The sequence below is a fragment of the Sphingomonas sp. MMS24-J13 genome, from assembly GCF_044905095.1.
Classification (GTDB): Bacteria; Pseudomonadota; Alphaproteobacteria; order Sphingomonadales; family Sphingomonadaceae; genus Sphingomonas_I.
On record NZ_CP173258.1, the window covers coordinates 343,563 to 569,929 of the forward strand.

Below are 226,367 nucleotides of genomic sequence, written 5' to 3' on the forward strand. Positions count from 1 at the left end.
TGCCTCCATTTCATGGGCGGTGTCTTCCGCGGCAAGGCCGGGCTGACCCGGCTCTATTGCGATCGGCTGCGGACCAGTTTCACCGACGGCAATAACGGCCCGATCTACGGCATGCTCGCCGAGCATATGCAGTTGCAGGACATCGTCGACATCGCGCCCGATCGCCAGACCGCCAAGGGCCGCTTCCGCGCGCTGATGCAGGCGGGCAGCCATGTCACCAAGGAAAAGATCAGCACCTACCTGCCGCTGCAATGGTGGGAGGCCGGCGTCTACGAGAATGACTATGTGAAGGAGGACGGGGTCTGGAAGATCCAGACGCTCGATTATCACATGTTCTGGCAGGCCGATTTCGAGAAGGGCTGGGCGCACGCCAAACCCTATGAAGGCCATTTCTTCGAAAAGACCTATCCCGAGGATCCGGCGGGGCCGGACGAATTGTCCGATCGCGTGCCGACCTTCTGGCCCGAGACGCCGCTGGTGCCGTTCCATTACCCTCATCCGGTGACGGGCGAGCCGCATACCATCCGGCTGACCGACGGGCTCAAGCCGCAGCGCTGACGAACGATTTTCAGGGGGTATAATGGCGCGCGACTTCAAGGGTACGACCGGGGAACGGGGCTGGTTCCTGGCGGTGATGCTGGCGGTGAACCTGTTCGCCTACGCCGATCGCATGGTGGTCGGCGCGGTGGCGCAGGCGATGAAGGTCGATCTCGGGCTGAGCGACAAGCAGATCGCCTTGCTCAACGGCTTCGCCTTCGCACTCTTCTATTCGATGCTCGGCCTGCCGATCGCGCGCGCGGCCGAACGGGCGAGCCGCACGCGGATCATCGCGGTCGCGGTCTTCGTATGGTCGATCTTCGCGACGCTTTCGGGCCTGGCCGGCAGCTTCGTCCAGCTCCTGCTGTTCCGGGTCGGCGTGGGCGTCGGCGAGGCGGGGTTCAATCCGCCGGTGGCAAGCCTCGTCTCGGATCTCTATCGCGCCGGCCAGCGCGCCCGCGCGATTGCGATCATCGGGCTCGGCGGCGCGATCGGGCCGGCGATGGGCGCGATCGGCGGCGGCTATATCGCGCAGAACGGCAGCTGGCGCGAGGCGTTCATCGTCATCGGGCTGCCCGGCCTGCTGCTCGCGCCGATCGTGTGGTTCACCCTGCGTGAGCCGCCGCGCGGCTGGGCCGACAATGCCGCGCACGACGCGACCGCACATCCCGGTATCCTGGAGACCTTCGGCACGCTGCTGCGCAAGCCGGCCTTCATCGCGATCATGATCGCCGGTGCGGTCGGATCGTTCGCCACCAATGTCGTCCAGCAATTCACCTCGCCCTTTCTGGTGCGGACCTTCGGGCTCGGCCTGGGGCATGCGGGACTGCTGCTCGGCGGGATCAGCGCGGGCGCGGTGACGATCGGGTTGCTGGGCGGTGGCGCGATCGCCGATGCGCGTGCGAAAAAGGACCGGCGCTGGCTGATGTGGGTGCCGGCGATCGGGGTCGGGCTGAGCGGACCACTCTATCTGGCGGCGCTTTCGGCCGGAGAACTCGAGTTCGCGGTCGCCGGCCTCTTCCTGGCCGCGGTCGGCGCCTTCACCTATTATGGCACCACGATCGCCGCGGTGCAGGACATGGCACCGCCGCGCATGCGCGCGTCGGCCTCCTTCCTGTTCGGCTTCGCGATGATCCTGCTCGGTTCCGGGCTCGGGCCGGTCGTCACCGGCGCGCTCAGCGACCATTTTGCCGACGTGGCCTTCGGCGGCGATTTCGGTGCGACCTGTCCCGGCGGCAAGGCGATTGCCGGATCCACCGCCGCGATCGCCGCGGCGTGCCGCTCGGCCTCGGCGATCGGGCTCACCCGCGCTTTGATGTGGTCGCAGCTGGCGATACCCGTCGGCGTGATCGCCTATCTGATCGCCGCACGAACCTTCCGCCAGGATAGTTATGCGCCCACGGAGATCACAGCATGAGTCGTGAAGTCGTATTGGTCACCGGCGCCGGCCGGGGCTTCGGTGAGGCTATCGCGCGGCGTTTCGCCAGCGAGGGCGCGGCGGTGGCGGTGTTGTCGCGCAACCGCGCGCAGCTCGATCGGGTCGTCGCCGCGATCGAGGCCGATGGCGGCTACGGCTTCGCGGTCACCGCCGACGTCACCTCGCCCGCCGATGTCGATCGCGCGGTGAGCGAGGTCGAGGCGGCGCTCGGGCCGATCACGACCTTCATCAACAATGCCGGCGTGCCCGGCCCGTTCGGGCCGCTGTGGGAGGTCGACGTCGAGGCGTGGTGGCAGTCGCAGCAGGTGCATATCCGCGCGCCGATGCTGTTCCTCCACCGCATCCTGCCCGGCATGATCGCGCGCAATCATGGCCGCGCGATCATCGTCTCGGCGATCGCGAGCCGGATGGTGGCGCCCTATCTCAACGCTTACTGCACCGGCAAGATCGCGCAGAACCGCATCGTCGCCGAGGCGGCGGCCGAGCTCAAGGATACGGCGGTCAAGGTGTTCGCGATCGATCCGGGCTTCGTCTTCACCGCGCTCGCCAACGAGACGATGACCTCGCCCGACGCACGGAAATGGCTGCCCGGCATGGTCGGGCGGCTCGAACAGGCATCGGGCAAGGGCGACGACGGCGATCTCGCGCGCTGCGCGCAGCGCTGCATCGATCTCGCGAGCGGGCGCTACGATGCGCTGTCGGGCAGCTATACCGAATTGCCCGACGATCTCGACGCGATGGTGCGCGAGAAGGAGGCCGCCGCGTGAACGCCGAGGATCGCATCGCGGCACTCGAGGCGCAGGTGGCCAGCCTCGCCCACGGGCTGGCGATCCAGGAGGATGTGCAGGCGATCCGCACGCTCCAGTTCGCCTACGGTTACTTCATGGACAAATGCATGTTCGCGGAGATCGTCGATCTCTTCGCCGAGGATGCCGAACTCCACTTCATGGGCGGGGTGTTCAAGGGCAAGGCGGGCGCGCGCCGGCTTTATGGCGGGTCCAGCGGGATGAACGGCCCCGAACATGGCATGCTGTTCGAACATATCATCGCGCAGGACATCGTCCACGTCGCACCCGATCGCACGACGGCGGAAGGACGGTTTCGCACCTTCATGCAGGGTGGCGTGCATCGTTCGAAGGAGGGCGCGCCGCCCGCGATACCGCCGCAATTCCTCGAGGCCGGGATCTACGAGAACCGCTACGTCCGCGAAGGCGGCGTGTGGAAGTTCCAGCTGTTCAACTACAAGGTCGTCTACCAGTGCGATTTTTCGGTGGGCTGGGCGAATGCGCCCGAGGCACCGTTGATGGTGAGCGAGCATCGCAAGACGTTCCCGGAAAGCGCCTCAGGGCCCGACGCGCTGGAGGCGCGGCCCGATCGCTGGCCCAAGGCGGTGGTGATGCCGTTCCACTACCGGCATCCGGTGACGGGTGAACCGATCAGGACGCCGGTGCCGAAGTAAGAATAGCCGTTCGCCTCTTCCACTCGTCACCCTGAACTTGTTTCAGGGTCCACCGTGAGTGCCGCACTGTCTGCGCAAGTTGGCTGGTGGATGCTGAAACAAGTTCAGCATGACGACGAAAATTACGCCGCCAGATCGTAGAGTTCTATCTCGCCCGACAGATACAGGTTGCGCGCCTTCGAACGGCTCAGCTTGCCCGAACTCGTGCGCGGCAAGGTGCGCGGCGGCACCAGTTCCACCACGCAATTCATGCCGGTGATCGCGCGAACCCGCTCGCGGATTTCGTCGCGCAGGCGCGAACGCTCGCGCGGGTCGGAGGTGCGGCATTGCACCAGCACGGCGGGCGTTTCCTCGCCGCCGGGGGTGGTGATCGCGAAGGCGGCGATGTCGCCCGCCTTGAAGCCCGGCAATTGCTCGACCGCCCACTCGATATCCTGTGGCCAGTGGTTCTTGCCGTTGATGATGATCATGTCCTTGGCGCGGCCGACGATGTAGAGATAGCCGCCGGACAGATAGCCCATGTCGCCGGTGTCGAGCCAGCCGTCGACCAGGCAGGCCTCGGTCGATTCGGTGTCGCGGAAATAGCCGGTCATCACCGACGGCCCGCTGCACCACACCTTGCCGATCGCGCGCTCGGGCAGGGCATTGCCGTCCTCGTCGCGGATCGCGAGTTCCATATCCTTCGCGGCGCGGCCGCAATTGACCACGGCACGATAGCGCTGCGGCCGCCCGACCGCGCCGCGCGTGCCGCCCGAAAGCTCGGTCTCCTCGACCAGTTCGACGACGATGCCCTCGCCCGGCGGCATGATCGTCACCGCCAGCGTCGCTTCGGCGAGGCCGTAGGAGGGCAGGAAGGCGCTCGCCTTGAAGCCCGCCTCGGCGAACGCATCGACGAACGACTGCATCACGTCGGGGCGGATCATGTCGGCGCCATTGCCGGCGACCCGCCAGCGCGAGAGATCGAACCGGTCGGACGCCTTGGTCTGGCTCGACATGCGGCGCGCGCAGATGTCGTAGCCGAAGGTCGGCGAATAAGAGAGCGTCGTCCCGGGATTGCGGCTGATCAGGTCGAGCCAGGCGAGCGGGCGCCGCGCGAAATCCTCGGTCTTCAGATAATCGGTCGAAAGCTGGTTGGCGACCATCGACAGCAGGCAGCCGACCAGGCCCATGTCGTGATACATGGGCAGCCACGATATGCCGCGATCGCCGTCCTGCATGTGCATGCCGATCGCGTGCGCGGCGAGGTTGGACAGCAAAGCCTTGTGCGTGATGACCACGCCGTGGGGAAAGCGCGTCGATCCGCTCGAATATTGCAGATAGGCGATGTCGTCGGGCGCAGCGGCCGGCAGCGTGGCGACGGGCGCGGGCGCTTGCGCGAACGCTTCATAGGAGATCGCCGGAACGACGCGGGCCTCGGCCGCGGCCTGCGCCATCGCGCTGAGCTCCTCCGGATAGAGCAGCAGGCTCGGGTCCGAGCTTCCGATCTGGACCATCAGCTGATCGATATAGGCTTCCTTGCCGCCGAACGAGGTCGGCAGGGGCAACGGCACCGGCCAGGCGCCGGCATAGACCGTGCCGAAGAAGGCGGCGGCGAAATCGGCGCTCGTCTCCGCCAGCAGCGCGATGCGATCGCCGGGACGCACGCCGCGCGCGATCAGCCGGTAGGCCACCGCCAGCGCATCCTTGCGCAGTTCGGAGAAAGGATAGGCCCGGACGAGCGTGCCGCGCGGATCGTGGAAGTTGAGACCGCGCACGCCCCGGGCCGCATAATCGAGCGCATCGCCCAGCGTCGGAAAATCCGCGAACCGGCGGGGAAGCGCATCGTCGGTCGGCGTGGGCGCCAGCTTGCTTTCCGCACCGCCAGTTTGCACTCTCCAGGAACTCCTTTTTCAGTCTCAAAAACGCGCAGGAAGCGCATCGAACGACCTAGCCGTATCGACGCGTTCAAAATTCGGCCCCACTGTGGCACAAACATGGCGCATGTCACGCCGCTTTTCCTCTGAAGGCCGTCGCGCGCCCGCGCCGATCGATGCCGCAAAGCTCGAAGCGCTCGCTCTGGCCTATGTCGGCCGCTATGCGACGACGCGCGCAAAGCTCGGCCAATATCTCGATCGCAAGCTCGCGCAGCGCGGCTGGGATGGCGAGGCCGCTGCCGATGTGGCGTCGATCGTCGATCGCTGCGCCAGGCTCGGTTATGTCGACGATGTCGCTTTTGCCGCCGCGCGCGGTGCGTCGCTCGCGCGGCGCGGCTATGGCGCACGCCGAGTCGCGCAGGCATTGCGCGCGGCCGGGATCGATGCCGACGATGCCGCGCCGGTGGAACGGGCAGCGCGCGACGATGCGCTTCGGGCTGCGATCGCTTATGCGAAACGCCGCCGCATCGGGCCTTTCTCGAACAATTCGAATGACGATGCCAGGACTCGGCAGCGCGGCTTTGCAGCTTTGTTACGGGCAGGTCACGATCCAGAAATAGCGCGACATGTCGCCTATGCCAGTGAAGTGGACATTCTTGAGGCGGAGTGAACGGCCTCGTTTTTTTCCTTTATGTTCCCGACGAAGATGGTAATTCGTCAACTAAGTGATGGGAGTGTGACGTGAGGGTGGGAAGTCCTGAGCCGGCGATGTTCGCCGCGACGGATATTTTCGACGCGGCCGGCGATGTGTCTGGTGGCGCCGGCGATGCCGCGTCCGTCATCGTCGCGCATGGCACCGTCAAATGGTTCGACGCGACGCGTGGCTTCGGCTTCGTGATCGCCGACGGCGATGTCGGCGACATATTGGTGCATTTCTCGGTGCTGCGCGAACATGGCCGCCGCACGCTGCCGGAAGGTGCGCGCGTCGTCTGCGAAGCGGTACGGCGCGAGCGCGGGCTGCAGGCGCGCAGCGTGCTCCAGATCGATCTCACCACCGCCACCGGCCCAGATGCCGATCTGATCGCCAAGCGTGCCGCCGATCGCGTGGATCCGCTGCAACTCTCGGAAAATGCCGGCGAGTTCGAGCCGGTTCGCGTCAAATGGTTCAACCAGCTCAAGGGGTATGGCTTCGTCGTCCGCCCCGATGGCGTGGGTGGCGACATCTTCATCCATATGGAAACGGTGCGTCGCGCCGGTTTGACCGGGCTCGATCCCGATCAGCCGTTGCAGGCGCGCATCGCCGATGGGCGCAAGGGGCCGCTCGCGGTCTTGATCGAACCGAACGCGTGATCCGTTCGATCCGGGCGGCGCTGCTTGCGCTCGCCCTCGTCACCGGGACGGTTGTTGCGCCCGTCGCTGCCCGGGCCGGCGAGCCCACCGCTGCACAGCATCTGAAGGCGATCCCGCTCACCATCCACACTGCGCATGGTGCGCAGAAATATATGGTCGAGGTGGCCACCACGCCGAGCCAGCAGGAAATCGGGCTGATGTTCCGCCATTCGATGCCGGCGAAGCATGGCATGATCTTCCCGATGGATCCGCCGCGCATGGCGACCTTCTGGATGAAGAACACCTTCATCTCGCTCGATCTGTTGTTCCTCCGTCCCGACGGCACGATCTCGTCGATCGCCGCGCGCGTGCCGCCGCGCTCGCTCGATATCGTCCCTTCGACCGAGCCGGTCGGCGCGGTGCTGGAACTCAACGCCGGCACCGCCGCGCGCGACGGGCTGAAGCCCGGCGACAAAGTAAGCTGGTAGTTTGGCGCATGTGAGGTTGCGCGTGGCCGAGATAAACGGCTAAGCGCGTCGCATGGGCACGCTGAAAAACATCTTCACGTGGTGGGAAGGCGCGACGTTCGGCACGTGGCTCTTCAGCCGCCGGAATGGCAGCAAGGTCGGCACCGACGCCGCCGGCAACACCTACTTCGAATCCAAGAAGCCGATCGACGGGCGCGTGCATCGCTGGGTCATGTACAATGGCTCGAACGATGCGAGCCGGATCGAGCCGGAATGGCATGGCTGGCTGCACAACACGACCGACATCGTACCGGCCGATCTGCCGCCGGCGCGGCCGTGGCAGAAGGAGCCGTTGCCCAATCTCACCGGCACGCCCGCAGCCTTTCGTCCCGCCGGCGCGTTGGAGCGCGGCGGCAACCGTGCCGCGGCGACCGGCGACTATGAGGCGTGGAGTCCGAACTAGGTGATCAAGGGTCTCTTTCGCGAAAATATCGGCGAGGCGCTGGTCGGCCTCCTCGTGGTCCTGCTGGCGGTGTGGTTCGTCATGTTCGCCTGGGATCGCACCGGCGGTGGCACCAAAGCGGGCGCGACCCGCGTCACCGCGATTTTCCCCAGCGCCAGCGGCGTCAGCCCCGGCACCGATGTCCGCGTCTCGGGGCTCAAGGTCGGCAGCGTCAAGGGCCTCAGCCTCGATCCGCAAAGCTATCAGGTGAAGGTCGACATCGCGCTCGATCCGAGCGTGAAGCTCCCGTCCGACTCGAGTGCGCAGGTCACGTCCGAGGGCCTGCTCGGCTCGACCTTCGTCGCCTTCACCCCCGGCGGTTCGCCGACGCCGCTCAAGACCGGCGACACGATCACCGATACCCAGGGTTCGATGGACCTGATGGCGCTGATCGGCCAGTTCATCAACAAGCCGTCAACCCAGGCGCCCGCCGGCGGCAGCACGACGCCCGCGCCCGCCAAGCCATGAGCCCGCGCCGCGCGGCCGGCGTCGGCCTCGCGCTTGCCGGCTTCGCCGCGATCGCCTGGACGGCCGGATCGGCGATCCAGGAGGCGACGCCTGACCCGAGCGCCGCGTTGTCGCCCGATCCTGCGCAGGAAAACGGCACGTCGACCGTCCCCGAGCCCAAGGCGAGCGCGAAGGCGCCGCCCCCGCCGCCCCTGGTGACGGCCGAGACGCCGATGGCCGAACGCGTTGCGGTGCTGGGCGTGCTCAACAAGCGCAACGGCATCGCGCGCGACGTCAGCCTGCATCCGGGCGAGTCGGTCCGCGTCGGCGATCTGATCGTGCGCCTGCGCGCCTGCGACAGCACGGCCGATTGGGAGGCCGAGCAGCTTACCGGCGCGTTCGTCCAGGCCGACAAGCGCGGCACCGATGGCGGCTGGAAGCGGATCTTCTCGGGCTGGCTCTACAAGGAGACGCCGTCTCTGAACGTCGTCGAGGATCCGCTCTACGACGTCTGGCCCAAGAGCTGCACGATGCGCCATCCCGATATCGGGCCCGATACGGTGCAGGCCGGGTCCGCGCCCAAGCGATCGATCGCGAAGAAATCGGCCGACACGCCGATCCCCGCCACCGGGCCCGAACCGAGCCCGAGTGCCGCGTCCAACAGTACCACATAGGCGTCGCGCGCAACCTCGATCGTGCCCAGCGAGGCAAGGTGATCGGTCAGGAACTGGCAATCGAGCAACTGGAAGCCGCCGACCTTCAGGCGCGCGACCAGATGCGCCAGCGCCACCTTCGATGCGTCGGTGGCGCGGCTGAACATGCTCTCGCCGAAGAAGGCCGCGCCCAGCCGCACGCCATAAAGCCCGCCGACGAGCTTGCCATCCAGCCAGCTTTCGACCGAATGGGCGTAACCCCGCCGGTGCAGCTCGGCATAGGCCGCCTCGATATCGGGGTTGATCCAGGTATCCGGGCGCAGCGCGGTCGGCTCCGCGCAGAGCGAAACGACCTGCGCGAACGCCGTGTCGACAGTAACGGTGAAGCGATCGCTGCGGATCGTCTTGGCGAGCGAGCGCGAGAGGTGGAAGCGATCGAGCGGTAGCACGCCGCGTTTCTTGGGCTCGACCCAGAAGACGTCCGCGGCGTCGCGCGTGCTCGCCATCGGGAAAACGCCGACCGAGTAAGCGCGCAGCAGGAGATCGGGGTCGAGTGCGGACACGGTGGCGAAGGGTATACGCGACGAAGCGGGAAGGGAACCTCCCCGTGCCACCCCGTCATGCTGAACTTGTTTCAGCATCCACCGGCCCGCACGCGCCGCCCAACGGGACGAACCCAACGGGCTAACGGGCTGGCTAGCGCCGGGGGCGCCGCTCTCTCCTCATGGACACGGTTTGCCGTCCGGTGGATGCTGAAACGAGTTCAGCATGACAAAGAAGGAGAAGAAGGAACGGCTCCTGCCCTTAATCGACCATCACTTCCAGCAGCCGCGGCCCCTTTGCCGCGAACAGCGCCTCCAGCGCTGAATCCAGCGCCCCGGTCGTCTCGACCCGCTCGCCCGGCATCCCCAGGCTTTGCGCCACCCCCACGAAATCGATGTCGGGCAGCTTCGTCCCCACCGTCTCCTGCAGGCCGAACGAGCGGCCGAAGTTGATCAGCGCCTCGTAGCGCGAATTGTTGACGATGATGACCGCGAGGTCGACATCGAGCTGGGCAGCCGACCACAAGGCCTGGATCGCATACATCGCCGATCCGTCGCCGATCAGCGCGATCGTCTTCACCCCCGGCGTACCGAGCGCGACCCCGACCGAGGCGGGAAGGCCGTGGCCGAGGCCGCCGCTGGCGCAGGTGTAGAATTCGTCAGGGCGGGTGGTCGGCAGATATTTCTGCATCGGCCCGCGCGAAGAGGGCGCTTCCTCGACCAGCTTGCTGTCGGCCGGGCGCAGCGCGGCGATGCGCTGCATCAGATAGCCATCGGTCAGCGGGCCATCGGCCGGCAACGGCTCGGCGCGGGGCAGGGGAGCGAGCACGGCGCGGGGGCGCGGGCTCGGGCCGGCGAGGAGATGCTCGATCGAGGCCTTGAGCGTACCGACGATCGCGGTGCCGGTCGGCGCCCAAGCGGCCTGATCGGGATCGTCGACGATCTGCCACGCCTTCGCCCCCTCGGGCAGATGCGGGCCGAAGCCCTCGGCATGGTAGGTGAAGAGTGGCGCGCCGAGCAGAAGGATCAGATCGTGCCCGCCGAGCATCTTGACGATCGGCTCGCGGAAGGCGGGCAGGTGACCGGCGAAGAGGCGGTGATCCTCGGGAAAGCTGTTGCGCGGGGAATGCGGCGAGACGAATACGCGCGCCTCGTGGCGTTCGGCCAGCGCGATCACCGCATCCCAGCCCTGATCGAGCGCCACGCCGGCACCCACCACGAAGGCCGGTCTGTCGGCCTGCGCCAGCGCCAAAGCCGCTTCGTCGAGCAGGGCCGGATCGCCCGGCCGGGCATGGCCGAGCCGGCGGATCTCGACCGGATCGCACAGCCGATCCCAGTCATCGACCGGGATCGAGACGAAGGTCGGCCCGCACGGCGGCTGCAGCGCGATATGGATCGCGCGCGCGATCGCGGCCGGCACGTCCTCGGCGCGCGCGGGCTCGATCGCCCATTTGACGTAGGGCTTGGGGAACAGCGTCGCGTCCTGCGCGAACAGGAAAGGGTCGTAGGGCAGGATCGACCGCGCCTGCTGCCCCGCCGTCACCACCAAAGGCGTGCGATTCTTCCACGCGGTGAAGATGTTGCCGAGCGCATGACCGACGCCTGCCGCCGAGTGGAGATTGACGAGGGTCGGCTTGCGCGTCGCCTGCGCGAAGCCATCGGCCATGCCGATCACGACGCATTCCTGCAGACCCAATATGTAACGGAAATCGGACGGAAAATCGCGGAACATCGGCAATTCGGTCGAGCCCGGATTCCCGAAAACCGTGGTCATGCCATGCGCACGCAGCAATTCCAGCGTCGCATCGCGGACCGTCATGCGTCCGTCACTTGCCATCCGTCATTCTCCTGGTTGCGGCGCGATTACACAGGCGCAAATGCTTCGTCATCCGGCTTTCGCGCCCACAGCACCCTTGCCGCTCCTTCTATACTTATCTTGATAAGTAAATGGGTTTGAAGCTTCTGCGGCAGGCGTCATCCCCGCGGAGGCGGGGATCCATAAACTCGGAACCCTTGAGAATATGGATCCCCGCCTTCGCGGGGATGACGGGGTGCTCGACCCGAAGTCACATCGCGAGAGTGTGCAGCGAACGTCCCCGCGTCATTGCTTCGTTTACCTGCCCATGCCACTTGTCGCCCTATGGCAGATACGATGCGATTGATCGAAACTACGGAGGCCGACGAAGAGGTCGATATCGGCGCGATCAACGATCTGGTCGGCTTCCACATCCGGCTCGCCTACGGTGTGGTCTACCGCCACTTCATGGAGACGTTCGCGCATCTCGATCTGACGCAGAAGCAGGTTTCGGTGATGTGGCTGGTGTCGGATCATCCGGGCATCGGCCAGAGCGATCTCGCGCGGCGGCTGCAGATGGATCGCGCGACCGTCATGGCGATCGTCAACCGGCTGCAGGCGCGCGACTATCTCGCGCGCAGCGCGCATGGCGGGGATGCCCGCCGCCGTGCCTTGATGCTCACCCCCACGGGCGCGGTTGCGCTCGAGGAAGCCCGCGCCGCCGTGCTCGATCACGAACGCTGGCTCACCTCGCGCTTTTCGCAGCGCGAGGTGAAGCAACTGATCGGCTTGCTAGCCCGCATTCACGGGTGAGGTTTCCGTCTGGACGCGCGGCAGCGTCCACAGCATCACTGCGGCCGACAGGGTGCCGAGCGCCATGATCGCCGCGACCGTGCTCGGCACCAGGCCGGCCTGGAGCAAGGCACCGCCGAGGATCGGCCCGAGCACGCCGCCGCCACGGCCGAAGCCGATGGCGAAGCCCGTGCCGGTTGCGCGCAAGGTCGCCGGATAGGCCATCGCCATCACCGCATAGAGGCCGACAATGCCGGCATTGATGAAGAAATCGGCGAAGAAGCCCGCCATCTTCATCGTCATCAGATCATGCGGTGCGAAGCCGAACCACACCATCGCGACCGCGCCGGCCACCATGACGAACAGGAGCAGCGGCTTCACGCCGGTGCGCGCGCTGACCAACCCGAAGATCGCGCCGCCGATCGCGCCGCCGAGATTGGCCCAGACCGAAGCCGAGCTGCCGTCGGACGGCGAGAAGCCCGCATCCTTGATGAGCGCGGGGATCCAGCCGATCAGGTAGTAGAAGGTCGTGACGTGCAGGAAATAGCTCGCAGCGATCGTCAGCGTCCGACGGCGGACATTGGGGGCGAACAAGGCGGCCGTCGGCACACCCGGCGATTTTTCGCGCGGCGGCAGCAACGTGCTTTCGGGATGCCCCATGCGGCGCAGGATCGCATTGATGCGGGGGAGGACGTCGCCCTTGCCGCGCATCGTCAGGAAGTCGATCAATTCGGGCACGAACAGCAATACCGGGATGATCATCACCGCGGTGACGATCGCGCCGAACACGAACACCGATGGCCAGGTATGCGTCTTGAGCAGCATCGCCGCGACCGATCCGCCGACCACGCCGCCGATCGGATAGCCGATCGCCATCACCGAAACCGCGAAGGTGCGGCGGCGATCGTTGGCGTATTCGGCTGCGATCGCGTTGATCGCGGCAAGCAGCACGCCGATGCCGAGCCCGGTGATGAAGCGCCACAGGCACAGGATCAGGACGTCGCCCGCCGTCGCCGACAAGGCCATCGCGACCGCCATGACGACCAGGCTGGCGAGCGTCGAAAGACGCCGGCCGACGATATCGGCCAGCGGCGCCAGCACGAGCGAACCGACCGCCATGCCGGCCAGCCCGGTCGAGATGACCACACCCAAAGCCGCTTTCTGCACGCCCCATTGCGCGGCGATGCCGGGCGAGGCGAAGGTGATCGCCAGCACGTCGAAGCCATCGAGCGCGTTCAGCAGCACGCAGATGAAGACCGCCGTCCATTGCAGCGGGGTCATGCGACCTTCGCCGATAATCCGTCTCGGATCCATTAAACTCCCTCCCGGTGCGCCCTGCTCGGGCCGCCAAAGCGTTTGCCCAGCGCTTGAAGCGCGCCGTTAGAGCGGAACAGATGGGTTTCGACAAGCATGTGCGAGAGGAAAGGGCTGTTCAGGCGGTGGCGGATTGCGCGATCCCCTTGCCGCACACACCCGTCACCCTGAACTCGTTTCAGGGTCCACCGCGAGTGCCGCACCGTCCGTGCGGATGCCTGGTGGATGCTGAAACGAGTTCAGCATGACGAAAAAGTGCAGCCTAGGGCAGATCCATATACTCGGCGGCGTCGCCGATCGGCATGCCGGGCGGCACTTTCAGCTTCGTCTTCGGCGCGTCGATCAAGGCATCGATCGCGCTCTTGTCCTTGAGCGTCCGCGCCAGGCTGCGTGCCCATTGCCCGTCAGGCCGTTTGTTCGCCGCCAGCGACGCCGCAAGTGCCTGCAGATGCTCGTCCAGCGCGGCCTGGACTGCGGGCATCCCCGCCGCATCGCGCCGCGCGCGCGCCATCGTCAGCGCGGTGCGCCATGCGATGCGCTGGCCGACCGGCCCCTGCGCGTCGGCGATCGTTGCGCGCTCCAGCCGTCCCAGCATCGTGTCGAGGCTCATCGCCCCATCGCGATGCTGCTCCGCCACCCGCGCGAGCCGCGCCGGGGCAAGCAGGGCATCGAGCGTGATCGAGGCGGAAACATCCGCCGCGACCAGCGGATCGAACAGGGGGCCGCCGCTCGTGGCGAACACCTCATTGGCATATTGCCGGTCGTAACTGCCCTGCTGACCGGCGGAAAGCAGCGGCACCAACGCCGCCGACACCGTCAGCACTTTCGCATCGAGCGTTGCCAGCAACGCATCGAGCGCGGCGCTCTGGGCATCGGCCGGCACCGGCGGCGACGCCTCATGGCCGTCGCCCAGCACCGAATAATGATAGTCGACCCCGCCGACCAGTTTGGCCGCCGCCTCGACCTGATAGCGCTGCATCAGCCAGATCGGCACGAGCTTGCGCCTGAGGTTTGCGATCGGCTCGCCCGGCGTCAGCACATTGGTGCCGAAATGGGCGAGCGCGGCGGCGCGCACGCTCATCAACCGGTTGAGCTCCGCCACCGGATCGGCGCCATCGTCCCACAGGCTGCCCCACGGCTGCCCGACATCGAGCCCGCGCGAATCCTCGTCGCTGACGAAGCGCATGCCCGACGCCACCATCGCGTCGGCCTTCGCCTTGGCGGCTGCGTCCGAATCGCCACCATAAAGCCAGTCGACCACGAACCGGTCCCACGCCCCGCCGCCGACCGCATAAGCGTCCGACAGATCGGGCGTGCCGTCCTTCAGCCCGATCCGCGGTGGCGGATAATCCATCACCGTGTCGCGCCCCTGCGTCGAGCCCGCGAAATTATGGACGAAGCCGAGCGCATGGCCCACCTCGTGCGCGCCCAGCTGGCGGATGCGCGCGAGCGCCACGCGGACCGGATCGTTGGGGCCGCCGCTGTTGAGCTGGCTCGTGCCGACCAGCCCCTCGTAGATGATGATATCCTGCCGCACGCGCAGCGCGCCGAGCAGGACCGATCCCTTGACGATCTCGCCGGTGCGCGGATCGGCGATCACCTGTCCGAACGACCAGCCGCGCGTCGCGCGATCGACCCAGTTCACGACATTGTAGCGCACGTCCATCGGATCGACGCCGGGCGGCAGCATCTTGACCTGAAAGGCATCGATCAGCCCCGCCGCCTCGAATGACTGCTTCCACCACGATACGCCTTCGAACAAAGCTTGGCGGATCGGCTCCGGCGCTGCGGTATCGATATAGAAGGTGATCGGCTTCTTGACGGTCGACCGCGCGGCGGCGGGATCGGTCTTCTCCAGCCGGAAGCGATTGGCGAGATCGTAGACCAGATCGCCGCCGAGCGGCACCGCGAAGTCCACCGCCTGCGAGGCGAAGCCGCCCGCGCGCGGATCGAACCGGCGCGGCTTGTAGCCGGCGTCGGGCAGGCGGACGAGGCTGTGATGGACGGTAAAGCTCACGGCCCGCGCGTCGGGCGCGACATTCTCCATATCCTGGCCGGGCGTGTCGGAGGCGTAGGTCTGGAGCGCCTCCAGCTCGATATTGTCCGGGAATATCTTCGTCGCGGCCGGATCGGCGACGCTCATCGCCTCGACCAGATGATAGCCCTTGGCGCCCGCCTGCTGAAGGCCGGCGGCGATCCCCATCGTGTCGCGGGCGAGGAAAGGCGCGATGTCGATCACCAGCCGGCCGTCAGGCAGGGTCGCGGCGATCGATCCCATCCAGGCGGTGGTGACGATGAAGCTGTCGCGGGCCGCCGCCTGCTCGGGCGCGCTGGCGCCGGTCGCGCGGAAGCGGGGATTTTCATATTGGATTGCGATCCTGCCGCCGATCTGGCGGAAGGCGAGCAAACGCGTCTCGCCATTCTGCGCCTTGTCGAAACCGAGCTCGGCCGATCCGACGCCGGTGCGCAACGTCGTCGCATAGAGGAAGCGCCCCGCTACGCCGTCGGCGCCGGGGGCGGGCAGGGTGATCAGGATGCGCCCGCCCGCCTTGTCGATGTGGACCGGCAGCAGCCCGTCGCTCGCGACCGTACCGGCAAAGGGATCGGCAGGTGCCGCCGCCTGAAGGGGTGCGGCCAGTGCCAAAGCGGCCACGCAGGCAAGCAAACTCATCCGACGCGTCATGCAAATCCCCAAATCTCTTCCTGGCCTGCTTGTCGTAACGCTGGGCGCAATGCGCGCAACCCTCGCTCGCGCCGGCATGAACAGCCTGCTATCGGCGCCTGCAAATTCACGGTTGGAGGCGAAGCGCATGAAGGCGATCAAGGTCGGCGGCGGACTGGACAAGCTCGAACTGGTGGACATCGCCGATCCCGGCCAGCCGGGGCCCGGCGAGATCAGGGTGAAGCTCCAGGCCAGCTCGCTCAACTACCATGATTATGGCGTCGTTTCGCGCGGGATGGACGCGCATATGGGGCGTGTGCCCATGTCCGACGGCGCGGGCGTGGTCGAGGCGGTCGGCGCGGGGGTGACCGAGTTCGAGGTCGGCGACCATGTCGTCTCGACCTTCTTCCCCAACTGGATCGACGGGCGCGCCTGGGCGGGCGATTTCTCGACCACCCCGGGTGACGGCATCGACGGTTTTGCCTGCGAATATGCGGTCCGTTCGGCCAACGCCTTCACGCTCGCCCCGGCGGGCTGGAGCCATGCCGAGGCGGCGACCCTCACCACGGCCGGCCTGACCGCATGGCGCGCGCTGGTGGTCGATGCGAAGATCAAGGCGGGCGACAGCGTGCTCGTGCTCGGCACCGGCGGGGTCTCGATCTTCGCGTTGCTGCTCGCCAAGGCGATGGGCGCGACCGTGATCGCGACCTCCTCGTCCGACGAGAAGCTGGCGAAGCTCGAAGAGCTCGGCGCCGACGAAACGCTCAACTACAAGACCACGCCCGAATGGGGTGTGCCGGTGCGCAAGCTGACCGGCGGGCGCGGCGCCGACATCATCGTCGAGGTCGGCGGCGCCGGCACCGTGCCGCAATCGATCATGGCCGTCGCGCAGGGCGGGCATATCGCGCTGATCGGCGTGCTGACCGGCCCCGCCGGCCCGGTCCCGACCGCCTTCCTGATGGCGCGCCAGGCGACGCTCAAGGGGCTGATCGTCGGCAGCCGCGTGATGCAGCAGGAGATGGTGCGCGCGCTGGAAGCAACCGGGGTCCGCCCGGTGATCGACAAGAGCTTCCCGCTCGAGCAGATCGCCGACGCCTTCCGCCACGAGGAGTCGGGCGCGCATTTCGGGAAGATCGTGCTGGAGTGGTGAGACCGCGTGTCACCCTGCTGCTCGCCCGCGCCGACAACAATGTGATCGGCAACGGTGGCGAGATCCCCTGGCACATTCCGGGCGAGCAGAAGCATTTCAAGGAACTCACCATGGGCAAGCCGATGGTGATGGGCCGGCGGACCTTCGATAGCCTGCCGGGGCTGCTGCCCGGGCGGCGCCATATCGTGCTGACGCGCGATGCGGCGTGGCAGGCCGAGGGCGCCGAGGTGGCCGGGAGCGTCGAGGCGGCGATCGCGCTGGCGGGGGATGCCGAAGAGCTGGCGGTGATCGGCGGCGCGGAGATCTATGCCCTGTTCCTGCCGGTGGCCGATCGGATCGAGCTGACCGAGGTCCATCTGGCGCCCGAGGGCGACACGATCGTGCCGGATTTCGGGGCGGACTGGCGCGAGGTGGCCCGCGAGGATCGCGGCACGCATAGCTACGTGACGCTGGAGCGCGCCTAAAATCCTCCCGGAACGGGGAGGGACCATCGCGCAGCGATGGTGGAGGGGCCCCACCTCGCGTCCAGCGCTGGTTTCGAGGTGGGGCCCCTCCACCACGCCGCTTCGCGTCGCGGTCCCTCTCCCCGTGCCGGGGAGGATTTGCAACACCTCACTCTCCCCCTATAGCCGCCCCGCCATGACGCTTCTCACAAGCGACGCACCCTTTCCCGCGCATCTGCGCGGCGGGGTGATCGCGCTGGGCAATTTCGACGGCTTCCATCGCGGCCACCAGGCGGTGGTGGCGCGCGCGGTCGCGCGGGCCCGCGCCGAGGGCCGTCCGGCGATCGTCGCGACCTTCGATCCGCACCCGGCGGCCTATTTCAAACCCGATTCCGCGCCCTTTCGCCTGACCACGATCCAACAGCGCGCGCGCTTGTTCGCGGAGGCCGGTGCGGATGCGACGCTCGTCCTGCGCTTCGACGCGCGCATGGCCGCGCTTTCGCCCGAGGCGTTCGTGGTCGACGAACTGGCGAGACTCTACGGCGCCGCCGGCGTCGTGACCGGCGAGGACTTCACCTTCGGCCGCGCCCGCGCCGGCACGCCCTCGACCCTCGCGCAACTCGGTCAGGCGCACGGCATCGGCATCGAGACGGTCGCGCCGGTGACGGACGCGGCCGGCCCGATCTCGTCGAGCCGCATCCGCGAGGCGCTGATCGCGGGTGATTGCGACACCGCCACGCGCCTGCTCACCCGTCCGTTCGCGATCGCCGGCACGGTGATCCACGGCGACAAGCTCGGCCGCACGATCGGCTACCCGACCGCTAATATCGATCTCGGCGATTATCTGCGTCCGCGCTACGGCATCTATGCGGTGCGCGGGCTCCTCGACGACGGGCGCGTCGTGGACGGTGCCGCCAATCTCGGCATCCGCCCAAGCTTCGATCCGCCCAAGGAACTGCTCGAGCCCTATTTCTTCGATTTTGCGGGCGATCTGTATGGCCGCACGATCGAGGTGGCGCTGATCGCCTTCCTGCGCCCCGAGGCGAAATTCGACAGCCTCGACGCGCTCACCGCGCAGATGGAGCGCGATTGCGCAAACGCGCAGGACATCCTCTCCCCGTCATCCTGAACTTGTTTCAGGATCCACCGGGCGGCCCGCTCTGTCCAACGGGGGAAATCCGAACGTAACAACCGCCAGATCGAGCCAGCCGGGATTATCCTGCTCGATCAGATTGAGCTTCCATTCGCGCCTCCACCCTTTCAGCTGTTTCTCACGCGCGATTGCCGAGGCCATATCCTCAAAGATCTCGAATTGAACGAGCTTCCTCACGCCATATTGACTGGTGAAGCCCTTGATCTCACCTGAGCGATGCTGGTGCATCCGGGCGACGAGGTTCGAGCTCACGCCGATATAGAGTGTGCCGTTGCGGTCGCTCGCCAGGATGTAGACGCAGGGTTGGCGCTCTTGCATCGCAGACAGGGTCTGCCGCCCGGTGGATCCTGAAACAAGTTCAGGATGACGGGTGGGGATGCGTGGCGGCGCGAAATCCTCAACCCCATTTGGTCTCCACGAAAACCTCCGCTAAAGGCCGCGCCGACTATGGCCGATACTCCCGACACCCCGCCGCGCGACTGGCGCGATACCGTCTTCCTGCCGAAGACCGACTTTCCGATGAAGGCCGGCCTTGCCGCCAAGGAGCCGGCGATCCTCGCCAAGTGGCAGGCCGACGATCTGTATGGTCGCCTGCGCGCCACCCGCGCGGGCCGCAAGCGCTTCATCCTCCATGATGGCCCGCCCTACGCCAATGGCGATATCCATATGGGCCATGCGATGAACAAGGTGCTCAAGGACATCGTCGTCCGCACCCAGTCGCTGCTCGGCAAGGACGCGCCCTACGTCCCCGGCTGGGACTGCCACGGCCTGCCGATCGAGTGGAAGGTCGAGGAGGCCTATCGCGCCAAGAAGCAGAACAAGGATGAGGTCCCGGTCGCGCAGTTCCGCGCCGAATGCCGGGCTTATGCTGCCAAGTGGGTGGGCGTGCAGCGCGGGCAGTTCGAGCGGCTGGGCGTGATGGGCGAGTGGGACAATCCCTATCTCACCATGAACTACGCGTCCGAGGCGGTGATCGCGGGCGAATTGCTCAAGTTCGCCGAGACCGGCCAGCTCTATCGCGGCGCCAAGCCGGTGATGTGGTCCCCGGTCGAGAAGACCGCCTTGGCCGAGGCCGAGGTGGAATATGAGGACATCACCTCGACCCAGATCGATGTCGCGTTCGAGATCGTCGAGAGCGCGGTGCCCGAACTGGTCGGCGCCTATGCGGTGATCTGGACGACCACGCCGTGGACGATCCCGGTCAATCAGGCTTTGGCTTATGGGCCGGAGGTTGAGTATGAGTTGGTTGAATTTTGGGCATCTCATCACGCCTCGGCGAAGCCCGAATTTATCGACGATCCCGAATTCTCGTTTCTGGGCAATGCGACTGGACGAAAGAAATTTCTGATTGCGTCCGCACTTAAGCGTCAAGCTTCAGAGCGGATCACAAAGCGGCTCGAACTCAAATATCCTGGTGCGGGTATTTCAGTTCAAGCTCAAGCCGCGACGTTTGGCCCCTACGAAGGCATAGGCTCCGATCTCGCCGGCACGATCTGCCGCCACCCGATGCACGAACTCGGCGGTTTCTTCGCGCGGCCGCGGCCGATGCTGCCCGGCGATTTCGTCACCACCGACGCGGGTACTGGCCTTGTCCATATGGCGCCAGATCACGGCGAGGACGATTTCCTGCTGTGCAAGGCGCACGGCATCGATCCGGTGTTCGCGGTCGAGGGCGACGGCAAATATCGCGCCGACTGGGCGTGGCTGGGCGGGCAGGGGAGCGTCATCAACCCCAAGTTCAACGCGCCCGACGGCCCGATCTGCACCGATCTGCGCGACAAGGGTGCTCTGCTCGCGGCGAGCGCGGACTTCCAGCACTCCTATCCGCATAGCTGGCGCTCGAAGGCCAAGGTGATCTTCCGTGCGACCCCGCAATGGTTCATCGCCATGGACAAGCCGCTCGCGGCCGAGATCGACGCCGCCGAACCGCCGGTCTTCACCGACGCCGACGCCGTTACGCTCGGCCACGGCCAGGGCAATGGTGCGACCTTGCGCGAGCTCGCGCTCGACGCGATTGCGCGCACGCGCTTCGTGCCCGAGAAGGGCCGCAACCGCATCGGCGCGATGGTCGAGGGACGCCCGGATTGGGTGATCTCGCGCCAGCGCGCCTGGGGCGTGCCGATCGCGGTCTATGTCGACAAGGTCACCGGCGATTATCTGCGCGATCCGGCGGTGAACGCCCGCATCGTCGCTGCGTTCGAGCAGGGCGGGGCGGACGCGTGGTTCGGCGCCGATCATCAGGCCTTGCTCGGCGACGCCTACCACGCCGACGACTATGAGCCGCAGAAGGACATTCTCGACGTCTGGTTCGATTCGGGCTCGACCCACGCCTTCACGATCGAGGCGCGCTATGGCGAGGGCGTTCGCGCCGATCTCTATCTCGAAGGGTCGGACCAGCATCGCGGCTGGTTCCAGTCCTCCTTGCTCGAAAGCTGCGGTACGCGCGGCCGGGCGCCCTATGACGCCGTCCTGACCCACGGCTTCGCGCTCGATGGGCAGGGGCGCAAGATGTCGAAGAGCGTCGGCAATGTTGTCGATCCGCTCAAGATCATCGGCGAGAGCGGGGCGGACATCCTACGCCTGTGGGTCGCCTCGACCGACTATTTCGAGGATGTCCGCATCGGCAAGGAGATCCTCGCCGGCACGTCCGACGCCTATCGCAAGCTGCGCAACAGCTTCCGTTACCTGCTCGGCGCGCTCGATGGATTCGATGAGAGCGAGCGGGTCGCGGTGGCGGACATGCCCGATCTGGAGCGCTACATCCTCCATCTCCTCACCGGGCTGGATGCGGAATTGAAGGCGGCGCTCGAGGCGTTCGAATTCAACCGCTATGCGCGCGCGCTCACCGATTTCTGCAACAACGAGCTGTCGGCCTTCTTCTTCGATATCCGCAAGGACAGCCTCTATTGCGATGCGCCCGGCGATACGAAGCGCCGCGCCTATCGCACCACGCTCGACATCCTGTTCCACGCGCTGGTGCGCTGGGCCGCGCCGATCCTGTGCTTCACCGCCGAGGAGGTCTGGGGCACGCGCTATCCGGAGGCCGGTTCGGTCCACCTGCTCGAATGGCCCGAGGTCGACGCCGCCTGGGCCGATCCGGCGCTGGCCGAGCAATGGACCAAGCTGCGCACCTTGCGCCTGATCGTCAGCGGCGAGATCGAGCCCAAGCGCCGCGCGAAGGAGATCGGATCGAGCCTCGAGGCCAAGGTCGCGATCGGCCTGCCCGATCTGAACGACCGCCCCAACGTGACCGCGGCCGAACTGGCCGAACTGCTGATCGTGTCGGAGGCCGCGTTCGACCATGTCGCGCACGGCCCGGTCGCGGTGGTTCATCGGACCGACTATCTCAAATGCGGCCGCTGCTGGCGCCATCTGCCCGAGGTGGAGAGCGACGGCGATCTGTGCGCGCGGTGCGAGGATGTGGTGGGTGAATAGCCTTCCCGTCGCCCCTGCGCAGGCAGGGGCCCATGTCTCTCGCGTCTTGGCGCATCTCTCGTCGGCAGAGAGATGGGCCCCTGCCTGCGCAGGGGCGGCGAGGCCATGAAGCCCCGCGCCCTCGGCTACACGATCGCTGTGATCGTGCTCCTGCTCGACCAGGTGAGCAAATATTGGGCGGTGCACAGCCTTGCGCTGCCGTTCAATGACGGGGTCGAGATTTTGCCGATCTTCCGCCTGATCTGGGTCGAGAATCGCGGCGTCTCGATGGGCTTCCTCACCTCCTACACCGATATGGGTCGCTGGCTGCTGACGCTCGCCACCGGCGCCATTGCGGTCGGCGTCGCGATCTGGCTGTGGCGCGAGAAGAAGGCGCCCGACGCGATCGCGCTCGGGCTCGTCATGGGTGGTGCTGTCGGAAATATCGTCGATCGGGTGCGGCTCGGCTATGTGCAGGACTTCCTGAACCTTCACTTCGGCGCATGGTCGCCCTTTTATGTCTTCAATATCGCCGACGCAGGGATTAGCATCGGCGTAGCCCTGCTCGTTCTGCGCGCGCTGGTGATGCGTGACGCCACCCCTTCGGAGAGTAACAATGATCAAGCGTAATCTGGCTGCGGGGTTGCCGCTGGCGATGCTCGCGCTCGCTGGCTGCAACGGCACGCCCAAGGGGGTGTTCGCCGCGGGCAAGAGCGCGCCCAACGAATTCGCGGTCGGCCGCGCCGCGCCGCTGGTGGTGCCGCCCGATTTCGCGCTGGTGCCGCCGCGTCCGGGCCAGCCGCGCCCGCAGGAGGCCGATAGCTCGACCCAGGCGCTGAGCGCTCTGTTCGGCGGGCCGCGTCCGGCGAGCTCGGGCGAGACGGCACTCGTCGCGCAGGCGGGCAATCCGGCGACCCCGGGCGTGCGCTCCGAGGCGGGCGATCCGGGCACGACCGTGGTCAACAAGGGCCAGGCGACGCGCGATATCGTCAATGCGCCGGTCAAGGCCGATCCGCAGGCGAACGCAACCACGCCGGGCGCGACGCCTGCGACAACGACGACCCCACCGCAATAAGGCTGCGAGGAAGTCTAAACGGACCCGTTCGTCCCGAGCGAAGTCGAGGGACGTGCGCGCTAACGTGTCTCGACTTCGCTCGACACGATCGGAGTAGGGTTTAGGTTCAAAACTCTAGGAGGAGAGGGCGCCATGGCGGTTCGCGACGCAGGGATCGATCCGGTCGAACTCGTGATCCTGCCGCCTTCGCGCGATCTGGGCGACGGCTTCACCGTCCGGCGCGCGCTGCCGCAGCCGCAGCGGCGCATCGTCGGCCCGTTCGTCTTCTTCGATCAGTTCGGGCCGCTCGTCTTCCAGGGCGAGCAGGCGCTCGACGTGCGCCCGCACCCGCATATCGGGCTGGCGACGATCTCCTATCTGTTCGAGGGCGAGATCCTGCACCGCGACAGCCTCGGTTCGGTCGAGGCGATCCGGCCGGGCGAGGTCAACTGGATGACCGCCGGGCGTGGCATCGTCCATTCCGAACGCTCGCCCGAAACGGCACGCCACGGCGGCGCGGCGCTGTCGGGGCTGCAATTGTGGGTGGCGCTGCCCGCCGCGCACGAGGAAACCGCGCCGACATTCGTGCATCATGGCGCCGACGCGTTGCCCTCGGCCGAGGCGGAGGGCGTCACCGTCCGCGTGATGGTCGGCGCAATGGAGGGGATGGAGTCCCCGGTCGCGACGCTGTCGCCGATGATCTATGCCGAGATCGTGTTGGCGGCCGGCGCGCGCTATCGCCTGCCGGCCGAGCAGATCGAGCGCGCTTTCTACCTGATCGATGGTGCGGTGACGGTGGACGGTGCGTCGTTCGGCCCATCCGAACTGGTGATCCTGAAGCCCCATGCCGAGATCGTATTGGTGGCGGATGCCCCGACCCGGCTGGTGATGGTCGGCGGCGAACCCTTTCCCGAACCGCGCATGATCTACTGGAACTTCGTGTCGAGCCGGGAGGAGCGGATCGAGCAGGCGAAGGCGGACTGGAAAGAGGGCCGGTTCGATGCCGTGCCCGACGAGCATGAGTTCATCCCGCTGCCCCCGGATCCGGCGCCGCCGGTGCGGTATCCCTGATCATTGCCGTCATCCCCGCGAAGGCGGGGATCCATATCCTCTGAAGTGCGGAGTTTATGGATTCCCGCCTTCGCGGGAATGACGGGATAAAGCAGCCCTTAAGCCCGGCCCGTCGATCGTCCCATCCGCCAGCTTTGCCAGCAGCAGAGCCGACAATTGCGCCCGCTGGCCGAAGCTCTCCGGCCAGGCGAATTCGCGCTCCGAATGGATATCGCCCCCGCGCACGCCGAGCGTATCCACCCCCGGCAGCCCCGCCGCGAACAGGTTGTTCCCCTCGCACACCCCACCCGACGGCCCCCAGCCGATCGTCTGGCCGAGCAACGCGCCGGCCGCGCGGACATGCTCGAACAAGGCCTGTTGCGCGGGCACGAACGGCTTGGGCTTGCGGGTGATGCCGCCATGGAGTTCGGCAGCGATGCCGTCGTCGATGCCTTCGTGCATCGCCTCGTCGATCCCGGCCATCAGCCAGGCTTCGTCCTCGATCCGCGGCAGGCGGGCGTTGAAGCGCAGCACGGCGATGTCGGGCACCATGTTGAGCGGCGCCCCGCCGTCGATCCGCGCGACATTGACGGTCAGCCCGTCGCGTTGGCCGTTGAGCGCGCCGAGCGCCTGCGCGATCCGCGCGGCGGCGAGGATCGCGTTGCGCCCGCTCGCGAAATCGCGCCCGGCATGCGCCGCGCGGCCGGTGATGCGGATATGGAAATTGCCCGATCCCTTGCGCCCCGATGCGAGCGTGCCGTCGGCAAGCGCGGGCTCGTAGGTCATGCCGATATGCGCCAACGCGCCGAGCTCGGCGAGCAAGGGCGCCGAGGCGAGCGATCCGGTTTCCTCGTCGGGCGAGAGCAGGACGGTGTAGCCTAGGTTCGCGGCGGCCGGATGGCGTTCGAACGCGGCCAGCGCCGCGAGCATCACGCTGATCCCGCCCTTCATGTCGGCGATGCCGGGGCCGTGGAGCGCGCCGTCGGCGCGGGTGACGACGGTGCGGAACCGCGTCTCGGCCGGGTAGACCGTGTCGTAATGGCCGGTCAGTGCGATCCGGACCGGCGCGTCGGGACGGACGCGCAGGCGCAGCGCCGGGGCGTTGGCGACGGTGCGGATCGTGCCGTCGGTGGCGACTTCGGTGGTGTCGGGCAGGGGGATTCGTTCGACCGCGCCGGGCAGGTCGCCGAGTGCGGCTTCGATCGGCGCGGCCATCTCCTCGAGCCCGGCGAGGTTTCGGCTGCCGCTGTTGATCGCACACCAATCGATCGCGCGGGCGATCATCGCGTGGCCGTCGAGCGCTTCGATGATGACGCGGTCGGCGTCGCGGAGGATCATGACCTTGTCTCTCCGTTCGTCCCGAGCGAAGTCGAGGGACGTTCCGCTCTCACGTGTCTCGACTTCGCTCGACACGAACGGCTGGCTGCGCCCTATTGCAGCGTCGCGCCATCATCGTCGCTGCGGCTGAAGAAGCGCATGAACTGGATCAGCAGATCCGCCCGATCGGGCACGTCGGGCGCCTCCAGCAAAGCCTGTTTGGCGGCGATATCGAACGGCGCGATCTGGGCGATGCCGTTGACCAACGCCTCGTCGTCGAGCCGCTCGACGCCGTCCCAATCGACGACATAGCCATGCGCATCGGCGAAGGCGCGCGCCTCGCGCTCCAGTTCGGCGCGCAGGATGCTCGGCAGCACCGGCTGGTCCTCCTCATCGCCATCGGCGAAATCGTCGAAGCCCGCCTCGATCTGGCGGAACGGCGTGGTCGCGTCGAGCTCGCGCAGCAGGCGGAAGCGCGACAGCCCTTCGAGCACGAGGTTGAAGCACCCGTCCTCCAGCGCCTCGACATGCGCGATCCGGCCGACGCAGCCGATGTCGAACAGTTCGGGATTCTTCTCGCTTTGCCCGGGCCGGGGCTGGATCATCGCGATGCGCCGATCGCGCGCGAGCGAATCGCGCACCAGAGCGCGATAACGCGGCTCGAAGATGTGGAGCGGCAGCGTGCCGCGCGGGAACAGCAGGGCGCCGCCCAGCGGGAAGATCGACAGCCGGGCGCCGGTCTTCAGGATCATCCGAACAGCACCGCCGACAGCCGCCGCCGCTGCGCCGCCACCCACGGATCCTCGAGCCCGGTCGCCTCGAACAGGGTCAGCAGCCGCTTGCGCGCGGCATTCTCGTTCCAGTCGCGATCGCGCGCGATCGAATCGAGCAGCACATCCGCCGCGCCGTCGCGATCGCCGGTGGCCATCAGGCCACCTGCCAGCTCGTAACGGGCTTCCTGATCGTCGGGATCGGCCGCGACGTTCGCCCTGAGCCCGGCGAGATCGTCGACCGGCGCCGATTCGGCCGCCAGCGCCAGCGCCGCTCTGGCGCGTGCGATCGCGGGATCCTTGGCCTTGTCCGCCGGCACCGCATCGAGCGCGGCCTGCGCCTCGTCGGTGCGCCCGGCGAGGATCAAGGCACGCGCCAGCCCTGCGATCACCGCCGGATCCTCGGGCGCCATCTCGGCGATCTGCGAGAAGATCGAGATGGCGCGCTCGGCATCGCCTTCGTCCAATATCTCTTCGCCCATCGCGATCAGCGGCGCGATGTCCGGCGCCTGCGCGGCATCGTCGGCCTCGATCGGCAGCTGGCGCAGGATCTGGTCGATCATCTGGGTCAGCTGGCTTTCGGTGCGCGCCTGCGTCAGATCGGCGACGAGCTGCCCCTGGAAGACGGCGTAGACGGTCGGGATCGATCGCACGCGGAATTGCGCCGCGACGAGCTTGTTCTCGTCGACATTGACCTTGGCGAGCAGCACGCCCTTGCCGGCATAGGCCGCCGCGACCTTCTCCAGCACGGGCGAGAGCTGCTTGCACGGCCCGCACCATTCCGCCCAGAAATCGAGGATCACGAGCGACGTCATCGACGGATCGATGACGTCGCGCTTGAAGGCCTCGATCGCCTCGCGTTCCGCGGCACTCATCCCCAACGTCGCCAAGTTCGTCTCCTGAAACTGTCCTGCGCGCCTATGTGGTCCGTTTCGTGCGCGGAGCAAGCCCTTTGGCAGAAACATGGAAATGGGGGGTTGCCGGGTCCGGAAACCGGCGCTATTGGCGCCCCTCACCTCCGGGGGCCAGTCTCCCGAACACGCCGAGCGGGCGTAGCTCAGGGGTAGAGCACGACCTTGCCAAGGTCGGGGTCGAGGGTTCGAATCCCTTCGCCCGCTCCAGCGTTTCAGCAGATTTCTGCCGCCCGTCGCCAATGAAGCACGGCGGTAAGTCATGAGACAATCAGATTCGCTGAACGTTTTACGGCGGCGGAGAAATTGTTTCAGATCGGCGCTGGATGCTGTTCTTTCCCAGCTGTCCGAGCGCTATGGTATGAGCTGGCGGCTGGCCGTGTCAGAACGCGCTTGTGTTGGCTACTCGGTGGTGAGCGATCCACTCTCAAGATCCTGAATGCGGTAGCGAACTACGCGGGTGGATAGCTTGGCAAACATTGGACCGTCGCCATGGAGCTTCAGCTTTTAGAGCGTGCTCTTCGGCAATTCGACATATGCGGCGGCATCCCTAGTGTTCAAGGCTGAAGGTGCAAACCCAGTCAGTTGCGTCTGGCGGCTGTAAGTTCCGCGCAGTTTCATGAACACCTCCATTCTACCGTCTCGGCGACATGGGAGCGTATAGCCGATCGTCCTATCGGTGACGCTATCCACCTACCGCTCGCACCAGTCACACCCAATACAATCCCGGATCTATTATGATATCGCCTTTAATACTAACATATGCAGAGGTCAAATAGGAAACCGATCGGGCGCGATGGATGATATTAATCGGGAATTATTGTAGTTGCAGATCTTGAATTATGGATTCGGTCGAACGATTATAGCGATCCGACGTAGGTCCTTGGCATAGAACATTATGGGATCGCGTGTCTGTTCCGTAGATCACGGCGTTGGGCCTGACACACCCTAATATCTGTAATAGCCAAAAAGAGGCGGGGATAGATGAACCAAGTCTCGTCAAACGCTGAGGAGATATCCAGCGAGATCAATCGACCGCTTATGTCCGAGACCTAAACATAATAGCCGTTCGAGGATTTGGGTCATCTCAATGCCCGCCGCATTTTAGCCGCGCTGACTATGACTGAGATGGGCCGCCAAGGCCATGGGGCATGCGATGGGCGGGCTGATTTGAACCTTGCGGCGCGCGGCGCCGGCGGAGCCCGTCCAGGCCGTAAGCCTTGGCCAAGTTCGGCCCGCCATGTTAGGCCGTCGCAACGGCGCCAGTAAGCATCTCGAAGGGAGGAGATTGCATGAAGCTGAGACAACTCATCCGCTGCTTATTTGGCCATCACGAGCGTTCGCGGGGGCTCGCCAAGGTACGGGGCGGCAAGGCCCGGTCCGTTTGCCGAGGTTGCGGCAAGCCAATGATACGAGACGGGCGGCGACGGTGGCGGCTGGCGACGAGGGACGAGTTGGCCGGGCAACAAGCAAATCCAAATCAAGCCTGACCCACGCCACGAGCGATCCACGAGCGATGCTTGGGCCTGCGGGCATCGATACGACGAGGCCGGACATCTGGGAACAACTTGGGAACGAGGAAGTTGATGGGCTAAGGATTAAATTATTATGCCCGATATAGCATTGGCAAGCAGTCTTCCCGATCGACGTGTTCCGCCAGGCACGGGGTTCCTTTTGGCGGCAATGGCAGGCGCCTTATGGATAATGGCGGTGCTCTGGCTTCTCTAGGCGGTCGCGGTGCGAATATGGCGCGATTGCGCGGATCGCCATCGTTGGTTGTGCACCGCAATAAAGCTGCCATTAATGGATTGTAGATAGCACTGCCTCGGGTTGCCCCCCCAGTCATCCGCGGTCGTCGAGGATACGGCGGCTTTCCGCCGGTCAGGCCGGCGGCGTTGATTGATGCTGGGATGGGCATTTATGGGTGGGCATTTATGGGTCTCTATCAGTACGTTCGCTGTCTGTTCGGCCATCATGTCCGCTCGCGAGGGCAGGCGAGAAATCGGGATGATGGCAAGACTCGTTCGGTTTGCCGCGGGTGTGGCAGACCGATGATACGGGACAGGCAAGGCTCGTGGCGCGTTGCTACGAAGGAAGAGGTCGCCGGCTTGCCCGACCGAGATTGAGAACGGTCGATGGCGTCGATTCGCCTGAAAAACCGGGCGACACCGAGCGAACTCGCTGGCGGCCCGCGTTCCCGCCAAGCCCCCTGTATTTAGCGGCGAGCCTCACGGCCGGCCTCGTGGGGGCGGCGGTGTCGGCGGCAGGCGCTTGCCCAGGCGGAAGTTCTGCCCGCCATCGATGATCGGGGGACGGGGGACGGTCTTCCCAGGCAACTCTGCGCAGATCGCCTTTCATCAGACAGGAGCCGAAGCATCCTTGCGGTTCCGACGGGCCGGCCGGATCGGGCTGGCCGGCTTTGTTCAAGACACCGTCGACCATCAACGGCATCCAGTGGGACGCCAACAATTACGCCACCAGGGCCGACGTCACCGGCACGACCTTCGGCAGCGAGCATCGCCGCGAGCTGAACAAGAACCGGTTCAATCAGATCGCCGATTATGGCGCCGACGGCCGCTCGGTCTCGTTCCAATATCCGAATTCGGATCTGACCAACCCGAACAATTGCACGATGGACGATTTCCACTATCGCGCCTTCAACAACCAATCGGAGCGGCGCGAAGGCGTCCTCGACCCGGCTATGTCGTTCGCCGTGCTCGAAGGCTGCTGGCAAATCGGGCGAGCTGCTTGGGTGCATATGCGCTGAACAATGCAAGTACGACGATCGCGGTGATCATCCCCTTGAGCAACACTGCGATGGGTAGACTCATCGCCTGCCAGCCAGGCCACAGCGCAATCAGGGCCAACACGCAGACCGCGCATACGACCATGGCGATCTCGCCGAAATAGGATTGGCGCGACAGGCGATAGGCGGCGATATGGCCGCCGGCCGATACGACGACATAGGCGCCGAGCATCGCCAGCGCGCCGCCCATGAGGTCATAATGGGGAATCAGGAGCAGGCCGAGGACGACCGATGTCGCTGCGCCCAGCACCGACATTGTTGCCTGGATGCGCGGACGTTTGAAATATTCCAATGTGGTGTTCGATACGAGGTTCAGCGAATAGATGAAGCTCGCAATCAGCAGCACGAGCAGCACCGGGAAGCCCGTGAGATAGGCCTTTGGGGCGACCGCGCGCAGGATCTCGTGAGCGAACATCACTGCGAACGAGGCCGCGCCGAAGATCAGGAGAATGAACAGCTTGCTGGACCGGCGCAGGACATGCTGTGCTTCGTCGGGTGCAGCGCCGAACACCGCGGGCTGCATGGCCTTGCCGAATGATTGCGAGACGATCGAAATCATGATCGCGAGTTGCTGGGCGAGGCCGAAGATCGCGACCTTGTCGAGTCCGACTTGGTGCTGCAGGTTGAGCACCGCGAAACGATTCAGCAGGAAATAAGCGATGTAGCTGATCGCATAAGGCATCCCATAGTGTAGCGAAGGCAGGATCTCGTCGCGGTGAATGACCGGCCTCAGACGGTCGCCAATATTATAGGCCAGGAAGGCCGCGGCTGGCAGATAGCCGATCACGAGAACGACGAGCAGCCCCGGCAGCCCCAGCTTGAAGATCACGAGGGCCAGATACGCCGCGATGGTCAGCAAGACTGCCGAAAAGATCTGAATCGACACGAAAGCATTGACGCGATGTTCCAGGCGCAGCCACAACGAGCCTAGCTGGGCAAGGAATGTCGTAGCCGCCAAGATGAGTGCATACCAGAGATAGGGCTGCGACGGCGTGGTCGGCGACATCAATTGCCAGAGGGCGTCTCCAACGAACAAGAACAATATCGCCGCGACCACGACTGCGGCGATGAAGAACATCACTACCGAATTGAGATAGCTACGACGCGCAACGCCCTTGGGATAGTCGAAATAGAGCCGGCCAACGGCCGACAGGAGGCCGAAATAAAGCAAATAGCCTAGAATCTCGGTATTCGCCCGTATGCTTACATAAGCACCGAAGTCGGTTTGGCTGAGTGTGCGTGTATAAAGGGGAAGTAGCAGGAAGCCGCTGATGCCGAGAAGAAGCATGTCGGCTATGCCGTATAGGCCGCTGGCGGTCAGCAGTTGACGAATCTTCATGCGTGTATCGCTCGCTGGAACTGCATATTAACGGCGCTAAAAGACCATCGTGTGACGGTCAACGCGCTTGATTTTTACACACCCCGTCCAAGTTTCGCGTGCATGGACGATCTGGCTCGGCTATCGCGGCTGCGGTACGGCTCAGATGTGCCTTTGCGGACGGGGGCGACTGTGAAGTTCTTGAAGCGCCTTGCCGGTCACGTCTGGCTGGTTTCAAGGGAGTTTGTTTACGGCGTCGTCAAGCTGCGGCAGCCGGTTGGTGAAGCGGCACGGTTCGGAGCGATGCGTCTGCTGACCCCATTTGGGCTGTTCCGCGGCTGGGACGTGAGGCGCAACTCGGCCGGATGTCCGGAGCTTGCAGCGTTGAGCGAGCGAGGCTTCGTCGAGCTTCCGCCGCTGCCGCTCGAGCGTGTGGCGGCGCTGGCGGCGTATTTCTGTCGCCATGCCGACGCTGGCAAGGGCCGGACCTTTGCCGACATCGGTGGCTATTTCGATCATTATCGGACCGAGCGTATCCAGCGTCCGGCGGGGCTGATCGCCACCGGCCGGGCCGATTGCCCGCTTACCCAAGTGGCGCTGAGTGACCATTTCGTCGATCTCGCCGCAGAATTTCTGGGGCTCGACAAGCGACATATGGTTGCCAGCGCGTCGATCGACGCGCTGATCCGGCTCGATCAACCGCGGATCGTCGATCGCGGCTATGACGATGCTCTCGAATTCCATCGTGACGTCGACAATTTCCGTTTCGTGAAAATGTTCGTGTTCCTCACCGATGTCGGTCGCGACGGCGGACATCACGAGGTCTATTTCCATTCGCAGGGCCGCACGCCGATGTCGCTCGGTCCGATCGCTCGCTATACCAATGAAGAGATCAGCCGAGCGATCGGTGATGCGCAGCTGCATTATGTTGAGGGGCCGGCCGGCTATGCCTTCGCGGAAAATACGTTCGCGTTTCATCGCGGTACCAAGCCGGTCAAGGGCGACCGTTTGATCCTCAACCTCCGCTATATGCAGGACGGATTTCGCGCACGTTATCCGGAGGCGTTCGGCGTTATCCGCGGGAATAGCTTGCTCGAAGCGGCCTGAAGTCGGATTCGGGGGAGAGATGTCGAGCATCGCAGCGCAGGGCGGCCGAGGCTAGCCATGTTGTTCAATTCCTACGAATTCGTTTTCCTGTTCCTGCCCGCGGCATTTGCGGGCTTTTTCTTGATCGCACGCTTCCACCATCGGCTGGCGGCAACATGGCTCGCTGTGGCCTCGCTGATCTTCTATGGTTGGTGGGATCCGCGCTACCTCGTTCTGCTGCTTGGTTCGATCACATTCAACTATCTGATGGGCCTGGCGATCGGCTTTGCGCGGCATGACGGCCAGACGACCGCAAGGGCCGGGATCCTGACCACTATCGCTGTTGTCGCCGATCTCGCAATCCTTGGATATTACAAATATACCGACTTCTTCATCCGCACGGTCGATGCGGTGACCGGATTGGATTGGGCGATGTGGCACGTTGTGCTGCCGCTGGGCATTTCGTTCTTTACCTTTACACAGATCGCATTTTTAATTGATGTCTATCGTGGCATCGCCCGCGAATATAATGCCGTTCATTATTTTCTGTTCGCGAGTTATTTTCCGCATTTGATTGCCGGGCCGGTGCTGCACCACAAGCAGATGATGCCGCAGTTCGATCGCGCCGCCACCTATCGTCCGCAAGCGGCCAACCTCAGTGACGGCATGACGCTGTTCACGATCGGGCTATTCAAGAAGGTGCTGATCGCCGACCAGTTCGCGCTTTATGCGAACCCCGTGTTCAACGCGGTGGAAGCAGGCGGGCATCCGATGTTGACAGAGGCCTGGGTGGGCGCGCTCGCTTATACATTCCAGCTCTATTTCGATTTTTCCGCTTATTCGGACATGGCGATCGGCCTGTCGAAATTGTTCAACGTCGATCTACCGATCAATTTCAATTCGCCGTACAAGGCGCGTGATATCATCGATTTCTGGCGGCGATGGCACATGACGTTGTCGGCTTTCCTGCGCGACTATCTGTATATCCCGCTGGGCGGCAACCGGCGGGGGCCGGCGCGTCGCTACGTCAACCTGATGGCGACGATGATATTGGGCGGGCTATGGCACGGTGCCAATTGGACATTCGCATTATGGGGCACGCTCCACGGCCTGTATCTCGTCATCAATCATGGTTGGAAGGTGGCGCGCGATCGGCTCGGCTTGCCGAGCACGCCGGGCGGCGCATGGCTGGCGGGCTGCCTGACCTTCGTCGCGGTGGTCGTCGCCTGGGTGTTCTTTCGGGCGACCAGCATCGATGCGGCGTTGCGCCTGCTTGGCGGCGCGGTCGGCGGCAACGGGCTTGGATCCTATCATGCGCTGGCGCCCCATGTCCCGGCGTCGCCGGCTGCGGTGCTGGCGTGGCTCGCCGCCGGCTTTCTGATCGTGAAACTGGCACCGAACAGCATGGAAATCGTCGGCATGCTCAAGGCATGGCCGCATCGCGGCGCGGTTCTCGGCTATGCCGTGGGCGCCGCTTTCGTGTTCGTCCTGCTCAATTTCAACCGGGTTTCCACTTTCATCTATTTTAACTTCTGAGCCATGATCGAAAGGCGCTTCCTGACCGGTTTTGCCGCAGCCTTGATTTCGCTGGGGTTGGTGCTCTGCGGGCTACAGTGGCTGTTCACGCGTGCGGGCGAGCTCAATCTGTCGCATGTGGTCGCCCGGCAACTGGCGGCACCAAACGGCACCATCCTCTTCCTGAGCGGCGTCAATCAGAACGCGTATCGTTATAAGGAACTGATGTTCGACCGGCAGCAGCCCGAGGGTATCGCCATCGGTTCGAGCCGCGCGATGGAGGTGCGCTCCGATTTCTTCACGCTGCCATTCCTGTCGCTTGGCGGATCGGTCAACAATCTCGATAATCTCGAAACGATGGCGGCCCATGTCGCGGCGGGGCGGCGGCTCAAGCTGGCGCTGATCTATGTCGACCCTTGGCTGTTCAATGCGCGTTATACCGACAATCAGGCACCTGTGCCCGATTATCCACGTTGGATCTCGGCGGACACGCTATCGGCGGGGGCGAGGGCGATGGTGCACGGCAATTGGGTGCTGCGCGTTTTTCGCTCTCCCAATCTTGGCCTGCATGGACTGGTCAACGATGAAGGCTATGCACGCGACGGCAGCGTCTATTACAATTTGACCGGTTCGCAGCCCGCCGACAGGGGGTTCGCGACCACCTTCGATCGCATCAATGGCGATAAGCAAAACTTCCAGCGCAATAGCCGTGCCGATCCCGTGCTGGTGAGTCGCATTTGCTCGGCGATCGCGAAGGTGCGGGGCGCAGCCGATCATGTCGTGGTGGTCGCGCCGCCGTTCGCCTCCCCGATATGGCGCCGTCTCGCCCGTCCCGACTATGATTATATCCGTGATGGCTATCGGCGGCTCTCGGCTTGCGCAGGTGCCCCCTTGTTCGACTTCACCGATCCGGCGGCGATTGAAGGCTCGAACGATTGCGAATTCATCGATGGATTGCACGGCGGCGACGTAACCTACGCACGGCTGCTGCGCCAAGTGGGCGAACGGGATCCCAAGGTACGACGCTGGCTGCGCGCGGGCTCCATCGAGCGTTTCGTCGGTCGATACGGTGGTCGCGCCGGTGGCAGCCGCTTGCAGCGGGACCCGGGCTTGCGCGAGGCCGACTTTCTCAAGCTCGGTTGCGTCAAATAACGGTCACGCTGGCGCGCCAAGCGGTGTGATATGATGGATCTTGCTTCCGAGCGCTTGTGAGGAACAGATATGCGGCGGCGATTATTATGTCTTTCCATAGCGACGGCACTGACCGGGTGCGGTTCTGGCGAGCAGACGGCTGCGCCGATGGGCAAAGCGGCTGTCGATGCCCAGCCGATGGTGATGGCAACCGCCGGCAAGCCCCTTGTCGACACGTCGATATTGGGTGAGGCCCGCTTATTCCGCGGAGGGGCGCCGGTAGTCCTGCTGTATCCGCCGGAACGGGTGAAAGCGGTCTATAGCTTCGATGACCGGGGTCGGAAGCTCTTCTATCGGGAGGGGCGCGACTGGCAACGGACACGCTTTGGCCTTGCCAGAACGACAGGCTCGCGGATCCCCGACTTCGGGACCTATCGCTATTCGACGGCCAAGGGTTGCCAAGCGGGTTGGTTCACGCGGAACTGCGTGGTTTTCCTCGCGACATGCGCAATGGGGAAGTCCTCGTGCAAGGCCGGAAACGCAGATGGAAGTTTCGAATTTCGGGATCGGCCCCGCAATCCGCCGCTGATGCTCGGCTATAATGTTTACATTGATTATGATGCCAAGCTGGCTGATTTCACGATTCGATCGCTTTCGGCCGATCTGGCGTTGGCGCGCAACGTTGCATGTGTCGGCGATAGTATTGCGTCTGGGGCGCATACAGTAGATTCTCTATACTTTAATAATGATAGGCAAAGTTGGTGCGGACTGCTGCGAAAATATTTCAACGGAACAAAGAAGTTTAAGAATTTTGCAGTTCCGGGAAGTGATATCCGTGGTTTCGATGTTGCCAAACTGCTTGCCGCTGACCGGCCCGACGCAGTGGTGTTGGCGTTTGGAATGAATGATCACGCCGTCTATCCTAATGCTGATCGCTTCCGAGAGCAGCTCCGTCGTGCGATCCGGCAACTCAAAGCGAATCACGTTCGCGTGCTGACGGTTGGGTTCTTCCAACAGAATAAATTATGGAAGGATGAGAGTGTCGCTCGGACCAAACTTTTTAATACGATCATTGCTGATGTGTCGCGCGAGCAGGCAGTTCCTTTTGTCGATATTTTGACGAAATTTGGCAAGTTTCAAAAGAGGGTTGCCGATCCGGTCTATCTGGTCGCGGACTTCATGCATCACCCGAATCTTTATGGACAGCGGATCTATTTCTCTGCGATACTGCCGTATTTTCTGGAAAGAGATTTGCGGGCGACTGCCGTACCTGATTATGTGATCGGGACGGAGTGAGGCGCTGCAGCCTCCGAATGGCAAGGAGGGCGGATATGAAGCTCAGGCGCTCCATATTATCGTGGCTTCGCCATCTCGGAGGTGCGCGCGACTTGCTCTTTTTCAAGCGCGGCATCACGTTGTGCTTCCCGCTTGGCAGCGAGCGAGAAGCCCTTGCGGAGCTTCAATGTCGGCTTCTCAACAAGGTGCCACGATAGCATCGCCAAAGCGCAGATCGGCCCGATCGCCGTGACGAAGACCAGCAATGGATTTCGAACGCCTAGCGAAACAACAACTTGTTGTATCGGGAAGCCGTATAAGTATATGCCATAGCTATAATCGCCCCGGCGGAAGAAGGGTAATGGAGGTACCCGTGTTGCGCCAAGGAAAACGGTGGTATAGCCGTAAATCGGCATTGCCAGCACGGATGCCAGCGGCATTACCGAAAAAGCCGTCCTCGGCAATAAGAATCCGGACAGAAGGATCAACGCGACACACAAACTAAATAAAACGGGGGAATAGGGAATGAGGTTTCGACGGAGATAGAGCACCGATCCCAACAAGAAGCCCGGAACCAGCAAGGCGCCCGGATGGAGTGCGCCCACTTTGATGACGCGTGGCATAATGTTCGGGGCAAATGTCGCGGCGACGATCGCGGCGACGGCTACTAGGCCAACGGCCAGCGTCTTTCTCCAGTCACGTACCCAGCCAAGAAAAATCAGGCCGCTTATGCCAACATAACAGCCGAGCTCGGGAGGGATTGTCCATAATGCGCCATTCACGACGCCCCTTATCGGGTTCGACTCGAACATGCCGGGTAGGTAGTAATGGATCTCACCTACGATGTTTAACAAATAGGCATGCGTTTGGCTGGACAGAAAATATTCGCCCAGCGTGCGGTGCGTAAATATCGGCCCAATTAACAAGATGGTGACCATCGTGTCTACCATCAACGCAGGTACGATGCGTAACAGGCGGCTGGCAACAAATTTACCCAACGTCAGGCGCAGCGCGCTGCCTGTAACCAAAAAGCCAGACAGGATGAAGAAGATAGGGACTATCGCCGTGGAGGCGGGCCAGAGAAATCCCGCATTTTCCGTGCCGCTATTGCCATAGCTAAGCGGGAAGCAATGCCGTAACACGACCGATAGTGCCAGGAGCACGCGAAGCGCGTTCGAATCCCGGGCCGACGCCCCGGTTCTCATCCAAAATATTCCCGATCGTGCGCATCGGTGAAGCTCTCCCCGCTCAACGAAGCTCCCCGCTCAACGGCGCCCGATAGATCATCGGGCCGGGAATTGAAACGATTCGATCGCGTTGCTCCGTGCGCTCCGTGCGCGCCCGAAATCGCCGGGTTGCTGCGAACTTATGGATCGAGTACCGGTACCGGCGACCGAAGTCGATATCGCCGTCGAAACACCGGGAGAGTCACGTGACGGCACAGCGGCGTTCAGCCCTCTTGATCCGAGACGGCAGGGTGGAGCAGAGACTGCGCCGCGCGACCTTGTTCATCGGCATTCTGATGAGCGGCGGTATCCTGTTGCTGCCGCGCCTGCCCCTGCTGGCGGCGCTTACGGTGCTTTTCGTGATCGTGCGCGGGCCGGCGGTGCTTTTGCGACGTGAAGTCGCCGGGATCTGGGTCTTGATGCTTGCCGTGTTGGCCGTTGCGCTGATCGGTGGCGACGCGATCAATCTTGTCCCAACCGCGACACGTTATGCGAACTTCGTGGGCGGCCTTATGCTGCTTGGCCTCTATCTGGAAAAGCCGATCAGTGTATTTGAGCGCGATCTTGGCTGGATGCTGCGTCTATTTTCGATCCAGGCACTGATTACTGTAGTCCTGGCAACATTCGTCAGCGGGTTATTTCGTTCCTATCAATTCGATCTAGCTACCTACAAATCGATCTTTTTGATATTCACCTACCATGTAACGCTCGACGAGCCATCGGTCATTCAAAGGCCGGACGGTTTTTTCTACGAGCCAGGCGTTCTACAATTTTATCTGAATATTTTTCTCTACCTTTCATTGTTTCGCACAAAAAACTATCGCGATGCCGCATTGGCGGGGGCGGCGGTCCTTTCGACGCAGTCGACGACGGGCGTTGCGATCATGATCATGCTGTTGGGAGTCGCCGTTCTGCGGGGCTTGCGTAGGGCGGGCACCACCGAAAAATTGCTTGTTTTGATTTTTGCTCCGTTGTTGCTGGTTCCGATGTTAGTAATTGGCTACTCGAACTACGTAGAAAAAACAGAGGGTAGCCTGCGAGGCTCGTCCTGGGCTAGGGAGTACGACCTCTATACGGGGTTTCGGATTGTAAGCTCTCATCCCCTTGCTGGTATTGGTTTTGATCCAAATCACTACCTTGAGGTCGCGCAAGAATATGGTTATCTTGAGAGTCAGCTCGATATGAAAAACCTTTCTGAGCGCGGTAACACAAATGGATTGGTCGTTCTTGCTTATTCGGTAGGGATACCGTTGTTCCTGATCTTCATGATCGGGCTATTCCGTCAGGGCTTGTTTGCGGATACGTTGATCGGCGTAGCGATATTCATCATATCACAAGCTACCGAATCGTTGACGCTAACACCGTTCTTTTTGATGATAATGTTCAGTGGCTTGCTAATGCGGCCACTTCCGCGTCGAGTGGCTTCGACGCGACCGGCCTTTGGCCAGAAATGACGGCGCAGCGGTCGGCAATGTCGGTAGCATCGAGAGTTTGTGGGGCGCCGGATTATGATGCTATATCTCAAGCTCGTCTACGGCATTCGCGCCGTGATTTTTCGTTTTCTGTTCGCATGGCGGTTTGGCAGTTGGGGTAAGCGTAGCCTCATCATCGCGCCGGTGATCATCCAGAGGCCGCGGAACATACATCTGGGCGACGACGTCTACGTCGGTGCATTGAGTTGTTTGGCGGCGACGCCGCATACAGGTGCGCGGGACTGCTGTCTGAAGATTGGCGACGGTTCCAAGCTGGGGCGGTTCAATCACATCTATGCTACGCGCCGTGTCGAGATCGGCCGCAAGGTGTTGACAGCCAACGGGGTGTACATTTCCGATAATCTCCATGGCTATCAGGACGTCGACCGGCCGATCATCGATCAGCCGCTCGTGCAGTTGGCCGATACCGTGATCGGCGACGGCACGTGGATCGGGCACAACGTCAGCATTTTCGGCGTGGTCATCGGCCGGAATTGCGTGGTCGGCGCGAACGCGGTGGTGACACGCGATTTGCCGGACTATTCGGTGGCGGTCGGAATTCCGGCGCGGATCATTCGGCGCTATGATGTCGAGACGGCTTGCTGGCGAGAAACGCATCCGGATGGCCGGTTCCGCGATAACGAAGCTTCGGCCGCGGCTGATGGCTGACCTCACCATCCCGCAGCGCCTGCGGCTTCGAGTGAGCAGGTTCGTCCACTGGTCGCGCTATCTCAGCTATCGCGCCCAAGGCTATGATATTCACCGGAGGTGCAAACTGGAACGCGGCCTCAATCTCGACCGCTATTTCAAGCAGGGTATCCATATCGGCGCGCATACGATCGTGACGTCGCGGGTCACGATACTCAGTCATAAGCTGATTCCGCGCAAGTCGCTGGGTCGCTATGATGGCGAGAAAGTGCACACCCATATCGGCGAATGGTGCGTCATTGGCATTGGCGCCACCATCATGGGCGGCGTGCGTATCGGTGACGAAGTGGTGGTCGGAGCCGGCGCGATCGTAACCCGCGATGTGCCGTCGAACTGCATCGTCGCGGGAAATCCGGCGAAAGTCGTCAGAGAAGGTACGACGATGGAAGGGCTTGTCCTCTGATGACCATCCAGCGCATCTTGATCGTGGCTCTTCCCTATCACAATTATACGTCCAGCATCGCCGCCGAACTCCGTCGCGCCGGCCATGTGGTTTCGCTGTATGAGATTCAGCCGCGGGATCGCGTAACCAAAGCGTTGCGCCGGATTTCGCACTATGCCTGGCAGCGACGCCTGACTTGGCACCATAAGCATATCCTCGAGGCGGAACGCGGCAATCGATATGATCTGGTGCTGTTCATACAGGCTCATCAGATGGAGCTGTCGATGCTCGCGCGCTTTCGCGAAGCTTTCGCCGGCGCGCGATTCGCGCTTTACAATTGGGATGCCCTCAAGAGCCTCGATTATCAGGCCCATATTGAGCACTTCGACCAGGTGCAGACCTTCGATCCCGACGATGCGCGGGCGATGGGGCTCGGCTATCTTCCGCTATTCTGTCTGCGCGACTTTCAAGGCCTGCCTCGTCGCGAGCAAGGCCGCGGTCAGGTCTATTTCGTCGGTAATCTCGCTAAGCTCCCGCGATATAACGCCTTTCACGCATTCAAACGTTACTGCGACGAACGGAGCGTGCCGGTGCGATCGCATTTGGCCGTGACACCGCCGATATTCCTGCAACTGCTGCGTCGTGGAGAGATTCCACGCGACGTCGCGTTCGGCCCGATCGCTCATCGCGATTTCATCGATATGATCGAAACCTCGGTGGCGACCTTTGATTTCGCCAATCACGCCCAGGCCGGCTACACCATGCGCCTGATTGAGAATTTGTGCGCGGGCAAAAAGATCATCACCAGCAATCCGCGGGTCCGCAAAGAACGCTTTTACTCACCCGATCGCTTCCATGTGTTCGACGGGCTGGATTTCACCGGCATAGATGCGTTTCTGCAAGTTCCGCTGGCCGAGCCGGAAGCCGACTTTCCCGAATATCATATCCAGACCTTCGTTCGGCATATTGTCGACGGTACCTCGCATCCGCTGCCGCCAGCCGGCGTATGAGCGGCGCGTCACGATCCTGTCTGCTCGTTCTACCCAAGAGCTTCTATTCGTTCACGCGGGTTTTTTCGGACGCACTGGCCGAATGCGGTTATGCGGTGACGCTCGCCAATGACGAATATCCGGAAAATCCGTTCGGCAAGGTGCTCGCCAAGCTTGATCTGCCGATGGCGCGCTGGTGGACCCGCCGCACCATAAGCCGTCGTTTCCTGGCCGGCAGGCGCTGGGATCTGGTCATGATCATCAAAGGACGGGGGATCACGCCGCGCCTGGTCGCCGAGATGAAGCATCATGCTGGGCGTGTGGTGGGCTATCAGTTCGATTCGCTCGATTATGATCGCGCCCTGAGGCGCTGGACCGGTGCGGTGGATCGCATGACCACCTTCGATTATCGTGATGCCGCAGCGGAAGGCTGGCCGGTGGCGGAACTATTCTCGACTCAGCCTTCGCCCGAGGCGCCGGTGCTCCAGCGGCATCGTGTGTCGGCGATACTTCGCAATCATTCGCGGCGGCTCGCTTATGTCGATGCCGTGTTGCGCGCGATCGGCGAGGAGGGGAGCTTCGTCTACATTTACGAGAAGAGCCGATTGAGCTTTGTGCTCAACGCCTTGCGGACACCTGGGCTCTATTGGCGACGGCGCAATTGGATCCACTTTCGGCCATTGCCCTACGATCGCTACATCGCCGCGCTGGCCGGTTCGGACTTCACCATCGATTATGCCCATCCCAAACAAAGCGGGGCGACGATGCGCGCCTTCGAGGCGCTGGCGATGGGCGTCAAGCTGATCAGCAACAACGGCGACATGCGCTGCAGCCGTTTCTTCGGTTCGGAAAACTGCGTCATCCAGCCTGAGGAGGGTGATGCTGGAGTGCTGCGGGCCGAGGTGATGGCGCTGGCCGGCGCACGGCCGCTGATGCACCGCCGTAGTCCTGTCGACCTGGTGCTGGAAATCGTCGGAGAGGGGGCTGCGACGGGGCAAGGCGGTTGATTTTACCGCGTCGGGCGGATAGGGGATGGGTATTGCCGCAGTTGGTTCCGGGTCATTTTTAATCCCCCCTAACCCCAAGGGAAACATGAGCCAAAACCCGCTTAAAATCGGCATAATCGGTGCTGGCCGCATGGGCGTGACCCATCATTGCATCATCAATTCGCGGCCGGACGTCGACGTTGTCGCGATCGCTGATCCGTCGATAATGATGAATATGTTGCTGGGTAAATATGCCGGGGTCAAAACCCACAAGGATTACAAAGGCCTGCTCGACGGCGAGCAGGTCGATGCGGTGCTGGTCTGCACTCCGCCCAAGGCGAATTACGAGATTCTCCAGGCGGTGCGCGCGCGCAACGTCCACACCTTCGTCGAAAAACCCTTCACGCTTTCGGCGACGCAAGGCGCGGATCTCGCGCAGCAGTTCGAGGATGCCGGGCTCGTCAACCAGGTCGGTTACGTCAATCGCTTCAACGACGTATTCGTCAAGGTGCGCGAGATGGTGGCCGACGGGGTGGTCGGCAGGCTGCTGCGCTTCCGTTCGGAGATGTACAGTTCCACCATCATTCGCGAGCAGGGCGACGAGGGATGGCGTTCGACGCACGAGAATGGCGGAGGTGCGATCTACGAGATGGCGAGCCATGCCGTGGATCTCATCAATTTCCTGTTCGGCAAGCCCGATCTGGTCACCGGCACGAGCCTGACCAGCGTCTTCTCGAAGGCGGTCGAGGATATCGTCTCTTCCAGCTTCCTTTACCGGAACGGCGTAAGCGGTTCGCTCTACGTCAATTGGAGCGATGCCAGCTATCGCAAACCGACAAACAAGCTCGAGCTGTTCGGTGATGCCGGCAAAATCCAGGCCGATCAGCATGGCATGAAGGTGTTCTTGAGCAGCCCGAACGCTAAATATGGCCTCCAGGCCGGTTGGAACCAACTCTATATAACGGACCTCTTTTCGAACGTGCCGTTCTACCTGCGCGGGATAGAGTTCACGGCGCAGCTCTACGACTTCGTCGATTGCATCCAGGCCGGCGGGCGCCGGGCACGCTGCACATTTCAGGATGCCACCGATACGCTGTCGATCATCGATGCGATGTTCGCCGACTGGCAGCGCACCCAAAGCGAGCTCCAGGCATGACTCCGATCGATCGCATCGTCTTCGGCGACAATCAGTTCTTCGGTATCAATCACATGTCGCAGGACAAGGCGCAGGCACAGGCTGAACGCTTTGCTGATCTCGACAATATCTTTGCAGTCTACCAGAACGCCTTCGATGCCGGTATCCGCGCCGTGATGCTGAATTCGAATCAGCGCGCGGTGGAAATCTGTGATCGCTTCCGGGCCCGAAAATCGGATTATCCGAACATCGCCTGGTATCCATCGATTCCCTATCCGCACAAATATGCCAACCTGGTGGCTGAGAAGGGGATGGTCGGCGCGCTTCAGTCGCTGCTGTTCTCCGGCGGCGCGAAGTCGGCTCTCGGCAAGCTGGCGCAAGGCGCCATGGCGACCGTATCGCTCGACGCGGTGCGGATGATGAAAATGCTGGTCGATCAGGAGATGTCGATCTTCGAAGGACTCGATGTGCGCGTGGTGTTCCTGCAGAACATCGTCGTAGATCTCGTGTTGGGCTTCGATATTGCCGAGCCGTTCGTCGAATATTGCAAGCAGATCCGCAAGAAATATGGCGCGACGCCGGGCTTCATCACTCAGAATTTGCCGTTCCTACGGACCAAGCTGATCGAGTGGGGGATCGACGATGTTGTGATCTGCGCTTCGATCAACAAGATCGGTTATCTAATGTCGCCCGGGCGCGAAGAATATGAGCGCGTGCTCGCCGTGAACGATCCGGCGCGCTATCAAGTGATGGCGATGTCGACGCTCGCTTCCGGTGCCGTTCCGGCGCCCGAAGCCTATGATTATATCAATGGGCTCAACATACAATCGGTGGTGTTCGGTGCCTCGTCGCGTGGCAATATCGAGCAGACCGTCAAGCTGATCCGGCAATAGGGAATCCCATGAGGAACATCCTGATCACCGGCGGTGCCGGCTTCATCGGTTCGCGCCTTGCCCTCAAACTCGTCGATCGTGGCTATGACGTGACCGTGCTCGACACACTCTCGCCCCAGATTCATGGGCCCGATCCGGAGGCTTCGCCGCTGTTTCGCGCCTTGTCGGACAAGGTGCGATTCGTGAAAGGCTCCGTTACCGATCGCGCGGCGATGGAGGATGTGCTGTCCGGTCAGGAGGCGGTCGTCCATCTCGCCGCCGAGACGGGCACCGGCCAGTCCATGTATCAGATCGAGCATTATACCCAGGTCAACGTTGGCGGCACCGCATTGATGCTCGACATTCTTGCCAATCGGACGCGGACCGTGAAGCGGATCGTCGTCGCCTCCTCCCGTTCGATCTACGGCGAAGGCCGTTATTACTCGGCGGAACTCGGTTACGTCTATCCCGGCGGCCGCACGGTCGATGACATGGCGGCAGGTGATTTCGACGTGAAATATCCCGGTGCCACGACGCCGCTCGAACTTGTGGGCACCGACGAGGAATCGCGGATTCAGCCATCGTCCGTCTATGGCATCAGCAAGCAGGTTCAGGAGCAGTTGGTGATGACGGTGTGCCCTTCGATCGGGATCGAAGGGGTCGCTTTCCGTTATCAAAATGTATTTGGGCCCGGCCAGTCGCTCAGCAACCCTTATACCGGCATCCTGTCGATCTTCTCGAACCTGATGATGCAGGGCAAGCCGATCAACGTGTTCGAGGACGGCGAGGAGAGTCGCGATTTCGTCTTCGTTGATGACGTAGTCGACGCTACGGTGCTCGGCGTCGAGCATCCGGCGGCGGCCGATCAGATATTCAATGTGGGGACGGGGGTGCCGGTGAGCGTGATGACGGTGGCCGAGACGTTGAAACGATTGCTCGGGGCGGACGTGCCGATCGCCGTCTCCGGCAATTTCCGGGCCGGTGATATTCGTCATAATTTCGCGTCTATGGAAAAGATCGAACGACTTCTGGGTTTTACGCCAAATTACGACTTCGAACGGGGTATTGCCTTGTTTGCGGAATGGGCTCGTGTCACGGGTGCCAAGCCCAGTCGGTACGAGGAGTCGCTCGACGAAATGCGATCGAAAGGCCTATTTAAGTAGTGTCATGAGGGATCTCGCCCCCTCCTTGTCCAAACATATAGCGGGACTTCGGACCAGCTACGCGTTCTGGACATTGGTGCTGCTGATCGTGGCGACCACCTTGCTGGGGGGCAGTTCACGGATCGACGCCGCGAGCCTAGTGGTTCTTCGCCCCTTCTCGATCGTGTGCCTGGGGATCGCCCTGTTCGGGGTGAACGCAGGCGACCTTCGCGCATATCGCGGACTGGTGGTTGGCGCGGGAGCGCTTGTCGCGCTTTTCTCGCTTCATCTGGTTCCGTTGCCGCCAGCGATGTGGATGGCTTTGCCCGGTCGTGATTTGGCCGTGTCGGCGGTTCGTCTGGCGGGCTCGGCGGATGCCTGGCAGCCGCTGACGCTCGTACCCTGGCGTGCGTGGAACGCACTCTTTGCGCTTGCGGCACCCGTTGCCGCTTTGTTGTTGGCGATCCGTTGCACGGATGAGCAGCGCCAGCTGCTGTTGAACCTGTTCGTCGGCCTGGCGATTCTCGATCTGCTATTGGGCGTTTTGCAGGTCTCGAGCGGATATTCTGCCTCGCTCTATTTTTATGACAAGGACAGTCCGGAAGTCGCCACCGGCTTCTTTGCCAATCGCAACCATTTTGCGGTGGACTTAGCGTGCATCCTGCCGATGTTGACCGTGTTTCCAGGGATGACAGCCGCGTTGCGAGCATGGCTTGCGGCGGCCCTGGGCGCCGTCATCTTGGTGATGATCGTGCTCAGCGGTTCGCGGGCTGGTGTCGTCATCGCGACGCTCGCCTTGGCGCTGTCGGTAATCCTGGCCGTTCGGAAGCGTCCAACGGATGGGGAAGCCGATCCACGTCGTCGATATTTTCTCGCCTTTGCGATGCTGCTGGCAAGTGCGCTTCTGATCATGATCGCGATATATCTTGCGCGCGCGAGCGCGGTTGACCGGATCATCGCGATGCGCAGCGATGACGAAATGCGCCTGAGGTTCTGGCCGCCGATCGTCAAGATGATTTGGCAGTACTTCCCGGAGGGGTCGGGAATTGCGTCGTTCGTCGAGGTCTTCCAGATTGCAGAGCCGCGTCCTCTGCTGAGCTTCAGTTATCTGAATCACGCCCACAACGATTGGCTCGAATTCGGGCTCGAGATGGGGCTGCCCGGTATGATCCTGGCGTTTGTCGGCGTGATCGGTTGGGGACGGGCAATCGTCTCCCTGGCGCGCGCGCGGAGACGTGATCATACTGTCCGCCTCGGGCGGATCGGGGGTGCCGTTATCTTGCTGCTTGGCCTCGCAAGTCTTGTGGACTATCCTTTGCGTACGCCGTCGGTCGCGTGCATGGCTGCGGTTGCGATCGTGTGGATGGCGGCAGGCGCCAGAAGGGCGAGAGCGAACGGGGATGGATGATGAATAAGGAGATCGATCCCTCTTGTAGCCGAAATAGGCCCATCGGTCGATTGCCTGTTCGGGGAAGGTGGATGAAGTCTGAAGCGATTGCTTTCTGTGCTTTGACCTCGGTCTTGCTCTCTTCCTGCGCTGGCCATACCGCTCTCGGGGGCGCGCCGGATGTCCAGGTCGTGTCGGCGACGGCGTTGCCCGCACCGTCCGGCAACGATACGACCCACGTTCCCGCATATCTCGTCGGACCCTATGACAAGCTGCGGATCGACGTTTACGGTATCGAGGAACTCCAGCAGCGCATCGTCCAGGTCGATGCTTCTGGGCGACTGTCATTCCCGTTGGCAGGGACGATCGAGGTCGCCGGCAAAACACCGAACCAGGTGGCCGGCCTGATCGCGGGGCGGTTGGCGGGAGAATATGTCCGTGACCCGCAAGTCACCGTCAACCTCGAACAGACAGTGAGCCAGGTCGTTGCCGTGGACGGCCAGGTCAAGGAGCCCGGCCTCTATCCAGTCGTCGGACGAATGACGCTCATGCGGATCGTCGCCACCGCCAAGGGATTGACCGAACTCGCCAATCAGACCGACGTGGTGGTCTTCCGGACTGTCAACGGGCAGAAGCTGGCGGCGTTATATAATCTTCGCGCAATCCGTCGCGGCGCCTATTCGGACCCCGATATCTATGCCGACGATGTCGTCGTGGTCGGAGATTCGAAAGCACGTCAGATATTCAAGGACCTAATCTCCAGCGCCACTCTACTTAGTACGCCCCTTATAATAGCGTTTCGGTGACGGCCTCTCAAGGTAGAATGTCGCAATGAATTTCCCAGCTTCAACAAGTTCGAGAAACGACTTCACAGTAACGGCCGACGAGCCGTTGCTCGGGCCAGCCGAGGGGCCCTCGGCACTGCCGATCCTGCTCGAATATTGGCGGATCGTCACTCGCTGGCGCTGGGTAATCTCGGGCATCGTTGCCTTGTGCGTCGTGGTCGGTGTCATCGTCACCTTGCTGACGACACCGCAATATACTGCGGTCACCCGTCTCGAGATCGGCCGCGAGCAAAAGCGCGTCACCAACGTCGAAGGCGTGGACGCTACGGATGCCCGTAACGATCAGGAATTCTATCAGACGCAATATACGCTCATGACCGCCCGTTCGGTGGCGGAGCGTGTCGTGCGCATGCTCCGCTTGGGTGAAAGTCCCGATTTCTTTGCTGCGCATGGTGCCAAGCTGAAGCCGAACGCGCTGACAGACCGGCTGGCCTTGGGGACGGCCAGGCAGCGTGACGAAAAACTCCAGTTGGCGACCATATTGTTGCTGCATAACGTCAAGGTTGTGCCGATCCCCCGCTCCTCACTGGTGGACATTCGTTATACGAGTGCTTCCCCCGATCTGTCGGCGAGGATTGCCAATACCTGGGCGGATCAATTCATTGCGGACAGTATCGATCGCCGGTTTTCCTCCACGGCCGACGCGCGCTCCTTCCTGGAACGCAAGCTCGACGACCTGCGTTCCAAGCTGCGGAATTCGGAGGCTGAGCTGGTCAATTATGCCAATCAGCATGGCATTGTCGCGCTCGCGAAAAGCGAGAATGACGGTAAGACCCAGATACAGCAGACGCTGATCGCGCAGGATCTGCAGTCGTTCGGCCTGGCGTTGACGCAAGCGACTGCCGATCGGGTTGCCGCTGAGGCGCGGGCGCAGAACAGTATCGGATCCGACAATCAGGTGGCGAATGGCGCAGTGGTTGCGCTGCGCGAGCGCCGTGCCGAAGCGGCTGCGGAATATGCCAAGCTCATGGTGCAGTTCGAGCCGGGCTATCCGGCTGCCAAGGCGATGGCGCAGCAGATCGCCGCGCTCGATACTGCGATTGCGCGCGAGGAAGCGCATCTGCGTACCGTTGCTAATGCCGATTATCGTAGTGCGCTCGCTCGTGAGCGAGAACTGCGCAACCTGGTCCAGTCGCATACTGGCGCGTTCAGCAATCAGCAGGAAGCAAGTATCCAGTATAACATCTATCAGCGCGAGGTGGATACCAATCGCGAATTGTATAACGGCCTGCTGCAGCGCTACAAGGAAATCGGCGTTGCCGGTGTCGCTGCCAACAATATTGCGATCGTCGATACCGCCCGCGCCCCGGCGCATCCATCATCGCCCAAGTTGTCACTCAATATCGCAGTATCGATCCTCGTTGGTCTGGTTCTGGCAGGCATTGCGGTGTTTTCGCTCGAGCATATCGACGAAGGCCTGCGCGTACCCGCTGACGTTCTCAAACTCGGGATTCCGCTGCTCGGTACGGTTCCGAACCTCGGCGACGGCAATATCGACGCGATCTTTGATCCCAAATCGGTCGCGTCCGAGGCCTATCTCACGATCTGCTCGAATCTCGCTTTTTCGACGGATCATGGTGTCCCGCGTTCGTTCATCATTACCTCCACGCAACCTCGAGAAGGCAAGACCACGACCAGCTACGCTCTGGCTACCGTTCTTGCCCGCACCGGTAGGAATGTGGTGCTGGTTGATGCCGACATGCGGTCGCCATCGATTCACGAATTCTTGGGCTTCTCCAACGAATTCGGGCTCAGCAATTATCTGGCGGGAGATCAGAACTGGCAGGATCTGATCCGTCCGGCGCAATTCAACGGTCTGTCGGTGATGACATCGGGACCGACCCCTCCGAGTGCGGGCGAACTGCTGAGCAGCGACCGCATTCAGCAATTGATCGACAGCCTGTGCCAGGCGTTCGATCACGTGCTGATCGATGCGCCGCCGATTCTCGGCCTGGCCGATTCCCCGCTGCTCGCGCGATCGGCGGAAGGCGTGGTCTACGTCATCGAGGCCGTGGGGCCGCCGGCGCGTGCGGTGTCGGCTTCGCTCGATCGATTGCGCACCACCCATGCCCATGTCTTCGGCGGCGTGCTGACCAAGATGAAGCACGAGGACAGCGGCTATGGCTACGGCTACGGCTATGGTTACGGCTATGGCTACGGCTATGGTTACGGTCGCGAGACTGAGCCCGGTCAACTCTGATGACGGTGCAACCATTGACCGGTCGGGCGATGGTCAAGGCGGCAATCCTGAGCCTGGGAACGGTTTGGGTCGCGTATCTCGCATTCGTTTCCGCAGTGGTGAACGTCACCCATATCGAAAACCCGAGCCTTGCCTTGCAATTCGCGCCGCATGATCCTGCGGCGCTCGATGTCCAAGCCGGTTTGATGCTTGTCAAGAACGGCGGAGATTTAGTCGGTAGTGACGAGACTGCGGCGATGGCGCGTGACAGCTTACGTCATCAGGTGCTTAATCCCGTGGCGTTACGCCTGCTCGGCTTGAGTACGCGCCGCGCCTCGAGTTTTGCTACCGGCCGCGCCGTAATGGCGCTTGCCGAGCGGATGACACGCCGCGACCTGATCACCGAACTTTGGCTGATCCAGGAGGCCGTGCTACGTGGGGACGTGCAGAGCGCGCTGTCGCATTATGATTATGCGTTGCGCACTTGGGAGGCGAGCCAGGATCTGTTGCTGCCGATCCTGGTGACGGCTCTGAAGGACGAGCCGGTTCGCGTCGCCTTGATCCCCTATGTGCGCGAGCCCGCGCCCTGGCTGCTCGACTTCACGCGCGCGGCGGTCGGCAGTTCGAAGCAGCCGTCGTGGGTGGCGGACACATATTTGCGCGCCGGGGGTATGCCCGCCGATCCCATCTATGACACCATGCGCAGCGGTTTGCTCGGTAAGTTGGCCGAGGCGCGCGAGTTCGCTTGGATGATTCGTTATTATGAGAGTTTGCCGGAGGCCGATTCGAAGGTGTTGCGGACAGTGGCCATGACACCTGCTTCTACCGACACACGCTTTCCTCCCGCGACATGGGGTTTTTATAGTGTTCCCGGTGGTGATAGCTCGTTCGTGAGATCCTCGCAGGGCAATTCTATCGAACTTCATACTGCGTTGGAACCTTCGGTGATCAGCCCGGTCGCATTTAAGGCGATGCTGACACCGCCCGGGCTGTACCGCTTTCGCGCCGATCAGCAAATCGTCGCTCCGTCCGAAGGCGCGACAGGTAATTGGGAGGTGCGTTGTGCCAACCTTTCAGGCCGTGTTCTGTGGAGCGGTAGCGCCCCCCTTGGCGTGCAACGGCGGCGGATCGAAGGTACTTTCGCCGTTCCCGACGATTGTCAGATGGTGATGTTACGCGCCATCGTCGCTTCCGGAGATGCCCGCGATGGTGTCGAGGCCATTCTATCCAATGCGTCGATGACCCCGTCCCCTTAGAGCTGGACGCGTTAAATCTGATGCACTGACCTCCGTTCGTGTCGAGCGTAGTCGAGACCGGTTAGAGCGGTTTCCGATCAGCCTGCATCATATCCAGCGTTGGTGAAGTAGTTGGCGCATTCCCATGGCAGGTAGAGGTCGAGGATGCGGCTGGGCGATCCAGAGATGCGGCAGATCGCCGACAAGCTTGGCCAACATCGAATCCAGCCTGTGCTCCGTCACGGACACCGGCTCGCCTTCCGCCGTCATTTCCCCAATTTCGCCAGCGCCTCCGCCACGAGCGGGGTCGCCCCCGCTTCGGATAGATGATCGTCGTCATAATAATAGAGAATGCCATCGGCCTGCGCGACGCAGCGTCCGGACAAGCGCCTGCCACACATCAGTGCTTCAGGCCTGACCCGGACGAGGTTAGGCGCTGCAACGGCATCGAGCACGGAGATGGCAGCTTTGTTACGCTGCTCGTAACGTGCTTGCGACGTGCTGATCGTCCGCGGCGGTGTACCACCGCGCGCGATAGCGATCATGTTCAGCCGGGCCGGCAGCCAGCCTACTTCCGGCACCGGATAGATCAGTGCGACCTTCCGGCCCGCCGCGAGACGAAGGAGATAGTCGCGGACCGCGGCGGCCTTGGAAGGGGCGGCATCGCTCTCACGCCCTCTGGTGTCCAACGTCAGGTTCCGGCGAAATGGCGCATCGCCCTCGACACCGCCTTCGCCATTGTCGAACCCCGATTGGATCTCCGTACGATCGATTGGGAAAAGGCGCATGGTCCAACGAACCGCGACTAATACCGCCTCGATTCCGGGGGCCGTTACCCGCGCCTCCATGGCGCGATTCGCGGCAGCACAGCTTGCCCGATACGCCGCGGTGAGGGGTTCACGGCTGTCGAATATGCCCGGAATTGGATGACAGGCCGTGTGGACGAGGATGCCTGCCAAGCCACGCGCCTTGAGTTGGGCGTCAAGTGAGGAAGCGATCGCATAGCTGTGCGAATCGCCGACCAGCGCAATTGTCGGCCGAACGCCCGAGACGCCGATCGCGCATTCATAGACGCCCATGCCGACCGCCGGACAATCCTCGACCAGATTGTTCGGCGGCGCCACCAACGAGCGGAACGGCGCCGCGATCCGTCGCGGCGCACCATGAGCGAGCGAGAGAGCCAGCCCCACGGCGATGAACAGCAGCGAGCCAAACCCCGCCGCGGCAAAAATTCGTCCGCGGGTATAGTTGCGCCGGTCACGGAAAGGGCGCTCGATGAACCGCCATGAAATCCACGCCAGAAACAGGCCGGCGACGACCAGAGCCAGCCTGACGCCAACCGATAATTCGTTCGGTGACATCAAACGGGCGAAGGCGAGCAAAGGCTGATGCCAGAGATAAGCACTATAAGAAATCAGGCCGACCGCAACGACCGGCTTTTTGGAGAGTATCCGGCCTGCCATCGTCCGGCGATCGGCAAAGGCGAGGATCAGCACCGTTCCAAGGACGGGGGGAGTGCGGTCAACCCGGGAAATGGCGTTCGATCAGAATAGACGAAAATGGGCACCAGGATCAGCGCAATTCCCGCCAGGCCAAACGCCTCATGCCTCGGCCCGGCGATGGACGATGACGTTCCCGGCATGGACATCAAGGCGAGCAGCGATCCTGCAAACAACTCCCATGCGCGCGGCGGCAGCAGGAAGAAATTGGCCATCGGTTGCCGGGTCGTAAGATAGACACTGAGCGAGAAAGAAAGAATGGCCAGGATGGCGATGACCATCATCAGCCGCTTCAGCCCGAAGGGCAGAAGGAAGGCGACGAGCAGCGGGAAAAAGAGATAATATTGCTCCTCGATGCCCAAGCTCCAAGTATGAAGGAGTGGCTTGAGCTCGGGAGTGCCGCCGAAATAGCCGCTGGTGCGCCAGAACAGGACATTGGACGCGAACAACGACACGGAGACCAGGCTCCGACCGAAATCGCCCAGCTCGCCCGGCAACATCCACCACCAGGCCAAGGGCAAACAGAGCGCCATGACCACGAACAGCGCCGGGAGGATACGCCTCGCGCGACGTTCATAGAAACCAGCGAGCGTGAACTTGCCGGCCAGCCGTTCCTCGACGATGATCGAAGTGATCAGATAGCCGCTGATGACGTAGAAGATATCCACGCCGATATAACCGCCGGTGAATCCGGATACACCGGCATGGAACAGAATCACCGGCAAAACCGCCAAGGCTCGCAACCCATCGACCTCGGGCCGATAGCCACGTCCACCGGGATGGTGCGGCAACGGCTTGTCGCCGCGGATTGCCGTGCCGATGTCGCTCACTTCCGGCCGGCCGGGCAACGGTTCGAAACCGTTATTTTCACTATCGGGCGCTTCATCAGGCGCCTCCCGCCGCATCGGCCGCCCGCGCGCGATGATTGAGTACGGCGACGGGAATGCCGCTGATCATCGCGTCGAGCGCGCGAACCGTCGTCGCCTCGTCATACCAATGCCGCAGCGGCCGCAGGCTCCATGTCTTGAAGGCCTCCGGATTGCAGGTCGAACGCACCCAATTGCAGATCTGCGCGGTATAATAACAGAGCAACGCCTTTTCGCGCATCGCCTCACTAACCTCGAGCCGCCCCTCGACCGCATCGGTTAGATATTGGTGATATTGGACGAGCGTACTTGCCTGCCAGACGAAGCCAAGCCCGGCATAATAGCTGCGCGACGCGGTAATGACCGGTCGCCCCATCGCCGCCGCCTCGCTGCCGATCGTCGAGGAATGCACTATGACGGCGGCCACCTGCTTCATCAGCGCATAGCTGTTGACCGGGTCGGCCGCCGCGATGAATCGCAGCCGCGGGTGTGAGCCGAAATGCTCGGCCAAGAGAGCGCCGTAATCGTCGGTCGTCTTGGCAAAATCGAACCGCTCGGCTGGGTGCTGGCGAACGATCACCGGCGCTTCGGTGGTGTCGAGCAGATGGCGGACCGTCTCGACGATCCACTGCTGGTTGCTGTGGAACAGCTCATGGATGCCAAGCGCTGCCGCATCCCAGGAGGAGTTCAGCGCGAGCATCATTGCTCCCGCCGCCCCTCGCTCGTCTCCCGATGCAGCTGCGACCTGATATTTCACCGTGTCGGTGCTCTTCTGGCGTTTCGCCACTTCGCCGCGCGCAACCGTCAGCGCCTGCTCACGCCCGGCGTGATCAAGCTCGTCTTCGAAAATGCGGACGGCACGCGGAACGTCGTCGAGATGACAAGCCAGCCCGTCAACGGCAATCATCCAGGTGCCGAAGCCGCTATTGTCGAAGCTGATGATCCGCAGGCCCCGCGCCCGCGCGCGATCGACCCAGATGCCCGAATTGCCGTAGATCCCGCCCGCCGTGAAGAGTGCGTCGAATTCGTAAGATGCCAGTATGCGCGCGATGCGGCCGTAGGCGGCGTCGAGCGCCCGGCGGTTGCGCGCCTCCACCTCGGCGCGACCCGCCATCGCCCGCTCGCCACGCAATTCCCAGACCGCGTTGAGCTTGCTCAGACGGTCGATCGTCGCCGGGGCTTCGCTGCCCTCGAGCGGCTCGATCTGGGAAAGATGCAAGACTTCGAAGCGTCGCGCGACGTCGCGCATAACCGCGCGGATCGCACGCAACACGGTCCCATAGATCATCGGCCGTGGACCGAATGGCACGTCATCGACGATGAAAGTCACCCGCGCCCCGCGCGCCCCGAGCATCAGCCCGATCGCGATCGTGAGCCACGGCACACCGGTCTTGTCCCACGGGGTGACCACCGCCAATATGCGCTGGCCGGTGGGATTGGCGGGAAGATCGCCCTCGAACTCTCGGAAACGCCGGCGCATCCGCCGGGCATAACCGGCCCACGCGACGGGATTGACCCCCAAGAGCCGTCGCAACGTCCGTTCGGCAAAGTTCATTGTGATCACCCGCGAAAGAAGGTTCGCCCGCTCAGCCGCCGTTAGCGGGTCAGAAAATGTTCGATGATCCGCAACCCGACCATCCCGCTCTTCTCGGGATGGCACTGGAATGCGACGATATTATCCTTCTCGACTGCCGCACAGACGGCGAAGCCCTCATAATCCGCGTCAGCGAGCCGGCAGGCTGGATCGGCTGGCGTGCAATTGAACGAATGGACGAAGTAGGCGGAATCGATCCCCGGCCGCGCGTCCTTCAACACGCTCCCTTCCCAATCGTCGCGGGTCGAGGGGAGCGACAATGGCGTCCAGCCGATATGTGGCACCTTACGGACGCCGGCAGCGTCGCGGGGCGGAATGGGCGCAACGTGTCCCGAGATCAGGCCCAGGCCCTGATGCCGTCCAAATTCGAGGCTATGGTCGAATAGCAGCTGCATGCCGACGCAAATCCCCAAAAACGGCCGGCCAGTGGCCGCGAAGGCGAGAATCGGTTCGAACAGCCCGCGCTCCCGCAGGCCGTTTGCACAGGAGGCAAAGGCCCCGACCCCGGGAAGCAGCAACCGTTCAGCGCTCATGATCTCGGCGGGATCACGGGCAAGCCGTGCCTCGCCGCCTACCTTGGCGACCGCCTGGGCAACGCTGTACAGGTTGCCGGCGCCATAATCCACGATGTTGACGAGGCGACTCATGCAGCAGCCGGCAGGCCGCGCACGCTACGGCCGGCCGCGATCGCGGCCTGCCGGATGGCGGCCAAGGAAATCCGATTGTAATGAAGGATGTCGGCCATCGCCGCAGCATCGGCGCCACGCTCGAAGGCAGCTATCATGTGCGAAGCCGCCCCCATGCCACCGGAAGCGATCAGCGGCACTGGCCCGATCGCCGCCGATACCGCAGCGATCAACTCGAGGTCATAGCCCTCGCGCGTGCCCTCACGATCGACCGACGTGACCAGGACTTCACCGGCCCCCATTTCAACCCCACGCGCCGCCCATTCGACCACGTCGACGCCGCTCGATTCGCGACCATTGTCAGTATAGGCTTCCCATTTGCCCTCGCCAACTTGTTTCGCTTCGATCGAAAGCACCATGCACTGAGCGCCGAAGGCCTGCGACACCTCGCGAATGAGTTCAGGACGCTTGATTGCCGCAGTGTTGATACCGACCTTATCGGCACCGGCCCGTAACACGCTCCTCACATCGTCGACCGAGCGCAAGCCGCCGACGACGGTCAGCGGTATGAAGATATCGTTTGCGGTACGGCGAATGATATCGTGCAGACTGTTGCGGCCATAGAGGCTGGCGACCACATCGACGTAAATCAACTCGTCCGCGCCGGCCGCATAATAAGCACGCGCAAATTCCTGCGGATCGCCGAGCACGCGTAATCCCTCAAGGTGAACCCCTTTGATGAGATTGGCCCCCTTGATATCCAGGCGGGGAATAAGGCGAACTCTCGGCATACTTAGCTTTGCACGCCGGTCTCGTGCCATACCGCGTGTTTTAACTCCCAACCATTATCCGTCTTGCGCCATAGATGATCTGAACGCCAGCTATCGACCACCTCATGAAAAAACTCATCGGTTGTCCCGCAATATTCGAGGAATTCCCGATAATGTTTCTGCGGGAATTCGCCGTCGTAGCGACGCACCAGCGCCACTCCTTCCTCACGGGTGATCTTTCCATCCCGGATTTCGTGCGCGGAATCGGAAGTCGCTCGACCGATACCGAACTTGATGAAACCGAGATAATAATGATAGCCATCTATCGCATCATCGAGGCTGGCGTATTTCGAATAGGTCCCCTCCGATCGATCGGGATTCGTGACGAATCCTGTGTTTTCTTGGCAATAATAAAAATTTTCCTGCGGATCCCAGAATTTGTAATATCCGAAAAAATGGATTTCCGTTTTATTTTTGGTTATTTCCTCATAACGCGGCGCCATAAACGGCTTGAGATCGGCCATCGATACGCCGTGCCCGGCCCAGAACTCCGGCGGAAGACCTGAAAAGTAGTGATCGTCATGGTCTACGACATCGCGGTTCGGCCGGAAGGCGTTCTTCATATCACCGCCATATTCGACTTCGCCGTTTTCACCGTACATGATCAGGGGGACTTTGTATTTTACCGCCACATGTAGAGGAAAATTGGTCTGACCATAAATGAACGGCTGGAACGGATCGCCGAGGTATTGCAACGCCAGCCGCGTCAGGCGGCGGGTGGTGATGCCGTTGGGCGTCCCAAGCAAGTGATCGAAGCCAGCACGGATAAACGCGTCGAGGTTGCGTCGGCCGATCTCGGTCGCCTTTAGAGGCGCCCAAGTCACGGCCAACGGGTTCATGCCGTATTTATACTTAAGCTGATGAGCAACGAAACTTCCATCTTTACCGCCGCTGCATGGGACGATCACGTCATATTCGCCATTCGATTTGCGATGGCGATTGCACAATTCAAGCAATTCCTGCTCGCGCGCCGCCCAATCGAAACCACGCTTGGCCTCGGCAAAGCGGCAGGCCGAGCATATGCCTTCGTCGTCGAATCTGATTCGCGGGCGCTGGTTGGAAATCGTACAGTTACGGCAGAAGCGCACCTCCACCGGTAGACCATATTGAGCAATTATATCATGCTTTTCCATACAAAGCTCCAGCTCGAGTGGTCAGGCGTGCTCGCTGCGCGCCTGTTCCAGGTCCGCGGGACGTCCAACATCCAGCCAGGGCTCATGCATGGGATAGACGATCGTGCGTTCGGCACCGGCCTTGAGGCGCTCGAACAATGTCGGCATGTCGCAGTGCGCATGCGGCTCGAGCACGCCTAGCGCGCGTGGCTCGAGCACATAGATACCAGCATTGACATGCGTTCGGTGGACCGGCTTCTCGTCGAAGCCGACGATGTCCATGCCCTGCGTTCGAACAACGCCGAACGGATGCTGCCACTCGTGCGCGCGCACCGCCATGGTCGCGGCCGAGGCATGACGCTCATGGAAATCCAGGATCTCCGCATAGCGCACGTCTGTCAGCACATCGCCGTTGGTCACGAGGAACGGCACTTCGGGGCGCGGTGACAGCAGGCTCAGCGCCCCACCGGTACCGAGCGGCTCCCGCTCGCGCAGATAGTCAATGCGAACGTTCCAATTTGCGCCATTGCCGAAATATTCCTCGATCATGTGACCCAGGTAGTGGAGCGCGACCACGAAATGATTGAACCCCTCTCCGCACGCGCGCTCGATGATATGTTCCAGCATCGGCTTGCCGCCGACCGGCAGCATCGGTTTGGGGCAATTTTCGGTGTGCGGGCGCAGCCGCGTTCCCTGGCCTCCTGCCATGATGACCATCGGGTTGGGGCGAGCCGCCGTTGTTCGAAGATCGGTCCAGACGTGCAGCCCGACAACATGGCGCTGGTCGTCGACGATGGGTAGCTGGTGGATCTTGTTCGCCTGCATCAGTTGCAGGACCAATTCCGCGCCGAGCGCCGGCGGCACGACCAGCGGATCGCGATGCAGGATCGTCTCGATCGGGCTGGCGAGCGTCAGGCCGCGGAGCAGTCCACGGCGAATGTCGCCATCAGTGATGGTGCCCGCCAGCAAATCGCCGTTCTGCACCGCGATCACGATCTGCAGACCCGAATTGTCAAGCGATTGGATGGCGTCCTGCACGCTCGTCCCGAGCGGCAGCAGGCACATGCGCCACTGCTCCTTCATCATGCTACTTTCCGCCCCCCGGCGTCACGCGAATCGCGTGTTTTGCCGACGTCCATGTCGTGGAATGTCTTCTTGAGCAAGCCGTTCAAGGGATGTCTGCGCAGTTCCGCGACTATCGCGGCGCTCGCCCCGCCATTGCCATAAGGATTGTCGACGGCAGCCAGCCGTCCCTGGAACTCTGCCGAGAACAGACGGGCCAGCGCCGACTCGATCGCGTCGCGCCGCGGCGGGCAATCGATCACGCTCGCCGCCCGCAGGCGTCCGCGCTGGCGGTCGCCGATGTCGATCGTGCCGATTCCGAAGCTCGGCGCCTCAATAATGCCGCTCGATGAATTGCCGACCACGCCGTCCATGTAGCGCATGCACGAGAAATAACGGAGTTGGCCTAGCGACGTATAAGCACGCGCGTTCGCGTGGCTGGCCACGAATTCCTCGATCATGGCCTTCAGTTCCCGGCCTCCCGAATTGGCGTTGGGCATGGTGAATATCAGGTGCGTATCGGACCCGAGCGCGTCGAGCGCATCGAGGAGGGCCTGCATCTGCCCGCCCGCTTCGCCGGGCTCGAGCGTAGGAGGATGAAAGGTGACGAGCAGGTTGCGCGCACCCAGCTGGAAGTCGATCGCCTCCTCCAGGGCGGTGCGGCCGAGCAGAGACGTGCGACGGATTGCATCGATCCCCAGCCCCCCTACCAGAAATACGTGCGCGGGATTCTCGCCGAGCTGAATCACGCGATCACGATACGGCGTCGCAGCGACGAAATGGAGGTGCGACATCTTCGTCACCGCGTGACGTATCGATTCGTCGAACGCACCTTCGGTCGTCTCTCCGCCATGGATATGGGCGATAGGAATGCCCGCGATCAGCGCTGCGGCTGCCGCGGCGAGAATCTCGAAGCGGTCGCCAAGCACGACGATCACATCAGGTTCGAGGCGGGAGAAAGCCTCGGCGAAACCGATCATTCCGAGCCCCATCGCCTTGCTGACGCCAACGGCGGTGTCCGAGCTCAAGAGGATTTCGACGCGCTCGTTGATCGTGAATCCGTCTGCCTCGATCTCTCGATAGGTCAGACCGAATTCCGGTGAGAGATGCGCTGCGGTCACAACGATCTGCAGCAGGCAATCGTCGGCGTCGCGGATGCCTGCGATCACATTGCGCAATAGACCATATTCGGCACGAGTCCCGGTTACGATGCAGATGCGGCGAGTCACAGCTCGATCAAATCGTCGGGCGCGAAGGCGCGCCGGGCGCTGCGCCCGACGACCTCATCCCACCGCATCGGTGAGATACCGGTGCCGGGACGCCTGGCGGCGAGGTTGGCGTCACTGAACGTCTCGCCGGCGGCGATCGCGCGCGCGGCGACGATTGATCTGCGCGCGATAGGCCTGTTGCGGGCCTCGCTTGGGCTCGGTCGCTTGATCCCGTCTCCCGCCATGGCTTGCTCGATGTTGCGGATCGCTGCCACCATGGCGACGAGTTCGTCCGGTTCCAGGCTCGCCATATGATCGGGGCCAGGAAGCGTGCGATCGAGCGTGAAATGCTTTTCTATCAGCGTTGCCCCAAGCGCCACCGCTGCGATCGGGATCTCGATCCCCATCGTATGGTCCGAATAGCCGACCGCGACGCCGAACGCCTCGCCGACCCGGGTCATCGCACGCAGGTTCACGTCCCGCATCGGCGTCGGATATTCCGTGTTGCAGTGGAGCACGCTGATTTCCGCGCGTGCAATCCCTCCAGCTTCGAGCTCGGAAATAGCATCCTCGATTTCACCCATCGTCGCCATGCCAGTGGAGAGGATGACCGGGAGCCGTTTGCTCGCAATGTGACGTAGCAACGGCAGATTCGTGAGTTCGCCCGAAGGCACCTTGATGCGATCGATGCCAAGCTCGACCAGCATATCGAGGCTATGCCCGTCGAAGGCGGTCGAGAAGAAAGCGATGCCTGCTCGCCGGCACTCCTCGATTAGCACTATATGATCGACATGCGACAACTCGAGCCGAGCAATCATATCCCGCTGGCTCTCCGAAGTATCGGTAGTAGCTTTTTGATAATCGGCTTTAGGCGCGTGGGCTGTGGCGAGTTCACTTGCCACGAAGGTTTGGAACTTGACCATGTCGGCGCCCGCGCGCGCGGCGACGCGAACAAGCTCCCGAGCCTTCTCAAGATCGCCGTTATGATTGACACCGGCCTCAGCAATGATGAGGGTCTTCATCTGATTTTCCTAGCGGGCACGCCGACATAAACCGATCCGGCGTCACAATCCACGGTTACGACGGCGCCGGATCCGATCACTGCCCAAGCGCCGATCGCGAGCTTACGTCCATCGCTACCCTGATTGACCGCCGCCCCGACGCCGATCCAGGCTCCCTCGCCGATTCGGACGTTGCCCGCGATGTTCGCACCTGGAGAGACATTCGCAAAGTCGCCAAGTTCGACGTCATGCGACATCGTCGCATTGACGTTTATCGTGACGAAATCGCCGATTGAGACGTTATTGGTCAGCCGCGCTCCGGCGAAGATCATGGCTCCCACCGCGGAGTTCGCCATGGCGCGCGATCCGCGGCCCAGGCTGGCATCCGGATGGATCAGACTGGGAAAATGCAGCGAGCCACGCAACCGCTTCGCCACTGCGGCACGGACATGATTATCGCCGATCCCCAACGCGAAGGCTTCGGTGGCCGACCGCACCGCGACATCCTCGAGCACGATTTCCTCGGGTCGATTCCAGAGTTCGATAGTCGCAGGATCGCGTGTGACGAATATTGGCCGGAATCCGGTTACATCCGCGATATCAGCGATGTCTCGGGCTTGGCCGCCCGTGCCCAGGATAAACAGCGGCGACATCAATTCCGGTCCCGGAGCAGCATCTCGGCGATCCGCCAGTCGAGCGGGCCATCGATGTCGACAGACCGATCCGCAGGCATGGGATAGCCGAGCGTCTCCGGGCCCAAAATCCACGGTGCGCACGCAGCCAATCGGTCTGAGCAAAATACATCGCGCCATTGAGCGAATAAACCGGAGGCAAGTCTTGTCGTCGCGTGACGTCAGACGCGGGGAACAACGGTTTGAGCTGCCCTGCGCCGTTCAGATGATACATCCAGTCGGGATGATCTTCCGGTTCGCAAACCGAAACCACCGCAGGTGCGCCGCGCATTTCAGCAAGTGCGAGCAGCCCTTCGATGTCGGCGGTAGTGCGAAGCGGCGAAGTCGCCTGAAGCAGAAGAACCGCATCATATTGCGGCAGCATCTCGAGGGCGTGCAACACAGGATCAATCCCCGGCGTCTCGTCGGCGGCGAGCGCGGCAGGACGGAGGAACGGGACTTCCGCGCCGGCCGCGCTCGATACCGCTGCGATCTCCTCGTCCTCGGTGCTCACCACCACCGCGTCGATGCCGCCGCAGGCACGTGCCGCATCGATCGTCCAGGCGATCAACGGCTTACCCGCCATTTCACGAATATTCTTGCGAGGTATACCTTTCGAGCCACCGCGGGCCGGAATCAACGCGAGAATGGACACGGGATCAATCCGCCAGCGCCGGGCTGCTTGGCAGGTTTATGACAGCTCGCGAAAGCTGCTCGGCACTTCCGAGATCGGCTCGGGGACAATCGGCGTACATCGGCAGCTTGTGCATCAGGGTCCACACGGGGCGGGACATATAATTGGCATCGTTCAGTGCCTTGAGTACCATTTCAAGCGCATCGGCGTAGCCGGGGTCGAGTACAATGGTGTTGAGCCAGTAATTGCTCCTACTTCCCTCAGGTTCGCGCAGGAAGCGAACACCGGGAGTGTCGATGAAAGCGCTGGCGTAGCGGCTAGCGAGTTCGCGCTTGCGTGCGATCATGCCGGGAACGCGCTCGAGTTGCGCGCAGCCCAGCGCCGCGTTGAGATTCGGCAATCGATAATTGTAACCGATCTCGTCGTGGACAAAGTTCCACCGATGCGGCACGCGCGCTGTAGTGGTCAAATGCTTGGCTCGACGGCCTAGCTCCGGGTCGTTGGTCAAAATTGCGCCACCCCCGCCGGTGGTCATCACCTTATTGCCGTTGAAACTGAGCGCAGCGACCCGGCCGACGTTACCGGTATGCCTGCCCTGGTAATAAGAGCCGAGCGATTCCGCTGCATCCTCGATCAACACCAGATGCCAACGCTCGCAAACTGCGGCGAGAGCGTCGAGGTCGGCAGGATGTCCAAAGGCATGCATCACCACCAAAGCGCGGATCGTCCGCCCAGTAGCATGGTTGATGCAGCGGCCATCGACGACTTCCGCAACCTCGGCCAGCCGCGCTTCCAGCTTCCCCGCGTCAATACCTAAGGTTTCGCTTTCGGAATCCACGAAGTGGGGGATCGCGCCGCAGTAAGATACTGCGTTGGCAGTCGCAATGAAAGTGAGCGCTGGGACCAATACCTCCTCGCCCTGCTGGACACCCGCCAGTAGCATGCAGACGTGAAGCGCTGCGGTGCCGTTGGCTGTGGCAATTGCGCATTGGGCACCTGTGAAAGCCGCCAGATCGCGTTCGAACCGGTCGACATACGACCCCACCGACGAAACCCAACCGGTGTCGATGCACTCTTTGACATATTCCCATTCGCGACCGGCAAACTCCGGCTCATGAAGAGGAATCATGGTCCCGGAAGTACCGAGTACCGCCCGTACTGCGCGTAACACCTCTTCAGCGATGGTTGGATGGCTGTGAAGTTCGCTCATGGTAGCCATCACGCCCCTCAAATATTGTATATGCCAATCTTGTAGCGAGCGAGGTTCGTTGAATCGAGGAACCAGGCGATAGTCTCATCCAATCCTTTGGCAAAGCCATCGCGGCCTGCGTAATCCGGCATCCAACCAGCGATGTCCCGCGCCTTAACGTTATCGGCCCAGAGCCGTTCAACCTCGCTCAGCGCAGGACGCATACGCTGATCTTCGCTTCTTATCTCCACCTCACGCCCCATCCGTTCGGCGATCAGGGCCGCGGTCTCCCCAATGGATATCTCGTAATTGCTTCCGACGTTGACGACCTCGCCGATTGCCGCGTCGGACTCGGCGATCGCGACGAAGCCACGCACAGTATCGCTCACATAGTTGAAATCGCGCGTCGGGTGAGTCGCACCCAGACGGATTTCACTCGCGCCAGCGGCGATCTGTGAAATGATCGTCGGAATGACCGCCCTTGCCGATTGGCGAGGGCCATAGGTGTTGAACGGACGGATCGTCGCGACCGGCGTGCCGAATGAAAGGTAGAAGCTCTGTGCGATCTGGTCGGCGCCTATTTTGCTGGCCGAGTAAGGTGATTGACCCTGGAGAGGATGCTGCTCCGTGATCGGAACGAACCGCGCTGTACCATAGACCTCGCTGGTCGAGGTATGCACAACCCGCTGAACACCAAGATCGCGCGCCGCCTGCACAACATTAAGCGTACCTTTGACGTTGGTATCCACATAAGTCTCAGGCGAATGATAAGAATAGGGTATCGCAATTAGGGCCGCAAGATGCATCACCACATCGCAGCCTTTCATTGCCTCACGAACTCCGTGAGAATCGCGAATATCTCCGGCAAATATGTCGATCGATTCACGCACATCTTCGGCAGAGGAGTCGAGCCACCCCCAACTATTGAAGCTGTTATAATAGACAAACGCACGCACATCGACCCCAGCGCGCACGAGGTGCTCGACGAGATGAGAGCCAATAAAACCGTCCGCGCCGGTAACTAGGACGCGCTTGCCGCTCAGCTTCACATCTCACCTCGTTTAAATTAGGGCCGCCGGGGATTGTCATAATTTGCAGGGGTTACCGAGGCGCCCACGGCTATTTCGAACCAAATCCGGACACCATGATTGGTATCGTGCGCAAAGCCACCAGCACGTCTATCCACGCAGAGTAGTTTTTTATGTAATAAAAATCATAGTTCAATTTTTCGTAGACGTCCTCGACGCTCGTCACATGCCCTTGATTCACTTGTGCCCAACCCGTCAGGCCGGGGCGAACAATATGCCGGTAGGAATAAAACGGTATTTCCGCAGCATACCATGTCGACAAAGGGACCGCTTCCGGGCGTGGCCCGATCCAGCTCATCTGGCCGAGAAGAATATTGAAGATCTGCGGCAACTCGTCGAGCCGGCATGGACGCAGAAGCTTTCCGATCCGGGTAACGCGCGCATCTGCCGCCTGGGTCATCGCATTAGTCCGCGCACTGGCTTCGTCGTCCTCGATGGTTCGGACATGCATCGTCCGAAATTTAATCATCGTGAACGGATGTCCTCTGAAACCCATTCTCTGTTGCCGAAAAAAAACCGGACCGGGCGAGTCGAACTTTATCGCCGCTGCAATAACCAACATCGGCGCGACAAGGACCGGCAACAGCAGGATTGAGCCTAGGATGTCCACCAGGCGCTTTGCCTTGTGGTACGCAAGGTTCGGCAGCAGAGAACCAAAACTGTTCTCGGACAAATGCTGAATGGAGACTTTCCCGGTGAGAGACTCCAGCAATTGCTTGGTATGATATACGACGTGGCCGTGCAGCACCGCTGCCGCCATCATTCGCGCCCACTCCGGTTTATGATCGTAGCGAAAATCCGCGATTATCATAGCCGACCTATCGGTCGGCAGGGTTGGCTCGCGCAGCAAAATCCATTCGACGCCTGCCGGTTTCGAGCCATGCATGAATGCAATGTCGCCGAACGGCACTACGTAGAAGCGGAGTATGCGCTTGCGCTCAATCCAATAGCTCACCAGAAATGCGACCAACAACACCGTCACGAAGCTGATGACAAGATAGACACTGGAATAAGGCAGACGCAGCGCCAATAAAACGGCAGCCACCAAACCATAGGTCGAAGCAAAAGACGGAATGATCATTCCAAACACGCCCGTTCCGGCGTAGGCGGTTACACGGCGCAGGAAAGCGAGGCCGACCAGAACCGCAAGGCCTGCGCCAATCATGCTGTTCCAAATGAATGGAATTTCAATCTGATGAAACGGCCAGGAGCGCGGATATCGCTCCCAGGAAGGAACTATCACCCCTAGGAAGATAATTAACGACGATTGGATTCGAAACGCCTCAAGTATAGACGCTCGCGGCGGCTTCATGCTGACGGCAGGCACCATCAACACAGGAAATTCCCTGCAACGGTCATAGGGCCTCCCTCCATCGGATGCTCTGCACCCGACGCGGTGGAATTTAACCCAATCCCAGACTGGCAATCGGACTCAAGCGCCATCTGAGGGTGGTGTCGAAGGCTTTACCGCAACGCAAAATCAACGAGTGAGAGCTCAGGACAAGCCAACATAGCTTGGCGCCCGCGGGCAATGTCATGATCTCAAATACGAAGTGTTCCGGACCGAGTTGTTGTTCAAATCAACAACCTATCCAAAGCCATCATACGGGTTCCTGTTCGCGAACCCAAGGCGTCGGCAGAAAGCCGCCAAACCGTGGCGGCTTTTCTCGAGTAACCAGATATTATTGGCTGACAGGCTTTTTCGAATCGAACGCGCCGGCGGCAGCGGCGATTCCCAGCCCCCCAATGGTTATGCCGAGCAAAACCGGGAGCAAGGGGACCGGGCCGACACCGTTGCGCTTACCGCCATGACTGGAGGCGCGAACCTCGCCAGCAGAGGGCAATGCGAGCGCGGCCGCCGGATTGTACTGCGACACCGAAGCGGCAGCCAGAATAGGTGTAGTGGCCATCGAGGCCACGGCGATCGCACCAAGCAACTTGTACGCAAACATGGCAAAATCCCCTAGACTTCTGCGAGGTGCCTATTGCACAGCGTGTGCGATAAGGCAAGTCTCGCGATGATGGCCGAACAACGCCCCTCCCAACTATCCGGTTTCCGTTACCATTTTCGGACGCTTGCCGTGCGCTATTGCCGGTCATCGATCCGAATCGCGGCGGCGGCGGTGCTTATCGCAGCGGCGCCGTTGGTTTACGGCAAGTCGATCGACGACGATGGGAGCAAGCTGTTTCACGCCATCATCGCGACTGATCTTCGCTTGGAATCAGTTGGTTACCGCTTGACGACGGCCAATGTCGCGCTCTGCCGAAACCGCATGCCCGGGACTGGCCTGCGCTTGCAGAGCGTAGCCGACTACGCCGCAAACCTCCGCCCCATGGCCCACCAGATGTTCGGATTCGACGGCGATTCGGGCATCGAGGCGATCGTCCCGTCGAGCCCGGCCGAGGCTTCCGGAATCCGTGCCGGCGACGGATTGGTCGGAATTGGATCTTTCTCCGTGCCGGCCGTATCCGGATCGCCGGACGGTAAAGCGAGATTGGAGCCGTTGACCGCGCTTTATGAGGCGCTGTTCGCGCTGCCGCCCGATCAGCCGTTTCCGATCGTGCTGCGCCGCGGCGATGAGGAAGTGCGGGTCGTGATCCAGCCCCGCCCCGCTTGCCGCGCGCGGTTCGAGGTGCTGCTCGGCAGGGGGTATATCGCCGATGCCAATGGCGAGACGATCCGCGTCGGTGCCGGCATCATGGCGCGTCTGTCGGATGGCAAGCTCGCGGCAATCGTCGCCCATGAGATCGCGCACAATATCCTCGGCCATGCGCGGTTGAGCGAGGAGCAGCATGTCCGCGGCGGCTTGGCGGGCATTTTCGGGCGATCGGCACGGCTGACGAGGGCGATGGAGGACGCCGCCGACCGGCTCAGTCTTAGGCTGCTCGCCAACGCCGGTTACGATCCCCACGATGCCGTCGCCCTGTGGCAGGAGGACGGCGGGGCGCTGACCGGATGGATGCCGATCAACACCAGCTACCGCAACTGGCGCTCCCGTGCGAATTTGCTAGAGGCGGAACTCGCTGCCATGCGGGCTGGATCGAAGCGATAGCGCTGGGGTATCGACCCTCCCCACGCCGCCAAGAGTGAAATCGAAGGATAGAATGGTCTCGTTGCTCACCCGTTTGTTCGGCCGGCAGCAACCCACTGCGCCGATTGCTGCCATTCCCCCGGGCTGTCGAGTTTATGCCATCGGCGACGTGCACGGTCGGCTCGATCTGCTCGATGATCTGCTCGATCGCATCGCCGTCGACGACCGCGATCGGCCGCCGGCCGACACCCAGATCATCTTCCTCGGCGACCTGATCGATCGCGGCCCCGAATCGCGCGGCGTCGTCGATCGGGCGATGGCAATGGCCGTCGGCGGGATTAACGTCCGCTTCCTGATGGGCAATCATGAGGAAGTGCTGCTCGCCGCGCTCAAAGGCCGGCAAGGCGCAATGCGGCAGTTCATCCGAATCGGCGGCGGCCAGACGCTACACAGCTACGGTATCACCGGCAGCGAATATCGCGATGCCGATTTCGACGAGCTGGTCGAACTCGCCCGTGCGCGCATTCCGGCCGAGCATGTCGAGTTCCTGGCCGGTTTCGAGGATCGGATCGGGATCGGCGACTATCTGTTCGTTCATGCCGGCATTCGCCCCGGCATCCCGCTCGACAAGCAGCGCCCGAGCGACCTGCGCTGGATCCGCGAGGAATTCGTCGGCCATGCAGGCAATCATGGCCGGATCATCGTCCATGGCCATACCGTGACCGATCATGTCGAGGAGCGCCCCAACCGCATCGGCATCGATACCGGCGCCTTCGCCAGCGGCCGATTGACCGCGCTCGCCCTCGAAGGATCCGAGCGCTGGTATTTGACGGGCGCGCTGCCGGTCTGACAGCGGCCATGTTCACCGCGAGCAGGAGGCAAGATGAGCAAACACCGCGCCGGACAAAAGACCATTCGGAAGCAGATTTCCGCCGTTTCAACCTACCCGAGGTCCGCAGACTTTTAGAGTGTGATCAGCAGGAAAGTGCATGGGGCTGCAACCGCCCACAACGGATCGAGGATTCGAAGCCCTTCGCCCGCTCCAGCGATCCACCGGATCCAGAATCGATAGATCGCCCGGCGCCGTCACGGCGTGGTGTCAGGCGTCGATCTCCCGCCCGGCGGTCTCCCGCGTCGCGAACGCCCATAAGAGCGCCGTCACGACCGCCGACGTGCCGAAGATCAGGAAGACCGGCACCACCGATCCGGTCAGCGCCAGCATCCCGCCCACCACCAAAGGCGTCAGCATCGATGCCCCGCGCGCCAGGCTGCTCGCTGCGCCAAGGGCGACCGCGCGGATGGGGGTGGGATAGCTTTCGGCGGTGTAGGGCCACAACACCATCGATCCGATCGAGACGCCGATCTGGCCGATGATGGTGAAGGCGACGAGCCAAGCCTCGCCCCACCTGCTCACGAGGATCAGCGTGAGGAGGGCCAGGCCGCCCAGCCCGGTGCCGATCAGCGGCGGCAGGCGACGGCCGGTGCGGTCGATCGTGACGCGCAGCAACAAGGGCAGCACGAACACGAACAGGGATGCGATCGCATTATAGCGGAGCGCGCGGGCGATCGGCATGCCGAACACGCTCACGTAGAGCGACGGCACCCAGCTCACGAGCCCGAACGAGACGAGCGAGGTGAGGAACCACATCGATCCGGCGACCAGGGTCAATCCGCGAAGCTCGCGCGAGAACAGGGCGGCGAGGGCAGGGCGTTCGGACGGTGGAAAGCCGGCCGGAGCGGTCGCGGGCGGGTTGCCGCCGAGCCGGGCAAGCGCGGCGATCGCCTCCCGGGACCGCCCGCGCATCGCCAGCCAGCGCGGGGATTCGGGGACGGCGAACAGGAAGGGTGCCAGTCCCAACGGCGCCGTCCCCAAAGCGAATACCGCGCGCCAGCCGAAGGCCGGGACGATGAACGCGCTCAGCAGCGAGGCAAGGCCGAAGCCGCTCAGCATCAGGAACTGGAAGGTGCCGAAGAAGCGCCCGCGTGTCGCCGCCGGGGCGACCTCGTTGATGTAGGAGATCGCCACCGGCGTCGCTCCGCCGATCGCGAGGCCCTGCACCAGCCGGATCGCGATCAGGGCGTGGACATCGGGCGCAGCGGCGCAGGCGATCGCGAGCAGGCACATCAGGATCACCACCGCCCGCAGCACCGGCAGCCGGCCGTGGCGCTCCGCCAGCCAGCCGCAAACGATCGCGCCGAGGAATTGCCCGCCATAGCCGGCCGAGACCAGCCAGCCGCTCTGCAGCGGCCCGAGCCCCCATTGCTGCGCGATCGAGGGCAGGATGAACGCGATCGACACGCTGTCCCACGAATTGAACAGCATGATCAGCCCGAACAGCCAGGGGATGCGCGCCCGCAGCCGCCAGTCGCCGGCGCCGTCGAGCGTCGCGCTCAGCCAATTGGGGGCAGCGACCGTCATGGCGGATCAGACCGGCTCGGTTGCGCGCGCCACCGTCTGATCTGGCCAGAAGACCGGGGTCGGCAGCCCCTCCATCCGCGCCTTGATCTGGAGCGCGAGGTGAAGCGAGTGGAAGCGCGACTGCATCAGATTGCCGCCCTGGAACCACAGGTTGGGCTGGCGGGTCGGCTTCCACATGTTGCGCAACTCGCCTTCCCACGGGCCGGGATCCCCGGGCGTGCCCGAGCCGAGCCCCCAGCAGGGGCCGACCTTCGCTTGCACCTCGGGCGAGATGAGCCGGCCGACGAAGTCCGCCATTGGGTGGTAGCCGGTCGCATAGACGATCAGGTCGGCGGGCAGCAGGTTGCCGCTGGCCATCCTCACGCCGTCGGCCTCGATCGCCGCGATCTCGCCCTGCGCCAGCCTGATCTCGCCGCTCGCGATCAGATCGGAGGCGCCGACATCGATATAATAGCCCGCCGCGCGTCGCCAGTAGGCGAGGAAGAAGCCCGATCCGTCATAGCCGTCGGACAGTTGGAAGCCGCTCGCCGCCAGCCGCTCGTAGAAATCCCGGTCGAGATCGCGCAGATACGCCGTATTGCCGATCTCCTGCGCGGTGCGGACGCGGAAGGAGAGGGTGGCGCCCATCAGGTCGACGAATTCGGTCGGGATCGCCGGATCGGCATAAGGAATGCCGGCGGTGAGCGTCTGCATCGTCGAGGCGCGCACGACCACGGTGGGCGAGCGCTGGACCATCGTCACCGACGCTGCGTCATTCTCCCACAGGTCGACGCAGATATCGTGCGCCGAATTGTTCGAGCCGACGACGACGATGTTTTTGCCCGCCACATCTTCGCTGCCCTGATGATCGGCCGAATGGTAACTGGCGCCCGCGAAACGCTCCGCACCCGCTATTGCGGGGACATATTTGCTGCCCGAAAGCCCGGTCGCGAGCACGAGTTGCTTCGGCCGCAGCGTAAGCGTTTCGCCCGTACGCTCGACCGTCACCGTCCATTCGCCGGCCGCTTCGTCGAAGCTGGCGCGGGTGCAGCGGCTCGATCCCCAGAAATCCACCTCCATCACCTTGGCGTAGATTTCGAGCCAATCGCCCATCTTGTCCTTGGACGTGTAGAGCGGCCAGTGATCGGGGAAGGGCAGATAGGGGAAGTGATCGAGGAAGATCGGATCGTGGAGATAGAGGCTGCGATAGCGCTTGCGCCACGCATCGCCCGGCTTCCCGTGCGCGTCGATCACGAGCGTCGGCACGTCCAGCCGCTTGAGCCGTGCCGCAAGCGCGAGCCCGTTCTGCCCGCCGCCGACGATCAGGCAATAAGGCTGCTCGTCATAGCCCAGGCTCTTCTCCTGCGCTTTGCGCTCGTCGAGCCAGGTCCGGCGGCCTTTCTGCGCACGATGCTCGATCCCCTGGATACGGCGCGGGCCGGCCGGCTCCTCGAAGCCCCTGAGCGCGGTCGCGGCGGTCATCACGATCGCGGCGCGGCCGCCCTCCAGTTTCACATAGCCCTTGCACCGGGCGGTCGCGGTTTCGAAGTCGAACCAGGCTTCGTCGCCGTCCGACAGCGCCGGATCGATCGTGAAGGCGGATGCGGCGATCGCGCTGGCCTGCTGGCGCGCCATCGCGGCGATCGCGCCGGCGCCGTCCAGCGTGACGATCGACCAGGTGAAGGCGATCAGATCGCGCCAGTAGCCGTCGTCGGTAAAGAGGCTCGGCCAGTCCGCCGCGTCCGGATTGTCCAGAGCATGTTCGAACCGTCTCAGCCAATCGGCCGCAACACTCCCCCGCGCGATCGCGTCCATCCTCTCCCCGCTTTTTCAGTCTTAGGGTGCCAGTTGTGTACCGGCCGGGCGCAGGGGCGTCCACGCTCCAAGACCATGGTTCCGGCTGTCGATATTGCCTGGAACGGCACGAAATGGGATCAGACAGCGATAAAAAGAGAGGATGCGATGAGCCGGATTCCCTATCCAGACCCCGCCACTTTGTCCGAAGCCAAGCGCGCCGCACTCAATCCGCCCGGCGGTCGGGTGCTCAACGTCGTGCGCATGGCGATGCACACACCCGATGGGCTCTGGCAGCCGCAGCGCGACGTCTCGATCGCCACCGTGTTCGGCACGACGATCGATCCGCGCTTGCGCGAAGTGCTGGTCCTGCGAGTTGGCGCGCTGTCGAACAGCGAGTATGAACTCCACCATCACCGCTCGATCGCGCGCCGGCTCGGCATGTCGGATGCCGAGATCCGTGCGATCGAGGCGGGGGATTATTCCGATCTGGATGACGAAACGCGCGTCGTAGCCCAGTTCACCACCGAACTTGTGGTGGATGTCAGCCCGAGCGACGCGACCCTGGCGGCGGCGCGCGCGCTGTTCAGCGACGCTCTGGTCTTCGAGATGGTCGCGCTCGTCGGCGTCTACATGATGACCGCACGCGTGATCGGGGTCGGCGGCTGCGAGCTGGACGAGGTGGCGGTGTCGTCCTGGGACACCGAGACGCTCGACGGGTGATAGGCGATCCCGGCCTAACCGCCTCATATATCGGGTTATTCACGTACACACTTGTTAACCAATTTGCAGCGATTTGAGCGCACGAGCCATTGTGGGGAGTGGCGGTGCCGGTGCGGCGTTGGATATTTGGCCTTTTGATATTCGCATCGCTGCACGTCTGGCCGCAGGCGGCGCAGGCGCAGACGATCGAGCTCCGATCGTCGCTCTGCGCCGCAAGCGCACCGGCCGGTCCGCCGGCTTCGGACAGCACGCTCGCGCATCTACGTTTCGTCTGCGGAACTGCCGTCACCGGCCCGGATTATCATGACCGCTGGGTGTGGCTACGGCTCGACCGGCCCTCGGCACTGCGGGACTTACCCACCCGCTGGCAGCTTCGCATCGATCAGGCGCGGTTCGATCGGATCGCGATCGTCGCGGTGGCGCGCGACGGGCGGTCGCAACGGATCGTGCGCGGACCGGGCGATCTGGCCGGCCATTGGTCGCCCGGCGGCTTGCTGCGCTTTGCGATCGATCGTCCTGGGGCCGATCTGGCGCAGCTTTATATCGGTTTCGACCGGCTCGACGATCTCGGCCTGATGCGAAAGGTCACCGCCGCCGCACCCGCTCAGGCGGTGCGGATCGATGCCGGATGGCTGCTGCTGATCGGGCTGTTCGCAGGCGCGATCTTGTCCGCCGCCACCTACAATCTGCTGATCTATACCGGGCAGCGTTATGCGTTTCAGCGCTGGTATCTGATCTGGGCCGGGGTGACGCTGGCTTACGGCCTGACCTGGACCAATGCTGCCGCCTTCTTCCTGCCCGGCTTCGTCGGGCCCTGGGCGGTGCGGGCCGATTTCGTGCTGGTCGGCGCGATGATCTTCACCGGCAACAACTTTCTGCTCGCCGTGCTGGAAGATGGCATGGTTCCCCCCTGGCTGCAAAGGGTGGTCAGAACGATTGCCGTGATTGGTCTGCTGTGCGGCATCGTCGCTTCGGCGGACTATCTGTTGCCCGCCGCGATGACAGATCACTGGATGAATTACGCGATCTTCGCGAGCGCGATATCGGCCGTGGCGAGCGTTACCTTCGCGATCCGGCGTGGCAGCCGCACGGTGTATTTCTATCTCGGCGGCTGGCTGCCGCCGAGCTCGGTGTTCCTGTTACGGCTGGCGCGCAATCTCGGCCTGCTCGGGCAGAACGACATCGTCGACATGGCGACCTTCGCGAGCATCGCTTTCGAATCGGTGGTGCTGTCGCTTGCGATCGCCGATCGCTTCCGCCTGCTTCGCCGCGAGCGCGACCTGGCCGAACAGGCGCACAACGCCATCGCGATCGAGACCGAGACGCTGCGCCGCGCCGCGCACACCGATTTCCTCACCGGATTGCAGAATCGCGCCGCCTTCCAGATCGCGCTGCAGGCGCTGATCGAGCGCGAGGATGCGCAGGACTTCACCCTGTTCCTGGTCGATGTGGATCACCTCAAGGCGGTGAACGACCGGCTCGGCCATGACGGCGGGGACGCCCTGTTGGCGCATGTCGCGCGGCGGCTGGTCGCCGCGGTCGGCCCCGCGGCGCATGTCGCGCGGATCGGCGGCGACGAATTCTCGATCCTGCTGCCGGCGGACAAAGCCGATGCGGACATCGCCGCCGCCGCGCTCGACGCGCTGCAGGACGAGCAGACCAGCCACGCCGGGCGGGGCTGGCCGATCTCGCTCAGCATCGGATCGGCGCAGTTCCGCAAGGACGCGACCGACACCGCGACGCTCTACAAGAATGCCGATCTCGCTTTGTATCGCGCCAAACGGCTCGGGCGTCGACGACGGCAGGCTTACGACCCGAGCCTGCGCGCGCAGATCGACCGCAAGGCGGCGTTCGTGCGCGACGCTTATGTCGGGCTCGAGCGCGGCGAATTCGCGATCCATTTCCAGCCGATCGTCGATCTGGCCGACGGCCGCGCGATCGGCCACGAAGCCCTGCTGCGCTGGCACCACCCCGATCTCGGCCTGCTTACGCCGGCCATCTTCGGCGATATCCTGACCGACGGGCGGATCGGCCTGCTGGTGCAGGAACGCGTGCTGGCGCTCGCGCTCGCCGAATTGCGCGGGCAGGCGAACGGCGCCGGTTCGCTCTCGGTCAACTTCACCGGCGCACAATTGCGCGGCACGCGGGCGGCGCAACGCCTGCTCGATCGGATCGCCGCCGCGGGTATACGCCCGGCCGACCTGTGCATCGAACTGACCGAGGGCATCGTGCTGGAGCGTGCGGGCGACGATATCCTGTCGGCGCTGCACATGCTGCACTGCGCCGGGGTGCGCATCGCGCTCGACGATTTCGGGACGGGCTATGCCTCGTTGATCCACCTCAAGCAGATGCCGGTCGACACGCTGAAGATCGACCGCTCGTTCGTGCTCGGCCTGCTCGAGGATGGCGGGCAGAGCGAGGAGATCGTCCGCGCCATCATCGGGCTCGGCCATGGCCTGCGCAAGACGGTGGTGGCGGAGGGTATCGAGACGCCGGCGCAGCGGCAGCGGCTGCGCGAGCTGGGTTGCCATTTCGGGCAGGGCTACCTGTTCGCGCGGCCCGGGCCGGTGCGCATGGACACGGGGCCGGCGGAGCCGCTGGAAGCGGAGCGACGGACGGCTTGAAAGGCCGTCATCCCCGCGAAGGCGGGGATCCATAACCTCCGAACCTTTGAGAATATGGATCCCCGCCTTCGCGAGGATGACGATTCTCGCTGGCCTGTTCGCGTATGGCGTCGATCAGCGCCGTGACGCGCGATTGCGGCAACCCCTCGCCCGCCAACGCCGCAAATCCGGTCACCTGCGCGACCGCGAAGCTGATGCCGTACAAATTGCGCCGGTGCGGCACGCCGGGGATCGCGCGCGGATAGCCTGACGCCCGCAGGATCGGGCGTTCGGGCGTGCCCGCCAGACCAAAACGCGCGCGGGGACACTCCCAATCGAGTTCCACCGGAAGGACGCCGTCGGTGATGCCGGGGTAGCAGGGCACGCCGTCGGCCTCGCGCGCGGCGACGATGAGGGTGCCGGCGTCGCTCGCTTCCTCAACCAGTCGCGCGAACAGATCGGCATGGGCGGGGTTGGTCGAGCCGAGGCTGAGGTTGATCAGATCGACCTGCTGCGCGATCGACCAGCGGATCGCGGCGGCCAGCACGCGGCTGTTGGTGCGCAGCGCGCGTTCGAACACGCGCACGGGAATGCAGACGGCTTCGGGCGCTTTCTCCTGGATCGCCGCGGTGACCGCGGTGCCGTGGCCAAGATAGTCGCGCGCGACGTCGACGCCTTCCTCGATGCCGCCGTCGGCACCGATCGCCGTGCCGGGCGCGATCCTGTCCGCATCGATATGATCGTGTCCCGGATGGACGCCGCTGTCGATCACTGCGATCCGGATTCCGGCGCCGGTGCGGCCCGGGAAGAGCGGCGGCAGCGGGCGATCGGGATCGGCGGGGTCAGGCGAGGGCGACATCGGCGATCGGTTGGATAGTGACCCGGCCATCGTCGAGCGTGACGACCATGTCCGCCATCTGCGCCAGCGCGGGCTTGTGGGTGATGACGACGATCGTCGCGTCGGGCAGCGCCAGGCGGAGGCCCTGCGCGATCAGTTTCTCGGTTTCCTCGTCGAGCGCAGCGCTCGGCTCGTCGAGGATCAGGACGCTCGGGCGGCGCAGCAAGGCGCGGGCGAGCGCGATCCGCTGGCGCTCGCCGACCGACAAAGCGAGCCCGCGTTCGCCGGCGCGCGTCTCGAGGCCATCGGGCAGCTTCGCGATCAGCGCGTCGAGCCCGGCGTGGCGCGCCGCGAGCGCGATATCGGCCGGGGTGGCGCCGGGCAGCGCGAAGGCGATGTTGGCGCCGATCGTATCGTTGAACAGATGCGGCGATTGGTCGACGAGGATGATCTCACGGCGCAGATCGTCGATGCGGAAATCGCGCAGGTCGCGGTCGCCGATCAGCACGCGGCCGCCATCGGGGTCGAGATAACGCGCCATCAGATCCGCCATCGTCGATTTGCCGACCCCGGAAGGCCCGAGGATGGCGCAGAAGGCGCCCGCCGGGATCGCGAAGCCGACATCGGTCAGCACGGGCCGCCCGCCCTGCGCCATCGAGACATGCTCGAAGCGGATCGCCTCGCTTACCGCCGGCAGCGCCACCGGATCGGCCCGCTCGACCACGTCGATGCGCGCGTCGAGCAGCACGAACAGCCGCGCGAGCGACACGCGCGCTGAGCTCAATCCCGACATCAGCCCCATCAGCGCCTGCACCGGGCCGAACAGTCGCGACTGATAGGCCATGAACGCCACCAGCGTGCCGATCGTCATCTTGCCCGCGATGATCTGCATGCCGCCATAGAGGACGGCGCCGGCGCTCGTCATGGTCAGCAAGGTGCCGGGCACCGCGCCCGCCATGAACGAGGTGACCTGCAGGCGCAGCATCGTGCCGACGAACGCCTGGTTGCGATCGCCGAAGCGGCCGACCTCATGCTCGCCCGCGCGCAGGGCGGTGACGACGCGCATCCCCATGATCGTATCGACCAGCAGGCTGCCGAGATCGGCGCCGCGCTCGCGCGTCTCGGCGGTCAGGCGGGTCAGCCGTTTCTGGTAGTGGAGCAATGCCAGCACGCAGAACGGCACGAGGATCACCCCGATCACGAACAGCCGCCAGTCGAGCCACAGCATCGCGGCGATGCAGCCGCCCAGCATCAGCACGTTGCTCAGGATCGAGAGCAGCCCGTCGGCGGTGACCCGCTGGATCTCGCTGACGTCGCCATTCAATCGCGAGAGCAGGTCGCCCAGCCGGAAACTGCCGTAGAAGCGCGGCGAGAGACGCTGCAGGTGGCGCAATATCGCCACGCGGATATCGAACAGCATCGCGGCCGAAGCCGAAATGTAGCGGTAGCTGGCGAGGATGTTGAGCGCATAGCCGGCGATCGTGACGATCACCATCGCGGCGGCGATCGTGAGCAGGGCGCGCATGTCGGCGCGGAGCAGGGCGCGGTCGATCATCAGCTTCGACAAATAGGGCTGCGCGAGCGACAGCGCGGTCGAGAACAGGCTGATGACGATCACCACCGCCAGCCGCCCGAGATAGGGGCGCAGGAACGGCGCGAGGCGGGTGTAGGTGCGCCAGGTCGCCACCGATTGCGTGTCGGGAGTCATGCGGTGACGCCGCGTTCGACGAGGCGGAAGCCATGCAGTTCGTAGGCGGGCTCGGGATAGGTGGCCAGCCGCGCGGTGCACCGGTCGAAGCCTTCGCGCAGTGCTTCGAACTGACCGCGCCACCACGGGCTCTGCCCGCCGGTCGCGTAAAAGTCCCCACAGAGACGCAAATGACGTCGCATCGCCGCCAATAGCATCGCCTGATAATGCGCCAGAAGCGGCGGCGCGTCATGCCCCTCGGCGATGCCGGTGACGACCGCGACCGCGAGGATCGCCTCGCGCACCGCCTGCGCGCTGCCGTCGCCGCAGATCGGATCGAACGCGATCGCACCGGGGCCGCAGGCGAGCCAGTCGCTGCCGGTGAGGGATTCGATCAGGCGCGGGGCGGTTTCGAACGCGCCGCTGGCGGGGCCGGTCGGTTCGATGCGAGGGGCGATGTGACGGGACTGATCGAGCGCGCTTTCGCCGACGCACAGCAGCCAGCCTTTGTCTTCACCTGAGGGCAAGAGGAAGAGCCAGCCTTGGTCGACCGCTTCGATCCAGCAGGCTTCGCGGTCTTCGGGGCGGCGCAGACGGACGGGGAGGGCGCGCGCCGGGCGTTGGCCGAAGCTTTGCGCGGCGGGATTGGGGAAGGGTGGGTCGATGTGGAGGGTGAACCCACTTCCAACCCTTCCGTCACCCCAGCGAAGGCTGGGGTCTCGTGCGAGTTGAGCGCGCTCTTCTCCTCCTGAGATCCCAGCCTTCGCTGGGATGACGTCGGGTGAGGAGAGCGCCGTCTCCAACGCGCCGGCCGTCAACACGATCGCATCATGATCGACCGACACCGGATCCTTGCCGCCCCACGCGACGATCCGCCGCCGCACGCGCGGATGATCCGCCAGCAGTTGTGGACGCCCCAGACAATCGCGCACCAGTGCCAAAGCGGGCTCGCTCATCAGCAAGGCGGGCCGCGCCGGCCGCGCCACCGCCTCCTGCCGTGCCGGAATCCCCGCGTCGCCAAGCAACTTGAGGCAGCAATGCGCGGCAAGGCCCGTACCCCGGACCAGGACTGAAGACAGGCGCTGGTCCGGCGTCGAAATCGAAAACACTCCCGGCGAGCGGCCTATTTGATCGTGAGCAGGCCCGCCATCGTGATGTCGTTGCGCAGCTCCCAATCGGTCTTGTACTTCAATGTCTTGGCATCATAGACCGCGACATCGAAGCCTGCACCGTAAATGTAGAGATCCTTCCCGTCGGCCGACATGCTGAAATAGAAGCGGCGGCGGCATGGGAATTCGGCCGAGCCGACCGCGGCGTTGGTCGTCAGGTTGAAGTGCCAGAATTCACAGCGCTGGCTGCCGAGCTTGCCATTGACCGCGACGGTGTAGCCATCCTTGCCGTCGGGCGAGACTTCGAGCCCGCCCATCGAATCCGGCGCCGGGCCGATCGGCTTGTAGCTGAACTTGCGCGCGGTGAGATCGAAGCGCGCGATGCCGAACACCTTGTTGTGGATGTACGGATCCTCGGCGTTGAAGACCGAGATATATTGGTTCGGATCGCGCAGCGTCTCCAGGTTGCCGCCCATGCTGACATCCTGCATACCGGGCGAATCCGGCTTGGCGAGATCGATCCGGTCGACGACCTTCAGATCGGTCGTGTCGATGATCAGCACCTGCTTGAAGAACGCGAACAGGGTCTTGCCGTCGGGCGACATGGCGAGCGCGGCGCGATATTCGGGCTCGTCGTCGGGATCGAGATCGAAGGTGTGGACGACCTTCTGCTGCTGCATGTCGACCACCATGATCTGCAGCTTACCGACGCGGTAGAGATCGACGCCCTTATCGATGCGCTTGCCGATCAGGTAGAAGAGCTTGCCCGAAGGATCGGGCACGCCGCCGCTGAAGCGATAGCGCGCCACCGGCGTATCGAGGCTGAACTTGCTGAGAACCTTGCGCGTCTTCGCGTCGATCACCTCGATGCCCGAGGTGCTGAGCGTGCGGACATAGATTTTCGAGCCATCCGCCGAGAGCTGGATATTCTCGGGCAGGCCGGTCGCCAGCGTAACTTTCTCGGTGACCTTGCCGCTCTTGTCGTCGACGAACTGGATCTGGTCGGGATAGCCGCCGAGCACGACCGTCGCCGCACCGATCGGGGCTGCCGCTGCGCCCAGCGTCAGCAGGCTTGCCAGCCCGAGTTGGAACCTCTTCATAAGCCGGAACCCCCGCCCAAATATTGACCAACGCCGCCCAAGGCGCGCGTCACGGATAGACGATGTCGAGATTGCGCCAGTCCTTGGCCGCCGATCCGCAATTCTTGGCCCAATCGGGCGAATAATTGAGGTGATCGGCCACCTGCACCGGCCAGAAGCAGGTGACGTAGCAATCGTAGATGTCGCGCTCGACCGGCTGGCACAGGCCTGCCGTGCCGCCGCCCGCATCGACTTCCCAGCCCGGCGAGAAAGAGAGGGTGCAGCCCATCGGCACGTGCGGACGCGCCGCCGGCTTCTGCTGGAGGGCGACGATATCGTCCTCGGTCACCGCCTCGGCCTGCACGACGGCATCGTCGATCCGCCGCGCTTTCTGATTGATCGCTTTCAAATGCTTCATGCCAGGGCCTTCCGAGCAGCGAATTGATCGAGGAAATCGGGGTTCTTGGCGCTTACCGTGCCGTAGATTCGCAGGCAGGTGTCGGTCCACTGCCGGATCCAGTCGCAATAATGCAGATTGGCATGGCCGGTGTCGCCGTAGCGGACGAACGCCTCGTGATGGCAGCCGCCGGCGCAGAGCGGGCGTGCCCAGCAGCTCTGGCACTCATATTTCGCCTCGACATGCCCGCGCGTGAGGAAATCCTCGCGCTTCGCATCGTCTATCCCGGTCGAGATATGGCCGAGCGTGTGCGTGTCCGCATCGGTGAAGCGGTGGCAGGGCGACAGATCGCCCGACGGGCTGACGCCGAGCAGGCCGAGACCCGCGCCGCACGGGTGCGACTTGTTCACGCCCTGGATCAACTCGCCGATCGTCTCGCTGACGTTGGAGAAGCCGTGCATCTTCCCCGCGAGCGCGAATTCCAGCCACTCTTCGGCGAGCAGGTGAAAGCCGTCGAGCACCTCGCCCATCGAATTGTCGTTGATCGCATAATCGCGGTCGCCCGAATTGGTGACCGGCGCGAAGCCGACCTCGTGGAAGCCGAGATCGTCCTTCAGGTGACGATAGATGCGCATCACGTCGGTGACGCCGTTGGTGAGCGTCACGCGCGCGGCGATGGCCCGCGTGCGATGCCGCGCGATCAGCTTGCGCAGGCGCGGCTCGATCACCGCATAGGAGCCCTTGCCGTTCTTGTAGACGCGGCGTGCGTCCTGCATTTCGGGCGGGCCGTCCATGCTGACGGTGACGCCGATGCCGTGATCGGACAGGAAATCGATGATCTCGTCGGTCAGCAGGGTGGCGTTGGTGGTCAGGCTGAAGCCGATGCCGCGCTCCTGCGCCGCGGCCTGCTCTTCGGCATAGAGCACGACTTCGCGCAGCAGCTTGAAGTTCATCAAGGTTTCGCCGCCGAAGAAGGTGATGTTCACCGCGCGCCGGCCGGGCGACTTCTTCATCAGGAAGTCGACCGACTCCTTGGCGGTCTCGATCGACATATATTTGGGCTTGCCCGCCGGCGTCGCGATCTTGTCGGCGCCGAACTCGTAGCAATAGGTGCAGGCAAGATTGCACTGGTTGGTGACGTTGAGCACCAGAGCCTGGAGCGGGAAGTCCTTGGGCGGGTTGACCGGCCCGGGTGCCCGCACCGGGGTGATGCCCTCGGACGTGATCGCCTGCGCATAGAGCAGTTCGCGGATCAGCTCTTCGGCATCCTCGCGGCTATAGCCATGCGCCTGCAACTCGCCGACCAGCGCGCCATGCAGCATCGGCGCCTCGGCGAGCTTGGCGACGACCGATCGCGCGCCTTCGTCCAAAGCGAAGATCGCGCCTGCGGTGACGAGATAGACGAAGGTCTGCTCGGCCGCCTGGAAGGAATGAAGCTCGCCGATACTGTATGCGCGGGCGTCGATATTGGTCATCACATTCATTTCGACACCTCCGGCTGATCCCACATCTTATAGAGCGGCACTGTGGTGACCAGATAGGCGCGGCCCGAAAGCGGCTTGCCTTCCCGGTCCATCAGCGTCTTGCTGGTCGCGGTGACCCACACCTCGCCATAATTGTTGCGCATGAAGCGGCGCGCGGGATCGGGCCCCTCGACATTGGGGCTGAAGAGGCCGTTGCTATCGATCTTGCCGACGAACTTGGTGTCGTCGTCGTAGGTGGTGGTCGGGAATTCGATCATCGCGAAGTTTGCGTCGACCGGGCCGATCGCGAAATCGTCGGCGGTATTGGGCTTGCCGTCGGCGCCGGCCGAATAGCCGATCGCCTCGAACTGGATATAGCCCTTGGGATATTTCAGGCCGCCGAGATGCGCGAGCGCGGTTTCGGGGGTGACCTTGATATAATCGACCTTGGCATAGACCGGCAGCGCCTTTTCGAGCGGGACGCCGCGCAGCGCCAGGTCATGCTGGCCGCCGACCGCATCGGGCGCGACGTTGACCGTGATCACCGCTTCGCTGGGGGTGATCGAGTCGACCGCCGCCACGGTGACGCCCGCGCCGAAGCTCAAGTCCTGCGGCTTGAGATCGGCCGGGATGCCGGCACCGTAGACATGCACCTTGGCGCCCTGCGTGCCGGTCTTGATCGCGCCCGGCGTGACTGCGGCGAGCTTGGGAATGCCGGTCTCGCGGACCATCGTCACGTCGAGCCCGAATTCCTGATAGGCGCCCCAATAGATACGGCCGACGGCGTTGCCGCGATCGGGCGCGAACCACAATGTCTCGCGCATCGTCTCTTCGCCGCCACCGGGGGCCGCGCCATGCGAGGTGCCGCGCCACGAATAGCCGCCATAGACCAGGCCGGTACCGGTGCGGGTGACGCTCTTGCCGGTCTCGAGCGAGCGCAAGGTGGTCGTCGTGACGAATTCGGTCGGCGCGCCCGGCTTGGGCGCGACCTTCATCTCGCCGACGAATTGGCCGTGGCCGGGCATCGCGCCGCTGATCAGCCACTGGCCGGCCAGGGTCGGCGCCTGGATGCGGGGGCGCCAGGCCTCCCATTCGGTGGTGTGGAGGGTGGCGTTCTTCGACAGCCATTCCAGCGCGACCTCGGCCACCATCGGCGGCTTGGTGCCGGGGGCGGCGGGGGCCGGGTTGTCGGTCGGCGAAAGCGGGCCGGTCGCGGGCCGGTTATACTGGCGCTCGGCCTGCGGGTAGAGCGCCATGTGCATCTGCTGGAGCAGGCCCCATTCGCGATGGCTGCGGCGCGACGACATCGGCTGCGCGAAGGCGTGGCAGCTAGCACAGGCGCCGCGTACCGCCTCGTTCGGAATGATCGTCTCGTCCTGGACGCGATGCTCGGCGAAATACATGACCGGCTTGGCTTCCTCGGGCGCGAGGCCGTGGAAAGTGCCGAGATACTGGACGATGCTGCGCGCCTCTTCGGGGCTGACCACCGCGCCGTTCAATTTGACCATGCGCTTGATCGTCTGCGACCAGCCCTCGGGCGTGGCGCGCACCCACGAGATGCGCGAGAGATTGCCCTTGGCATCGGGGGTATGGCAGCCGCCGCATTTGGCGGTCGTCAGCGGATCGGTGACGGGAATGCCGGCTTCGGTCTCTTTCCAGTCGGCCGGCACCTTGCCGGCATCGCCCTTCTCGGACTCGGCGATGACGGCCGTGGTGCCGAGCAGCCCCGCGACGCACAAGGCGATCAGCCCCACACGACGGGGCACACCGACAATCTTTCCGGAATCGCTATTCATGGTGTCCCTTCCGGGCACAGAAGTCGCGGCGCTTCTGGATCATAAGCGGTGCCCCCCTTGGCGCTGGAATCAGCTATCGGGTGGAAAACTGGACATACGTCAAAGAAAGGTCAAGCACTAATTGGTGCAGTGCGGCGTTAGTTTTTGCGGGCAGGTCACTGATGCGCGAACTCCGCATCGATCACCAGGGCGATCGGCGCGGCGAACATCGCCGGCAGCCCGAAATCGGCCGGGTTGATATCCGCGGCCGCTGCGATGCCCAGCCGTGGCTTTCCCATGAAACCCTTGCCCGCGCCCATCAGCTCGACGTTGAAGGTGAGCGGCCTGGTCTTGCCCATCAGCGTGAACTGGCCGTCGACCTTGCCGTGGGTCGCATCGATCTTGTGGAAGGCGGTCGAGACGAACGTGGCGGTCGGGTAGGCCTGCGTGTTGAGGAAGCCCTTGCCGCCCAGCTCGGCGGCGAAGCCCGGAACAGGGGTAGAGATCGATGCGGTCGCGACCTCGACCGAGAGCGCCGAAGCCTCGGGCCTGGCCGGATCCCAGGTCAGCGTTCCGCTAACCTTGTCGAAGCGGAAGACGCTGAGGCTGTAGCCGATATGCGAGACCTTCGCGATCACGGCAGTATGGCCGGCGTCGAGATCGTAGGTGCCGGCGGTCGCCGCGGCATAGCTCTTCTCGCCGGCGAACACCCCCGGCGGCAATTGCGCCGGCGCGGCCTGCGCCAGCATCATGCCGGTGGCGGCCGCCGCGATCCAGATCGACTTCATTTCTCTCTCCCTTCGGTTTGGCGGCAGGATGGTCCAGGCCGGTGACCGGATCAAGCGCCGGCAGGCGGCGGATCGTTTCGTCTCCATAAGGAATGCTTGTGTGGACCATTAGCGGGCCCCGGTTAGTCTCCCATTCAAGCGCCGGGCTTCCAGGCGCGGGGTGGGGGGAGCGCGGAAAGCATCAGCGAAGGGGCTCCTATGGCGACGCGGCGTGGATCGTTCGGGTTGGGCTTGCAAAGCGGGGCCGCGCTGGCCGCGCTGGCGATGACGATCCCCATGGCGGCATCGGTCGCGCAGACCGCCGCTCCGCCCCCGGCGGCCGATCCGATGGGCGATATCGTCGTCACCGCGCAGCGGCGCGAGCAGCGGCTGCAGGATGTCGGCATCGCCGTCACGGCGCTGTCGAACAAGACGCTGACCGATCTCAATATCAACGACGCCACCGATCTGACGCGTGCGGTGCCGACCTTGAAGATGAACGCTTATTCCTCGGCGCAGGTGGTGTTCAACATCCGCGGCGTCTCGCAGAACGATTATGGCGATCAACAGGAGCCGCCGGTCGCGGTCTATCAGGACGACGCCTATTCGAGCTCGATCAACACCGCGAGCTTCCCGACCTTCGATCTCGCCCGGGTCGAGGTGTTACGCGGGCCGCAGGGCACATTGTTCGGCCGCAACGCGACGGGTGGCGCGGTCCAGTTCGTCTCGAACCAGCCGACCAAGGATTTCGGCGGCTATCTGAGCGTCACGACCGGAAGCTACGGCCAGCTTCTGACCGAAGGCGCGATCTCGGGGCCGATCACCGACACGCTCCAGTTCCGCCTCGCCGGCATCCGCGATCGCGACAAGGGCTACATCGTCAACATCAATCCCGGCCTGCCCGCGCGCGGCGCCAACAATCACTGGGCGCTGCGCGGCATCCTTGCCTGGCAGCCGACCAGCAGTATCCAGACCAAATTGACCGTCCGCTACCTGCGCGCGCCGAAGGAGCGGCAGGCGGGCCTCTATTCGCTGGTCGCGAGTTGCCCCAACGCGCAATTCCAGGGCGAGGTGCTCGCCCCCAACGACAGCTGCGCTTACTGGGGATCGGGCCCGGGCGAGACCGGGGCGGGCTATCGCAACGACGCGATCAACCCCGCCCGCGGCGGCGATCCGTACAAGACCGCCGCGACCGATCCGAGCTATGTCGATCGCAAATTGTTCGGCGCGACCTTCCGCGTCGATGCCGATCTCGGCGGCCCGCTCAGCCTGACCTCGATCACCGATTACCAGCACGGCACCAAATTCTACACCGAGGACGGCAATTCCTCGCCCGCCTCCGGCGTCTATTTCTACCAGGGATCGAAGCTCGATCAGGTTTCGGAAGAATTGCGGCTGCAGGGCGATTTCGGCGCCAATCACCTGACGATCGGCGCTTACGGCATGCACATCAGCGGGCATTATACCGGCAAATATGCCGATCTGTTCTACGGCTACGATCCGACCGTCGCCTTCTCGCAGCGCACCTCGTCATTCGCCTTCTTCGCGCAGGACGAATGGAAGCTGACCGACCAGATCAAGCTGATCGGCGGCCTGCGTTACTGGCACGACAAGAAGAAGGGCAGTTATTTCGGCTCGGAGACCAGTTACTCCGACATCACCATCACCTACAATTCGCACAACGTGTCCTACACCGAGAACGGCGTGACCAATCCGATGGGCGGCATCACCGCCACGCCGTCGGATGCGGCGCCGAGCTTCTCGGGCGTCACCGCGCGGGCGGAACTGGATTACAAACCGGTCGATAGCGTGCTGCTCTATGCGAGCTACAATCGCGGATCGAAGAGCGGTGGCTTCACCTTTTCGACCGGCACGCCCTTTCCCGGCGCCGAGGTCGCGACCCTCAACGGCATCGCCTACAAGCCCGAGACGCTGGATGCCTACGAGATCGGCAGCAAGCTGACCCTGGCGCCGGGCACGACGCTCAACCTCGCTGCTTTCTATTATAATTATCACGATTATCAGGCCTTCGCCCAATATGGCGCGGTGCAGACGGTGGTGAATCTGCCGGCGCGCTCGAAGGGCATCGAAGCCGATTTCGCGACCCGCCCGGTGCGCGGGCTGACGCTCCAGCTCAGCGGCTCGCTGCTCGATACGCAAGTCAAGCATGTCGAGCTGCCCGATCTCGCGACGATCGTGAACCACCGCCTGCCGCAGACCCCCAAATTCTCCGGCAGCGCGGTGGCGCGCTACGAATTCGCGATTGCGGGCGGGATGGCGTCGATCCAGGGCGACGTGCAGCATTCGGGCAGCTTCTGCTTCACCGTGCTGTGCGCGCCGGTCGAGCGCGAGGGCGCCTACAACGTCGCCAATGCGCGCATCGGCTTCGGGCCGCAGAGCGGCGCGTGGGAGATTGCGGCGTTCGTGAACAATCTCTTCAAGGAGCAATACCGGGTCTACGGCTACGACAACACCTTGTTCGATGGCACGGTTGCGGGCGTCTACGCCAAGCCGCGCACCTGGGGGGTGAGCGGGACGGTACATTTCGGGGCGGGGACGCGATAGGCCGGGTCATCGCTCCATTCGGCTGTCCGCAGCAGTCGGGAACTGCTAGCATCGCGCCTTGTTTGGGTAGCGCGCATCGCACCTGATCGCGGTTGCGCCGCAGGGAGAGAGATATGGCGAGGCGAGCGGGCACCGGCCCTGTTCCGGGACCATGGCACCCCTTCTTCGTCGGGCTCGGCGGCGCGCTGCTGATGGCGGCGCTGGCCACCGACGCGATGTATTCCAGCAATGCGCTGATGCAGTGGGCCAATTTCTCCGCCTGGCTGATCACGGGCGGGCTCGTGCTCGCGCTGATCGCCGCGATCGTCCTGCTGATCGAGCTCGCGCTCGGCCGGACCGGGCCAATTCGCTGGCTCGATTTCGGCCTGCTCGCGGGCGCTGCGATCCTCTCGCTGGTCAACGTCTTCGTGCATACGCGCGACGCATGGACCTCGGTCGTGCCGACCGGCATCACCCTGTCGATCATCGTCACGCTGCTGCTGCTGGTCGCCGGCCTGCGCGGCTGGCGCGTCACCGCGATCGGCCGCGCTGGCCGGGGAGACATGGCATGACCCTCCGTTCGGTTCGCGCGATCCCGGCCCTCACGCTCCTCGCCGTGCTGGCCGCCTGCAGCGGCAAGGGCGGCGATCCGGCGAAACAATATGGGCCCGATCCCGTCCTGCCCGAGCCGCACCAATATCTCGTCCCGCCGATGCACGTGCCGCAGGTGGTCGGCTGGAAGAAGGGCGAGACCCCGACCGTGCCCGCCGGTCTGCATATCCAGGCGATCGCGACCGGACTGATGCATCCGCGCATCGTCTACCCGCTGCCCAACGGCGATATCCTGGTCGTCGAAAGCAACGGACCCGGCAGCAAGCCGTTCCGGCCGAAGGATTATATCCAGGGCAAGGTCAAGGCGCGCGCCGGTGCCGCGGCCAAGGGCGGCAACCGCATCACCCTGCTGCGCGACGCCAATGGCGACGGCATTCCCGAGCTCAAGACCGTGCTCGTCGACAAATTGCACTCGCCTTATGGCGTCGCGTGGGTGGCGGGGACGTTGTACGTCGCCAATACCGACGCGATCATCGCATTCCCGTTCACGCCCGGGCAGACGAAGATCACCGCGCCCGGCGTCAAGCTCACCGATCTGCCGGCGGGCCCGATCGACCACCATTGGACCAAGTCGATGGTGGCGAACCCCGACGGATCGAAGCTCTATGTCGGCGTCGGATCGAACAGCAACATCACCGAAAACGGGATGGACGTCGAGGAAGGGCGGGCGGCGATCTATGAGGTCGATCGGCTGACCGGCGCCAAGCGCATCTATGCGACCGGCACGCGCAACCCGACCAATCTCGCCATCCAGCCCGGCACCGGGCAGCTGTTCGCGGTCGTCAACGAACGCGACGAAATCGGGCCCGATCTCGTCCCCGATTATCTGACGTCGATCAGGGAAGGGGGCTTCTACGGTTGGCCTTATTCGTACTGGGGACAACATGTCGACGTCCGCGTCCATCCGCAAAATCCGGCGATGGTGGCGAAGGCGATCAAGCCCGATTATGGCCTGAGCTCGCATGTCGCGGCGCTGGGCGTCACCTTCAGCCAGAACGAGACCCTGTCGCCGCAATTCGCCGACGGCGCGTTCGTCGGCGAACATGGCAGCTGGGACCGCGATCCGCTCAACGGCTATCAGGTGATCTTCGTGCCGTTCGTCAACGGGCGGCCGAACGGAGCGCCGGTCCCGGTCGTGACCGATTTCCTTGCGCCTGACAAAAAGACCGTGCGCGGGCGGCCGGTCGGCGTGGCGCTCGATCGCACCGGCGCGCTGCTGGTGGCGGACGACGTGGGCAACGTGGTGTGGCGCGTCAGCGGAACGGGCGGGCGGTAGCGCGTCGCCCGTTTCAGCCGGCAAATTTTCGTGGGAGGGTGGAGGTAATTATCCGTTTCTCCAGGATACCGAACCCCAGCCCACCCTCCCTTATTCTACAGCTCGAAACGCACTGATGGTGAAAGCTGCCGTCAAGACCTGATGAACGAGAGCAGGTCCGGGTTGAGGACGTCCGCATGTGTGGTCAGCATGCCGTGGGGATAGCCGGGATACGTCTTCAGCGACCCCTTCTCGAGCAGGTCGACCGCCCGCGGAACCGAACTTGCAAACGGGACGACTTGATCGGCCTCACCGTGCATCACCAGCACCGGTACGGTGATCCTTTTGAGGTCATCGGTATAATCTTCGAGCCAAGAGTCGACAGTCGCGTGGTGAGCGAGCGCGCCCCCGGCCATGCCCTGGCGCCACCAGTTCGCGATCACTGGCTCCGAGGGCTTGGCCCCGTCGAGATTGTAGCCGTAAAAGGGATTCTCGGGCACGAAACGGAAGAACTCCGACCGGTTGCCCAGCACGCCTGCCCGGATCGCTTCGAACCACTCGGGCGGTTGACCGGACGGGTTGTCCTCGCTCCGATACATATTCGGCGTCAGTGAAGCGACCAGCACCGCCTTCGCGACGCGCTCCTGATGGCGCGCGACATAGCGAGCCACCTCGCCGCCGCCCGTCGAATGCCCGATGTGGACTGCGTCGCGCAGGTCGAGGTATTCGGTCAGGGCCGCGAGGTCGGCAACCCAGTGCTCCATGTCGTTGCCCGTGCCGGGCTGGTCGGAGCGGCCGTGCCCGCGTCTGTCGTGGGCGATCACCCGGAAGCCGTGACCGAGGAAGAAGGTCATCTGGGCGTCCCAGTCGTCCGCCGACAGCGGCCAGCCGTGGCTGAACACGATCGGCTGACCCGATCCCCAATCCCTGTAGTAGATGTTCACGCCGTCCTTGGTGGTAATGGTAGGCATTGTCTGGTCCTTCGCCGTGCCGCTGATGATCGAGGACGCAATGGTAAAATCAGCTTCTAAACCCGACAAAGACTTTGTACGTCCAAGCTATACCTGGAAGGTATAGGACGATCGCGATGGAACTTCGTCATTTGCGTTACTTCGTAGCGGTCGCGGAAGAGGGCAGCTTGCTCCATGCCGCCAGGAAGCGACTGAACACATCCCAGCCGTCCTTGAGCAGGCAGATCCGCGATCTCGAAGCCGAGATCGGCGTGGAGCTGCTGGAACGGCAGGCGCGCGGTATTGCGGTCACACCGGCAGGTCGTGTTTTCCTGGATCACGCCAGGCTGGCACTCCTGCAGGTGGAGGCAGCCATAGATGGGGCGCAGCGGGCGGCGCAGCCAAAAAGACCCGTGCTTTCGATCGGGTTCCTGGTCGGGCTGGAGGTGACCTGGCTACCTCACCTGCTGCGCATAATTCGCGAAGAGGCACCACAGACCGAAGTCACGCTCTGTAGTCTGTCTTCGCCGGAGCTCGCGCTCACGTTGATGCGCGGGAAGTTGGATATGGCCTTCCTGCGCCCCGAGAAGCAGAGCGTGGGCATTTCATTTAAACTGCTCGCAAAGGAACCCTTGGTCGCCGTGCTGCCGGTAGGTCACCACCTGGCGTCCCGCAAAAGGATCGCGCCGCAAGATCTCGCCCGCGAGACGTACGTCAGTTCAGCGAGAACCTCGCCCGTATTGCAATCCGTCATCGACGACTACGCATTACGGGCCGGGATCACTCTCAAGCCGATGTATGAGGGCGAGAACATATCGTCGGCAATGTCGTTGGTCGCATCCAGCGGCGGAATAACCCTCGTTCCTCTCTACGCCCAAAACATGCTGACGCCGAACGTTGTTGCCAGAGCGCTCGAGGGCGACACCCCGACAGTTGATCTTACTCTTGGATACTCCGAAGCAAATACATCGCCTTTGTTACAACGACTATTGTGCCGCGTCGATGAACTGATCGCCAGCGTCCAAGATCAGAGCATCATCCGATATGTTGAGGCTCCCTCATTACCAACGACCGCATAACCGCTGAAATTGGTAGCCACTACCGACACCGAGCTTGCCTGGCCGGGGATGTCGCATGTCACCTTTACGTCCTCATGCCGGCCGGCCGGCAATCGGGCCTAGCGATAGTAGACCATGCCGAGGATGACCGCAGCAAGACGATCGAAAGGCGGCGAATGCACCACGATCTTGTGAAGCACGCCCTCGATGACGATCCAGCCGGCGCCGAATAGCGAATAGCCGCTGATCCGCCCCCTGCCGCGCCATTCGTGGATCAGGATGGCCGCCGCCATCGACCATAACGTTGCGTACAGCGGCACCACAGGAATCGGTTCCAGGCCAAACGCGTGGGACCAGAACCGGTTCACCCCCGGCGGCAGCACCGGGAGCATGGCGAACAGCATCATGCGCCGGTGCACGTCGGGCCGGTGGGTGTTGCGGATCGCCAGGGCGAACATCGTCGAGAAGCCGACGAAAGCGCACAACCCCAAATAGAGGCCGTCGGTCCCCGCGGCGAAACCCTTGTCCATGGCCCGCCGGGTCGCGATCAGCTGCAGCATGAGGCCGATCACGATGATCGCGGTGCCGTGGGCGATGCCCCAGGTGCCGAAGCTGCGGTGCAGTCTGACCTTTCCGGCACCGACCAGCGCCGATTGCGTGATCAGCAGCAGCATCCAGGAGAAGAAGATCAATCCGTGCAGGTGCACGATCGGCGGCGCCGGCGGGAACGCGCCCCGGCTCATCGGCACGATGTAGCTCATGCCAAATCCGCCGAAGACGAAGAACGCCATCGCCAGCGTCATCCAGAGGTAGAATGACGGCCTGAACCGACGCGCAGCCTTGGGCGCGGTCGCGTTGGCCGGTGCATTCATGGCGATCCTCCCCAGGCGATCTTTGGGCTGATGATGACGCCGCTGCCTATCGAGCACAAGCGGCCGCATCGCATGCTGTACAGCCTACTCGATGACCGCCATCGACGCAGTCTCGGCCGTTCCCGAGCGCGTCGGCCGGACCACAGATGCCGCCGTTCGATTGGGATGAACAGATGTCCGCATTTGGGAAGCGCCCTTCGCTAGCCGGATGGCTGGGTATGGGTTCCTGCGGCCGCGAAGCTGCCGGTCGGCTACTGCCTTCGCAGCGCAACGAAAGAGAGGCCGATAACGCCCCAGTTCCGGCCATTCTGCCGCTGACGGCGCTTGCCCAAAACCCGCCGTTAGCGCAGCGTTGTGGCATGGACCGGGATACGTCACCGTCGTTGAGAAGCATGACGTGGTCGCACATTGTCGAGCGCTATCGCTTCCGAAAGGGTGACCGTTCGGCCGATATGTTTTCGTCAGCGCTCGATGGTATTGAGCAGTTGGCGGTCACTGTCGCCGACGGCCCGCTGTCATCAAAGCTTTTTGGATGGGTCTCAATGTTTGACCTTTGCATTCAGCAGACCGACGCCATTCCCTATTCCGGCCCCTATCTCCGGGTATCTCCCTTGGCTTCCGGCGCGGTCGAGTTTCGATACTTCGATACGGCAATACCCGCGAGGCAGTGGCATCGCGAGGTGCCGCCCGAAGCGACGGTTCCTCGATTTGAAGCTTTCGTCGATCAACTGCATTGGATCGGCTCGTGAAGGGGCTTTACCACGCCTTGATCCAGCGCTCTGGTCCGGATGACGTTCACGACCGGGCGTCAGTGGAAGCCGAGAGCCTTCTCGACGCCAAGCGCCTCCTTGAAGAGAGATACGGCGAAGGCAAAGTGATAAGCATCACGGGCGAACGAGAGAGCAAGCGGATACGTTAGCGTCCGCTTTCCGCAGCGCGGCTCCGAAACCTGCCGGAGCATTATCCACCATGCTGAGCCATTCGGGAGTCTATCCAAGTCGCCGAAAACGGCCGTAGGTCTACATGAACAAACGGCGGGACCCGGGAAGGCAAGCGCGTGTCGCGAATGTCTGGTTGTGCGTCATCGCACATCGACGACACGATCGATCATGGGAGCACACTGGCGCAAATTAAAAGCGCATGACACACGTTGAGATCGTGGGAAGATCTGCGTTCCTGATTGCTGCCTGCGGGCTTGTGGGTTGCCACCGGGTAGCGCCCGTCGCGATTCCGCAGACCGGGGAGCAGCGAATAACTGCATGGTATCAAGCCTGGGCAGCGCAACAACCCCGGCCAAGCCGCGAAATCGTGGATCGTGTGGAGCGACTTATTGCTGGCCAGCCTTGTATTGGCCGCCTGGGTCAATGGTCGCGATCCTATGCCTTTCACCTCCTTCCGAATAGGACGGCTTACACACAAATTATAGACTTTCATTTTGAGGAAGCCGGCACGCCGGAAGTCCAAGTCGGGCGGCAAGTTACCGCGCCGGCTGCTTGGGTAAACCTCGATGATCGGCCCATTAGGATGGCGTCGGGCGATTATGATCTAAGGGATAACCGGATCCGCGTCGAGTTCTGTGGGGCCAACGCCGGCGAGCGCCGCAAGGATGACATCAATAACATACGCACATACTTCGATGAACTGGAACTGCGGCGCTCTCCGCGCTGACTCCACCCGGCTGCTCCCGCAAGGGCGTCAAGCAAGATACAGGCGCCTGCTTCCGGGAAGCTCAATAGCACCTTTGATGGCCGAAAATGGGCCCGTCCGTACTTATCAGCGGATAACCGAAGCGTGGCTTCCGAAACTCGGCCGGGCAATTGCCGCTTCCGATCATAACTGGAGGTTATCGGAGACGAAACGCAAATCCGATTGATTCCTTGCGTTTGCTCAATGACATTGCGCTGCCGGGTCGCCGACCTCGACCGAGAGCAATAAACAATCAGGGGGCAAATCATGGCGTTTCATTCGTCTTCCCATGTCGCGCGCGTTCGATCCGCCTGTCTTGCCGGTTGCGCGGCCATTCTGCTGGCGCCGTCGCCCGCTTTCGCCGACGACGGCCAGAACGGCGCCTCGCCCGCGCAGGAAGCCTCTCCCGGCACCCAGGCGACGGACGCCGCGCCGTCGCAGGATATCGTGGTCACCGGCTCGCTGGTGCGGAATACCGGCTTCAAGACGCCGACGCCGGTCACCGTGCTCGATTCCGGCACGCTGGCCCGGGTTTCCGCACCCAATATCGCCGACGCGATCAACCAGATGCCGGCACTGCGTCCCTCGCTCACACCCACCAGCGCGGTGAACGCCGGCGGCGGGACCCAGGTCGGCGGCAACTATCTCGATCTGCGCGGCCTCGGTTATGCGCGCACCTTGGTGCTGCTCGACGGGCGCCGCTACGTGCCCTCCAACGCGACCGGCGCGATCAACCTCAATAATATTCCCCAGGCGCTGATCGATCGGGTCGACATCGTGACCGGCGGCGCCTCCGCCGCCTATGGTGCCGATGCCGTCGCCGGTGTCGTCAATCTTCAGACCAAGGCGAACCTGGAGGGCATCAAGGCGACGATCCAGGGCGGCGAGGCCGGGGCGGGCGATTATCGCAACGTGCTGGTGTCGGTGGCGGGCGGCGTGAAGCTGAACGACCACCTGCACCTCGTGCTCGCCGGCGAATATTCGGACAATACCGGAATTTCCCGCCTGTACGCCCGCCGCTGGGCCGCTGCCGGCGCCGGCCTGCTCGCCAATCCCAATGCCGGCAATGGCGGCCTGGGCACGCCGGACCAGCCGCGCCAGATCCTGGTCACCAGCGGCTTGCGCAACAGCAATTCGACGGCAAACGGCGTGATCACCGGCGTCGTCTTCAAGCCCGGCTTCGGCTCGTCGATCAACACCATCACCGGCCTTCCGTCCTACCTGAAAGGCATCCAGTTCAACGATGCCGGCAAGGCGGTGCCCTATGCGCTCGGCACGATGGTGACGTCGGGCACGATGCTGGGCGGGGACGGGGTCAACGGCGTCGCCGAGCAGGTGGGGGCCACCCCGATCACCCGCTACACCGCTTATGGCAAGCTGAGCGGGGATCTCGCGCCCGGCTGGACGGCCTTCGTCGAGGCGTCCTACAGTCATTTCCATACGCTGCAGGACGGTATTCCTTCGACCTACAGCTACACGATTGCGGCGAACAATTTCTACCTGCCGAGCGACCTCGCCGCGACGCTGGCGGCCAACAACGTCTCATCGATTACCGTCAACAAGCTCGCCAACCAGAATGCGCGGACGCTCACCAGCTACAATACCGATGTCTATCAGGTCACGATGGGCGTCCATGGCGAGCTCGGCAAAAGCTGGGCGTTCGACGGCTATTACGGCCATGGCCGCAACTACAACGACAATATCAGCCAGAACAACCGCATCCTCGCCAGATACGCGCTGGCGATCGATGCGGTGGCCGATCCGGCGCATCCCGGCTCGGCCATCTGCCGTTCGACGCTGACCAACCCGGGCAACGGCTGCGTCCCGCTGAACATCATGGGCACGGTCGATCCCAGCAACCCGGCGCTGAAATATGTCAACGGCACCGCCGAGACGATCAACGATATCCAACAGGACGAGCTTTCGCTGACCCTGCGCGGCGAACCCTTCTCCACCTGGGCGGGGCCGGTATCGGTCGCGCTGGGCGGAGAATATCGCCACCAGTCGCTGGACGTGAATTTCGATACCGCCTCGCAGGCCGGCGCTTATAGCGCACCCTCGATCCCCTATTCCGGTAAAGTCGGCGTGAAAGAGGCCTTCGGGGAACTGCTCGTCCCGCTGCTTGCCGATTCCCCCTATGGCAAAAGGCTGAGCATCGACGTCGCCGGGCGCGTCACCGACTATAGTACGTCGGGAACGGTCGAGACCTGGAAAGCCGGCGTCGACTATGCGATCAACAATTCGATCCGGCTGCGCGCGACCGAATCCCGCGACATCCGCGCGCCCAACCTGATGGAATTGAACCAGAAGAGCGGCAGTTCCAATCTTACGGTCACCGATCTCGATCCCCGCTATCTGGGCCAAAGCTATCTGGTCACGTCGCTGACCGCCGGCAATCCCAACCTGAAGCCCGAGGCCGCCAGGACGTTTACCGGCGGCGTGGTGCTGACGCCCACTTTCATTCCTCGCCTGAGCATTTCGGTCGATTATTATAATATCAACATCAAAAAAGCGATCGTCCAGTTGACGCCTGCCACGATCGTGCAGCAATGCTTCACGAGTAATACGTCGGCATGCCAATACATCACGCGTGACGGCAATGGAATGATTTCGACCGTGTTCAGCGGGCCCACCAACCTCGCTTACGCGATGACGCGCGGTATCGATTTCGAGTTGGGCTATACCATTCCGCGTGGGCGAGATTACATCACCTTCCAGGGCCTGGTAAACTATCTGATCAAGACCGAAACCTACGATGGTACCAACCGGGTCCGGCTGGACGACAGCGTGGTCCAGCCGACCGTTGCCGGCCTGGGTGGCAATCCGCGGTGGAAGGCGAATGCCAACGTCAACTACATCGCGCCCGGCTGGCGCCTCAGCGCCACCGCGCGCTATGTCGGCGGCGGCTATATCGATCGCACGCTGACCGCCAGCAGCCTCAACCAGCTGACCGTCAACGGGCGGGTCTATTTCGACCTTTCGGGCGAGGTGACGATCTTCCGCCCGCACGGCGACGGCAGCAAGATCGCCTTGTTCGCCGCGGTCGCGAACCTGCTCGACAACGATCCACCGATCACCGGCGCGGGCGGATACGGCACGACCCGCGCGCTGTATGATACGATCGGCCGCCAGTTCATGGGTGGGGTCCGCGTAAAATATTGATGCCTTTCTCCGGGAAGGCGGGAGTCTTCCTTCCCGGCCACGGCCCACTGGGAGAAGTCGCATGAACTGGATTGGATCCTTGCCGCTGCTGGCCCTCGTCGCGGCTTCGCTTCCGGCGTCTTCGGCCACGGCCCAGTCACCGGCGCCGGACAAGGTGGCCGCGGTGAAGGCCGCGCTGGGCGTTCCCGCCGGGGCGCTTGCGCCGGGTTGCGCGCTCGGCCTGTTCCGTGGCGGCAAAACCGAATTGCTGCTGAACGACGGCTATGCCGACGTTGCGAGCGCGCGGCGGATCAATTCGGACACGCAATTCTACGCCGCTTCGGTATCCAAGCAGTTCACCGCCGCCGCGCTCATGCAATTGGTGGTGGCGGGCAAGGTGCGGCTGGATGATGACGTCCACCGCTATTTGCCGGACTTGCCCGCTTATCCCGATCCGCTGACGATCCGGAACCTGCTCAACATGACGGGTGGCGTCCGCGACTCGCTGGTGCTGCTGCAGCTCGACGGGATCGAGCCGGTGTCCAGCGCGACCCGGGCCCAGGCGCTGGCCGAGATCTTCCAGCAGCGCGATACCAAGTTCACGCCCGGCAGCGCCTACGATTACACGAACGGCGGTTACCTGATGCTTTCCGAAGTCGTGGAGAAGGTTTCAGGCGAAAAATTCGAGTCTTACGTCAACAGTCATGTGCTCAAGCCGCTGGGCATGACCCGCAGCTTCGTCATGCTGGGCAATCGTACCACCGACGCCAATTTCGCGCGGGGGTATGTCATGCAGGACGGCAAGGTGACGCTGACCGACGATTATCCGCTGTTCGGCGGGAGCGGCGGGTTGATCACCACCGTCAACGATCTCGCCAAATGGTATGACGATATCGATAGCGGGCATAAGGTGTGGACCGCCGAGATTACTCGGCTGCTGACCACCCCCGGCCGGTTCACCGACGGCAGCCCGGTGCGGGACCACGGGCAAGGGCCGATCTACGCCAGCGCTCTGCTGATCGGTCCGCACTGGTTCCATCACACGGGGGCCGCCGGCGGGTTCAAGACGTTGTTCGGCTATGACCGCGAGCAGAGGTTCGGTGTGGCAATGCTCTGCAACAATGGCGCCTATAATCCGGACAAGGTTGCCGACGGCGTGCTCGCCGCGCTCGACGAAGGCGTGCCGGCCGTGAGCGAGGGCGCGCCGCCTTCGTCGATGGACGGGCGCTACGGCAATCCCAACCTGAAGGCGATCTATAGTCTCGCGCTGACGGAACAGGGCGGCACCGTTACGATCACGGATCGCGACGGCAAGCCGGGCGTGCCGCAACCGCTGGTGCGTACGGGTTCGGGCCAATATACGGGCCGCGGCTATACCCTGGCCTTCGATGACAATGCCAAGGGCTTCATCCTGGCGATGCCGCGCGTAACGCTGCATTTCGCGAGGCTGCCCTGATCCCGTAGCAGTGTCCGGGGCTGGCCACGTCCTCGCCCGCCTCAAATCGGATCGTAGCTGAAGGTCCACATCGCCGAAGACTGCTGCCCCTTGTCGCCGCGTTTCTGCAGCCGGCCGACCACGGTGTAGCGGCTGGCCTGTTGCCGTTTCTGCTGCGGAGCGCCACGCCTGCATCGATCTCCTCGCGTCGGATAACCGACCGGCAGTCAACGCGGCTCATGGTACGCGGTAGCAACGGCATCATGGGCGGCGCGTTCCCCGTAGTCGGTCCGCGCAGGCGCGGATCGCCCTCGCGGGCGAAATGGGCCCGTCCGTCCGGGGCAAGTCCAGATATCCCTGGCGTCGGTAGAAGTGCAAAAGAGGTACGCCTGATGGATATGGATGGATACTCTTCGTCTATCCGCTGGTGACCATCGCTCCACCCCATGTCAGCGCCATAGCGCGGGCAATATATTCAAAATGAATAGTATCGAAGATTCGGGCTCGACTTTTCGCCTCTGAAACGCCAGCCTCTTGCCGAGTTTTCGATCTCGTGGCGATCAGACACGATCGCGCGCGTTCGAGATTCGACGATTGGGGGGCCAATGATAAACTGCGCGCTTAACCCTTGGAGAAGGGTGACCTGCATCGCCTTGTCCACCGTGATGCTTTCGGGCTGTACGACGATTGGGGGGTATCAACGCCGGCCGGAGACGTCCGCGCAACGGGAGGACACGCGAACCAAATATTATGGAGCCGAGACCGAGAGCGCATATGACGGTTTGACCGATCCCGCTCAACGGCAAATGGCCCGCAACAATATCATCAACGGAAGGATGGAAGTCATCGAGGATGACTTCGACACCCTCGAACGCGCCCTGAACGCGTCCAGCAATTCCTTGTCGATCGGCAGCGATCTGGCTGTCCTGGCCCTCAATGGCCTGGCCGCCACGACCGGCGGTTCGGCCACGAAGGCGGCCTTGGCCGCGGCGTCGGGTGGCATCGTCGGGGCGCAGGGCGCCGTCAACAAGGACCTCTATTTCAAGAGCACGCTGCCGGCGCTGCTTGCCCGGATGGAGGCCAATCGCGCGACCGTGAAAGCGAGGATCGCCAAGGGCATGACGTTGCCCGACGCCCAATATCCGTTGAAAGTCGCCAATGGCGATCTGAAGGAACTCGTCAGGGCGGGCAGCATCGCATCGAGCGTCAACAAGATTTCCCAGGAGGCCACCACCAGCAAGCAGGCCTCGGACGATCTCATCGCCGCAACGCGCAGCCTCGCGTTCACGACCAGCGATTCCGCCGTCAGGCTGCGCGCCTGGCTGAGCCCCAACGGTCAGGTGGATCCGACCCATTATGCGGCCCTGCAAGCCTGGCTGGACAAGCAGCCAGAGCCATTCCTCAACGGTCAGGGCTATCCGCCCGCCATGCTGGTGTCCGGCGATACGGCCAACGGCAACACGCTGGAGCCCATTCGGCTACGGGCGCTTCAAGACCCTACCCTCAAGATCGGCAATTAGGAGAGGCATGATGGCTTGCGGAACCTACACCGTCGCGAAAGTACCGCCGGGCGAGGTCGCCAATGTCACGGCGCTGTTCAAGGCCAACGTCCCGCCGCCCAATAGCGTCACCAGCGCACCGGACGGGACCGGCACCTACACTGTGACAGCGGTGTTCCCGCCCTGTCCCGCGAACACGACTCATAGCGCGACGTGACGGGGAGGGGCGGGTTGGCCTTCATGCTCGGGTGTTACCAGCCGTTGTGGCGCAGCCAGCGGATCTGGCGGCTGATCTGGTCGAGCCGGTCCTGGACACGGGCGCGCTGATCGGGGGTGAGGCGGCCTGCATCCTCCCAGTGCATCCGGCGGATCCACTGGCGCACGCCGTTGAGCTCGCGGTTCACCCGCATCGCTTCGCGGCGGTTGAGGCTGCCGTCGGCAAGGCCGCGATTCACCCGGTCCTGCAGGAACTGGATGCGCTCGCGCGGGCTGTCCGGGGCGCCGCGCCAGAAGGCGCCGGCATCCCACGGGGCACGCGGCGGATAGGGCTGCGCGACGGCGGCACCCGCCACTAGCAGGCCGGCGGTCATCGCCAGAATCGTGCGTTTCATACTGTCCTTTCCTCTCATCTGGGGGGTGTTACAGCCACCGGCCGTCAATAGGGCGCTGACCACCAGCAACGCTGGTGCGGGTAGCCCCACCAGTCATAGCGCACGCTGCACACGCGGTGCGGCCGGGGCGGCGCGTAATAGACGACCGGCGGCGGCGGCGCGTAATAAGCGGGCGGCGGTGGCGGCGGGGGCGGGGCATATTCCGCATAGTGCGGGTGATCGGAGGCGATCGCGGCACCGATGCCGAGGCCGAGCAGCCCCGCACCGATCGCGACGCCGGGCCCATGCGCCTCGGCCGGCGCCACCGCACCGATCGCCCCGACGGTCAACAAAGCGGCGGCCGTTGCCACCTTCACTCCCTTCATCATGTCGACTCTCCATCAACATCAACGCTCCCTGGCGCCGATGCGGGTAAATGAGTCGCTCTGAACGGACCGAGAATGGCGGCTGCAGCTTTTATTCAGCCATCCGCGGCGAAGCGTTTACCAGCCGCTGCGATCGTCGAGATCGCCATCGTCGTCGAAGCCGCCATCGCCGTAGAAGTTGTTGACGATCACCTCCTCGGGCGCGCCGCCGCCGCCCAGGAAGCCGCTGCGCTGGTGGCTGCCGAACAGATCGGACAGGCCCGCAAACAGCATCTCGCCCCCGGCGACGCCGGCCGCGGTGGTGCCGGCATTGCGCAGGAAGCTGCCGAGCCCGCTATTGCCCGAGAAGAAGCCCGGGCGCTGCGGCGGCGGGGCCGGCTCGTAATCCTGCGGCATCGGATTGTAGGGCGGGTAGTAAGGCTGGCGCGGCGCCTGCCCCCAGGGTCCGCCCGCCGGCGGCAGGAAGCTGGTCGACTGGGGCTGGGGCGCGGCATTGCGCAGCTGTGCCTCCAGATCGGCAATGCGCGCCTGGGCGGCGTGCAGCGACTGATCGGCAACGATGGCGTGCTGGACCAGCACGTAGGCTGCGTCGGGGTTGGCGGCGAGCGCCTGGCGGATCATCCCGTCCGCCTCGGCATCCTTCGCCACCCCGCGCGTCGCCGCGAGATCGTCGAGAAAACGGGTCAGCAGATTACGCTCTTCGGGTGTCATGATACTCCTCCGGGCCTGCAATATCGGAAGCGCCCTGGCGGGCCGCAAGCCGGGGGCTGCGCCGTAAGTTCGATGTAAGCTGAGCGGTTCATAGCCCGCTTACGAAGCCGGCTCGCCCCACCCCCGGAGCGGCGGGCTTCGATTGCGGTTCACTCTTCGGCCGCGAGGTGGCCCGCCGGTAACGCCCCGGCGGGCCATTTTCGCGTGCCCGCCATGCGCGCCTGAGGCGCAAAGGCCGATCCGAGCGTTCAGGTCGGCTTAAGGCCGATGATCGCCCGATAGGCGGCCCCCATCCGGCCGCCTCGGAGTGTGTCATGAGCCCCCACAATCGCCTGATCGTCGCGGTCGCAACCTGCCTCGCGCCCGTGTGGACGGCGCCGCTGGCGGCGGCCGCTCCGCCCAACGGCGGCACCATCGCGGTCGCGTTCAACACGCCCGCCGACGCCACCGGCGCCGCGACCACCTCGTTCCGGGAGGCCGCGGACGATGCGCTCGCGACCAAGGGCTTCACCATCCTCGACGATCCGGGCCACGCCGCCTACGTCGCCGAGCTGACCCTGACCCGCGTCGAGGTCGGCACGCAATCGGCCAAGGTGCCGCGCGGGAAAGCCTCGGCCAACATGGGTGGCAGCGCGGTCGGCGGCGGCGTCACCCTGCCGCTGTCGCACGGCGAGACCATGCTCGTCCCGCTCCAGCGGATCCGGCTCGACATGCGCATCAGCAAGCGCGGCGAGGACGGCGTCCTGTGGACCGGCGCGGCGGTGACCGTCCGCGCGGCGGGGACGAAGAAGGGCGCGGACACGGTCGTCGCGGCCGATCTCAGCCGCGCGCTGCTCAACAGCTATCCGGTCACGTTCGGCGACGTCGTCACGGTGCCCTGAGCGCACCGCAGCGGGCTAGTCTTCGTCGTCATCCTCGTCGACCGACGCCGCGAAATCGCGCGCCGCGGCACGATCGCCCGCGGACTCGAACGCCTCGTCCGGATCGGGCGCGGCACCGAGCATGTAGAGCAGGCACCAGATCGACAGGCGATCGCCGGCGTCGGCCTCCACCTCGAGCTGGTCGCGCAGGGCCTCGACCCCGGCGAGGATCTGGTCCTGCGACAGGGTGGCCAGATCGGTCGTGCCGAGGAAGCGGATGAGGAGCTGATCGAAATCCATGCGATCTTCTAGACCATCAAGCGCGAAATGCGACCCGTTCGTCCCGAGCGAAGTCGAGGGACGCTGCGCACCAAAGCGAACGGCGCGTAACGCGTCTCGACTTCGCTCGACACGAACGGACTTCGTGGCACCCGGTCAGGCGATCGACGCTTTCCCACGCTCTTGCCACCGAAGCGACGCCGTGCACGTTAAGCACCTATGACCGAGACGATCGAAACCTTGCGCGAGAAGATGGAGGCCGCGGCGCGCGCGCTGGATTTCGAGGAGGCCCGGCGCCTGCGCGACCGGATCAACCTGATGCGCGGCGGCGCCACCCCGGAGGAGGCCGCCGAGGCCGATCCGGCCGGGCTGGTCCGTCAGCAGCCCGGCGCGATGGGGCTCGGCACCAGCCAGCAGCGCATGACCCCGCCGCCGGGCTGGCAGCCGCCCCCCAAGCCCGATCCGATGACCGCGGGGCGAAACCGGCGCGGGGCACGCCGCTCCTGACGGCGCCTCGTCAGCCCGGCTGGAACGACAGGGGTACGCGGGCGGCATCCGCGTCGTCGCAATCCTCGCGTGTCCACACGGCATCGATCGAGCGGTAGCGGATATGGTTGCCGCGGGTGAAGCCGGCGCCATCCCAGACGACCACCTGCAGCTCGACATCCGCACTGCCGTTCGCATGGATCCAATTGAAGCTCTGCGGCTCGTCGTTGCGCAGCCGCGTCGAGGTGGCGGTGCCCGCCTGGATGACGAGCGCGTCGCCGGCCTTTTCGACCATCTTGCGCGCTTCCTCCGCATAGGTGCGGTGGAAATGCCCCGCGAGCGCGATATGGATGCCCGCCGCGCAGGCCGCCTCGACCGCATCGTCATGGTGGCCGACCGCCTCGCTCAATTCGCCGCCCTTGCCGATCGGCATGGCGAAGAGCGGGTGGTGGGTGACGAGGATACGCATCTTGTCCGGCGACACCCGGCTGAACCGATCGCGCATCAGGGCGATCTGTTCGTGGTTGATGCGACCATCCTTGATCGTGAGCGAGCGCGCGGTGTTCAGCCCGAGCACCGCGACCTCGTCATTCTCGAACCACGGGCACAGCGTGTCCGATATGTGGCGTTCGTAGCGATCGAGCGGCGCCAGGAAACGCGCCGCGACATCGTAGAGCGGGATATCGTGATTGCCGGGGACGAGCAGCAGCCTGTGCCCCGCGCGCCGCAGCCGATCGAGATAGGCCGATGCGGCGCGAAACTCCCCGATCCGCGCGCGCTGGGTGAAATCGCCGCTGATGATGACGAGATCGGGCCGGTTGGCATCCAGCCAGGCCTCGGTGGCGCGCACGATGCGATCGTCGTGCGCGCCGAAGTGGATATCGGAGAGGTGAGCGATACGGGCCATCGCCGCTCAACGGCTTGCGGCCGTGGTGGTTCACACCATCGCTTCGGTCGATCATCCGCGTGACGAAACAATGCGGAGCCACCATCGTTACGCAGCCATGACGAACCCCCCGCTCCCCGTGCTGGTCAATCGCGAAGGCGGGGCGGCGGCGAAGGCCGGCGAGGGGTTGCGCGACACGATCGACGCGGCGTTCGCGGCTGCAGGCACCCAGGCCGAGATCCGCCTGCTCGCCGCGGACGAGATCGCGGATGCGGTGAAACATGCGGCCGGGCAGTCGCCCCGGATCGCGGTCGCCGGCGGCGACGGGACGATGGCCTGCGCGGCGCAGGCGCTGCGCGGCGCGGAGTGCGAAATGGCGCTGCTGCCGCTCGGCACGCTCAACCATCTCGCCCGCGACCTGAAGGTTCCGGCCGCGATCGGCGCGGCGGCGCAGCTCGCGGTGCAGGGCAGGGCGATCGCGATCGACGTCGGCACCGTCAACGGCCAAAGGTTCGTCAACAATGCCTCGGTCGGCATCTATTCCGAAATGGTGCGCGAGCGCGATGCGGTGCGCGAACGCCGCCACTGGCCCAAATGGCTGGCGACCGTGCCGGCGGCATGGGCGACGCTCGAGCGGCTCGCGCCCCATCGGCTGCGCATCGATCTTGGGCACGGCGGCAAGTCCGTGCGGACCCCTTTGCTGTTCATCGGCAACGGCGTCTATTCGCTCGACCGGGGCGAGGTCGGGTGCCGCAGCACGCTCCAGGACGGGCGGCTCGGCGTCTATGCGGTGGCGCATCGCAGCCGCACCTCCCTGCTGTGGTTCGCGGCGCGCGCGATCGTCGGCCGCGCCGATCCGCAGGCCGATTTCGAGCTGATGGGCGAGACCGAACGCCTCCAGGTCGCCGCGCATGGCAGGCATATCGAGATCGCGATGGATGGCGAGGTTCGTCGCATGGCCACGCCATTGAAATTCGCCGTCGAGCGCGGGGCGTTGCGGGTCGTGGCCGGGGAAGCCTGAGCAGGCGATTCGTCGTCTTCGGCCGGCCCATGATCGATGCGATGGTGTGCGAAGCGACGCTGAACCGGCTGGCGGTTTCGGCAGAATTCGGCCCGTCCAAGAGCGCGATTCCCCATTAACCACCAATTTCCGCGCCTTAACCACCATTTATTTCGCGTTCGATGGAACAAAAGGATAAGTGGTCTCCCGTAACGAGTTGTTAAGGGAATTGTTGCGGTGAAGGTATTGATTTCGGCGGCTTTCGCGATCGCACTCGGCGCCGCGGCTCCGTCTTCGGCCGCAACCCTGATCTTCGACCTGAAGATCGACGGCTCGTCTTCGGGGCTGGGCGGCACCAATTTCGGCACCGTTTCGGTTACCGAGAATGCCGGATCGCTCGTCATCACCGAACAGCTCAAGTCGGGCTACGCGATCCACAAGACGACCGCGTCGAACCACCAGGCCCTCGTGTTCAGCCTGGTCAACGATCCCGCGATCTCGATCAAGAACATCTCGACCGCATCGATCGTGCGGGCGGCGACGGTCGATAACCGCAATCGCCCGATTACGTACACAGCCCCCGGAATCTCGGGCAGCTTCGATTACGGCCTGTCGTGCACGGGCTGCGGCAACGGTGTGAACAGCACGCTCACCCAATATTCGTTCACCGTCTCGTCGAGCAGCGGCGCGCTGACGCTCAATTCGCTCGCCTACAACGTCTTCAACGGATCGAAGGTCTATTTCGCCAGCGATCTGATCAACAAGAGCAGCGGCGTGACGGGCAATGTCGGCGCCGTGCTGCGTTCGAACGTCGGTTCGGTGCCCGAGCCCGCCTCCTGGGCGATGATGATCGCCGGCTTCGGCGCGGTGGGTACCGTCCTGCGCCGCCAGCGGAAGATGGAACTCACCTTCGGCTGAAATTGCGGGGCGGAGGGTTCGCTCTCCAGCCGCCTGCGCCCGCCCGCGCCGCCCACGTCATGCTGCCCGGAGTTTACGCTCCTGGACCGATGCCTTGAGCCAACGGCTGTTCACGATGAGCCACGCGATCAGAACAGCGACGAACAGCCGGTTGGTGATGCCATAGGGTGCGCCCTTGTGCAGGGTCAGATATTGAGCAACGAAGGCGACAACCAGAAGCGCGGTTAATACGAACGCCGCGGCGCGGTGCGCGCGCCAACTCGGCTCCGCGGCATAGCTCGACGCCAGGCAAATCGTCGAAAGCAGGATGCTGACGATATTCACGAGGAAGCTGATCGCGTGAATGTCGCCCGTGCGCGTCGATGGCGCGGTTTCGAGGTCGGTTGGAAACAGCGCGGTCACGATAAGGCCCACAAACGCCACGACCAACAAAGCGGCCCCGATCCGGCCCAGCCACGATGCCGGCCCATCGCGGAACAGCCCGACCGCGAGCGTCAGGCAGCCCAGCGCCAGCGAGACGAACGCCGTCGTCATGATCCAGCCGGATGACCCGACCGCATAATCGCTGATCATATGATCGACGATCGTATAGTCCGGGCGGATGAGATGCATCAGCACGAGAGTGGCGGCGAAGTAGAGGAAGAACCCTGTCGCGCCGCCGGCAGGATTGTCGATCGATCGCGCTGCGGATCATGGTTCGACGCCACCACTTGCCCCTCCCGTTCGATTGCCGTCGCCAGGTCAACCCATAAGCGGACGTCTGCAAACGGGATCAGGCGAGCCGCAGCGCATGACGAGGCGACAGAGACTCTTGCAAGCTGTCCGTTTCCGACATGGTCAGCAGCCGCGCGCCGCTGGTTTTCCATGCTTGTTCCAAACGGCCGCCTCATGCGGAGGCCATCAACTGATCAGTCATCCCGGCCTTGATCTGGGATCCCGCTATCCTCAGGCAAAGGATAAGGTCATGTTTGTGCTGGCAACATGCGAGGCTTCGATCTTGTGATCTGGGAAGGGCTCTTTGGCGGCATCGCTGAATTCGTCTGGGATATGATAACCGAACTGATCTTTCGCGTTTTCGGCTGGATCGGGTGCCTCGTTGTTTTCGTCGTTTCGATCAGCCTCATCGGCCTGATGATTTTTCTCCTCTTGCGATCGTAAGCTGCAGCCTTTTCCCAGCAGGAAGGCGAGTTTCTAAAGGTCTCACCGCGATCGTGCGAGCGCAGCATAGTCGCCCGCGACCGGCTTCCTAGTCACCTGGAATCGAAGTTCGTTCCAAAATTTGTTCGTCATCCCTGCGAAGGCAGGGATCCATGTCTCTCATAAATTTCAATAACATCTGTCATCGCGAGAGACATGGGCCCCTGCCTTCGCAGGGGCGACCCGCGTCTTGGCTGTGGGCCCGTTCGGGACGGCAAACGATCAATTTGTATAGTGTCCCCGGAATTACCGCTCAGGTCCTTTTCGACGGGAGTACTATAAGCGGTTCGCCGAAGGTCTCGCAAGGGAACTCAGCGCTCGGTGGGGTGCGCGCGGCGGGGGAGGTTGGAGGATTGGCACCCAGACCGATCCCGTTCAGTACCTCGCTGGCAAATTCTTAAGGCGGGAAAACCAGGATTTAGGTATAGTTCTCCGGAATTTCGTATCCCCATATCTCACGGCTCTACGACGCACGCGCCGCGTTTGCCCGTAGCAGCTACAAGCGAGTGCGCCGGATCCGCCGGCGGAATCGCCAGATCGAGATCGATTGTCGATCGCAGGAAGGTGCGCGATCGGCGGCGGATCGGATCGTTGAGGATGCGGGCAAATAAGCGGCGATCAGCGGGGCAAGCTGGACCGGGCGGGCTCCGCTCTGCGCCGCCGTTGCGATTGTGGCGAACTGCTGATCGTCGCAGTCGGCGGTGGCGGGGCGGGCGCGGTCAGATATAGCGCCGGCGGTCACCCTTGGTTAAAAGATGCTTAAGTCGCTGGATTCGAGATCGGAGGGGTATAATGAAAATCTTTGAATTCATCCGCAACCGGCTTGTTGATGAGGAAGGTCGCTATACCAACGACGCCTCGTCGACTATTGTAGGTACTGCTCTCTCTCGCATCATCATGCACGAAGCACTTTTGGAGGATCGGCGCCAACGGAACGGTCAACCTCCTAGGTCTGATCAGGATTTGATGATAGCAGCCCTTGTTTATCTTGACCAACACTGGTCAGAGGAGATGTCCAAGGCGCAAGAACTGGTTGAAGCTCGCTCGATAAGCCTTTTGGAAGACCGCTTAAAGAAAGCGCTTGAGTTCGCGCACGAGGAATCTGAGCGCCAAAAGCATCCTGTATGGTTCGCCGTCTGGACCGGAGTTTTGGCTAACACAGCATGGTTAATAATGGGTGCAACAATTCTCGCCCTCGCCATACTTTGGACTGGGCACAGCTTGGAAGATACAGTAAAGAAGATGTTAATGTGATTCGAGAGGGTTGCCATGCCGTTTTATAATGAGAAGTGGCACTATTCACACCAAGATATTGATATCGGTGACCTTTTAGGCGTGTCTCGTAATTATCGGCGGCTGCAACTCCGTAGGCGGAAGCAGGTGGTTGACCGAGAAACGAAGGTGCTTTGGCGGCGGGCTAGCTTCACGTCGACGGAACTCAAGGATCGTTTCGGCGATTCGTTCCAGTTTAAGATCGAGCGTAATCCTGTCGCTGGACTATACTACAAGGATTTAACAGGATACGTTTTGGAGCGGACTTGGTACCGGATGGAGCGAACGCCTACGGGTGGCCTTCATCCTCGCAGGGACCCCGATAAGGAGCTTGTTGCAGTCGTTCTTGGAAGTAAACCGGTTTATCGTTTGGACGATAGAAGCCCTACTCTTACTGATGGTATGCGCAGGGAATTTAGAGACGCTTTTGATCAAGAAATAGTTGATCTTAACGATCTAATTGATCTATAAAATTGACGAAATCGCGTTAAAAAATTGGAATAAATTTTTTGATATGCTTATGTCGCCAAATTGGAATTGGCTGAAACTTGATATAGCTATTGTTAATCAATCAATCGGTAATTCGTAGATCCTCTCACATCGCGGATCGCATTTCTCGATTGGTTTTCTTTCGCGCCGATGGGGTGTCGTTCGTCTCGACGATCCGGTGGATCGGCTTCCCGGACCCGAGCCGGGGCGACAAGCTCGCATCAATAAGTCCGGAAACACTACACCTAACTACATCCTGCGGCGGGGAACCGGTTTCCGGAAAGCGCTATGCCGGTCCCGGCACATTCCCTTCTGGCGGGGGAGGAACGTCGAAGAGTGATCCGCTGCCCCAGGTAGGCGGAAGATCAAGATCGGCCTGATCGCACCAGGTAAGCCGCCCAGCCTTATAGGCGTCACTCTCGACAAGATCAGTGTGAACAGTCCGCATGGCCAGCAGGAGCGCTTGAACGCCGTCCAGTCCGCACGCGTAACGCCGGACTTCCCGCTCGGGCCACCCTATTGCGTATCGGCACTGAAACTCTCCGCCGGGAGCCTTGACAGGCGTGTAGAAGCGAACCGCCAATCCGCTGCCATCCAGCTCAAACTCGCGCTCCAAAAAAACCGCTTCGTCCATCAGCCCCTCTCCGTCGAGCGGTCTGACACGCCGTGTCCTACGCAACAACCTTTATGGGTTCACGACCTGGCGACCATCGATTCTCGTAGATCGAGCGCGATGCAAGCGAGCCGTTCGGCGGCCTCCAGTACCCGCGGCCCCTTGCCGCCCGCACCGCTACACGCCCATGATCGCCCCATGCTGATCACCGCCCTTGCCCTCGCCGCTGCCTCCCCCATCTCCGCCGACCGCATCAAGGCGGACGTGAAGACGCTCTCCTCCGACGCCTTCCAGGGCCGTGGCCCGGGCGAGCCGGGCGAGGACAAGGCAATCGCCTATATCGCCCGGCAATTCGCCGCCGCCGGCCTCAAGCCCGGCGGCGATCATGGCGGCTGGTATCAGGACGTCCCGCTGGTGCGGCTCGATCGCGCGCCGGGCGCCACCATGGGACTTGCGCTCGGCGGCTGGCATCGGCCGTTGGTGCCGGGGCGGGACGCGACGCTCGCGCTGCGCAACCCGGGGCGCACCGCGCTCGCCGATGCGCCTCTGGTCTTTGCCGGCTTCGGCATCGTCGATGCGGGGCTCGGCTGGAACGCCTATGATGGCGTCGACATGAAGGGCAAGATCGCCGTCGTGCTCGCCAACGATCCCGATTTCGAGGCGGGCCACGATCTGGGGTTCGAGGGGCGGCGGATGGCCTATGCGGGCCGGGTCGGGGTCAAGTTCGCGGCCGCCGAAAAAGCGGGCGCGGCAGGCGTGCTCGTGATCCACGAGGATGCGGCGGCGAGCTATCCGTTCCTGCAGGTTGCGAGCGGCGATGCGCTGCCGGCGATGGTGATCGCGCCGCTGGTGCCGTCGCCGACCTTCATGGCGAGCGGCTGGCTGCGGCGCGATATCGCGATCGACCTGCTGAAGCGCGCCGGGCTCGATCTGGCGGCGCTCAAGGCGCGGGCGCGCGATCCGCACTTCCGGGCCTTCGCGCTGCAGGGGGCGACGCTCAGCCTCGGGGGCGATCTGAGCGCCAGGCCGATCGTCAGCCACAATGTGATCGGGATCCTGCCCGGCGCCTCGCGGCCGGACGAGCATGTCGTCTATGGCGCGCATTGGGATGCGAACGGGCTGAACGGCCCGGTCGCCGGCGACGGCATCCGCAACGGCGCGATCGACAATGCCACCGGCACCGCCGAGCTGATCGAGGTGGCGCGCGCCTTCGCCCATGGCAAGCGCCCGGCGCGCAGCATCGTCTTCGCCGCCTGGACGGCCGAGGAGAAGGGGCTGCTCGGATCGGATCATTATGCGGCGCACCCGCTGTATCCGCTGGCGACGACCGCGGCGATGATCAACCTCGATCCGCATGTTGCCTTGCCCGCCGCGAAGGATCTGGAGCTGATCGGCGGCGGGCGCGTCAGCCTTGAGGGCGATCTGCGCACGGCGGCGGCGGCGCGCGGGCTGGTGGTGGTCGACGAGCCCGCGATCGAGGCCGGCTGGTATTTCCGATCGGATCAATTCTCGTTCGCGCGGCGCGGCGTGCCGGCGCTGACTTTTCGCGGCGGGCGCGATCTGGTCGAGGGCGGAACGGCGAAGGGCGCGGCGATCGTCGCGGACTATAACGCGAAGCGCTACCACCAGCCGAGCGACGAATTCGACCCGCGCTGGACCTTTGCCGGGACCGCGCAGGAGGCGAGCGTGGCCTACGATGTCGGGTTGCGGGTGGCGAACGGCAGCGGCTGGCCGGGGTGGAATGCGGGGGTGGAGTATGGCGCTGTGCGCGTGAAGACGGATGGCGAGCGGAAATAGGGCCAACGGTGCCCGCGTGAATCGTCACCCCGGCCTCTGAGCCGGGGTCCCGCTGATCCGGGCGGACGGGACGAAGCGGGACCCCGGGTCAAGCCCGGGGTGACGGTGGGGGGAGGGGTGCTACCTGCGGCAGGTCTCAACGGCTGGCCGAGGTGCTATGATGGCCGCGCGTATCAGGACACATGATTGAAAAGCCGGGCGTCGCTCAACGAGGGCGCCCGGCTCAGACACTGCCTTGCCAATCTATGCCCCACCGGGCGTGCCGCACCGTCCGCGCAAGTGGCATGGTGGATGCTGAAACAAGTTCAGCATGACGGGTTATCTTCCCTGATAGACCGCTCTGACGTCCTGATACGCTGACTTTTCGGCCTGTTCCGCGGATTTGATTCCCTGTTCCGAAAGCACGGGAAGGATGCAGGAATATGCTTTGGATCCCGATGGTTGGCGCGCGAAAGCAGGGTTGGGGCGCGCCCGAAAAGTTCGAATTTTCCCTGTTATTCGCCAATAACAGGGAAAACGCCGTCCGCTGTCATGCAATTGCATGACAATGCCCTGGCTGGCCAAACCGCCCGCATCCTGCTAAAATCGGCGCGTTGGACACACTGACAGGGAGGGCGAAGATGAAACAGTCTGCACATTGCGCTCCCCGATCGGGCGGAGCGCGCCAGGGCTGAGGCCCGGCTTTTCCTTTCCGCCTTTTCTTGTAGTCAGTTTCAAAGGGGAGCACGCTTCGGCGTGCCGCGTGTGTCCATGGCCCAGTCTTCTTCGCGCAGCGGTGCGCAGGTGATCCGGATCGTTCTTGCCTTCACCTTCCGCCATTGGGCGCGGCAGGGGCGGCTGGCGGCGGGCATCACCCTCGCCATGTCGCTCGCCACGATCACAGAGGTGTTCGCGCCGCTCTATGCCGGGCGGCTGGTCGATGCGCTCGGGCGCGGCGTCGCCGGGCACCACGACGCGCTGGCGGCATTCGCGGCCATGGCCGGGCTCGGCGTGGTGTTCATCACTTTGCGCTTCCTCGCTTTCTGGGGGATCGTGCCGTTCACGCTCGCGATCATGCGCGATCTGGCGGGCGAGGCGTTCCACCGCGTCCAGCGCTTCTCGACCGACTGGCATGCCAACAGCTTCGCCGGATCGGTCGTGCGCAAGATCTCGCGCGGCATGTGGGCGATGGACATGCTCGACGACGTGCTGCTGCTGATGCTGCTGCCGTCGCTGGTCGTGCTGCTCGGCACGGTCGCGATGCTGAGCTGGCATTGGCCGCTGATGGGCGCGATCATGGGGGTGGGCGCCACCCTCTATATCGGCTTCACCGTCGTCACCGCGACGCAGTGGATCGCGCCCGCCTCGCGCCTGTCCAACCAGTGGGACACGAAGATCGGCGGCGTGCTGGCCGATGCGATCGGCACCAACGCCGTGGTCAAGGCCTTCGGCGCCGAGCCGCGCGAGGACGATCGGCTGATGCAGGTCGTCGGCAAGTGGCGGCGGCGCACGCGGCGGACGTGGATGCGCTACACCTGGGCGGGGACGGGCCAGCTCGCTCTGCTGTGGCTGGTCCGCACCGGACTGACCGGCGGTGCGCTGTATCTGTGGTGGCAGGGGCAAGCGAGCGCGGGCGACATCGCCTATGTGCTCACCACCTATCTGGTCGTGCACGGTTACCTGCGCGATGTCGGTCAGCATGTGCACCATCTCCAGCGTTCGGTGAACGAGATGGAGGAGCTGGTGCGGATCCACGAGGAGCCGCTCGGCATCGCCGATCGGGCGGACGCGCGGCCGATCCGGATCGAGGCGGGTGAAATCCGCTTCGAGCATGTCACCTTCCGCTATGGCGGGCATGCGACGCCGCTCTACGAGGCGCTCGACGTGACGATCCCGGCGGGGCAGCGGATCGGGCTGGTCGGGCGCTCGGGCTCGGGCAAGACGACCTTCGTCAAGCTCATCCAGCGGCTGTACGACGTGACCGAGGGGCGGGTGACGATCGACGGGCAGGATGTGGCGCATGCCACCCAGGCGTCGCTGCGCCCGCAGATCGCGATCGTGCCGCAGGAGCCGGTGCTGTTCCACCGCACGCTCGCGGAGAACATCGCTTATGCCCGGCCGGACGCGACGCAGGAGGAGATCGAGCAGGCGGCGCGGCTCGCCAATGCGCACGATTTCATCGTGGCGTTGCCGCGCGGCTATCGCACATTGGTGGGCGAGCGCGGGGTCAAGCTTTCGGGTGGCGAGCGGCAGCGTGTGGCGCTGGCCCGCGCGTTCCTGGCCGATGCGCCGATCCTGATCCTCGACGAGGCGACCTCCAGCCTCGATTCCGAGTCCGAGGCGGCGATCCAGCAGGCGATGGGCCGGCTGATGGCCGGGCGCACCGCGATCGTGATCGCGCACCGCCTGTCGACGGTGCGGGCGCTCGATCGGATCCTGGTGTTCGATGGCGGACGGATCGTCGAGGATGGCGATCATGCGAGCCTGCTGGCGAATGCGGACGGGCGCTATCGGGCTTTGTTCGATCGGCAGAGCGGGGGGATTGGTGAACCGGTGGAGATGATCGGGTGACTCCCGCCACGTCATCCCAGCGCAGGCTGGGATCTCGGGAGGATATGAGCGCCCGCTACTCTCCTGAGACCCCAGCCTGCGGGCACCCGGCAAAGTACTACTTTGCCGGGACCCGCGGTGGGGTGACGGCAAGGCGGGTTAGCCCGCGCTTGAGCACACACGCCGATGCCGTCATGGATCATCCCATGCCGAACCGCCGCGCCTTCCTGCTCTCCGCCTCGCTCGCCGCGCTCATGCCAGAGGTTTCGCTCGCCGCCGCCCCGGCGTTGCGGCTGGGCAAGCCGAAGCCCTTCTCGTTCGATGCGCTGGTGGGGGAGGCGCAGGCGGCGGCCGGCCGGCCCTACACCCCGCCCGCGCCGCTGCCCGACGCGATCCTCGACGCGATCGATTACGAGGCGCTCGGTTTCGTCCGCTACGACACCGATTTCGCGCCGTTCCGCGACGGGCCGGGGCCGTTCCCGGTCACCTTCTTCATGCTCGGCAAATATTCGCGCACCCCGGTGCACATGTTCGCGCTGGAGGGCGGCACCGCGCGCGAGATCCTCTACGATCCGTCCTACTTCCACATGCCTGCCGACAGCCCGGCGCGGCGCCTGCCGCCGGGCGCGGGCTTTGCCGGCTTCCGCTTTCAGGAGAGCCGGCTGGGCGACCAGCGCAAGCTCGACTGGAAGAGCAACGATTGGGTCGCCTTCCTCGGCGCCTCCTACTTCCGCGCGATCGGCGAGCTCTACCAATACGGCCTGTCGGCGCGCGGGGTCGCGATCGATGTGGTGGCACCGGGCAAGCCGGAGGAATTCCCCGCCTTCACCCATGTCTACCTGACGCCGGCGGCGGATGGCGGCGACACGGTGATGGTTCACGCCCTGCTCGACGGGCCGAGCATCACCGGCGCGTTCCGCTTCCATTTGAAGCGCGACAAGGCGGTGGTGATGGAGGTGGAGGCCGAATTGTTCCTGCGGCGCGATGTCGCGCGGCTCGGGCTGGCGCCGCTCACCTCGATGTACTGGTTCTCCGAGACCGCCAAGCCGACGATGGTCGACTGGCGGCCCGAGGCGCATGATTCCGACGGGCTGGCGATGTGGACCGGCGGCGGCGAGCGCATCTGGCGGCCGCTCAACGATCCGCCCGCGGTGTCGGTCTCGGCCTTCGCCGACAAGACACCGCGCGGCTTCGGGCTGATGCAGCGCGACCGCGCGTTCGACCATTATCTCGACGGCGTCCATTACGAGCGCCGCCCGAGCCTGTGGGTCGAGCCGCTCGACGATTGGGGCGAGGGTTCTATCCAGCTGATCGAGCTGCCGACCGACGACGAGATCAGCGACAATATCGTGCTGTGCTGGGTGCCCAAGGCGCCCGCGACGGCGGGGAGCCGTTACAAGCTCCACTACCGGCTCCACTGGGTGGCGGACGAGCCCCATCCGCCCGCGGTCGCCACCTGCGTCGCCACGCGGATCGGGCGCGGCGGCCAGCCGGGCAAGCCGCGCCCCAGGGGGGTGACCAAGTTCATGGTCGAATTCCTCGGCGGGCCGCTGGTCGATCTGGCGTTCGGCGAACTGCCCGAAGCGGTGCTGACCGCCTCGCGCGGGAGCTTCTCCTACGTGTTCACCGAGGCGGTGCCCGACGGGGTGGCAGGCCATTGGCGCGCGCAGTTCGATCTCACCGCGACGGGCACGGATCCGATCGAGTTGCGGCTGTATCTGCGGGCGAAGGGCAAGACGCTGAGCGAGACCTGGCTGTATCAGTTCCATCCGGCGGGGTGACGCAATGGGCGGAGCGTACCTACCGCGCCACCGCCATATGCCGCGTGATCTCCTCGGCCGCCTCGGTCACGTTGGCGATCTGCTCGGCGGTGGGCCGGCGGCCGAGGAACTGGATCGAGTTGACCAGCCCGAGCGTGCCGATCAGCCTGTGGCTCTTGTCGAAGATCGGCGCCGAGAGCGCGTTGACGCCGATCACGAACTCCTCGGGCGCATTGGCCCAGCCCTGCTGGCGCACGCGCTCGATCTCGGCGCGCAGCATCCCGCGCTCGGTGATGGTATGCTCGGTATAGGCCTCCAAGGTCAGCCGGTCGATTTCGGCGCTCACCTCGGGCGCGCCGAAGGCGAGCACCAGCTTGCCGCCGGCATTGGCGTGGAGCGGCAGATCGAGCCCGACCCGCACGCCGATGTTGATCAGGCCGTTGCCCTGCAGCGCGTCGACCATGTTGGCGACGCTGCCGGTGACCTTGGCGAGCGTGATCGTATGGCCCATCGCCTCGCGCAGCCGCTGCATGATCGGCCGCGCGACCTTGACGAGGACGTTTTCGGACATCCGCATCTCGGCCAGCACGGTCAGGCGTGGGCCGGCGCGGTAGCGATCGCCCACCGCCTCCTGCACCGCATAGCCGGTATCGACCAGGGTGCGCAGGTGGCGGTGAACGCGCGCCTTGGTCGATCCCAGCGCCCGGGCGATCTCGGTGACGCCGGCGGATTCCTGCTTGGCGAGATGCTCGATGATCTCGAGGACGAGCAACACCGCCTGCACGCCGGGCCGCACGTCCGGGCCGTGGGGGCTTCTACGGGGCAATCCATCCTCCTCGCCATGGGCCGGCGGCGATCGCCCCTGCAGGCGTTCGCATCCGACCTCTGTCAGGTCCGGCGCGATGATGGGGCCGCGGGCGCCGTCTCGCTACACGAAACGGGCACTCACTCTTGTCGGGAGGCGCTACAGGCCCTCGCCGCCGACCCAGTGCGCGTTGGCGAGCTTGCGCGCGACCGACCAGGTCTGGCGGCGGATATCGGGCACGGCGACGATCTCCCAGAAGGTGCCGCGCGTCATCGGCCCGAGCGCGAGAAGGCGATCCTGGACGTTGCCCCGGGCGTCGATCACCTCCGATTGGGTGGTCACGTCGATGCCGATGCGGAGCGGATCGGGCCGGATCATGCCACGCGCGAGCAGGCGCTGGATCAAGGGCTGTTCGGAGCGTTCGACATTGCCCTGCGGCCCGGTCGCGTTGACGATGCGGCGGACGTCGATCGTCGCGGTCTCGATCGTCCCACGGGGCCGGTAGCGAACGCGGGTGCCATCGCCGTGCGCTTCGGCGGCCTCGAGCTTGCCGGCGACGATGTCCAGCCGGCCCTCCTTGCGCAGCGCTTCGATCCGCGTCGCCACCTGCGGCGCAATGCGATGGCGGTGGACGTCCCACCAGGCGCGCAGATGGCGCAGGAAGCGTTCGCGCTCGGGCAGGCTCGCCGCCTGCCACAGGCTCTCGGTGTAAGGGCGCAACTCGTCCACGGCGCTGCGCCAGCCGACCTCGCGCGATCGATCGCGGACATGGCGGAGCAACGCCACCGCATGCGGCGGCGGACGGACATCGAGGCTCGACGGGATCGCCGCATCGGCGTGCGCGCGCGGAGCGAGACCGCGCCGCGACAGCGCGACCATCCGCCCGCGAAATCCGCGCGCGTCGAGCAGCAGCGCGATATCGACCATGGTCAGCCCGCTGCCGACGATCAGTACGGTATCGTCGGGGCCCAGGCCATCGGCGACATCGGCGCTCCATGGCTCGGCCGCGAAGCTGCCGGCGGGCAGCGCGGCGGGATCGAGCGGGCGGGGGATATGCGGCGGCAGATTGCCGGGCGCGAGGATCACCAGGTCGGCCGACAGGCGTTTGCCACTGGCAAGGCTGATGACGGCGCCGTCACTGGACAGCGCCACGTCATCGGCTTCGTCGTGGACGATCGCGAGCCGGTCGGGCGCGGCGGCGCACGCTTCGGCCAGCAGTTCGGCGAGATAGTCGCCATAGACCAATCGCGGCACGAAGCCCGAAAGGTCGGGGCGCCGCCTGGCCAGCCAGCGGATGAAATGCTCGGGATCCTGCGGCAGCGCGCTCATATTGCCGGCGCGGACGTTGAGCAGGTGATCGGGATGCGCGGTCGAATAAGCGACGCCACGCCCGGGCACCGCCTGCCGCTCGATCAGGGTCGCGCGCGGGCCGTCATGGCGGAGCAGGTTGATCGCCTGCAATGTGCCCGAAAAGCCGCCGCCGATGATGGCGACATGGTCGATCGTCACGTGGTTGGTGCCCCCCGAATAATCCCTATCGATCTGGTAGACATTTATCGGGCCGTCGTCCACCGGCTTCAGCGCAGCCGCTCGCAGGCGAAGAGGTCGCGGATGCGTTCGTTGAAGAAGCTGCCCTTGGAGGGTGCCCCGCGTAGGCCCTCGACCACGGTGGGCGGGACATCGCGATAGGCATAGCGGCGGCCCGTAACGAAGGTCACGGTGAGGCGATGGGCTGCGGAATCGTAGTCGAACGAACGGATGACCGAGGAGGGCATCGGGCGGGAACGAATGGCCGCGCTTTCTTGATCCTCAGGCGAGGGACCTCACCGCATCTTCACATACCGCCCGGGCGCGTCCTCGATCGCCTTGAGCTTGCCCTTGCCGGGGATGCGCGCTTTCTTGGCCGGCACCTCACCGCCCGATCGTTCCGAAATCCACGCCAGCCAATCCGGCCACCAGCTCCCTCGATGCTCGGTCGCCCCGGCCACGAACTCGGCGAGCGTCTCCGCCCCCGTGTCGTTCGTCCAATATTGATATTTGTTCGCCGCCGGCGGATTGACCACGCCGGCGATATGCCCCGATCCCGCCAGCACGAATCTGAGCGGTCCGGTGAAATAATGCGTGAGCTTCCACACGCTTTCGGGCGGCGCGATATGATCTTCGCGCCCGGCCTGGATGTAGGATGGCGTCGACACCTTCGTCAGATCGATCGGCACGTCGCCCACCGTCAGCGCGCCGGGCTTCACCAGCAGATTGTCGCGATAGAAATCCGCCAGATAGCGGCGGTGCCATTCGGCCGGCAGGTTGGTGACGTCGCCATTCCAGTGGAGCAGATCGAACGGCGCATAATCCTGCGCCATCAGGTAATTGCTGACGACGTAATTCCAGATCAGATCGCGCCCGCGCAGCAGATTGAAGGTCGCCGCCATATAGCGCCCGTCGAGATAGCCGTCGGTCGCCAGTTGCTCGATCATCGAGAGCTGCGCGTCGTCGACGAACAGGGTCAGGTCGCCGGCCTCCGCGAAATCGACCTGCGCGGTGAAGAAGGTCGCGCTTGCGACCTTGTCGGCCTCGCCCTGCGCCGCCAGCCAGGCGAGCAGCATCGCCAGCGCGGTGCCGGCCACGCAATAGCCTATCACATGTACGCTCGGCACACCGAGCAGATCGCGCACCGTATCGATCGCGTCACGCTGCCCCTGCAGGACATAATCGCCCATCGTCGTGCCGGCGAGGCTGGCATCGGCCGATTTCCACGAGACGATGAACACCGATAGTCCCTGATCGACCGCCCAGCGCACGAAGCTCTTCTGCGGGGTCAGGTCGAGAATGTAGAAGCGGTTGATCCATGGCGGGAAGACGATCAGCGGGGTCGCCTGCACATTGGGCGTCGTCGGCGCATAATGGATCAATTGGTAGAGCGGCGTCTCCTTGATCACCTTCCCCGGGGTCACCGCCAGATTGCGCCCGACCTCGAACGCATCGTCGCCGACGTGGCGGATCTGGCCGCGGCCGAGATCCTCGAGCATCCGCTCGAGCCCGGTGACGAGATTGACCCCGCGCGTCTCGAAGATGCGCTCGAGCACCGCCGGGTTGGTCAGCGCGAAATTGGCGGGGCTCATCGCCTCGACGAAGCTCTGCGTCGCGAAACGCATCTGATCCTTCATCTTGGGGTCGACGCCTTCGATCGCCTCGACCCCCTGGAGCAATTGGCCCGCGATCGCGGCGTAGCTCTGGCGGATCATGTCGAACAAGGGCTCCTGCCAGCGCGCGTCGGCGAAGCGTCGGTCCTTGGCCAGCGCGGCTGCACCGTCGGATGCCGTCGGGATGACCGACTGCCACGTCGACAGCGCCTCTTTCCACCATGCCGAATGCGCCGCCATCAGATCGGCGGGCTCCATCGTCGGCACCTTCGCGGCAGCCTCGGCCGCGTCGTCGGCCATCTTGAGCGCGACGCTGGCGCCGTGCTCCATCAGCAATTGCTGCATCTGCCCGATGATTCCCGTCCAATGCGCGATCTCGTCGAGCATGGCGGAAGTGTTTGGCGGGGTTCCCGAATCCTCGGCCATGCGGCTTCTCGCTTTAACGCCGTCAAGCGGCTGCCATTCCTGATCATTAGCGGCTATAGCGGCGCCGCTCCGGCGACAAGGGTGATCCTTGCCCCTTCGCCTCGCGGGCAACCTTCCATCCGAGGGAATGATGACCGAGGACTTTTACCGCATCCGCAGACTGCCCCCCTACGTGTTCGCCGAAGTGAACGCGATGAAGGCGGCGGCGCGAGCGGCGGGTGAGGACATCATTGATCTCGGCATGGGCAACCCCGATGGCGCGCCCGCCCAGCACGTCATCGACAAATTGTGCGAGGTCGCGCGCGATCCCAACGCCCATGGCTATTCCGCGTCGTCGGGCATCAAGGGCCTCAAGAAGGCGCAGGCGGGCTATTATGAGCGCCGCTTCGGGGTCGAACTCGATCCCGAAAAGGAGGTGGTGGTCACCCTGGGCTCGAAGGAGGGCCTCGCCAACCTTGCCCAGGCGATCACCGCTCCGGGCGACGTCGTGCTCGCGCCCAATCCCAGCTATCCGATCCACACGTTCGGCTTCATCATCGCGGGCGCCGCGATCCGATCGATCCCGGCCGCACCGGGCCCCGATTTCTTCGATCGGCTGGAGCATGCGATCCGCTATACCGTGCCCAAGCCTTCGGTGCTGGTCATCGGTTATCCGTCGAACCCCACCGCTTATGTGGCCGATCTCAAATTCTACGAGCAGGTCGTCGCCTTCGCCAAGGAGCACAAGCTCTGGGTGCTGAGCGATCTCGCTTATGCCGAGATCTATTTCGGGGACACGCCGACGCCCTCGATCCTGCAGGTGCCGGGCGCCAAGGATGTCGCGATCGAATTCACGTCGATGTCGAAGACCTATTCGATGGCGGGCTGGCGGATCGGCTTCGCGGTCGGCAACCGCCAGCTCATCTCGGCGCTGACGCGGGTGAAATCCTACCTGGATTATGGCGCCTTCACCCCGATCCAGGCGGCGGCGGTAGCGGCGATCAACGGCCCGCAGGACATCATCGAGTCGAACCGCAAGCTCTACAAGGGGCGACGCGACGTGCTGGTCGAGAGCTTCGGCCGATCGGGCTGGGATATCCCTTCGCCCGAGGCGTCGATGTTCGCCTGGGCGCCGATCCCGCCTGCCTTGAAGCATCTCGGCGCTCTCGAATTCTCGAAGCAATTGCTCACCCATGCGCAGGTCGCGGTCGCGCCCGGCGTCGGCTTCGGCGAGGAGGGCGAGGGCTATGTCCGCATCGCCCTCGTCGAGAACGAGCATCGCATCCGCCAGGCGGCGCGTAACGTGAAGCGCTATCTGGCGAGCATGGGGGTCAATGCGGCGCGCACCACGCAGGCGGGCTGATGGGCGATCTGCTGGGGCTGAGCGACGCGCTGCACGTATCGAGCCTTCCCGGGCTCGCCCGCGTGATCCAGCTCGCGCTTGCCCCGGTCTTCCTGCTCACGGGGATCGGCTCGATCCTCAACATGCTGACCGGGCGGTTGACGCGCATCGTCGATCATGCCCGGCGGATCGAGGACGACTTCACGCCGAAGGATCATCCTAACCATACCCGGCAGGTCGACGAGCTGCGCCTGCTCGATCGGCGGATGCGGATCGTCAATAACGCCATCTTCCTCGCGACCGCGAGCGCGGTGGCGTTGTGCACCGTGGTGGCGGCGATGTTCCTGGCGGAACTGGCGGGGTTCGGCTTTGCCCGGACGCTCGCGGTGGTGTTCGCGACGTCGCTGCTGCTGTTGATCGCGAGCCTGGTGATGTTCCTGTTCGAGGTGCGACTCGCGGTCGGAGCGATCTTCGTCCGGGATGAGCTGCTGGAGCGCCAATAAAGATCCTCCCGGAACGGGGAGGATCCTCCCACAAAGAAAGAAGGGCCGCCGGGTTGCCCCAGCGGCCCTTCCAACATGGGTCAGCGGCCGGATTGACGGCCCGGGAGACCCCCGGCGCTGATATTACCAGCGCGTCTCCCGAACGGACAGAACCGACCCCCAAGCTGAACCATGAGACATCGGATCACCTCCTTTCGCTAAGTTGATAAGCAACGTGAATGTGAGTCATCTCGCGGCTGCAAACAAGCCTTGATTTCAAATATTTTTTCGTCAGGATGCCGGCCTTCGCGGCGGCTCGCGGTGGAAGGCTTTGCGCAGTTCGGTCTTGGCGCGCTCGAGCTTTTTCCGGCGCGCCGCGCTCAGTCCCTTGCCCGCGCGATTGATGTAAAAGGTTAGCATCGACATCGCCGACTGGAAGGGGGATCCCTTGCGGCGTTTGCTATGTTCGGCCGATCGCTTGAGCGAGGCGGCGACCGCCTTGGGATCGTCGTGCTTGAACACCGATCCTTCCAGATCGAGCGCATCCGAATGCTCGGTCACCTCCTGCGACCATTTCTTGCGCGTCGCCATCGTTCAATGCCGCTTGAAATATTGGACTTCGCGTTCATGCTTCTCGGCCGCCTCGCGTGACGAGAAGGTGCCGAGATTCCGGCGTTTGCCGTCATCGCCCTTCTTGCGCGAATAGAGCCTGTATTCGCCGGATTTAAGCTTGCGGATCATCGCCGCCTCCTTGGCTAACTCCTGCTATTAAAACGGAAAAGTCAGCCGCCGGTTCCTGGGCTCACTTGGCTGGGGCGGCATCCGGCGTACGGCTCAGGAAGATCGCCTGCACCTTGATCTTGCCGTCCCTGACCAGGAATTCCTCGGTCGCGCTCATCGGCCCGGCCGTCCAGGTCATCAGCCCGACATCGCCTTCCTGCCAGACCTTGGTGACCTTCATGCCTCCGGCCGGACGCGCGGCGGGTGGCGCGCCCGGTGACGGCGCAGGGGCCGCGGGGCGGCCGGCGAACATCTTCTCGAACAGTGGCCGGATCTCGGCCTTGCCTTGATAGGCCTTGCCGGCCTGCAGCACGATCGCATCGTCGGCATAATCCGCCATGATCGCATCGATATTGCCGCCCGACGAGGTATGGCGGTTGACGATGTCGGTCGGCGAAAGCGCGGCCTGTGCGGTGCCCGTGACGACAATGGCGGCGAGCGCGCCGGCGACGAACCTGATCATGCGATCCTCCACGGATAACTCTTGCCGTCTTCTACGCCTATCCGCGCTTCGGCAGCGCCTAGCGTACTGCATTGCATCTGGTTTCGCAGCGCCAAAAACGTGCGACGCTCTACCCCCGGCAATCCTCGATCACCCGCGCCGGCTCGGCCCAGGCTGGGAGGACGAGCCTGGTGGTGCCGGGACTCTCGACGGTGAAGCGGCCGCGGGTGAAGGCGATCTTGTCGAGGAAGGGATCGGTCGCGACCAGGCTCACCGGCAGCGACGCCCACGTCGTCGGCGAATAGGATGTGGTGAGCGTGACTGCGCCGGTCGTGCCGGGGCGGCTCAAGGTCACGGTGCGCTGGGGCAGGTTGCAGTGGAGGATGAAGTCGGCGGACCCGCCGGTTTCGGTGAACACTGCGGCGGTGCCCGAAGCGTCGCGCGAATAGGTCCAGCGTCCCGGCGTCTGCGGGATATCGCGCCAGTCGATCGCCGATGTCGGTGCGGGAACAACCGGTTTGGGAGCAGGTGGCGGCGTGACTGCCGGCCTCGGCGGCGGGGCAGGCGGGGTCGAGCAGGCTGCCAGCAGCAGCACGAGTGCGATCGGTACAGCGCGTGTCGCGATCCTCATACCGCCACCGGCGCCGCAATGTGTGCCTGTGGGGCGTAATCGGTCACCGCGATATCATCGATTCCGTAGTCGAAGATCGTCGCCGGGCGGCGGAGGAGGCTGAGCTTGGGCGCACCCTCGGGCGTGCGGGCCAGTTGCTCCTCCACCAGATGCGCGTGGTTCATGTAGACGTGAACGTCGCCCCCGCTCCAGATGAGCTCGCCCGGCTCCAGATCGCATTGCTGCGCCAGCATCGCGATCAGCAGCGACGCGGAAAAGACGTTGAAGGCGAAGCCGAGGCCGAGATCGCACGAACGCTGCCAGAGCATGCCCGAAAGCTTCCCCTCGGAAACATGGAACTGGTAGGTCATATGGCAGGGCGGCAATGCCATGCGGTCGAGCTCGTCGACATTCCAGCCGGTGAAGATGTGGCGGCGCGAGGCGGGATTCGTGCGCAGGCTATCGACCAGAGCCGCAATCTGGTTGTGCCCGGTACCGCGCCGGTAGAGACCAGGCACATCGGCGGCCTCGTAACGCGGCCAATCGACCCATTGCTTGCCGTAGACCGGGCCGAGATCGCCCCATTCTTCGGCAAAGGCGTCGTCGGTCAGGATGCGCGCCTCGAACGTGTCGCGATCGATTTCCTCGCCGGTCGCGCGCCGATAGCGATCGAGCGGCCAGTCGGTCCAGATATGGACCTTGTCGGCCACCAGGGGGCGAATGTTGGTCGATCCGGTCAGGAACCACAGCATCTCGCGCGCCGCGGTCTTCCACGCGATTCGCTTGGTGGTGAGCAAGGGCACGGCATTGTCGGCGAGGCTGAAGCGCATCGTCGCGCCGAACAGAGAACGCGTGCCGACCCCGGTGCGGTCATGGCGTTCGTTGCCCGTCTCCCACACCCGCCGCAGCAGATCGAGATAGGGCTGCTCATAATGGGCAGGGCTGAACATACGCGGCCTCCTGCTTTGCTATTCGACGGTTTCGCGGACGCGCTCGTGGTGGCGGATCACCTCGTCGATCACGAAGCGCAGGAATTTTTCCGAAAAATCGGGATCGAGTCGCGCGGTCTGGGCGAGCGCGCGCAACCGGGCGATCTGGGCGCCCTCGCGGCCCGGATCGGCCGGCGGCAAACCGGCCTTCGCCTTGTATCGCCCCACCGCCTGCGTCACCTTGAATCGCTCGGCGAGCAGGAAAATCAGTGCCGCGTCGATATTGTCGATGCTCTGGCGATATTCGTCGAGCTGCGCGTCGGCCACCCGGTCCTCCGTCCTCATGTCGCCGCCTTTTGTGGGCTCGGGGCCGCAAGTGCAAGCCGCCAAGCTTGCCTTTGGCCGGCGGGCGCGCCATCTGCGCGGCCATGGCTACGGTAACGCCCATCCGCCGCACAAAGGCGCCCTCGCTCGATCCGATGATGAACCTGGTCGCGGCCGACATGAACCAGGTCAACCAGGTGATCCTGGCCCGCATGCAATCGGATGTGCCGCTCATTCCCGAGCTGGCCGGTCATTTGATCGCCGGCGGCGGCAAGCGGATGCGCCCGATGCTTACCTTGGCCTGCGCGCGGCTGCTCGATTATCAGGGTACGCGCCATCACAAGCTCGCCGCGTCGGTCGAGTTCATCCACACCGCGACCCTGCTCCACGACGATGTCGTCGACGGCTCGGGCCTGCGCCGCGGGCGCCGCACCGCCAATATCATCTGGGGCAATCCGGCGAGCGTGCTGGTCGGCGATTTCCTGTTCAGTCGCTCGTTCGAACTGATGGTGGAGGATGGCAGCCTCCGCGTGCTGCGCATCCTCAGCAATGCCAGCGCGGTGATTGCGGAGGGCGAGGTCAACCAGCTCACCGCCCAGCGCCGGATCGAAACGAGCGAGGCGCGTTACCTCGACATCATCGGCGCCAAGACCGCGGCCCTGTTTGCGGCCGCCTGTCGGATCGCCGCCGTCGTCGCGGAGCGCGATGCGGCGGTGGAGGAGGCGCTCGATGCTTATGGCCGCAACCTCGGCATCGCCTTCCAGCTGGTCGACGATGCGATCGACTATTCGTCCGATGGCGCCACCATGGGCAAGGATGCGGGCGACGATTTCCGCGACGGCAAGGTCACGCTCCCGGTAATTCTCGCCAATGCGCGCGGCAGCGAGAGCGAGCGCCGCTTCTGGCGCGACGCGATCGAGGGCCGCCGCGTCAGCGACGAGGATCTGGCCGAGGCGAACCGGCTGCTCCATGCGCACGGCGCGATCGAGGACACGCTGGCGCGCGCGCGGCATTACGGCCAGCGCGCGATCGATGCGTTGGGTCCAATGGCGGGCGGGACGGCGAAAGCGGCTTTGGTAGAGGCGGTCGAGTTCGCGGTGGCCAGAGCCTATTAGTCTCCTCCCCGTTCCGGGAGGATCTTTAAGCCCCCGCGATGTGGCGATCGATCACCGTCTCCAGCAACGTCAGCGGCACATTGCCCGTCAGCACCACCGCGTCGTCGTAGCGCCGCAAATCGAACCGATCGCCCAGCGCCGCCTTGGCCTTGTCGCGCAGGCGATTGATCTCGTTATGCCCCATCTTGTAGCCGCAGGCCTGCCCCGGCCATGAGCAATAGCGGTTGAGCTCGCCGCGCAATTGCTCGCGCGGCTGGCCGGTGCCGGTCGAGAAAATGTCGAGCGCGTGATCGAAGCTCCAGCGTTTGGCGTGGATTCCGGTATCGACCACCAGCCGCATCGCGCGGAAGCTGATCGACTGGAGATAGCCGATCTTGCCGAGCGGATCGTCGGCATAGGCGCCGAGCTCGTCGCCGAGCTGCTCGGAATAGAGCGCCCAGCCTTCCGAATATGCGTTGAAGGCCAGCATTGATCGGATCAGCGGCAATCTGTAGCTATATTCGCCCTGCCAGACATGGCCGGGAATGCCCTCGTGGTAGCAGAGCGTCGGCAGCGTGAAGCGCGGCCAGTTCGCGGTGTCCTTGAGGTTGATATAATAGGTTCCAGGCTGTGAGCCGTCGATCGAACCCGGCCCGGCATAGCCGTCGGGCATGCCGTCCTGGATGGCCGGCGGCACGCGCTTGATCACCAGATTGCCTTTGACCAACGTCGCGAATGCGCGCGGCAGCCGCGTGCGGATGTCGGCGATGCGGCCATTGAGGTAGGCGAGTAGCCGGGTACGGCCCTCGTCGTCGTTCGAGAAGAGCAGATCCGGCCGCTTCGCCAGCGCGGTCAGCCGCTCGCCGACCGTGCCGCGGGTCATCCCCTGCTGCCTGAGCAATGTGTCGATCTGCGCGTTGAGCCGGGCATTCTGATCGAGCCCAAGCTTGTGCAGTTCGTCGGGCGAATAGGTCGTGGTCGTCCCGGCCTTCACCAGCCAGGTATAATAGTCTTCGCCGCCGGGTCGCTGCCAGATGCCGGGCACGTCGCTGGCCTGGGCGCGGACCGATCTGAAGGCCTCGATCTGGCGCGCCAGCGCAGGCGCGACGCGCTCGGCATAGAGCATCGTCGCATGGCTTTGGTAGCTGCCGGGGATGCGGAGCTTGGCGCATTTCTGCGCGAAGGTCTGGAGGATCGGCTGACGGTCGGCAGGTGTATCGTGGATGCCGGTGAGCTGCTTGACCGCGATATCGTTGAGAAAGCCGGGCAGGATCGCACCCTTGGCCTGATCGGCGAGAAGACGCCCGGTCTCGCCATCGAGCGCCGCAGCATAGGCTTCGATCCGGCCGACATAAGCGTCGGCATCGGCGCGATCATGGATCTCGTGATGGTTCGTCAGATTTTCCGGCAGCTCGAGATAGGCGCCGCTATTCTGCGACAGCACATAGGGCGTGCTGCGATAGCTGACGTCGTTGTTGAAGGTGGCGACGTCGCCGACCGGCATGACCCGCCACCCCTCGACGGCGATCTCGTGCGCGGCGGTCGTGACGTCGACGTCGAGCGCGACTTGCGGCGACAGCCCGCCGCGATCGATCGCCTTGAGCTTCGTCAGCCGCTCCGACGCGCGCTTGCCGCGCGCCGCATAGGCCGCCGCACTTCGATCGCCGAAGCGCGCATGCAGCGCCGCACGCGGCCCCTTGTCGATTCCGAGCGACAGCGCATTTTCGGGATAATCGGCAAGCAATTCCTCGACGATCTCCTGCAGATATGCCTCGGCCTGCCCGTCGCCCGCGCCGATGGCCGCGATCGCGGGCGTAGCGGCGGCGATGCCGAGCGCGCTTGCGCCGAGCAGCATTTCGCGGCGAGTGGTGAGCATGCGGCGGATCCCTTCGTTCATTCTCTCACCCAGCCTATGCGCCGTGCCCGAAATCGGGAAGCTCGCGTAGAGCGGCCATGAAATGGCGTCGGCACATCGCGATATAGCGATCGTTGCCGCCGATCTCGGTCTGCGCGCCTTCGTGTGCCGCGCGGCCGGCGGCATCGACCCGCAAGTTCATCGTCGCCTTGCGCCCGCAGCCGCACACCGCCTTGATCTCGCTGAGCGTGTCGGCCAGCGCCAGCAGCCACTTGCTGCCTTCGAACAGATTGGCCTGGAAATCGGTGCGCAGGCCGTAGGCGAGCACGGGAATATTGAGTTCGTCGCACACGCTCGCCAGCCCGAACACCTGGCCGCGGCTGAGGAACTGCGCTTCGTCGACCAGCACGCAGCTCAACGGCGCGTCGGCGTGCTCGGCCTCGATCGCGGCGCGCAGATCGGTATCGGCATCGAAGGCGTTGGCGGCAATCTCGAGTCCGATGCGCGAGGTGATCGTACCCGCCCGATAACGGTCGTCGATCGCGGCGGTCCACAGCATCGTGCGCATGCCCCGCTCGCGATAATTGAAGTCCGCCTGCAGCAGCACGGTCGATTTGCCGGCGTTCATCGAGGCATAATAGAAATAAAGCTTCGCCATGGGGTTGGCTTCTTAGGCAAGCTCATACGCCTCGTCATCCCCGCGAAGGCGGGGATCCATAACCTCCCAACCATTCGACTCTTGCGCTTCAGAGAATATGGATTCCCGCCTTCGCGGGAATGACGGCATTGGTCGGACGGGTTACAGGGCGACGGGTGAGCGAGCTTCCGATCCACACCGTATTACCCGACCTTCTCGCCGCGCTCGACGCCGGCCCGAACGCCGTCCTCGTTGCACCGCCCGGCGCCGGCAAGACCACCGCTGTGGCGCCGGCTTTGCTGGAGCAAAGCTGGTGCACCGGTCGCGTCCTGCTCCTGTCCCCCGCCGGATCGCCGCGCGCGCCGCCGCCGAGCGGATCGCCGAGCTGGCGGGCGAGAGCGTCGGCGGGCGGATCGGCTATGCCACCCGCCTCGACAGCCGCCAGTCCGCCGCCACGCGGCTGCTGGTCGTGACGCAGGGCATCTTCGTCAACATGGTGCAGGCCGATCCCGAGCTGGCCGGCATCTCCGCCGTCCTGTTCGACGAAGTGCACGAGCGCAGCCTCGATGGCGATTTCGGGTTGGCGCTGGCACTCGACGTGCAGGGCGCGCTACGGCCCGACCTGCGGCTGGTGGCGATGTCGGCGACTCTCGAGGGGCCGCGCTTCTCGGCGTTGCTCGATGGTGCGCCGGTGATCGAAAGCCAGGGGCGCAGCTACCCGATCGACTATATCCATCTCGGCCGATCGGCCGGCCGGATCGAGGATGACATGGCCGCCGCAATCCGCCGCGCTCTCGGGGAGACGACCGGCGGTGTGCTCGCCTTCCTGCCCGGTGTGGCCGAGATCGAGCGTACCGCCGAACGGCTGGAGGGGCTGCCGGGCGATGTCGTCCTCCACCGGTTGCACGGTACGCTCGATCCGGGTGCGCAGCGTGCCGCGATCCGGGGCGAGGCGGCGGGCAGGCGCAAGGTCGTCCTGGCCACCGCGATCGCCGAAACCAGCCTGACGATCGACGGCGTCACCACGGTGGTCGATTCGGGACTAGCGCGCCGTCCGCGCTACGATCGCGCCGCCGGGATCACCCGGCTTTCGACCGAACGCGTCAGCCAGGCCGCCGCCACCCAGCGCGCCGGCCGCGCCGGCCGGCAGGCGCCGGGCACGGCCTATCGGCTGTGGGAGGCTGCGGCGACCGCCGGGCTCGCGCCCTATGATCCGCCCGAAATCGCCGAGGCCGATCTGTCGGCGCTGGTGCTGGCCTGCGCGATCTGGGGTGTGGCTGATCCGGGCCAGCTGCGATGGATCGATCCGCCCGGCGTGGCGGCGGTAAGCGAGGCGAAGCGGCGCCTCTTGAGCTTCGGTCTGATCGATGGCGAAGGTCGCCCGACCGTGCATGGCCGGCAGGTTGCGGCTTTGCCGGTTGCGCCAAGGCTCGGGCACATGCTGGTCGAGGGCGCGGCACGCGGCTGGGGACGGACCGCGGCCGAGGTCGCAGTCCTGCTGTCGGAGCAGGGGCTAGGCGGCAGCGAGCCTGATCTGGAGGCTCGCCTGCGGCGCTGGCGGACCGAGCGAGGCAAGCGTGCCGAGGGCGCCCGCAAGCTGGCGGAGCGCTGGGAGCGGATGGCGGGAGTCAGGAGCGCTTCCACGGGGTCGCTGGACGAGATCGGTGCCTGCGTCGCGTTGGCCTTCCCCGATCGCGTGGCGAAGAAGCGTGGCGGCGATGGCGCGGACTGGATTTCTGCCGGTGGCCGCGGCTTCCGGCTCGATCCGACCTCGCCGCTGGCCCGCGCCGAATGGCTCGCGGTGGCGGAGACGCAGGGATCCGCCGCCGGTGCGCGCATCCTGTCTGCCGCCGTCATCGATCCGGCGGAGATCGAGACGTTGTTTGCCGATCGGATCGAGACCAAGCATCTCGTCGCGTTCGATCCCGCCACGCGCGCGGTGAGCGCCACGCGCGAGCGACGGCTGGGGTCGATCCGGATATCGCGCGGCCCCGATGCCCAGGCGGATCCACTCGCCATCGCCGATGCGCTGGTCGAAGGCGTGCGCACTTATGGGCTGGATATGCTGCGGTGGAGTGAGGGCGCCGCGGCGCTTCGCAAACGGGCGGGTTACGTGGGCGCCGGCGTGGCCGATCTGTCCGACGAAGCCTTGCTGGCGCGACTCGACGAATGGCTGCCGCCTCTGGTCGAGGGGCGGCGGAAGCTTGTCGACATTCCGGGCGGGGCGCTGACGCAGGCGCTCGAAAATCTGCTCGGCTGGGCGGGCAAAAGCCAACTCGATGCACAGGCGCCGCCCCATTTCACCTCGCCGCTCGGCACCACCCATCCGATCGACTATGCAGCCGAAGGGGGCCCTGCCGTCGAGTTGCGCGTCCAGGCCCTGTTCGGTCTGGCCGATCATCCGATGATCGGTACGACGCCGTTGGTCCTGCGGCTGACCTCGCCCGCCGGGCGTCCGATCCAGACGACGCGCGATCTGCCCGGCTTCTGGCGCGGAAGCTGGGCGGCGGTCGCCAAGGAGATGCGGGGCCGCTATCCGCGTCACCCCTGGCCCGACGATCCTGCCGCCGCTGCGCCGACCTTGCGCACGAAACGCGCGTCGGGCTCTTAACCCGTCTCGCATCTGCGATATGCGCTGGCGTCCATGACCGAAGCCCGCATCCGCCAGCGCATGAAGAGCGCCATGCAATCCGGCCGCTACAAGGAGTCCGCCTGGCTGCTCGAATATGAGCCGGCCGAGGCCAAGAAGCCCGATCCGCTGACGGGCTGGGCCGGATCGGGCGACGTGCGCGAGCAGGTGCGGCTCGGCTTCCCGACGCTGGAGGCAGCCAAGGCTTATGCCGAGCGCCATGGCCTGGCCTATCATGTGACGCCGGGGACCGCGGCGCGCAGCCTGAAGCTGCAGGCCTATGCGGACAATTTCAAAGGGCCCGAGATTTAAGGGCCCTTCCTGCCCTCCAGAGCGAGGGCTCTAAGCCAGCAATTCCATAAACCGCGCCGCTGCGATGAAATCCTTCCGCCGCAATTCGCGCGCTTGCGTTGCGAGATAATCCTCACCCCACCGCTCGGCCTGCCACAATTCATCGACATGCGTCACGGCAAACGCTTCCTCCGCGCCGATCGCGCCCTCGGCCAGAGCCAGCGCGGCCACGAGTGAACCGCCGATCGTTACCAGCGGTGACATCGGCGCGAGCGCGAAGGCATCGCGCGCGGCCAGCGCCTCAGACAGCCGTTCCACCGTCGCCATGGGCTGGGCGACATGGACGATCCCCGCCGTCACGGCGAAATGGACATCGTAGCGGGCCCGCGCCCAATCCAGCAGCGGATCCCACGCCTCGGCCTGCGCCGCGACGAGATCCGCAGGCGCGTCGGCACGATAGCAAAGCAGATCGGTCTCCGCATATGTCGCCAGCGGCGCCGCGAAGGCCGCCGGATCGGGCGCAACCCGATCGATCGCCGCATTGGCAAGGCCGGTCATCGCCATCGATCGGGGATCGATCTCCTCGCGTTGCGCGCGCCATTCCTGCGCCACCGCTTCGGCCAGCGCGGGCGAGGGAAGGGTGAGCTTGGCGCGTGCGGGCGTACGCACCGGACGGCCGTCCAGCAGGATCGCACCATCGGCGATCGTCACATCCTTGTAGAAACGCTTCATGCCAGCGCCTCGAGCATATCCACCAGCTGCGAGGCATGGGTCGCGACGCGGTCCGCGCCGGCGGTCCAGAGCTCGGCTTCGTTGTGATAGCCCCAGCTCACGCCGATCGCCCATGCGCCGGCCGCCTTGGCCATCGCCATGTCGTAGCTCGTATCGCCGATCATCATCGTGGTTTCGGGCGCGGCGCCGGCATCGGCGATCGCCTGCTGGAGCATTGCGGGATGCGGTTTGGATGGGTGGCGGTCGGCGGTCTGCAGCGTGACGAAGCGCGGATGGAGGCCGTGATGCTCGAGGATATGCTTGAGCCCGCGATCCGATTTGCCGGTCGCCACGCCGAGCAGCCAGCCGCGCGCGTCGAGATCGGCGATCGCCTGGGCGATGCCCTCGTAGAGCGGCTCGCTGGCAAGGCCGGCGGCGCGCATCTCGAAGAAAGCCGATTTGTAGGCGGTGGCGAGCGTGTCGTGATCGTCTGCCGAGCCGGCGGGATGGAGGACGCGCATCGCCTCGACCAGCGAAAGGCCGATGATGCTGCGCGAGGCGTCGGGCGTGGGGGGCGCGATATCGCATGCGGCGAAGCCCCGCTCGATCGCGCCGCAGATGGTGGCCTGCGAATCGACGAGCGTCCCGTCGCAATCGAATACCGCGAGGCGGTTCATGCGCCCACTCATGTGCGTTCCATCATATCGGCGATGCGATCGTTGCCGAGCGCGCGAAATGCCGCGACCGCACCCGCAATCTCCTCAGGCTTCTTGTTCTGTCCAAGCTTGGCGATCCCGCGCAGCACCGGCACATCGATCGAAAAGCCGACGATCGCTGTCAGAAACGCCGCCATCCTTTGCCGATCGAGCTTGGCGCTGGTCCACGGCACCTTGGGCGCGAGCCGGGCTTCCTGGGCCGCGCTCAGCGTATCGAGCTGTTCGATCAGCCCGGCCTCGTCGAGCCGGCGCACGCGGCCATGCACCTCGACCAGCCGGTAATTCCAGGTCGGTACCTGATGCTCGCTGCCATACCAGTCCGGGCTGACATAGGCGTGGTCGCCCAGCACCGCGGCGATCACTGTCGCCCCGTCGAGATAAGGCACCATCGCGTTGCCGCGCGCGAGATGAAACCGGATCGATCCGTCGGCATGCACCGCCAACGGCGCCTGCGCGGTCAGCGGCGCGCCCTCCACGCTCGTGCAAATCTGCGCGAAGGCGTGTTCTTCGACGAACTTGCGCAATGCCGCCTCGTCATCCCAGGCAAATGCCCGATTGGGATGCATCAGTCGCGCGCTCCGCGCGACCGCCGTTCGCCCTTGCGCTCCTTGCGGCGCGCCTTGGCGGCCTGGGTGACCGCCTTGCGCTTGCCCTCGGCGGTCTCGCTGAACTTCGGCTCGTCGAATGGCAGTGCATCGCCCAGCGCCCGATCGAAGCCGAGCATCGCCATGCTCTCGACGAAGTGGCGCGGCGGCTCGGCGCTGACATCGAGCTTGCTGCCGTCGGGATGATCGATCCGCAGCCGCCGCGCATGGAGGTGCAGCTTGCGGCTGATCCCGCCGGTGAGAAACGCATCCTGCCCGCCATATTTGCCGTCGCCCACGATCGGGTGGCCGATCGCCGCCATATGGACGCGCAGCTGGTGGGTGCGGCCGGTGTAAGGCTGGAGCTCGACCCAGGCGGCGGCATTGCCGGCCCGTTCGATTACGCGATAGCGGGTGCGTGCCGGCGAGCCCTCCTTCTCGTCGACATGCATCTTCTCGCCGCCGGTGCCGGGCTGCTTGGCGATCGGCAGCTCGATCATGCCGTCGTCGATCGAGGGCACGCCGGTGACCAAAGCCCAATAGAGCTTGCGCGCGGTCCGGCTGGAGAAGGCCTTGGCGAAATGCGCCGCTGCACCCGACGAGCGCGCGAGCAGGATCACGCCCGACGTATCCTTGTCGAGCCGATGGACCAGCTTGGGCCGCCCCTCCGCCTCGAACCGCACGCCATCGAGCAGGCCGTCGAGATGGCGTTCGGTCTTGGTGCCGCCCTGCGTGGCGAGGCCGGGTGGCTTGTCGATCACGATCGCGGCGCGATCCTTGTGGATGACGAGGCTCTGGACGAATTCCTCGTCCTCGGCGCTGAGCGGCGGGCGCTCCGGCTTGGCGCGCGCCTTGGCGGCAGCGGGGGCGGGGGCTTCGAGCGGCGGGACGCGGATCGTCTGGCCGGCCTCGATATGGTCGCCCGGCGCCACGCGCTTGCCGTCGACGCGGAGCTGCCCGGTGCGCGCCCAGCGCGAGACGATGTTGAAGCTCGCTTCGGGCAGATGGCGGCGGAACCAGCGATCGAGGCGGATGCCATGATCGTCGTCGGCGACGATGAAGGTGCGGGCGTCGGTGATAGGCTCGCTCATGTGAAGGCCCTGACGATGAAAAGGCCGATGAACAAGGCCAACACGGAGCCCGCGACCGAGGACACGCCGTAGGCGGCGGCCATCACCGGCTGGTTGCGGAGCAGCATGTTGGCCGTCTCCAGGCTGAAGGATGAGAAGGTCGTGAAGCCGCCGAGCACCCCGACGCCGAGGAACAGGCGCAGCGGCTCGCCCTGGGTCGTCGTGAACATCCGCGCGAGGCAGCCGGCGAGGATGCCCATCAGCAGACCGCCGAGCAGGTTGATGATCCACGTGCCCCAGGGAAAAGCGGGGCCGAGATTACGCAGCGCGATCGCGCCGATATGATAGCGGAAACCGGCGCCGATCGCGCCGCCGATCATGACGAGAATGAGGGGAGGCATAAGCGGCGCTGTAGCCGCCAGCGGCTTTTCCCGCCAGTGGCGCGTCCTAGCCCAGCAAAAGGCTCGCGATGACCAGGAGGAGGCCTGCGGCGGAGACCAGCCAGACGAGCGTGCGCACGATAGGAATGCCCGCGGCATAAAGCGGCACGTACGCCACCCGGGCCCAGAAATAGAGCTGCGCCCCGATCGCGCTTTTGCCGTCGAAATGACCGGCGGCGGCACAGCCGAGCACCGCGCCGATGAAGAGCGGCAGGGTCTCGAACAGATTGGCCTGCGCGCGTACGAGCCGCCCGGCGAGCGGATTGAGCGGCGGCATCGTTTCGTCGCGCGCGCCGGTATTCCACTTGGTGCCATATTGCTTCGTGCGGAAATGACCGGCGAGCCCGATCTGCACCACCGCGAGCACCAGGCTCGCGCCGAGCATGGTCAGTTCGATCCGCATCAATCGCTGCCGTGCATGGTGATCGTGCCGCGGCTGCCCGCGCCGTCGGGCGCCACCGACATGGCGAATTGCTTCTGTCCCTTGGTCGCGGAGACCCCGCTCGCGGTGGCGGCGATGTTCGAATAGCCAGCGCCGGCCGCGGCCTGCTTGTAATAGTCGATCAGCGAAGCCGGCGTGCCCTTGCTGGTGAATTCCATATGGACGCGGCCCTCGTCCTTCGCGCCCTTGTCGTCGCCCGTCACATCGACCGTCTTCACGTCGGTATCGGGGGCGAGCTTGATGCCGTCCATATCCATGTGCGAGCCCAGGTTCATATCGGGCAGGCTCACCTTGGCCGAAAGGCCGGGCACTTCGAGCGAGACCTGGTTCCTGTCCTTGCCGTCGCCCATCGCGAGGTGGACATTGTCGCCCCGCTCCTTGGCGTCGTCGCCGATATTGACGCTGGCATGGCAGGCCGGGAGCATGAGCAAGGCGGCGGAAGCGAACAAGGCTGGGCGCATCGGGCAATCCTTTCCTTGACTGCGGTCCTAGCGCGAACTGTATTGTTCATGCAATACGCTTGTGCTTTACGGTATAGGTGACTCTCGAGGATCGACGATGCTGAACCTGCTTTCCTTCCTGATCGGGCTGGCGGCGATCGTGCCGATCTTCTTCGCGCTGATGCCCTTCCTCGGCTGGGCGAACTGGTTCGTGCTGCCGCTGCCGATCTTCGGCCTGATCATCGGGTCGCTGTCGCGCGGCAATGCCGGGCGCAACCTTAACCTGATCCTGTTGTTGATCGCGATCGTTCGGCTGTGGCTGGGACATGGAATATTCTGATGCTGATGATGGGACTCGCGCTGGCGGCGGCAGATCCGGTTCCGCCGACCCCGCCGGCGGAAGCTTCGGTGCAGGCGGCGGTGCGGGTCGTGCAGCATTATTATGCGGCGCTCGGCCGGCATGATTATCGCACGGCGCACGCCTTGTGGCCGCGTGGGCCGGGTATCGACGAACTCAGGCGCGGCTATGCCCATACGGCGTGGACGCGGGTGACGCCGCTGCCGCCGTTCACCAGCGAAGGCGGCGCGGGATCGGTCTATGCCCAGATCAAGGTGAAGGTCGATTCCGCGCAGACCGATGGAACGCGGCAGCATTTCACCGGCAGCTATACGCTGCGGCGGGTCAACGACGTGGAGGGATCGACGGCCGCGCAACGGCGGTGGCACATCGAGAGCGGCAAGTTGGTGCGGCGCTAGTTGGGTTTCATAGGTCACCCCGGCGCAAAGGCCGGGGTGACGATCGGAAACAACCAGCGGGCAAAGTCAGGCGTCGGCCCACACTTCGCGGGCGACGTCCATCACCAGCCGCATCTTGGCCGCCTGCTGCTCGACGGCGATATCGTTGCCATGGACGGTCGAGGAGAAGCCGCATTGCGGGCTCAGCGCCATCTGGTCGACCGGCATGTACTTCGCCGCTTCATCGATCCGGCGCAGGATGTCGTCGCGTGACTCGAGTTCGCCGAGCTTGGTCGTGACGAGACCCAGCACCACCGTCTTGCCCTTGGGCACGAAGCGCAGCGGCGCGAAATCGCCCGAGCGCGGATCGTCATATTCGAGGAAGAAGGCGTCGATGTTCAGTTCGTTGAACATCACCTCTGCGACCGGCTCGTAACCCCCCTCGGCCGCCCAGCTCGAGCGGAAATTGCCGCGGCACAGGTGGATGCCCGTGACGAGCGAATCAGGCGCCTCGCTGATCGCGTCGTTGATCAGCTTGGCGTAAAGGCGCGGTGCCTCGTTCGGATCCATGCCGCGCTTGCGCGCATTCTCACGCTGCTTCTCGTCGCAGAGATAAGCGAGGTTGGTGTCGTCGAGCTGGAGGAAGGTCAGCCCGGCCTGCGTCAGCTGCGCGATCTCCTCGCGATAGGCGGCGCCGACATCGGCGAAGAATTCCGCCATGTCGGGATAGACCGCCTCGCTGATCCCTTCACGCCCGGCGCGGAAGTGGAGCATCGTCGGCGAGGGGATGGTGATCTTCGGCGTCTCGCGCACGACCGACTTGAGGAATTCATAGTCGGCAAGCTGGATCGGCTTGGCATGGCGCACCTTGCCGGTGACGACCATCTTCGGCGGGGCGAAGTTCACGTCCTTGCCGGCGGCGTGCTTGAAGGCGACTTCCATGCCACCCTGTTCTTCGATCCCGTCGAGCTGAAGCAGGAAATCGGTGTGGAAGAATTTGCGGCGGAATTCGCCGTCGGTGATCGCCTTGAAGCCCAGATCCTCCTGGAACTTGACGATATCGGCGATCGCCGTGTCCTCGGCCGTGCGGAGCGCGGCCGCATCGATCTCACCGCGATGGAAGCTGTCGCGCGCTTCCAGCACGGCGCGGGGGCGCAGGAAGCTGCCGACATGGTCGGCGCGGAACGGCGGCACAGTGCGGCTCGGCGTCGGGCGGGCGGCGGTGGCCATGGGCTTACTCCTCGGTCGTTTAGTGGGCAATGTCTTAATTCTGCCCACTGATAAGGTGGATCACGCCCGGTATCAACCCTGAAACGCGTGATCGGTTGCGTTTGGAGTGGGCAGTCCCACAAGCGGAGGTGATGGACGCCCGCTCCTCGGCAAGGCATGAGATCGAAAACAGGAAGGCAAAGGGGAGCGCGATGCAGGGTGAGCAAGCGATGATGTCCGCGCTCAACATCGCCGATCTGCGTACCATGGCGCGCCGCCGCCTGCCGCGCGGAATCTACGATTATCTCGAGCGCGGGGTGGAGGACGAACTCTCGCTCGACGGCAATCGCGAAGCCTTCCGCCGCATCAAGCTGCTGCCCCGGGTGCTGCGCGGCGTCGCCGAGATCGACACGAGCCATCGCGTGCTGGGCGAATCGATCCCCTGGCCTTTCGTTGTGGCGCCGACCGGAGGCGCTTCGCTCTTCTCGTACCATGGCGATGTCGCGGCGGCGCGGGCGGCGGCGGCGCGCAATATCCCGTTCGTCATCTCCACCGCCAGCACGATGGATGTCGAGCAGATCGCCACCGCCGGCGGCAAACTCTGGTTCCAGCTCTATCTGTGGGAAAATCGGGACTTGTCCCACGCGGCGATGGAACGCGCCAAGGCGGTCGGCTGCCCGATCTGCTTCCTGACGGTCGATCTGCCGGTCAATCCCAACCGCGAATATAATCAGCGCAACGGCTTCGGTACGCCGTTTAGGCTCGGGCGCCGCAACACGATCGATATCCTGACCCATCCGCGCTGGTTTGCGGGCGTGCTCGGCCGCTACATGCTCAACGGCGGGATCCCGCAGCAGGCCAATCTGCCAGCGCATCTACGCGCGAACGTCACAAGAAGCGCGCCGGTCGGTTCGGCGTTCAGGAACGACAATCTCGATTGGGACGAGATGGCCAGGCTGCGCGATCGCTGGGGCGGCAAGTTCGTGGTCAAGGGCATCATGCGTCCCGACGACGCCGAACGCGCGCTGGCCCTGGGCGTCGACGGCGTCGTCGTTTCCAACCATGGCGGCCGCGCGCTCGATTGTGCCCCCGCCACGATCGAGGCGCTGCCGGGCGTCGTTGCCGCCGTCGGCGGCAAGATGGCGGTGTTCGTCGATGGTGGCGTCCTGCGCGGCAGCGACATCGTCAAGGCGATCGCTCTGGGGGCCGATGCCGTGCTGACCGGGCGAGCGATCTGTTATGGTCTAGCCGCCGGAGGAGAGGCCGGTGCGGGCAGGGCGCTCGATCTGCTGACGAGCGAGGTCAGGCGCACGATGGGGCTGACGGGGTGTCGGAGTGTCAGCGAGATCAGGCGGGATCTGATTGCCTGACTACATTATTGGTGTCCCGTTCGTGCTGAGCGAAGTCGCACTTCACGCGCCCGTCCTTCGCCTTCGCTCAGGACGAGCGGAGCCAGTATTTGCGCGGCACCCATGCCACGCTCGCGCGTCAACAGGCAGCTTTGCGATTATGAAGCCCTTCGCGCTTGCCATTGCCGCCCCCCGCCCTCCATCTAGGGATTGTGCTGCGCCAATATGAGTTGATCGACCGGGTCCTGAGTTACGATCCCGATGCCGACGAGGCCCTGCTCAACCGCGCCTACGTCTTTTCGCTGGCCGCGCACGGCAGCCAGAAGCGCGCATCGGGCGATCCTTATTTCAGCCATCCGATCGAGGTGGCGGGTATCCTGACCGATCTGCATCTCGATGACGAGACCATCGCCACCGCGATCCTGCACGACACGGTCGAGGATACGGTCGCCACGCAGGAGCAGATTGAGAAGACCTTCGGGCCCAGCGTCGCGCGGCTCGTCGACGGCGTCACCAAGCTCTCCAAGATCGAGGCGCAGAGCGACAATGAGCGCGCCGCCGAGAATCTGCGCAAGTTCCTGCTGGCGATGTCCGACGATATCCGCGTGCTGCTGGTCAAGCTGGCCGATCGGCTGCACAACATGCGCACGCTCCATCACATCGCCAAGCCGGAGAAGCGCCGCCGGATCGCGCGCGAGACGATGGATATCTACGCGCCGCTCGCCGAGCGGATCGGCATGTACGAGTTCATGAAGGAGATGCAGACCATCGCCTTCAAGGAGCTCGAACCCGAAGCCTATGATTCGATCAACAAGCGGCTCGAGCAGATGCGCAAGGGCGGCGGCGATCAGGTCGCGCGCATCGCTTCGGGCCTCCGCCTGTTGCTCGGCCAGAAGGGGATCAAGGCCGAGGTCGAGGGACGCGAGAAGCATCCTTATTCGATCTGGCGCAAGATGACCGAGCGCCACATCAGCTTCGAGCAGCTTTCCGACGTGATGGCGTTCCGTGTCATCGTCGACGATGTCGAGCAATGCTATCGCGCGCTCGGGCTGCTCCACCAGCGCTGGCCGATGGTGCCGGGCCGGTTCAAGGACTATATCTCGACGCCCAAGCGCAACGGTTACCGCTCGCTTCACACCGCGGTGATCCACACCGAGCGGGTCCGCATCGAAATCCAGATCCGCGACAGGAAGATGCATGCCGAGGCCGAGTTCGGCGTGGCCGCCCACTGGTCCTACAAGGCCGGCGGAACGATCCAGCCCGACGTCAATGCACGCTGGATCCAGGATCTCGTCGAGATCCTCGATCATGCGGCGAGCCCGGAGGAACTGCTCGAACATACCCGCATGGCGATGTACCAGGATCGCATCTTCGCCTTCACCCCGCAGGGCGAGCTGATCCAGCTCCCCAAAGGCGCGACCCCGATCGATTTCGCTTATGCCGTCCACACCGATCTCGGCGACCAGACGGTGGGTGCCAAGATCAACGGACGGGTGGTGCCGCTGCGCACCCCGATCCAGAATGGCGATCAGGTGCAGATCCTGCGTTCCAAGGCGCAGGAGCCGCAGCCGTCGTGGATGAATTTCGCCGCGACCGGCAAGGCGCGCGCCAAGATCCGCCGCTACGTCCGCAACAAGGAGCAGGCCGAAATGGTCGCGCTCGGCCGCCGCTTCTATGATGCGGTGGTGGCGCGGCTGCCGGCGCAACTCGCCCCCGATGCGCTCGATCAGGCGGTCAAGCGGCTCAAGCTGCCCGATTCGGACCGGCTGATGGAGGAGATCGCCCGCGGGAATTTGACCGATCAGCAGGTGATGGAGGCGCTGATGCCAGGATCGGCGGGCGAACTCGCGATGCGCCCGCGTCTGCCGGATCCGCGCGCCATCTCGATGAAGGGGTTGACCCCGGGCGTCGCCTTCACGCTTGCGCCCTGCTGTACGCCGGTGCCGGGCGACCGCATCGTCGGCGTGCGCCATCCCGATGCGCCGGTGGTGGTGCATGTGATCGAATGCCCGGTGCTGCAGGCAGCGCCCGAAGAGGATTGGGTCGATCTGGCCTGGGGCGACGGCAGCGAGGGTGGCGTCGCCCGGCTGCAGGTGATCGTGCGCAACCAGCCGGGCGCATTGGGCGTGATGGCGGGCATTCTGGGCACCCAGCACGCCAACATCGTCAACCTCACCCTGTCGCAACGCGACGAGAGCTTTCACACCTTCGACGTGCTGATCGAAGTGCAGGATGTGGGTCATCTGATGCGCATCCTGGCGGCCCTGCGCGCGGCGGAAGCGGTGGCGAGCGCCGAACGGACCGAGCCCAAGGCACCCTTGGTGGCGTGATTTGGCATTTGGCGCGCTATAACTGGCGCGAACAGTCCGTTCGTGTCGAGCGAAGTCGAGACACGTTGGCTCTTGCAACGTCCCTCGACTTCGCTGGGGACGAGCGGTCGTTTTTAGGAGCGCACGTCCTTCGAGACCGCGTCGAGCAGGCCGTTCACGAATCCCGTCTCGCGCTTGTCGTAGAAGGCATCGGCCACATCGACATACTCGCTGATGATGCTGCGCGTCGGCACGTCGGCGCGGGCAACCAGCTCATAGGTTGCGGCGCGCAATATCTGCCGCATCGGGCGATCGAGCCGTTCGAGCGTCCAGCCCTGGCCCAGCCGACGCACGATCAACGCATCCACCTCGGCGCGACGCGCGTCGACGCCCTTCACGACGTCGTCGAAGAAGGCGACCTCGGCGTCGGCATATTCGACATCCTCGATCGTGGCCCCCAATCGATGCTGGTGAAATTCATCGAGCAGACGGGCGAGCGGGGTTCCCTCCATCTCCTGCTGATAGAGCGCCTGGACGGCGGCGAGACGCGCGGCCGATCGGGCCTGCGGACGATATCTGGTTTTCGGCACCGGCGGCCCTTAGCGGCGATAGGAGCGAAGCGCAAAGTTCACGTGAGCCGCACCGCGACCGAGGCAGCGTGCGCGGGCAGCCCTTCGGCATGCGCCAGCGCGACCGCGGCCGGCCCGATGCGCGCCAGACTGGCGGCATCGCAGGCGATGAAGCTGGTGCGCTTCATGAAATCGAGCACCGACAGACCCGAGGCGAAACGCGCGCGGCGGCCGGTGGGCAGCACGTGGTTGGGACCCGCGACATAATCGCCGACCGCCTCGGGCGTGTAGCGGCCGAGGAAGACCGATCCGGCATGGCGCACGGCGGCGAACAACGGCTCGGGATCGGCGACCGCCAGTTCGAGATGCTCGGGCGCGAGTCGATCGACCAGCGGCATCGCCCCATCGAGGCTCGGCACGACGATGATCGCGCCATTGGCTTCCCACGCCGTGGCCGCGGTGTTGCCGGTCGCAAGCGTGGTGAGCTGGCGAGCGACCGCCTGTGCCACCGCATCGGCAAACGCCGCATCGTCGGTGAACAGGATCGATTGGCTGGTCGGATCATGCTCGGCCTGGCTGAGCAGATCGGCCGCGATCCATTCCGGATCGTTGGCGGCATCGGCGACGACGACGATCTCGGACGGGCCCGCGACCATGTCGATGCCGACCACGCCGTAAAGCTGGCGCTTGGCCTCGGCGACCCACGCATTGCCGGGGCCGACGACGACATCGACCGCTCCGATGCGTCTCGTGCCATAAGCGAGAGCCGCGATCGCCTGCGCGCCGCCGATGCGCCAGACCTCGTCGACCCCGGCAATCTCGGCAGCGGCGAGGACGAGCGGGTTGGCTTCGCCGCCGGGTGTCGGCACGGTCATCGCCAGCCGCCCGACACCGGCCACGCGCGCGGGAATGGCGTTCATCAGCACGGTCGAGGGATAGGCCGCGCGGCCGCCCGGCACGTACAGACCGGCGGCATCGACCGCGGTCCAGCGTGCGCCGATACGGACGCCGGCGCTGTCGATGCCGTCGCGATCGGTCGGCTTCTGCGCGTCGTGATAGACCGCGATCCGATCGGCCGCGAGATCGAGCGCGGCGCGCAGGTCCTTGTCGAGGCCTTCGAGCGCGGCGCGGCGGGCGGCGCGGGGAATCTCCCAGCCGACCGTATCGAGATCGAGCCGGTCGAAGCGGCTGGTATAGCCGGCAAGCGCCTCATCGCCGCGCGCGCGGACGTCGGCGATGATCGCCGCGACATCGCGCGAGACATCGGCATCCGCTTCGCGGCGGGCGTTGACGAGCGCGGTGAAAGCGAGGGCGAAGTTCGCGGCGGTCGAATTGAGGCGGATCATGATATTGCCTCCTCACGCCGCACGGGCGCCTCCAGCTGCCTCGCGGAACGCCTCGACCAGCGGGCCGACCTCCTTCGCGCGCGTCTTGAATGCGGCACGGTTGACGATCAGCCGCGCCGAGACCTCGGCGATCACCTCGACCTCGACCAGCCCGTTTTCCTTGAGCGTGCGCCCGCTGGACACCAGATCCACGATCCGGCTCGACAGGCCCAGCACGGGGGCGATCTCCATCGCGCCGTTGAGCTTGACGCATTCGGCCTGGACGCCCCGCGCCTCGAAATGGCGCCGCGTGATGTTGGGATATTTGGTCGCAACGCGGACATGGCTCCAGCCGCGCGGATCGTCGCTCGCCGCCAGGTCCTTCGGCTCGGCGATCGAAATGCGGCAATGGCCGATGCCGAGATCGACCGGCGCATAAAGCTCCGAATAATCGAACTCCATCAGCACGTCCGATCCGACGATGCCCAGTTGCGCCGCGCCATGCGCGACGAAGGTAGCCACGTCGAAGGCGCGCACGCGGATCAGCCCGATATCGGGCCGGTTGGTGTCGAAGCGCAGCGCCCGGCTGTCCTCGTCCGCGAAAGCGGGCTCGGGAACGATGCCGGCGGCCGCGAACAGCGGCATCACTTCGGTGAGGATGCGCCCCTTGGGGACGGCGATGATGATCGGTTCGGCCATGGAAGCGCGGCCTTTACTGGCGCGCCTTGCCGGGAGCAATGGCGGCATCGCTCCCGGACTTTTCAGGCCACGATCAGCGGCAGCGGGCGTTGCCTCGATCGATCGAACGCCCCAGCAGGGCACCGCCGCCGGCACCGAGCAACGTGCCGAGCGTGCTTGAACGGCCACCGTCCAGCGCATTGCCGAGCAAACCGCCTGCGAGCGCACCGACGATCAGGCCGGTCGTGCCGTCGCTGCGGCGGCAATAATAGCGCCCGTCGCCGCCGCGATAGATGCGGTCGTTACGGCCGAGCCGGCGCTCAGGATAATTGCCCGGGCGATAGTAACGCGAGGCATCGTAGCCGCCGTAGCTGGGATCGGGGCGGTTCCAGTCGTAATTGCGGCCATCGCGATGACCATTGTCGTGGCGATCGTCACCCCGGCGGCCGTTGTCGTCATGCTTGCGGCCGTGCGACCATGGCGGCGGGTCGGCCAGCGCGGGGGTGACGGCGGGCAGGGCAAGCGCGGCCAGTGCAACGCCGAGGATAAGTTTGCGCATCGAAATCTCGTTTCAGGTTGTTAACGACCTCTCGTGAACGTGGCACGGCGGCGGTGGTTGCAACCTTGATCCAATATAGCTGCATTTGCATTCGCCGTCGGTGCCGGGAATAATATTGTGATGGGAGGAGGGCGGTCATGGCGACGGATCCGCGCGTAGACACCTATCTGGCGGGCCTGCCCGCTTTTGCCGTGCCGATCCTGACGCATCTGCGCGCGCTCGTGCATCAGGTGGTACCCAGCGTGGACGAGACGATGAAATGGGGGCGTCCCTTCTTCACGCTCGACGGACGGATGCTGGCGATGATGTCGGCCTTCAAGGCGCATTGTATCTTCGGCTTCTGGCGCAGCGAGGCGGGCGGGCCCGATCGCGGCGAAAGTGCCGGTGGCGATTATGGGCGGATCACCAGTCTGGCCGATCTGCCGGCGGACGAGGTGATCATCGGGCAGATCCGCACGGCGGTGGCACAGCTTGATATGCCGCCGGCCAAGCGGGTGCGGGCCGCACCGAAGCCGGCTCTGGAAACGCCGGCGGATCTGGCCGCAGCGCTGGCGGCCGAGCCGGAGGCGCAGGCCACGTTCGACGCCTTTTCGCCGAGTTGCCGGCGTGAATATGTGGAGTGGGTCGTCGAAGCGAAGCGGCCGGAGACGCGTGCTAACCGGATTGCGAAGGCGGTTGGACAGATGCGCGAGGGAAAGAAGTTAAACTATAGATATCAGTAGTTTGTCCCCGTCACCCCCGCCTGCGCGGGAATGACGGTGTCTCTTTACAAATCCACCCCGGCCGCAATCGCCTCCAGCTTGCGTACCCGCTCGCGCAGATCCGCCAACTCGATGCGCGCCGCCGAACTCGGCACGCCGCTGGTCGTCTCCGGCGCCGGGCCGCGACCCTCGAGGCTCAGCCGCTGCAGGCCGATCCAGTCGCGCCAGCCCTTGAGTGCTGCCACCGTTATCACCACCAGGCCGGCCAGGCTTGCGGCCGTCATCAAGCTCCACACGATAGGATCGGTCATCACCGTACCTCCTTGTCATGGCGCAGCGCTTCGATCTCGCGCTCCAGCGAGAGGCTGCGGTTGCGATCGCCGTCGGTCACGATGCGCTCCAGCACCGCGATCCGTTCCTTGAGGTCGCGGACTTCGCCGCGCAGTCGCTCGGCTTCGCCATTGTCGCGGGCCGGGCCGACATAGACCTCTTCCTTGCCGCGGCCTGTCCGGACGATGCCGTAACGGGCGCGGATGATGCTGGTGACCGATACGATCAGGACGATGCCGATCACCATTTCGAATGGGTTCATATCGAAGCTCCTTGAGCCTGATTATCGTTCGTGATTCAGTTGACCGGCTTGTCGCGCAGCCGCTCGATCTCGTCGCCCAGCAGGGTCGATCGATCGGTGATGATCCGTTCCAGCACCGCAACACGCTGCTCGAGTCGCTCGGTCTTGGCGGCATATTGGGCGGCGCGCTCGGCGGTCTGGTCGCTGAGGGCCAGCCGCATCTTCTCCTTATGGTCGAGCCAGCGCTTGAACATGCTGCTGCCGATCCCGAGGATCACCGGCAGGCCCACCACGATCATGAAGAAAGCCAGGAAGGTGAAGGTACTCATCGTCTCGGTCCTTAGTTGATCGGCTTGTCGCGCAGCCGTTCGATCTCGTCGCCCAACTGGGTCGATCGATCGGTCAGGATGCGTTCCAGCACCGCGACCCGTTGTTTCAGGCGTTCGGTCTCGGCGGCGGATTGCGCGCTCTGATCGGCGACCCGGAAGCTCATCCGCTCCAGTTCCAGCTCCTTGAGCCTGAACCAGCGCCTGACGGTGCCGGCGAAGATCGCGGCGAGCGGGATCAGAACCCAGACCCAGGATGCGGCATTGTGCATCGTCTCGTTCCCTCTAGTTGGCCGGACCGCGCAGCTGCTCGATCTCGTGGGTGAGACGGAAGCTGCTGTCGGTGACGATCCGCTCGACCGTGGCAAGGCGATCCTTGACCGATCCGAGCTCGGCGCGGAGCTGGGCGTTTTCGGCGGTGATGAGCTTCAGCCGCTCCATCGCCTCGTCGCTGCTCCGGGGGTAGACCGCCTGGCCCCAACCACCTTCGAGCGGGTAGCCGTTCTTGACGCGCAGCCAGGTGGTGAAGACCCAGCCGGCGATGCCGAGAACACCCAAGGTCGCGGCAAGCGGGATGAGATCCCGGAAGATCAGAAACTTTTCCATCTCAATTCCCCTTGAACGCGGCGCTCAGCGCAGCGCGTCGATCTCGTCGGCCAGCCGGCGGTTCTGACTGGTGACGTGGAGTTCGACGTCGGCGAGGCGGCGATCGATATCGCGGAATTTGGAGCGCACGTCGCGGACCGAGGCACCGGGACGGGCCCGCACCTTCTGCCAGAATTTGCGATCCTCGCGATCCTCGTAATCGAACGCGCGTGGCTTGGTGTCGGCCAGCCAGGCGACCAGGAAATAGGCCAGGAAGCCGATGCCGCCGGTGGCGAAGATCGCGAGCAGGGCGAAGGCGACGCGGACGAACAGAACGTCGATGCCGGTATAATCCGAGATCCCGGCACAGACGCCCAGAAACTTGGCATTGGTCTTGTCGAGATAGAAGCGGGTGCGACGCGGTGGCATTGTATGGTCCTCCCTGTTCTGTGGGGACTTAGCGGCGGCGCTCACGCGGGCGCTGGCGCTCGGATATGTGATCGAAGACATGATCGTCGTCGCGCTCGTCGCGCAGGCGCTCGGTCTCCGGGCGGCGGAATGTGGGATCGTCGGCGGCGACGATGCGCTCGATCGTGGCCATCCGGTCGTCGAGCCGGCGGGCGAGATCGTGCAGCTCGTCGAGCAAATTCTCGTCCTCGATCGTCAGCGAGCCGTTCTTCTTCCACTGGGTGATGTAGTGGAAGACCACCCACGGCAACCCGATGAACAGGAAGCCGCAAATCATGATCGGGACCAAGACGTCCTCCATGGTCTCAGGCCTCGCCGGCGGCCGGGCCGTGCAGGCGCGCCTTCAGCGCGGCCAGCTCGGCATCGACCTTGTCGGATTGGCGCAGTTCGGCGATTTCTTCTTCCAGGCTCTTCTGGACGCCCAAGCCCGCGGCATCCGCACGGCCCTCGGCCATGTCGACGCGGCGTTCGAGCACTTCGAAGCGCGAGAAAGCGTCCTCCACCTTCTGCCCGGCATACATTTCGCGCATGCGGGTGCGGTTGTGCGCGCTTTCGAGTCGGGTCGTGATCGAATTCTGGCGGGCACGCGCCTCGCGCAGCTTGCTCTGCAGCTTGGCGATATCGACCTCGCACGCTGAAAGCGCCTCGTCGATCGACTGGATCTCGTCCTGCAATTGCTCGGCGAGATCGCCCGACTTCTGCTTTTCGACCAGAGCGGCCTTGGCCAGATCCTCGCGGCCCTTCGACAAGGCCAGTTCGGCCTTCTCGATCCAGCCGGCCTGAACCTGATCGAGCTTGGCGATCTGGCGGCGCATCTCCTTCTGATCGGCGATATGGCGGGCGGCGGACGCGCGGACCTCGACCAGGGTTTCCTCCATCTCGAGGATGATCATGCGGATCATCTTCGCCGGATCCTCAGCCCGATCGAGCAGATCGGTCATGTTGGCGGCGATGATGTCACGAGTGCGGGAGAAAATTCCCATCTTGTTGCTCCTGTCTAACGCGTTCCGGCCGAACTCTGGCCTGGTTGTAAGCCGGGGCGGGTCAAGGGGGTAGTCCCGCCCCGGCACCCACTGCTCCGCTCGGGCAGTGGGGATCATGATCCTAACGGGCAAGTTGCTTGCCATCGGCACCGCCAGTGTTGGTCGACCAGGCGAACTGTACCGGATCGTGACGGATGGCCTCGGCCACTTCGGCCGAGTCGTTGCCGAAATACAGGCGCATCGTCACCGTCGTCGGCTGGCCGCGATAGGCGGCCGGCAGTGCCGGATAATGGATGCGGCGCACGATCTGCCTGGCCTGGAAATCGAGGACCTTGATCCCGCTCGACTGGGCCACCCGCGATCCGGCAAAGCGGCCGTCGGCGGTGAACTCTGCCGCCAGCGTCACCTTCTGGACGCCGCTCGCGCCATCAAGGGCGGCGAGATCGTCGCCCGGGGCGCTGATCTTGCTTTCGACCTGCTTCTGCCATTCGGCAGCGGTGATCGGGGTTCCGGCCTTGGCCGGACCGACCGCGCCGAACAGGCAGGCCGCCGAAACGGCGAGCGCGCCGACCGAAGAAACCGCGAAACGCTGGAAATCGCTCTTGTCGAAGCTGAACATGGAAGTCTCCTGAACCTTGGCTGTTGATCTGTTCCACCGGTTTGGCCCGGTGTTGCTCAATGTATTGCAGGGAGCGTGCCAACTTCGGAAAATGGCCGAAATCCGCCAGTTTCGCGTTGTGATCAGCGGAATCGGCTAATTATCTCCTTGCCAATATGTGGGAAAATCCGCCAACTTCATGGCATGCAGCGCGAAGCTCAGTTCATCGGCCAATCTGGTCCGTTTCTCGATGCTGTCGAGCGCGCCAGCCGTGCCGCCGCATTGAACCGCCCGGTGCTCGTGATCGGCGAGCGCGGCACCGGCAAGGAACTGATCGCCGAGCGGCTCCATAGGCTTTCGCCGCGTTGGGCCGGGCCGCTGGTGACGATGAATTGCGCCGCCTTGCCCGAGACGCTGATCGAGGCGGAATTGTTCGGGCATGAGGCTGGTGCCTTCACGGGTGCCACCAAGGCGCGGATCGGTCGCTTCGAGGAGGCGGACGGCGGCACGTTGTTCCTTGACGAATTGGCGACCTTGTCGTCCGGCGCGCAGGAGCGGCTGCTGCGTGCGACCGAATATGGCGAGGTGACGCGCATCGGTTCGTCCAAGCCTGTCCGGGTCGATGTGCGTATCGTCGCTGCCACCAACGAGCATCTGCCGGAGTTGGTCGATAAAGGTCGTTTCCGCGCCGATCTGCTCGATCGTCTGTCGTTCGAGGTGATCACCCTCCCGCCGCTGCGGGCCCGCGAGGGGGATATCGCCGTGCTGGCCGATCATTTCGGGCGGCGGATGGCGGCCGAGGTCGGCTACCCGCGTTGGCCTGGCTTCTCGAAGCAGGCGGCGCAACTGCTCGAAAGCTACACCTGGCCCGGCAATGTCCGCGAACTGCGCAATGTCGTCGAACGCGCGGTCTATCGTTGGGATGATCAGGAGAAGCCGATCGATGCGATCCAGTTCGATCCGTTCGCCTCGCCCTGGTTGATGCCGTCGGCCAAGTCCGCCGTTGCGGCGCCGCCGGCTGTGTCGGCCGAACCGGCGCCCGTGCAGCCCTCGTCCGAGTGCAGCGATCTGCGCGCCGCCTGCCATGCCTATGAGCGCCAGTTGCTGGAGGCGGCGCTTGCCCGCTGCCGCTTCAACCAGCGTGCCACCGCCGCAGCGCTCGCATTGACTTACGACCAGCTTCGCCATGCGCTCCGGCGCCACGACATGCTGGAGAAGGCGGCGGGGTAGGGCGGAGGCGGGCGCCGCAGCCCCGTTGCTCCGGGCCGCCGCATCCTGTATCGGCCGCGCCCTATGCTTACCTTTCTTCTTATCGTCTATTCGATCATCGTCCTCGCGCTGGTCACCGTGATCCTGCTGCAGCGTTCGGAAGGCGGTGGACTCGCGTCCAGCGGCAATCCGGCTGGGCTGATGAGCGCGCGCGGCGCGGCGGACTTTCTCACCCGCACCACGGCGGTGCTCGGCACGATCTTCGTGGTGTTCAGCATCGCGCTGGCCGCCATCGCCAGCATGTCGAACCGCAGCCAGACGATCGATACTTCGCTCGCCAAGCGCGCGGCGCAGAGCGCACCCGCGCCGACGCCTGCTCCGCTGACGCCACCGGCCGACAATAGCGGCGTGCCGCTGCAGCATTAATTGGTCGTCACCCCGGGCTTGACCCGGGGTCCCGCTACCATTCGGTGGAACATAAGAAGCTGGACCCCGGGTCAAGCCCCGGGGTGACGGTTCAGGCGAATGACGATGTGTGCCGTTCGCCCCCTCAAACCATTTCATCCACAATCTTTTTGAGGTCGCCCTTGCCCTTTTCGGATTCGGGCCGCTAAGCCTCTCCTCCCATGGCGCGGTTCATATTCATAACCGGCGGCGTGGTCTCCTCGCTTGGCAAGGGTCTCATGGCGGCGTCGCTCGCGGCGTTGCTTCAGGCTCGTGGCTACAGGGTCCGCATCCGCAAGTTCGATCCCTATCTCAACGTGGATCCGGGGACGATGAGTCCCTATCAGCACGGCGAGGTGTACGTCACCGACGACGGTGCCGAGACCGATCTCGATCTCGGCCACTATGAGCGGTTCACCGGCGTGCCCTCACGCCAGAGTGATAACGTCACCTCCGGGCGGATCTATCAGCAGATCATCGCCAAGGAGCGTCGCGGCGACTATCTCGGCGCGACCGTGCAGGTGATCCCGCACGTGACCGACGCGATCAAGGAATTCGCGCGCGCCGAAACCGACGACCTCGATTTCGTCCTGTGCGAGATCGGGGGCACGGTCGGCGATATCGAGAGCCTGCCGTTCATGGAGGCGATCCGCCAGCTGCGGAACGATCTCGGCCGCGCCAACACCTGCTTCATCCACGTGACCCTGGTGCCGTACATCGCGGCGGCGGGCGAGCTGAAGACCAAGCCGACCCAGCATTCGGTGCGCGATCTCACCAGCCTCGGCATCCAGCCCGACGTCTTGGTGTGCCGCTGCGACCGGCCTTTGCCCGATGGCGAGCGCGCCAAGATCGCGCTCTTCTGCAACGTGCCGACCAGCGCGGTGATCGAGGCGCTCGATGCCAAGAGCATCTACGCCGTGCCGCTCCAGTATAATGCGGCCGGGCTCGACGAGGCGGTGCTGCGTTCGTTCGCGATCGAGCCTGGCGCGATGCCCGATCTGTCGCGCTGGAGCCGGATCGTCGAGCGGCTCGACAATCCCGAGGGTGAGGTCACGGTCGGCGTCGTCGGCAAATATGTCGGGCTGGCCGACGCGTACAAATCGCTCAACGAAGCCCTTGTCCATGGCGGCATCGCCAACCGGGTGAAGGTCAATATCCGCTGGCTCGATGCCGAATTGTTCGAGCAGACCGGCACCGATATCGCGGCCGAGCTCGAGCCGCTCCACGCGATCCTCGTCCCCGGCGGGTTCGGCGAACGCGGCAGCGAGGGCAAGATCAAGAGTGTCACCTTCGCGCGCGAGCGCAACGTGCCCTATTTCGGCATCTGCCTCGGCATGCAGATGGCTTGTATCGAGGGCGCTCGGAACACGGCCGGGATCGCCGGTGCCTCCACCACCGAATTCGGCCCGACCGAGGAACCGGTGGTCGGCCTGATCACCGAATGGATGACCGAAGAAGGCTTGCAGAAGCGTGAGGAGGGCGGCGATCTCGGCGGGACGATGCGGCTCGGCGCGTACAATGCCTCGCTCGCGGGCAACAGCCATGTCTCGACCATCTATGGCAGCACCGAAATCTGGGAGCGTCACCGCCACCGTTACGAGGTCAACGTCCACTATCGCGAAGCGTTGGAAAAAGGCGGCATGGTCTTTTCGGGCATGTCGCCCGATGGCGAGCTGCCAGAGATCGTCGAGCGGCCCGACCATCCGTGGTTCATCGGCGTCCAGTTCCACCCGGAGCTGAAGAGCAAGCCGTTCGATCCGCACCCCTTGTTCGCGAGCTTCATCGGGGCGGCGGTGCGGCAGAGCCGGCTGGTTTAGGGCTTAGTCGTCCTCGGCCAGCGCGGCGCCGACCTTGGCGGCATCATTATCCGCGCTATTGGCGGCGTTGACGGTCAGCTTGCTGGCGTCGCCGCCGGCAAAGCTGACTGCCGTCCAGCAAATGCCGATCGCCCAGATCAGAGCGGCCCAGCGACTGCGGAAAATATAGCGAAGCGGGATCACGCGCACACACTAGGTTGCGGCGGTTCACAAAAGGTGAAGTCTCCCCGAGACGAGCTCGGGGAAGAGGTCTTAGACGGGATCGGTCGGCTCGGGCGGGATTGGATCGACCGGAGTCGGCACCGGATCGTCCACCGGCACGTCGAGGGGGATTTCGGGAATGGGGGGCTGGCTCGCCATGAGGATCTCCTTCCCGGCATCAACGCACCAGCTCCGGCGACGTGCCGCCGAAAAGCAAACGCCCGGGCTGTTTTCACAGCCCGGGCGCCTGCGTGACGATCGCTCGTCAGCCCCCTTATTCTGCGGCCTGGCGCTCACGCTCCAGCCCGTTGGCACGGACTGTGCGGGGCCTCGACCCTCCCCGAACCATGGCCTTGACGGCTCTGTTCGTCGATGAAGGGTTAAGCGAATAAACGATTGTTTGTCATGGGTCTTATAGCCCGGCCGATTCGAAACATTTCACCCTGTGCCCGATTCGCAACATATTGCTGCCCTGGCGGCATCAGAGCGCAACAAGTCGGTCTTCGCCGAGCGATGCGAGGATCACCGTCATGCCGCCGGTAGCAATGCGTGGATCGATCCGATCGGCGGCAAGACCGGCCAGAGCGAGCCCGCTCTGGCAGGCCATGATCGACACGCCGAGCGTGAAAGCGGTCTCGATCAGTTCGCCAAGCGTGGGCAGCCCTACGGCGCGATGGTCATCGTCGCGCGGATTTGCGAGCGGCGGTGTCAGCAACCGCACGGCTGCACCGTCGAAAAACAGTCGCGCGGCCCCGCCAAGCGCTGCCTGAGTCGCTGCCATGCCGAGCGCGCTGCGCAGCCGGTCGGTATCGGCGCTGGCGAGCACGATCGTCAGCCCGCGCACCGGCATCCCGGGTCCTTGGGCAGGCGCAACGTGCGGAAGCGGAAGTCGAGCGCGTCGATCATCAGCAAATTGCCGGCAGGGTCGGCCCCGAACGGCACGATCGCGCGGATCGCCTCGATCGCGGCCAAGCTGCCGAGCGTGCCGGTGAGCGCGCCGAGCACGCCCTGATCGGCGCAGGAGATATCGGGCCGATCGGGATCGTTGCCGACCAGGCAGCGATAGCAGGGCTTGTCCGGCTCCCAGCCGCGAAAGATTGCAAGCTGCCCGTCGAACTGACCGACTGCTGCCGAGACGAGGGGGATCCGCCGCTCCAGCGCGGCGTCGGCGACCGCCAGCCGCGTGGCGAAATTGTCCGATCCGTCGATCACGACATCGGCCCCGAACAGCAAGCCGGCGGCATTGTCCATCGCAATTCGCGTCGCTTGTCGGCTGACGCGGACGTCCGGGTTCAGCCGCGCGACTGCCTGCATAGCGGCATCGACCTTGGGGGTGCCGACGTCATCGGTGCCATAAAGCACCTGCCGCTGGAGATTGGAGAGCGCAACATCGTCATCGTCGATGATCGTGAGATGCCCGACACCGGCCGCGGCAAGATACTGGATCGCCGGCGCGCCGATCCCGCCTGCCCCGATCAACGCGACATGGGCTTCGAGCAGGCGTTTCTGCCCCCCGCCGCCAATCTCCTTGAGGATGATGTGGCGTGCATAGCGATCGAGCTGGGTGTCGCTGAGGTCGGTCACCGTCCGGTCGAGCCGAAGCCCCCTGCGCCGCGCACGGTCTCGTCGAGCGAGTCGACGTCTTCGAAGCTGGCGCGCTGGACGATCGCGGGGACGAGCTGGGCGATGCGCTCGCCGCGCACGATCTCGAACGGTTCGGTGCCCAGATTGGCGAGGATGATCTTCACCTCGCCGCGATAATCGGCGTCGATCGTGCCGGGTGAATTAAGGCAGGTGATACCGTGCTTGAGCGCAAGGCCGGAACGCGGACGCACCTGCACCTCATAGCCTTGCGGGATGGCGATGGCGAAGCCGGTGGCGACCGCATGGCGCGCTCCTGGCGCGAGGGTAAGCGCTTCGGCGGCCACTACGTCCATGCCGGCGGCATGCGCAGTGGCGTAAGCGGGGAGGGGAAGATCCTGCCCGTGGGGCAGGCGCTTCAGGCGGATCGGGATCTCGGCCGGCATAGGAACCGCATAGCGAATGCAGTTGCGGTGTCGAGGGTCCGGAGCGAGCAAAGAAAATCCTCCCCAGCTTTCAATGGGGAGGATTTTGCATGTCGCTTATTTGGTTGCGACCATCGTGATGTAGGTGGCGATCGCGGCGATTTCCTGATCGGTCATCTGGCCGCCGAAGGCGGGCATCGGGCCCTGGCCGTTGGTGACGCGATCGATCACGAACGCCTTGGTGAGATTGGCGTCACCGTCGAACGAGGGGCCGACATGGCCGGTCGCATCGGCGTCCGCCAGCGAGTGGCAGCTCGCGCAGCCCCAGGTCGCGAACAGTTCGCGACCCTTTTCCTTGACCGCGGCCGGATCGGCCATCCCGGCCGGCGGCGCGGCGGGCGCCTTCTGGCCGCCACCGGGCGTCGCCTGGGTGAAGGCCGCGGAGGCGAGGGTGAGGCCGACGGCGGCCGTGAATCCCAGACGGGCGATAATCGACACGCTATTCAACGGCACCGGGGCCTCCTCGCTCAAATCTCGATGATGTGGCCATGGTGCGGCCTCCTTGTACGTAAGCTTAAGCGCCGCCGGGGTGTCAACTATCGCCGGACATCGACATCGACCTAAGTATCGTTGCGCGCCGCCCGGCAATGACCGCGGCGAGACCGGCGGGGCCCCGCATATGCTCTTGAAAGTCACTTTTTTTGCGGCGAACGCGGTGACCAAGTCAGAACGGTTGCTCATTGCCCGCCATGTCGGCTAGGTGACCGTTGCCGACGGACAGAATCAACGAGCGGCCGATTTAAAGGGAAGCGGGGGGACCGGGAGTGCATACTCTACCGCGTACGAATTCAAAGGGGCGGCGCCGCTCCGTACGGCATGGCGCGATCGGGATAGGGCTTGGCCTTGCGCTCGCGGCGTGGGGCAATGCGCCCGCATCGGCCAAGAGCTTCGACTATGTCGGTTGGGATTCCTATCTCGGCGGGGCCGAATCGGCGCAATATTCGTCGCTCGATCAGGTCAACAAATCGAACGTCACCCAGTTGCAGGTCGCGTGGACCTATCAGGTGCCGGGGCGCCAGCCGCCGCGCTTCAACCCGCTCGTGGTCGGCGATACGATGTATATCATCGGGCCTGACGGCGCGCTGGTCGCGCTCGACGCTGCCACCGGGACCGAGAAATGGCGCCACGTCTATCCGGGCCGCATCGGCGCGCGTGGCATGAATTACTGGCAGAGCGCCGACGGCAAGGATCGCCGCCTGCTGTTCGTCAACAACGGCGCGCTGCGCGCAGTCTCCGCCGACACGGGCGAGCCGATCACGTCGTTCGGCACCAACGGCGGGGTCGATCTGCGCGTCGGCTTCGAAGGCGACATCACCAAGATTCCGGTGCTCAACACCGACAATCCGGGCCGTATCTACAAGAACCTCATCATCATGTCGCTCCCGGCGGGTGCCTATGATTACAAGTCTTCACCGGCCGATATCCACGCTTACGATATCCGCACCGGCAAGATCGCCTGGGTCTTTCATGTCGTCCCGCGCAAGGGCGAGTTCGGATCGGATACCTGGCCCGACGGCAATCGCGAATTGCTCGGCGGCATCCACAACTGGTCCGAATCGACGATCGACGATCAGGCCGGGGTGATGTTCATTCCTACCGGCACCGCGCGCTACGATTTCTATGGCGGCAACCGGCCGGGCAACAATCTGTTCGCCAACTCGATCCTCGCGCTCGACGCGAAGACCGGCAAGCGGCTGTGGCATTTCCAGACGGTGCATCACGATCTGTGGGATTACGATATCCCGCAGGCACCCAAGCTGCTGACGATCAAGCATGACGGTAAGAACGTGCCGGTGCTGGTGCAGGCCACCAAGCAGGGCTTCGTATTCGTGCTCGATCGCCGCACCGGCAAGCCGATCTGGCCGGTCGAGGAACGGCCGGTACCCAAATCGGACACACCGGGCGAGAAGACTTCGCCGACCCAGCCCTTCCCGACCTGGCCCAAGCCGTTCGCGCGCCAGTCGTTCACCGAAGCGGACATCAATCCCTACATCCCGCAGGCCGATCAGGACAAGTTGCACGAGTTGTTCAAGACCGCGCGCAACGAGGGCCTGTTCACTCCGCCGAGCCTGCAGGGCACGATCTCGATGCCCGGGCATAATGGCGGCGCCAACTGGGGTACGTCGGCGGTCGATCCGGTGCACGGACGCTTCTTCGTGATGGCGAAGCAGTTGCCGACCTTCGACAAACTGATCCTCGACAAGCGTCCGGTGGCACTCGAGCAGATGCCGAATGGTGGCGGCGACGTGCAGCCCTACAAGTCGGCGGTCAATTTCATGCTCCAGAGCAACAGCCTGCCGGCGATCAGCCCACCCTGGTCGACGATCACGGCCTATGACATGAATACCGGCAACATCATCTGGCAGGTGCCCGATGGCGAGGTCCCGGCGGTTGCACAGCAGGGCGTCAAGGATACCGGCAGCCAGGCGCCGCGTGGTTCACCGGTCGTAACCGGCGGCGGTTTGCTCTTCATCGGCACCTCGTCCGATCGTAAGTTCCGTGCGCGCGATCAGGATACGGGCAAGGTGTTGTGGGAATATGATCTGCCGGCGGCGTCGGAAGGCGTTCCCGCAGTCTATCAGCTGGGCGGCCGCGAATATATCGTCGTGCCGGTCGGTGGGGACGGCCTGTTCTCGGCGGTCCAGCCCAACATGCCCAAGCCCGGTCCGAGCCAGTATATTGCCTTTGCGTTGCCGGCGGCGAAAAAATGATGACAAACAACCTTGCTGCGCGCGTGGCGCGCGGCCGTTCAGGAGAAAGGCCAATGCGGTCACCCCGTTCTACCCTTCGCATCGCGGTTTCGGCCGTGTTGCTCGCTGCGACGTCGCTGAGCGGGATCGGCCCGGCCTTGGCGCAGGACACTGAAAAGTCCTCGACCGGTCTCGATCTGTATCATCTCCCTCCGATTCCGAAGTTCACGCCGGAACGCACGTCGTGGGGCGATCCCGATCTGCGCGGCATCTGGCCGATCGACAGCCTGGGCGGTCTCCCGCTCCAGCGCACGGTGGAGCAGGGCAACCGCGTCTTCCTGAACGACGAGGAATTCGCCAAGCGCGAAGCCGCGATGGAGAAATCGCGCACCGCCGCGGAGCGGGAGACCAAGGCCAACAAGCTCGGCATGGGCAATTGGGTCGAGATGACCGGCGCCGGCCGCCGCACCTCGCTCCTGATCGATCCGCCGAACGGCCGCCTTCCCGAGCTCACCGAATATGGCAAGAAGGCCAATGCGGTCGGCCGCTCGAGCTGGGTGCGTGGACAGACCTATGATTGGGTGACCGATTTCGACAGCTGGGATCGCTGCATCAGCCGCGGTTTCCCCGCCTCGATGCTGCCGTTCCGCTACAATAACGGCATCCAGATCTTCCAGGCGCCGGGCTACGTCGTGATCAACCTCGAGATGATCCACGATTCGCGCATCATCCCGATCGGCAAGCCGGGCCATTGGCCGGCTGCCGTGACGAGCTGGATGGGCGACAGCCGCGGCCATTGGGAAGGCAACACCCTCGTAATCGAAACAACAAACATCAAGCAGGGCGCCTCGCCGCTGAACATGGCGACGATCGGCGCACCGCCGAACAATACCATTCCGATGGGCGCCGACGCCAAGGTCGTCGAGCGGCTGACGATGGCGAACCCCAATACCCTCGTCTACGAGATGACCTTCTCGGACCCGACGGTGTGGACCAAGCCCTATACGGTTCGCCTCGATTGGCAGCGCAACCAGGCCTACGGCATGTTCGAATATGCCTGCCACGAAGGCGACGTGCAGGTCCGCAACTACATCAACGCCTCGCGCGCCGATCGCGCGAAGGTGCTTGCGGCCGCCGATCAGAAGAAGGCCGACGACGCCGCGGCCCAGCAGGCTGCGGCGGCTCCGGCCGAGCCGGCGAAGAAAAAGAAGAAGTAAGCATATGAGCGGGCCTGCGGGCACGCTCGGTATCTCAGCCCCTCCCTTCGGTGGGAGGGGCTTTTATCGATGGGCTGGGCGCGAGTTGCGTGCGAGCGCGGCCCTCAACAAGGATAAACCCGTCATCCCCGCGCAGGCGGGGATCCATAACCTCCGAACCTCTGAGAATATGGATCCCCGCCTGCGCGGGGATGACGGGGTGATTTGCTGCGATTATCGCGAAATCCGCGAATTCAGTTTCTCCCGTACGGCAACATTAGAACCGGCTTTTTCGACCCGGAGGCCGACGACAATAATCGAGTCCGCGAATATGCTTGGCCGCAAGACGGCAGCCAGGCGCGCGGGACCATTTCCTTCCCGCAGGATCGGCTGGCCGCTGCTGAGGAGGGGAATGTAATGACGCTCAAGCTGAACGCCTTCATGCTTGCGACGGTGGCTTGGTTCGCGGCACCGATGGCGCCCGCGCAGAAGCCGGGAACCGATCTGAGCGCGATCCCGCCGATCCCGACGGCCTACCACCCGGCCAGAACCGCGTGGGGCGATCCCGATCTGCGCGGCGGCTGGCCGATCGATTTCCTCAACGGTACGCCGATGCAGCGCGATCCCAAACAGGGAACGCACATGTTCCTGAGCGATGCGGAGTTCGCCGAGCGCAGCCAGAAGGTCAATGCGGCCGCGGCGCGCTACAATAAGGAGGAATTGGGCGACAAGCTCGGCCAGGGCCATTGGGTCGAGATGGGAGAGCCCAGCCGTCGCACATCCCTGCTCATCGCCCCCGCCGACGGCCGGCTGCCGGCGATGACCGATGAGGGGCTGCGGCGAAAGGCGCTGATGCGGTCAAGCTGGCGCAAGGGCCAGAGCTATGACTGGGTCGACGATTTCGACAGCTGGGATCGCTGCATCACGCGCGGCATGCCGGCATCGATGCTGCCGATGCAGTACAATAACGGCATCCGCATCTTTCAGGCTCCGGGCCTGGTCGCGCTCCAGCTCGAGATGATCCACGAGGTGCGGATCATCCCGGTCGACGGCAAGGCGGGCCTGCCCAATCAGATCCGGAATTGGATGGGCGAGAGCCGCGGCCATTGGGAAAATGGCAATACATTGGTGGTCGAGACCACCAACCTGAAGGCCGGCCCCTCGGCGACCAACATCGTCACCACGGGCTCGCCGCCCGAAAATGACACGCCGATCAGCGATCGCGCGCACATCCTCGAACGCTTCACCATGATCGGCCCGAATTCGATCGTCTACGAGATGACCTACACCGATCCGATCGTCTTCACCGCGCCCTGGACGGTGCGGCTCGATTGGCGGCGCAACGATGGATACGGCATCTTCGAATATGCCTGCCATGAAGGTGACGTCCAGATCCGCAATTATATCAGTGCTTCACGCGCCCAGCGCGCGAAAGAGGGAGAGAAACACCCATGACGATCCGAACCGTGACACGACGCCTCACCTTGATCTCAGCCTTGTTGGCCGGGGCATCGGTCGCGCATGCGGACATCAAGGGGCCGGTCAGGACGACCGACGGACTCATCTCGGGCACGCCGGGTAAGGATGTCGGAGTAACGGCCTTCAAAGGCATTCCGTTTGCAGCGCCGCCGGTCGGCAACCTGCGCTGGAAGGCGCCGCAGCCGGCCGCGAAGTGGAGCGGTGTCCGCGACGGCAGTAAATATGGCAAGGTCTGCATGCAGCAGCCCGGCAAGGGCCGCGTCAACCCGGCCACCGACATGCCCGATTCGCCCGGAATGTCGGAGGATTGCCTTTATCTGAACCTGTGGACCGCGGCCAAAGGCGCCGGCGAGAAGCGCCCGGTGATGGTCTGGCTCTATGGTGGCGCCTACACCGAGGGAGGCGGCTCCTCGCCGTTCAGCGAAGGCGACAAGCTCGCTAGGAAGGGCGTCGTCCTCGTCACGATCAACTATCGCAACGGCGCCTTCGGCTTTCTCTCGCACCCCGAACTGACCGCGGAATCGCCGCATCATGCGTCGGGCAATTATGCGCTGATGGATTCGATCGCGGCGCTGCAATGGGTCAAGGCGAATATCGCCAAATTCGGTGGCGATCCCAACAATGTGACGGTGTTCGGCGAGTCCGCTGGCGCCTGCATGTCTGCCGCGCTGGCGGGCTCGCCCGAGGCCAAGGGACTGATCCGTCGTGCCATCTCGGAAAGCGGCGCTTGGATGGGGCTCGGCATCACGAAGATGATGCCGCTCGCCGCGGCTGAGGCTGCAACGGTCAAGACCGCGGCCGCGGCCGGGGCCCATTCGCTCGCGGAAATGCGCGCCATGTCGGCCGAGGATGTTCTCAACAAGCTCAAGAGCCAGGGCATGATGATCGACGGCTGGGTCATCCCGGAGGACCTTTCGAAAACGTTCGCCGAAGGCCGCCAGAACAAGGTCGACGTGCTCGTCGGATCGAACGGTGAGGAAGGCTCGTTCGCCGCAGCCTTCGGCCCGCCGATGACCGCCGCATCGTGGAAGGAAAGTGCCGCCAAGCGCTGGGGCACGCTCGCCGATGCGGGCCTCGCCGCTTACCCGGCCGCGACCGACGCGGAGGCCAAGGCGGTCGCGAGCATGCCGTTCGCCGATGCGATGGCATGGCATATGCGGCTTTATGCCGAGGATCAGGCGAAGATCGGCGCGCAGGCCTGGCTCTACCATTTCACGCACCGTCCGCCTTACGATCCGGGCAAGCCCGATCTCGGCGCGGCGCACACCGCCGAAATCCCTTATGTGTTCGACAATCTGGCGGCGCCGCGCACCTTCCCGGGGCAAAGCTCGGTAGCGCTCATGGCCGGCAACCCAACCGAAGAGGGGTTCGCCGACCAGGTCTCGTCCTACTGGGTCAATTTCGCGCGCACCGGCAATCCGAACGGCGCGGGCCTGCCCGCATGGCCCGCGGTCAACAAGCTCGGTCCGACCGAGGCGATGGTGCTCGACGCGGGCAAGTCGGGCCGCGGCCCCTGGCTGACCAAGGCGCAGATCGCTTTCTACGATCAGATGTATGCGCGCGATGTCGGGAAGCGGTGAGTTAACAGGCTGCGGAAAAACGCGCGTAACCGGCCGTTTTGTCCATTGGATTGAGGGCTTGGACGGGCCTCGGCGCGGGGTTACGGGCGTCCATTTTGGCCATTTTGCTCGGACTGCGCCGATTTGAGGCGGAGTCCGAGCATGGTCAGGCAGCCGCGATCAGCTTGGGTATCCGGATGAGGTTGTAGGCGGCGGTGGTCAAGATGAAGGCCCATCCGACGCGATCGGTGCCCCTGTGGCGGGTCTTGCGCAGTCCGCCGGTGGTCTTGGTCCAGCCGAACACCTCTTCGATGCGCTTTCGGACGCGCAGGCTGATGGCATAGCCGGGATGGCGGGTTGTGCGGCCGTCGATGGCGCTCCTGCGCCGTCGGTCGCCGGCGGGCGTGATCTGCTCGTTGCGGGCGATGTGCGGTGAGACTTTGCGGGCGCGCAGTTCGCGAACGAACTCGCGCGCATCATAGGCCTTGTCGGCGCCCAAGGTTATACGGCCGCTGGCTCCCAGCGCATCGACCAGCGCCAGCGCGGCCTCGCGTTCCGCGGTGCCCGTCGCCTGCGTGAGGGTGGCGCCGACTACCAGGCCATTGCGGTTCTCCATCAACACATGCCCCATGAACGCCATGCGTGACGACTGGCCGTTGGCCTTGCGGTAGAGCTTCGCCTCGGGATCGGTGGTCGAGGTATGGGTCTGGTTCGATCGCTTCTCGCCGCGAAAGTCGCGCTCGGCATTGCGTCCCGGCCCCGGCGGTCCATCGCCATCATCCTTGCGACGGAAGCTCTTCATCGACGCCCAGGCGTCGATCAGCGTGCCATCCACCGAGAAGTGATCATCCGAAAGCAAGTCGCGGCTTCGGGCCTGCGCCACCACCGCAGCCAGGAACCGGGTCGCGACATCGCCTTCCAGGAGCCGGTCGCGGTTCTTGGTGAACACCGTGGCGTCCCAGACTGTCGCATCCATCGACAGGCCGACGAACCAGCGGAACAGCAGGTTGTAGTCCAACTGCTCCATCAGCTGACGCTCGGAACGGATCGAATAAAAGACCTGCAGTAGAAGCGCGCGAAGCAGCTTCTCGGGCGCGATCGAGGGGCGACCCGTCTTCGCGTACATCCCCTCGAAATCGCCCGACAGAACCTCAAGCACTTCGTCGACCATAGCGCGGATCGGACGAAGCGGATGACCCAGGGGAACCCGCGCCTCGCAACTCACATAGGAAAACAGGCTATCCGTCCGAACGTCCTCGCCGCGCATGCCGCACCCCAAAACTCACCGCGACACTTGAATCACGACCGACGCATCCCGGAAAGAGTTTTTCCGCAGCCTGTTAAAGCCCCCGTCGCCCCTGCGCAGGCAGGGGCCCATGTCTCTCGCGGCTTGGGACGGCTTTCGTCGATAGAGAGATAGGCCCCTGCCTGCGCAGGGGCGACGGATAGAAAAAGGCGCCCCCACCTGAGTGGGAGCGCCTTTTTTCATTGGCCCGGAGCGGTCCGGCTCAGCCGTAGATGCCGAGGGTGAAGCCGATGGCGCGGCCGAAGAAGACGACGAGCACCCAGAAGAAGAGGGAGAGGCTGGCGGCGATCTTGCCGCCGAGCGGGATCGCGCAATCGCTGTCCCACTGGGTGACGGTCTTCCAGGTCGAGCTGTGGAAGATCGCCATGTTGATGCCTGCGAACGCCATGCAGATCATCTTGGCGATGAAATAGGGGTTGTGCGCGTAGCTGGTCGCCTTGCTGACGAACAGGAGCGATCCGGTGATCGCCGCCAGCACGAACGCACCCCAGGTGAAGGGCAAGGTATCGCGCGACATCAACGTCACCGCCGTGTCGCGCGAGGCAGCACCGAGCAGGCGAAGGTCCATGACCGCGATCGTGCCGATCACGGTGACGAGCGCGATCACGTGGATCGACTCGATCGTCGGGAAGGCCCAGCTCAATTCGGCAATGTAGACGCCGACCGACGACGCCTCGAGCGACTGCCACAAACTCTGAAGGATCATCGTAAACCCCTAAACCGGCGCGTAGGCGATCCAGCGCCCGCAGAAAATGATGGCGAACCACAGCAGGATGACGAGCACCGCGCCGACCCGCACGGCGACGCGCCCGTCATGCGACATCTCCCAGCGCGCCATGTTGCGACGGACGCTGGAGTGGAAACCCGCGCTGACGAGAATGGCGAGGATCACCAGCCCCATCTTGATCCAGAAGATCGGATTGACCAGCTCGCGCACCGGCTCGCCGACGATCATCCCGATCCCCGAGACGATCAGCAGCAGCAGGCACCACCAGATCCACGGCATGTAGCGCCGGATCGTCTGGCTCATCGTGCGGCCCTTGCCCGTGAAACCCAGGATCCGCATGTCGATCATCAGCACCGATCCGAACGCCCCCGCGATCGACAGGATGTGGATGTTCTGCATGACCGGGATCGCCCAGAAATGCGACCCGATCCACAGGCTGGCCTTCGTTTCCGAAATCCAGAGCGAAAGATTGACGATCGGCGTCGTGCGCAGCCACTCGGTGAATGCGAACAACAGATCACTGATAGACATCAGACTGCGTCCCTATGCTTCGTGCCAGGCCGATACGGCGATTGCCGCCGGCCCGGGAATTCCGGTCACACGAAAAGAAAGCGGCGCCGGTGGTGCCCGAAAGCCACACCGGAGCGCATCGCGACCGGCGCCGAGCGCCGCTGTGATTCGGTCCGAACGCTCAGGGCGTGCGAACGTCGCGTTTCGCCATCTCAAACTCGTGTTCATTTGGCATTCCCCCGCCGCGGCGGTTAGCGTAGGCGGCTCATCGTTGTCAAAACCACAAACACATTGCTTCCGGACATTGTCAACGAGAACAAGCCTGTCTAGGAGAGATCGAAAGGCCGTGGTGCGACGGACAAAAGTTGCGTGCCCGGGTCGGAGGGATGGGGAGGCAGAGTTTCATGCGAATTGCCGGTAGCCTTGGACTGACAGCCATCGTTGCGCTCTGCGTGGGCGCATCCGGGGCGTTCAGCGCCATCCCCGATGGCGACTGGCGCACGATCAATCGCGACCTCGCCTCGACCCGCTATTCGCCTCTCAAGGACATCGATCGGACCAACGTTGCGAAGCTCGGGCTCGCCTGGAGCTATCCGATGAAGGCCTATAATACGGTCGTGCCGCTGGTGATCGACGGCACCATGTATTTCACCGCCGGAAATCGCATCGTTTCGGTCGATGCCGCCACCGGCAAGGAACTCTGGTCGTTCACCGTCGAGCGCGATCCCAAGGCTGGGCCGGGCGGCGGTGGCGTTTCTACGCGTGGGGTCGGCTACTGGGCAGGTGACGCGAAGACGCCTGCGCATATCCTGGTGATGCTCGGCAATCGCATGCTCGCGCTCGGCGCGGCGGACGGCAAGCCGGTCGCCGACTTCGGCAATGGCGGTTTCCAGGATGTCGGCGTCGGCTATGGCGGTACCCCCACCGTCGCGGGCGACGTCGCGATCATCGGCGCGGCGACGACGGAGAATCCGGTCGGCGTGTCGGGCAACGAGCGCGCCTTCGATGCGCGCACCGGCAAGAAATTGTGGGAATTCCAGACGGTGCCGCTGCCCGGGCAGAAGGGGCATGAAACCTGGGGCGGCGACGGTTGGAAAGGGCGTTCGGGCACCAATCAATGGGGCTTCTCGGCGCCGGTCGATGAGGCACGCGGTGTGGTCTACGTCCCGCTCGGCTCGCCTTCGCCCAATTACTGGGGCGGCAGCCGGCCCGGCAACAATCTGTACGGCAACTCGGTCGTCGCGCTCGACGTGAAGACCGGCAAATATCTGTGGCATTACCAGACGGTCCATCACGATCTCTGGGATTCGGACATGCCGACGGTCGGCCCGATCATCGATCTGAAGATCGGCGGCAAGACGCGGCCGAGCATCGTCGAGGTCGGCAAGACCAGCTATTTCTACGAATTCGATCGCGTCACCGGCAAGCCGCTCTTGCCGGTGGTCGAGCGCAAGGTGCCCAAGGGCGACGTGCCGGGCGAATATTACAGCCCGACCCAGCCGATCCCGGTCAAGACGCCGCCGTTGAGCCGCGTCGCGATGACCAAGGCGGACATGGTCACCGCCGCGGATACGACGCCCGAACATGCGGCGGCATGCCAGGCGATGTGGGACAAGGCCGGCGGCTATTACAATGTCGGGACGTTCACGCCCTTCCTCTACCATGCCGAAGGCGCCCCCCCGAAATCCACGATCCAGTTCCCCGGCGGCATCGGCGGCGTGAACTGGGGCGGGCCGGCGGCCGATCCGACGACCGGCTGGGTCTATGTCAACGCGCACGACACGTCGCTGGTCGGCTGGGTCGAGAAGAAGGACCCGAACGTCGAATATAGCTTCGACGCGCCGCACAGCGACCAGCCTTATGATCGCGCCAGCGTCGAGGGTAAGGGGCCGTTCTTCGCATTCCAGGCGCCGATCGGCGGCAAGTATGACGAGAAGCATCGCCCGGTCGGTCCGTCGGCACCCTGCTACAAGGGGCCGTGGGCGCGGCTCACCGCGATCGACGCCAATACCGGCGAGATCAAATTCGCGGTACCGCTCGGCCTGGTCGAGGGGCTGCCCGAGGGCAAGCAATTGATGGGCGATACCGGCAGCGCCGGCCCGACGGTGACCGCAGGCGGGCTGGTGTTCGTCGGCGCAACCAATGACAAGCGTTTCCGTGCTTTCGATTCGACCACAGGCCAGCAATTGTGGGAGGCGAAGCTCGGTAATAATGCCAACGCCAATCCGATCAGCTATCGGGGGCGTGACGGAAAGCAGTATGTGGCGATCAATGCAGGCGGCACTCTCGTCGCCTATTCGCTGCAATGATTATCGACCTTGAAAGGGGAGGAATAGCCGGATGAAAAGATCATTTAAGTTTACGGCAGCGGCGGCGGCGATCCTTCTGGCCGGCACTGCGATGGCAGCGGCGCCGAAGGCCAAACCGCATGCCAGCAGCGCGGCAACGACGGCCACCCTCGGCGGCCATCCGAACCTGAACGGTATCTGGCAGGTGATGAGCGGCGCCAACTTCAATCTGGAGCCGCATTCGGCTTCGGATTCGCCGGTCGCCACGCGTCAGCTCGGCGCGATCGCGGCGACGCCCGGCGGGCTCGGCGTCGTCGAAGGCGACGTGATCCCATACAAGCCGGAAGCGCTCGCCAAGCGTGATGCACAGCGCGCCGCGGCGCCGCATGCCGATCCGGAAGCCGCCTGCTATCTGCCGGGCATTCCGCGCGCGACCTACATGCCGCACCCGTTCCAGATCGTGCAGGGCGAGAAGGGCGACATGCTCTTCGTCTACGAATATGCCTCGGCCAACCGCGTCGTGCATATGCAGAAGGTCGAGGTTCCGCCGATCGATACCTGGATGGGCACGTCCTATGGCCAGTGGGAAGGCGATACGCTCAAGGTGACGACGCTCGCCGAAAATCCCGGCGACGTGAAGCTGCCCGGTGGCGCGCTCGAGCCCGGCGTGACCTGGCTCGATCGTTCGGGCAACTACCTGACCGGCACCGCGACGATCACCGAGAAGTTCAAGCCGATCGACAAGGACCACATCGCGTATGAGGTCACGATCGACGATCCGACGATCTACACCCGCCCGTGGAAGATGACGATGGTGATCTACCGGAACATCGATCCCAATGCACAGCTGATGGACTTCCGCTGCGTGCCGTTCTCGGAGACGTTCCTGTACGGCGATCTGCTGGCGGACAAGGACAAGTATCCGAAGAAATAGGACGGGATGGCCCGGAAAAGGGTTTCGACAGACAAAGGAGTGATGACATCGTGCGTATGAAGAAATGGCAGATCGGCGCTATCGGCGCCGCTTTGATGACGAGCATTGCGGGCACGGCCTACGCCCACCATTCGTTCGCCGCCGAATTCGACACCAACCAGCCGATCAAGCTGACCGGCACTGTGGTGAAGTTCGAGTGGGTCAATCCGCACAGCTGGATCCACATCATGGCGCCGGATCCCAAGACCGGTAAGACGGCGGAGTGGCGGGTCGAGGGCGGCGCGCCGAGCGCGCTGCTGCGTCGTGGCTGGAACCGGAACTCGCTGCCGGAAGGCACGAAGATCATCGTGCAGGCATTCCGCTCGCGCGACGGCGACACCCGCGCAAGTGCTGCGGAGATCAGCTTCCCCGACGGCCGCGAGCTTTCGCTCGGCAACCCGACGACGGAAGCGGCGATCGCCGCTGCGAAGCGCGCAGGCGCCAACTAAGATCTACCTTCCCCGGTTTCGGCCGGTGGATATGGACGCCGGGGCCGCGATCGTTTTCGATCGCGGCCTTGTTGCGTCTTGTCATGAGTGCCCGCCCTCTCCACGCTCGCCGGTCCCGAGCGCAGTCGAGGGATAGCGAGCATCGAGCTCTCGACCGCCGCAAGGCAGGCGTTCAGGACAAACCTCATGCCTTCGGCATGCAGTCGAGATGCGATGGCTTGAACCTACCGCTCGAACAAGACGCGCCTCGACTTCGCTCGGCGCTGCGGGTCCCTCGACTACGCTCGGGACGAGCGGATTGGGTGGAGTTGCTTACCGCGCTGGGTAGCGCAGCCGCCCCAGGAACCGCGCCACGTTGAAATGCTGGTCGGGATCGGGCTTCAGCTGCGCCTTCAATTTCTCGAACCGCATCACGTTCTCGATCCGGCGATTGAGGAACGCGCGCGTGTCGCTCGAACCCTCGCTCTCGTCGTCGAGGAAGATCAGCAGGGTCGAACCGTAAACGCCTGCCAAGGTCAGGCGCTTGCTGTAATGCGCGAAGCCGGTCGCCTCGTCACCCGCCAGCCGCCACATCGTGTCGGCCGCGCGCCAGGCGAGCTTCGCGCCGGTCGTCGCGTTCCCCGGCCGTGCCAATATGGCGAGGGCGCGCCGTAGCGCCTCCTTGTAGGGCGCCGCCGCTTCGATCCGCGCCCATACCAGGCTGGCGATCCGCTCGCGGATTCGCATCGCCTTCAGCCGTTCGGGCGGGAGGGCCGTCGCCATCGCCCGATCGATCGACGCAAACCACGCATCGATCATCTGCGTCGCGCCTTCGGGGAAAGCCAGCCGCGCGCGATCGGCCGGCACGCCCAAGGTCCGCGCGGCGGCGGCCAAAGCGGTCTCGCTCCAGCCATCGAATACGGCCTCGGCGGCGAGCGGTTTAGCGAGCGCATCGCGCAACTCATCAAGCGTCATGTCGAGCGGGGGAATCATGCCGCGGAGCTTAGGCCGTTCCGCTCTTCCGGCAAAGGCCGCCGTGCGTCGCGCACCAGCAGCACCGCCAGCCCGATCGCGACGCCGCCGATCAGATCGAAAACCGTCAGCCGTTCACCATAAACGATCCAGCCGATCGCCGAGCCGACGATCGGCTGGGTCAGCAGCATCAGCCCGACGACGATCGGTGGCACCCGGTTGACCGCGAACAGGATCATGCCCTGGCCGATGATCTGGCTGCCGAACGTGAGCAGCACGAGTGGGGTCCAGTCGTCGGGCCAGACATGTTCGCCGAGGCCGAGCGATGCCAGCAGCAGGAACGGTGCGCCGGCCGCGGCCGACAGGATCATGATCGTGATTGGCCCGATCCGGCTGCGGACCCGATCGATCGCGATCAGATAGCCGGTGTAGAGCAAGCCGGCGAGGATGCAGAGCAGGTCCCCGACGATATTGCGCGTCGAGAGTTCGTAGGATCGCCCGAGCAACAGGATCGCGCCGAGAGACGCAAGTGCGATAGCCAGCGCCTGCCGCCGGCTCGGCCAATGCCGCGCGACGAGGAAGCCGTAGATCGGAAACAGGATCGCTGTGACGTTGCCGAACAAGGTGGCGTTGGCGAGCCGCGTATGGAGGATGCCGACGTGCCATGCGCCAAGATCGGCCGCGAAGAACAGGCCCGATGCCATGGCGATCAGGAATGGTCCGAGCCAGGCGGCCGGGCGGGATTCGCCCGCGCGTGCGCCGATCAACAGCAGGATCGGCAACGCCAGCGTCACCCGCCAGAAGGCGGCCGCGACCGGCCCGATATGCGACGCGCTCTGTGCCAGCCTGACCAGCCAAGGCCCGCATGCCAGCGCGACGTTGCCGCCTAGCAACGCGGGTACGGCAAGACGAGTCAGCAGCCCTTCGTCAGAGCGGATGCGGGCGAAGGGCCGGGACATAGTCCGCCTGTACCGCAATGCGTCCGTCAAACCACCCTCCGCCGCAACGCAAAAAAAGGGCCGATCTGACGACCGGCCCATGAAAGTTTTAGGAGAGGATGCCTGAAAGGCCCGTTCCTTATGTCGCTGGCGAACATGACAATCAAGTGACTTTGTTGCAGTGCAAGATGCAATAAATGCAATCAAGAGCGCTTCAGGTTGATCTGCGCTCATGCTGCGTTGCAGCATCAAAGGTGCCAAGCCCTTGATCGGTCGCGCATATCCTATCCCAGATCCGGAAATAGAGACCGTAATTGCAGCGATAGTCGCGATGGTGGCGCTGATGGTGACTCGCGGTGATCAACCAGCGCCCTGCGGGGCCGTATACGAGCCCGCGCGGGAAGGCTTCCCACCCCATATGGTTGGTCACCCCCATCACGGTCATGATCGTCAGTACCGTTCCCAGCATGGCGACATGAATCGGAATCACGAACACCAAAGCGGGGATCACGATCGCGCCGGTCAGCGCTTCCAGCGGATGGAAACTCATCGCCGCCCAGGCGGTCGGCGGGCGGCTGGCATGGTGGACGGCATGCATCACGCGGAACAGGCGCGGGGCGTGCATCGCCCGATGCGTCCAGTAGAACCATGTGTCGTGCGCAAACAGGTAGGCGAGCAGCGACAGCGGCATCCACCACAAGGGGTATGCCTGTGGGTCCGTATAAATGCGCGTCCAGCCATGCGCGCGCCAGCCCCAGGCGACGATGCCAGCGGGCACGCCGTAGATGGCAGCCGAGGCCAGACTCCAGCCGATCTCGCGCACGATCTGGCGGCGCTGGCCGGCATAGAGGCCGGGGCGCTTCAGGCGCGTGGCAAAGGCAAAGCCGCCGCTTGCCGCCAGATAGCGCAGGCCGACGATCAGGCTCATCACCACGGCGGCGAACAGGATCGAGGGGAGGGCGGCCATAAGCCCGCTATAGTGCGGATGCGTCCGGACGGGTAGGGAGACGCGATGGACGTACCGACCCGCACCGACCTGCTGATCGTTGGCGGAGGGCTTGCCGGCGGACTCATCGCGCTGGCGCTCCACCAGCAACGGCCCGATCTGGCGGTGACGATCCTGGAGCGCGATGCGACGCTCGGCGGTAACCATATCTGGTCGTTCTTCGATGGCGATATCGCGCCGGCGCATCGGGCATTGGTCGATCCGCTGATCTGCCACCGCTGGCAGGGCAATGACGTCGCCTTCCCCCGATATCGCCGCACCTTGAAGGGGGGCTACAATTCGATCGAATCGGAGCGGTTCGATGCGGTCGTGCGTGCCACACTGCCGCCGGGGGCGATCGTCGCCGGACGCAGCGTGGTCGAAATCGGCCCGACGGGCGCGCTGCTCGCCGACGGGCAGCGGATCGAAGCCCAAGGTGTGATCGATGCGCGCGGTTTCGCCGATCGTTCGACGCTCGATCTGGGCTGGCAGAAGTTCGTCGGGCGGCTGCTGCGGCTGTCACAACCGCATGGCCTCGAACGTCCGGTGATCATGGATGCGACGGTCGATCAGACGCTCGGCTATCGCTTCGTCTACCTGCTGCCGTTCGATACGCACCGCCTGTTCGTCGAGGACACTTATTATAACGAGATGCCCGATGTGGACGCGGCGCGGATCGGCGACCGGATCCTCGATTATGTCTTCGCGCGCGGCTGGAGCGTGGCCGAAATCGAGCGCGAGGAGGTGGCGGCGCTGCCGATCGCCTGTGGCGGCGATTTCGATCGTCTGTGGCCCGCCGATGCTGGCGTCGCGCGGGTCGGCATGGCGGCGGGGCTGTTTCAGCCGATGACGGGCTATTCGCTGCCCGATGCGGTTCGCACCGCAGATCTGGTGGCGGGTGCGCGCGATCTTTCGTCGACCGCGCTGGTAACTCTGCTGCGCCAGCACGCCCGTGACGCGTGGGAAAAGCGCGGCTTTTACCGGCTGCTGGCGCGGATGCTGTTCCGGGCGGCCGATCCGGCCGAGCGCTATCGCCTGCTCGAACGCTTCTACCGTCTCGACGAAAGCCTGATCGCGCGCTTCTACGCCGGCCGATCCACCTGGGCGGACAAGGCGCGCATCCTGATCGGCAAACCGCCGGTGCCCTTGCGCCGTGCCCTCGCCGTGCTCAGAGAGAGATGATGGCAATCGCAAACAGGACGGCAGCGGTAATTGGCGCCGGTTTCGGCGGGCTCGCGCTCGCGATCCGGCTGCAATCGGCGGGCATCGCCACCACCGTGATCGAGGCGCGCGACAAGCCGGGTGGTCGCGCTTACGTCTGGGAGCGCGACGGTTTCACCTTCGATGCCGGGCCCACGGTGATCACCGATCCGGCCTGCCTCGAGGAATTGTGGGGCCTGAGCGGGCAGAGGCTGGCGGACGATGTCACGCTCATGCCGGTCAGCCCCTTCTACCGGCTTAATTGGCCCGACGGCACGATGTTCGATTATTCGAACGACGAACCGGCCTTGCGCGCGGCGATCGCCGGTCTCAACCCGGACGACGTCGCGGGCTATGCGAAGTTTCTCGATTATGCCGCGGGCGTCTATCGCGAAGGCTATGTGAAGCTCGGCCATGTCGCCTTCCTCGATTTTGCGTCGATGATCCGCGCCGCCCCCAGCCTTGCGCGCTATCAGGCGTGGCGTTCGGTCTATTCGGTCGTGTCCTCGTTCGTGAAGGACGAGCGGCTTAGGCAGGCGTTGAGCTTCCATACGCTCCTGGTCGGCGGCAATCCGATGACGACCAGTTCGATCTACGCCCTGATCCACAAGCTGGAGAAGGCCGGCGGCGTGTGGTTCGCCAAGGGCGGCACCAATGCGTTGGTGCGCGGGATGGTGGCCTTGTTCGAACGGCTCGGCGGCACGGTGCGGCTGGGCGATCCGGTCGCCGAGATCGAAACGCGCGGCGATCGCGCTACGGCCGTGCGCACGCAGGGCGGCTGGCGGCAGGAGTTCGACGCGGTCGCCTCCAATGCCGATGTCATGCATTCCTATCGCGATCTGCTCGGCGGCAGCGCGCGCGGGCGCAAGGTGGCGGGCAAGCTGGCGGGCAAGCGCTTCTCGCCCTCGCTCTTCCTGGTCCACTTCGGGGTGCGCGGATCGTGGCCAGGCATCCCGCACCACATGATCCTGTTCGGGCCGCGCTACGAAGGCCTGCTGTCCGACATCTACAAGAATGGCGTCGTGCCGGCCGATTTCTCGCTCTACCTCCACCACCCGACAGTGACCGATCCGAGCCTCGCGCCCGAAGGCCATTCGAGCTTCTATGCGCTGGCGCCCGTGCCGCACCTCGGCAAGCTGCCGCTCGATTGGGAAAGCTTCCAGGAAAGCTATGCCGATCGCATCATCGCGGAGATCGAGCGCCGGCTGATGCCGGGGCTGCGCGAGCGGATCGTCACGCGCTTCCACTATACGCCGGTCGATTTTGCGCGCGATCTGAACGCGCATCTCGGCTCGGCCTTCAGCCTCGAGCCGATCCTCACCCAATCGGCCTGGTTCCGCACTCATAATCGCGACGACGTCATCCCGAACCTTTACTTTGTCGGTGCGGGCACTCATCCGGGCGCCGGAATCCCCGGCGTGGTCGGCTCGGCCAAGGCGACTGCGGCATTGATGCTGGAGGATATGAAGTGAAGCGGCTCGCGGTGTATTGCGGATCGGCCACGCCCGCCGATCCGGTCTATATCGAAACGACCCGCATGGTCGGCAGGGCGCTCGCCGCGCGCGGGATCGGAGTGGTCTATGGCGGCGGCAAGCTCGGGCTGATGGGGGCGATCGCCGACTCGACCTTGGCCGCGGGCGGCGAGGTGATCGGCGTGATCCCCGATGCGCTGGTCAATATGGAGGTGGCGCATAAGGGGCTGACCGAACTCCATATCGTGCGCACGATGCACGAACGCAAGCAGGCTTTCACCGATCTGGCGGATGGATTCCTGACGCTGCCCGGCGGCACCGGCACGATGGACGAATTGTGGGAAGCGTTGAGCTGGGCGCAGCTGGGCTATCATGCCAAGCCGGTGGGGCTGCTCAATGTCGCCGGCTTCTACGATGGCCTGCTGACCTTCGCCGCGCGGATGGGGGAGGTCGGCTTCATCCGCCCGCAGCATCAGAAGCTGCTCATCGCCAGCGACGATCTGGATGATCTGCTGGCGAAGATGGCGGCGCACGTGCCGAGCCGACCGATCGTCAGCATGAAAGCCGAGGACCTTTGACGTTCGACCGCACGGCACTGGTCGCGCACGCGCGCGACAGTATCGCGCGGGGCTCCAAATCCTTCGGCGCCGCTTCGAAGCTGTTCGATCCTGCCATCCGCGAACGCGCGTGGTTGCTCTACGCCTGGTGCCGCGCGTGCGACGATCTCGCCGACGGGCAGGAGATGGGCCATGGCATGACGGCGGTGGCCGATCCGGCTGAACGCCTTGCCACGATTCGCGCGCGCACCGCCGCGGCCCTGGCGGGCGAACCGAGCGGCGATCCGGCGTTCGACGGTTTCGGGATCGTCGCGCGCGAATGCGCGATCCCGCCGGTCTTCGCCGATGCGCTGATCGAGGGTTTCGCGCTCGATACCGCTGCGTGGCGGCCGCGTACCGAGGCCGATCTCTACCAATATTGCTATCATGTCGCGGGCGCGGTCGGGCTGATGATGGCATTGGTGATGGGCGTTTCGCCCGATGACGATGCGACGCTCGATCGCGCCTGCGATCTCGGCCTCGCCTTCCAGCTCGCCAACATCGCGCGCGACATCGTCGAGGATGCGGGAGTCGGCCGTTTCTATGTGCCGTCGGCATGGCTGGACGAGCAGGGCATTCCCATCGATCGCATCGCCGATCCGGCCTTCCGGGACCGCCTGGCAATCCTCGCGCGCCGCCTCGCCGATCGCGCCGCCGCCTATGAAAGCAGCGCGCGTGCCGGAACCCCGGCTTTATCGTGGCGATCGGCCTGGGCGGTGCTGGCGGCGGCGGGCATCTATGGCGATATCGGCCGCGAGGTCGCCCGGCGGGGCGCGCGGGCGTGGGACGAGCGGGTCGGGACGTCGAAAGCGGCCAAGCTCGGCTGGGTTGCGCGAGCGGGTTTTCAGGCGATCGGGCGTGGGCGTTTCGAAGCGAAGCGGTCGGCGAGCCTCTGGACGCGCCCTAAAGCCTAAGGCCGCGCCGGTCGCACGCCTTCGCGCCCGCGCCGCTTGAGTTCGGCCTTCAACGCCTCGGGCGGCGGCGCCCACAGAAAGCCGAAGCTCACCGTACCATGCTTGGTCTCGACCGCATGATGCAGTCGATGCGCCTGGACGATCCGCTTCATATACCTCGATCGTGGCACGAAGCGGCCGGGCAGCCGCTGGTGGACGATCCAGTCGTGAAAGCCGAAATAGATCGCCCCATAAGCGGCAATTCCCGCGCCGATCCAGGTGCAGCCCGGCCACCACCCCAATTGCGCACCGCCGAGGATTAGCACGAACGACGGCACCGCGAAGATCGCGGCATAGAAGTCGTTGAGCTCCCAATTGCCGGTGCGTGGCCGGTGATGGCTCGCATGCAGGAACCAGCCCGGTCCATGCATCACCCAACGATGCGCGACGTAGGCGAAACCCTCCATCGCGACGACGGTGATAAGGAAAAGCAGGAGACCAGCTGGCATCGGCATATTTGCCATACATAGCGTGATGCGCGGCATTCAGCTATTCGTCATCCACCCGGGAGCAGGGCGGCCGGATGTTCCGCGCCATTCTCAAACCCGCTGCCATCCTCTTGCCCCTCGCCTTGCTCGCGGGCTGTGCCGCCAGCCCCGAGCAGCGCGTCCGCGCGGCGTTGATCGATGCCGGGGTCCAGGATGATGTTGCGCATTGCATGGCGCGGCGCATGGTCGAAAAATTGTCGACCGAGCAGCTCCTGGAGCTGAAGCGCCTCGCCTCGCTTGCGAAGCAGGAGGATCCCGACGGGAAGATGACGCCGCGCCGGCTCCTGCGGAAGGTCGAGGCGCTGGGCGACCCGGAGGTCATCGGCGTGACCAGCCGGGCGGCGCTTCGCTGCTATATCATGGGGTGAGGGCTTTGCCTTGCGGCGCAGCATGTGCTTAAGGCGCCCTCATCTCCCGATCCCGATGAGGGCGCGATTCCATGAATATCCACGAATACCAGGCCAAAGAACTGCTCGCCAAGTTCGGCGTCGCCATCCCCGCCGGCCACGCCGCGCTGACCGTCGACGAGGCGGTCGAGGCCGCCAAGCAGCTCCCCGGACCGCTTTACGTCGTCAAGGCACAGATCCATGCCGGCGGCCGCGGCAAGGGCAAGTTCAAGGAATTGGGTCCCGACGCGAAGGGCGGTGTCCGCCTGACCAAGTCGTTTGACGAAGTCCGCGCCGCGGCGGCCGACATGCTCGGCAACACGCTCGTCACGATCCAGACCGGCGAGCATGGCAAGCAGGTCAACCGCCTCTACGTCACCGACGGCGCCGACATCGAGAAGGAATATTACCTCTCGATGCTGGTCGATCGCGCCACCGGCCGCGTCGCCATGGTCGTCTCGACCGAGGGCGGCATGGACATCGAGACGGTCGCTCACGACACGCCCGAGAAGATCCGCACGCTCACCATCGATCCGGCCGAGGGCTTCCAGCCGCATCATGGCCGCGCGGTCGCTTTCGCGCTCAAGCTGACCGGCGATCTCAACAAGCAGGCGGCCAAAGTCGCCGAGCAACTCTACAACGCCTTCATCGCCACCGACATGTCGATGCTGGAAATCAATCCGCTCGTCGAAACCAAGGACGGCAAGATCCTCGTGCTCGACGCCAAGGTGAGCTTCGACTCCAACGCGCTCTACCGCCACAACGACATCCTCGCGCTGCGCGACGAGACCGAGGAGGATCCGGCCGAGGTCGAGGCGTCGAAGTATGACCTCGCCTACATCAAGCTCGACGGCAACATCGGCTGCATGGTCAACGGCGCCGGCCTCGCCATGGCGACGATGGACATCATCAAGCTCAACGGCGCCTTCCCGGCCAACTTCCTCGATGTCGGCGGCGGTGCCAACAAGGAGAAGGTGACCGCGGCGTTCAAGCTGATCCTGAGCGATCCGGCGGTCGAGGGCATCTTGGTGAACATCTTCGGTGGCATCATGCGCTGCGACATCATCGCGGAAGGCATCATCGCTGCGGCGAAGGAAGTGAACCTGCAGGTTCCGCTCGTCGTCCGCCTCGAAGGCACCAATGTCGAGCAGGGCAAGCAGATCCTGGCGGGCTCGGGCCTGCCGATCGTCGCCGCCGACGATCTGGGCGACGCCGCCCGCAAGATCGTCGCGCAGGTCAAGAAGGCAGCATAAGCAAGACTTTTGTCACCCCCGCCCGTGCGGGGGTCCATAAGCTCTCGATCGAAGAGACTGGGGTTCCCGCTGCTGCGGGAACGGCGCGGAGGAGACAGACAGATGAAGATCCTCGTCCCCGTGAAGCGGGTGATCGACTATAATGTTAAGCCGCGCGTCAAGATGGACGGCACCGGCGTCGATCTGACCAACGTCAAGATGAGCATGAACCCGTTCGACGAGATCGCGGTCGAAGAGGCGATCCGGCTCAAGGAGAAGGGCGTCGCAACCGAGGTCGTGGCCGTCTCGATCGGGGTGCAGAAGGCACAGGATACGCTCCGCACCGCGCTCGCCATGGGCGCCGATCGCGCGATCCTGATCATGACCGACCAGGAGGTCGAGCCGCTCGCCGTCGCAAAGCTCTTGAAGGCGGTGATGGACGAGGAAGCGCCCGGTCTGGTCATCCTCGGCAAGCAGGCGATCGACGACGACAGCAACCAGACCGGCCAGATGCTGGCGGCGCTCTCGGGCCGGCCGCAGGGCACGTTCGCGAGCAAGATCGAGGTATCGGGCGATCGCGTCTCCGTGACCCGCGAAGTCGATGGCGGGCTGGAGACGGTGAGCCTGGCGTTGCCGGCGATCGTCACCACCGATCTGCGGCTGAACGAGCCGCGTTATGCCTCGCTGCCCAACATCATGAAGGCGAAGAGCAAGCCGTTGGCGCAGAAGACGCCCGGCGATTACGGCGTGGACATCGCGCCGCGTCTGACCACGCTCAAGGTGGTCGAGCCCGCCAAGCGCCAGGCGGGCATCAAGGTCGGTTCGGTCGACGAACTGGTGGCGAAGCTGAAGGAAATGGGAGTCGCGGCATGAGCGTGCTGGTTCTGGTTGAGCACGGCGAAGGCGCGATCAAGGACGCGACGCTGTCGACGGTCACGGCCGCTACACAGCTTGGCGAGGTCCACGCTCTCGTCTGCGGCTCCGGCGACGAGGCGAAGGCCGCCGCCGACGCGGCCGCCAAGATCGCCGGCGTCGTCAAGGTGCTCCTGGCGGACGATCCGGCCTATGCCGATATGCTGGCCGAGAATGTGGCGCCTTTGGTCGTATCGTTGATGGGCGGCTATGACGCGTTGCTGTGCAACTCCACCTCGATCGGCAAGAATGTCGCGCCACGTGTCGCGGCCTTGCTGGATGTGATGCAGGTTTCGGACATCCTCTCGATCGAAGGTGCCGATACCTTCACCCGCCCGATCTATGCGGGCAACGCGATCGCCACGGTCAAATCGGCGGACGCGAAGAAGGTGCTGACGGTGCGCGGTACCGCATTCGCCAAGGCGGAGGCCGAGGGTGGCAGCGCGAGCGTCGAGGCCGTTTCCGGCAGCGGCGACGCGGGCCTGTCGAGCTTCGTCGGTGCCGAGACTTCCAAATCGGAACGCCCCGAACTCACCTCGGCGAAGATCGTTGTCTCGGGGGGCGTGCGCTGGGATCGTCAGACGATTTCCACAAATATATCGATCCGCTCGCCGACAAGCTCCATGCCGCGGTGGGTGCATCGCGCGCTGCGGTCGATGCGGGCTACGCCCCTAATGATTATCAGGTCGGCCAGACCGGCAAGATCGTGGCGCCCGAAGTCTACGTCGCGATCGGCATTTCGGGTGCGATCCAGCATCTGGCGGGCATGAAGGATTCGAAGACGATCGTCGCCATCAACAAGGATGAGGACGCTCCGATCTTTCAGGTCGCCGATATCGGCCTGGTCGGCGATCTGTTCCAGCTTGTCCCGGAGCTGACGGAAAAATTGTGATCCGGATCGGGGTCTTAGACCTCGATTAACGAATAGGGCGCATAAGCTGTCCGGCACTCTGCTGGAGAGCCTGTGTCGTACCGCCCGCCAGAACCGACCTTAACCTCACGCTATTTCATTCGCATGGTCACGGCGATGGCGCAGCTGTCGAAGCCGCGCGCGTGGATATTTTCAATTATGGGCCTCGCCGGAACGGTTTTGCTCGATCATGCCACCGGCGCGATCCTCAGCCTCAGTTTCCTGTATATTTTTGCCGCTGCGGTGGCGGTTTGGTGCCTTGGCGAACGTTTGGGCCTGATTCTGTCGATCATCGCGATCCTCGTCAGTTCGGTCCTCAAGCATTTCGATTTCGTCGCGATGGCGCATGACGGGCATAGGATCGGTCTGGGCGCTGAGGCGTGGAACACCTTCGCCCGCATTCTCTCGATCGTGCTGGTGGGAATCGTGGTGGACGGCCTGCGAATCGCGCTTGCGCTGGAGCGCTGGCGCGCATCGCATGACGGGCTGACCGGTGCGCTCAACAAGGCGGCTTTTCAGGAGCGGGCCGGCGTGATGGTTCGGCAGGCGCGCGAACAGGGCCGTGCGCTGGTACTCGCTTACATGGATCTGGACGGCTTCAAGGGCGTCAATGATCGCCATGGCCATTCCGCTGGAGATCGCGTGTTGCGTACCTTTGCCGGCGAGGCGGCCAGGCAAATTCGCGGTGCCGATCTTTTCGCACGCGTCGGCGGCGACGAATTCGTAGCCTTGATGGCTGTGCGGTCGTGCGAGGAGGGCGATCAGGTTGCCGAGATGCTCCATGGCAGGCTGACAAACATCCTGCGCGAGACCGGGTTCGCGGTCACCTGCAGCATGGGTGCGTTGGTCTCTTCCAGCGAGATGGTCCATCTCGACGATGGCGGGCTCGAGCTGGCCGATACGTTGATGTACGAGGTCAAGCGGTCGGGCAAGAACGCGCTCCGCATTGCGCGGGGCGGCAGCCTCGAGGCGCGGCTGCATGTTGCCTATCCGCCGATCGTCGACGATGACATGGCCGATATCCTCGCCAGGATCGATCCCCCCAAGGAGGAGGATCCTGTCGAACGGCCGGCACTGCCTAAGCAGAGTTTTTTCTCCCCGGCCCCGCGTCCGATCGACGAGGAAAAGCGGCAGAGCGCGGTCGATGCATCGGGTATCCTGCACGCGTCTCAGGATCCGGAATTGCAGGATATCGTCGCTGCCGGCGCGCGATTGTTCAAGGCGCCGATCGCGGCATTGTCGATCGTCGATCACGATCGGCAGTGGTTTGCCGCCCGCGTGGGACTCGACGCACAGGAAACCTCGCGCGCCGTCTCGTTCTGCGCGCATGCCATCCTGTCGCCTAGCGAATTGCTGGTCGTCCCGGATGCGATGCAGGACGTCCGTTTCTCCGGAAATCCGTTGGTCCAATCCGATCCCAGCATCCGCTTTTACGCGGGGGTGCCGATCATCGGATCGAATGGCCAGCCGCTCGGCGCCTTGTGCGTGATCGATCGCAAGCCGCGCATGGAGGAATTGCCGTTGCAGGAGCTTTCCGCCCTGGCCAATCGTGCCGCAACCAAGATCGCGGCGATTCAGGCCAAGGCGGGCGGGACGGATCTGGCGCTCGCGAGTTGAGCAGGACTGGTCTTCCGAGCCGCATCTGACTATATCACGCGCCATGCAGGCCGTTCTCGCCACGACGAGCACTACCACCACCACCCCGGACCTCCGGGGCGGCTCCGGCCTGCGCGTCACTCGCTGACGTCAAACGCCGGAGGCACCGCCCGGAGACGGGTGAGGCCGGCGTCCGCTCTCCCGTCTTCGGCTTTTCTTCGGGCGCTTGCGCAGGCATAGGCGCGCTTCAACAGGAAAGACGCATGAACCAGATGCTTTCGATCACGCTGCCCGATGGCTCCAACCGCGCGGTTCCGCTCGGCACCACGCCGGCCGATATCGCGGCGGCGATCGGCCCGGGGCTTGCCAAGGCGGCGCTGGCCGCGCGCGTCGACGGCGAGCTGCGCGATCTCAACCGTCCGCTCGAGCAAGACGCCCAATTGGCGCTCGTCACCGCGAAGGACGAGAAGGACGCGCTCGAGCTCGCCCGCCACGATTATGCGCACGTGCTGGCCGAAGCCGTGCAGCATCTTTTCCCCGGCACGCAGATCACCTTCGGTCCCTCGACCGACGACGGTTTCTATTACGATTTCGCCCCCAAGGAGCGCGCCTTCACCGAGGAGGATCTCCCGGCGATCGAGGCGGAGATGCGCCGCATCATCGCGCGCGACGAGAAGCTCGTCCGCGAAGTGTGGGATCGCGACAAGCTGATCGCGCTCTGGAAGGAGCAAGGCGAGACGTTCAAGGCCGAATGGGCCGCCGAGCTGCCGCAGGGCGAGGAACTGACGGTCTATCGCGCCGGCAGCTTTCTCGACATGTGCCGCGGCCCGCATCTGCCCTCGACCGGCAAGCTCGATCCGCAGGCGTTCAAGCTGACGCGCGTGTCGGGCGCCTATTGGCGCGGCGACCAGAAGAACGCGATGCTCAGCCGCGTCTACGGCACCGGCTGGCTCAACAAGAAGCAGCTCGACGCGCACCTGACCCGGCTGGAGGAAGCCGCCAAGCGCGATCATCGCAAGATCGGGCAGGAGATGGACCTGTTCCACCTCCAGTCCGAGGCGCATGGCTCGGTCTTCTGGCACCCGAATGGCTATCTGATCTGGCGCCAGCTGGAGGCCTATATGCGCCGCCGGCTCGACACGGCCGGCTATAGCGAGGTCAAGACGCCGCAGCTGATGGATGCGCGCCAGTGGGAGCAATCGGGCCACTGGGGCAAATATCGCGAAAATATGTTCGTCGTGCCGGACGAGGTGCCGAGCGCGGAGGACGAAGGCCCGATCGTCTCGTCCGACGCCGATCTGATGGCGCTGAAGCCGATGAACTGCCCGGCGCACGTTTTGATCTTCCGCCAGGGCATCAAGTCGTATCGCGATCTGCCGATCCGCATGGCCGAGTTCGGCTGCTGCCACCGCAACGAGGCGCATGGCGCGCTCCACGGCATCATGCGCGTTCGCCAGTTCACGCAGGACGATGCCCACATCTTCGTGCGTGCCGACCAACTCGTGGAAGAGGTGCGGCAGTTCTGCGATCTGCTCGACCTGATCTACAAGGATCTTGGTTTCGACAGCTATGCGATCAAGCTCGCCTTGCGCCCCGAAAAGCGCTTCGGATCGGACGAGATGTGGGACTGGGCCGAGCAATCGCTGCGCGACGCCGTCGCCGCAACCGGCCGCGCGACCGAAGAGTTCGGCTGGGAGGAATTGCCGGGCGAGGGGGCTTTCTATGCGCCCAAGCTCGAATTCCACCTGACCGACGCGATCGGGCGGACGTGGCAGTGCGGGACGCTCCAGACCGATACGGTGCTGCCCGAGCGGCTCGACGCGAGCTATATCGGCGAGGATGGCCAGCGCCATCGCCCGATCATGCTCCATCGCGCCATCCTGGGCACGTTCGAGCGCTTCCTCGGCATATTGATCGAGCATCATGCGGGCCGCTTCCCGCTCTGGCTCGCGCCGGTGCAGGCGGTCGTGCCGACGATCGTCTCGGATGCAGACGATTATGCCGAAGAGGTGGTGTCCAAGCTCCGGAAGGCCGGCATCCGCGCCGAGACCGATACGCGCAACGAGAAAATCAACTACAAGGTACGCGAGCACAGTCTTGCGCGCGTCCCGGCCCTGCTGGTGGTCGGCAAGCGCGAGGCGGAGGAGGGCAAGGTCGCCATTCGCCGGCTCGGGCAGGAGGGGCAGCAGGTGCTGCCGCTCGACGAGGCGATCGCGGCCTTGGTGGCGGAGGCCACTCCGCCCGATCTGCGGGTATGATGCGACGGATTCTCGGGCTGGTGGCGGGTCTCGCACTCGCCACCACGGCACAGGCGGGGACGATGTACGGACTGATCGGTCAGATGAAGGCGCAGCCGGGCAAGCGCTCCGAACTCGCGGCGATCTTGCTGGAGGGAACCGGCGCGATGCCGGGCTGCCTGAGCTACATCGTCGCCGAGGATTTGGAGGACGCCGATACGCTCTGGATCAGCGAAGTGTGGGACAACAAGGCGAGCCATGATGCCTCGCTCAAGCTGCCCGCGGTGCAGGCCGCCATCGCCAAGGGACGCCCGCTGATCGCGGGCTTCGGCAGTCAGACCGAAACCGTCCCGCTGGGCGGATTCGGGCTGGCCGGGCGCTGACGCCGGTGGAGCGGGTAGGGCCGGCCGCGATCGGCGATTTCCTCGCCGCGATCGCCTCGACCGGCCCCGCACCCGGCGCCGGATCGACCGCGGCGGTCAGCCTTGCGCTGGGCATCGCCTGTGCGCGCAAGGCGATGGCGATCACCCTGCAGCACCACCCGGACACGCCCCGCCTGGGCGAGATCGAGGCGCATTTCGGCGGGCTGGGCGAGACGGCGCTGGCCGGGGCCGACGCCGACATGAAGTGCTTCACCGCCTATATCGACGCCTGCCGGCTGTCGCATGACGACCCCGACCGCCCCGCAGCCGAACGCGCGGCGCTGGAGGATCTGGTGGCGGTGGGGCAGAATGTGATCGCCCAGGGCGACGAAGCCAGCCGGATGATCGACGAGATCCGCGCGAGCATCATTCCGATGATGGCGAACGATATTGCCGCGGCGCTGTCGCTGATCGCGGCGGCGCGGACGATTCATGTGTCTTGCACGAATGAGAGCAGACGGGCGTTGGACGCGCTCCCGCAATAAACCGTCATTCCAGCGAAGGCGGGAATCCATATCCTCTGAAGTTCGGAGTTTACGGATTCCCGCCTGCGCGGGAATAACGAAATGGGCTGCTCAATCCCTGAACGGATCGCGCACCAGGATCGTATCCTCGCGTTCGGGGCTGGTCGAAACCAGCGCGACCGGGCACTGGATCAGTTCTTCGATCCGCCGGATATATTTGATCGCCTGTGCCGGCAGTTCGGCCCAGCTGCGCGCGCCCGCGGTCGATTCGCTCCAGCCTTCGATCGTCTCGTAGATCGGCACCGCGGCCTCCTGGTCGCGCGGATGCGGGGGCAGATGGCCATAGCGCTTGCCGTTCAGATCGTAGCCCACGCAGATCTTGAGCTCGTCGAACCCGTCGAGGACGTCCAGCTTGGTGAGCGCGATCCCGGTCACGCCCGACACCGCCACCGCCTGGCGTACCAGCACCGAATCGAACCAGCCGCAGCGGCGCTTGCGCCCGGTAACCGTGCCGAATTCATGCCCGCGCGTGCCGAGCCGCTCGCCGATCTCGTCGGCCAGTTCGGTCGGGAAGGGGCCCGCGCCGACCCTGGTCGTGTACGCCTTGACGATACCGAGAACGAAGCCCGCGCCGTCCGGCCCCAGCCCCGATCCGCTCGCGGCGGTGCCGGCGACGGTGTTGGACGAGGTCACGAACGGATAGGTGCCGTGATCGACGTCGAGCAACGTGCCCTGCGCGCCCTCGAACAGGATGCGGTCGCCCTTCTCCTTGGCTTCGTTGAGCGTCACCCACACCGGCTTGGCGTAGGGCAGCACGAAGTCGGCAATCTCGCGTAACTGTGCCATCAGCGCCTCGCGGTCGATCGGCTCGATGCCGAAGCCGGTGCGCAGCGCATTATGGTGTGCGCACAGCCGGTCGAGCTGCGGGCCGAGATCGTCGAGATGGGCGAGATCGCACACGCGGATCGCGCGACGGCCGACCTTGTCCTCATAGGCCGGGCCGATGCCACGCCGGGTGGTGCCGATCTTGAACTCGCTCGCATCCTCGCGCAGCCCGTCGAGATCGCGGTGGAAGGGCAGGATCAGCGGGCAGGTCTCGGCCAGCAGCAGATTGTCGGGCGTGATCTTGACGCCTTGCGCCTCGAGCTTCGCCACCTCGTCACGGAAATGCCAGGGGTCGAGCACCACGCCGTTGCCGATCACCGACAGGGTGCCGCGCACGACGCCGGAGGGGAGCAACGAAAGCTTGTAGACCTGATTGCCGACGACGAGCGTGTGGCCGGCATTGTGCCCGCCCTGGAAGCGCACGACGACATCGGCCCGGCTCGCGAGCCAGTCGACGATCTTTCCCTTGCCCTCATCGCCCCACTGGGCGCCGATGACGGTGACGTTGGCCATTCACTTGCTTCCTGTTTCAACCGCCCGACTGGAGCGGATCTTTGTGTCAGAGCGGTCTCGGCTGCCCTTCGGTGAGAATGTGCGTGCAGCGATCAGCTTCGTCGTTTTCGGACAGCGCTGCAATCGTCGTCCAGCCCTCACCGCGCAGCGCCGCTGCCGTTGCCGCATCATGGCCGAGTGGCAGGAAAACCCGTCGCGCCGGCTCGACGCCGAGGCCGATATCGACCAGCGGATCGAGATAGAGCGAGAAGCCGACCGCAGCCTCCTCGTGCCCGTCCGGATGGACGATCGTGTAGCTCCCGCCGCGGCCGATCTCGCCTGACAGCAATTCGCCTCTGGGGCCGCGCCCGAACAAAGAGAAGCCGATCCAGGTTTGATATTCGAAGCCGTGTCGCTCGGTCGGATCCAGGGTGAGCGCGATATCGTCTTCGATCGTCGCGGCGATCGCCTCGACCGCGGTCAGCCGGCTGTCGAGCGCCAGCGTTTCGTCGAGTGCACGCAGCCGCTCGAGCGCGCCGTCGATCGGGCCGGCGGCGGTGAGGAAGGGCAGATATTCGGTCGCCCTGGCGGTAACGAGCCCGCCCGCATCCTTGGCATCGAGCAAGGCGCGCACCTCGGCGACGCGATCGGGCGCGATCGGCAGCGGGCCCTTGGCCAAAGTCTCGACCAGATCGGGTAGGGTCAGATCGACGCTGATATCCTTCACCCCGGCGGCCCTGAGCGCGTCGAGGGCGACGCGGAGTATTTCGCTCACCGCCGCGACGCTCTCGCTGCCGATCAGCTCGGCGCCAACCTGGGCCAGTTCGCGTTCGGGGCGGAGCTGGGTCGCGCGCAACTTGATCACCTGCCCGCCATAAGCGAGCCGCAGGGGGCGAGGGCTATGCCCCATGCGGGTCACCGCGATCCGGCCGACCTGCGCCGTCATGTCCGGGCGGAGTGCCAGCATGCGCTGAGAGGCGGGATCGACGATCCGCAGCAGATCTTGCGCGCGGCTCGATTTGAGCCGGCCGACCAGGCTCTCTTCGAACTCGGCGAGCGGGGGCATGACGCGTTCGTAACCGTGTCGCCCGATCGCCACGATCACGCGGTGCATCAGGCGCGACGCGGCTTCGGCCTGCGGCGGCAGGCGGTCACGCAATCCTTCGGGGAGGAGGCCGGGGGCGATGGTCATGTCGGGGCGGGCTTTAGCGGCTTCGCTGCGATGGTCCAGTCATCGCGTCGCCGTGGCGGCCATCACCCGCGCGCGTTTGCGGAAGGGCACGTCGAGCGACAGCTTGGTCGCGACGCGCCAGATCCATTCGAGCGGGCCATAGGCAAAATAGCGGAACCAGATCGTCGCGAAGGCAAGCTGCACGATAAAGGCAAAGACCCCTAGTGCCAGCGATTCTTCCTGCGTGATCCGATCCCATAGATGGAGGCCGAAGCCGTAGAAGATCGGCACGAACACCAGGCTCTGCCCGACATAGAGGGTGAGCGTCATCCGCCCGACGGGCACGAACCGATCGAGGATCCGCCCCGATCCCCACAGCCAAAGCTGGACGAAGCTGAAGAAACAGATCGCGGTACCGGCCAGATCGATCCAGCCGGACACGATCACGTTGGTGAAAAAGACCGGCCCGATGCGATGGCAGCATGTGTGGTCGCGCCAATAGATCAGCGGGTAGAGCGAGAGCAGGGCGATGGCCAGACTGGCCCAGCGCAGCTTCGCGAAACGCGCGGGGTTGAGGAAAAAGCCGCTGCGGCCGGCCGCCAGCCCCATCAGGAACAGGCCGAAAACTTGGAAGATGCGCCCGGTCTCGATGAAATAGGACCATTTGCTGACCTTGCCGGCGACGATATTGGCCTGCACGACCTGCCCGAAGCTGCCCCACAAGGATGGGCGCATCGCGCCGCCGTCGCGATAGAAAAGCGGCTCGGCCCACGCCCAATGCGCATGCTCGTAACCGGCGATGATGCGGACGACGACGAATGGTTGGAGCAGCAGGAAGATCGCGATCCCGGCGAGGACCCTCGACGATTTGATATAATCGAACGGGATCAGGAACAGCCCGGTCACCGCCAGCACGACGATGATCTCGCCGCGATAGACCAGCGCGTGCAGCCAGCCGATCACGCCCAGCACCACCAGCCGCCAGGCGAAACGCAACGCGAAGCTCTCGCCCCGCTGCCGCGCGCTATCCATCATGATGAAGAAGCTGAAGCCGAAGCAGAGCGCCATCAGGCTGAACGATTTGCCCTGGAACAGGAAACGGGTCGTCTCCTGCACCCAGCTCGGATCGGGCCGTGCATTATAGAGTTCGAAATAACCGGTCATGTGGACCAGGAAGAGGCCCATCAGCGCATAGCCGCGGAGAGCGTCCACCATGATCAGGCGCGATGAGGGGGCCTGCATGGTTGCTACGGTCACGGTTACTCCTTGAGAGGGGGACGGCCGCTCCGGATCAGGCCCGGGGCGGCCGAAGTCAAATATTATGCGAAATCGAGCGCCCGGACGGTCTTGACGCCCGGAAGGCTCTTGATCTTCGGAAGCGCCGCATCGACCGGCTGATCGACCGAAAGCAGCAGCACCGCTTCGCCGCCGGCATCGCGCCGGCCGAGATGGAAGGTGCCGATATTGATGCCCGCTTCGCCCAGCGTGGTGCCGAGCCGGCCGATGAAGCCCGGTGCATCCTCGTTGACGATATAGAGCATGCGGCCGGCGAGATCGGCTTCGACCTTGATCCCGAAAATCTCGACCAAGCGCGGCGACGAGTTCGAGAAGAGCGTGCCGGCAACCGAACGCTCGCCCTGGCTGGTCTGGACCGAGACGCGGATCAGGGTGTGATAATCGCCCTCGCGATCATGTCGGACTTCGCGCACGTCGAGCCCGCGCTCCTTCGCCAGGAAGGGTGCGTTGACCATGTTCACCGTGTCCGAATAGACCCGCATCAGGCCCGCCAGCACCGCGCCGGTGATCGGCTTGATGTTGAGATCCGCCGCGGCACCCTCGACCTCGATCGCGATTTTGGTGAGATTGTCGTGGGCGAGCTGGCCGACCAGGCTGCCGAGACGTTCGGCCAGCGCCATGTACGGCTTGATCTTCGGCGCTTCCTCGGCCGAGAGCGACGGCATGTTGAGCGCGTTGGTGACGCCGCCGGTCATCAGGAAATCGGCCATCTGTTCGGCCACCTGGATCGCGACATTGACCTGTGCCTCGGTCGTCGACGCGCCAAGGTGAGGTGTCGAGATGAAGTTGGGCGTACCGAACAAGGGCGATGCCTCGGCTGGCTCCTTGACGAACACGTCGAGCGCGGCACCGGCGATATGCTTGCTGTCGAGGCCGGCCTTGAGCGCCTCCTCGTCGATCAGCCCGCCGCGCGCGCAATTGACGATGCGCACGCCCTTCTTGGTCTTGGCGAGATTCTCGGCGGACAGGATGTTGCGCGTGCTGTCGGTGAGCGGGGTATGGAGCGTGATGAAGTCGGCCCGCGCCAGCAGGTCGTCGAGGCTGACCTTCTCGACGCCGAGCTCGATTGCACGCTCGGGCGTCAGGAAGGGATCGTAGGCGACGACCTTCATGCGCAGTCCGATCGCGCGATCGGCGACGATCGAGCCGATATTGCCGGCGCCGATCAGGCCGAGCACCTTGTTCGTGAGCTCGACCCCCATGAAGCGGTTCTTTTCCCACTTTCCGGCCTGGGTCGAGGCGTCGGCCTCAGGCAACTGGCGGGCAAGCGCGAACATCAGCGCGATCGCATGTTCGGCGGTGGTGATCGAATTGCCGAACGGCGTGTTCATCACGACGATGCCGGCAGCCGATGCGGCCGGGATATCGACATTGTCGACGCCGATTCCGGCACGGCCGATCACTTTCAAATTCTTGGCGGCGGCGATGACATCCTTGGTCACCTTGGTGGCCGAGCGGATGGCGAGCCCGTCATAATCACCGATGATGGCGATCAGTTCTTCCTTGGTCTTGCCGGTGATCTCGTCGACCTCGACGCCGCGCTCGCGGAAGATCTGTGCTGCGCGGGGGTCCATTTTGTCGCTGATAAGTACTTTAGGCATTTCATATTCCTCTGCCGTCGCCCCTGCTCGGGAACCCACAAAAGTACTCCTTTTGTGGGAGCCCGGAGGCAGAGGTCCATGTCTGGAGCGGCTGATGCTGAGAGAGATGGGCCCCTGCCTTCGCAGGGGCGACGATCTCAAAAGCGTGGGCTTACGCCCGGGCGGTGTGGAACGCCCAGTCGAGCCAGGGGCCGAGCGCCTCGACGTCGGCGGTGTCGACGGTCGCACCGCACCAGATGCGCAGGCCCGGAGGGGCATCGCGATAGCCGGCGACGTCGTAAGCCGCATCTTCCGCTTCCAGCAGCGAAGCCATCTTCTTGACGAGCGCGAGCTGTGCCGTCTCGTCGAGGCCTTCCACCGCATGCGCCGCGAACTTGAGGCACACGCTGGTGTTCGAGCGCGAAGCCGGATCGACCGCGAGATGCTCGATCCAGTCGGTCGCCTGAACCCACGCATCGAGCGCTGCCGCATTGGCGTCGGCCCGTGCGATCAGCCCATTGAGGCCGCCGACGCCGAGCGCCCATTCCAGGCTCCAGATCGCGTCTTCGACCGCGAGCATCGAGGGCGTGTTGATCGTGTCGCCCTTGAAGATGCTCTCGTTGAACTTGCCGCCTTTCGTCATGCGGAAGATCTTCGGCAACGGCCATGCGGGCGCATAGCTTTCGAGCCGCTCGATCGCGCGGGGGCCGAGGATCAGCACGCCATGCGCGCCTTCGCCGCCCAGCACCTTCTGCCACGAGAAGGTGCAGACATCGATCTTGTCCCACGGCAGGTCCGCCGCGAACACGCCCGAAGTCGCGTCGCAGATCGAAAGGCCCTGGCGATCGTCGGCGATCCAGTCGCCGTTCGGCACGCGCACGCCCGAAGTCGTGCCGTTCCAGGTGAAGACGACATCGGTCGACCAATCGACCGCGCTCAGGTCGGGAAGCTCGCCATAGGGCGCCTTGACGGCCTTGGCGTCGATCTTGAGCTGCTTGACGACATCGGTGACCCAACCGTCACCGAAGCTCTCCCAAGCCAGCATCGTCGCGGGGCGCGCGCCCAGCATCGACCACAGGCACATCTCGACCGCGCCGGTATCGGACGCGGGAACGATGCCGATGCGATGCGTATCGGGCAGGCGCAGGATATGGCGGGTGACGTCCATCGCATGGACGATGCGGCTCTTGCCGAGCTTGGAGCGGTGCGAACGGCCGAGCGAGGCGGTCGCGAGGCCATCGGCGTGCCAGCCCGGGGGCTTGGCGCACGGGCCGGAAGAAAAGAAGGGGCGCGCGGGCTTGGTGGCGGGTTTCGCCGGTGCCTCACGGGTCGCGGCAGCCAACGTGGCGGCCGCGGTAGCGGTATCAGTCATGTAGACTCTCCTCACAGAGAGCACGCGCCGCGTTGGGGCGGCGTGGCCCGCCGGCGGCCCTAGGGACGTGCGTGGGGGCGGTCAACTGCGGATTGGGCGGCTCATCGCATTGCCGGCTCGACATATCCTTCCCCGTCATGCTGAACTCGTTTCAGCATCCACCGTGCGTGCCGCAGTGTCGGTGGGGAGGCTTGGTGGATGCTGAAACAAGTTCAGCATGACGAGAGGGGTTGGGGAGTGCGTCGTGTAAAATCAATTTTTCTCAGTAGCTTCCTGCTTCTTTCCAGTTGCATCCCCAGCGCGCATCAACCGACGCGCGCACCCCAACCCAACCAGGACGATCCCCGCTTCGTCCGCCAGTGCACTGCCGACATGACCGCGCTCGGCGCGAAATTCGATGTGTTGCCCGATCGGACCTTCCCGAACGGCTGTTCGGCGACGTCGTCGCTCAAACTGGTCGCGATCGGCATTCCGGTGACGAATCTGGGCGCGGTCAAATGCGCGGTCGCGCGGCCCTTCACCATGTGGGTTCAGCAGGTGGTCCAGCAGGCCGCGCAGGCGCGGTTCGGCACCTATGTCACCAAAATCGAGAGCTTCGGCAGCTTCGCTTGCCGCCCGGTCAACAATGTCGCGGGCAACGGGATGTCCGAGCATGGTCGCGCCGACGCGATCGATATCGCCGCCTTCAACCTTGCCAATGGCCGTCGAATCACCGTCAAGACCGATTGGAATGGTCCCGACGTCAAAGCCCGCGCGTTCCTGCGCGATCTCCACGTTGCTGCCTGCCGCCGGTTCAATATCGTGCTGGGGCCGGATGCAAATTCCTACCACCAGGATCACCTGCACTTTGACATGGGCAATGGCCCATATTGCCGGTAACGACGCCCGCTTTCGATTCGCGGACGGGCGCGCAAGCATAGGTTTTTGTAGTTATGGTCGATCAGAAGATTCCGAAGCGCATCTTTCCCGAGGCGAAGGACGATGCCGCCGCCGCCAAGGCCGCGACCCCGTTGCCGCAGACCGCCGATCCGGCCTATCGCCTGGCCTACGCTGATCCCGATTTCCTGTTGCGTGACGATCTGCGCCCAGTCCGCTTCCAGCTCGAGTTGCTGAAACCCGAATTGCTGCTGGAGGAAGCCGGGATCGGATCGACGTTCGTCATGTACGGCTCGGCACGCATTCCCCAGCCCGAACAGGCCGACGCGCTGGTCGCTGCGGCGAAGACCGAGACCCAGTTGCGGATCGCCGAGCGGCTGAAGGCGAAATCGCATTATTGCGAAGTCGCACGCGAGTTGGCGCGGCTGTGCAGCCAGACGCCGAAGTCACCCGACGGCAAACGCCAGTTCGTGGTCTGCTCGGGCGGTGGTCCGGCCATCATGGAGGCCGCCAATCGCGGTGCGGCGGATGTCGGGCAGGAATCGATCGGCCTCAACATCGTCCTGCCGTTCGAACAGGCGCCCAACCCCTATGTGACGCCGCACCTTTCGTTCAACTTCCATTATTTCGCGCTGCGCAAGATGCACTTCCTGCTGCGCGCACGCGCCGTGGCGGTGTTCCCGGGCGGCTTCGGCACGTTCGACGAATTCTTCGAACTGCTGACCCTCGTCCAGACCGGCAAGACGGCAGTGCTGCCGATCCTGCTCTACGGCAAGGAATTCTGGAACCGCGTCATCGATTTTGATGCGTTGGTGGAGGAAGGGGTCGTGGCTCCCCAGGACCTCGACCTGTTCCACTTCTGCGAGACGGCGGAAGAGGGTTGGGCCCACGTTCAGGATTATTACGTCAAGAACAGCGAGCGCCGCTTCCGCAAAGGACGCGGTGAGCATTGAGTTAAATCCTCCCCGGCACGGGGAGGATTCACGTTACAGTGCGGCTTTCAGATCTTCGGCGAGATCGGTGCGTTCCCACGGGAAGTAATCGCCCTCGGCGGTGCGGCCGAAGTGCCCGTAGGCGGCGGTCTTCTGGTAGATCGGCTTGTTGAGGCCGAGATGGGTGCGAATGCTGCGCGGGGTAAGCCCACCCAATTTCTCGATCTTCATGATCGCCGTTTCGATCGCATCGTCGCCGACCGTGCCGGTGCCGTGCGTGTCGACATAGAGCGACAGCGGCTTGGACACGCCGATCGCATAAGCCAGCTGGATCGTGCAGCGCTTGGCGAGGCCGGCCGCGACAATGTTCTTGGCGAGGTAGCGGGCAATGTAAGCCGCCGAGCGATCGACCTTGGTCGGATCCTTCCCCGAGAAAGCGCCGCCGCCATGCGGAGCGGCACCGCCATAGGTATCGACGATGATCTTGCGGCCGGTGAGGCCGGCGTCGCCGTCGGGACCGCCGATCTCGAAGCTACCGGTCGGGTTGATGTGATATTCGGTCGCGTCGCTGAGCAGTTCGGCGGGGAGGATGTCGGCGACGACCTGCTTCACATAAGCGTGAAGCTCGGCTTCCTTCTCGCCCTCGTCATAGCCCTTGCCATGCTGGGTCGAGACCACGATCGCGGTCGCCGCGACCGGCTTGCCGTTGTGGAAGCGCAAGGTCACCTGGCTCTTGGCGTCGGGCTCGAGGAACGGGGCGGCGCCCGAATGGCGATCGTCGGCCATGCGCTCGAGGATCTTGTGGCTGTAATAGAGCGTCGCCGGCATCAGGCCCGGCGTCTCGTCGCAGGCGAAGCCGAACATGATGCCCTGGTCGCCGGCGCCTTCGTCCTTGTTGCCGCTGGCATCGACGCCCTGCGCGATATGCGCCGACTGGGCATGGAGGTTGTTCTCGAAGCGGAAGCTCTCCCAGTGGAAGCCTTCCTGCTCGTAGCCGATGCGCTTGACCGTTGCGCGCACCGCCGCCTCGATCTCGTCCTGGGCGCCGGCTGCCCAGGCGCCGTCCTCATACACGCCCTTGCAGCGGATCTCGCCGGCCAGAACGACCAGTTGCGTGGTCGTCAGCGTCTCGCATGCGATCCGCGCCTCGGGATCCTTGCCCAGGAACAGATCCACCACCGCATCCGAAATCTGGTCCGCGACCTTGTCGGGATGGCCTTCGGACACGGATTCAGACGTGAAAAGATAGTCAGATCGCATGGGTCGTGATGTCCCTGAGAAGAAGAGTGGGACGAGCGCTTAGCCTGCCCACCGGCGGCTTGCCAATCCCGCAATGAGCAGGAAAAGTGCGAAAGAGAGCGGCAGGATATTACCCCATATGGCGAAAAGCGTGGGCTCGCCCACCGGGGGAAGCGGCATTTCGATCGCACCGGGCTGGCGCCATGGGACCGTTGCAAGCAGGCGACCGTCGCGATCGATCACGGCGGAGATGCCGGTTGGCGTCGACCGCACGACCGGGATGCCCTCCTCGATCGCGCGCAATCGCGCCTGGGCCAGATGCTGTGGTGGCCCCCAGCGCCCGAACCACGCATCGTTCGAAGGGTTGACCAGTACGATCGGGCGATGCGCGCGATCGACGACATTGCCCGAGAAGATGATCTCGTAACAGATCTGCACCCCGACCGGGCCGATGCCTGGCAGGGTCAGGTCGCGCGGGCCGGGCCCGACGCTGAAATCCATGTCGCCCGGCACCAGCCGCGATACGCCGATCTGCGACAGGAACGATCGCATCGGCAGATATTCGCCGAACGGCACGAGATGCGCCTTGTCGTAGCGGCCGAGCAGATGTCCGCCTGCATCCATTGCCAGCACTGCGTTGGTGGCCGAGACCATCGCACCATCGGGGCCGCGCTGGACCGAATCCGCGCCGGTAAGGATGATGTCGTGTGGCCCGAGCAATTGGGTAATCGCGGTGCGTGCGGGCGGGTCCTCCTCAAGCAGGAAGGGCACCGCCGCCTCGGGCCAGATCAGCAGGCGCGGACGCGGGCCGGGCTTGCCGCTCAATTGGGAAAGCCTGGCGAAGTTGGCGGCCACATGGCCCGCATCCCACTTCACATCCTGTCCGATATTGGGCTGGACCACGCGGAGCAGGGGCGCGCCGGGCGCCGGCGGCCGGCGATAGAAGCGATCGAACACGATGCCGGGCGCGAGCGCGATCATCACCGCGGCGGGGATGGCAACGAGCAGCACGAGCTTGCCCCTATTGCCGTCGTCGAGTGCCCGGCGGCCCGTAAGGACGGCCATCGCCAGCCCGCCGCTCACCAGCATCGCCAACCCCGACAGGCCATATGTGCCGATCGATCGCGCGGCCCGGGCGAGGGGCGTGAGCGTCACCCACGCCACGCCGAGCGGATTCCACGCAAAGCCGGTCAGTAGGGTCGCGCGCAGCCATTCGGTGAGGATCCAAGTGCCTGCGAAGATCAGCACGAGCGCAAAGTCCCGTCGCCGCGCAAGCCGCCACGCCGCGCCGCTCGCCAGCGCGGGGTAGAGCGCGAAGAAGAGCGACACCAGCAGCACCGCGATCCAGCCCAGCCACGCCGGCATCGCAGCCTGGAAGGTAAAGGCTGTCGCGATCCAGTTCAGCCCGATCGCGAAATGGCCGAACCCAAACCACCAGCCGATCGCTGCGGCGTTCCGTGTGGAATGTGCCTGCCGAACGAGCAGGACCAGCCCGGCCAAGCACAGGAAGGTCAGCGGCCACAGATCGAGCGGCGCGAACCCGCAGGCGGCGATGGCACCGAGGAGGAAAGCCAGCGGGAAGGCGCGAAGGGCGGGGAGAGGCATTGGGTGCCTCTTAGAGGGGTTCGGTGAATGGTGCGAGACGTCCCTTTGCCCGGATGACGGCTGGGCGATCGCACGCTACACCGCAGGAATGCCCACGCAGCCGTTCCATCTCGCCTTTCCGGTTCACGATCTCGCCGCCGCGCGCGCTTTCTATCGCGACACGCTCGGGTGCGGGGAGGGACGCAGTTCCGATGCGTGGATCGACTTCGATCTCTATGGCCATCAGATCGTCGCACATCTCGCTGCGGACGCGCGGCCGGCGGGGATCACCAACCCGGTCGACGGGCATGACGTGCCGGTGCCGCATTTCGGGGTCGTCCTCGATTGGGACGATTGGCACAAGCTCGCCACGCGACTGGAGGCGGCGGGTACCGCGTTCGGCATCGCGCCGCACATCCGTTTCAAGGGGCAGGTCGGCGAGCAGGCCACGATGTTCTTCCGCGATCCGAGTGGCAATGCGCTGGAGTTCAAGGCGTTCAGGGACATCGGGCAGCTGTTCGCGACCGAATAGCCGGTCAGCCGCTCTTATCCTCCAGCATCCGCGTGCCACTTTCGCGCACCGCCGATCCGATCATGCCCGAGAACAGCCCGAGCATCGGCGGCAGGATCAGGTGGACCCGCACGAGCGCCTCATGCACCTCCAGGCGTGCCGAGATCGTCTGGCCCATCGCGCCGATCTCCAGCGCCATCTCGTCCTCGCTCGTCCAGGACGAGCGGACGTCCGCCATGCCGCCGGGTATGTGACTCGCCAATTCGCCCGCGCGGGTGCGCAGCCGTTCGCGCGCGCCGGCTTTGCCCAGCTTGTGCGGCACATCGATCGTCAGCGGCGCGTTCACTTGGCCGAGACCCGCCAGACCGCGCCGCCGACATCGTCGGCCACCAGCAGCGCCCCGGTCTTGTCGATGATGACCCCGACCGGCCGGCCATGCGCGTGCCCGTTGGCGTCAAGGAAGCCCGTCAGGACATCGGCGGGCAGGCCGGTCGGGCGCCCCTTGCTGAAACGGACGAACACCACCTTGTAGCCCGATAGCGGGCTGCGATTCCATGAGCCGTGCTGGCCGATGAAGGCGCCGTCGGCATATTGCGCGCCGAGCTTGGCGCCATCGGCAAAGGACAGACCGAGCGAGGCGGTATGAGCGCCCAGCGCATAATCGGGCTTCACTACATATTGCTGGAGTTCGTCCGTGTCCGGGTCCTTGGGCCGGCTGTCGGGCACGCCACCCCAATAATACCAGGGCCAGCCATAGAAGCCGCCGAATTGAACGACGGTCAGGTAATCGGGGACGATATCCGATCCCAGTTCGTCGCGCTCGTTGCCGACAGTCCAAAGCTGCTTGCTCGACGGTTCCCACGCCAGGCCGTTGGGGTTGCGCAATCCGTAAGCGTAGATGCGGTGCTCGCCGGTCTTTGCATCGACCTCCCACACCGCGGCGCGTTCCTTCTCGACCGCCATGCCGCGTTCGCCGACATTCGAGTTGGAACCCACGGTTACATAAAGCTTGGTGCCATCGGGCGAGGCGATGACGTTCTTAGTCCAATGATGGTTGATCGGCCCACCCGGCAGATCGGTGACCTTGACCGGCTTGGCGTCGATCTTCGTCTGGCTGGGCGTGAAAGGCACCTTCACGAGCGCATCGGTATCGGCAATGTAGAGATCGCTTCCGACCAAAGCCATGCCGAAGGGCGAATTGAGCCTGCCGATCAGGACGGTCTTCATATCCGCGATGCCGTCACCGTTGGTGTCGCGCAAGAGGGTGATGCGGTTCGCGCTAGGGCTGCCCGCACCGGCCTGCGCCTGGACCTTCTTCTCGATCCATGCCCTGAAGCCCTTATCGTCCTGGGGCTTGGGCGGCGCGTTGGTTTCGGCCACCAGGACGTCGCCATTGGGCAACGCCAGCAGCCAGCGCGGATGATTGAGCCCGGTAGCGAAGGGCTGGACTTTCAGGCCAGCCGCGGGCGTCGGCATCTCGCCAGCCTGCCAGCCGATCGGCTTGGCGATATTGACGAGCGGGACCAGTCCGGTGTGAGGCTCGCCGATCGTCGGCTTCAGGCCCTGGCTTGCGGTGATGTCGAGCCGCGCGCGCTGCTGGTGGACCTGCACGTAGACGAAGATGCCCGCCGCCACGACGAGCACCAGGACGACGATCAGGATGCGCTTCCACATGGCCCTCGAAACCCTTCAGATGCGGGAAAGTGCCGTCATTCCTCGACCGGATCGGCAATCGGCGGATGCAGCCGCAGCCTGGCGACGCGGCGCGTATCGGCGTCGGTGATCTCCAGCCGCCAGCCGCTCGGATGGAGGATCGTCTCGCCGATCTGGGGGACATGGCCGGACAGCACCGATGCAAGCCCGCCCAACGTGTCGACATCCTCCTCGACTTCGGCGAGACGGGGGTCGATCACCTCGGCCACTTCCTCCAGTTCGGTCCGCGCATCGGCGTCCCAGATGCCATCGTCGAGCGGGATGAGCAGAGCAGTCGGCGCGTCGTCATGTTCGTCTTCGATCTCGCCGACGATTTCCTCGACGATATCCTCTATCGTGACGAGGCCCTCGGTGCCGGAATATTCGTCGAGTACGATCGCAAGGTGGATGCGGTGCGTCCGCATCTCGGCGAGAAGATCGATAATTCCCATCGATTCAGGCACGTAGCGCGGCTGGCGGATGAGAGGTTCGAGCGTGTCCGGCGGAGTCTGCCCGAGCGCGAGGATCGCGAACACGTCCTTGATATGGATCATGCCGATCACCTCGTCGAGGCTGTCGCGATAGACCGGCAGGCGGCTATGCCCGGCTTCGGCGAAGGCGGTCACCAGATCGGCGAAGGCCATCGTCTCGGGCACGGCGATGATCTCGCCGCGCGGCACGCCGATATCGCCCGCGGTGCGCTCGCCGAAATCCAGCAAGTTACGCAGCATCTGGCGTTCGGGACCCGAAAGGTCGCCCTTGGCCGGTGCCTCATCCTCATGCTCGACGATCGCTTCCTCGATCTGGTCGCGAAGGGTGGGTTCGGATTCAGTCCCGAACAGGCCGCGCAGGCCCGCCCATAATCGGCCGCGCCCCGAATCCCGGTCATTGTCAGCCATGGCTTCGATCAGGCCTCACGCACCGCATAAGGGTCGGATATGCCGAGCGAGGCGAGCGCAACGCGCTCGCTCTCTTCCATCGCTTCGGCTTCCGCGTCCCCCAGTTCATGATCGAGCCCTAGCAAATGCAGGGTGCCATGGACAATGAGATGGGTGGCGTGTTCCTCCAGCGTTACGCCTTTCTCCTCGGCCTCACGCATCGTGACGCCGTGCGCCAGGACGATATCGCCAAGCAGCACTTCGCCATCGTCCGAATTGTCGAGTGCGTCGAGCAGATCGGGCTGGACCATCGGGAAGGAGAGCACGTTGGTCGGCTTGTCCTTCTGCCGATATTCGCGGTTGAGGGTCTGCACCTCGTCATCCGAGGTCAGGCGCACCGATATCTCGGTCGCGTAGGAACCCTGGGCGATGTCGCCATGCGAGCTTGCGCCGATTGCGGCCAATACGGCACGCGTGGCCAAAGCTTCCCAATCGCCCTCGGGCCAGGGTTCGTCGACGCTTGTTTCAGTGTGGATCATGCCATGTCCGTTTGGGCGAAATCATCGCCGTTGTAGAGCGGTTTCGAATCCATTCGCGATAGTATCAGCGAACGTCCTCGATATCTTCTTCGCCGCTCAGCCAATCGAAGAATGCTTTGTCGGCGTTCGGCCCGGCAGGCCGTGGCAGGGGGATTCGCCGCCCGCAACGGACCACTCGTTCGACCAGGCTGATGGCCCGTTGCGGTAGATTGGTATCGCCGGCGGGATGTTGGTACTCAGCCATGACGATGCCTCGATGGACGTGAGAAGCGCTTACTTCAAGCGTCCGGCCCCTCATACGCCTCGACGATCCGCCCGACGATCGGATGCCGCACGACATCGGCGGCATTGAACCGGATCGTCGCGATGCCATCGATTCCCTCAAGCCGGCCGACCGCATCCGCCAAACCCGATTTGCCGATATCGGGCAGATCGATCTGGCGAGGATCGCCGCACACGACCATGCGGCTGTTGGTGCCGAAGCGGGTGAGGAACATCTTCATCTGCGCAGGCGTCGTATTCTGCGCCTCGTCGAGGATAATGAAGGCGTCGGCCAAGGTACGGCCGCGCATGAAAGCGATCGGCGCGATCTCGATCTCGCCGCTGGCGATGCGACGCTCGACCTGCTCGGCCGGCAACATGTCGTAGAGTGCGTCGTAGAGCGGGCGAAGATAGGGATCGACCTTCTCCTTCATGTCGCCGGGCAGGAAGCCCAGCCGCTCGCCCGCTTCGACCGCCGGGCGCGACAGGATCAGGCGGGTGACCTGGCCCTGGATCAGCATCTGCACCGCCTGCGCGACCGCAACATAGGTCTTGCCGGTGCCCGCCGGCCCGAGCGCGAAGATCACGTCGGCCGATGCGAGCGCCGCCATGTAGCGAGTCTGGGTAGCCGATCGGGGGACGATCGTTTTCTTGCGCGTGCGGATCATGATCGCCGGTGGTTCGGAGACGTCGTGGCGAATGATGCCTTCGAGCACCGGTTCGGCCGACATCGATATGACCGCCTCGACCATGCCCGAATCGATATCCTCGCCCTTGACGATGCGGTTGTAGAGGCCGGTCAGCACCTCGCGGGCCCGCGCCGCAGCAGCGGCTTCGCCCTCGATCTGCACCTTGTTGCCGCGGGCCGCGATATAGACGCCCAGGCGATTTTCGATCGCGACGAGGTTCTGATCATATTCGCCGAACAGCCGGCCCAGCAATTGCTGGCGATCGAAGAGGATTTCGAGGCGGGCACGTTCGCCCACCTGGGCGGGGACTGGCTTGCGGCTCATTCGGTCCTTTCACGCGGAGGCGAATCCTGCGGCGCAGATTGGGCCGGGCCGGCACGGAAAGCCAGCCCCGATTGCACCGCGTCGACTTTTCAAATCGTTAGAAGGCCAGTCGGACCCCGACGGGAAATCCTGGCCGACCACGTCGTAGAACGGGGAATGGAGGGATCCAGGCGGCGCCTGTCGATCGAGAAGGTTGCTGACGTTGAAATGGAGATCGATTGAACCTCAGGCCTCCAACCGATCCGCGATGAATGGTGAGATACAGAATAGGTGCGAGCGCGGATGTATTTATTGCTGATATCGAGTTTTCGAAATGTAATTGCCCGGCGGGATGTGGCGGGCGCAGTTCGCGTCCCGAGGCGCCTTTACGCAAAGTTGCGGAATTTCTCAACGCTTTACAATATCAAGACTTATTCGATCCGGATGCGCGCCCATACCGGCAGATGGTCCGAGGCGATGCTCGCAAGCGGCGAGCGATGGACGCCGCATTCCTCGACGATGATGCCGTTGCTCACGAACATCCGGTCTAGCCTGCCGATCGGCCGGCGGGCGTGAAAGCTCGGCCCGAGCGCGAGCGGCCGATGGTGCAATCCGAAATCGCGCAGGCAGCCGCCGCGGCTCCATTCGTTGAGGTCGCCCGCCAGCAGGGTCGGCAGCCAGTAAGGCTGGGCCTGGAGATCGTCGAGGATCGAGCGCGCCTGCCGCCGACGCCACAAGCCGGACAAATCCAGATGCATGCCGACGACGCGCAATCGTCCGCCCGGGACGACCAGATCGGCCAGCACGGCGCCGCGCGGTTCGAGTGTGGGAAGGTGCAACGGCTGCTGGCGTTCGATCGCCACATGCGGTCCAATCAGCACGGCGTTGCCGTGCCAGCCGATGCTGCCATGCCGCATTTCATAGGGAACGGCCTGATAACCATGCTCGGCCAGGAGGTGCGCGGGCAGCGCGCTATGGCGTTCGCCGAAGCGTCGGTCCGCCTCTTGCAATATGACGACATCTGCGCCGATTTCGCCGAGCACCTCCATGATTCGCTCAGGGCGGCGCCGCCGATCGGCTGCGATCGCCTTGCGGATATTGTAGCTTGCTATCAGCACCATGGCGCCAACCCGATCTCCGCCATCGCGTTCCCTTTCGTTATTGCCCTGGCATGGCGCGAGTGCGGCAATGCTGCAACAGCGATCGGCTTTTTGTTGCGTGGCGGCGCGAATGTTGCGGTGCGAAAGAGCGTGTGTAATGTGACAGTTAGACGGGCTGTGGGGACGCGCCCGGAACGATCACTGAACTGTCACACTGGTCTGCCAACGCGCCGGCAATCAGGAACAAGGGGACACCAATGAAGAAATTTCTCGCCGGCTGCGCATTCGCTGCGCTTGCCACCAGTGCTGTCCATGCGCAGGAAACCACTTCGACGATCGTGGGCAGCGTCACCTCCGCCAACGGCCCGATCGCGGGCGCCGCAGTGAAGATTACCCACGTGCCATCGGGCACAGTCTCGGCCACGGTCACCAAGTCGGACGGCAGCTTCACCGTTCCAGGCCTGCGCGTCGGCGGCCCCTTCACGGTCGCGGTCAACGCCAATGGTTTCGCACAATATCAGGTCACCGACCTCAATACGGTCGTCGGCCAGCCGCTCTCGGTGCCGGTCGTGCTCGATCAGGCGGCGCAGGAGATCGTCGTTACCGCCACGCGCCTGAAGGGCGTTCACACCATCGCCGGCGGCCCTGCCAACGTTCTCACCGCAGCGCAGATCAGCAAGGTCGCCTCGGTCAACCGCGACATCCGCGATCTGATGCAGCGCGATCCGTTCGCCAACCTCGACACCAGCCAGTCGACCGGCCGCCAGGTCAGCTTCGTCGGCACCAATCCGCGCTTCAACCGCTTCACCATCGATGGCGTGCCGATCACCGACAGCTTCGGTCTCAACCCTGACGCACTGCCGTCGCGGCGCGGCCCGGTGCCGCTCGACTCGATCGGCCAGTTCGAAACCAAGGTCGCGCCGTTCGATATCCGCGAAGGCTTCTTCGAAGGCGGTGTGGTCAACGCGATCCTGAAGTCGGGTACCAACCAGTTCCACGGCACCGGTTTCTACAGCTACACCAGCGACAAGTTTAACGGCGATCAGACCAAGGGCTTCATCTCGGCCAACGGCGGCACGATCGATACCGCCGGCCATGTGAACGTCCCGTCGTTCAAGAGCCGCGATTACGGCGCCACGATTTCGGGCCCGATCATCCCCGATCGCCTGTTCTTCATGGTCTCGGCCGAGCGCGTCCGCGCCAGCCTGCCGCTCGCTTATGCCGGCGGGGCCACCACCAGCGGCGGTAGCCCGCTCTCCAACCTGAGCGATGCGACAATCCAGCAGATCACCGGCATCGCGAACACCGTTTATGGCGTCAATGCTGGCGGCATCGCGACCAACAATGGCGACAAGGACGACCGCATCGTCGGCAAGATCGACGCCAACATCTCCAGCACGCAGCGGCTGGCGATCACCGGCATCTACACCAAGGATTCGATCATCACGCTCGGCAGCACCTCTGCCAACGTCCTGCCGACCGAATTGGATGATTACATCAAGCCGAACCGTGTGATCGCTGGTGTCGTTCAGCTCAACTCGGACTGGTCGCCCACCTTCTCGACCGAGACCCGTCTGCGCTACAAGGATTACAAGAGCGGCCAGACCCCGATCCTCGGCAACACCGCTCTGGCTACGATCTGCGCCGATGCTGTCAGCACCGGTTCGGCAACGAGCTGTTCGTCGGGCGTCGCTTCGGTGCTGGTCGGTCCGCAGACCTCGGCCCAGGCCAATGCGCTCCGCGTCAAGACGTTCGGTGCCTCGGAAGTGGCGCGCGTCAGCTTCGGTGATCACACCGTCCGTGCGCTGGTCGAATATGAGAACAGCGACAATTACGATCTGTTCGTGAACGGCGCCAGGGGCAGCTATTATTTCGACTCGGTCGCAGCGTTCAATGCACGTACGGCGTCGACCTTCAGCTATACGAACGCCACGACGCTGAACCCGAACGACGCCTCGGCGATCTTCAAATACCAGACCTACACGTTCGGTGCCCAGGACGATTGGCGCGTGAACAGCCAGCTCCACCTTTCGGCAGGTCTGCGCTTCGACATGTATGGTAGCGGGGATGCCCCGCCGATCAACACCAACTATTTCAAGCGTGAAGGCATCACCAACCAGGCCTTCATCAGCGGCAAGAGCCTGCTGCAGCCGCGTATCGGCTTCGATTTCACCCCGACTCCGCGCTGGTCGTTCCATGGCGGCGGCGGCATTTTCGGCGGCGGCACGCCGGACGTGTATATCGGCAATGCCTTCTCGGCTTCCGGCGCGCAGCCGGTGTCGCTCACCCAATCGTCGAACGCTGCTTGCGGCACGGCCGCTCTCAACAATGTCAGCCTGACCACGATCCCGGCCGCCTGTAACGCTGCAATCCAGAGTGGCGCCGCGACCCAGAACGGCAACACCTCTGCGATCGACCCGAACTTCAAGATCCCGTCGCAGTGGCGCGCTACCTTGTCGGCAAGCCACGACACCAACCTCGGGCCGCTCGGTGATCACTGGAACTTCGCGGTCGACGGCCTCTACTCGAAGGTGCGTAACGCCCTGCTCGTGCAGGATTATCGCAACCGGCCGATCACCGGCGCCAGCGCGCTGACCCCCGACGGCCGCCAGCGTTATTGGGACGTCGTTGCCGCGATCCCCGGTGCGGCCGGCAATTGTCTTGTCAACTCGACGCTCGGGTCCGACGGTAAGGGTTGCAACGACTCCCAAGGCGATTATGTCCTGACCAACACCAAGAAGGGTCAAACCTTCGTCGGCGTCGTTCGCTTCGACAAGCGTTGGGACTTCGGCCTCTCGCTGGCTGGCAGCTTCACCTATCAGAATGCCAAGGACCAGCAGGCGGCAACCTCGTCGGTCGCATCGTCGAACTATAATAACGGTGCCTATTTCGACCCGAACGGCGGTGCCTATGGCCACTCGAACGATGAAATCAAATATTCGTTCAAGTATAACGTCTCGTTCGAGCATGCCTTCTATCAGGACTACAAGACCAGGATCGACCTGTTCGGCACGACCCGTATCGGTTCGCCGTACAGCTACACGTTCCAGGATCTCAGCAGCAGCGGCTCGTCGCGTAGCCAGGTCTTCGGCACGGTGGGCAGCAACACGCACTACCTGTTCTACGTGCCGACCGGTATCAACGATCCGAAGGCGGTCTATGCCGACGCGGCGACCCAGGCGGCCATCGAGAATCTGATCAACTCGACCGATCTGAAGAAGTATCGTGGCAAGGTCGCGCCGCGTAACGCCTTCAACTCGCCGTGGTTCACGCGTCTCGATCTCCACCTCGAGCAGGAAATCCCGACCTTTGTCGGCCATTCGCGCATCTCGCTGTTCGCGGACATCGAGAATTTCACCAACCTGCTCAACAAGAATTGGGGCCAGCAGCTTCGCGCCAGCTTCCCTTATTACAAGACCGTGACCCAGGTTTCGTGCGTCGCTGCGGGCGCGAACAGCTGCGATCACTATCTGTACACGAGCTTCAACCCGCAGAACTCGGTGCAGGATCAGTTGATCAACCTGCCGTCGCTCTACTCGATCCGTATCGGCGCGCGCGTCAGCTTCTGATAAGCGCCTGATCGAAAGAGGCCCGTCGCTCCCAGTGGGGGCGGCGGGCTTTTTATTGGGAGTCCTCAATCTGAAATTCGGCGCCACCGCCTCGTTACCCCGGCGAAGGCTGGGGTCTCATGCGAGTAGAGCGCGCCCTTATCCTCCTGAGACCCCAGCCTTCGCTGGGGTGACGGTCAGAATAGTCTGACTTGGGCAGCTACCGAAGCTGTTCGCCCGGGTCCGTGCCCCAAAGTCCGCTCTGCGGAATATAGCCGGTGCGCGCGCCGATCGCGATCCGGCACCATTGGCCATCGCATTGCGAAATGCGGCCGACCACGCCCGGTGCGGCCTGCCATAACAGGCGGCTGCCATCGTCGCGCGCCTCGCGGATCGGGCGATACGTGCCGGTCACCACCGCCGCGCGCTTGGCCGACAACAGGCTGGCCAGCATCCAGCCGCTGGTGCCGTCCTGTTCCTGCACGCGCCGCCATGCACCTTCGATCTGGAGCACGCGCAGCGGCAGATCGCGGCGCTTGTAGACCCAGATCGCGGGATAGCTGCGATCGGGGCCGGTGCGCATCATCGCTTCGGCCGCGGCGATCGAGGCCCAATAAGGAACGGTGCGGACCTGCGCGCTCGCCGGCGCGGCCGTCAGCATCGCGAGCAGGATCGTGATCCGCTTCATCAACCCTCCATCATCCCCGCGCATGAGCAACGCAGGCTCGGCAAAACCTGCGCCATATTCCCTTCACCATATGCACACCACATGGTTAGGAAAATATGGATCTCTGCATGCGCGGGGACGATTTCGGGAATCGGCGGGTATCCTCCGGGGGTGGGGTTACCGCGCCGTCCAACGGCCCGGCTTCGGGAGCGAAGCCGGAATCTCTAACTATGCGCCCAGCTAAAAGGCCTCAGCGCGGATGGGCGTCCAGCCAGGCAAGCACCTTTTCGGGCGCGCTCTCGCCGTAAGGATCATCGTCGACACCGTCATCGTTGATGCCAGGCTCTTCGAACCAGGCGGTAACCACGCCGTCGTCGACCACCATCGCATAGCGCCACGACCGGTCGCCGAAGCCGAGATGGTCCTTGTTGATCAGCATGCCCATGCGGCGCGTGAAATCGCCCGATCCATCGGGCAGCAGCTTCACATTCTTGATGCCGAGATGGCGGCCCCACTGGTACATCACGAACGCATCGTTGACCGAGATGCAATAGACCTCGTTAACGCCCTTCGCCCTGAACTCTTCGTAAGTGCGCTCGTAAGCCGGGCATTGCTCGGTCGAGCAGGTCGGCGTGAAGGCGCCCGGTAGCGAGAAGACGACGTTACGGCCGTGCGAAAACAGATCCCGCGTATGCACGTCCTGCCAGCGGAACGGATTGGGGCCTTCGATGCTCTCGTCCCGGACCCGGGTCTTCAGCGTGACGTTGGGAACTTCGCGTCCGATCATGATATGCGTCTTTCCATTGCCGTGGTGAAGTGTGGCTACCGGAAGCGCCCAATCGAAACCAACGATCGATTTCGCTATCAGTGATCGAATAACCTATTGGATCGGGCCTTCCGCGCGACCCTGAACGAATTGATCCACGTAAGGGTTGCCGCTGTCGTACAGCCGGTCGCGCGGGCCCTTCCACACGATCTTGCCCTGGTAGAGCATCGCCACGCGGTGCGCGATCTTGCGTGCGGACGCCATGTCGTGGGTGATGGTGAGCGCGGTCACGCCCAGATCCTCCACCAGGCTGACGATCAGGTCGTTGATCACGTCCGCGCGGATAGGATCGAGGCCGGTGGTGGGCTCGTCGAAGAAGATGATCTCGGGACGCGGCGCGATCGCGCGCGCGAGTGCCACGCGCTTTTGCATGCCGCCCGAAAGCTCGCTCGGCCGCAAATTAAGGATGCGCTTGTCGAGCCCGACCCGCTCCAGATTCTCCTCGGCGATGGCCCGCAGGCGGTTCCCGCCGATCTGGCGGCCCTGGGTCAGGCCGAAGGTCACGTTGCGCCAAACGGGAAGCGAATCGAACAGGGCCGATCCCTGGAACAGCATGCCGAACTTGGCACGCATCCTGTCGAGCGACTTGCCGCGCAACCCCACGATCTCGGCACCGTCGACCTTGATCGATCCGCGATCGGGTTCGAGCAGGCCGAGAATGCATTTCAGCGTGACCGATTTGCCGCTGCCCGACTGGCCGATGATCGCGACGCTTTCGCCCGGCTCGATCGTGAGATTGACACCGTCGAGCACCTGCATGGTGCCGAACGCCTTGGCGACGCCTTCCATCGCGATCTTGGGCTCGCCCATCAGCCGAACACCGTCGCGGTGATCAGGAAGTTGGACCCCAGGATCAGCATGAAGGTCGAGACCACCGCATTGCGCGTCGCATTGCCGACCCCGGCCGCGCCGCCACTGGTGTGGTAGCCGTGGTAGCAGCCCATCAGCGCGATGAAGAAACCGAACACGCCGGCCTTCACGATCGCCATCCGGAAATCGTCGGAACTCAGGAAATGACGCGTGACCGAAAGATAATTGGCCGAATTGAAATGCAGCTTCTGCACCGCCAGCAACCAGCCGCCGAAGATACCGATCGCATTGGCCACGAGCACCATCAGCGGCAGCGCGATCAGCGCCGCGAACATGCGGGGCGCGATCAGATAGCGGTAAATGTCGGTGCGCAAGGTGGTGAGCGCATCGAGTTGCTCGGTCACGCGCATCGTGCCGATCTCGGCTGCCATCGCCGATGAAACGCGACCCGCCACCATCAGGCCGACCAGCACGGGCCCGAGCTCACGCACCATGCCGATGACGACCACCGCCGGAACGGTCGATTGCGCCGAAAAGCGCGATCCCGCCGTGTAGATCTGCTGTGCCAGCGCCGCGCCGGTGAAGATCGCGGTCAGCCCAACAACCGGCAGGGAGAACCAGCCGATGTGCGCGAGCTGCTCGAAGAATCGAGCCGGATAATATGGCGGAGTAAGGCCGCGGACGATGATCCGCAGCCCGAACAGCACCACACGCCCGATCGCGGCGAACAGCCCGATCACCGCGCGGCCGACAGCGACGAACGGTGCGAGAATGGAGGTTACGAGGGGAGATGACGCCATGGGTGCTGACGCTCTAGCGGTCGGCATGGGCGAGGGGCAACCCTTTGATGCGACGGGGCGCACAAAGCCGGTCCCGCAGGATCGCGTTCACCGCCATATCCGGTCGAACCTCCGCCCGAGGCCGGTGAGCAGTTCATATTGGGTCAGACCGCTGCGCGCCGCCAACTTCGGCAGATCGTAATCGAGTTCGACCCAGTCGCCTTCCGCGACGTCGGCGGATCCGGCATCGACGGTGATCATGTCCATCGAGATCCGGCCTGCCAGCGAGCGCCGTTCGCCGCCGACGACCGCCTCCAGGCAAGGCCCCAACTGCCGCAGCATCCCGTCGGCATAGCCGATGTTGAGGACGGCGATGCGCGCATCGGCTTGCGCGGTCCATTTGGCGCCGTAGCCGACGCCCTCGCCAGCAGGCACATGGCGCAGCTGAATGACTTGCGCTTCCATCTTCACGGTGAGCCGCAGCGCGGTGCTGGCGGCGTCATCGGGTGTCGGGACGCCGCCATAGAGTGCGATGCCGGGGCGCAGCAGATCGAAGCCGTAATCCCGACCCAGCAGGATCCCGGCTGAATTGGCGAGGCTATAGCGTCGCGCCGGAACCGCATCCCGGATCGTGCGAAAGGCGTCTCGCTGGCGCTCGTTGAGGGGATGGCCGGGCTCGTCCGCACAGGAGAGATGGCTCAGCAATGTTTCGATCGTCAGGCCATCGAGCAGCCCCGATCGCGCTTGTGCGGGCGTCAGGCCGAGACGGTTGATTCCGGTGTCGACCATCACATCGCACGGGCCGCCGCCGCTTTCGCGCCAGCGCGTGACCTGTTCGATCGTGTTGAGCACCGGCCGAACCCGTGAGGCGAGCGCTGCCGGCATATCCTCGGCGCGCACGCCATGAAGCACCGACAGGGCGACAGCATCGGGGAGCGGTCCGATCGCCTCCGCTTCGGCCCAGGTGGCGCAGAAGAAATCGCGGCAACCGGCCGCCGCCAGTCGTGCGACCACCTCAGATGCACCGAGTCCATAGCCGTTGGCTTTTACGGCGGCACCACAATCAGCATTGCCGCCTTGCGTGCGCAGCCATTGCCAGTTCGCGACCAGTGCATCGCCGTCGATGACCAGACGAAGGGGAGGGGGGCGGCCATTTGATGCTCCGATAGCGGCCGCTTTGCTCTTCGTCACGCAGATGATCGAGTAGCATCCTAACTGCTATACGGTAGCGCGATCGTGGCATTCTCGCCATGCTGTTCCCGATTGTTCATGAGCCGTGCAGACTTCGCTTGTGGCACGCCTCGTGTCGCTTTAAGGCCCGCCAACCAAACCGAACGGCACGGGGCGGTCAGTCGGGCGAAGACCCGGGTAGGGAGAGGATGCTGTACCCCCTTAAAGGTGGCTGGAAGCGGTCAGGCTCATAAGTCGGCCGCTTCCTTGTTAAGGGCCCCTAAGCTATGGGCGCCCCATGATTCCGCACAAACCCACCAGCTTCCACATCAAGTCTTTCGGCTGCCAGATGAACGTCTATGACGGCGCGCGCATGGCCGAGTTGCTCGAGGCGGAAGGCATGCACGCCGCCGATGCGGGCGTTGCCGAACTGGTCGTGCTCAATACCTGCCATATTCGCGAGAAAGCGGCCGAGAAGGTCTATTCGGATATCGGCCGGATCGCCAAGCGCGATGGGGGCAAGCCGATGATCGCGGTGGCCGGCTGCGTCGCGCAGGCCGAAGGCGCCGAAATTCCCAGGCGCGCACGCGCCGTCGATCTGGTGGTGGGCCCGCAGGCTTATCACCGGCTGCCGGCCCTGATCGCCAATGCGGTCGCGGGCCGACAGGCGATCGATACGGACATGCCAACCGTGTCGAAATTCGATGCATTGCCTGGCCGGCGCGCCGGCAGCCCGAATGCGTTCCTGACGGTGCAGGAAGGCTGCGACAAATTCTGCACCTATTGCGTCGTGCCTTATACGCGCGGCGCCGAGGTATCGCGGCCGTGGGGCGCGATCGTCGACGAGGCGAAGGCGCTGGTCGACGGCGGAGCGCGCGAGATCACGCTGCTTGGCCAGAATGTGAACGCGTGGGAGGATCAGGGGCGTGGGCTGCACGATCTGATCGAGGCGCTCGCGGCGATGCCGGGGCTCGTCCGCATCCGCTACACGACCAGCCACCCCAATGACATGGCCGATGGCCTGATCGCGGCGCACCGCGATATTCCCAAGCTGATGCCTTTCCTCCACTTGCCGGTCCAGGCGGGCAGCGACCGCATCCTCAAGGCGATGAACCGCAGCCACGACGTGACGAGCTATCTCAAGCTGATCGATCGCGTCCGCTCAGCGCGACCCGACATCGCGGTTTCCGGCGACTATATCGTCGGCTTTCCGGGCGAGAGCGAGGCGGATTTCCAGGCCACGCTCGATGTCGTGCGTGCGATCGGCCATGCACAGGCCTTTAGCTTCAAATACAGCCCACGCCCCGGCACACCAGCGGCGACAATGGGCGATCAGGTGCCGGCCGAGGTGATGGACGAACGCCTCCAGCGCCTGCAGGCTCTGCTCACCGAACAGCAGCATGCCTTCAACCGTGCGACGATCGGCCGTACATGCGAGGTGCTGATCGAACGCGATGGCAAACAGCCCGGCCAGAGGTTGGGCAAATCGCCGTGGCTGCAATCGGTGCTGCTCGATGGTGGCGTTGTTGGCGATCTGGTCGAGGTTGAGGTGGTCGGTGCCGGCCCGCTGAGCCTCGTCGGCGTGCGACCCGAACGCGCTGCCGCCTAAACCCTCCCCGGTTCCGGGGAGGAACGGTCATTGACCGGCCGGGGCATACTACTTAGCTGCCCCCTCATGGCCGATCGCTTCTTCTCGATCCACGCACATGGGTTGGTCCGCGTCGCGGCGGCGACCCCGGCGGCAAGCGCGGGTGATCCAGCGAGCAATGCTGCGTCTATCCTCGATCTGGCGCGCCAGGGGCATGACGAAGCGGCGGATCTGATCGTCTTTCCCGAACTGGCGCTCACCTCTTATTCGATAGACGATCTCCACCTGCAGGATGCCCTGCTCGAGCGGGTCGAGGCCGAGCTGGCAAGACTGATCGAGGCGAGCCGCGATCTAAAGCCGGTGCTGCTTGTCGGCGCCGCGCTGCGCCGTAGCGGGCGGCTCTACAACACCGCCATCGTGATCGCGCGCGGGCGGGTGCTCGGCGTCGTGCCCAAATCCTATCTGCCAAATTATCGCGAATATTATGAGAAACGCTGGTTCGCCTCGGGCATCGGTCTCAAGGGCCTCGATATCACGATCGCCGGCCAGACCGTGCCGTTCGGGACGGACCTGATCTTCGCTGCCACCGACCTTCCCGACTTCATTTTCCATGTCGAGATTTGCGAGGATTATTGGGCGCCGATCCCGCCATCCTCTTATGGTGCGTTGGCAGGCGCGCTGATCCTCACCAATCTCTCGGCCTCGAACATCGTGGTCGGCAAGGAGCGTGAGCGCGATCTCTACGGTGCCTCGCAATCGGCGCGCGCCAACGCGGCCTATGTCTACTCGGCAAGCGGGCCGGGCGAGAGCACGACCGATGTCGCGTGGGATGGGCAGGCGATGATCCATGAACTGGGTTACCAACTCGCGCGGTCGGGCCGGTTCGATCACGAACCCGGACTGATCTATGCGGACGTGGATGTCGGCCGCCTGCGCCAATCGCGCATGCGCTTCGGCACGTTCAACGATGCCGCGCGCGCGCACGGCGATCCCGAGACGGGTTTTCGGCGCATCCTGTTCGATCATGTTCCGGATTTCGCCGATGTCGGACTGAAGCGATCGGTCGCGCGCTTCCCGTTCGTGCCCGCCGATCCGGCGCGGCTCGACGAGGATTGCTACGAGGCCTTCAATATCCAGGTCGAAGGCCTGATGAAGCGTATGACAGCCACGCGCGCGAAGACGCTCGTGATCGGCATTTCGGGCGGGCTCAATTCCACCCACGCGCTGATCGTCGCCGCCAAGGCCTGCGATCGGCTCGGCATGGCTCGATCGGCGATCCTGGGCTATACGATGCCCGGCTTTGCCACGGGGCAGGATACCAAGAGCAATGCCTGGGCACTGATGAACGCGCTTGGCATCACCGGTGCCGAGATCGATATCCGTCCCGCCGCGCGCCGGATGCTGGGCGATATGGGCCACGCCTTTGCCAGCGGTGAACCGGCCTATGACGTGACGTTCGAGAATGTGCAGGCGGGCCTGCGCACAGATTATCTATTCCGCCTCGCCAACCAGCATGACGGCTTTGTCGTCGGTACGGGCGATCTGTCCGAGCTGGCACTCGGCTGGTGCACCTACGGCGTCGGCGATCATATGAGCCATTATGCCGTCAATGCCGGCGTGCCCAAGACGCTCATCCAGTTCCTGATCCGCTGGGCGGTCAAGACCGGCCAGTTCGATGCCGCGACCAACGATATCCTGATCGCGATCCTCGGCACCGAAATCTCGCCGGAGCTGGTGCCGGCCGACGCGTCGGGCGCGATCCAGAGCACGCAATCGAAGATCGGGCCGTACGAGCTGCACGATTTCTTCCTGCATTATACCGTGCGTCACGGTCTTGCCCCTTCGAAGATCGCCTTTCTTGCCTGGCATGCATGGCATGACGCGCATGCGGGTGAATGGCCGATCGATTTCCCGGCTGACGATCGCAATTCCTATGATCTCGCCACGATCCGGAAGTGGCTCGAGACGTTTTGCTTCCGCTTTTTCCAGATCAGCCAGTTCAAGCGCTCGGCGATTCCCAACGGCCCCAAGGTCTCGGCCGCCGCCAGCCTGTCGCCGCGCGGCGATTGGCGCGCACCATCGGACGGCGTGGCGGGGCCGTGGCTCGACGACCTGAAAAACTTCTGAGAACTTTCCGGCGCTTGCGCAGTTGACTCCCTCGATGGGCGCATCGACGCGTCTTCAGTGTGGAGTTTTTCGTCATGGCTACTGCTGCCCCGACCAAATCGAGTTCTACCAGCACCAAGCGCTCCGCCGCCGCCAAAGCCGAGGCGCGAGACGATGACGGCCGTTTCAAGGCCTCGAGCGGTGGTGCGACGCCGCGTCGCAAAGCGGCAGGCTCGCAATCTTCCGGCACGACCGTTGCGCTCGTCGCCGGCGCGGCTGGCCTTGCGGTCGGGCTCGCTGCGAATGTCGCGCGCAAGTTCGCGGTCCAGGCGCCGACGCTGCTGGCGGGCGAATGGGACGAAGCGCTCAAGGCCGAACACGATCTGACCCTGAAGGTGTTCGACGCGCTCGAGGCGACGACCGAAGCGAACACGACCAAGCGCGCCACGCTCCTGATGAACCTCAAGCATATGCTGGCGAAGCATGCCTTGGAGGAGGAGAACGTGATCTACCCGGCGCTGCGCGAAGTCGGCGAGATCGAGGCGGCCGACGAACTCAACCGCGATCACGGCTATGTGAAGCAATATCTCTACGAACTGAGCGAGATGCCCAAGGACTCGCCGCTCTGGATCGGCAAGCTGCGCAAATTCCGCACCGATATCGAGCAGCATATGCGCGAGGAGGAAACCGATCTTTTCCCCAAGCTCAAGGGTCTGGTGAGCGACGAGAAGAGCAAGGAGTTGACGTCGCTGATGAACAAGGAAGGTTTGAAGCTGGCGTAACGCCATATGTCAATCCAGCCCGGCTGGGGTCTCAGGAGGTTCGGGCTCTCTGCTCGCTTCCTGAGGCCTAGCCTGCGCTAGGGCGACAATATTGTCGGGTCTTGCACCGACGGATCATCCGATCCCGCCCGTGTAACCGGTCGAGTAACCCCTCGTACCGGAGCCTGTATGATCCGCTTCATTCCCCTCTTCGCGCTCGGCCTCGCCACAGCTGCGGCCGCGCAGGACAAGCCCGTCGGCATGGATTTCGCGGCCTTCTCGCAAGCCGCGATGGCGCGAATGATGAAAGGCGACGCCAATAGCGACGGCAAGCTTTCGAAGGACGAATTCACCGCCGCTGCCAAAGCACGGGGTGGGACCCGCGATGGATCGCGCATGTTCGACCGGATGGATGCCAACCACGACGGTGTGCTCGACGCCGCCGAAATCAAGGTTCTCCTCGCGCATCGCTTTGCTCGGATCGACGCCGATCATGACGGTATACTGACGACCGATGAGCGGCAGGCTATGCGGGCCGGGGCGACCGATCCGGGGCAATGAGGCCGGTTGATCGCAACGCGGAGGCCCGGAGGCTTGGCAGCGGATGATCCCGATGGCGATCTGGTTCGACGCGTTGGCGAAGGCGACGCCCATGCGATCGCCGAACTCGTCGCGCGCAAGCTGCCGCGCATGACCGCGCTGGCGCACCGTCTGCTCGGCGATCCTGCCGAGGCCGAGGATATCGTACAGGAACTTTTCGTCCGTGTCTGGCGGCATGCGTCGCGCTGGCAGCCGGGCGTGGCGATGTTCGATACGTGGATGCACCGCGTCGCGCTCAATCTGTGCACCGATCGGCTGCGCAAGCGGCGCGACGCGCCATTGCCCGACGATTGGGATGCACCCGATCCAGCGATTGCGGCCGACGACGTCATTGTGGCCGACGAGGAAAAGGATCGGGTCGGGCGCGCCCTCGCTGCACTGGCACCGCGCCAGCGTGAGGCGATCGTGCTGACCTATTATCAGGAATTGTCGAACCGCGAGGCGGCCGATCTGATGGGCATCCGGGTCGATGCGCTCGAGAGCCTGCTCGCGCGCGGCCGGCGGGCATTGAAGGAGCGTTTGGGGCATGGAGATGGCTGATCCGATGAATGTCGAACGCTTCGCGGTTTTGCTCGACGCTTATGGCGCCGAACCAGGCCGCTGGCCCGAGGGGGAGCGCGATGCCGCATTGGCGTTCGTTCGCGCCGATCCGCGCGCGGCGGCGATGCTGGAAGCTGCGGGGGAGATCGACGATCTGCTGGCTTCGCATCGGGTATCGGCGCCCTCCACAATGCTCGCCGCTGCAATCGTCGCGCGTGCCCCCCGTCGCGCCTGGAGTCGGGCGCGTTTGTGGTGGGCGGCTTTGGGGCTCGGGTTGGCCGGAGCCGGCGGGGTCTTTGCCGGCTCGGCCGCCACCGCCGCGCTCGCCGGGCCCGCGATCCATATCCCGAGCTATGGCCATGAGGACGCCACCGCGTTCGGCGATCTGATCGAGGAGGATGTCGGCCCATGAAACGATGGCAGTCTGCCCTGCTGACCGTCAGCGTCGTGCTCAACATCTTCCTTATCGGCGCGATCGCCGGCGGCGTGTGGCGCTGGGCGCATCATCCGGCGGCAGGCTGGCGTGTCCTCGCCGCGGAATCCTTGCCGCCCGATCAGGCCAAGGCCTTCCGCCGCGCCATTCGCCAGACGGTCCGGGACAATATCGATGTGGCGCGCGAGGCGCGCGAGGCGCGCGGCGAGGCGGCGAAGTTGTTCGTACAGCCCCGGTTCAATTCCACCGCTGTAACAGCGCAACTCCAGCGCGCGCAGGTTGCGGACGCGACGCTGCGCGGCAGGATCGAGACCACTGTGGTGACGTTCGCAGCGACCCTCCCTCTCGAAGAACGCCAGGCGCTGGCGCAGGCGCTCGGCAACGGCCCGCTTCGACAAAAGCCGGCGGGGCCGCCGCGATAAACGACGGATTTTGCTCTGTTCGCACGTGTAAGCTCCAGACACTGGAGACGCTGATGTCGCTTTCCTTACCCCAGGCCCAGTCGATCGCGCTCAATCGCTTCGGGCTCGGCGCGCGCTTGAACGAAGAGCCGCCTGCCAATCCCAAAGCCTGGCTGCTCGGCCAGTTCGACGCGTTCGAGGTCAAACCGGCACCTTATGCCGCGCTGCCGGCGCCCGGTACGCTGGCGCGGGCTTATACCAACGAGGTCAACGAACTGCTTGCCATCGGGCAGGTGCCGGCACCATCGCCGACGACAGGTGTCCCGGCATCCATGCCGTTCACGGCTCCCGCCGCGGGTGCGGCGCCTGCGACAGCGATGGCGGGCGGTGCTGCGTCGGTGGATAGTACGCCGCTGCCGACCGACATGGCCGCGCTGTTGGGGCCCAGCAAACGCAAGGAGGTCGAGCAAGCGCTCAGTGCCGAAATGCGCGAAACCTATCGCCAGAGCGTCAACGCGCGGATGGCGATCGCGCTGACGACGGAGACGCCGTTCGTCGAACGGTTGGCGACCTTCTGGTCGAACCACTTCGTGCTGTCCGTCGAAAAGCCGCAGGTCGGCGTCTTTGCCGCAGCCTACGAAATGGACGCTATCCGCCCGCATGTGCTCGGCAAGTTCGAGGATATGCTGATGGCGGTCGAGCATCATCCGGCGATGCTCTTCTACCTCGATCAATATCAGTCGACTGGCCCGGACAGCCCTTATGCGGCGCGGCTGAGGGAGCGTCGGCCGGAACTGCGGGTTGGCCTCAACGAGAATCTGGCGCGTGAGATCATGGAGTTGCACACGCTCGGGGTGCGCACGGGCTACAGTCAGGCCGACGTCACCGAATTCGCGCGTGCGCTGACCGGCTGGACCTTGGGCGGGCTTGGGCAGATGGGCAAGCGTGACGGTATCAAACCCGGTGAATTCATGTTCCGCGATCAGATCCATGAACCGGGCGACCGCACGATCATGGGCAAACGCTATCCGGCCGGCGGCGAGGAGCAAGGGTTAGCGGTGCTGCGCGATCTCGCTATGTCGCCGGCCACCGCGAAACACATTTCCACCAAGCTGGCGCGGCATTTCGTGGCTGATGATCCGCCGCCGCGCCTGGTCGTTCGCATGGCTAAGGCCTTTCTTGACAGCCAAGGCGACCTGCCCGCGGTCTATCGTGTCATGATCGAGGCACCCGAAGCATGGGCGGCGACTGCCACCAAGTTCAAGACCCCGTGGGATTGGACCGTATCCTCGCTGCGTGGGCTTGGCCGGCGCGACATCCTCAAGACCGATTTTGCATCGATATTCTATCAGTTGGGCCAGCCGGTGTGGCGGGCCGGATCGCCCGCCGGCTATGACGATATGTCGGCCAGTTGGGCAGCACCCGAAGCGCTGATGGTGCGGCTTGAACTCGCGCAGCGTTTCGCGGCGCAGGCTGGCCCGCAGATCGATGCGCGCGCGATCGGGCCGCAATTGCTGCCGGGTACACTGACGCCCGCTACCACCACCGTTCTGGCCCAGGCCGAAAGCGGCCCTGCCGCGCTGACCCTGCTGCTGGTCAGCCCCGAATTTCAGAGGAGATGACCATGATCCTCCCCCGCCGCCAATTTCTCAAGTTTGCTGCCGCCGGTACCGGCTCGATCCTCGTCGCGCCGCATATGGCGCTCGCTGCGGCGGCCACCAACCGCCGCTTCGTCTTCATCATCCAGCGCGGCGCGGCCGATGGCCTTCATACCGTGATCCCCTATGCCGATCCCGATTATCAGCGCCTGCGCGGGCAGATAGCGGTCGATCCCGCCACCGCGATCAAGCTCGACGGGCATTTCGCGTTGCATCCGGTGATGGTGGAAATCGGCAAGATGTATATGTCGGGGCAGGCGATATTCGTCCATGCCACCGCCTCGCCCTATCGCGAACGATCGCATTTCGATGGCCAGAATGTGCTCGAAACCGGCGGCACCGTGCCTTACGCGGTCAATGACGGTTGGATGAACCGGCTGGTGGCGCTGCTGCCCAGGCAGAAGGATGAGGCGATCGCCTTTGCAACGACCATCCCGGTCGCGTTGCGCGGGCCCGCGGAAGTGGCGTCCTACGCTCCTTCGGGTCTGCCCGAGGCATCAGACGATCTTCTCGCGCGGGTCGGCCGCATGTATCAGGGCGATCAGCAACTCCACGCCTTGTGGGATGAGGCACTTGCAACGCGTGGCATGGGCAGCGGCCAACGCGCCGGGCAGGATCCGGCAAAGCTTGGTAAGCTCGCTGCCAGCTTTCTTGTCCATCCGGACGGGCCGCGTATCGCGATGCTCGAGACCGGCGGGTGGGACACCCATACCGGCCAGCAAGGTCGCCTGACCCAGCAATTCAAGGCGCTCGACGTAATGATCGCGTCGTTGCGCGACGGGCTCGGGCCGGTGTGGAGCGACACGGTCGTGCTGGTAGCAACCGAATTCGGCCGGACTGCGGCGGTCAACGGTACCGGCGGCACCGATCATGGCACAGCGTCCGTAGCGATGCTGTTCGGCGGCGGCCTCAAAGGCGGTCGCGTGATCGCCGATTGGCCTGGGCTGTCGCAGACCGCGCTTTACGAGATGCGGGATCTCAAGCCGACGATCGGCCTCGACAGCGTGATTTCCGGGCTCGCTGCCGAGAGTTTTGGCATGGATCCGGCGCGGACGACGCGCGCATTGTTCCCAACCGTGCCGCCGGGAAGGCCGTTGGAGGGGCTTTTCCGCGTCTGATCATCGTCTGTTTTGCTGGAGGGATTCGTGTCGCTCTCGTTGCCGCGGATGCAGGCGATCGCGCTCAACCGGTTCGGCCTCGGTGCCCGGCCGAACGAGACGTTGTCGGGCGATCCGAAGGGCTGGCTGCTCGGCCAGTTGGCCCGGTTCGATGCCAAGCCGGCTGCTTACGCCGGGCTTTCGGTGCCGGGCGCGCGCGTGCGCGCGATCCTTGCGCAGGACCATCCACCGGCGGCGGGTACGTCCGACGCCATCCCGTTGCAGACCGATCTGGTTTCAATCCTGCGGGCGAAGCGGCCCGATCAGCAGCAGGCGATGGCGCAGGAGGCGCACGATGGCTATGCGGCTGCGATCAACGCCCGGGTGGCCATCGCGCTGGATACCGAGGCGCCCTTCGTCGAACGGCTCGCCGCCTTCTGGTCGAACCATTTCGCGCTTTCGATTGAGAAACCGCAGGTCGGCATCTTCGCGGCCGCTTATGAGATCGACGCCATCCGGCCGCATGTGCTGGGCCGGTTCGAAGACATGCTCATGGCCGTCGAACATCATCCGGCAATGCTCTTCTATCTCGATCAATATGGCTCGGTCGGCCCCGGTAGCTGGTTTTCACAGCAGGTCGTGCGGACGCAGCCTGGTATGGATGTCGGCCTTAACGAAAATCTGGCCCGTGAGATCATGGAATTGCACACGCTCGGCGCTCGCTCCGGCTACAGCCAAGCCGATGTCACCGAATTCGCACGCGCTCTAACGGGATGGACCGTCAGCGGAATGGGGTATCGGCCGGCCTCCGACGAGCCGACGACCGGCAGTTTCGTATTCCGGGACGTGATCCATTCGCCCGGCAATCGAACGATCATGGGCAAGGTCTATCCGGCTGGTGGGGAACAACAGGCCAAAAGTGTCTTGCATGATCTGGCCAACGCGCCTGCCACAGCGAGACATATCTCGACCAAGCTGGCGCGGCATTTCGTGGCAGATAACCCGCCACCCGCGATGATCGAGCGGATGAGCAAGGCTTTCCTCGAAAGCCAAGGCGACCTGCCCGCGGTCTATCGTGTCATGATCGAGGCACCCGAAGCGTGGGCGGCGACCGCCACCAAGTTCAAGACCCCGTGGGATTGGGTGGTGTCGATGCTGCGCGGCCTCGGCCGGCGCGAGGTGCCCGGACTGGATTTCCAGTCCATGCTGACCTTGCTCGGTCAGAGTATCTGGCAACCGGGATCGCCGGCAGGGTTTGACGATATTTCGGCAAGTTGGGCCGCACCCGAAGCGCTGGTCGTCAGGGTGCAACTGGCCGAGCATTTCGCGTCGCAGGCGGCGCGCCTGCTCGACGCCCGCACGCTAGCGCCAAAATTGATGCCAGGCATGGTGAGCCCGACCACCGCCGCGGCGATTGCCCAGGCTGAAAGCGGTGCATCGGCGCTTACGCTGATGCTGGTAAGCCCAGAATTCCAGCGGCGCTGACACACAGCGCGCGGGCGCCGGCTCATGCCCGCTCGGGCTCTTGACGATTACGATCGTAGTCATTAAGACTACAGATGTAATCAAGAGGGTCGAGTTGCATGGCCGAACGAATCAGCGAAGGCGAACATGCGGTGATGGAGGTGTTGTGGGCGGCTGATGCGCCGCTCACCGCTGCCGAAGTCGCGGAGCGCATCCCCGCGGAGCGGGCGTGGAGCGAGCGCACCGTCAAGACGATGCTCGCCCGCCTGCTCGCCAAGGGCGCGCTGGCGCATGAGGAGGATGGTCGGCGCTACCTCTATCGCCCGGCGGTCGCGCGCGCCGAACATGCGACGCGCGAATCCCGCCGTCTGGTCGATCGCCTGTTCGGCGGTCGGGCTGCGCCGTTGGTGGCGCATCTGGCCGCCGGGGAAGGGCTGACGCCGGAAGACATCGCCGAGCTTGAGGCGCTGCTCAAGGAGCTCAAGGCATGATCGGCTGGGTGATCGAGACACTGGTGGCCAGCACGCTGTTGATGGGGCTGGTGCTACTGTTGCGCGACCGGGTCGCGGCCGCGTTCGGGCCGCGGGTCGCCTATCTGCTCTGGCTCCTGCCGCTCGCCCGGATGGTGTTGCCGCGACTGCCGAAGACGGCGCATGCGCCGGTATCGCTGCCGATCGACATCGATCTCCCGGCAATCGATGCGCCGGCCGATGCCGGCACCGCGCTAGCGCAGATGTTGGCGGCGCAACCGGAGCCCGGGATATTCGACTGGCTGGCGGGCCATTGGGTCATGGTCGTGTTCATGATCTGGCTCGGCGGCGCTTTGCTTCATTTCTGCTGGCAGATGGGCTTGTATCGCCGCTTCCTCAGCGCCGCTCTGCGGGGATCGGCGTTGCTGTGCCGGACCTGCGGGATCGCAATCCATTGCGGACCGCATGTCGGCGGCCCGGCGGCCGTCGGCATCCTGCGCCGCCGCATCTTGCTACCCGCCGATTTCACCACGCGTTACGATCCGGCCGAGCGCCGGCTGGTGCTGGCGCATGAGGTGGCTCACCACGTCCGCGGCGATCTGATCGCCAATGCGGCCGCGCTCGCGATCCTCTCGCTCCACTGGTTCAACCCGCTTGCCTACCGCGCTTATCGCGCCTTCCGCGTCGATCAGGAACTCGCCTGCGACGCTACCGTGCTGGCGGACGAGGCCCCCGAGGCAACGCCGGTCTACGGCGCCGCTTTGGTGAAATCGGTTCATGCGGCCACACCCGCCGCCGCCTGTGCGATCGGATCCGCGGCGATGCTCAAAAGGAGATTGAAGATGATGGCCAAGCCCAATCGCAGCCGCCTGCGCCGGATCGGCGGTGGGCTCATCGCTGGCGCCACCATCGCCGGTGGGCTCGCGCTTACGGCATCGGGCAGCGTCGCAGCCCCATCGCGGCTACCCGGTTTCCGCCAGGCGGTGATGCAGATGGATGGGGCGCCGTTTTCGTTCGATCATGACAATGGCAGTTCGATGCACGCCGCCGCTTCGGTCGGCGATGCGCCGGCCGCGCCCGCGTTGCCCGCTCGTCCGGCAAAGCCGGCTGCAGTGCCACCGAACCCCATCCGCTTGGCCGACGCGCGTCGCACCAATGCGCCAAAGCTTCGGGTTCGCAGCGACGCGGATGGTCTGGCAGCGCCTGTGGCCCCGATTCCACCTGTGGCGCCGGTGCCGCCGGTTCCGGCTGTCGCGTCCGTGCCCCCAATTCCCCCGATCCCGCCCGTCACGGTCGATTTCGCCGAGGCCGGCAAGGCAGCGCGCATCGCGGCAGCCCAGGCACGGGCGGCGCGCCACGCCGCTGCCATGGCCGAGCGCGTCGCCGAGCTGGCTGCGGCCGAGCAGGAGCGGGCGGAAGGCCGGGCCGAGGCCGCCCGGGCGCGTGCCGAGGCGGCCAGGGCTCGCGCAGAACGATCGGCGGCGGAGGTCCGCAGCGCGATCGACGCCGCGCATGTTCGCGAGACGGTGACGGCGGCATTGGCGCAGGCGCGGGTTCAAATGGCTACGAACTGCCGCTATGCGCGGCCGGCGATCGGGCCCGAGACCGACCGTCAGGCGATTGCGCGTCTTTCCGCGGGTTGCGTCGATCAGGCGGCCATTCGGACCCAGATTTCCACGGCGCTCCAGAAAGCGCGTGAAGGGCTGCGTAATGCGCAGGATATGGACGAGCGTTCACGCGAGCGGGCGTTAAATGCGATGGATCGCGCGATCGAGCGAATGGAAGCGCGCAATATGGATTGAGGCAAACCCTTCCCAGAATGGAAAGGGAACTCGCCCCTGCTAGCCTTCCAGCTTTTCCCACAAGGTCTGGAGCTTGTCGATCAGCGCTGCGCGTTCCGCATCCGACAAGGATGCAAATGAGCGGCGCTCGTTTTCCCGCGTGGCATTCCGCGCCCGGGCCCTCATCGATTCGCCCTCGGCCGTCAGCCGTAGCGCCTGCGATCGGCCGTCGACCGCGGAACGGCTGACCAGTCCGCGCGCCTCCAGCGTCGCGACCATCGGTGCCATATTGGCGCGCTTGATCCCCAGCATCCGGCCGATATCGCTCTGGGTGACGCCCGGCGTGGCGGCGATCACGAACAGGACAGAGGCCTCGGTCGGCCGCAGATCGAGCGAGTCGAGCCGTTCGGCCAGATCCCCCATGACCAATTGCGACAGTCGGCGGAGGTGATAACCGACCAGTTCGGAAAAAGGATCGGGCAGGGGGGGCAATGCGGCCATGAAACATCGTTATTGTTATTGCCAATAACAAATCAAGCCTGCTAATCGGTTTGCCTCAATATTCCCCGGGAGAGGAATCATGGCGGCTCAGGCAGTTTCGCTTCTCATTGGTGGCGCACAACGCGCGGCCAACGACACATTCGATCGCATAAACCCTGTAACCGGCGATGTGGCGACGCAGGCCGCAGCTGCGAGCGTGGACGACGCCAATGCCGCGGGTGATGCGGCGGCGGTCGCTCTCGGCGCGTGGGCGGAACTCGGCCCCAACGCGCGGCGCGCTTTTCTGATGAAGGCGGCCACCGCGCTGGAGTCCAAGGCCGGCGACTTCGTCGACGCGATGATGAGTGAAATCGGCGCCACCAAAGGATGGGCTCTGTTCAACCTTGGGCTCGCTGCTTCGATGATCCGCGAGGCCGCCGCGCTGACCACCCAGATTTCGGGTGAAGTGATCCCGTCAGACAAGCCCGGCTGCCTCGCCATGGCGATCCGCGAACCGGCGGGTGTGGTCCTGGGCATCGCGCCATGGAATGCGCCGATCATTCTCGGCGTGCGTGCGATCGCGGTGCCGCTCGCGTGCGGCAATACCGTTATCCTCAAGGGCTCGGAACTGTGCCCGCGCACGCATGGCCTGATCATCGAGGCGTTCCAGGAAGCGGGTTTCCCGGCTGGCGTGGTCAATTTCGTCACCAACGCGCCGGCCGATGCCGGCAACGTCGTGGGGGCGCTGATCGATCACCCGGCGGTGCGCCGGATCAACTTCACCGGATCGACGGCGGTCGGCCGGATCGTCGCAAAGCGCGCGGCCGAGAATCTAAAGCCTTGCCTGCTCGAGCTGGGCGGCAAGGCGCCGCTGATCATTCTCGATGACGCTGACCTCGACGAGGCGGTCAAGGCCGCTGCGTTCGGCGCCTTCATGAACCAGGGCCAGATCTGCATGTCGACCGAGCGGATCATCGTCGTCGACGCCGTCGCCGACGATTTCGTCGCGCGCTTCAAGGCCAAGGTTTCGACCATGGCGGTCGGCGATCCGCGCGAGGGCACGACGCCTTTGGGTGCGGTGGTCGATGCCAAGACCGTCACCCACGTCCAGGGCCTCATCGACGACGCGGTTGCGGCGGGCGCCGAGCTTGCCAATGGTGGTGCGTCGCAGGGCGTGCTGATGCCGGCGCATGTCGTCGACAAGGTGACGCCCGCGATGAAATTGTTCCGTGAGGAAAGCTTCGGCCCGGTCGTCGCGGTGATCCGCGCGAAGGATGAGGCCGATGCGATCGCGCTTGCCAACGACACCGAATATGGCCTGTCCGCCTCGGTCTTCACGCGTGATATCGCGCGCGGGCTGAAGGTTGCGCGCCAGATCAAGTCGGGTATCTGCCACGTCAACGGCCCGACCGTGCATGACGAGGCGCAGATGCCGTTCGGCGGGGTCAAGGCGTCGGGCTATGGCCGCTTCGGCGGCAGGGCCGGCATCGATGCTTTCTCCGAACTGCGCTGGATCACGATCGAGACCCAGCCGGGCCATTATCCGATCTAGGGCCGAACCGCCCGTTCGTGTCGAGCGAAGTCGAGACACGCCGCCACCCACCAACGTCCCTCGACTTCGCTCGGGACGAACGGAAGTGAGAGAGAAATGACCGACACCACCACCGAAGACGTCGTCGTTTATGAAGTCGTCGATCGCATCGCCTGGGTGAAGTTCAACCGCCCCGACAAGCGCAACGCGCAGAGCCCGACGCTCAACCGCCGCATGGCCGAAGTGCTCGACGAGCTCGAGTTCCGCGACGATGTCGGCGTTCTGGTGCTCACCGGCGAGGGCAGCGCCTGGTCGGCCGGCATGGACCTCAAGGAATATTTCCGTGAGAGCGCCACCAAGGGGCTCGAAGGCACCCGCCGCGCGCAGCGTGCCGCTTACCGCTGGTGGGAGCAGCTGCGCTGGTACAGAAAACCGACGATCGCGATGGTCAACGGCTGGTGCTTCGGCGGTGCGTACGGCCCGCTCTATGCCTGCGATATCGCGGTGGCGGCGGACGAGGCCAAGTTCGGCCTGTCCGAGATCAACTGGGGTATTCTTCCCGGCGGCGGCGCAACCAAGGTCGCGACCAACCTGATGTCGGCGCGCAAGGCGATGTACCACGCGATGATGGGCGAGAATCTCGACGGCCAGCAGGCCGCCGCGCAGGGCCTCGTCACCGAGAGCGTGCCGCTCGCCCAGCTCAAGGATCGTGTCACCGAGATCGCGAACGTCTTGCTCAAGAAGAATCCGGTCGCACTCAAGGCGACCAAGGACGCGGTCCGTCGCGTGATCGAGATGACCTACGACAATGCCGAAGATTATCTGATCCGCGCGCAGGAAGCCGCAGACAGCTTCGATCCCGACGGTCGCAAGGAAGGCATGAAGCAATTCCTTGACGACAAGACCTACAAGCCGGGCCTGGGCGCGTACGACACGTCGAAGCAGAAGTCGTAACTCAATCTCCCCTCCCGCTTGCGGGAGGGGGCGGGGAGGGGCTACCCCTTGAGCGCGGCTCGTGGACGCACGCCCCTCCCCAAACCCCTCCCGCACAGCGGGAGGGGCTTACTCTACCAATCCCAGAGGACACCGCATGGACGCGACCGCCCCGATTCCCGCCGCCAAGATCGACCGCATTCTCCGGCCGAAATCGGTCGCGATCGTGGGGGCCTCGCCTACGCCGGGCGCGCTCGGCAACCGGCTGATGCGCAACCTGATCGAGGCGAATTTCGCCGGCGACATGTATCTCATCAATCCGCGCCGCCCCGACATCGACGGCCGCCCCTGTCTCAACTCGATCGAGGCACTGCCCGAGGGCGTCGACGTGGCGGTGCTGGCGATCCCCAAGGCCGCTGTGCTGGATTCGGTCCGGCAGCTAGCCGCGCGGGGCGTCGGCGGTGCGATCATCTTCTCGGCGGGCTTTGCCGAGGGTGGCGAAGAAGGGCTGGCGGAGCAGCAAGAGATTGCGCGCGTCGCGAGTGAGGCGGGCATGGTCGTGCTCGGGCCCAACTGCCTCGGCGTGATCAATTTCATGAGCGATATCGAGCTCACCTTCGTCGGCATGCCCAAATCGCCCAAGCGGTCGGGCAAGCGCGTCGGTATCGTCAGCCAGTCGGGCGCGATGGCGGCGGTGGTCGCGGTCACGCTCATGTCCAAGGACATCCCGCTCTCTTTCTACATTTCTACCGGCAACGAGGCGCAGAGCCAGACCGAGGATTATCTAGAATATCTGATCGGCGATGCCGACACCGCGGTGATCGCGGCGATCTGCGAGCAGATCCGCCAGCCGGCGCGCTTCCTCGAACTGGCGAAACGCGCGCATGCCGCGGGCAAGCAGATCGTCCTGCTCCACCCCGGTAAGAGCGCGGCCGGTCGCGAATCCGCTGCCACCCATACCGGCGCGATGGCCGGCGATTATGAGGTGATGCGCGTGCTCGTCGAGCGGGCGGGTGTCGTGCTCGCCGGCGATCTCGAGGAAATGGGCGACATCGTCGATCTGGCCGTGCGCTGCGGCCAGATCAAGCCGGGCGCCGCAATCCTGGGCGAAAGCGGCGCGTTCAAGGCGATGTCGCTCGACACCGCCGAGGCCATCGGGCTCGACCTCCCACCATTCAGTGATGAGCTCAGCCCGAAATTGCGCGAGGTGATGCCCGATTTCATAGCGGTCTCGAACCCGACCGATCTGACCGCGCAGGCGTTGGTCGATCCGGGCCTCTATGGCCGCGTGTTCGAGGCTTTGATGGAGGATGATCGCGTCAATTCGATCATCATCGTCATCATCCAGACGGATTATAATACCGCCAATATCAAGATGCCGCCGATCATCGAGACCCTGGCGCGGCTCAAGCCCAACAAGCCGGTCATCTATGCCGGGCTCGACGATGGCGCGGCGGTCCCGCCAGACTATATCAAGGGCCTGCGCGATCTGAACGTGCCGTTCTTCCCGACCCCCGATCGCGCCTTCCGCGCGGTCGCGCGCTACGCCGCCGTGGCGAAGCGCGACTATGCCGCGTCGGACGAGACTGCGGCGCAGGCGACGTTCTCCGCCGAAGGCGGCGTGATCCCCGAATACAAGTCCAAGGCATTGCTCGCACCGCTCGGCGTGCCTTTCCCCAAGGGCAAGTTCGCCGCCACCGTCGCCGAGGCGCAGGCGGTTGCGAACGAGATCGGCTATCCGGTCGTGATCAAGGCGCAGTCGGCCGATTTGTCGCACAAGAGCGATGCCGGCGGCGTGATCCTCAACCTCGCCGACGATGCCGCTTTGGCCGAGGGCTGGGACCGGCTCTATGCCAATGTGAAGGCCTATGATCCCAAGATCGCGCTCGATGGCGTGCTGGTCGAGGGGATGGGCAAGCGCGGCACCGAACTGATCGTCGGTGCGCGCAACGATCCCGAATGGGGGCCGGTCGTGCTGGCAGGCCTTGGCGGCGTGATGGCCGAACTGTTCCATGATGCCCGCCTGATGCCGCCCGATCTGACGCACGAGGCGATCGTGAAGGAATTGAACGCGCTCAAGGCCGGGCAATTGCTGCGCGGCTTCCGTGGCTCGCCCGCGCTCGATGTCGATGCGGTCGCTGGGCTGATCGGCAAGGTCGGCGCGTTCATGCGTGCCAACCCGCAGGTGCGCGAGATCGATATCAACCCGGTCGTGGTCTATCCCGAGGGCGAAGGCGCGGTCGCGCTCGACGCGCTCATGCTGGTGGCGCCGGCACAGTGAGGGCTGCGCCGCCGCCGGCCGATCCTGCGCTGATCGCCGCCCAATATGAAGCGGCGCTCGGCACCGCTCGCCTGCGCGAATTGAAGGAGAGCTTCGCCGCCGCCTCGCCCGAGACGGTGGTGGCTATCCTCGACGAGGCGGTGAAGCTCGCCTCGGATCATCTCGTCGCATTGAACGACGTCGGTGACGCGCAGGGCTGCAAGCTCGTCGACGGCCGGGTCAAGACCGCGTCGGGCCATCGCGAGGCGTGGGAGGCGTTTGCCGCCGGGGGCTGGCCGACGCTCGATCTGCCCGAAGAGGAAGGCGGGCAGGGACTTCCGGCCGCGCTCGCTTTCTCGGTGCAGGAAGTGCTCGATCGCGCCTGCCCGGCGTTCGGGATGATCCCGGTGCCGACCCGCTCTGCCGCGCGCCTGATCCACGCCTTCGCCAATGAAGAAATCCGTGCCGAGTGGATGCCCAGGCTCGCCAGCGGCGAATGGGTCGCATCGATCTGCATCTCGGAGGTCGAGGCCGGATCGGACGTGATGCGCATGCGCACGCGTGCGGTGCCCAATGAGGACGGCAGCTGGTCGATCAGTGGCGAGAAGCAGTGGATTTCGTTCGGCGATCATGATCTCGCGCCGCGCATCGGCCATTGCATCCT

At 64.4% G+C, this 226,367-nt stretch carries 216 protein-coding genes, 1 tRNA gene and 5 pseudogenes (2 of these 222 cut by a window edge); 113 read left to right on the forward strand and 109 right to left on the reverse strand.

The features are described 5' to 3' along the window. The 4 genes in view from AB4Z44_RS01560 to AB4Z44_RS01575 are tightly spaced (at most 22 nt apart) and all read left to right on the forward strand, a layout consistent with a single transcriptional unit that may run on beyond the window. Positions 1-558 carry the 3' portion of a nuclear transport factor 2 family protein gene (locus AB4Z44_RS01560; protein WP_404712335.1) on the forward strand. It extends 180 nt beyond the left edge of the window, so only the last 558 of its 738 coding nucleotides appear in the window; its start codon lies off the left edge, out of view; its stop codon occupies positions 556-558. Positions 559-580: 22 nt separating this feature from the next. Continuing rightward, a complete protein-coding gene (locus tag AB4Z44_RS01565) occupies positions 581-1,954 on the forward strand; it encodes a spinster family MFS transporter (protein WP_404712336.1) in 1,374 nt (457 codons plus the stop codon). Next, positions 1,951-2,742 (forward strand): SDR family NAD(P)-dependent oxidoreductase, encoded by a 792-nt coding sequence (locus tag AB4Z44_RS01570; RefSeq protein WP_404712337.1) that lies wholly within the window; start codon positions 1,951-1,953, stop codon positions 2,740-2,742. The genes AB4Z44_RS01565 and AB4Z44_RS01570 overlap by 4 nt, the downstream gene beginning before the upstream one ends. Next, positions 2,739-3,434: a nuclear transport factor 2 family protein gene (locus AB4Z44_RS01575; RefSeq protein WP_404712338.1), complete on the forward strand. Its 696-nt coding sequence runs from the start codon at positions 2,739-2,741 to the stop codon at positions 3,432-3,434. The genes AB4Z44_RS01570 and AB4Z44_RS01575 overlap by 4 nt, the downstream gene beginning before the upstream one ends. Positions 3,435-3,556: 122 nt before the next feature. Here AB4Z44_RS01575 and AB4Z44_RS01580 read toward each other — a convergent pair whose 3' ends face one another. Continuing rightward, positions 3,557-5,305 (reverse strand): fatty acyl-AMP ligase, encoded by a 1,749-nt coding sequence (locus tag AB4Z44_RS01580; protein ID WP_404712339.1) that lies wholly within the window; start codon positions 5,303-5,305, stop codon positions 3,557-3,559. Positions 5,306-5,414: 109 nt separating this feature from the next. Here AB4Z44_RS01580 and AB4Z44_RS01585 point away from each other — a divergent pair, with 109 nt between their 5' ends. From AB4Z44_RS01585 to AB4Z44_RS01610, 6 genes and pseudogenes are all read left to right on the forward strand, one after another. Further along, positions 5,415-5,957 carry a RecX family transcriptional regulator gene (locus AB4Z44_RS01585; RefSeq protein WP_404712340.1) on the forward strand — a complete coding sequence of 181 codons (543 nt, stop codon included), beginning with the start codon at positions 5,415-5,417 and terminating at the stop codon, positions 5,955-5,957. A 98-nt stretch (positions 5,958-6,055) separates the two neighbouring features. Then, positions 6,056-6,637: a cold-shock protein gene (locus AB4Z44_RS01590; protein WP_404712341.1), complete on the forward strand. Its 582-nt coding sequence runs from the start codon at positions 6,056-6,058 to the stop codon at positions 6,635-6,637. After that, positions 6,634-7,104, forward strand: coding sequence for a DUF192 domain-containing protein (locus AB4Z44_RS01595; protein ID WP_404712342.1), 471 nt, complete (start codon positions 6,634-6,636; stop codon positions 7,102-7,104). Before AB4Z44_RS01590 ends, AB4Z44_RS01595 begins: the two co-directional genes overlap by 4 nt. A gap of 52 nt (positions 7,105-7,156) precedes the next feature. Continuing rightward, the gene (locus AB4Z44_RS01600; protein ID WP_404712343.1) at positions 7,157-7,546 is read left to right on the forward strand and encodes an NADH:ubiquinone oxidoreductase subunit NDUFA12; all 390 of its coding nucleotides are present in this window, start codon (positions 7,157-7,159) and stop codon (positions 7,544-7,546) included. Between the two features lie 3 nt (positions 7,547-7,549). Further along, positions 7,550-8,053 carry an outer membrane lipid asymmetry maintenance protein MlaD gene (locus AB4Z44_RS01605; RefSeq protein ID WP_404714323.1) on the forward strand — a complete coding sequence of 168 codons (504 nt, stop codon included), beginning with the start codon at positions 7,550-7,552 and terminating at the stop codon, positions 8,051-8,053. A gap of 212 nt (positions 8,054-8,265) precedes the next feature. Further along, positions 8,266-8,499: pseudogene (locus tag AB4Z44_RS01610) on the forward strand (DUF2155 domain-containing protein); the annotation flags it as partial. A 35-nt stretch (positions 8,500-8,534) separates the two neighbouring features. Here the strand turns inward: AB4Z44_RS01610 and aat are convergent. Together aat and mdlC are read right to left on the reverse strand one after the other, a co-directional pair. Continuing rightward, positions 8,535-9,248, reverse strand: coding sequence for a leucyl/phenylalanyl-tRNA--protein transferase (aat, locus tag AB4Z44_RS01615; protein ID WP_404714324.1), 714 nt, complete (start codon positions 9,246-9,248; stop codon positions 8,535-8,537). A 241-nt stretch (positions 9,249-9,489) separates the two neighbouring features. Further along, the gene (gene mdlC, locus AB4Z44_RS01620) at positions 9,490-11,064 is read right to left on the reverse strand and encodes a benzoylformate decarboxylase (protein WP_404712344.1); all 1,575 of its coding nucleotides are present in this window, start codon (positions 11,062-11,064) and stop codon (positions 9,490-9,492) included. 321 nt (positions 11,065-11,385) lie between these two features. Here mdlC and AB4Z44_RS01625 point away from each other — a divergent pair, with 321 nt between their 5' ends. After that, positions 11,386-11,835: a MarR family winged helix-turn-helix transcriptional regulator gene (locus AB4Z44_RS01625; RefSeq protein WP_404712345.1), complete on the forward strand. Its 450-nt coding sequence runs from the start codon at positions 11,386-11,388 to the stop codon at positions 11,833-11,835. Here the strand turns inward: AB4Z44_RS01625 and AB4Z44_RS01630 are convergent. Together AB4Z44_RS01630 and AB4Z44_RS01635 are read right to left on the reverse strand one after the other, a co-directional pair. Next, a complete protein-coding gene (locus AB4Z44_RS01630; protein WP_404712346.1) occupies positions 11,815-13,095 on the reverse strand; it encodes an MFS transporter in 1,281 nt (426 codons plus the stop codon). The two genes, AB4Z44_RS01625 and AB4Z44_RS01630, sit on opposite strands and share 21 nt — an antisense overlap. Positions 13,096-13,390: 295 nt before the next feature. Beyond that, positions 13,391-15,811 carry a zinc-dependent metalloprotease gene (locus AB4Z44_RS01635; RefSeq protein ID WP_404712347.1) on the reverse strand — a complete coding sequence of 807 codons (2,421 nt, stop codon included), beginning with the start codon at positions 15,809-15,811 and terminating at the stop codon, positions 13,391-13,393. 127 nt (positions 15,812-15,938) lie between these two features. Between AB4Z44_RS01635 and AB4Z44_RS01640 the strand changes: the two genes are divergently transcribed. From AB4Z44_RS01640 to AB4Z44_RS01650, 3 genes are all read left to right on the forward strand, one after another. Next, positions 15,939-16,940, forward strand: a complete 1,002-nt coding sequence (locus AB4Z44_RS01640) for an NAD(P)-dependent alcohol dehydrogenase (protein ID WP_404712348.1) — start codon at positions 15,939-15,941, stop codon at positions 16,938-16,940. Next, positions 16,934-17,404, forward strand: coding sequence for a dihydrofolate reductase (locus AB4Z44_RS01645; RefSeq protein ID WP_404712349.1), 471 nt, complete (start codon positions 16,934-16,936; stop codon positions 17,402-17,404). The genes AB4Z44_RS01640 and AB4Z44_RS01645 overlap by 7 nt, the downstream gene beginning before the upstream one ends. A 175-nt stretch (positions 17,405-17,579) precedes the next feature. Beyond that, entirely contained in the window at positions 17,580-18,512 is a 933-nt protein-coding gene (locus AB4Z44_RS01650; RefSeq protein ID WP_404712350.1) for a bifunctional riboflavin kinase/FAD synthetase, read from the forward strand. Here the strand turns inward: AB4Z44_RS01650 and AB4Z44_RS01655 are convergent. After that, positions 18,504-18,854 (reverse strand): GIY-YIG nuclease family protein, encoded by a 351-nt coding sequence (locus AB4Z44_RS01655; RefSeq protein WP_404712351.1) that lies wholly within the window; start codon positions 18,852-18,854, stop codon positions 18,504-18,506. The genes AB4Z44_RS01650 and AB4Z44_RS01655 overlap by 9 nt on opposite strands. A gap of 129 nt (positions 18,855-18,983) precedes the next feature. Here AB4Z44_RS01655 and ileS point away from each other — a divergent pair, with 129 nt between their 5' ends. From ileS to AB4Z44_RS01675, 4 genes are all read left to right on the forward strand, one after another. After that, the gene (gene ileS / locus AB4Z44_RS01660) at positions 18,984-21,971 is read left to right on the forward strand and encodes an isoleucine--tRNA ligase (protein WP_404712352.1); all 2,988 of its coding nucleotides are present in this window, start codon (positions 18,984-18,986) and stop codon (positions 21,969-21,971) included. Positions 21,972-22,076: 105 nt separating this feature from the next. Further along, the gene (lspA, locus tag AB4Z44_RS01665; RefSeq protein WP_404712353.1) at positions 22,077-22,580 is read left to right on the forward strand and encodes a signal peptidase II; all 504 of its coding nucleotides are present in this window, start codon (positions 22,077-22,079) and stop codon (positions 22,578-22,580) included. Continuing rightward, a complete protein-coding gene (locus tag AB4Z44_RS01670) occupies positions 22,567-23,025 on the forward strand; it encodes a DUF3035 domain-containing protein (RefSeq protein ID WP_404712354.1) in 459 nt (152 codons plus the stop codon). The genes lspA and AB4Z44_RS01670 overlap by 14 nt, the downstream gene beginning before the upstream one ends. Before the next feature lie 132 nt (positions 23,026-23,157). Then, on the forward strand, positions 23,158-24,075 hold the full coding sequence (locus AB4Z44_RS01675; RefSeq protein WP_404712355.1) for a pirin family protein: 918 nt from the start codon (positions 23,158-23,160) through the stop codon (positions 24,073-24,075). 54 nt (positions 24,076-24,129) lie between these two features. Here the strand turns inward: AB4Z44_RS01675 and AB4Z44_RS01680 are convergent, their stop codons facing one another. The 3 genes from AB4Z44_RS01680 to AB4Z44_RS01690 form a co-directional block, all read right to left on the reverse strand. Beyond that, the gene (locus AB4Z44_RS01680) at positions 24,130-25,392 is read right to left on the reverse strand and encodes a hydrolase (RefSeq protein ID WP_404712356.1); all 1,263 of its coding nucleotides are present in this window, start codon (positions 25,390-25,392) and stop codon (positions 24,130-24,132) included. A gap of 92 nt (positions 25,393-25,484) precedes the next feature. Further along, the gene (locus AB4Z44_RS01685) at positions 25,485-26,123 is read right to left on the reverse strand and encodes an LON peptidase substrate-binding domain-containing protein (RefSeq protein WP_404712357.1); all 639 of its coding nucleotides are present in this window, start codon (positions 26,121-26,123) and stop codon (positions 25,485-25,487) included. After that, positions 26,120-27,031, reverse strand: coding sequence for a tetratricopeptide repeat protein (locus tag AB4Z44_RS01690; RefSeq protein ID WP_404712358.1), 912 nt, complete (start codon positions 27,029-27,031; stop codon positions 26,120-26,122). Before AB4Z44_RS01690 ends, AB4Z44_RS01685 begins: the two co-directional genes overlap by 4 nt. A 156-nt stretch (positions 27,032-27,187) precedes the next feature. Between AB4Z44_RS01690 and AB4Z44_RS01695 the strand changes: the two genes are divergently transcribed. Next, positions 27,188-27,262 (forward strand) — tRNA-Gly (locus AB4Z44_RS01695). 2,209 nt (positions 27,263-29,471) lie between these two features. After that, a complete protein-coding gene (locus tag AB4Z44_RS01700) occupies positions 29,472-29,819 on the forward strand; it encodes a hypothetical protein (RefSeq protein WP_404712359.1) in 348 nt (115 codons plus the stop codon). On the opposite strand, the gene AB4Z44_RS01705 is transcribed toward AB4Z44_RS01700, so the two are convergent. Continuing rightward, positions 29,752-31,197, reverse strand: a complete 1,446-nt coding sequence (locus AB4Z44_RS01705; protein ID WP_404712360.1) for a lipopolysaccharide biosynthesis protein — start codon at positions 31,195-31,197, stop codon at positions 29,752-29,754. The genes AB4Z44_RS01700 and AB4Z44_RS01705 overlap by 68 nt on opposite strands. Positions 31,198-31,248: 51 nt before the next feature. Between AB4Z44_RS01705 and AB4Z44_RS01710 the strand changes: the two genes are divergently transcribed. From AB4Z44_RS01710 to AB4Z44_RS01725, 4 genes are all read left to right on the forward strand, one after another. After that, entirely contained in the window at positions 31,249-32,283 is a 1,035-nt protein-coding gene (locus tag AB4Z44_RS01710) for a hypothetical protein (RefSeq protein ID WP_404712361.1), read from the forward strand. Positions 32,284-32,340: 57 nt separating this feature from the next. Further along, complete coding sequence (locus AB4Z44_RS01715) at positions 32,341-33,798, forward strand: MBOAT family O-acyltransferase (protein ID WP_404712362.1); 1,458 nt, start codon at positions 32,341-32,343, stop codon at positions 33,796-33,798. Between the two features lie 3 nt (positions 33,799-33,801). Next, positions 33,802-34,929 carry a hypothetical protein gene (locus tag AB4Z44_RS01720; RefSeq protein ID WP_404712363.1) on the forward strand — a complete coding sequence of 376 codons (1,128 nt, stop codon included), beginning with the start codon at positions 33,802-33,804 and terminating at the stop codon, positions 34,927-34,929. Positions 34,930-34,998: 69 nt separating this feature from the next. Beyond that, positions 34,999-36,204 (forward strand): SGNH/GDSL hydrolase family protein, encoded by a 1,206-nt coding sequence (locus AB4Z44_RS01725; protein ID WP_404712364.1) that lies wholly within the window; start codon positions 34,999-35,001, stop codon positions 36,202-36,204. Positions 36,205-36,260: 56 nt separating this feature from the next. Here AB4Z44_RS01725 and AB4Z44_RS01730 read toward each other — a convergent pair whose 3' ends face one another. Further along, a complete protein-coding gene (locus AB4Z44_RS01730; RefSeq protein ID WP_404712365.1) occupies positions 36,261-37,388 on the reverse strand; it encodes an acyltransferase family protein in 1,128 nt (375 codons plus the stop codon). 227 nt (positions 37,389-37,615) lie between these two features. Between AB4Z44_RS01730 and AB4Z44_RS01735 the strand changes: the two genes are divergently transcribed. From AB4Z44_RS01735 to AB4Z44_RS01790, 12 genes are all read left to right on the forward strand, one after another. Continuing rightward, positions 37,616-38,863 (forward strand): hypothetical protein, encoded by a 1,248-nt coding sequence (locus AB4Z44_RS01735; RefSeq protein WP_404712366.1) that lies wholly within the window; start codon positions 37,616-37,618, stop codon positions 38,861-38,863. A gap of 54 nt (positions 38,864-38,917) precedes the next feature. Continuing rightward, entirely contained in the window at positions 38,918-39,550 is a 633-nt protein-coding gene (locus AB4Z44_RS01740; RefSeq protein ID WP_404712367.1) for an acyltransferase, read from the forward strand. Next, complete coding sequence (locus AB4Z44_RS01745; protein ID WP_404712368.1) at positions 39,543-39,992, forward strand: acyltransferase; 450 nt, start codon at positions 39,543-39,545, stop codon at positions 39,990-39,992. Before AB4Z44_RS01740 ends, AB4Z44_RS01745 begins: the two co-directional genes overlap by 8 nt. Continuing rightward, positions 39,992-40,981: a hypothetical protein gene (locus tag AB4Z44_RS01750; RefSeq protein ID WP_404712369.1), complete on the forward strand. Its 990-nt coding sequence runs from the start codon at positions 39,992-39,994 to the stop codon at positions 40,979-40,981. Before AB4Z44_RS01745 ends, AB4Z44_RS01750 begins: the two co-directional genes overlap by 1 nt. Beyond that, positions 40,978-41,967, forward strand: coding sequence for a hypothetical protein (locus tag AB4Z44_RS01755; RefSeq protein ID WP_404712370.1), 990 nt, complete (start codon positions 40,978-40,980; stop codon positions 41,965-41,967). The genes AB4Z44_RS01750 and AB4Z44_RS01755 overlap by 4 nt, the downstream gene beginning before the upstream one ends. An 85-nt stretch (positions 41,968-42,052) precedes the next feature. Further along, entirely contained in the window at positions 42,053-43,102 is a 1,050-nt protein-coding gene (locus tag AB4Z44_RS01760) for a Gfo/Idh/MocA family protein (protein ID WP_404712371.1), read from the forward strand. Next, a complete protein-coding gene (locus AB4Z44_RS01765; RefSeq protein ID WP_404712372.1) occupies positions 43,099-43,974 on the forward strand; it encodes a hypothetical protein in 876 nt (291 codons plus the stop codon). Before AB4Z44_RS01760 ends, AB4Z44_RS01765 begins: the two co-directional genes overlap by 4 nt. 8 nt (positions 43,975-43,982) lie before the next feature. Next, a complete protein-coding gene (locus AB4Z44_RS01770; RefSeq protein WP_404712373.1) occupies positions 43,983-45,116 on the forward strand; it encodes an NAD-dependent epimerase/dehydratase family protein in 1,134 nt (377 codons plus the stop codon). A 76-nt stretch (positions 45,117-45,192) separates the two neighbouring features. After that, positions 45,193-46,503 (forward strand): O-antigen ligase family protein, encoded by a 1,311-nt coding sequence (locus tag AB4Z44_RS01775; RefSeq protein ID WP_404714325.1) that lies wholly within the window; start codon positions 45,193-45,195, stop codon positions 46,501-46,503. Positions 46,504-46,673: 170 nt separating this feature from the next. Continuing rightward, complete coding sequence (locus tag AB4Z44_RS01780; protein WP_404712374.1) at positions 46,674-47,288, forward strand: polysaccharide biosynthesis/export family protein; 615 nt, start codon at positions 46,674-46,676, stop codon at positions 47,286-47,288. A 25-nt stretch (positions 47,289-47,313) separates the two neighbouring features. Next, positions 47,314-49,527, forward strand: coding sequence for a GumC family protein (locus AB4Z44_RS01785; protein ID WP_404712375.1), 2,214 nt, complete (start codon positions 47,314-47,316; stop codon positions 49,525-49,527). Then, positions 49,527-50,762 (forward strand): hypothetical protein, encoded by a 1,236-nt coding sequence (locus tag AB4Z44_RS01790; RefSeq protein WP_404712376.1) that lies wholly within the window; start codon positions 49,527-49,529, stop codon positions 50,760-50,762. The genes AB4Z44_RS01785 and AB4Z44_RS01790 overlap by 1 nt, the downstream gene beginning before the upstream one ends. Positions 50,763-51,007: 245 nt before the next feature. Here AB4Z44_RS01790 and AB4Z44_RS01795 read toward each other — a convergent pair whose 3' ends face one another. The 15 genes from AB4Z44_RS01795 to AB4Z44_RS01865 all read right to left on the reverse strand — a co-directional run bounded on the left by AB4Z44_RS01795 (position 51,008) and on the right by AB4Z44_RS01865 (position 66,073). Next, a complete protein-coding gene (locus tag AB4Z44_RS01795) occupies positions 51,008-52,237 on the reverse strand; it encodes an acyltransferase family protein (protein ID WP_404712377.1) in 1,230 nt (409 codons plus the stop codon). Continuing rightward, positions 52,231-53,145, reverse strand: a complete 915-nt coding sequence (locus AB4Z44_RS01800; RefSeq protein WP_404712378.1) for an acyltransferase family protein — start codon at positions 53,143-53,145, stop codon at positions 52,231-52,233. The genes AB4Z44_RS01795 and AB4Z44_RS01800 overlap by 7 nt, the downstream gene beginning before the upstream one ends. Beyond that, positions 53,126-54,661 (reverse strand): hypothetical protein, encoded by a 1,536-nt coding sequence (locus AB4Z44_RS01805; RefSeq protein ID WP_404712379.1) that lies wholly within the window; start codon positions 54,659-54,661, stop codon positions 53,126-53,128. The genes AB4Z44_RS01800 and AB4Z44_RS01805 overlap by 20 nt, the downstream gene beginning before the upstream one ends. A 41-nt stretch (positions 54,662-54,702) precedes the next feature. After that, positions 54,703-55,347 (reverse strand): imidazole glycerol phosphate synthase subunit HisH, encoded by a 645-nt coding sequence (gene hisH, locus AB4Z44_RS01810; protein ID WP_404712380.1) that lies wholly within the window; start codon positions 55,345-55,347, stop codon positions 54,703-54,705. Beyond that, positions 55,344-56,147, reverse strand: coding sequence for an imidazole glycerol phosphate synthase subunit HisF (gene hisF / locus AB4Z44_RS01815; protein ID WP_404712381.1), 804 nt, complete (start codon positions 56,145-56,147; stop codon positions 55,344-55,346). Before hisF ends, hisH begins: the two co-directional genes overlap by 4 nt. Next, positions 56,120-57,289 (reverse strand): N-acetyl sugar amidotransferase, encoded by a 1,170-nt coding sequence (locus AB4Z44_RS01820; protein ID WP_404712382.1) that lies wholly within the window; start codon positions 57,287-57,289, stop codon positions 56,120-56,122. The genes hisF and AB4Z44_RS01820 overlap by 28 nt, the downstream gene beginning before the upstream one ends. A gap of 21 nt (positions 57,290-57,310) precedes the next feature. After that, entirely contained in the window at positions 57,311-58,261 is a 951-nt protein-coding gene (locus tag AB4Z44_RS01825) for a nucleotidyltransferase family protein (RefSeq protein ID WP_404712383.1), read from the reverse strand. Positions 58,262-58,350: 89 nt separating this feature from the next. Further along, a complete protein-coding gene (neuC, locus tag AB4Z44_RS01830) occupies positions 58,351-59,559 on the reverse strand; it encodes a UDP-N-acetylglucosamine 2-epimerase (RefSeq protein WP_404712384.1) in 1,209 nt (402 codons plus the stop codon). Next, the gene (gene neuB / locus AB4Z44_RS01835; protein ID WP_404712385.1) at positions 59,556-60,560 is read right to left on the reverse strand and encodes an N-acetylneuraminate synthase; all 1,005 of its coding nucleotides are present in this window, start codon (positions 60,558-60,560) and stop codon (positions 59,556-59,558) included. Before neuB ends, neuC begins: the two co-directional genes overlap by 4 nt. After that, positions 60,557-61,192 carry a hypothetical protein gene (locus tag AB4Z44_RS01840; RefSeq protein WP_404712386.1) on the reverse strand — a complete coding sequence of 212 codons (636 nt, stop codon included), beginning with the start codon at positions 61,190-61,192 and terminating at the stop codon, positions 60,557-60,559. The genes neuB and AB4Z44_RS01840 overlap by 4 nt, the downstream gene beginning before the upstream one ends. Further along, positions 61,140-61,865, reverse strand: coding sequence for a cytidylyltransferase domain-containing protein (locus AB4Z44_RS01845; RefSeq protein WP_404712387.1), 726 nt, complete (start codon positions 61,863-61,865; stop codon positions 61,140-61,142). The genes AB4Z44_RS01840 and AB4Z44_RS01845 overlap by 53 nt, the downstream gene beginning before the upstream one ends. 4 nt (positions 61,866-61,869) lie before the next feature. Then, positions 61,870-63,054: a LegC family aminotransferase gene (locus AB4Z44_RS01850; protein ID WP_404712388.1), complete on the reverse strand. Its 1,185-nt coding sequence runs from the start codon at positions 63,052-63,054 to the stop codon at positions 61,870-61,872. A gap of 17 nt (positions 63,055-63,071) precedes the next feature. Next, on the reverse strand, positions 63,072-64,082 hold the full coding sequence (locus AB4Z44_RS01855) for an NAD-dependent 4,6-dehydratase LegB (RefSeq protein ID WP_404712389.1): 1,011 nt from the start codon (positions 64,080-64,082) through the stop codon (positions 63,072-63,074). Between the two features lie 70 nt (positions 64,083-64,152). Further along, positions 64,153-65,451 (reverse strand): sugar transferase, encoded by a 1,299-nt coding sequence (locus tag AB4Z44_RS01860; RefSeq protein WP_404714326.1) that lies wholly within the window; start codon positions 65,449-65,451, stop codon positions 64,153-64,155. 352 nt (positions 65,452-65,803) lie between these two features. Beyond that, positions 65,804-66,073, reverse strand: coding sequence for a hypothetical protein (locus tag AB4Z44_RS01865; protein WP_404712390.1), 270 nt, complete (start codon positions 66,071-66,073; stop codon positions 65,804-65,806). 393 nt (positions 66,074-66,466) lie between these two features. Between AB4Z44_RS01865 and AB4Z44_RS01870 the strand changes: the two genes are divergently transcribed. Together AB4Z44_RS01870 and AB4Z44_RS01875 are read left to right on the forward strand one after the other, a co-directional pair. After that, positions 66,467-67,174: a M48 family metalloprotease gene (locus tag AB4Z44_RS01870; protein WP_404712391.1), complete on the forward strand. Its 708-nt coding sequence runs from the start codon at positions 66,467-66,469 to the stop codon at positions 67,172-67,174. A gap of 52 nt (positions 67,175-67,226) precedes the next feature. After that, positions 67,227-68,003, forward strand: a complete 777-nt coding sequence (locus tag AB4Z44_RS01875) for a metallophosphoesterase family protein (RefSeq protein ID WP_404712392.1) — start codon at positions 67,227-67,229, stop codon at positions 68,001-68,003. Positions 68,004-68,252: 249 nt separating this feature from the next. Here AB4Z44_RS01875 and AB4Z44_RS01880 read toward each other — a convergent pair whose 3' ends face one another. Together AB4Z44_RS01880 and AB4Z44_RS01885 are read right to left on the reverse strand one after the other, a co-directional pair. Then, positions 68,253-69,572 (reverse strand): MFS transporter, encoded by a 1,320-nt coding sequence (locus tag AB4Z44_RS01880; RefSeq protein WP_404712393.1) that lies wholly within the window; start codon positions 69,570-69,572, stop codon positions 68,253-68,255. Between the two features lie 6 nt (positions 69,573-69,578). Beyond that, entirely contained in the window at positions 69,579-71,366 is a 1,788-nt protein-coding gene (locus tag AB4Z44_RS01885) for an NAD(P)/FAD-dependent oxidoreductase (protein ID WP_404712394.1), read from the reverse strand. A 147-nt stretch (positions 71,367-71,513) separates the two neighbouring features. Here AB4Z44_RS01885 and AB4Z44_RS01890 point away from each other — a divergent pair, with 147 nt between their 5' ends. Both AB4Z44_RS01890 and AB4Z44_RS01895 read left to right on the forward strand, forming a co-directional pair. Then, the gene (locus tag AB4Z44_RS01890; protein WP_404712395.1) at positions 71,514-72,068 is read left to right on the forward strand and encodes a carboxymuconolactone decarboxylase family protein; all 555 of its coding nucleotides are present in this window, start codon (positions 71,514-71,516) and stop codon (positions 72,066-72,068) included. Between the two features lie 134 nt (positions 72,069-72,202). After that, positions 72,203-74,692: a putative bifunctional diguanylate cyclase/phosphodiesterase gene (locus tag AB4Z44_RS01895; protein WP_404712396.1), complete on the forward strand. Its 2,490-nt coding sequence runs from the start codon at positions 72,203-72,205 to the stop codon at positions 74,690-74,692. 7 nt (positions 74,693-74,699) lie between these two features. Here the strand turns inward: AB4Z44_RS01895 and AB4Z44_RS01900 are convergent, their stop codons facing one another. The 8 genes from AB4Z44_RS01900 to AB4Z44_RS01935 all read right to left on the reverse strand — a co-directional run bounded on the left by AB4Z44_RS01900 (position 74,700) and on the right by AB4Z44_RS01935 (position 83,807). Continuing rightward, the gene (locus tag AB4Z44_RS01900; protein ID WP_404712397.1) at positions 74,700-75,530 is read right to left on the reverse strand and encodes a S8 family serine peptidase; all 831 of its coding nucleotides are present in this window, start codon (positions 75,528-75,530) and stop codon (positions 74,700-74,702) included. Beyond that, on the reverse strand, positions 75,514-77,217 hold the full coding sequence (locus AB4Z44_RS01905) for an ABC transporter ATP-binding protein (RefSeq protein ID WP_404712398.1): 1,704 nt from the start codon (positions 77,215-77,217) through the stop codon (positions 75,514-75,516). Before AB4Z44_RS01905 ends, AB4Z44_RS01900 begins: the two co-directional genes overlap by 17 nt. Continuing rightward, positions 77,214-78,305, reverse strand: coding sequence for a hypothetical protein (locus tag AB4Z44_RS01910; RefSeq protein ID WP_404712399.1), 1,092 nt, complete (start codon positions 78,303-78,305; stop codon positions 77,214-77,216). The genes AB4Z44_RS01905 and AB4Z44_RS01910 overlap by 4 nt, the downstream gene beginning before the upstream one ends. A 14-nt stretch (positions 78,306-78,319) precedes the next feature. After that, positions 78,320-79,405 (reverse strand): hypothetical protein, encoded by a 1,086-nt coding sequence (locus tag AB4Z44_RS01915; protein ID WP_404712400.1) that lies wholly within the window; start codon positions 79,403-79,405, stop codon positions 78,320-78,322. Positions 79,406-79,454: 49 nt separating this feature from the next. Next, on the reverse strand, positions 79,455-79,802 hold the full coding sequence (gene qhpC / locus AB4Z44_RS01920; RefSeq protein ID WP_404712401.1) for a quinohemoprotein amine dehydrogenase subunit gamma: 348 nt from the start codon (positions 79,800-79,802) through the stop codon (positions 79,455-79,457). Further along, complete coding sequence (gene peaB, locus AB4Z44_RS01925; RefSeq protein ID WP_404712402.1) at positions 79,799-81,265, reverse strand: quinohemoprotein amine dehydrogenase maturation protein; 1,467 nt, start codon at positions 81,263-81,265, stop codon at positions 79,799-79,801. Before peaB ends, qhpC begins: the two co-directional genes overlap by 4 nt. Beyond that, entirely contained in the window at positions 81,262-83,010 is a 1,749-nt protein-coding gene (peaA, locus tag AB4Z44_RS01930) for a quinohemoprotein amine dehydrogenase subunit alpha (RefSeq protein WP_404712403.1), read from the reverse strand. The genes peaB and peaA overlap by 4 nt, the downstream gene beginning before the upstream one ends. Before the next feature lie 185 nt (positions 83,011-83,195). Next, the gene (locus AB4Z44_RS01935; RefSeq protein WP_404712404.1) at positions 83,196-83,807 is read right to left on the reverse strand and encodes a YceI family protein; all 612 of its coding nucleotides are present in this window, start codon (positions 83,805-83,807) and stop codon (positions 83,196-83,198) included. Between the two features lie 198 nt (positions 83,808-84,005). Here AB4Z44_RS01935 and AB4Z44_RS01940 point away from each other — a divergent pair, with 198 nt between their 5' ends. From AB4Z44_RS01940 to AB4Z44_RS01950, 3 genes are all read left to right on the forward strand, one after another. Further along, positions 84,006-86,351 (forward strand): TonB-dependent receptor, encoded by a 2,346-nt coding sequence (locus AB4Z44_RS01940; protein ID WP_404712405.1) that lies wholly within the window; start codon positions 84,006-84,008, stop codon positions 86,349-86,351. Between the two features lie 113 nt (positions 86,352-86,464). Beyond that, on the forward strand, positions 86,465-86,902 hold the full coding sequence (locus tag AB4Z44_RS01945; protein WP_404712406.1) for a DUF2231 domain-containing protein: 438 nt from the start codon (positions 86,465-86,467) through the stop codon (positions 86,900-86,902). Then, positions 86,899-88,218, forward strand: a complete 1,320-nt coding sequence (locus AB4Z44_RS01950; protein WP_404712407.1) for a PQQ-dependent sugar dehydrogenase — start codon at positions 86,899-86,901, stop codon at positions 88,216-88,218. The genes AB4Z44_RS01945 and AB4Z44_RS01950 overlap by 4 nt, the downstream gene beginning before the upstream one ends. A gap of 131 nt (positions 88,219-88,349) precedes the next feature. On the opposite strand, the gene AB4Z44_RS01955 is transcribed toward AB4Z44_RS01950, so the two are convergent. Beyond that, the gene (locus tag AB4Z44_RS01955; RefSeq protein ID WP_404712408.1) at positions 88,350-89,168 is read right to left on the reverse strand and encodes an alpha/beta fold hydrolase; all 819 of its coding nucleotides are present in this window, start codon (positions 89,166-89,168) and stop codon (positions 88,350-88,352) included. A gap of 116 nt (positions 89,169-89,284) precedes the next feature. Here AB4Z44_RS01955 and AB4Z44_RS01960 point away from each other — a divergent pair, with 116 nt between their 5' ends. Beyond that, positions 89,285-90,226, forward strand: coding sequence for a LysR family transcriptional regulator (locus AB4Z44_RS01960; RefSeq protein ID WP_404712409.1), 942 nt, complete (start codon positions 89,285-89,287; stop codon positions 90,224-90,226). Between the two features lie 98 nt (positions 90,227-90,324). Here AB4Z44_RS01960 and AB4Z44_RS01965 read toward each other — a convergent pair whose 3' ends face one another. Next, positions 90,325-91,077: a hypothetical protein gene (locus AB4Z44_RS01965; protein ID WP_404712410.1), complete on the reverse strand. Its 753-nt coding sequence runs from the start codon at positions 91,075-91,077 to the stop codon at positions 90,325-90,327. Positions 91,078-91,223: 146 nt separating this feature from the next. Here AB4Z44_RS01965 and AB4Z44_RS01970 point away from each other — a divergent pair, with 146 nt between their 5' ends. From AB4Z44_RS01970 to AB4Z44_RS01995, 6 genes are all read left to right on the forward strand, one after another. Next, positions 91,224-91,826 (forward strand): hypothetical protein, encoded by a 603-nt coding sequence (locus AB4Z44_RS01970; protein ID WP_404712411.1) that lies wholly within the window; start codon positions 91,224-91,226, stop codon positions 91,824-91,826. A gap of 391 nt (positions 91,827-92,217) precedes the next feature. Further along, on the forward strand, positions 92,218-92,745 hold the full coding sequence (locus tag AB4Z44_RS01975) for a hypothetical protein (RefSeq protein WP_404712412.1): 528 nt from the start codon (positions 92,218-92,220) through the stop codon (positions 92,743-92,745). A 285-nt stretch (positions 92,746-93,030) separates the two neighbouring features. Beyond that, entirely contained in the window at positions 93,031-95,925 is a 2,895-nt protein-coding gene (locus AB4Z44_RS01980) for a TonB-dependent receptor plug domain-containing protein (RefSeq protein ID WP_404712413.1), read from the forward strand. A gap of 61 nt (positions 95,926-95,986) precedes the next feature. Then, positions 95,987-97,360, forward strand: a complete 1,374-nt coding sequence (locus AB4Z44_RS01985) for a serine hydrolase domain-containing protein (RefSeq protein ID WP_404712414.1) — start codon at positions 95,987-95,989, stop codon at positions 97,358-97,360. Between the two features lie 785 nt (positions 97,361-98,145). Next, on the forward strand, positions 98,146-98,859 hold the full coding sequence (locus AB4Z44_RS01990) for a hypothetical protein (protein ID WP_404712415.1): 714 nt from the start codon (positions 98,146-98,148) through the stop codon (positions 98,857-98,859). A gap of 7 nt (positions 98,860-98,866) precedes the next feature. Further along, a complete protein-coding gene (locus AB4Z44_RS01995) occupies positions 98,867-99,055 on the forward strand; it encodes a hypothetical protein (protein ID WP_404712416.1) in 189 nt (62 codons plus the stop codon). Positions 99,056-99,089: 34 nt separating this feature from the next. Here the strand turns inward: AB4Z44_RS01995 and AB4Z44_RS02000 are convergent, their stop codons facing one another. The 3 genes from AB4Z44_RS02000 to AB4Z44_RS02010 form a co-directional block, all read right to left on the reverse strand. Then, entirely contained in the window at positions 99,090-99,449 is a 360-nt protein-coding gene (locus tag AB4Z44_RS02000) for a hypothetical protein (protein ID WP_404712417.1), read from the reverse strand. Positions 99,450-99,493: 44 nt separating this feature from the next. Further along, the gene (locus AB4Z44_RS02005) at positions 99,494-99,817 is read right to left on the reverse strand and encodes a hypothetical protein (protein WP_404712418.1); all 324 of its coding nucleotides are present in this window, start codon (positions 99,815-99,817) and stop codon (positions 99,494-99,496) included. A 114-nt stretch (positions 99,818-99,931) separates the two neighbouring features. After that, positions 99,932-100,525 (reverse strand): DUF2076 domain-containing protein, encoded by a 594-nt coding sequence (locus AB4Z44_RS02010; RefSeq protein ID WP_404712419.1) that lies wholly within the window; start codon positions 100,523-100,525, stop codon positions 99,932-99,934. Between the two features lie 314 nt (positions 100,526-100,839). Between AB4Z44_RS02010 and AB4Z44_RS02015 the strand changes: the two genes are divergently transcribed. Further along, a complete protein-coding gene (locus AB4Z44_RS02015; protein WP_404712420.1) occupies positions 100,840-101,406 on the forward strand; it encodes a hypothetical protein in 567 nt (188 codons plus the stop codon). A gap of 15 nt (positions 101,407-101,421) precedes the next feature. Here AB4Z44_RS02015 and AB4Z44_RS02020 read toward each other — a convergent pair whose 3' ends face one another. Then, on the reverse strand, positions 101,422-101,685 hold the full coding sequence (locus tag AB4Z44_RS02020) for a hypothetical protein (RefSeq protein WP_404712421.1): 264 nt from the start codon (positions 101,683-101,685) through the stop codon (positions 101,422-101,424). Positions 101,686-101,883: 198 nt separating this feature from the next. Here AB4Z44_RS02020 and AB4Z44_RS02025 point away from each other — a divergent pair, with 198 nt between their 5' ends. After that, positions 101,884-102,171: a UvrB/UvrC motif-containing protein gene (locus tag AB4Z44_RS02025; RefSeq protein ID WP_404712422.1), complete on the forward strand. Its 288-nt coding sequence runs from the start codon at positions 101,884-101,886 to the stop codon at positions 102,169-102,171. A 10-nt stretch (positions 102,172-102,181) separates the two neighbouring features. Here AB4Z44_RS02025 and AB4Z44_RS02030 read toward each other — a convergent pair whose 3' ends face one another. Next, positions 102,182-103,057, reverse strand: a complete 876-nt coding sequence (locus AB4Z44_RS02030) for a metallophosphoesterase family protein (protein WP_404712423.1) — start codon at positions 103,055-103,057, stop codon at positions 102,182-102,184. A 97-nt stretch (positions 103,058-103,154) separates the two neighbouring features. Between AB4Z44_RS02030 and AB4Z44_RS02035 the strand changes: the two genes are divergently transcribed. Continuing rightward, entirely contained in the window at positions 103,155-104,057 is a 903-nt protein-coding gene (locus AB4Z44_RS02035; protein WP_404712424.1) for a diacylglycerol/lipid kinase family protein, read from the forward strand. Between the two features lie 216 nt (positions 104,058-104,273). Then, positions 104,274-104,954, forward strand: a complete 681-nt coding sequence (locus tag AB4Z44_RS02040; protein ID WP_404712425.1) for a PEPxxWA-CTERM sorting domain-containing protein — start codon at positions 104,274-104,276, stop codon at positions 104,952-104,954. 57 nt (positions 104,955-105,011) lie between these two features. Here the strand turns inward: AB4Z44_RS02040 and AB4Z44_RS02045 are convergent, their stop codons facing one another. Next, the gene (locus AB4Z44_RS02045; protein WP_404714327.1) at positions 105,012-105,566 is read right to left on the reverse strand and encodes a DUF998 domain-containing protein; all 555 of its coding nucleotides are present in this window, start codon (positions 105,564-105,566) and stop codon (positions 105,012-105,014) included. Positions 105,567-105,935: 369 nt separating this feature from the next. On the opposite strand from AB4Z44_RS02045, the gene AB4Z44_RS02050 reads away from it, so the two are divergent. The 3 genes from AB4Z44_RS02050 to AB4Z44_RS02060 all read left to right on the forward strand — a co-directional run bounded on the left by AB4Z44_RS02050 (position 105,936) and on the right by AB4Z44_RS02060 (position 107,894). Then, on the forward strand, positions 105,936-106,112 hold the full coding sequence (locus tag AB4Z44_RS02050; RefSeq protein ID WP_404712426.1) for a hypothetical protein: 177 nt from the start codon (positions 105,936-105,938) through the stop codon (positions 106,110-106,112). An 831-nt stretch (positions 106,113-106,943) separates the two neighbouring features. After that, positions 106,944-107,405 carry a hypothetical protein gene (locus AB4Z44_RS02055; RefSeq protein ID WP_404712427.1) on the forward strand — a complete coding sequence of 154 codons (462 nt, stop codon included), beginning with the start codon at positions 106,944-106,946 and terminating at the stop codon, positions 107,403-107,405. A gap of 15 nt (positions 107,406-107,420) precedes the next feature. Next, the gene (locus tag AB4Z44_RS02060; protein WP_404712428.1) at positions 107,421-107,894 is read left to right on the forward strand and encodes a hypothetical protein; all 474 of its coding nucleotides are present in this window, start codon (positions 107,421-107,423) and stop codon (positions 107,892-107,894) included. A 304-nt stretch (positions 107,895-108,198) separates the two neighbouring features. Here the strand turns inward: AB4Z44_RS02060 and AB4Z44_RS02065 are convergent, their stop codons facing one another. After that, complete coding sequence (locus AB4Z44_RS02065; protein ID WP_404712429.1) at positions 108,199-108,546, reverse strand: DUF6968 family protein; 348 nt, start codon at positions 108,544-108,546, stop codon at positions 108,199-108,201. Positions 108,547-108,969: 423 nt separating this feature from the next. Between AB4Z44_RS02065 and AB4Z44_RS02070 the strand changes: the two are divergent. From AB4Z44_RS02070 to AB4Z44_RS02085, 4 genes and pseudogenes are all read left to right on the forward strand, one after another. Continuing rightward, a pseudogene (locus AB4Z44_RS02070) lies at positions 108,970-109,248 on the forward strand (peptidase M28); the annotation flags it as partial. Positions 109,249-109,626: 378 nt separating this feature from the next. Next, positions 109,627-110,322: pseudogene (locus AB4Z44_RS02075) on the forward strand (M28 family peptidase); the annotation flags it as partial. 750 nt (positions 110,323-111,072) lie between these two features. Next, the gene (locus AB4Z44_RS02080; RefSeq protein WP_404712430.1) at positions 111,073-112,872 is read left to right on the forward strand and encodes an ABC transporter ATP-binding protein; all 1,800 of its coding nucleotides are present in this window, start codon (positions 111,073-111,075) and stop codon (positions 112,870-112,872) included. A gap of 185 nt (positions 112,873-113,057) precedes the next feature. Beyond that, complete coding sequence (locus tag AB4Z44_RS02085) at positions 113,058-114,632, forward strand: glucan biosynthesis protein (RefSeq protein WP_404712431.1); 1,575 nt, start codon at positions 113,058-113,060, stop codon at positions 114,630-114,632. Between the two features lie 19 nt (positions 114,633-114,651). Here the strand turns inward: AB4Z44_RS02085 and AB4Z44_RS02090 are convergent, their stop codons facing one another. The 4 genes from AB4Z44_RS02090 to AB4Z44_RS02105 form a co-directional block, all read right to left on the reverse strand. Next, on the reverse strand, positions 114,652-115,437 hold the full coding sequence (locus tag AB4Z44_RS02090) for an IclR family transcriptional regulator (RefSeq protein WP_404712432.1): 786 nt from the start codon (positions 115,435-115,437) through the stop codon (positions 114,652-114,654). Between the two features lie 138 nt (positions 115,438-115,575). Continuing rightward, positions 115,576-116,919 (reverse strand): FAD/NAD(P)-binding protein, encoded by a 1,344-nt coding sequence (locus AB4Z44_RS02095; RefSeq protein ID WP_404714328.1) that lies wholly within the window; start codon positions 116,917-116,919, stop codon positions 115,576-115,578. 74 nt (positions 116,920-116,993) lie between these two features. After that, a complete protein-coding gene (locus AB4Z44_RS02100; protein WP_404712433.1) occupies positions 116,994-117,191 on the reverse strand; it encodes a KTSC domain-containing protein in 198 nt (65 codons plus the stop codon). A gap of 48 nt (positions 117,192-117,239) precedes the next feature. Beyond that, positions 117,240-118,982 (reverse strand): PHA/PHB synthase family protein, encoded by a 1,743-nt coding sequence (locus AB4Z44_RS02105; protein WP_404712434.1) that lies wholly within the window; start codon positions 118,980-118,982, stop codon positions 117,240-117,242. 130 nt (positions 118,983-119,112) lie between these two features. Between AB4Z44_RS02105 and AB4Z44_RS02110 the strand changes: the two genes are divergently transcribed. Both AB4Z44_RS02110 and AB4Z44_RS02115 read left to right on the forward strand, forming a co-directional pair. Next, a complete protein-coding gene (locus AB4Z44_RS02110) occupies positions 119,113-120,324 on the forward strand; it encodes an LL-diaminopimelate aminotransferase (protein ID WP_404714329.1) in 1,212 nt (403 codons plus the stop codon). Next, positions 120,324-120,806 (forward strand): DUF2721 domain-containing protein, encoded by a 483-nt coding sequence (locus AB4Z44_RS02115; protein ID WP_404712435.1) that lies wholly within the window; start codon positions 120,324-120,326, stop codon positions 120,804-120,806. Before AB4Z44_RS02110 ends, AB4Z44_RS02115 begins: the two co-directional genes overlap by 1 nt. Positions 120,807-121,076: 270 nt before the next feature. On the opposite strand, the gene AB4Z44_RS02120 is transcribed toward AB4Z44_RS02115, so the two are convergent. From AB4Z44_RS02120 to AB4Z44_RS02145, 6 genes are all read right to left on the reverse strand, one after another. Next, the gene (locus AB4Z44_RS02120; protein WP_404712436.1) at positions 121,077-121,376 is read right to left on the reverse strand and encodes a DUF3175 domain-containing protein; all 300 of its coding nucleotides are present in this window, start codon (positions 121,374-121,376) and stop codon (positions 121,077-121,079) included. Between the two features lie 3 nt (positions 121,377-121,379). Further along, entirely contained in the window at positions 121,380-121,526 is a 147-nt protein-coding gene (locus AB4Z44_RS02125; protein WP_404712437.1) for a hypothetical protein, read from the reverse strand. A 61-nt stretch (positions 121,527-121,587) separates the two neighbouring features. Beyond that, entirely contained in the window at positions 121,588-122,028 is a 441-nt protein-coding gene (locus AB4Z44_RS02130; protein ID WP_404712438.1) for a nuclear transport factor 2 family protein, read from the reverse strand. Between the two features lie 109 nt (positions 122,029-122,137). Next, on the reverse strand, positions 122,138-122,638 hold the full coding sequence (locus AB4Z44_RS02135) for a hypothetical protein (RefSeq protein WP_404712439.1): 501 nt from the start codon (positions 122,636-122,638) through the stop codon (positions 122,138-122,140). Further along, the gene (gene thyA / locus AB4Z44_RS02140) at positions 122,635-123,567 is read right to left on the reverse strand and encodes a thymidylate synthase (RefSeq protein WP_404712440.1); all 933 of its coding nucleotides are present in this window, start codon (positions 123,565-123,567) and stop codon (positions 122,635-122,637) included. The genes AB4Z44_RS02135 and thyA overlap by 4 nt, the downstream gene beginning before the upstream one ends. 18 nt (positions 123,568-123,585) lie before the next feature. Continuing rightward, positions 123,586-123,891 carry a chorismate mutase gene (locus AB4Z44_RS02145; protein WP_404712441.1) on the reverse strand — a complete coding sequence of 102 codons (306 nt, stop codon included), beginning with the start codon at positions 123,889-123,891 and terminating at the stop codon, positions 123,586-123,588. An 83-nt stretch (positions 123,892-123,974) separates the two neighbouring features. On the opposite strand from AB4Z44_RS02145, the gene AB4Z44_RS02150 reads away from it, so the two are divergent. Next, complete coding sequence (locus AB4Z44_RS02150; RefSeq protein ID WP_404712442.1) at positions 123,975-124,985, forward strand: polyprenyl synthetase family protein; 1,011 nt, start codon at positions 123,975-123,977, stop codon at positions 124,983-124,985. 25 nt (positions 124,986-125,010) lie between these two features. Here AB4Z44_RS02150 and AB4Z44_RS02155 read toward each other — a convergent pair whose 3' ends face one another. After that, entirely contained in the window at positions 125,011-126,861 is a 1,851-nt protein-coding gene (locus AB4Z44_RS02155) for a DUF885 domain-containing protein (protein ID WP_404712443.1), read from the reverse strand. Between the two features lie 13 nt (positions 126,862-126,874). Beyond that, positions 126,875-127,477 carry a thymidine kinase gene (locus tag AB4Z44_RS02160; protein ID WP_404712444.1) on the reverse strand — a complete coding sequence of 201 codons (603 nt, stop codon included), beginning with the start codon at positions 127,475-127,477 and terminating at the stop codon, positions 126,875-126,877. A 119-nt stretch (positions 127,478-127,596) separates the two neighbouring features. On the opposite strand from AB4Z44_RS02160, the pseudogene hrpB reads away from it, so the two are divergent. Together hrpB and AB4Z44_RS02170 are read left to right on the forward strand one after the other, a co-directional pair. Then, a pseudogene (gene hrpB / locus AB4Z44_RS02165) lies at positions 127,597-130,067 on the forward strand (ATP-dependent helicase HrpB). Positions 130,068-130,100: 33 nt separating this feature from the next. After that, positions 130,101-130,397 carry an NADH dehydrogenase ubiquinone Fe-S protein 4 gene (locus tag AB4Z44_RS02170; protein ID WP_404712445.1) on the forward strand — a complete coding sequence of 99 codons (297 nt, stop codon included), beginning with the start codon at positions 130,101-130,103 and terminating at the stop codon, positions 130,395-130,397. Between the two features lie 30 nt (positions 130,398-130,427). Here AB4Z44_RS02170 and AB4Z44_RS02175 read toward each other — a convergent pair whose 3' ends face one another. Genes AB4Z44_RS02175 through AB4Z44_RS02205 form a run of 7 tightly spaced genes read right to left on the reverse strand, consistent with a single transcriptional unit; the run spans position 130,428 to position 134,800 of the window. Next, a complete protein-coding gene (locus AB4Z44_RS02175; RefSeq protein WP_404712446.1) occupies positions 130,428-131,108 on the reverse strand; it encodes an ATP12 family chaperone protein in 681 nt (226 codons plus the stop codon). Then, positions 131,105-131,764, reverse strand: coding sequence for an HAD-IA family hydrolase (locus tag AB4Z44_RS02180; protein WP_404712447.1), 660 nt, complete (start codon positions 131,762-131,764; stop codon positions 131,105-131,107). The genes AB4Z44_RS02175 and AB4Z44_RS02180 overlap by 4 nt, the downstream gene beginning before the upstream one ends. A gap of 8 nt (positions 131,765-131,772) precedes the next feature. After that, complete coding sequence (locus tag AB4Z44_RS02185; protein WP_404712448.1) at positions 131,773-132,369, reverse strand: FMN-binding negative transcriptional regulator; 597 nt, start codon at positions 132,367-132,369, stop codon at positions 131,773-131,775. Then, positions 132,369-133,478 (reverse strand): RluA family pseudouridine synthase, encoded by a 1,110-nt coding sequence (locus AB4Z44_RS02190; RefSeq protein WP_404712449.1) that lies wholly within the window; start codon positions 133,476-133,478, stop codon positions 132,369-132,371. Before AB4Z44_RS02190 ends, AB4Z44_RS02185 begins: the two co-directional genes overlap by 1 nt. Then, positions 133,475-133,858 carry a fluoride efflux transporter CrcB gene (crcB, locus tag AB4Z44_RS02195; protein WP_404712450.1) on the reverse strand — a complete coding sequence of 128 codons (384 nt, stop codon included), beginning with the start codon at positions 133,856-133,858 and terminating at the stop codon, positions 133,475-133,477. The genes AB4Z44_RS02190 and crcB overlap by 4 nt, the downstream gene beginning before the upstream one ends. A gap of 46 nt (positions 133,859-133,904) precedes the next feature. After that, complete coding sequence (locus AB4Z44_RS02200) at positions 133,905-134,300, reverse strand: MAPEG family protein (protein WP_404712451.1); 396 nt, start codon at positions 134,298-134,300, stop codon at positions 133,905-133,907. Beyond that, positions 134,300-134,800, reverse strand: a complete 501-nt coding sequence (locus AB4Z44_RS02205) for a hypothetical protein (protein WP_404712452.1) — start codon at positions 134,798-134,800, stop codon at positions 134,300-134,302. The genes AB4Z44_RS02200 and AB4Z44_RS02205 overlap by 1 nt, the downstream gene beginning before the upstream one ends. 97 nt (positions 134,801-134,897) lie before the next feature. Here AB4Z44_RS02205 and AB4Z44_RS02210 point away from each other — a divergent pair, with 97 nt between their 5' ends. Continuing rightward, a complete protein-coding gene (locus AB4Z44_RS02210) occupies positions 134,898-135,119 on the forward strand; it encodes a hypothetical protein (RefSeq protein WP_404712453.1) in 222 nt (73 codons plus the stop codon). Next, the gene (locus AB4Z44_RS02215; RefSeq protein ID WP_404712454.1) at positions 135,119-135,535 is read left to right on the forward strand and encodes a hypothetical protein; all 417 of its coding nucleotides are present in this window, start codon (positions 135,119-135,121) and stop codon (positions 135,533-135,535) included. Before AB4Z44_RS02210 ends, AB4Z44_RS02215 begins: the two co-directional genes overlap by 1 nt. Before the next feature lie 66 nt (positions 135,536-135,601). Here the strand turns inward: AB4Z44_RS02215 and AB4Z44_RS02220 are convergent, their stop codons facing one another. Then, a complete protein-coding gene (locus AB4Z44_RS02220) occupies positions 135,602-136,744 on the reverse strand; it encodes a 5-methyltetrahydropteroyltriglutamate--homocysteine S-methyltransferase (protein ID WP_404712455.1) in 1,143 nt (380 codons plus the stop codon). Positions 136,745-136,935: 191 nt separating this feature from the next. On the opposite strand from AB4Z44_RS02220, the gene AB4Z44_RS02225 reads away from it, so the two are divergent. Together AB4Z44_RS02225 and AB4Z44_RS02230 are read left to right on the forward strand one after the other, a co-directional pair. Then, complete coding sequence (locus AB4Z44_RS02225) at positions 136,936-138,093, forward strand: alpha-hydroxy acid oxidase (RefSeq protein WP_404712456.1); 1,158 nt, start codon at positions 136,936-136,938, stop codon at positions 138,091-138,093. Between the two features lie 191 nt (positions 138,094-138,284). Beyond that, positions 138,285-140,402: a RelA/SpoT family protein gene (locus AB4Z44_RS02230; RefSeq protein WP_404712457.1), complete on the forward strand. Its 2,118-nt coding sequence runs from the start codon at positions 138,285-138,287 to the stop codon at positions 140,400-140,402. A gap of 113 nt (positions 140,403-140,515) precedes the next feature. Here the strand turns inward: AB4Z44_RS02230 and nusB are convergent, their stop codons facing one another. The 4 genes from nusB to AB4Z44_RS02250 all read right to left on the reverse strand — a co-directional run bounded on the left by nusB (position 140,516) and on the right by AB4Z44_RS02250 (position 143,512). After that, entirely contained in the window at positions 140,516-140,971 is a 456-nt protein-coding gene (nusB, locus tag AB4Z44_RS02235; RefSeq protein WP_404712458.1) for a transcription antitermination factor NusB, read from the reverse strand. Between the two features lie 38 nt (positions 140,972-141,009). After that, on the reverse strand, positions 141,010-142,299 hold the full coding sequence (gene hisD, locus AB4Z44_RS02240) for a histidinol dehydrogenase (RefSeq protein ID WP_404714330.1): 1,290 nt from the start codon (positions 142,297-142,299) through the stop codon (positions 141,010-141,012). Positions 142,300-142,308: 9 nt separating this feature from the next. Then, complete coding sequence (hisG, locus tag AB4Z44_RS02245; protein WP_404712459.1) at positions 142,309-142,974, reverse strand: ATP phosphoribosyltransferase; 666 nt, start codon at positions 142,972-142,974, stop codon at positions 142,309-142,311. Between the two features lie 73 nt (positions 142,975-143,047). Beyond that, entirely contained in the window at positions 143,048-143,512 is a 465-nt protein-coding gene (locus AB4Z44_RS02250; RefSeq protein ID WP_404712460.1) for a glycine zipper 2TM domain-containing protein, read from the reverse strand. A 137-nt stretch (positions 143,513-143,649) separates the two neighbouring features. On the opposite strand from AB4Z44_RS02250, the gene AB4Z44_RS02255 reads away from it, so the two are divergent. Beyond that, a complete protein-coding gene (locus AB4Z44_RS02255) occupies positions 143,650-144,234 on the forward strand; it encodes a YdeI family protein (protein ID WP_404712461.1) in 585 nt (194 codons plus the stop codon). 44 nt (positions 144,235-144,278) lie between these two features. Here AB4Z44_RS02255 and AB4Z44_RS02260 read toward each other — a convergent pair whose 3' ends face one another. The 9 genes from AB4Z44_RS02260 to AB4Z44_RS02300 all read right to left on the reverse strand — a co-directional run bounded on the left by AB4Z44_RS02260 (position 144,279) and on the right by AB4Z44_RS02300 (position 147,765). After that, positions 144,279-144,524: a hypothetical protein gene (locus tag AB4Z44_RS02260; protein WP_404712462.1), complete on the reverse strand. Its 246-nt coding sequence runs from the start codon at positions 144,522-144,524 to the stop codon at positions 144,279-144,281. Continuing rightward, complete coding sequence (locus AB4Z44_RS02265) at positions 144,524-144,805, reverse strand: hypothetical protein (protein ID WP_404712463.1); 282 nt, start codon at positions 144,803-144,805, stop codon at positions 144,524-144,526. The genes AB4Z44_RS02260 and AB4Z44_RS02265 overlap by 1 nt, the downstream gene beginning before the upstream one ends. 35 nt (positions 144,806-144,840) lie before the next feature. Next, positions 144,841-145,113, reverse strand: a complete 273-nt coding sequence (locus AB4Z44_RS02270) for a hypothetical protein (RefSeq protein ID WP_404712464.1) — start codon at positions 145,111-145,113, stop codon at positions 144,841-144,843. An 11-nt stretch (positions 145,114-145,124) separates the two neighbouring features. Further along, positions 145,125-145,382: a hypothetical protein gene (locus AB4Z44_RS02275; RefSeq protein WP_404712465.1), complete on the reverse strand. Its 258-nt coding sequence runs from the start codon at positions 145,380-145,382 to the stop codon at positions 145,125-145,127. A gap of 13 nt (positions 145,383-145,395) precedes the next feature. Continuing rightward, a complete protein-coding gene (locus AB4Z44_RS02280; protein WP_404712466.1) occupies positions 145,396-145,716 on the reverse strand; it encodes a hypothetical protein in 321 nt (106 codons plus the stop codon). Between the two features lie 24 nt (positions 145,717-145,740). Next, complete coding sequence (pspC, locus tag AB4Z44_RS02285; RefSeq protein WP_404712467.1) at positions 145,741-146,124, reverse strand: envelope stress response membrane protein PspC; 384 nt, start codon at positions 146,122-146,124, stop codon at positions 145,741-145,743. Positions 146,125-146,152: 28 nt separating this feature from the next. Then, positions 146,153-146,464, reverse strand: a complete 312-nt coding sequence (gene pspB, locus AB4Z44_RS02290; protein ID WP_404712468.1) for an envelope stress response membrane protein PspB — start codon at positions 146,462-146,464, stop codon at positions 146,153-146,155. A 4-nt stretch (positions 146,465-146,468) separates the two neighbouring features. Beyond that, positions 146,469-147,146, reverse strand: a complete 678-nt coding sequence (gene pspA / locus AB4Z44_RS02295; RefSeq protein WP_404712469.1) for a phage shock protein PspA — start codon at positions 147,144-147,146, stop codon at positions 146,469-146,471. A 121-nt stretch (positions 147,147-147,267) separates the two neighbouring features. Next, positions 147,268-147,765: a TonB family protein gene (locus AB4Z44_RS02300; RefSeq protein ID WP_404712470.1), complete on the reverse strand. Its 498-nt coding sequence runs from the start codon at positions 147,763-147,765 to the stop codon at positions 147,268-147,270. A gap of 183 nt (positions 147,766-147,948) precedes the next feature. Between AB4Z44_RS02300 and pspF the strand changes: the two genes are divergently transcribed. From pspF to AB4Z44_RS02315, 3 genes are all read left to right on the forward strand, one after another. Continuing rightward, on the forward strand, positions 147,949-148,974 hold the full coding sequence (gene pspF, locus AB4Z44_RS02305; RefSeq protein WP_404712471.1) for a phage shock protein operon transcriptional activator: 1,026 nt from the start codon (positions 147,949-147,951) through the stop codon (positions 148,972-148,974). Between the two features lie 63 nt (positions 148,975-149,037). After that, positions 149,038-149,379, forward strand: coding sequence for a preprotein translocase subunit SecG (secG, locus tag AB4Z44_RS02310; RefSeq protein ID WP_404712472.1), 342 nt, complete (start codon positions 149,038-149,040; stop codon positions 149,377-149,379). A 200-nt stretch (positions 149,380-149,579) separates the two neighbouring features. Continuing rightward, positions 149,580-151,214 carry a CTP synthase gene (locus tag AB4Z44_RS02315; protein ID WP_404712473.1) on the forward strand — a complete coding sequence of 545 codons (1,635 nt, stop codon included), beginning with the start codon at positions 149,580-149,582 and terminating at the stop codon, positions 151,212-151,214. 3 nt (positions 151,215-151,217) lie between these two features. Here the strand turns inward: AB4Z44_RS02315 and AB4Z44_RS02320 are convergent, their stop codons facing one another. The 5 genes from AB4Z44_RS02320 to AB4Z44_RS02340 form a co-directional block, all read right to left on the reverse strand. Further along, the gene (locus AB4Z44_RS02320; protein ID WP_404712474.1) at positions 151,218-151,397 is read right to left on the reverse strand and encodes a hypothetical protein; all 180 of its coding nucleotides are present in this window, start codon (positions 151,395-151,397) and stop codon (positions 151,218-151,220) included. A gap of 499 nt (positions 151,398-151,896) precedes the next feature. Further along, complete coding sequence (locus AB4Z44_RS02325; protein WP_404712475.1) at positions 151,897-152,265, reverse strand: peroxiredoxin; 369 nt, start codon at positions 152,263-152,265, stop codon at positions 151,897-151,899. Then, the gene (locus tag AB4Z44_RS02330) at positions 152,247-152,999 is read right to left on the reverse strand and encodes a HesA/MoeB/ThiF family protein (RefSeq protein WP_404712476.1); all 753 of its coding nucleotides are present in this window, start codon (positions 152,997-152,999) and stop codon (positions 152,247-152,249) included. The genes AB4Z44_RS02325 and AB4Z44_RS02330 overlap by 19 nt, the downstream gene beginning before the upstream one ends. Beyond that, a complete protein-coding gene (dut, locus tag AB4Z44_RS02335) occupies positions 152,996-153,442 on the reverse strand; it encodes a dUTP diphosphatase (protein WP_404712477.1) in 447 nt (148 codons plus the stop codon). The genes AB4Z44_RS02330 and dut overlap by 4 nt, the downstream gene beginning before the upstream one ends. 96 nt (positions 153,443-153,538) lie before the next feature. Further along, on the reverse strand, positions 153,539-153,934 hold the full coding sequence (locus tag AB4Z44_RS02340; RefSeq protein WP_404712478.1) for a c-type cytochrome: 396 nt from the start codon (positions 153,932-153,934) through the stop codon (positions 153,539-153,541). Between the two features lie 311 nt (positions 153,935-154,245). On the opposite strand from AB4Z44_RS02340, the gene AB4Z44_RS02345 reads away from it, so the two are divergent. The 4 genes from AB4Z44_RS02345 (at position 154,246) to AB4Z44_RS02360 (ending at position 160,426) form a co-directional block, all read left to right on the forward strand. Further along, the gene (locus AB4Z44_RS02345; RefSeq protein ID WP_404712479.1) at positions 154,246-156,192 is read left to right on the forward strand and encodes a pyrroloquinoline quinone-dependent dehydrogenase; all 1,947 of its coding nucleotides are present in this window, start codon (positions 154,246-154,248) and stop codon (positions 156,190-156,192) included. A gap of 53 nt (positions 156,193-156,245) precedes the next feature. Continuing rightward, entirely contained in the window at positions 156,246-157,388 is a 1,143-nt protein-coding gene (locus tag AB4Z44_RS02350; protein ID WP_404712480.1) for a hypothetical protein, read from the forward strand. A 396-nt stretch (positions 157,389-157,784) separates the two neighbouring features. After that, positions 157,785-158,822, forward strand: coding sequence for a hypothetical protein (locus AB4Z44_RS02355; RefSeq protein WP_404712481.1), 1,038 nt, complete (start codon positions 157,785-157,787; stop codon positions 158,820-158,822). Next, the gene (locus tag AB4Z44_RS02360) at positions 158,819-160,426 is read left to right on the forward strand and encodes a carboxylesterase/lipase family protein (protein ID WP_404712482.1); all 1,608 of its coding nucleotides are present in this window, start codon (positions 158,819-158,821) and stop codon (positions 160,424-160,426) included. Before AB4Z44_RS02355 ends, AB4Z44_RS02360 begins: the two co-directional genes overlap by 4 nt. 145 nt (positions 160,427-160,571) lie before the next feature. Here AB4Z44_RS02360 and AB4Z44_RS02365 read toward each other — a convergent pair whose 3' ends face one another. From AB4Z44_RS02365 to AB4Z44_RS02375, 3 genes are all read right to left on the reverse strand, one after another. Further along, on the reverse strand, positions 160,572-161,672 hold the full coding sequence (locus AB4Z44_RS02365; protein ID WP_404710544.1) for an IS5 family transposase: 1,101 nt from the start codon (positions 161,670-161,672) through the stop codon (positions 160,572-160,574). 241 nt (positions 161,673-161,913) lie between these two features. Continuing rightward, positions 161,914-162,417: a DUF6644 family protein gene (locus AB4Z44_RS02370; RefSeq protein WP_404710193.1), complete on the reverse strand. Its 504-nt coding sequence runs from the start codon at positions 162,415-162,417 to the stop codon at positions 161,914-161,916. A 9-nt stretch (positions 162,418-162,426) separates the two neighbouring features. Further along, positions 162,427-162,969, reverse strand: coding sequence for a DUF6644 family protein (locus AB4Z44_RS02375; RefSeq protein WP_404710194.1), 543 nt, complete (start codon positions 162,967-162,969; stop codon positions 162,427-162,429). A gap of 383 nt (positions 162,970-163,352) precedes the next feature. On the opposite strand from AB4Z44_RS02375, the gene AB4Z44_RS02380 reads away from it, so the two are divergent. The 3 genes from AB4Z44_RS02380 to AB4Z44_RS02390 are packed head-to-tail and all read left to right on the forward strand — an operon-like array spanning position 163,353 to position 166,658. Then, a complete protein-coding gene (locus AB4Z44_RS02380) occupies positions 163,353-165,257 on the forward strand; it encodes a PQQ-binding-like beta-propeller repeat protein (RefSeq protein WP_404712483.1) in 1,905 nt (634 codons plus the stop codon). Between the two features lie 31 nt (positions 165,258-165,288). Further along, positions 165,289-166,170, forward strand: coding sequence for a hypothetical protein (locus AB4Z44_RS02385; RefSeq protein ID WP_404712484.1), 882 nt, complete (start codon positions 165,289-165,291; stop codon positions 166,168-166,170). Positions 166,171-166,226: 56 nt separating this feature from the next. After that, positions 166,227-166,658: a DUF6152 family protein gene (locus AB4Z44_RS02390; protein ID WP_404714331.1), complete on the forward strand. Its 432-nt coding sequence runs from the start codon at positions 166,227-166,229 to the stop codon at positions 166,656-166,658. Positions 166,659-166,970: 312 nt separating this feature from the next. Here the strand turns inward: AB4Z44_RS02390 and AB4Z44_RS02395 are convergent, their stop codons facing one another. The 3 genes from AB4Z44_RS02395 to AB4Z44_RS02405 all read right to left on the reverse strand — a co-directional run bounded on the left by AB4Z44_RS02395 (position 166,971) and on the right by AB4Z44_RS02405 (position 169,514). After that, positions 166,971-167,630: a COQ9 family protein gene (locus AB4Z44_RS02395; protein WP_404712485.1), complete on the reverse strand. Its 660-nt coding sequence runs from the start codon at positions 167,628-167,630 to the stop codon at positions 166,971-166,973. Further along, on the reverse strand, positions 167,627-168,568 hold the full coding sequence (locus AB4Z44_RS02400; protein WP_404712486.1) for a DMT family transporter: 942 nt from the start codon (positions 168,566-168,568) through the stop codon (positions 167,627-167,629). The genes AB4Z44_RS02395 and AB4Z44_RS02400 overlap by 4 nt, the downstream gene beginning before the upstream one ends. A gap of 193 nt (positions 168,569-168,761) precedes the next feature. Continuing rightward, complete coding sequence (locus tag AB4Z44_RS02405) at positions 168,762-169,514, reverse strand: sterol desaturase family protein (RefSeq protein ID WP_404712487.1); 753 nt, start codon at positions 169,512-169,514, stop codon at positions 168,762-168,764. Positions 169,515-169,559: 45 nt separating this feature from the next. Here AB4Z44_RS02405 and crtY point away from each other — a divergent pair, with 45 nt between their 5' ends. Genes crtY through AB4Z44_RS02425 form a run of 4 tightly spaced genes read left to right on the forward strand, consistent with a single transcriptional unit; the run spans position 169,560 to position 173,714 of the window. Then, on the forward strand, positions 169,560-170,714 hold the full coding sequence (gene crtY / locus AB4Z44_RS02410) for a lycopene beta-cyclase CrtY (protein WP_404712488.1): 1,155 nt from the start codon (positions 169,560-169,562) through the stop codon (positions 170,712-170,714). Then, positions 170,711-172,204 (forward strand): phytoene desaturase, encoded by a 1,494-nt coding sequence (locus AB4Z44_RS02415; RefSeq protein ID WP_404712489.1) that lies wholly within the window; start codon positions 170,711-170,713, stop codon positions 172,202-172,204. Before crtY ends, AB4Z44_RS02415 begins: the two co-directional genes overlap by 4 nt. After that, complete coding sequence (locus AB4Z44_RS02420) at positions 172,201-172,782, forward strand: TIGR00730 family Rossman fold protein (protein WP_404712490.1); 582 nt, start codon at positions 172,201-172,203, stop codon at positions 172,780-172,782. The genes AB4Z44_RS02415 and AB4Z44_RS02420 overlap by 4 nt, the downstream gene beginning before the upstream one ends. Then, positions 172,779-173,714 carry a phytoene/squalene synthase family protein gene (locus AB4Z44_RS02425; RefSeq protein ID WP_404712491.1) on the forward strand — a complete coding sequence of 312 codons (936 nt, stop codon included), beginning with the start codon at positions 172,779-172,781 and terminating at the stop codon, positions 173,712-173,714. The genes AB4Z44_RS02420 and AB4Z44_RS02425 overlap by 4 nt, the downstream gene beginning before the upstream one ends. Here the strand turns inward: AB4Z44_RS02425 and AB4Z44_RS02430 are convergent. Further along, positions 173,711-174,208 (reverse strand): sterol desaturase family protein, encoded by a 498-nt coding sequence (locus AB4Z44_RS02430; RefSeq protein WP_404712492.1) that lies wholly within the window; start codon positions 174,206-174,208, stop codon positions 173,711-173,713. The genes AB4Z44_RS02425 and AB4Z44_RS02430 overlap by 4 nt on opposite strands. Positions 174,209-174,276: 68 nt before the next feature. On the opposite strand from AB4Z44_RS02430, the gene AB4Z44_RS02435 reads away from it, so the two are divergent. From AB4Z44_RS02435 to AB4Z44_RS02470, 8 genes and pseudogenes are all read left to right on the forward strand, one after another. Further along, positions 174,277-174,609, forward strand: a complete 333-nt coding sequence (locus tag AB4Z44_RS02435; protein ID WP_404712493.1) for a hypothetical protein — start codon at positions 174,277-174,279, stop codon at positions 174,607-174,609. Positions 174,610-174,680: 71 nt separating this feature from the next. Further along, the gene (gene sucC / locus AB4Z44_RS02440; protein ID WP_404712494.1) at positions 174,681-175,880 is read left to right on the forward strand and encodes an ADP-forming succinate--CoA ligase subunit beta; all 1,200 of its coding nucleotides are present in this window, start codon (positions 174,681-174,683) and stop codon (positions 175,878-175,880) included. Between the two features lie 102 nt (positions 175,881-175,982). Continuing rightward, complete coding sequence (locus AB4Z44_RS02445; protein WP_404712495.1) at positions 175,983-176,732, forward strand: electron transfer flavoprotein subunit beta/FixA family protein; 750 nt, start codon at positions 175,983-175,985, stop codon at positions 176,730-176,732. Continuing rightward, positions 176,729-177,663, forward strand: a pseudogene (locus AB4Z44_RS02450) (electron transfer flavoprotein subunit alpha/FixB family protein). The gene AB4Z44_RS02445 and the pseudogene AB4Z44_RS02450 overlap by 4 nt, the downstream one beginning before the upstream one ends. 177 nt (positions 177,664-177,840) lie before the next feature. Continuing rightward, positions 177,841-179,298, forward strand: a complete 1,458-nt coding sequence (locus AB4Z44_RS02455; protein WP_404712496.1) for a diguanylate cyclase — start codon at positions 177,841-177,843, stop codon at positions 179,296-179,298. Positions 179,299-179,540: 242 nt separating this feature from the next. Further along, on the forward strand, positions 179,541-181,535 hold the full coding sequence (gene thrS, locus AB4Z44_RS02460; RefSeq protein ID WP_404712497.1) for a threonine--tRNA ligase: 1,995 nt from the start codon (positions 179,541-179,543) through the stop codon (positions 181,533-181,535). Next, positions 181,535-181,897, forward strand: a complete 363-nt coding sequence (locus tag AB4Z44_RS02465; protein ID WP_404712498.1) for a putative quinol monooxygenase — start codon at positions 181,535-181,537, stop codon at positions 181,895-181,897. Before thrS ends, AB4Z44_RS02465 begins: the two co-directional genes overlap by 1 nt. A 5-nt stretch (positions 181,898-181,902) precedes the next feature. Further along, positions 181,903-182,421, forward strand: a complete 519-nt coding sequence (locus AB4Z44_RS02470; protein ID WP_404712499.1) for a cyclodeaminase/cyclohydrolase family protein — start codon at positions 181,903-181,905, stop codon at positions 182,419-182,421. A 90-nt stretch (positions 182,422-182,511) separates the two neighbouring features. On the opposite strand, the gene AB4Z44_RS02475 is transcribed toward AB4Z44_RS02470, so the two are convergent. The 5 genes from AB4Z44_RS02475 to AB4Z44_RS02495 all read right to left on the reverse strand — a co-directional run bounded on the left by AB4Z44_RS02475 (position 182,512) and on the right by AB4Z44_RS02495 (position 189,196). Continuing rightward, positions 182,512-183,798, reverse strand: coding sequence for an adenylosuccinate synthase (locus AB4Z44_RS02475; protein ID WP_404712500.1), 1,287 nt, complete (start codon positions 183,796-183,798; stop codon positions 182,512-182,514). 46 nt (positions 183,799-183,844) lie between these two features. Beyond that, a complete protein-coding gene (locus AB4Z44_RS02480; protein ID WP_404712501.1) occupies positions 183,845-184,969 on the reverse strand; it encodes an ATP phosphoribosyltransferase regulatory subunit in 1,125 nt (374 codons plus the stop codon). Between the two features lie 39 nt (positions 184,970-185,008). After that, the gene (locus AB4Z44_RS02485; protein ID WP_404712502.1) at positions 185,009-186,205 is read right to left on the reverse strand and encodes a DUF418 domain-containing protein; all 1,197 of its coding nucleotides are present in this window, start codon (positions 186,203-186,205) and stop codon (positions 185,009-185,011) included. Positions 186,206-186,267: 62 nt separating this feature from the next. Continuing rightward, positions 186,268-187,845 (reverse strand): phosphoglycerate dehydrogenase, encoded by a 1,578-nt coding sequence (serA, locus tag AB4Z44_RS02490; RefSeq protein ID WP_404712503.1) that lies wholly within the window; start codon positions 187,843-187,845, stop codon positions 186,268-186,270. A 151-nt stretch (positions 187,846-187,996) separates the two neighbouring features. After that, a complete protein-coding gene (locus AB4Z44_RS02495; RefSeq protein WP_404712504.1) occupies positions 187,997-189,196 on the reverse strand; it encodes a phosphoserine transaminase in 1,200 nt (399 codons plus the stop codon). 198 nt (positions 189,197-189,394) lie between these two features. Between AB4Z44_RS02495 and AB4Z44_RS02500 the strand changes: the two genes are divergently transcribed. Beyond that, a complete protein-coding gene (locus AB4Z44_RS02500; RefSeq protein ID WP_404712505.1) occupies positions 189,395-190,075 on the forward strand; it encodes an extensin family protein in 681 nt (226 codons plus the stop codon). A 53-nt stretch (positions 190,076-190,128) separates the two neighbouring features. Next, positions 190,129-191,025, forward strand: a complete 897-nt coding sequence (locus AB4Z44_RS02505) for an LOG family protein (protein WP_404712506.1) — start codon at positions 190,129-190,131, stop codon at positions 191,023-191,025. Between the two features lie 33 nt (positions 191,026-191,058). Here AB4Z44_RS02505 and metK read toward each other — a convergent pair whose 3' ends face one another. Both metK and lnt read right to left on the reverse strand, forming a co-directional pair. After that, positions 191,059-192,264 (reverse strand): methionine adenosyltransferase, encoded by a 1,206-nt coding sequence (gene metK, locus AB4Z44_RS02510; protein WP_404712507.1) that lies wholly within the window; start codon positions 192,262-192,264, stop codon positions 191,059-191,061. 39 nt (positions 192,265-192,303) lie between these two features. Continuing rightward, a complete protein-coding gene (lnt, locus tag AB4Z44_RS02515; RefSeq protein ID WP_404712508.1) occupies positions 192,304-193,848 on the reverse strand; it encodes an apolipoprotein N-acyltransferase in 1,545 nt (514 codons plus the stop codon). A gap of 88 nt (positions 193,849-193,936) precedes the next feature. Here lnt and AB4Z44_RS02520 point away from each other — a divergent pair, with 88 nt between their 5' ends. Beyond that, a complete protein-coding gene (locus AB4Z44_RS02520; RefSeq protein WP_404712509.1) occupies positions 193,937-194,359 on the forward strand; it encodes a VOC family protein in 423 nt (140 codons plus the stop codon). A 4-nt stretch (positions 194,360-194,363) separates the two neighbouring features. Here the strand turns inward: AB4Z44_RS02520 and AB4Z44_RS02525 are convergent, their stop codons facing one another. From AB4Z44_RS02525 to AB4Z44_RS02550, 6 genes are all read right to left on the reverse strand, one after another. Then, positions 194,364-194,684, reverse strand: coding sequence for a polyhydroxyalkanoic acid system family protein (locus AB4Z44_RS02525; protein WP_404712510.1), 321 nt, complete (start codon positions 194,682-194,684; stop codon positions 194,364-194,366). Continuing rightward, entirely contained in the window at positions 194,681-196,012 is a 1,332-nt protein-coding gene (locus AB4Z44_RS02530; protein WP_404712511.1) for a PQQ-dependent sugar dehydrogenase, read from the reverse strand. The genes AB4Z44_RS02525 and AB4Z44_RS02530 overlap by 4 nt, the downstream gene beginning before the upstream one ends. Positions 196,013-196,047: 35 nt before the next feature. Then, complete coding sequence (locus AB4Z44_RS02535) at positions 196,048-196,929, reverse strand: hemolysin family protein (protein ID WP_404712512.1); 882 nt, start codon at positions 196,927-196,929, stop codon at positions 196,048-196,050. Between the two features lie 8 nt (positions 196,930-196,937). Then, positions 196,938-197,447, reverse strand: coding sequence for an rRNA maturation RNase YbeY (ybeY, locus tag AB4Z44_RS02540; protein ID WP_404712513.1), 510 nt, complete (start codon positions 197,445-197,447; stop codon positions 196,938-196,940). Between the two features lie 278 nt (positions 197,448-197,725). Beyond that, complete coding sequence (locus AB4Z44_RS02545; RefSeq protein WP_404712514.1) at positions 197,726-198,721, reverse strand: PhoH family protein; 996 nt, start codon at positions 198,719-198,721, stop codon at positions 197,726-197,728. A gap of 410 nt (positions 198,722-199,131) precedes the next feature. Beyond that, a complete protein-coding gene (locus tag AB4Z44_RS02550; RefSeq protein ID WP_404712515.1) occupies positions 199,132-199,821 on the reverse strand; it encodes an endonuclease/exonuclease/phosphatase family protein in 690 nt (229 codons plus the stop codon). 236 nt (positions 199,822-200,057) lie between these two features. On the opposite strand from AB4Z44_RS02550, the gene AB4Z44_RS02555 reads away from it, so the two are divergent. After that, a complete protein-coding gene (locus tag AB4Z44_RS02555) occupies positions 200,058-203,369 on the forward strand; it encodes a carboxypeptidase regulatory-like domain-containing protein (RefSeq protein WP_404712516.1) in 3,312 nt (1,103 codons plus the stop codon). Between the two features lie 199 nt (positions 203,370-203,568). Here the strand turns inward: AB4Z44_RS02555 and AB4Z44_RS02560 are convergent, their stop codons facing one another. The 5 genes from AB4Z44_RS02560 to alr form a co-directional block, all read right to left on the reverse strand. After that, on the reverse strand, positions 203,569-204,036 hold the full coding sequence (locus AB4Z44_RS02560; RefSeq protein ID WP_404712517.1) for an SH3 domain-containing protein: 468 nt from the start codon (positions 204,034-204,036) through the stop codon (positions 203,569-203,571). Between the two features lie 229 nt (positions 204,037-204,265). Beyond that, positions 204,266-204,802, reverse strand: a complete 537-nt coding sequence (locus tag AB4Z44_RS02565; RefSeq protein WP_404712518.1) for a peroxiredoxin — start codon at positions 204,800-204,802, stop codon at positions 204,266-204,268. 93 nt (positions 204,803-204,895) lie between these two features. Beyond that, positions 204,896-205,651 (reverse strand): ABC transporter ATP-binding protein, encoded by a 756-nt coding sequence (locus AB4Z44_RS02570; RefSeq protein ID WP_404712519.1) that lies wholly within the window; start codon positions 205,649-205,651, stop codon positions 204,896-204,898. Further along, a complete protein-coding gene (locus AB4Z44_RS02575; RefSeq protein ID WP_404712520.1) occupies positions 205,651-206,451 on the reverse strand; it encodes an MlaE family ABC transporter permease in 801 nt (266 codons plus the stop codon). The genes AB4Z44_RS02570 and AB4Z44_RS02575 overlap by 1 nt, the downstream gene beginning before the upstream one ends. An 87-nt stretch (positions 206,452-206,538) precedes the next feature. Continuing rightward, positions 206,539-207,621 (reverse strand): alanine racemase, encoded by a 1,083-nt coding sequence (gene alr, locus AB4Z44_RS02580; RefSeq protein ID WP_404712521.1) that lies wholly within the window; start codon positions 207,619-207,621, stop codon positions 206,539-206,541. A 277-nt stretch (positions 207,622-207,898) separates the two neighbouring features. On the opposite strand from alr, the gene miaB reads away from it, so the two are divergent. The 12 genes from miaB to AB4Z44_RS02640 all read left to right on the forward strand — a co-directional run bounded on the left by miaB (position 207,899) and on the right by AB4Z44_RS02640 (position 220,520). Then, on the forward strand, positions 207,899-209,209 hold the full coding sequence (miaB, locus tag AB4Z44_RS02585) for a tRNA (N6-isopentenyl adenosine(37)-C2)-methylthiotransferase MiaB (protein WP_404712522.1): 1,311 nt from the start codon (positions 207,899-207,901) through the stop codon (positions 209,207-209,209). A 66-nt stretch (positions 209,210-209,275) separates the two neighbouring features. Then, complete coding sequence (locus AB4Z44_RS02590) at positions 209,276-211,315, forward strand: NAD(+) synthase (protein ID WP_404712523.1); 2,040 nt, start codon at positions 209,276-209,278, stop codon at positions 211,313-211,315. Positions 211,316-211,389: 74 nt separating this feature from the next. Then, positions 211,390-212,076 carry a hemerythrin domain-containing protein gene (locus AB4Z44_RS02595; protein WP_404712524.1) on the forward strand — a complete coding sequence of 229 codons (687 nt, stop codon included), beginning with the start codon at positions 211,390-211,392 and terminating at the stop codon, positions 212,074-212,076. A gap of 168 nt (positions 212,077-212,244) precedes the next feature. Then, positions 212,245-212,616, forward strand: coding sequence for an EF-hand domain-containing protein (locus tag AB4Z44_RS02600; RefSeq protein ID WP_404712525.1), 372 nt, complete (start codon positions 212,245-212,247; stop codon positions 212,614-212,616). Positions 212,617-212,649: 33 nt separating this feature from the next. Then, the gene (locus tag AB4Z44_RS02605; RefSeq protein WP_404712526.1) at positions 212,650-213,195 is read left to right on the forward strand and encodes an RNA polymerase sigma factor; all 546 of its coding nucleotides are present in this window, start codon (positions 212,650-212,652) and stop codon (positions 213,193-213,195) included. Beyond that, positions 213,188-213,607 carry a hypothetical protein gene (locus AB4Z44_RS02610; RefSeq protein WP_404712527.1) on the forward strand — a complete coding sequence of 140 codons (420 nt, stop codon included), beginning with the start codon at positions 213,188-213,190 and terminating at the stop codon, positions 213,605-213,607. Before AB4Z44_RS02605 ends, AB4Z44_RS02610 begins: the two co-directional genes overlap by 8 nt. Beyond that, positions 213,604-214,050 carry a periplasmic heavy metal sensor gene (locus AB4Z44_RS02615; RefSeq protein ID WP_404712528.1) on the forward strand — a complete coding sequence of 149 codons (447 nt, stop codon included), beginning with the start codon at positions 213,604-213,606 and terminating at the stop codon, positions 214,048-214,050. Before AB4Z44_RS02610 ends, AB4Z44_RS02615 begins: the two co-directional genes overlap by 4 nt. 53 nt (positions 214,051-214,103) lie before the next feature. After that, on the forward strand, positions 214,104-215,651 hold the full coding sequence (locus tag AB4Z44_RS02620; RefSeq protein WP_404712529.1) for a DUF1800 family protein: 1,548 nt from the start codon (positions 214,104-214,106) through the stop codon (positions 215,649-215,651). 2 nt (positions 215,652-215,653) lie between these two features. Further along, positions 215,654-216,805, forward strand: coding sequence for a DUF1501 domain-containing protein (locus tag AB4Z44_RS02625; protein WP_404712530.1), 1,152 nt, complete (start codon positions 215,654-215,656; stop codon positions 216,803-216,805). 27 nt (positions 216,806-216,832) lie between these two features. Further along, on the forward strand, positions 216,833-218,269 hold the full coding sequence (locus AB4Z44_RS02630; RefSeq protein ID WP_404712531.1) for a DUF1800 family protein: 1,437 nt from the start codon (positions 216,833-216,835) through the stop codon (positions 218,267-218,269). A gap of 98 nt (positions 218,270-218,367) precedes the next feature. Next, entirely contained in the window at positions 218,368-218,739 is a 372-nt protein-coding gene (locus AB4Z44_RS02635) for a BlaI/MecI/CopY family transcriptional regulator (protein WP_404712532.1), read from the forward strand. Beyond that, positions 218,736-220,520, forward strand: a complete 1,785-nt coding sequence (locus AB4Z44_RS02640; RefSeq protein WP_404712533.1) for a M56 family metallopeptidase — start codon at positions 218,736-218,738, stop codon at positions 220,518-220,520. The genes AB4Z44_RS02635 and AB4Z44_RS02640 overlap by 4 nt, the downstream gene beginning before the upstream one ends. Before the next feature lie 39 nt (positions 220,521-220,559). Here AB4Z44_RS02640 and AB4Z44_RS02645 read toward each other — a convergent pair whose 3' ends face one another. Continuing rightward, positions 220,560-221,000 (reverse strand): MarR family winged helix-turn-helix transcriptional regulator, encoded by a 441-nt coding sequence (locus tag AB4Z44_RS02645; protein ID WP_404712534.1) that lies wholly within the window; start codon positions 220,998-221,000, stop codon positions 220,560-220,562. A gap of 79 nt (positions 221,001-221,079) precedes the next feature. On the opposite strand from AB4Z44_RS02645, the gene AB4Z44_RS02650 reads away from it, so the two are divergent. The 4 genes from AB4Z44_RS02650 to AB4Z44_RS02665 all read left to right on the forward strand — a co-directional run. Further along, positions 221,080-222,531, forward strand: a complete 1,452-nt coding sequence (locus AB4Z44_RS02650; RefSeq protein WP_404712535.1) for an aldehyde dehydrogenase — start codon at positions 221,080-221,082, stop codon at positions 222,529-222,531. A 96-nt stretch (positions 222,532-222,627) separates the two neighbouring features. Continuing rightward, complete coding sequence (locus AB4Z44_RS02655; RefSeq protein WP_404712536.1) at positions 222,628-223,464, forward strand: p-hydroxycinnamoyl CoA hydratase/lyase; 837 nt, start codon at positions 222,628-222,630, stop codon at positions 223,462-223,464. 136 nt (positions 223,465-223,600) lie between these two features. After that, positions 223,601-225,724 (forward strand): acetate--CoA ligase family protein, encoded by a 2,124-nt coding sequence (locus AB4Z44_RS02660; protein WP_404712537.1) that lies wholly within the window; start codon positions 223,601-223,603, stop codon positions 225,722-225,724. Next, a protein-coding gene (locus AB4Z44_RS02665; protein WP_404712538.1) for an acyl-CoA dehydrogenase family protein crosses the window boundary here: on the forward strand, positions 225,721-226,367 show its 5' end (the start). Its footprint extends 1,042 nt past the window's final position; 647 of the gene's 1,689 nt are visible here — the first part of the coding sequence; it begins with the start codon at positions 225,721-225,723; the stop codon falls past the right edge of the window. The genes AB4Z44_RS02660 and AB4Z44_RS02665 overlap by 4 nt, the downstream gene beginning before the upstream one ends.

Bases quoted from the DNA above. Each gene is read 5' to 3' on its own strand.
- AB4Z44_RS01585 (WP_404712340.1), top strand. From the start codon at position 5,415: ATGTCACGCCGCTTTTCCTCTGAAGGCCGTCGCGCGCCCGCGCCGATC.
- lnt (WP_404712508.1), bottom strand. From the start codon at position 193,848: ATGCCTCTCCCCGCCCTTCGCGCCTTCCCGCTGGCTTTCCTCCTCGGT.
- AB4Z44_RS02060 (WP_404712428.1), top strand. From the start codon at position 107,421: ATGCCGTTTTATAATGAGAAGTGGCACTATTCACACCAAGATATTGAT.
- AB4Z44_RS01725 (WP_404712364.1), top strand. From the start codon at position 34,999: ATGCGGCGGCGATTATTATGTCTTTCCATAGCGACGGCACTGACCGGG.
- AB4Z44_RS01820 (WP_404712382.1), bottom strand. From the start codon at position 57,289: ATGGAAAAGCATGATATAATTGCTCAATATGGTCTACCGGTGGAGGTG.
- AB4Z44_RS02005 (WP_404712418.1), bottom strand. From the start codon at position 99,817: ATGATGAAGGGAGTGAAGGTGGCAACGGCCGCCGCTTTGTTGACCGTC.
- AB4Z44_RS02400 (WP_404712486.1), bottom strand. From the start codon at position 168,568: ATGTCCCGGCCCTTCGCCCGCATCCGCTCTGACGAAGGGCTGCTGACT.
- ybeY (WP_404712513.1), bottom strand. From the start codon at position 197,447: ATGATCCACACTGAAACAAGCGTCGACGAACCCTGGCCCGAGGGCGAT.
- AB4Z44_RS02120 (WP_404712436.1), bottom strand. From the start codon at position 121,376: ATGGCGACGCGCAAGAAATGGTCGCAGGAGGTGACCGAGCATTCGGAT.
- AB4Z44_RS02530 (WP_404712511.1), bottom strand. From the start codon at position 196,012: ATGTGGAAGCGCATCCTGATCGTCGTCCTGGTGCTCGTCGTGGCGGCG.
- AB4Z44_RS02600 (WP_404712525.1), top strand. From the start codon at position 212,245: ATGATCCGCTTCATTCCCCTCTTCGCGCTCGGCCTCGCCACAGCTGCG.
- AB4Z44_RS02265 (WP_404712463.1), bottom strand. From the start codon at position 144,805: ATGAACCCATTCGAAATGGTGATCGGCATCGTCCTGATCGTATCGGTC.
- AB4Z44_RS02620 (WP_404712529.1), top strand. From the start codon at position 214,104: ATGTCGCTTTCCTTACCCCAGGCCCAGTCGATCGCGCTCAATCGCTTC.
- AB4Z44_RS02555 (WP_404712516.1), top strand. From the start codon at position 200,058: ATGAAGAAATTTCTCGCCGGCTGCGCATTCGCTGCGCTTGCCACCAGT.
- AB4Z44_RS01570 (WP_404712337.1), top strand. From the start codon at position 1,951: ATGAGTCGTGAAGTCGTATTGGTCACCGGCGCCGGCCGGGGCTTCGGT.
- AB4Z44_RS02270 (WP_404712464.1), bottom strand. From the start codon at position 145,113: ATGAGTACCTTCACCTTCCTGGCTTTCTTCATGATCGTGGTGGGCCTG.
- AB4Z44_RS01600 (WP_404712343.1), top strand. From the start codon at position 7,157: ATGGGCACGCTGAAAAACATCTTCACGTGGTGGGAAGGCGCGACGTTC.
- AB4Z44_RS02370 (WP_404710193.1), bottom strand. From the start codon at position 162,417: ATGATCCTTCAGAGTTTGTGGCAGTCGCTCGAGGCGTCGTCGGTCGGC.
- AB4Z44_RS01805 (WP_404712379.1), bottom strand. From the start codon at position 54,661: ATGAACTTTGCCGAACGGACGTTGCGACGGCTCTTGGGGGTCAATCCC.
- AB4Z44_RS02465 (WP_404712498.1), top strand. From the start codon at position 181,535: ATGCGACGGATTCTCGGGCTGGTGGCGGGTCTCGCACTCGCCACCACG.
- AB4Z44_RS02380 (WP_404712483.1), top strand. From the start codon at position 163,353: ATGCGAATTGCCGGTAGCCTTGGACTGACAGCCATCGTTGCGCTCTGC.
- AB4Z44_RS02010 (WP_404712419.1), bottom strand. From the start codon at position 100,525: ATGACACCCGAAGAGCGTAATCTGCTGACCCGTTTTCTCGACGATCTC.
- miaB (WP_404712522.1), top strand. From the start codon at position 207,899: ATGATTCCGCACAAACCCACCAGCTTCCACATCAAGTCTTTCGGCTGC.
- AB4Z44_RS02650 (WP_404712535.1), top strand. From the start codon at position 221,080: ATGGCGGCTCAGGCAGTTTCGCTTCTCATTGGTGGCGCACAACGCGCG.
- AB4Z44_RS02495 (WP_404712504.1), bottom strand. From the start codon at position 189,196: ATGACTGATACCGCTACCGCGGCCGCCACGTTGGCTGCCGCGACCCGT.
- pspB (WP_404712468.1), bottom strand. From the start codon at position 146,464: ATGGAGGACGTCTTGGTCCCGATCATGATTTGCGGCTTCCTGTTCATC.
- thyA (WP_404712440.1), bottom strand. From the start codon at position 123,567: ATGTTCAGCCCTGCCCATTATGAGCAGCCCTATCTCGATCTGCTGCGG.
- AB4Z44_RS02610 (WP_404712527.1), top strand. From the start codon at position 213,188: ATGGCTGATCCGATGAATGTCGAACGCTTCGCGGTTTTGCTCGACGCT.
- AB4Z44_RS02350 (WP_404712480.1), top strand. From the start codon at position 156,246: ATGCGGTCACCCCGTTCTACCCTTCGCATCGCGGTTTCGGCCGTGTTG.
- AB4Z44_RS01935 (WP_404712404.1), bottom strand. From the start codon at position 83,807: ATGAAGTCGATCTGGATCGCGGCGGCCGCCACCGGCATGATGCTGGCG.
- AB4Z44_RS01970 (WP_404712411.1), top strand. From the start codon at position 91,224: ATGCCGCCGTTCGATTGGGATGAACAGATGTCCGCATTTGGGAAGCGC.
- peaB (WP_404712402.1), bottom strand. From the start codon at position 81,265: ATGAATGTGATGACCAATATCGACGCCCGCGCATACAGTATCGGCGAG.
- AB4Z44_RS01905 (WP_404712398.1), bottom strand. From the start codon at position 77,217: ATGACTCCCGACACGCAATCGGTGGCGACCTGGCGCACCTACACCCGC.
- AB4Z44_RS02300 (WP_404712470.1), bottom strand. From the start codon at position 147,765: ATGTTCAGCTTCGACAAGAGCGATTTCCAGCGTTTCGCGGTTTCTTCG.
- AB4Z44_RS01750 (WP_404712369.1), top strand. From the start codon at position 39,992: ATGACCATCCAGCGCATCTTGATCGTGGCTCTTCCCTATCACAATTAT.
- AB4Z44_RS02045 (WP_404714327.1), bottom strand. From the start codon at position 105,566: ATGCATCTCATCCGCCCGGACTATACGATCGTCGATCATATGATCAGC.
- AB4Z44_RS02315 (WP_404712473.1), top strand. From the start codon at position 149,580: ATGGCGCGGTTCATATTCATAACCGGCGGCGTGGTCTCCTCGCTTGGC.
- AB4Z44_RS01565 (WP_404712336.1), top strand. From the start codon at position 581: ATGGCGCGCGACTTCAAGGGTACGACCGGGGAACGGGGCTGGTTCCTG.
- hisH (WP_404712380.1), bottom strand. From the start codon at position 55,347: ATGAGTCGCCTCGTCAACATCGTGGATTATGGCGCCGGCAACCTGTAC.
- AB4Z44_RS02135 (WP_404712439.1), bottom strand. From the start codon at position 122,638: ATGAGGATCGCGACACGCGCTGTACCGATCGCACTCGTGCTGCTGCTG.
- AB4Z44_RS01915 (WP_404712400.1), bottom strand. From the start codon at position 79,405: ATGAAGAGGTTCCAACTCGGGCTGGCAAGCCTGCTGACGCTGGGCGCA.
- AB4Z44_RS02480 (WP_404712501.1), bottom strand. From the start codon at position 184,969: ATGACCATCGCCCCCGGCCTCCTCCCCGAAGGATTGCGTGACCGCCTG.
- AB4Z44_RS01800 (WP_404712378.1), bottom strand. From the start codon at position 53,145: ATGCGGCGGGAGGCGCCTGATGAAGCGCCCGATAGTGAAAATAACGGT.
- AB4Z44_RS02175 (WP_404712446.1), bottom strand. From the start codon at position 131,108: ATGAAGCGTTTCTACAAGGATGTGACGATCGCCGATGGTGCGATCCTG.
- AB4Z44_RS02150 (WP_404712442.1), top strand. From the start codon at position 123,975: ATGGCTACGGTAACGCCCATCCGCCGCACAAAGGCGCCCTCGCTCGAT.
- AB4Z44_RS02590 (WP_404712523.1), top strand. From the start codon at position 209,276: ATGGCCGATCGCTTCTTCTCGATCCACGCACATGGGTTGGTCCGCGTC.
- serA (WP_404712503.1), bottom strand. From the start codon at position 187,845: ATGCCTAAAGTACTTATCAGCGACAAAATGGACCCCCGCGCAGCACAG.
- AB4Z44_RS01680 (WP_404712356.1), bottom strand. From the start codon at position 25,392: ATGATCCTCCGCGACGCCGACCGCGTCATCATCGAAGCGCTCGACGGC.
- AB4Z44_RS01880 (WP_404712393.1), bottom strand. From the start codon at position 69,572: ATGACGGTCGCTGCCCCCAATTGGCTGAGCGCGACGCTCGACGGCGCC.
- AB4Z44_RS02385 (WP_404712484.1), top strand. From the start codon at position 165,289: ATGAAAAGATCATTTAAGTTTACGGCAGCGGCGGCGGCGATCCTTCTG.
- crtY (WP_404712488.1), top strand. From the start codon at position 169,560: ATGGACGTACCGACCCGCACCGACCTGCTGATCGTTGGCGGAGGGCTT.
- AB4Z44_RS02020 (WP_404712421.1), bottom strand. From the start codon at position 101,685: ATGGATTTCGATCAGCTCCTCATCCGCTTCCTCGGCACGACCGATCTG.
- AB4Z44_RS01965 (WP_404712410.1), bottom strand. From the start codon at position 91,077: ATGAATGCACCGGCCAACGCGACCGCGCCCAAGGCTGCGCGTCGGTTC.
- AB4Z44_RS02125 (WP_404712437.1), bottom strand. From the start codon at position 121,526: ATGATCCGCAAGCTTAAATCCGGCGAATACAGGCTCTATTCGCGCAAG.
- AB4Z44_RS02055 (WP_404712427.1), top strand. From the start codon at position 106,944: ATGAAAATCTTTGAATTCATCCGCAACCGGCTTGTTGATGAGGAAGGT.
- AB4Z44_RS01650 (WP_404712350.1), top strand. From the start codon at position 17,580: ATGACGCTTCTCACAAGCGACGCACCCTTTCCCGCGCATCTGCGCGGC.
- AB4Z44_RS01655 (WP_404712351.1), bottom strand. From the start codon at position 18,854: ATGCAAGAGCGCCAACCCTGCGTCTACATCCTGGCGAGCGACCGCAAC.
- AB4Z44_RS01990 (WP_404712415.1), top strand. From the start codon at position 98,146: ATGGCCCGCAACAATATCATCAACGGAAGGATGGAAGTCATCGAGGAT.
- AB4Z44_RS02050 (WP_404712426.1), top strand. From the start codon at position 105,936: ATGCGAGGCTTCGATCTTGTGATCTGGGAAGGGCTCTTTGGCGGCATC.
- AB4Z44_RS02025 (WP_404712422.1), top strand. From the start codon at position 101,884: ATGACCGAGACGATCGAAACCTTGCGCGAGAAGATGGAGGCCGCGGCG.
- AB4Z44_RS01850 (WP_404712388.1), bottom strand. From the start codon at position 63,054: ATGAGCGAACTTCACAGCCATCCAACCATCGCTGAAGAGGTGTTACGC.
- AB4Z44_RS01870 (WP_404712391.1), top strand. From the start codon at position 66,467: ATGTTCGGATTCGACGGCGATTCGGGCATCGAGGCGATCGTCCCGTCG.
- AB4Z44_RS02475 (WP_404712500.1), bottom strand. From the start codon at position 183,798: ATGGCCAACGTCACCGTCATCGGCGCCCAGTGGGGCGATGAGGGCAAG.
- pspC (WP_404712467.1), bottom strand. From the start codon at position 146,124: ATGCCACCGCGTCGCACCCGCTTCTATCTCGACAAGACCAATGCCAAG.
- AB4Z44_RS02625 (WP_404712530.1), top strand. From the start codon at position 215,654: ATGATCCTCCCCCGCCGCCAATTTCTCAAGTTTGCTGCCGCCGGTACC.
- AB4Z44_RS02445 (WP_404712495.1), top strand. From the start codon at position 175,983: ATGAAGATCCTCGTCCCCGTGAAGCGGGTGATCGACTATAATGTTAAG.
- AB4Z44_RS01950 (WP_404712407.1), top strand. From the start codon at position 86,899: ATGACCCTCCGTTCGGTTCGCGCGATCCCGGCCCTCACGCTCCTCGCC.
- AB4Z44_RS02565 (WP_404712518.1), bottom strand. From the start codon at position 204,802: ATGATCGGACGCGAAGTTCCCAACGTCACGCTGAAGACCCGGGTCCGG.
- AB4Z44_RS02570 (WP_404712519.1), bottom strand. From the start codon at position 205,651: ATGGGCGAGCCCAAGATCGCGATGGAAGGCGTCGCCAAGGCGTTCGGC.
- AB4Z44_RS01755 (WP_404712370.1), top strand. From the start codon at position 40,978: ATGAGCGGCGCGTCACGATCCTGTCTGCTCGTTCTACCCAAGAGCTTC.
- AB4Z44_RS02190 (WP_404712449.1), bottom strand. From the start codon at position 133,478: ATGAGCGAGCCTATCACCGACGCCCGCACCTTCATCGTCGCCGACGAC.
- neuB (WP_404712385.1), bottom strand. From the start codon at position 60,560: ATGAAGACCCTCATCATTGCTGAGGCCGGTGTCAATCATAACGGCGAT.
- ileS (WP_404712352.1), top strand. From the start codon at position 18,984: ATGGCCGATACTCCCGACACCCCGCCGCGCGACTGGCGCGATACCGTC.
- AB4Z44_RS02180 (WP_404712447.1), bottom strand. From the start codon at position 131,764: ATGAACCGCCTCGCGGTATTCGATTGCGACGGGACGCTCGTCGATTCG.
- AB4Z44_RS01765 (WP_404712372.1), top strand. From the start codon at position 43,099: ATGACTCCGATCGATCGCATCGTCTTCGGCGACAATCAGTTCTTCGGT.
- thrS (WP_404712497.1), top strand. From the start codon at position 179,541: ATGAACCAGATGCTTTCGATCACGCTGCCCGATGGCTCCAACCGCGCG.
- AB4Z44_RS02030 (WP_404712423.1), bottom strand. From the start codon at position 103,057: ATGGCCCGTATCGCTCACCTCTCCGATATCCACTTCGGCGCGCACGAC.
- AB4Z44_RS01985 (WP_404712414.1), top strand. From the start codon at position 95,987: ATGAACTGGATTGGATCCTTGCCGCTGCTGGCCCTCGTCGCGGCTTCG.
- AB4Z44_RS01675 (WP_404712355.1), top strand. From the start codon at position 23,158: ATGGCGGTTCGCGACGCAGGGATCGATCCGGTCGAACTCGTGATCCTG.
- AB4Z44_RS02520 (WP_404712509.1), top strand. From the start codon at position 193,937: ATGCCCACGCAGCCGTTCCATCTCGCCTTTCCGGTTCACGATCTCGCC.
- AB4Z44_RS02255 (WP_404712461.1), top strand. From the start codon at position 143,650: ATGGCGACGGATCCGCGCGTAGACACCTATCTGGCGGGCCTGCCCGCT.
- AB4Z44_RS02035 (WP_404712424.1), top strand. From the start codon at position 103,155: ATGACGAACCCCCCGCTCCCCGTGCTGGTCAATCGCGAAGGCGGGGCG.
- AB4Z44_RS02185 (WP_404712448.1), bottom strand. From the start codon at position 132,369: ATGCATCCCAATCGGGCATTTGCCTGGGATGACGAGGCGGCATTGCGC.
- AB4Z44_RS02115 (WP_404712435.1), top strand. From the start codon at position 120,324: ATGGGCGATCTGCTGGGGCTGAGCGACGCGCTGCACGTATCGAGCCTT.
- AB4Z44_RS02535 (WP_404712512.1), bottom strand. From the start codon at position 196,929: ATGGCTGACAATGACCGGGATTCGGGGCGCGGCCGATTATGGGCGGGC.
- AB4Z44_RS02325 (WP_404712475.1), bottom strand. From the start codon at position 152,265: ATGCCGGTGCGCGGGCTGACGATCGTGCTCGCCAGCGCCGATACCGAC.
- AB4Z44_RS02215 (WP_404712454.1), top strand. From the start codon at position 135,119: ATGCTGATGATGGGACTCGCGCTGGCGGCGGCAGATCCGGTTCCGCCG.
- AB4Z44_RS02635 (WP_404712532.1), top strand. From the start codon at position 218,368: ATGGCCGAACGAATCAGCGAAGGCGAACATGCGGTGATGGAGGTGTTG.
- AB4Z44_RS01840 (WP_404712386.1), bottom strand. From the start codon at position 61,192: ATGTCGCCGCTGTTTATCCTGGGCACGGGCGGCCAAGCCCGAGACATC.
- pspA (WP_404712469.1), bottom strand. From the start codon at position 147,146: ATGGGAATTTTCTCCCGCACTCGTGACATCATCGCCGCCAACATGACC.
- AB4Z44_RS02220 (WP_404712455.1), bottom strand. From the start codon at position 136,744: ATGGCCACCGCCGCCCGCCCGACGCCGAGCCGCACTGTGCCGCCGTTC.
- pspF (WP_404712471.1), top strand. From the start codon at position 147,949: ATGCAGCGCGAAGCTCAGTTCATCGGCCAATCTGGTCCGTTTCTCGAT.
- AB4Z44_RS02210 (WP_404712453.1), top strand. From the start codon at position 134,898: ATGCTGAACCTGCTTTCCTTCCTGATCGGGCTGGCGGCGATCGTGCCG.
- AB4Z44_RS01745 (WP_404712368.1), top strand. From the start codon at position 39,543: ATGGCTGACCTCACCATCCCGCAGCGCCTGCGGCTTCGAGTGAGCAGG.
- AB4Z44_RS02500 (WP_404712505.1), top strand. From the start codon at position 189,395: ATGCTGAAACAAGTTCAGCATGACGAGAGGGGTTGGGGAGTGCGTCGT.
- AB4Z44_RS01715 (WP_404712362.1), top strand. From the start codon at position 32,341: ATGTTGTTCAATTCCTACGAATTCGTTTTCCTGTTCCTGCCCGCGGCA.
- AB4Z44_RS02280 (WP_404712466.1), bottom strand. From the start codon at position 145,716: ATGGAAAAGTTTCTGATCTTCCGGGATCTCATCCCGCTTGCCGCGACC.
- AB4Z44_RS02655 (WP_404712536.1), top strand. From the start codon at position 222,628: ATGACCGACACCACCACCGAAGACGTCGTCGTTTATGAAGTCGTCGAT.
- AB4Z44_RS01890 (WP_404712395.1), top strand. From the start codon at position 71,514: ATGAGCCGGATTCCCTATCCAGACCCCGCCACTTTGTCCGAAGCCAAG.
- AB4Z44_RS01790 (WP_404712376.1), top strand. From the start codon at position 49,527: ATGACGGTGCAACCATTGACCGGTCGGGCGATGGTCAAGGCGGCAATC.
- AB4Z44_RS01630 (WP_404712346.1), bottom strand. From the start codon at position 13,095: ATGACCCCGCTGCAATGGACGGCGGTCTTCATCTGCGTGCTGCTGAAC.
- AB4Z44_RS01785 (WP_404712375.1), top strand. From the start codon at position 47,314: ATGAATTTCCCAGCTTCAACAAGTTCGAGAAACGACTTCACAGTAACG.
- AB4Z44_RS01635 (WP_404712347.1), bottom strand. From the start codon at position 15,811: ATGACGCGTCGGATGAGTTTGCTTGCCTGCGTGGCCGCTTTGGCACTG.
- AB4Z44_RS02015 (WP_404712420.1), top strand. From the start codon at position 100,840: ATGAGCCCCCACAATCGCCTGATCGTCGCGGTCGCAACCTGCCTCGCG.
- AB4Z44_RS01975 (WP_404712412.1), top strand. From the start codon at position 92,218: ATGACACACGTTGAGATCGTGGGAAGATCTGCGTTCCTGATTGCTGCC.
- AB4Z44_RS01720 (WP_404712363.1), top strand. From the start codon at position 33,802: ATGATCGAAAGGCGCTTCCTGACCGGTTTTGCCGCAGCCTTGATTTCG.
- AB4Z44_RS01940 (WP_404712405.1), top strand. From the start codon at position 84,006: ATGGCGACGCGGCGTGGATCGTTCGGGTTGGGCTTGCAAAGCGGGGCC.
- AB4Z44_RS02110 (WP_404714329.1), top strand. From the start codon at position 119,113: ATGACCGAGGACTTTTACCGCATCCGCAGACTGCCCCCCTACGTGTTC.
- AB4Z44_RS02155 (WP_404712443.1), bottom strand. From the start codon at position 126,861: ATGAACGAAGGGATCCGCCGCATGCTCACCACTCGCCGCGAAATGCTG.
- qhpC (WP_404712401.1), bottom strand. From the start codon at position 79,802: ATGAAGCATTTGAAAGCGATCAATCAGAAAGCGCGGCGGATCGACGAT.
- AB4Z44_RS02615 (WP_404712528.1), top strand. From the start codon at position 213,604: ATGAAACGATGGCAGTCTGCCCTGCTGACCGTCAGCGTCGTGCTCAAC.
- AB4Z44_RS02260 (WP_404712462.1), bottom strand. From the start codon at position 144,524: ATGACCGATCCTATCGTGTGGAGCTTGATGACGGCCGCAAGCCTGGCC.
- AB4Z44_RS01900 (WP_404712397.1), bottom strand. From the start codon at position 75,530: ATGTCGCCCTCGCCTGACCCCGCCGATCCCGATCGCCCGCTGCCGCCG.
- sucC (WP_404712494.1), top strand. From the start codon at position 174,681: ATGAATATCCACGAATACCAGGCCAAAGAACTGCTCGCCAAGTTCGGC.
- lspA (WP_404712353.1), top strand. From the start codon at position 22,077: ATGAAGCCCCGCGCCCTCGGCTACACGATCGCTGTGATCGTGCTCCTG.
- AB4Z44_RS01875 (WP_404712392.1), top strand. From the start codon at position 67,227: ATGGTCTCGTTGCTCACCCGTTTGTTCGGCCGGCAGCAACCCACTGCG.
- AB4Z44_RS02455 (WP_404712496.1), top strand. From the start codon at position 177,841: ATGGGCCTCGCCGGAACGGTTTTGCTCGATCATGCCACCGGCGCGATC.
- AB4Z44_RS01770 (WP_404712373.1), top strand. From the start codon at position 43,983: ATGAGGAACATCCTGATCACCGGCGGTGCCGGCTTCATCGGTTCGCGC.
- AB4Z44_RS01760 (WP_404712371.1), top strand. From the start codon at position 42,053: ATGAGCCAAAACCCGCTTAAAATCGGCATAATCGGTGCTGGCCGCATG.
- AB4Z44_RS02595 (WP_404712524.1), top strand. From the start codon at position 211,390: ATGGCTACTGCTGCCCCGACCAAATCGAGTTCTACCAGCACCAAGCGC.
- AB4Z44_RS01685 (WP_404712357.1), bottom strand. From the start codon at position 26,123: ATGATCCTGAAGACCGGCGCCCGGCTGTCGATCTTCCCGCTGGGCGGC.
- AB4Z44_RS01730 (WP_404712365.1), bottom strand. From the start codon at position 37,388: ATGAGAACCGGGGCGTCGGCCCGGGATTCGAACGCGCTTCGCGTGCTC.
- AB4Z44_RS02205 (WP_404712452.1), bottom strand. From the start codon at position 134,800: ATGCGCCCAGCCTTGTTCGCTTCCGCCGCCTTGCTCATGCTCCCGGCC.
- AB4Z44_RS02660 (WP_404712537.1), top strand. From the start codon at position 223,601: ATGGACGCGACCGCCCCGATTCCCGCCGCCAAGATCGACCGCATTCTC.
- AB4Z44_RS01670 (WP_404712354.1), top strand. From the start codon at position 22,567: ATGATCAAGCGTAATCTGGCTGCGGGGTTGCCGCTGGCGATGCTCGCG.
- AB4Z44_RS02365 (WP_404710544.1), bottom strand. From the start codon at position 161,672: ATGCGCGGCGAGGACGTTCGGACGGATAGCCTGTTTTCCTATGTGAGT.
- AB4Z44_RS02360 (WP_404712482.1), top strand. From the start codon at position 158,819: ATGACGATCCGAACCGTGACACGACGCCTCACCTTGATCTCAGCCTTG.
- AB4Z44_RS01945 (WP_404712406.1), top strand. From the start codon at position 86,465: ATGGCGAGGCGAGCGGGCACCGGCCCTGTTCCGGGACCATGGCACCCC.
- mdlC (WP_404712344.1), bottom strand. From the start codon at position 11,064: ATGGCAAGTGACGGACGCATGACGGTCCGCGATGCGACGCTGGAATTG.
- AB4Z44_RS02575 (WP_404712520.1), bottom strand. From the start codon at position 206,451: ATGGCGTCATCTCCCCTCGTAACCTCCATTCTCGCACCGTTCGTCGCT.
- AB4Z44_RS02395 (WP_404712485.1), bottom strand. From the start codon at position 167,630: ATGATTCCCCCGCTCGACATGACGCTTGATGAGTTGCGCGATGCGCTC.
- AB4Z44_RS02275 (WP_404712465.1), bottom strand. From the start codon at position 145,382: ATGCACAATGCCGCATCCTGGGTCTGGGTTCTGATCCCGCTCGCCGCG.
- AB4Z44_RS02435 (WP_404712493.1), top strand. From the start codon at position 174,277: ATGTTCCGCGCCATTCTCAAACCCGCTGCCATCCTCTTGCCCCTCGCC.
- metK (WP_404712507.1), bottom strand. From the start codon at position 192,264: ATGCGATCTGACTATCTTTTCACGTCTGAATCCGTGTCCGAAGGCCAT.
- AB4Z44_RS02505 (WP_404712506.1), top strand. From the start codon at position 190,129: ATGGTCGATCAGAAGATTCCGAAGCGCATCTTTCCCGAGGCGAAGGAC.
- AB4Z44_RS02145 (WP_404712441.1), bottom strand. From the start codon at position 123,891: ATGAGGACGGAGGACCGGGTGGCCGACGCGCAGCTCGACGAATATCGC.
- secG (WP_404712472.1), top strand. From the start codon at position 149,038: ATGCTTACCTTTCTTCTTATCGTCTATTCGATCATCGTCCTCGCGCTG.
- AB4Z44_RS02405 (WP_404712487.1), bottom strand. From the start codon at position 169,514: ATGGCCGCCCTCCCCTCGATCCTGTTCGCCGCCGTGGTGATGAGCCTG.
- AB4Z44_RS01705 (WP_404712360.1), bottom strand. From the start codon at position 31,197: ATGAAGATTCGTCAACTGCTGACCGCCAGCGGCCTATACGGCATAGCC.
- AB4Z44_RS02390 (WP_404714331.1), top strand. From the start codon at position 166,227: ATGAAGAAATGGCAGATCGGCGCTATCGGCGCCGCTTTGATGACGAGC.
- AB4Z44_RS01640 (WP_404712348.1), top strand. From the start codon at position 15,939: ATGAAGGCGATCAAGGTCGGCGGCGGACTGGACAAGCTCGAACTGGTG.
- AB4Z44_RS01590 (WP_404712341.1), top strand. From the start codon at position 6,056: ATGTTCGCCGCGACGGATATTTTCGACGCGGCCGGCGATGTGTCTGGT.
- AB4Z44_RS02065 (WP_404712429.1), bottom strand. From the start codon at position 108,546: ATGGACGAAGCGGTTTTTTTGGAGCGCGAGTTTGAGCTGGATGGCAGC.
- AB4Z44_RS01995 (WP_404712416.1), top strand. From the start codon at position 98,867: ATGATGGCTTGCGGAACCTACACCGTCGCGAAAGTACCGCCGGGCGAG.
- AB4Z44_RS02375 (WP_404710194.1), bottom strand. From the start codon at position 162,969: ATGTCTATCAGTGATCTGTTGTTCGCATTCACCGAGTGGCTGCGCACG.
- AB4Z44_RS02560 (WP_404712517.1), bottom strand. From the start codon at position 204,036: ATGAAGCGGATCACGATCCTGCTCGCGATGCTGACGGCCGCGCCGGCG.
- AB4Z44_RS02640 (WP_404712533.1), top strand. From the start codon at position 218,736: ATGATCGGCTGGGTGATCGAGACACTGGTGGCCAGCACGCTGTTGATG.
- AB4Z44_RS01885 (WP_404712394.1), bottom strand. From the start codon at position 71,366: ATGGACGCGATCGCGCGGGGGAGTGTTGCGGCCGATTGGCTGAGACGG.
- AB4Z44_RS02550 (WP_404712515.1), bottom strand. From the start codon at position 199,821: ATGGTGCTGATAGCAAGCTACAATATCCGCAAGGCGATCGCAGCCGAT.
- AB4Z44_RS01955 (WP_404712408.1), bottom strand. From the start codon at position 89,168: ATGCCTACCATTACCACCAAGGACGGCGTGAACATCTACTACAGGGAT.
- AB4Z44_RS02645 (WP_404712534.1), bottom strand. From the start codon at position 221,000: ATGGCCGCATTGCCCCCCCTGCCCGATCCTTTTTCCGAACTGGTCGGT.
- hisF (WP_404712381.1), bottom strand. From the start codon at position 56,147: ATGGCACGAGACCGGCGTGCAAAGCTAAGTATGCCGAGAGTTCGCCTT.
- AB4Z44_RS01865 (WP_404712390.1), bottom strand. From the start codon at position 66,073: ATGTTTGCGTACAAGTTGCTTGGTGCGATCGCCGTGGCCTCGATGGCC.
- AB4Z44_RS02545 (WP_404712514.1), bottom strand. From the start codon at position 198,721: ATGAGCCGCAAGCCAGTCCCCGCCCAGGTGGGCGAACGTGCCCGCCTC.
- AB4Z44_RS02000 (WP_404712417.1), bottom strand. From the start codon at position 99,449: ATGAAACGCACGATTCTGGCGATGACCGCCGGCCTGCTAGTGGCGGGT.
- AB4Z44_RS01740 (WP_404712367.1), top strand. From the start codon at position 38,918: ATGATGCTATATCTCAAGCTCGTCTACGGCATTCGCGCCGTGATTTTT.
- AB4Z44_RS02105 (WP_404712434.1), bottom strand. From the start codon at position 118,982: ATGGCCGAGGATTCGGGAACCCCGCCAAACACTTCCGCCATGCTCGAC.
- AB4Z44_RS01860 (WP_404714326.1), bottom strand. From the start codon at position 65,451: ATGGTGCCTGCCGTCAGCATGAAGCCGCCGCGAGCGTCTATACTTGAG.
- AB4Z44_RS02355 (WP_404712481.1), top strand. From the start codon at position 157,785: ATGACGCTCAAGCTGAACGCCTTCATGCTTGCGACGGTGGCTTGGTTC.
- AB4Z44_RS01980 (WP_404712413.1), top strand. From the start codon at position 93,031: ATGGCGTTTCATTCGTCTTCCCATGTCGCGCGCGTTCGATCCGCCTGT.
- crcB (WP_404712450.1), bottom strand. From the start codon at position 133,858: ATGCCTCCCCTCATTCTCGTCATGATCGGCGGCGCGATCGGCGCCGGT.
- AB4Z44_RS02100 (WP_404712433.1), bottom strand. From the start codon at position 117,191: ATGCCCTCCTCGGTCATCCGTTCGTTCGACTACGATTCCGCAGCCCAT.
- hisG (WP_404712459.1), bottom strand. From the start codon at position 142,974: ATGGCCGAACCGATCATCATCGCCGTCCCCAAGGGGCGCATCCTCACC.
- AB4Z44_RS02080 (WP_404712430.1), top strand. From the start codon at position 111,073: ATGGCCCAGTCTTCTTCGCGCAGCGGTGCGCAGGTGATCCGGATCGTT.
- AB4Z44_RS02160 (WP_404712444.1), bottom strand. From the start codon at position 127,477: ATGGCGAAGCTTTATTTCTATTATGCCTCGATGAACGCCGGCAAATCG.
- AB4Z44_RS02250 (WP_404712460.1), bottom strand. From the start codon at position 143,512: ATGCGCAAACTTATCCTCGGCGTTGCACTGGCCGCGCTTGCCCTGCCC.
- AB4Z44_RS01960 (WP_404712409.1), top strand. From the start codon at position 89,285: ATGGAACTTCGTCATTTGCGTTACTTCGTAGCGGTCGCGGAAGAGGGC.
- AB4Z44_RS02130 (WP_404712438.1), bottom strand. From the start codon at position 122,028: ATGATCAGGTTCGTCGCCGGCGCGCTCGCCGCCATTGTCGTCACGGGC.
- AB4Z44_RS02170 (WP_404712445.1), top strand. From the start codon at position 130,101: ATGACCGAAGCCCGCATCCGCCAGCGCATGAAGAGCGCCATGCAATCC.
- dut (WP_404712477.1), bottom strand. From the start codon at position 153,442: ATGCCGGCCGAGATCCCGATCCGCCTGAAGCGCCTGCCCCACGGGCAG.
- AB4Z44_RS02225 (WP_404712456.1), top strand. From the start codon at position 136,936: ATGCAGGGTGAGCAAGCGATGATGTCCGCGCTCAACATCGCCGATCTG.
- AB4Z44_RS02200 (WP_404712451.1), bottom strand. From the start codon at position 134,300: ATGCGGATCGAACTGACCATGCTCGGCGCGAGCCTGGTGCTCGCGGTG.
- AB4Z44_RS02085 (WP_404712431.1), top strand. From the start codon at position 113,058: ATGCCGAACCGCCGCGCCTTCCTGCTCTCCGCCTCGCTCGCCGCGCTC.
- AB4Z44_RS02430 (WP_404712492.1), bottom strand. From the start codon at position 174,208: ATGCCGATGCCAGCTGGTCTCCTGCTTTTCCTTATCACCGTCGTCGCG.
- AB4Z44_RS02415 (WP_404712489.1), top strand. From the start codon at position 170,711: ATGATGGCAATCGCAAACAGGACGGCAGCGGTAATTGGCGCCGGTTTC.